Below are 230,686 nucleotides of genomic sequence, written 5' to 3' on the forward strand. Positions count from 1 at the left end.
AATCATTACTATTAAGAATAAAAGAATTCGCCACTCATATAATAAAGAAATCATCCCAAATAGGAACGCAATACTGAAATAAACAATGGCAGCTTGTAAAAACCCTTTTTTTCGTCTTTGCTTTATGTACGTAAGAAATGGATACGTGGCTAAATAGATAAAGAACCACGCTAAAAACAATGGAATATGATAAATAGTAGGTTTCCCAAGTATGACACTTAATAAAAAAGGAATAACAAGCATGGCCCATGCACCATGTTGCTTCGGAATAACTAACTTCATTAACTATACACCTCCCTTTTAAAAAAAGTTCTCACCTACCATTATACAAATAATTTTATATAATAACGGATGTATATTAAATCGATTTTTTGACAAAAAAATGCTCCTTACAATATGTAAGAAGCATGAAAGAGGCAAACGAATATGTAAGTCGCGACCCTACCTTATATGAGTATGCTTTTCTATGTCACGTTATGCTCATCTAATATACCGTATTTCTTTTTAAATCTTGTAAGAATCGTAATCCATGAAGTACTAAATAGTAATAAGAAAATAACATTCGAAATCGCATGGCTCAAATCAAAGTAAAAACTTGCGATATAATACGAAATGACAGTTTCCCACGTTGCTTCTCGTATAAAACCGAGAAGGCCCCAGAAATTCATAATCCAGCCAAATAAAAAACCAACAATTACTCCGTAAAGAAGTCTTCCCCATAGCTTTTTCATAAAAAATGTATTACGAAGTAGACCTGCTATAAAACCAATCATGCCCCACGAAAACATTTGCCACGGTGTCCACGGACCTTGTCCTAAAAAAATATTAGATACGATTGCTGCTGTAGCACCAATCATAAAACCAGTTTCACTTCCAAAGACAATTGCAGAAACGATAATGACAAAAGAAGTTGGTTGTACACTTGGTAAAATAGAAAATGGCACCCGGCTTACTGCTGCAATTGCCGCTAATACAGCAACGAGAACAATTTCACGTGAAACAAACGCCTTTCTTTCAAAACGGATATAGAAAGGTAACATAATAACCGCTAATATAAACAAACTACTTAACATGTAATAACCGTCCATGACAAGTGTCGTAAAGAGTAATGTGCCGATTATTACTGCAAAGATACATATTATGAATGCAACATATCTTTTGGACACGCTTCGTACACATCCTCCCACGTTAATGCATATGGCAATTCTTTTCGAATGAATCGATTAATAGATGTTGTATAAAAGAAGTTGCCGCTAAAAAATTCTTTCGGTGCATCATTCATAATGACTGTTCCATCAAATAACATCATACATTGATCAACGTATTTCGCTGCAAATTCAATGTCATGCGTCGCCATTACAATTGTTGTTCCTTCTTTTTGTAGCTTCCTAAATAGCTCTCCTACTCTTTCTTTCTTCCATGGATCTAACCCCTTTGTCGGTTCATCCAGTAATAATAGCGTTGGCTTTGATAATAACGTTGTACATAGCGCAAGTAATTGTTGCTCTCCTCCGCTACAATCATGCGGATGGCGTTCTTTAAGCGCATGTAACCAAAACTTTTTCAACATCTCTTCTGCAATTTTTCTTCCTTGTTCTCCATATAATTCACGCGCACGTTCATAAACCTCGTCCCATACTGTATCAAATGTAAAATGGTAATACGGATGCTGCGATACATACCCAATACTTTTAAAACGTTCTTTCGAATCAATTTTATGTATTACTTTTCCGTTCCACTTTACTTTCCCTCTTCTCGCTTTTTGTAATCCTGCTAAAATCGTTAACAGTGTAGACTTACCTGTACCATTCTTCCCAACGAGTGCTACCCATTTTCCTTTTTCAATCGAAACTGATAAATCACGTAAAATAAGCGGACTATTTTTTTCATATTGGAACGAAATATGCTCTGCGCTTAAAATTACCTCTTGCTTTTCACTTTGTGCTATTGGCTCATTTACATATGATATCGCTGCAAAATCATTCATTTTCATTTGCGCCTCTCGCACTGTAAACGGAATATCTCTCACATTCCACTCTAAAAATAGCCTTGGAATTTGCGGAATAAATGGACGGAATGTTTCTACTCCCCACATATCCGTAATAACAATTTTAGGACTACCATCATACATAATACGGCCATTATCCATACAAACAACGCGTGTTGCAAGCGGGATAACTTCATCTAAACGATGTTCACTTAAAATAATCGTAATTCCAAGTTCTTCATTAATCCGTTTTAATAATCCTAAAAACTCTTTTGCAGCGATTGGATCTAACTGCGCTGTCGGTTCATCTAATAATAGCAATTTCGGCTGCATAACTAATACCGCAGCTAAATTAACAAGTTGCTTTTGCCCACCAGATAACGTGTGAACAGATTGATGCAATAAATCTTGAAATCCTAAAAAGCTAATAAGCTCTGCTATTCTTTTTTGAATAATATGTGATGGTAATCCGATATTTTCTAAAGAAAATGCTAATTCTTGAATCACTGTATCCATAACGATCTGATTTTCTGGGTTTTGAAATACCATCCCAATTTCTTGGGCAGATAACAAATCAGCTACTTCCTCTATTAAAACACCCTCATAAAACATCTCTCCAGAACGCGTACCAATTGGAAGTAACTCCTTTTTAAAATGTTTTAATAAAGTCGTCTTCCCAGATCCCGATCCTCCAGCAAGTGCAATAAACTCACCTTTTTGAACAGAAAGAGAAATATGCTGTAACGCTTTTTCATTTTCATCAGCATATACAAATGATAAATTGTTTATTTCTGCATGCGCCACCATATCCATTCTCTCCCTTCCATTATGATTGGTAAACTAATAAACATCGTAAATACGACAAACATCATCCCATCGTATTGCTGAAATAGAATCGATTCGACTTTCGGATAAATAATCAATTTCCCCCCGCCATAATTACTACATATAATAGCCGCTATAAATAAAATGATTAAATAACTGAGCGTATACCAATCGCGCCTTTCCATTCTATAGCGAATATACGTCGTACGCTTCGTTACACCAAATCCACGAGCTTGCATAGAATCTGCCGTTTGCAGTGCATCTTCTAATGAACAAATTAATAATACTTGCAGCAATTGCATACCATTTTTGACGCGTTCAATTATCGAACCTGAATCTACCTGCACACCTTTCGTCTTTTGAACGAGTGTGATTTTCTTTAATCGCCTTATAAACAAAGGAACAAATCTCACTGTAATCATCGTTAACAATGCAACTTTCGGTGAAATTCTTGAAAACAAATATAAAAATTTATGACTGGAAATAATATCATTGTATGACGCAAACGTAAACATAACTGCAACTAGTAATAACCCCATTACTATTCCAAACATAATCGCCTCAAGCTTAATACGGTCATCACCTAACCAAAATAACGTAGTTCGACCTCTATGCGTTAATAACGAATTAAATAAAATTACCATAAAAAAGAAAACAATTGTGCTCGGTAGCATCTTTCTTATCTTTTCGCTATTTCCTTGCATCACATTTAACATAATAATTAATACTATTGCTCCAATTAAAAAAAGAGGATGAAGACACATCATACATAGTATCATCACCCCGATATAATAGAAAAAATTCACAAAAGGATGTAAAGAAGAAAAACTTATTTTCATAGCCCTTTACCGAATGCCTTTCTTATTGTAATACGTATACCCACTCAATTGTATCTCCTGGTTTTACCGTAGCTACACCAGCACTATGGTTTGGAAAAGCACCGTTCACACGATATTTCCATCCACTAGTATCCGCAATATCTTTTTCATATAAATCATTAATACCTTTTACATAAATACTATCTCTAGATCCGCTTGCATCAACATCTAATCCTGTACGTTGCAATACTTTATACACTGTATCGCCTTCTTGTACATCCATCTTTTTCGCACCCATTATATATCCGTTATTTCCTTTTACCGAGATTGTTACTTGTTTTGCTTTAGGTACTGGTGGTACTGGTGGTGGCACTGGGTTTGGTGGTGGTACCGGTGTTGGTGGAGCTGGTACACTATTGTTCTCTTCTGGCTTTTTCTTTTGCTCCTGCTTCGGTGTTTCTTTCGGCTGATTCACAACCTTTGCTTCTTCTTTTACTTCTGGTGCTTTCGGTTGTTGTTTCTCTTCTTGTACTTGTTGCTGCTCTGGTTGCTTATTTACAGCAGGTTGCTCTTTCGGTTGTTGTTTCTCTTCTTGTACTTGTTGCTGCTCTGGTTGCTTATTTACAGCAGGTTGCTCTTTCGGTTGTTCCTGTTGTTTCTCTTCTTTCTTTACCTCTGGTTGTGCCTGCGGCTTTTCCTCTTTCGGCTTCTCTTCTACTTTTTGTTCTTGTTTCTCTTTCTGTTCTTCTTGCTGCTTTTGCTCTGATTCAGCTTGCTTTTCTTCTGCTTTTTCTTCTGGCTTCGCTTCATCTTTTTGTTCTTCTTGTTTCGCTACCTCTTCTTGCTTCGGTTCTACCTTCTTTTCAGGCTTTACAGCTGCCTCTTCACATCCGGCAAGTAGCCCGAGCGAAAGCAGTAAAGAAATGAACCATTTCACCTTACTCATCCTATCTCTCACCTTTCATACGAAAATTAGGAGCAAATAATTGCTCCTAATTTTTTGTTAAGCTGCTTTACGTCTCCATAATACATATGCAGAAGCAATACATAATACCCCCATACCTACTTCTGTTGCTGCACTATGAGATGATGCTCCTGTTTTTGGTAGACTGTTACCGTTTCCGATTTTTTTATTCTTAACCGGTTCGTTATCTACAACTACTTTTAGATTTTCATCTTTTGTTTCTTGTTGTACTTGTTTTTGTTCTTTCGGTTCTTCAGTAACTTCTTTTTCTACTACATTATTTTCTGGTTCAACGACCTTTTCTGGCTCTTCAATCGGTTTTGGCTTAATTACATCACCAGCGTCTACATTAGACCAATCATAAATAGATTTTCCCATTTCCTTAAATTGAAGTAATGCTAAAAGAGCCTGTTCTGTAGCCATTCCGTTACCATTTTGATCACTTGGTAACCATTTAAATTCACCATTTGAAAGTTGATATGATAATAGGTTTTGCATTGCCTTATGAAGACGGTTTTGATCTACATCTTTAACAAGCGATAATCCAATAATTGCTTGCGCAGTACTATTTGAATTTTCTTGTCCATCAGCTGAAAAACCGCCATTTTGCAGCTGTTCGTTATATAAATACGCAACAGCTTTTTGTATAGCTGGTTTCACATCTGATCGCTCTTGATAAGGAGCTAATGCTGATAAAACCATACCTGTTACATCAACGCTACTAGCACTATCTTTACTACCTGAACTATTATAAGTCCATCCACCGTCTGTATGCTGATTATTTAACAGTGCTTCCACTAGAGCAACTCTGTTCCATTTTGATTCAACTGGAATCTCATACTTCTTCGTATCAAATGCAAGTAAAGCAAATGCATAACCTGTAACAGAATTCACTTTATCTGACTCATACAATTTTTGAACTAAATTATGTCCACCTACATTTTTAGGGTCTGCACTCATTGCATTCATCATAATAATTGTTCTAGCTAAATCTGTCGCTGAAAAACGGTTAATACGCTTTTCTACTTTTTCAGTTACTGACTTAACATAATTTAATTTTGCCTCAATTGGCACATTCTTTCCAGAACGAGAAAGCGCTACAGCTACCCAATCACTTTCAATTCCATCTTGTAACATCTTGTCTGATGTTTTAGAAATGGCTTCATTTAATTGTGCACTTGGAACTTGAATGTTCTCTTGCTGTGGTTGTTCTGTTTTTTTATCATCTTGACCTTCTGGTTTTGGATCAACTGTCGGTTTACCATTTTCACCTTCCGGTTTTGGATCAACTGTCGGTTTACCATTTTCACCTTCTGGTTTTGGATCGACTGTCGGTTTACCATTTTCATCTTCCGGTTTTGGATCGACTGTCGGTTTACCATTTTTACCTTCTGGTTCTGGTTCTTCTGTTTTGCCACCGTTAGGTTCTTCTGTTTTACACGTCCCGAACTTATCTAACGTTTCTTTCAATGTTTCCTGGCTTATATTGCTCCAGTCTGAAACAAAGCGAAAGACAACAACATCTCCAGATTTTAATTTATAACTATCTGCTCCGACTTCTGCAGACTTATCATTTACATCATACAGCCAAGCACTTGTAGCCCCGGCCATTAAACCGTCGATTCCTTTTACATATGTTCCAAACGACATCGTTTCAGATTCTACCTTGTCCCCCATGACCTTTTGCAGCAAACTTAAAGCTGTTTCCCCATCTTTAATTTGCTCTTCTTTCGGGCATAACATAATGCCTTTTTGTGATTCCCCAATAATTGCAAGTTTTGCTGTATTTTCTTCAGCAAACGTAATATGTACTGTATTCGCAAAAGAAACAAATACAAGTGTCACTGCCATTAACGACGTAAGCAGCCACTTTTTCAACATTGCCATCCCAAAATTTCCTCCCTTACTACCATTTACACAAAAAAAGGCCCTTCAAGGGCGTGCGATTGACACTCTCTTTTTGTAAGTGTCGAACAAAAATGTACAACACCTCCTACCCGCATTATTCGCGGCTATATTTGTATAGGAAAAATAATTTTGTTTATGAACGTATCATTGTGATAACATTCACTTTTCTTGGCACAACTTACTTCCATTTAAGTTATCGTAAAACGATAAACCTATACATTCTGTAAATTTTAAATTTCTGTATTATTTTACTATTGACAAAGAATTTTGTCCATGCTTTATCGGATTTATTTTCTAAGAATAATAACTTATTAACTCTTAACTATGTAAACTCTTTTCACTAATAATGACGCCATCTTCATCCGCATAAACATATTCATTTGGATTCCAATCCACTTGTCCAAAATGCAATGAAATATTTCGTTCTCCTTTTCCTTCTTTCACACTTCTATTTGGCATTGTCCCTAACGCTAAAATACCAATATTAATATTCTTTAGTTCACTAGAATCACGAACATACCCATTCACAATAATTCCTGCTAGCTTTCTTTCTTCCGCAATAGCTGCCAAATTATCACCAAGTAACGCACAATTCCTAGACGCTCCGCCATCAACAACTAATACTGTTCCTTCTGGTAATGTTTGCAATCCTTCCTTCACTAGTACATTATCATCTTTCACTTTTACAGTTGCAATTTTCCCGTGGAATTGTTCTTTCTTCCCAAAAGACCGAAAAGACTGGCGACATATTTGTAATTCCTTTTCAAATTCATCACATAGATCTGTAGTTTTCCACATCTTGTTCCCTCTTTTCCTTTTTCTTTCTACATAACATATTCTTGGCTTATTATCGTTTCCCTGTCTAATATTGCAATAATTTGTATGTACGGGAAAAGGATACAAAAACTATTGCCTTAAGAAGCTACCTTTATTATAATCTATTTCACGGATTAAATTCAGAATATTAAAATTAATAAGGTGAAGAAGGAGGAATTTTATGCAAATACAAACTGAGGCAAAAAAACAACCTAGTAAACAAAAGTTTAAAATGCCTGATGCGTACGTACTACTATTTTTTATTGCCTTACTTTGCGCCATTGCTACTTATTTCGTTCCCGCTGGAGAATTTAAAAGAGTTACAAATGGGACCGTTACAACGACAATACCGGGAAGCTATCATTCTGTTCCACAATCACCTGTAGGATTTGTTTCTTTTTTTACCGCTATTGAAAAAGGAATGACACTTGCTGCTCCTATTATCTTTCTAATTTTATTTACAGGTGGAGCCATTGCAATTCTTGAAAAGACAGGTGCTCTTGACGGTTTAATCTATCATGTTATTAACAAATTTCGTAATCAGCAATTACTTTTCATATGTATTGTCGCCGCACTTTTTTCTATTCTTGGAACGACTGGCATTATCGTTAATTCAGTTATCGGTTTTATCCCCATCGGTATCATCGTTGCACGCACATTAAAATGGGACGCTATCGTCGGTGTAGCAATTATTTATTTAGGCACTTATGCTGGTTTTAACGCTACTATTTTATCCCCCTCACCTTTAGGCATTTCACAAAAGATCGCAGAACTTCCGATGTTTTCGGGAATTGGTTTACGCACAGCTATCTATATATCTTTTTTACTTGCCACTATCCTTTATATTAATTGGTATGTAAAGCGCTTGAAAAAATCGAATAAAGGAAGCATTCTTGGCGACAACTGGTTTCCAAGTAACGCTCTTTCAAGCGAAAAAGAAGCAGAGAAAAAAGAAGTTCCTTGGACGATACGTCATAAATTAATTTTACTCGTTTCAGCTTTATCATTAATTGCATTTTTAATAGGCGCTTTTCGTCTACATTGGACGGACGCAGAAATGACCGCTACTTTTATTTTCATAGCAATTACAGCCGGAATAATAGGTGGCATGAAAGCAAACGATATCGCTTCTACTTTTCTAGCGGGCTGCCAAAATCTCATATATGGTGCTTTAATCGTCGGAATGGCTCGCTGTATTTCAGTCATTTTAGAACAAGGAAAATTACTTGATACAATCGTTAACCAGCTCGCACAGTCTCTTGAAGGACAAAGCCCTGTATTTGGCGTTATCGGTATGTACGTAAGTAGTGCTGCATTACATTTCCTTATTTCATCCGGGACAGGAGAATCGGTTATTTTTATTCCGATATTAGCTCCATTAGCTGATTTCATGCACATTACACGCCAAGTTACAGTACAGGCTGTTATGCTCGGCGAGGGTGTAGTAAACTGCCTTAATCCAACTTCCGGTGTTTTAATGGGCGTTCTCGCAGCAAGCGGGATTTCTTATGGAAAATGGATTCGTTTCATGGCTCCACTTGCACTCATTTGGTTTATCATAGGACTTGTTTTTCTTATTGTTGGGGTGAATATTGAGTGGGGACCTTACTAAATACTTAACTTGATAAATAAGTACTATCGTTCCATATAAATATCTATTCTATTTCCCTCACTAGTCCTATAAAAATCATTTATTCTAGTAAAAATATAAGAAGGGATTGATCATAATGATCAATCCCTTTTATCAAAATATAATACCTTTAAAGATCTTAGTTCCAGATTTTATTTACCCATTCAGGATGATCAATAAAAGGATTGCGGTTATGTTGATATTTTGTAAAAATCACTTCATTACGCTTTCGCTCTAAATCATCGACCGGGTCTTGTTCATTCCATTTTAATAAGACAGATAGTTTCCCCATGTATGGATCTTTATTGTTATTTACTTTTTCATTCAGTTCTAAATCTATTTCGCCGTTGTCTCCCTCGTAACGAACAGCCATATAAAACAGCATTCTAGCAATATCTCCTTTTACACTATCACGAGGTTCCCAAGAATCACTATCATATTTACACTCTGTCGCTTCAGAATGATTCACACCACCATTATCAAAATCTAGATTTCCACGTGAACTATTTACAGATACATCCGTCGCTCTTAAATGATGTAGATCTGTTCCAGGTCCTGCAGTCGTTCCAAAGTCACCGTGAGATTTTGCCCAAACATGCTCTCGGTTCCAGTTATTTACTCCTGATCCATTCGTAAGTTTCCCTTGCGAACGACCAGTATATAAGAGTATCACATTATTTTTATTATTTGGATCTTCATCAGTATCTCTTAGTGCTTCCCAAACCGCACTGTATGATAACTTTGTATGATTATCAATAATATTATGCAGTTCCTTCTTTAATTCTAACCCCGTTTTTCCTATTGCGTTATTATAATATGTATCGTCATAATTTTTCACAATAATCTCTTGTGCTGATGCAGAAGCTACTTCACCGTGTATAGTATCTGTGAATGATAGAGATGCAGAACCTAAAATAAAAAATGAAGACAGTGTAATCATAGCAATCTTTGTATTTCGAAACTTCATATACCCATTTCCCCTTTAAAATATAATTTGAAGCTATTCACTAAAAAATGCTTTCTAACTCCCGAAACCTTTTAGAAACCCATACCCCTTTTCTGTTTATTTAATACAAGACTCTATCCAGTCTGTATCACTTCTAAACTTTTTATTTATTCACATTCCAAACAATTTCACTTTTAACAAGAAATATCCTTCTCCTATAAAGATTATTAAAATATTCTTTACAATTTAAAAGTAGTTTAATATTAACTTATAAATTTAAATTTATTTATGCAATAATGCATATTTGATAAATACTTTAAAAAACAGTTTGAATAAAATGCATTCAAAGAAAACCGTGCCACAAAACAGATACAATCTAAGACAGAAATAATAAAAATCAAGATGATAGCTCGACTTTTCCCTTTTCCATAACTGTCTTTATTTTTGTGTAAAACCTTTCTTTCTCTGAATAATACGCACAAAAATAGATTGGATACCATGTAGGCACCAATCTATTTTAATTAAAGAAACTGTGTCAATTCTGCGTTCACAACACGTTGTGCAGTAATAATAACATTTTCAGCTGTTAGTCCATAAACACTATATAGTCCACCAGGTTGATTAGGAACAATTTGAACTTCATATTCAAATGCTTGTCCAAAAGTAGGATGAACTAAACTTAGAGTTGCAAAAGTAGAAGCATTAGAATTCACATTGAAGTTTACCTGTTCAATTAATACTAATGAACCGTCAAGTCTAAAAACTCTAGCTACTCCAGTAAGTGGGCCCGCAGTACGGTTAAGGATCTTCACCCTAACTTTATTTGCGTTAGCAGGTTGATTTCCTACGTTTTCAATTGGTCCTGTAGTAAGAGCCATATAACATCACCTCCATTATATTGTTATGATATTCATTCATACGTATTAACGTTATAATATAATTACTCAATTTATTTAAAATAAAAAGAAGCTTCAAATTCTATTATATTTAGGTCATAGATATTAAACTTAATAAAAAGGCATCTAGCTAAGATTTTGAAGTGCTACAAAATCAAAAATTTTATATCACCACAGTTTTCTACGAGAATCCAGTGAACAGCTTATTTACATAATTTTCGTTATTGGAAGTAAACACCAATAAATAAGCGTATTACTATTCTTTAAATGAGTAACAGTTCTAAAATTGATTTTTAATAGAGAAAAAGGGTTACAGATTCGATTGTAACCCTTTTTCCAAATATTTTTTGTTTTATACGATTTCTATAATGATTACAGGACTGAAGTATGATTCAAAATAGCATTGATTATATGATTCCAATCGTCACAGTGAATCTCGTGACCCGATCCTTCTAAGGGTAATAACACAGCATGCGGAATTTCATTAACAAGAGCAAGACCATGCTCGTATGAAAGCACTGTATCTTCTGTACCATGGATAACCAAAGTAGGTATATTGATTTCTTTTAATCTCCCCTCATAAGAATCCTCACCTTTAAGAAGGGAATGATTAAACATACTGAGTAGATTATTTGCCCGTTTTGTTTCGTTTTCTACCTGCTTATAAGCCCTCTTCTTATCGAATTTATGCTTTGAACCACAAAGTAATGCTGATCCTGCAACCAAGTAATTTGCAACAGATTCTTCATCCGACCAATTTAGTTTGGCCGCATTAGTATGGTAAGCGAGTATCTTTTCATCGATCGGAGGCAAATTTCGGTCGTTATCTTCAGAACCAAAAATACCTGATGCAATCAAAGTTATACTTATAACTCTCTCAGGGTTCCTTAAGGCTACAATTTGAGCAATCATTCCACCTAATGACATTCCAACAATATGTGCTTCGTCAATATGATATGCATCGAGTACCCCAATCGCATCATCAGCCATATCTACCACAGTATAGTGGGAACTCCCCGGTTCATAAGTAGTTGACCGTCCGACATCTCTATTATCATAACGAATAACATATCGGCCCGTATCAGCTAATTGTTGACAAAATTCTTCATCCCAATAAACCATTGAACACATGGCTCCCATAATTAGTAAGACTGCTGGATCTGCTGAATTACCAAAGCTCTCTGTACATATATCAATTTTATTAATTTTAATAATCTGTTCAGTCATGATTAACTCCTCATTTCATTCGTATTTAGTTAATAAAAAAAGACACAACCAAATAAACCCACACATTTTGAAAAAAATAGTCAGGCATAACGAATTGTGTTTAAAATTAACGTAAACGAATGAACTTGATAATCATGTTAAACACTCTCCTATATAATGAAAATAAGGATAAAACCCTTATTTTCATTATAACATAGCTCTATCAGTAGTAATATAGGTTCATTTCTTCTTATTTTATAGTTAAAAAAGTAATTTTTACTGTATGAATCTGCACTCTTAGTTGAAGAAAAGACGATGTATACAATATCCAAACCAAATTAATATAACGTCTTATTATCAGTAGTTAATACATCTAGAAGTCTAAAAAACATCCTCCAGTTAAGTACTCTGGAGGATATACATATTTCCATAATCATATTCTTACAAGAAGCCACACAAAATGAAACCTCTTTAGTACCCAAAAGGCTTACTCTTATCTATTAATAACTGTACATCGTCTTGCTCCTCTACAGATTAAACGCTCGGCTTCTCTTAATGAAATTGGAACAAGTACAGCTTCATCAACATCGTCTTCTACATCAAAAACCGCAAATGCTTCCCCACCTACGATTAAAACACAAATGAATTCTACTTCTAAATCATCATGAGACCTAGGAATACAATTGGAAATAGTACAACGTTGAATACCCCCTGCTAACAATGTTCTAGCTTCTTGCTCAGATATTCGAATAAAAACAAATTCCTCTATGGCTACATTTCCAACTTCCACTTCAATTTCTACTAAAAGAAAGAATCTGTTTCTAATTCTCACTATACAATTTGCTCCAATTGAAATAATATCTTCATTCATTCTTTTCACCTCCTTTAACACTATAAAATTCACAAAGAGGTGAAATGGTGTGGACAAGCAAACAAAAAAGTTGTTTTTTTGAAATGTGAGACATTAGTTAACAACTATCATCAAAAAAACAGAAAAAATACCCTACACAACAGGAAGTTTTCTCTGTTTTTAGTCTGTATACGATATTCAAAATTAGTTAACATAACGTCTCATTATCAGTAGCAATGAAAAAGGAGAACCCTGCTTTCACAAGTGAAACTTCTTTTTTAGTTCTATGAATCTATACATTCCTATCCTAACGCGGTTTTAGTGCTCTTGTTTGTTACTGGATTAGCCAAAAAACTGTATAAAATCTTGCATACTATTAGCGTGTTTTTTCAAAAATACTGGCATCCCCCAATTTGTGCTTTCTTATGGATATTTCTTGACCCCTTATTAAAACACTCTCCGGTTTTTTGTCTATCTTTAAGAAATAAACTCTGCTTGTTTATTTCAAGTTCTTACATCGAGGATTTACCTTCTCCCAAAGCCAAACAAACAATTCAGATTACATGCCTATATCAAACTAAACATTCAATCTTTATCCAGTTTGTAAATAAAAAAGGACAATCAGCCCCATAATGGACTAACTATCCTATAAATTATTATCTAAATTCAATAAAGTGAAACTTTAATCAGCCCTCACCAATCGGGCTTTTACGGGCAGTTGATCCCCACCTAATTTCTTTGCTTCCGCTGAATTTTGAGGTGAGGGTCTTACTGCCCGGCAAATAGCGGGATAAAACTAGAACTTCTTTTCCTATGTATCATTATTTCGTAATTTCACCAAACTGCGCTCTCGTCACTTTCGCCAAGTCATCTACTTTAAGCTCAATTTGTATACCGATTTTCCCTCCACTTACAATAATCGTATTAAGTGATTGAGCACTTTCATCAATACATGTAGAAAATAGCTTTTTCATTCCGACTGGCGAACACCCACCGCGAATATATCCTGACACTTTCGTAATATCTTTAACGGGAATCATTTCAATTTTCTTTTCACTTACTGCTTTTGCGGCAGCTTTTAAATTTAGTTCCTCATCTACCGGAATAATAAACACATGATAATTTTTACTATTCCCTTGAGCGATTAACGTTTTATATACTTCTCTCACTTCTCGTCCAATTTTCTCGGCTACTGATACGCCATCAATTTTCCCATCGTCTGGATCATATGACATCATCGAATATTCAATTTTTTCTTTATCTAATATTCGCATCGCATTTGTTTTATCTTTTTTCATAACGTTCTCCTTAAAACTTTATTTCATATCATTAAGTTTTCCTTTATTATACACCCTTTTCCATTTCTCCTACATAACTTCACGTATTTTTCAAAACTAAAAATATTGATAATTCAAAAATCATCTGATATAATTTGGAAAAACTTATGTTAAGGAGAGATTTGTAATGCGAAATTTTAATACTTCTTTCCAACTTCATCATCATACGTAACGCCGTGTATCCGAAGAAAAATTTTTCTTCGTGGGTACAGGGCTTTTCCTGTTGACCCACGAAGCGTTCATAAAGCTATGTGGGTATTTTTATACCTGCATAGCTTTTTTTAATTTGAAAAAGGAGTGATTATGATGGAAATGAGAAATGTAAAAGGAACGAAAGACTATTTACCAGAGGAGCAAGTGCTGCGAAATAAAATTAAAAGAGCTTGTGAAGATACGTTTGAACGATACGGATGCAAATCTTTAGAAACGCCGACGTTAAATATGTATGAGGTTATGTCTTACAAGTACGGCGGTGGTGATGAAATATTAAAAGAAATATATACACTTGAGGATCAAGGAAAACGTGAGCTCGCCTTACGATACGATTTAACTATTCCATTCGCAAAAGTCGTGGCAATGAACCAGAACATCCGCCTCCCTTTTAAACGTTATGAAATTGGGAAAGTATTTCGAGATGGGCCAATTAAACAAGGAAGATTTCGTGAATTTATACAATGCGACGTTGATATTGTCGGTGTAGAATCAGTCATGGCTGAAGCGGAACTCATGAGCATGGCGTTTGAGCTGTTCCGAACGTTAAACTTAGAGATAACGATCCAATATAATAACCGAAAATTGTTAAATGGTATTCTTCAGGCCATTAACATCCCTACTGAGTTAACAAGTGACGTAATTTTATCATTAGACAAAATTGAAAAGATTGGGATTGATGGTGTACGAAAAGATGTATTAGAGCGCGGAATTTCTGAAGAAATGGCTGATACGATATGTAATACTGTATTATCTTGTCTAAAGCTTACAATTGCTGACTTTAAAGAAACTTTCAATAACCAACTCGTTGCCGATGGCGTAAACGAATTACAACAATTACAGCAATATTTAATCGCTCTCGGAATAAATGAAAATACGATATTCAATCCGTTTTTAGCAAGAGGACTCACAATGTATACTGGCACCGTATATGAAATCTTTTTAAAAGATGGATCGATTACATCCAGCATCGGTAGCGGCGGTCGTTACGATAACATTATCGGAGCATTCCGTGGTGATAATATGAACTATCCAACAGTCGGTATTTCATTCGGTTTAGACGTTATTTATACAGCACTATCGCAGAAAGAAACAATCTCATCTACAGTGGATCTATTTATCATCCCGCTCGGGACAGAATTACAATGCTTACAAATTGCCCAGCAATTACGTTCCACCACTTCCTTAAAAGTCGAACTTGAACTAGCAGGACGCAAATTAAAACGCGCCCTTAATTATGCCAATAAAGAGAATATCCCTTATGTGCTTATTATTGGTGAAGAAGAACTTAGTACAGAAACCGTTATGCTAAGAAATATGAAGGAAGGTAGTGAGGTGAATGTCACCCTTTCTTCTTTAAGTAGTTATTTATAATACGAACCACCCTCGTTTGGGTGGTTTTTCTATTTTATAGATAATCAATAATTAGTTTACATAAAATAATTACAAGCTACTTAAAACTAAAAATATATAATATCCAATTACCTATTATTTTTGGTGATATATAGATATTAATTATTTTAAGAGGATTTATTTTGAAAGTCTACATACAAGAACTAAAGTGGACCACAGGGGCCTCTCACCTTTTATTACTTCCTTGTTATTATTTATTTCGGGGACTTGTTAACCTATATGAGATACCTTTACTACTATTGATTGCTTTACATATCACTACTTTTTTATTAGCTAAAAAGGGAGCCATGAATACGTACGCTAATTATATAGGTATTATCATTACTCTAGTTGCCTTCTTTCCTTATATAGAAATTCTTCTACATATTATAGCAGCCATTTTCCTTTTATTAGATGCTACTTCTATGAATGCAAAAGAATTTTATGATTCATAGATGGATGAAATGAAACTTTAATCCATAGAGTTTTGAAATAGGTCAGCAAAAAGGATTTACTTTTTAAGTAAACCTTTTTTCATTTTTAATTACTTTCCTTACTCCAGAATAATAAAAGAATATTCTGTTTAATTTTTATAAATTTCTAAATATTTATAAAACATTCAAATTAACATACATTTTAGTTATGTAAAAAATCTAAGTTTTAAGGAGATGAATCCATGCTTAAAAAGTTGATAGCAGGTGCATTATTAACTGTTTCGTCGTTAACTGGAGGAGTGGGATTAGTATCAGCTAGTACCGAAAAGGATTATTCGATTTCCTCTTTCGAATATGTAACTGTAGATGAAAAGACTGTTGATTCGTTTAACAAATTGAGTGCTCCATCAAAGGAAGACATAAAAATAACATTAGTTCTACCGAAACAAAATCAAAATGGAGACTGGTTATCTTATGGATTTTCGAGCAAAGAAAGTTTAGAGTCTTTTATTGAAAAAGATAAACAAAGGTTGAATAATTCAATCACTCCCCTTGGTGTTGGTGGAAGCGGACCTGGTAGTACAGACTTCTATAAACACACAAATCAAGGTAGCGAGTATTTTTCTCTAAGTAGCGGTTATAAAAACTTGTCTGCTAGTTGGCAAAATCAAATTGTTTCTGTACGTACAGCATCCCCCACTGCTAGCTATTCAACAACGCTATGGGAACGTACTTCAACGGACGGATATGGAAAAGGTGTTGTTTTTAAACACGCTGATTGGTATGGTCAAATTGCAAACTTAAATAATTTTCCAACTTCAGCAGTTGAAGTTAAAAAGTAAAAAAATTTAAAAATAAAAGGTGTTTTCACGTATGAAAACACCTTTTATTTCTACAATTATTTCTTCTATAACAATTTCAACTCTTAACTATTATTTTTCGTGTTCCTACTCTCCAAAACTTTCTCCATATTATGAGTTGCCCATTCCATCATTAATAGAATCACTGGACGTAGTGATTCACCAAGCTCAGTTAACGAATATTCAACTTTAGGTGGCACTTCACGGTATACTTCACGATGTATAATGCCATCAGCTTCAAGTTCTCTCAGCTGAAGTGTTAACATTCTTTGTGTGATATTAGGTTTTAATCTTTTTAATTCATTAAACCTCTTTTTCCCATCTAATAAATGATACAAAATAACACCTTTCCATTTTCCACCAATCACCTCTACCATCGCTTCAACTGGACAAGAATATTTATTTAAAAATGGGTAATTTATATTATTTTCGTTTGGACAATCCATAATAAATCCCTTCCCTTAACATTAGTATCTTTTTTGATACTATACCACATAAATGTGCGTACTTGTATCTATGTTACTTTAAAAATATAATTTACTTACAAAATAAATTAACGAAAAGAGGAACTTTTATGACAAATACAAACGAAATTACAAAAGAGAAAATTATGGAGGCTTTTCATTTCAGACATGCATGTAAAGAGTTCGATCCTATGCACAAAATTTCAGAAGAGGATTTTAAATTCATTTTAGAAACAGGCAGATTATCTCCTTCTTCTTTTGGATATGAACCTTGGAAATTTATTGTCGTACAAAATAAAGAATTAAGAGAAAAACTACAACCGTATTCATGGGGCGCTGGTGGGCAACTTGCAACAGCAAGCCATTTCGTCATTGTTCTTTCAAGAAACATTAAAGATATGCATTATGATGCAGAGTATATTAAATATATGATGAACGATATTATTGGATTGCCTGAAGACACTCAAAAAATTAGATATGAATTCTTCAAAAAGTTCCAGGAAACAGATTTTAACTTATTACAATCCGATCGTACTGTATTTGATTGGGCATCTAAACAAACTTATATTGCTTTAGGTAATATGATGACGAGCGCAGCTCAAATCGGCATTGATTCTTGTCCGATAGAAGGATTCGATAAAGAGAAAGTAGACTCCTTACTTCGTCAAGAAGGCATTATACAAGGCGATAATCTTGAAGTATCAGTTATGGTTGCCTTTGGTTACCGTAAAGAAGATCCAAAACGTGATAAAACAAGACAGACTATGGATACAATTGTTGAATGGATTAAGTAATATAGCACACACAAATAATGCTCCTAATAGCTGGATACTTATACTAAAGAACTATTAGTCGTTTTTCTTATGTATGAATTTGGTTTTTCATGGAAAGATATGTTAGTATGTATACAGTTTGAGTGCTCTATTTTTAGAGTCGAACAGGAGGAGAATGAATATGTCTGATATTGAAGTTGGCGAAGTGTTTACTCTTAGTGATGAGAATAACGAAGAGCAAGAAGTAGAAGTACTTGGAGCGATGGATGTCGAAGGTGCAGAATATATTGCAGTTGCCTTTGTTGAAGATATCCAAACAGAAACTGAGGAAGACATTGATATTTTCTTTTTAAAAGTAGAAGAAGAGAATGAGTTTTCATACATTGAAAATGATGAAGAGTTTGATAAAGTATCTGCTGCGTTTGAAAAGATTTTGGATGAGCAAGAGCAAGAATAGTATGAATGAAAAACACGAGGGCGGATGCATATCCGCCCTCGTGTTTTTATTCATCACTCATTCAGTGATTTATGCAGTAACTCCAGTACATCTTTCATCGCAAAAGGTCCATCTTTTTTAACATGCTCCGCAAATTCTGAAACGAGACGTAATGTTCTCACACTTTCGATTGGATGTTCTCCTGATGCACTTTCAGCTGAAAGCATAACTGCATTCGTCCCGTCCAGTACAGCTTGAAACACATCAGTCACCTCTGCCCTTGTTGGAATAGAATGATCTACCATAGATTGAAGCATTTGTGTTGCTGTAATGACATATGTATTCGTTCGATTACATTCCTGAATCATCATTTTCTGTAAAAGCGGAATGCATTGATACGGTAACTCTACTCCTAAATCGCCCCTTGCAATCATAATTCCATCTGCTTCTTTACATATATCTTGAAAATTCTCGATTGCTTCCATCGTTTCTATTTTTGCAATTACATTAGGTGACGTTTCTTTATACTGTTGTATAAATTCTCGTATTTCTTTTATATGACTAGGTTTTCTTACGAAAGAACACGCGATAAAATCAACATTCTCCTCTAAAAGAAACTGAATATCTTTTTTATCTTTCTCTGTAATAGCTGGTAAACGAACAGCCGCATCTGGTAAATTAACTCCTTTATGAGATGAGATATTGCCACCTGTTTTTACCTTCGTTTCTATTTTGTCCGTACTTATCTTTTCAACAATTAATTCAACTTCTCCATCATTAATTAAAATTCTACTGCCTACTTTCACATCATTCGGTATTCCTTCATAATCAACACTCGCTTCTGTATTACTCCCTGTAACTGGTTCTGTATGTAAAATAAAAGAATCTCCTGCCTGAAGTGTAATTTGCCCTCCCTTCACTTCACCTAATCTTATTTTAGGTCCTTGTACATCACCCAAAAATTTAATAGAGTCATCTAATGATTTCACTAAACGAATGATGTCTTTATGACTTTCATGCGTGCCATGCGATAAATTCAGTCGAATAATTTTCATACCATTCTTTATTAACTGTGCTAACGTTTCTTTATTATTACTTGCGGGTCCAATTGTACAAATTCGATCGATTGTCATTTTTGTCACCATCCTTTTTTAATAAGTTTCCCATATGAACTTAAAAATAACAGAGATTCTGACATGAATAGATTTAAATTTACATGAATTTCATAAAATTAAACCTGTATCCCTTGTTGGCTAAGCATTAGAAGATATATTCGCTTTTTTGCAAATGAAGACATGTTGAATCGAAAGTAAAAGAAAAGTTAAGTATGGGATAAATCATTGAGAGTTTCGAAATTTTCATATATTGTATGAATTGAGTTCGAACTCAAAAATTTAAAAAGGTGGGAAAATTAGTGAATATGAAAAAATCTTTATCGGTGACAACTTTAGGGTTAGCGGTTTTAGGTTTTGGTTTTACTAATAACGCAAGTGCTTCAGAGGTCGATGCTGTAGACAAGCAGCCCGTTTTAGTTGACTTTGATACAATTCAATCAACAAAAACATCTAGTGTTCCTAGTTTGACTATTGCAGCTGCACCTAAGAATGACTCTAACATTAGCGTATATACTCCCTTTTTTGGTAACCCATATGCAGTTGCTAAATCGAAATCAACTACGACCGAAGACTATGTTTATGCAAAAGCAAGAACTTTCAATGGTGATGGCTCATTAGTAAATACGAAAAGCAATAGTGCAAAAAAATCATCCTTTGTAAGTGCTACAGCGACCAACACAAGCATTTATTATGGAGATGATTACGCTATCGGTAATCATACCTATAAATTAAGTGGTTATAATGATGTGAATCACGAAACAAAAGCTTTCTGGTAAGAAAGAGAAAAAAGATATGCATCTTGCATATCTTTTTTCTCTAATAATATATATTGAGGTGCTATTTATGAAACAAATATATATTATTAGCGGTGTTTTACTTATTTCATTACTTACAATTTATATTTTGTTCAATACTTCATTCATACAACCTCATCCACCTTCCATAGAAAATAAACGAGAGCAACAAACCAATACTATTTCTTACGGATTGAAGGATAATCAAGGCCAACATATTAACAATGGTAGTACAATTACTAGTGAGGATAATAAAATTAATGTAACATTATCATTCGTACATACTATTAATGAAAACCGAAAATATGGATTAATTGTTCTAGAAGATTACGAACAAAAACCTTTTAAAATAGAAGATACTACTAATGAAATATCACACTATTTTTTTGATATGAAACCAAACAGTTCAATTACTACGAAAATCTCTTTACACACTTCTCCTAATGCAAGTGAATTAACCTTTTTAATAATAAAAAAACCTGAATACAAATTAAAAGATAATAACTTAAATAAAGCAGCTATTTTAGAAGATATTCTAAGTATGCGATATTCAATGCATCCTCTTCAGAAAGAAAACGAAAAAATAAAACTCTCCCTTATAGATCCAGATGCTATTTTAAAAGATGGTCTTTACGAACCATTATTTGTTACGAACCGTGAAGAGAATTTACAAACTGTCTTCTTTGAAAAGGAAGGCAAGCAATTAATTCTATCAAACGGTAATGAAACAAATGATGAAATGACTTACGCAATCGTGGCTTTTAAAGATTGGAAACAAGTTGAAATATTTAACAATAGAAAAGTTGTTTATACTAAGCTTGCACCTGAAACGAGACAAATCTTTAATTTCACATTGCCTTTAGTGGATCAGGAAAGTAATTTTCAACTCGTCGCTTTTCCATTTCCTTTTAAAGTTAGCGAAGAAGATTATATCAGTCAACAAGCATTCAGTTCCTTTCGCATCGTAATTGAAAATGAAAATGAAAATAAATAAGTTATACTGTGCACATTACAACAACCTAAAAAAGGCCTACTCACACGAGTAGGCTTTTGAAACTATGAAAGTTTCGTCAATAACTGATTTAAATCTTTTTTCGTTTTCGTCGTTAATGATTTCATTTTATTAATATCGATTTTTTCTTTCTCCGCTCCTACAATTAACGGATACATACTTTGACCGATTGTTTTAGAATCCGTCGGATGTGATGCTTCTAGCTCTTTTTCAATCACATCCCACTTTTCATTAATTTGTTTGCCAAGCTTATTCACTGTTTCCAATTTTGGATTAGCAGCTAACTGCTTGTCCAAGCTATCAATTAATGCTACAACTTCTTTAACGTTCGTTTTCACAGCAACACTTTTCTTCGGATCTTTCGTTGTCTTTCCGTTATTGTTTGTGCTTGTACTTGTGCTTGGATCTGCTGTTTTCCCGCTAGTCGTTTGATCATTCGTTTTTCCTGTCGTTTCTTTTTCTTTTGTTTTTACATTTTCGTTTTGAGTTGACGTTTTGCCGTTACTTTCTGTTCCTGATGATTCTTTCGTATTTTTTGCATCCTTATCTGTTTTTTCATTTGAAGAAGTATTTGTTTCTTTTTCAGTATCTTTCGTTGTTTTTGACGCTTCATCTGCACTTGTCGTTTTTGCTTCTCCATCATTTTGCGCAGTTACTTGCTCTTTCTTTTCCGTTTCTTTATCTACTGAAGGACTACAAGCTGCCATAGTAAGCATTGTACCAATTGTAATCGATGCGATAGCGACCTTTTTCATTTTCATATAAATCCCCCTATGTTTTACATAATTTATCCTCCCCTTTACGATTCGATTCCCCCTTAAAAAATCCCTTTTCATACGAATTATCATCTTTCCGACAGTAATCTTCATAATAATACGTACAAAAACTGATAAACTCATTTTAATATTCGAGTTTCTTCTACTTCATTTTTCTGCTCGCAAGTAAAAGAAAAAGAGTATATTGTCACATTAAGAATTACTATCTTCATATGACAATATACTCTTCTATCAAATTTTTATCTTTCTTGACATTTTATTTATACAAAAAAATAAAATTTTCTTTCGTTTTTTGTTTCTCAACATTTGTTAACATAATATTTTTATGAATAACCACCATTCGAGTGAATGACTTGCCCAGTAACCCATTTCGCTTCTTCACTTACTAAAAAAGAAATTAAGCGCGCAGCATCCACCGGTTCTCCTACTTTACCTTGCGGGAATTTCCATACTAAATGATGCTTCAGCTCCTCTGTAATCCATCCTGTATTCGTCGGTCCTGGATCTACAGCATTCACTGTAATCCCCTTCTCCATTGCAACTGGTGCTACTGACTTTGTAAATGCTTCAATTGCCCCTTTCGTTGCTGCATATGCTAGTTCATCTGGCATTGGACCTACTGACTGTCCTGAAGTAAGATTAATAATACTCCCGCTCGTTTTAAGTGAATAATGTTTTATAAACAATGAACTTAATAACATAGTAGCCCGAACATTAACTGTATAATGTTTATCCAACTGCTCTACATCTAATTCCTCAATTCTCGTATGAGTAGAATACACTGCATTATTAACTAGAATAGATGGATCACCTAACCGTTCTGATACCATATAAAACAAACGATTTGGCGAATAAGATTGCGATAAATTGATTTCTGCCATTTCACATCGAACATCGTAACTTTCAATTTCCTTTTTCAGCAAGAAGGGTTCTTGATCACTCATTCCCCATGGCATCGCTTTATCATACTTTGGCCAGTACGTGAAAAAAATGTCTATCCCCTTTTGAGCAAGCACCTTGCATACAGCTGCACCAATTCCATTCAGACGAGTTGCCCCTGTTACAATTGCTATTTTCTTCACCTTTTTCTCCTCCATCTATACACAGATCCCCTGCATGAATACAGAGGATCTATCTTCTTATTGAATATTTGACAGTATACGTTCAGCACCTAATTTTAACATTTTAATAAAGATATAATTTACAATCGTAAACATTACAAATAAAACGATAAACATAACCCATAGTCCGACATGAAGGAAGAAGTATAATACACTTACTCCCCCCACAATAATTAAAGCTATTAAAATATTAGCCAAAAAATTCCACAAAGTGGTATATCGACTTTTAAATAATTTCTGCTCTGTATCCCAATGAATATCTGCAGTTTGTGCGTCCCAGCGTGTTCCGATTAAATTAATTAATAACAACCCGTTCGCACTTAGTAAAAACCACAGTATCATAAAGACTGGAGAAATCCCAGCTACAACTGCCATCGTAATACCGAATACTGCTAAAATGATCACATTAATTAACCAAGCAGTGATTGCTTTCGCAAAAAAGATATCCGAAGCCTTTACTGGTAAATAACGATTCACAAACCAAGAGCTTCCATCTCGCGAAAATGACGTTGTTGCAATGACGTTACTACCCATTAAAAATAACGATGCACAAAGGCCAACACCAATTGCAAATCCCGTTGTCTCTGGATTGTTAATATACTCTGTAATAAACTTTAAATTCCCATCTTGCACAAATAAAATAAAGAACAACATAATTGGCATAACGAAAGTTTGTACAATGCAATTTAAGAAAAATTGTGGTGTACGGAATAACGTTTTAAATTCTTTTTTCACATACGCTTTTAAATGAGAACTTTGCACTGTTGATTTCTGTAAACCTTCCGCCGAAATAACTTGTTTCTTTGCTGTACTCGTTGAAAGTCCAATAACTCCTTTTAAATATGTACGCTCTGCAATGTAATAAAACAACACAAAGAAGACAAATGAAATAACTGCAAAGATTATTACATATAAAGGACCTTTCCAATTTGCATTTTCTACTAATGCCACTGCTCCAAAATATGTAGTTGGAAAATAATTTGTCATTTGTACTAAAAGAGAAGATTGATTATTTACAAGGTATTCCGCAGCCCCGTCTCCAGAAAACGCACTTTTATTTCTCCACTGCATAAATACGTTAATTCCTACAATAAATAATATACTTACGATTCCAATAAATATATTTCCTCGATCTTTATTTTTCGCTATATTTGTATACCTCATAATAATTGTCATCAGTAACGAAGCTAATACTAACGGCACGATTGGGAAGAGTAAGTAAATAAAAATCATATATATGTAATATGTAATAAATGCGCCACTTTTTAAACCGTACGTAATGAAGATTGGTAATAAAATGAATGAACTCATTACGTATTGTGTAATTAATACCGTTAAAAATTTTGCCGAAATAATTTGCGCTGGTTTTAATGGTAACGGCAATAACATTTCAATGTCATTACTATAGTAAAATACAGTTAAAATGTTCGTGATACTCATTAAAAATACCCATATACTAGCAATCGCAAGTCCCATTGCAATAATCATTCCCGGCCCTTGCCCTAATTGTTTCAGACCTTCATACATTCCGTGCGTCATCGAACCAAATATTAAAAAGCCAACAAATAAAATAGCTGCAAATGAAAATAAATACGCCCATCGCTTCTTCTTATCTGTTATAAAATCTGCATAATTTAACTTTAATAGTACCTTCGTTAACGTCCAAATTTTACTCATTTCCCGTCATCTCCAAGAACATTTTTTCAAGTGATTCATTGGATTTAAAATGATCTCTCATTTCATCTAAATTTCCTTTAAACTGCAAATTCCCCTTATTAATAATAGCAACCCGGTCACATATTTTTTCCGCTACTTCTAATACGTGTGTAGAGAAAAATACAATCTTTCCTTTATCCGCATGCTCTCTCATCATTTCTTTTAAAATATATGCAGATTTTGGATCAAGCCCAGTTAATGGTTCATCTAAAATCCATACATCTGGCTCATGTACGAGCACACCAATAATAACGATTTTTTGTCTCATACCGTGCGAATAACTTTGAATTTGATCAGATAATGCATTATAAAGATCAAACTTCTTCGCTAAAGACTCTATTCGTTCTTGTCGTACTTCTTTCGGCACTTCATACATATCAGCCATAAAGTTTAAATATTCAATTCCTTTTAAACGTAAAAACATATCTGGACTATCTGGTACATAACCAAACGTCTTCTTCGCTTCCATCGGCTCTTCCATAATATTTTTTCCGTTAATCGTAATAGTCCCTTTGTCTACCCCGTGAATACCAGTAATCATCTTAATTGTCGTTGATTTACCCGCACCATTCGGTCCTAAAAATCCAAAGATTTCGCCGCTAGGCACAGATAAACTTAAGTCTTTTACTGCATAGGTAGACCCATTATAACTTTTTGACACATTCGTAATTTCAATCATTCCATCCAATCCTTTCCTTAATTACCAAATAACTATATTGATATTATAGCATACTTCTATTTTAAGATTTTTACATTTTTCAGTTTATTTAACCTTTAAAATAAATATACACCCCTAATCCAACAACTAAAACGACAGCTAGTATAATATAAATCATTGTTAAGCGTTTAATATTCCCCTTTGTCGCTTTGCTATAATTTGCATCACCATTCCGCCCAATTAAAACCGTCGCAATGACAGTAATCACTACAAGTAATACAACGATCATGATCCAAGTTAGCATTTCTTCCTCCCCCTCCTTACAACCATTTTACAATATTATCCTCTTTATTTCGCAGCATATTTCCTCTTTTTACTATTATTATGAAGCAAACTGGAAAACTATTATTACCATTCCTATCCAATTGTGATATATTTATAACATAACGTGACTTATTTCTAACAACACAAGGAGGACCTATCATGAAAACAACTTGGATAAAATATTTAGGATTTCTCGGTTTCTTCGGTTTCCTCGGATTTTTTTATGAAAAAGGATTGTTTACTATGTTCTGTTTCTTCTCCTTTTTCACATCGTATAGAACGGTTCAACACGATGAACTGTTTGAACAAATCGTTAATAAATCGTGCCGTAATGCTTTTATCTTTACGTTACTAACTACCGCTATCATTATGTTCATTGAAATGTTATTTCCAAACCCGGCGCTACAAGAAATTGATATCGCTCTTATTTTCGGCACACTCATTCTTACGTTCGGTTTTTCTATGTTCTTTTATGATAAACCTGTTGATGAAATGGAAGATGCACCATGGCGTTCGTAACGAGGATAAAAGAATACCGCGCCAAATTGAACATGACACAAGAAGATTTAGCAAAGAGCGTTGGTGTGCGACGTGAAACAATTAGTCATCTCGAAAAAGGTAAATACAATCCTTCCTTACAACTTGCTCACGATATAGCGAAGGCACTACATAGTAAGATTGATGAGATTTTTATTTTTGAGGATTGATTAAAGGCGTCCAGTCACAAGAATCACATAAAAAAATACCGTCATTCTTTCCAAGAAGAATGACGGTATTTCTCATTGATTATCCATATAAAATCGCATGAAATACGCCTAATAGTAAGTATTGATCCTGCATGTAATCTTCATCATATACATTCATCTCAATGTAATACATATCTTCCTCAAGACGAATATTCCAATCTGCAATTACATAGCCTTTTCGTAATAACTTTCCCATTCCAAATGAAGTTTTATGAACAACATATTCTTCTGCCCTATATGTAAAGGTAAATAAGAAATTTGCATCCAATAACTTTCCGTCACATACAAGTATTTCATGCTCTGCATCATGATTATCGATGTACGTTACTAAAATCTTTCTTTGGCGCTGTCTACTTACATCCTTTGCAATGATGCGAATATTGCCCTTACTATCCTTTATTTCATAAATAATATTACTACCAATTTTCGGAATAAAATCCAGCACTCTCATCAACATATTTTTATAATAGCCTCGTACTACGCCTACTTGCTCACTTCCATTATAAACCTCTATCGGCGTCGTATCTGCTTTGCTATCACACGGTCGTTTGTAAGAGAGCTGCATCATTCGCTCTCTTCTTAAGTACTGATCAAACGTCACAGGATATTCTATCATGCGCAGTTCTTTATTTAGCTCATACAAATAGCTTTGAACACTCTCTATTAATGTTGTAGTAGCTATACGCTCTTGAATTTCAAATTCTTGCCAACTGGAAGAAACATTCCATTGATTATGATCCTCTTCATAGAAGAAACCAAGAATTACCTCTTCACGGTCAGCCGTTTCATATTTCATAGGCACGTTCTGCCCATGTTGAACTTGTTCCATCCACTGACCTAAATAAATACCCAGCTCTGCAACCTTCATACATGATTTTTGAAAAAATACGCTGTCACTCGCGCAAATCGTTACATCTCCTTCGATAAAACCCTTTGAATAAGCATCATACCGTGGCTCATCCTTCTGCGGGATACTCTTATCTAACTCAAATAAAAACGTTAACATCCTTTATTCACCTCTAGTTGTTACACTAATCATACATGACATCGCATCACTCTGAGAAACTATTTATATACGCATATTTAATTCACGCATTATAACACGTGAATGATCTTGTATAGTAGCGCTATTTTTTGTTCTATATCTTAGTATACGAATTTACATGAGCGATTTTTCAACTATATCTATCGCAACTTACAATATATCAACGATTTTTTCAATATATCGATTTTTCGACAAATATCAGCACAATTAAAATGAAGCTACCTTTTCTTCCGCCACTTCTACAATTTCTAAAATTTGTAGAATACTCTCCACTTCATAAGTCGGGTTAACATCTGTCCCGTTTTCTTTCAAACTCGGATTATACCAACACGTATCAATGCCGTAATCTTCTCCGCCTTTCATATCAGAAGTTAACGAATCTCCAACCATTAGTACACTTGATTTATCAGTAATCCCAAACTTTTCAAACGCATAATCAAAAATCTCACGCGCTGGTTTTTGATGACCAACTTCTTCAGAAATAATAATGTGATCAAAGAAATTACATAAAGGCGAATTTCCGATTCTTGATTGTTGCACCTTCGTATATCCATTCGTAATAATACCTAACTTGCAATCTTGAAGATTTTCACATAATTGTACTGCGCCTTCTATAAGATGTACTTCCTTCCCTAAATTTTCAAGGTATACATCACTAAATTGCTGCGCATCTACGGCTATATTATGAAGTGCAAATAATTGTCTAAATCGCTCTACTGCTAATTCACTTAGCGTAATCATTTTATTTTCTAAATCTCTCCATAATCCATTACTAATCTCTTTATAACTTGCAAGATGATCATTATACCCTGTAGGCATGCCAAACTGTACAAACGCATTATGTAATGCGTGTCTTTCCGTTTCAGGGAAATCTAATAATGTATCGTCTACGTCGAATAATATAAATTTGTATTTCATGATGTTCTCCTCAATTCCTATTTTAAAAGCTTCGTTCTCATTGCTTATAAGTTTATATATATGTCGCGATGAAGCGCTTTAACCCGCTCTTTATAGAATACACCTTTATCTTTTATTTTCAAATGTGCTATAAATAAATTTGCTAGCATGACTGCTGTATCTAGTCTATAAAATAAACTAACAATATGAGGAGTAACATTAAAGATACTATCATTCTTATATCCATCTTTAAATTCATCCCAACTAACCTCATTTGTTTCAGCTATTCTCATAAGCTCCAGCAATGGATGACCAATTAAAGCATTATCCCAATCAACTATTGCTTTAACTTCTCCATTATACCCGATTAAATTGGCTGGTCGAATGTCCATATGTAATAAACATTTTACATGATCTGCTGTACTAAGAATATATTCAATTGTTTTTGTATCCGGAAGATTAATTTTGCAGTTCGTGATTGTATTAAACCCTTCTATCCGTTTCACAATTCGTTCTGCTATATACTTACTAATGGGCTCTCTAATATTTTGTTTGTAATACAAACCATCAATTGGCATACTATGAAGATTGCTCACTAACTCCCCTATTTTGCATGCGGAAATTGGCATATGATCAGCATACACACAATCCGAAATTAAAAAATCAAGTTCGGTTGAAAGATGCAATCCGTGTATCCTTGGTACTGGAATACCTTTTGAATGACAATACTTAGACAGCTCCGCTTCCTTTTGCAACGAAATCCGACTGTTAAATAAGTCTTCATTTATATTTTCCACTTCTCTTTCCCACGGTACTCGAAATGCCAAAGACCCCTTTTCTGAATCTCCTTGAAAAACAATATTTTGCACTCCCGTTCCAATCACCTTTAAATCTTGAATAGCTAGTTCCTTATACTCTTGACTTAGTATTGTTGCCAGCTTCTCTCTTAACCCCTCTGCTTTTACACGTGTATGAATCATTTTATCCCCCGATTCTTAAGTTCTTTTCATCCATTTTCTCCTCTGTGCACAACATCCTCATTAACAAAATTATAGCAACAATAGTAAAAGGAGGCTAATCCGCTCAGCCTCCTTCTCATTATTAATCTTCTAGCAATAACTCTTTCATTTCCTCTAACGACTCTTTCGTAAAGCCAAGAGCTTTTTCAGCGTATGCTTCAACTGATCCGTATTGCTTTTGAATTTCACCAATCGCAGCTTGCAAGTATTCAGCACGTGCTTCAAACATTGCACCTAATATCGCTCTGCTCTCATCGTTTTGTAATTTCGCACCTAAAAAGGCCATCATTTTTTCATTTAGCTTTTCACGGAATCCGTTACTTAGTAAGTAGTCTTCCATTACTGTTTTTTCTGGTACACCTAGTAAAAGTAGTAATAATGCTGAACCAAATCCAGTACGATCTTTTCCAGCTGTACAGTGGTTTACTAACGGTAAGTTTTCCGGGTTTTGCGCTAAGTTTAAGAAGCTCACGAATGCCTCGTTACCACTTACGAAATCTTGATTCATTTTCACAAGATACTCACCTGGTTTTCCTAACATAGAAAGGTCACCAACTTGGAAAAACTCATTTATATTTAAGTCTTTCGCTAAGTCTTGCATAACTGGTAAGCACACTTGACGAGCACCCGTAATTTCTGGATTCGGCTTATGCTTCACTTCAAAGTCTGTACGGTAATCGCAAATTAACTTTAAACCAGACTTTTGTAAATAGGCAATATCCCATTCAGTTAGCCCTGCTAATTCTTCAGAGCGGTATAATTTGCCCCATTTTACTTTACGACCTTCAGTCGTTTCATATCCTCCCATATCACGGAAGTTAAACGCACCTTGTAATGGCAATCTACGCTCGGCTACTGTTACTGCTTGTCCATTACTTCCTACTAATCTAAAATATGGACGTTCATTTTCACTCGGTTTTTCAATTGTATATGATAATTCTCCATTTACCGTTGCAAGTAATTCTCCATTTTCTTCAATATGATCTGGTGAAGTACTCCAATAAATACGAACTTCTTCTATATTATTTTCCCACTTTATTTGTAACGTATTATCTTTATTTCTTTCTACAGTTGCTTGTAACCAATTTCTTTGCTGCCCCATTCTTTCACCAACGCTTTCTCATATAATCGAATCTTTCTTTATTGTATTATAGAAATATCTATTTTGTCGTTCTCATTTTTCTTTTTATCTTACAAATAGGCAAAAAGTTCTTTTACTTGTTCAAAATTTGTACACGGTTTCCCTCGAAATACGTATGTAATTTGTTCATCACCTAAATCTTCATATACAACTGTCCCGCGATCAGGGTGCGAATAAAACTCTAATCCATTTATAATTTGTTTTGGGCCATAATTCATTGTCCAAGAAGAAACAGGATAGTAAGCTTTGTTTTTATGCCGACAAACCCAAAGTGCATATAGTTTACTATCTTCATCCCAGTATACATACTGTATTTCATCATTTCCGAAACCAACTGATTCAAGTTTCCAACTTAACTTTTCATGAATTGATAATTTAACATAGGATACGTCTTCGGGAGCATTCCACTCACGACATCTTCCTATCTCACCCATTTCACCTCTCTTCGCTTGAAAGCTTAATAAGTGAAATGGTGTATGTAATATCGTTTTCGCAAGCTCCATATTTACCGGTTGTAATTCAAATAGAAATCTTTCCATTTCATCTTGGTTTATATATCCGCGATCAACAGAAACTTCAATTTGTGTTTTCCATCTAGATGTAACGTAACTTTCTTTTCCTTTATAATTTAGACCTTTCCAATACACAAGCCATTTATATTGAAAACAATCTCCTTTTGCTTGAGAAATACAACTATCTGGAAATACTGGCTCCATTATATCTAGAAAAAACTCTTTTACCCGAAACATTCCAGTTGGAGTAACAACCTGAAACCAAAGAGTTTCCCACTTTTCACCTTCATAACGTTCTGAAACCTTTTCAACTTTCCAATTTTCTAACAGTACATTTGGATACAGTAAAACGAATGAATGCATGGATTGTTTTAACATATATATCCCTCCCGCTAAATGAGTTCGAGAGAGTACATCATTCATCCTCCTAAAACTTCCTCACATATCGCTCAGTACAACTCAGCAACTGACATCCATTCTTTTCAAAAACATCCTTCATCCATTCATTTTGTATATTTGTCTCACCAATATAATAAGATGCACCTATTTCCTTTAAGACAAACATCGCACCTGCAAATAATGCAGCTTCATATCCCTTATTACGCATATTTGGAGTAACTGCGAAGTACATAAGTTTCCCTTCTTCTAACGTACCTCTTTCAATATGCGGAATTACAATCCCTATCGGCTCTTCACCTACACTCGCTGTTAAACAATGTTCTTTCCATTGCTCACCAATTTCTTGTAGCATCATATGCACAAATTGATCATGAACGACTGTTTCTCCCGTCGCTTCATTCCACAGTGAATAAAAAGCCTCTTCTCCAACTTCTTCAATAAGCTTAAAATCAATTTCACTTTCTACATCTTCTACTTCATATATATCTTTAAATACAATCATTTTTTCCGTAACATATTCAAATGAATACGTTTCAAAACATTTTTTATACACATCATAATTTGGACTTTTTGAAGAGATTTCAAAATGTAGTTTTTCTAATCCATCTTTTTTAGCTTCAGCAACGCAATATTGCATCATTTCCTCTAATTGCTCTTCTGTAAAAATCTCTGCATTATTTTCTTTTATCATAATAGAAGAAGCATTTCTTCTTATTTTAAAATATTTTTCTAACTGTTCTATCGTCGTCATATTCTTCCCTCATCTATATCATACTCGAATTTCTAATCGTTCTCCTTGCATGAGCAGGATTGTCCTTGAATATATAGAATACTAGAAAAGATCGCATCTTTAAAGTGCGGAGGAGGTTCTCCAGTGGATATTACAGCATTGCAACAACAGTTAGAGCTTATACAACAAAATGACTATACGCAACTACAGCATATAGACGTAAATGAGTTAACTTTGAACATGCTCCAGTATATCGGAACGACTGATAGCTACGTTCGTTACCAACTTATATATAAATGTTTTGCGCATTTCATTCATCATGAATTCCTTATGGACGATCAGCTGAAATTACTTCTGCAAACTTGTTTAAGTGATGAGTATTTATATTGTGACATTTACTCCCCACATACAGATGGGGTTTTCACACGTTCTTACACTGTTTCGTTAATTGCGTTAATACTCCAATTCGCTAATTCGCACTACTTTTGTACAGAGGAAGATATCGAAGAAATAAAAAATAAACTCATTACATACACAAACTTAGAAACGGATTTTCGGGGCTATATCGAAAATAAAGGATGGGCTCATTGTCTTGCTCACGTATCTGATGCCTTTACTGAAATTGTTCATAATACGTATACAACTTTTGAATGGTACGAAGAATTAATTCATTGTTTATTAAATAAAATCTTTATTCCATCTGACCTTTTTCATAATAACGAAGATGAGCGCATTGTTACGCCATTACTAGCAATGCTGTATCATGATTTTCCTCAAAACGAGTTAATTTCTATTATTCATAAAAAAATAAAAAGGCTTCCTCAAATAAGAAAACGCCTTTCGCTTAATGAGTATTGTATTTTATGTGCCAACATTAAAACCTTTTTACGCACATTATTTTTCAGAACGAAAGACGACCATAACTTAGCCTTTACAGCACGTAAAACAGAAAGAATGTTAAAAGAAATTCCTAACTATTATTAAATACAAGGAGCAATGACATGGGTTATATTGAAGATATGAGAAATCTAGTAGGAAATCATCCACTTATTCTAATAGGATCACACGCCATTATATTAAATGAAAAAGATGAAGTATTGCTGCAGCTCCGTACAGATTTTAACCGCTGGGGCATTATTGGTGGTGCCCTAGAATATAACGAAACGTTAGAAGATGCTTTAAAACGAGAAGTGTTTGAAGAAACTGGACTTATTATTAAAAATCCAGAACTATTCCGTACATACTCAGGGCCAGACTTCTTTCAAATCTATCCAAACGGCGATCAAGTACACGGTGTACTCGTTGTTTATATTTGCCGAGAATTTCATGGTGAACTTGTATGCGATCAAAGTGAATCGAAAGAATTACGCTTCTTTCCGCTTGATGAGTTACCTAGTAATCTCCCTTCTGTTATTGAGAGGATTATTACAGATTATCTAAAAAAATAAGGGAACGCTTAACGTTCCCTCTCAAATCCAATCCGTTTTTTAATTTCTGCTAAATTTATCTTCGCAATAGCGCGTGCCTTCTCAGCACCGTTTTCCAACGCTTCATATAATAAATTCGTTTCATTCATATACATAGTGTATTTCTCACGAGGTCCAGCTAACTCACGATCTACAACGCGAAACAACTCTTTTTTCACATCGCCCCATCCGATTCCAGTCTCATATTTTTCACGTAATGACTGTACTTCGTCTTCTGTCGCAAATTCTTTATAAATTGTAAATAAGGTTTCTAGTTCTTTCGGTTCATTTGGAAGTGAAGAATCTGTTTTGATTTTAAATATTAATTTTCGTAGTTTTTCTTGCTTTGCAAATAATGGGATCACATTTCCGTAACTTTTACTCATCTTCCTTCCGTCAAGACCAGGTAAAATAGCTCCTTCTTCTTGAATGACATACTCTGGAAGTGTAAATGTCGTGCCAAATGTATGATTAAAATAAGTCGCAATATCACGCGCAATTTCAATATGCTGAATTTGGTCTTTTCCAACTGGTACATGAGTAGCTTGAAATAATAATATGTCAGCTGCCATTAAAATCGGGTACGTGTATAACCCCATATTCACTCCCGCATCGACCTCTAACCCTGCTTCTTTATTTTGCTCCACCTTCGCTTTATACGCATGAGCACGGTTCATAAGACCTTTCGGAGTTAGGCAAGCTAAAATCCAAGCTAATTCTAGAATCTCTGGCACTTCTGTTTGTCGATAAAAAATAACATCTTCTCCAAGTCCAAGTGATAACCAAGTAGCTGCTACCTCTTTCGTATAACTGCTGAACTTTTCTGAATCATGCACAGCATTTAATGCATGATAATCAGCTATAAAGTACAATGCTTTTCCTTCATTATTCTTTGACATTTGTAATGCAGGTTTAATCGCACCAATATAATTTCCTAAATGCGGATAACCTGTCGGCTTAATTCCTGTTAACATTATTTTTTCACTCACACTAACTCCTCCTTTCTCAAAATAAAAAGAGCCCCTCATCCTAAAAAAAGGACGAGAGACTCCCGCGGTACCACCTTAATTAGCTATCATTAGCTCACTTCATACTTCAATAACGTGAAGTAACCGTCTTTACCTACTCATTTCAGTTAGAAGCTCTAGAGCCCATTCCATATTCATCCCTTACTGATTCTCACCACATATCAGCTCTCTGAAAAGTTTCGAATATGTACTCTTCTCTTTCATTGCTTTTTCGTTATTTTTTACAGTTTATCACATTTCGCTTCCAAACAAACCCGATTTTTCTATTTTATATAGCAGGAATTTCCACTTCTATTGTCTAATGTTATATAGGTTTGCAGAAATATTCGAAACAACTTTGGAGGTTTTTTCATGGTAAAATATATATCCATTTTAGGTTCCACAGGATCTATCGGCACATCTGCATTAGATGTCGTTTCAGCTCATCCTGAACATTTTAAAATTGTCGGTTTAACCGCAAATTATAATATCGATCTTCTTGAGCAACAAATCAAAACATTTCAACCTCGCATTGTAAGCGTTGCGACAAAAGACTTAGCAGACACGCTTCGTACGCGTATTTCAGCGAATACAAAAATCACATACGAAACTGATGGCTTAATTGCGGTAGCTACTCACCCTGATTCAAATCTTGTATTAAGTTCTGTTGTCGGAGTTTCCGGACTACTTCCAACGATTGAAGCATTAAAGGTGAAGAAAGATATTGCCATCGCTAATAAAGAAACGTTAGTTGCAGCTGGACATATCGTAACTGAACTAGCGCAACAAAACGGATGTCGCTTAATTCCAGTAGATAGCGAACATTCAGCTATTTTCCAATGTTTAAACGGAGAAAATAATAAAGAAATTGACAAATTAATTGTTACAGCTTCTGGCGGTGCATTCCGTGATAAAACACGTGAAGAAATGAAAACTTTACAAGCAAAAGATGCTTTAAAGCACCCAAACTGGTTAATGGGCGCAAAACTAACGATTGATTCTGCCACATTAATGAATAAAGGGTTCGAAGTAATGGAAGCGAGATGGCTATTTGATATTCCATATGAAAAAATTGATGTAATGATTCATAAAGAAAGTATCATTCATTCTTTAGTAGAATTTATTGATGGATCAGTTATGGCACAGCTCGGTGCTCCTGATATGAGAATGCCGATTCAATATGCGTTTCACTATCCTACTCGGCTACCTTCTTCCTATGAAAAATTAAATTTATTAGAAATCGGTAGTTTACATTTTGAAAAACCCGATTTAGAGAAGTTCCCTTGTCTACAATACGCATATGAATGTGGCAAAATCGGTGGTACTACTCCCGCTGTATTAAATGCAGCAAACGAAATTGCGAATGCACTATTCTTAAAAAATGAAATTGTCTTTTTCGATATTGAAAAAACAATTTACAAAACAGTTGAAGCTCATCATAACGTAAAAGATCCTTCACTAGATGCTATATTAGAAGCGGATCAATGGGCGCGCCAATATGCAAATGAATTGTTAATAAAAAAGCGCTAAAACAGTTCCCACTGTTTTAGCGCTTTTTTTCACGTATTCAACTTAACAAATCTATAACCGTGCGTCACTAATACTTTTAATATCGCATATCCTGGAATGGCTAAAATAATGCCCATAATCCCGAATAAGTTTCCGGCAGTTAAAATGATAAAAATGATAGTAATCGGGTGAATATCTAACTTTTTCCCCATAACTTGCGGAGAAATAAACTTACCTTCTGCTAATTGTACAACCATCATAACGATAATTACTTTTAACACCATTGCTGGCGAGTCGATAAATGCGATAATTAACGCTGGTGTAATGGCGATAATTGGTCCTACGTACGGAACGATATTTACAATCATCGCTAAAATAGCAAGCAGTACAGCATATTTAATACCGATAATAAGGTAACCGATTAATAACATAATACCGATAAACAAGCTCACGATAATTTGCCCTCTAATATACGAGCTAATCGCATAGTGCATATCATCTAGTATTCTCATTGCTGCTGGTTGTCTTTGCTCTGAAATAAACTTTAAGAAGTGATTCGGCAATTGTTCGCCATCTTTTAAAAGATAGAACAATATAAATGGAACCATTACAAATGTTAAAACAACCTCTGTAATAGTACTCAAAAATCCAGTTACATTCCCAGTTACTGATGATAATGACTTTGTAAAATCAACTGTGTATTCTTTTACCATATTCGCAACATTAATATTTAAATTCTCCTGAATTTTACCGAGTAAATTACTTTCCCCGAATCTACGTGCTGCTTGTTCAATCTCATGGCCAAAATACGGTAAGTTATCAATTAATGCATCAATTTGATCTTTAATAATAGGGATAACCGTTACAACTAAAAATACAAATAATCCTAGTACGATTAAATATATGGAAGCTATCGATACGATTCTTGAAACACCTTTCTTTTCTAAAAGCGAAACGAATGGATGTAAAATATAGAATAGTACGCCTGCTAATAGTACTGGGAAGAAAATTGTTTTTAAAAATACGATAAACGGTGTAAAAACAAATGATATTTTTGTTAGCAATAAAATATTAATGAACAATAACGCAAATCCAAGTAATACCGCCAAATAATTTTGTTCTCTAAAAAACTTTCTTAACTTATCTCTTTTTCTTATATTTATTTTCTCCAATGAAACCACCTCTTCGAATGATGAAAAGCCCTTATTCAGGGCTCTTCATCATAATCTATATATCTATTTCTTTGCAGCTTTCACTACAAATGATACAATAAAAATTAACACGATTGCACCTAATAATGCTGGCACGACATGAATCCCACCAAATGATGGCCCAAAGGATCCAAATAATCTACCACCTAACGAAGCACCTAATAAACCTGCGATAATATTTCCGAACATACCACCTGGGAAATTTTTACCCGTTATAGAACTAGCAATTGCACCTATAATAGCACCAACTATTAATGTGATAATCCATCCCATTTTTAGTCCTCCATTTCTATTATAGTTTGTATGATTTAATACAAACATATGTATTTATCATTGCTAATCATATTTCACTATAGAAATATATTTACTACTATTTTACATATGGAGATACATATATTATATGCAAAAAAGAAAAATATTGTCAAACTCACCCATAAAGCAATTATATTTATATACCATATTTAAAGGAGGCTTCATTATCTATGATTCTTAAGTTAAATTCCACTTCTTTTGAAGTAGCAACATCCATTTTACAGGTTCAAATTCCAGCTTATAAAGTTGAAGCAGACTACTTAAATAGTACTGCCATACCTCGTTTATATGATACTGTAAACGATATTCAAAGTTGTGTTGAAACATTCTATGGATATTTTTCTGAAAATAAACTTGTCGGTTTTATTTCTTTTGTACAAGAAGAAAAACTAATCGATATCCACAGGTTAGTTGTATCCCCCGATTTTTTTCAAAAAGGAATCGCAACGAAACTCCTAATTTATATATTTAACATGTTTCCCTCTTCAATGACATACATTGTACAAACAGGTAAAGCGAATACCCCTGCTATTACTTTATATAAAAAACACGGATTCATTACAGTATCAGATACAATACTTCCTGACGGTATGATTCTTACACAATTAAAAAAGACAGAATACACAAAATAATTTGACTTGTTTGCTCCTTTATGTTATTTTTTACTTTATAAAACCTTTTGCTGAGTCCAAATTTTGGAGCGGGGGAACCATTTTTGTAGCTATGCTACTTGGGGCGAATCTTTTTTAAGTAGGGAAACTCTCACTTCCCGAGTCCGACAGCTAACCTCGTAAGCGTAATGGGAGAGGAAGGTGCTTTTTGCCTATGTTACACATTTTGCCTCCTTAATTATAAATATGGGATCGATATCAAATAGTCACCTATATTTATAGAAAAGGAGAATGTATTATGTTACGTTTATCTGATCACGCAATAAAAATGATGGAGCAAAGACTCCGAATTGAAAAACAACGCACATATCAAGCAAATAAAGTTGTAGATAACTTACATCACAAATACTTCTTTCAGCATATTTTTCAACCGAAAAGATAAAGTAAATGTTTATTTAATATTAAAAAACACAAGGTGTGTCTTACAAAGGCATTCCTTGTGTTTTTTATATTCTTTATAAAATTCTCACTACATTTAAGCTTGCTGTAATGGCACCTGCTATAGTAGTCACATGCCCTACACCTAACGGGCCATTTTGTAATATTAATGTTGAATTGGCACTCGTCACATTCACAAGAAGTGTATTTGAAATGGCTGGTTCGATTACTACAGTTGATGTCGTTACGTTTTGTATAAAACTCCCTGTTAGTTGCGTTCCATTTAATAGCAACCTAACAGATACTGTCTCATTCCCACCAGTCGCGTCCCCTTGGAAATAGTAGCTTACTAAATATATTCCTGGTGTGGATACTGTGACAGTTGTAGCACTAGTTAAAGATACACCAGTTCCATATACAGTGGATCCAGAATTAATTGGGATGTTGGCATTTGCTGCAATTGTACTTGTTGAGGTAGAGAAGAAATAGCCGCCACCTGTTGAAATGGCAGACGATCCAGTTGCACCGGTTAAGCCGGTTGGGCCCGTAGCACCTGTTGGGCCTGTTACTCCCGTTCCCCCTGTTGCTCCTGTTATTCCTTGGATTCCTTGGATTCCTGTCGGTCCTGTTGCACCAGTCGCTCCTGTCGCTCCTGTTGCGCCGGTTGCTCCCGTCACACCTTGTGGGCCTTGAATTCCTTGGATTCCTTGTGGGCCTGTTATTCCAGTCACTCCGGTTGCTCCCGTTGGACCCGTTATCCCTTGCGAACCTTGAATTCCTTGGATTCCTTGTGGACCTGTTACTCCCGTAGAGCCGGTCGCTCCTGTTGGGCCTGTTACTCCTTGTGGACCTTGAATTCCTTGAGGACCTTGAGGGCCCGTTACACCTGATATTCCGGTTACACCTATTTCTCCCTGCATTCCTTGTGCACCCGTTTCCCCTCGCTCACCTATTTCTCCTTGTATTCCTTGGGCGCCCTGTATACCTTGACTACCAGCAGGGCCTGTAATTCCTTGTATTCCTTGCATACCTTGTAATCCAATATCGCCAACAGGACCTTGCTCTCCAATTAATCCTTGAGGACCTTGTAAGCCGACCGGACCTGTAATTCCTTGCTCTCCAGTATCACCAACGGGACCTTGTATCCCTTGAGCTCCTGTTGTCCCTCGTGGACCTTGTATTCCCCTGATACCTTGAGGGCCTTGTGGACCAGTTGCTCCTGTAGGCCCAGTAATTCCCGGGGGTCCAACCGGACCTTCATGCCCTCCAGTTGGACCAGTTGGACCACTATTACCCGTCGGACCCGTTGCTCCTATAAGCGGAAGAGGCAGTGCCACTCCAAATTTTTTGCACTTTCTATGATGACGCACAACAATCCCCCTCCCCAAAAATAATTACACTTTTTATATGAAATGCATTTTTATAAGAAAAGTACATCTCTGACCTTATTTTTTTAAAAATAAAGAAGCCTATCATTTCATCTATTTGAAATGATAGGCTTCTTTTATAAAAAACACTTTACTTTCTAACTTTAATAATAAAAGTAGTCGGCACCATTCTAGCTTTATATAAAGAATAATACTTCGTAGAAGGCATCGCTAGTTCTTCATCAAACGTGCTATACGGTTCAGGTTCTTCTATTCTCTCAATTGTAAAGCCTGCTCTATTTAACTCATTTATATATGTACTTATTTTTCTCTTATATAATTTCGCTTGTACATTTTCTCCTTTAAATGTTTCAAACGTAATGGACGTTTCCTCATGATAAGAAGACTTTATAGCAACTTCTTCTGTACCATACTGTAAATTTGAATATACTGGGTGCTCCCAACTAAAAATAAAACTTCCTCCTGGCTTTACATACGAATAAATCAGTTCCAACGTTTTTCTTAAATCCGAAGTCCAATTTAATGCATAAATAGAATATACAATATCAAAATACCCTTTCGGAATATTCAATTCCTCTTCCATTTCTCCCCATACTAACTTTGGATCCCAACTCTTTAACGTTTCATTCGCTATTTCAATTTGTGCACTTGAAAGATCAAGCCCCAATATCAAGAACTTTTTTATTTCTGATTGAATCTCATCTTCAGACGCTGTATATTGGGCATATTTAGGTAAACAATCAACTTGAAAGATAATAAGGTGCAACTGTATCCCAACACTTTTTATTTATAGCTAGCATTTGTGTACCTTTCATATCATTCCCCCCATCCATTTTTCTTTCTCTAATATTACTTACATCCCATAACCAGATCGCCCTTTTCTCTTCGCCCGGTAGTTTTTCACTTTTGCAATCGTACCGCACGCTCTTCCTCCTTCTTCTCCAGCATACATACCGCACCATCTTTTACTTCCATTTCGCGAATGATCATAAAATACCCAGCGACAATCTGGACATGCTTTTAACCTTCCCCACACATTTTCTTGAATTGACATTAACACAATACTTAACACTTTTGTATACACATTCTCTTCATATACTGGTTCATATGTAATACCTTTCATATCATCCTTTATATGTACATGAAATGGGTATTTCTCTAACCACTTTTGCAATGATTCTCCGCCTTCAATTGCCACCCGAATATCTTCTCGAAAACTTTTTAGTTCCTCTATCGTATAAAATGGAAGCTCTTCATGAAAATATTTATTCATAAATTGCTTTATATCATCTTCGGTCTGCAACAAATCAACTGCTTCTCTCGTATCATTTGGTATTTTCCATTTATTTAAAAATTCTCGAATATATTCTAGTTCATTTGGTGCATTTTGATTCAATTCCATCCACCTTCTTCTTAAAATTTACTTTTTTCTGACTTTATGTATAATTATAATATAAAACTGTTAACCATCAAAATATTTTACTGGTTACAATATTAGGAGGAGTTCTATGAAAAGTTTCTCAATACCGATACGTTTCATGCTTATTTCTTCATTTTTTATGTCTTTTGGGTATTTTGCGGTATACGCATTTTTAGCTATTTATCTATTAAACTTTCTCCATTTTTCAGCTGTTCAAGTAGGAACAGTGTTGACGGTTATGACAATTACATCACGAGTTCTCCCTTTATTCTCAGGATTAATTGCTGATAAAATAGGCTATATCATTATGATGATAGCCGGATTATTTTTAAGAGGAGTCGGATTTATCGCTTTAGGGATATCCTCTGATTTCTATACAATTTCTATTTCTTCTGCACTTATTGGCTTCGGAACTGCATTTTACGAACCTGCCGCTCGCGCTATATTTGGCTCACAGCCAGCTCATATGAGAAAAAATTTATTTACATATTTAAACCTTAGCTTCAATTGCGGTGCAATAATCGGACCAATTGCAGGAGGGTTCTTACTCTTACTCGATCCAATCTATGCTTTCTCTCTAACAGGATCCCTTATGCTGTTATTCGCTTTCATCTTTTACTTACTTAAAAATCACTTCCAAGTCACTACTGAAAATACATCTATTACATTAGGAATACAGGCTATTTTACAAAACAAACCTTTCCTTTTGTTTTCATTTATCATGATCTTCTTCTATATTATGTTTACTCAGCTTACTGTCGCACTTCCACTTCATATGAAAAACATTAGTAATAGCAATCAGCTTGCTACACTCGTTATTACAATAAATGCAATAACAGGCGTCATATTTATGGTGTTATTTCGAAAACTATTTCATAAATACAACACACTTTCAATTATTAAATACGGTGTTTTATTAATGAGTATTTCCTTTTTACTCATTCCTCTATCTCAACACCCGTATTGGCTATTTATTTGTGTAATTTTATTTACAATTGGTGAAACACTCGTATTACCTAACGCTGATATCGCTATTGCAAATTACAGTAATGAATCCTATACAGCTACTTACTTCGGATTTTATCAACTATCACTCGCATTTGGTTTTATCATCGGTAATTATACCGGTACATCTTTTACATCCAACTTAAGCGGCATGTATACACCATGGCTTATTTTTGGCGGAATAGGACTTATTGGTTTTATTTCACTACATATTTTAAATATTAAACAAGGGGACTCTAAAGAGGATATATACCTATATAATGATACGAAACACCTTTAACACATTACAATTGAGCTAGTACCTTTAGACAAAAAGTCTATAATAAAAAATTCGACCGTCATATGTGACAGTCGAATTTTTTATTCTTCATATTCAAGATGATTATGTGTTTTACAACCAAACAAATAACAAGCCCCTATATGATAAGTTTCAAATTCTAACCCTGGAACATATCCAGATTTAATACGTTCTATCATTTTTTTATAACAATGATTCTCTTCTGTATATTCTTCAATTAACTCTTTCTTATCTTTTTCCGTCCAGTTTTCTTCTACTTCTTCATTCTGGACATCTTCTATTTCTGCTGTTTTCGCTTCAATAGATTCCCGTATAACTTCATTCATACGGGAAAAATCATTAGCTTTATATAGAGCATACACAAACCTACTAATCCAGTTAGGACTTTTCCAAACTTCTTTGTATCCCTTTTCGAACCATTCAATTGCTTCTTTATAGCAATTCAACTCAACATATAAATCTGCTACATTAATTTCCCCTAAAAAATTATCAGATTCCCTGTTAAAAGTATCTAACTTCTCTTTTGCTTCTGTCGTTCGTTCTAAATCAATTAAACATTTTACATAGCTATACATGATATAGTCCGAATCCCCTGCAACTCGTAAAAAAAATTCCGAAGCTTTTTCCAGCTCTCCAAGGTTATAATGAGCTACAGCTACATTATGATATGCTTCATCCGATGGTTGAATTGAAATAGATTTTTGTAATACTTCTTTCGCTTCTTCCCACTTTTTTTGTTTCATATAAATTTCCCCTAACATGTTATAGGGAAAGTATGAAGAAGGATTCAACTTAACAACTTCTTTTATTAATTCAAGAGCTTTCTCATCATTCTCTTCCTCATAAAAGTACATCCAAGCAAGATTATTGAGAGATTGTACCCCTCTAGATTCATGTACTGCTCGATGAAACAGTTCCATTGCTTCCTCACATTTATTTTGTTCAAACATTTCAATTGCCTTCTCGTTAATGTTCAAATAACTACCTCCGAAGTGAATAAATTCATCTACGCTTTATCATTATTTTAAGATGTAAAAATTGAAATTTCTATAAAAAATTTCTTTATCCTGTCTATATTTCGAATAAAACAGAAGCTTACATACACAAATTTACAACAATAAGTAAACTTTTCAATCTCCCTTAAATTGGATATACAGCCTTTTTAACTTTACATATTATGGTATAATTAATTATAGTACTAACTAAACATTTACGCTGGACACTAGCAGTCTAACAATACCAAAATCAATTGAAATCGGGGGATGTTATGAAAAAGAAATTAATTCTTCTATTCATCGGAATCATATTATCAGGATGTTCAACTATAGCAGAGAATTCTTTAGAAACCGGGAAAGGCAGTATGGAATTATTAACACCAACGATCACAACAAAAGATAATGAGTTAGAAATTAAGACCGAAGGCATTGATGAAAATAAAGTAACTTTTATTTATGTTGCTAATAAAAAAGTATTGGAACAAAAGCTAAAGAATGGTGAATCCTACAAACTTAACATTAAAGATATCGAACACGCTCATCGGACAGACTACAAACCAAAAGTTCAACTTTTCCAAACGAAAGATGATAATGATGATGGAGAAATGGTAACGTTTAAACAAGTTAGATATACAGTTAAAAACTAATTTTAAAGTTGTTTCATTATAAATGTAACGAACGAAAATATACTTTTAACAGTAGATACATGTAAGGGGTGCTAACATGAAAAAACGATGGATTTCTTGGTGGTTTGGTAACATATTTTGGATTATCGTTTTTGGAATATGGGCCGCTATTATTTGGCTACGAGATGTTGATGGGGCCGGTGTTACTCAAACACCCGAAATTAAATCAATATCACTTATCGTTTTATTAATTGCGTTTATCATACCGGTATTTTTTCAAATTATATGGCTAATCATTAATTTGAGAATGAGTAAAAAAAATAATTATACGATTTAGTTTTTTTGAATTAACAGATGAATATTTTTCATAAAAAAAGAGAGAAATCTACATCAAAATAGATTCCTCTCTTTTACATTTGGACTTATACTGCGCTTTTAATGCAGCACTACTCCTCTTTTTTACGATGCATGTTCATCTTTCTTTTTCATTAACGCTCTTTTCTTCATCGCCTTCGTTAAATATCCACCCTTAAATGAGCGAATTTCATACGAAGACATAAACGCTTTCGGTGCAATTTCATTAATGATTTCTAAAAGCTCTTTCTCTCTAGAACGCTTTGCAACGATATCTAAGCGATAACGTATAGAATTAATACCTTCGCCTTCAAATACTGTAACGCCAAATCCAGAGTGACGTAATTCATCTACTAATTCATTACAACGGTCTAGTAAACTAACTTGATACGTAATATAACCAATTGCTAATTTATTCTCTATATAACCGCCTAATAACAGTCCCGCACTAAAGCCAATGACATAGGCAACGATGTTCATCCAATTTGATAAATCTTGAAACACAATACCTAAACTGACAATGTAAATAGCTCCTTCTAACAATCCAACACCAGCAGCGGATCTTGTTTGATTCTTTACAAGCAAAATCGTACGGATTGTTAATATTGGAACGTAAATAATTTGAAGCACAAAAATAAGTAGCGCTTGTAACATTAGTATCCACCTCTTTCAAAAAGTCTTTTGTCATAATAACATACATAACCTTTAGAAATCGATGGGTTTTTTAAAAAATTTTTATTATTTTTCATAGTATTGAAAAACACAAAAAAGAAGCGTATTATATTTGTCGTTAATTTGGTTACTTGTATCAAATTACTAAAATAAAAAAGGAACCCGATTAGGTCCCTTTCATCATAGCTCTATGTTTTTCGAAGCATGTTCCCTTTGCTTCTCTTCTTCTTTCACTAACTGCATATTTGCATACGCTAAATTTGCAATCATTAAAAAGTGACCACCTAAAATACCTGTACCGAATGCCCACATTTCCATTTCATGCTCAATTTCATACATGATGATAGCTCCTAAAATAGCAGCTGCAAATCGGTTTAAAACTCCTAATCCAGGAGCCTTTTCCTTCATTACGATACTTTTTCCGAGTTTTTCCACTCTGCGAGCTAATAACCAAAGACAATAGGCGCTTACTGCTAATCCAATACCGAACCCTGTCACTTGTTTTCCAAACGGAGTAATCGTCCACATAAGTAGTAAACCACTAAAGATTACATACAATTGTAATCGATATACACGTAAGGCTTCTTGAATCAAAATATCCGCTCCTAAGTTCTCATTTTTTGTACTTTTAGAAGAAAAGCAGCAACTTACACAGTTGCTGCTTTCTCTTCTTCTTGTTCTTGTTCTTGTTCCATCTTACGAATTTCAACACGTTTAATTTGGTAAGCGTCTTTTTCTAACACTTTAAATTCATAACCTTCCGCCTCAACGTGTTGTCCTTCTTCGATTTCATGATTTTGCATCATAATCCATCCACCGATTGTATCCACATCATCTTCTTCGATGTGTAATCCAAATAAATCTTTCACTTCTGAGATAAGCACTTTTCCATCAACAATGATATGTTGCTCGTTTACATGTTGGATTGGTGGTGCTTCATCTTCATCATATTCGTCACGAATTTCGCCGACGATTTCCTCCAAGATATCTTCAAGCGTTACAATTCCGGCTGTTCCTCCGTACTCATCATATAAAACAGCCATCGGAATTCGCTTCTTCTGCATTTGAAGTAATAAATCGTGAATTGGAGTCGTTTCCATCACTTCAATAATCGGACGCATATACGAGCGAATAGATGATAAATCTTTTTGATCCTCGGTCATATATCGAATAAAGAAATCTTTTACGTTGACCATACCGATAATATCATCTTTATCTTCTCCAAAAATCGGATAACGTGTGTATCGCTCATTTTGGATTACTTTCATGTGTTCTTCTACTGAATCTTCCAGGTAGAAACCAACGATTTCTGTTCGCGGTACCATAATCTCTTTTGCAATACGATTATCAAATTCAAAAATGTTATTTACATACTTGTATTCAGCTTGATTAATTTCGCCACTTTCATAGCTATCTGAAAGGATAAGACGTAATTCTTCTTCTGTATGAGCTACTTCATGTTCTGAAGCTGGCTTTAAACCGAATAAACCAGTTATCACACGTGCTGAACCGTTCAATACCCAAATAAATGGATACATTACTTTATAGAACATCATTAATGGACCTGCCAATAATAACGTTACCCTTTCAGCCTTTTGAATTGCCATCGTTTTCGGGGCTAATTCCCCTACTACAACGTGTAAATACGTCATAATCATAAAAGCAAGACCAAATGTTAATACTGATGAAATAGAAGGATTTAAGTTCCATTTCTCAAATAACGGGTGTAATAACTTTTCGATTGTCGGTTCACCTAACCAACCTAATCCCATAGCTGTAACTGTAATACCTAATTGACAAGCAGATAAATATTCATCTAAATTTGTTGTTACCTTTTTCGCTGCTAAAGCACCGCGTTTTCCTTCCGCAACAAGCTGATCGATACGACTTGAACGTATCTTTACAATCGCAAACTCTGCTGCTACGAAAAATCCAGTAAATGCGATTAAAATCGCAACCATGACTAAATTAAATATTTCCAATGAATCCCCTTAGTTAAAAAACTAAGGTGTCCACCTCCTGTATACTATAATGTTTTCTTATTTGTTCGTTAGAAAACATAGCCCGATACAAAAATTAAAGAGGTCGGATTTCACTTATTCTATAATAATAGAGCAAGTGTCTGTATTAAAGCTGTCGTTTGACCAGATAAAGATTTCGATATTTTTTCACGTTGTGAATCAGTCAATCCATCTAAAAGCGGCTTTAACTCAGTAAGCTCCACTTCTAATTGATGAATATGGTCTGTCACTTCATTCACTTGTTTCGAAACGTGTTCATTGATACCGAGCAGCTTCTTCTTCTCCTCGATTTTCTCTTTAATCTCACAAAGCGGCATATGCATTTCTTTGCACTTCTCAATAAATTGTAATGTCTCAAATGCTGTTTCGTCATAATAGCGATAATTAGATTGAGATCGCTCCGCTTTTAAGATACCTAGATTCGTATAATAATCAATCGTTCGTTTCGACACGTGAGCCATGAGAGCCAACTGTCCGATTCGATACACCTTCCCAACGATCTTCCCCCCTTGTTTATATTACTTACATCATACAACACATAAACTGTACAGTCAAACGTGACGGTTTATTATTCACAATTTATACAAAATTCCAATCTCCTCCTATGATGATTCAATACGAGTAATCTACACTTATACAATAAAATTACTAAACTACTACCTAATCACTACATTGTCTGCCACTTTTAACCTTTCTTATTTAAAAGCATATCCTACTAATAATGATTGCTTGTATAGGAGGGAATTAATATGAAAAAGACAATCATTTCTCATTTTTATAATGAAGAATACCTACTTCCATGGTGGCTTATGCATCACACGAAAATATTCGATCACGGCATTTTAATTAATAGAGGGTCTACAGATCGTTCCGTAGAGATTTGTAAACTATTAGCACCCCATTGGGAAGTACGAAATTCAAGATTTCTTGAGTTTGATCCAACTAATACTGATATTGAAGTGATGGAAATTGAAAGAGAAGTTTCAGGTTGGAAAATCGTTTTAAATACTACTGAATTCTTTTGTTGTAATAATACTGAAGAATTTTTTTCATCTCTTCATACACTAGGCCAAAACATGTATGCGATTAGAATGATTTTAATGATAGATAATCATAATTATAATTATTCAAAGCCTAGATATTCTATCCCCTTAGTAGAACAGCGATACCACGGTGTCTTCCCTTATAACCCAAATCTCGGATGTGCTTGGAGATTTATTCACAATCATCTAGACGGTGCATATTTACCTGGTAGACATCATTCGCGGCACGGATATATAATTTATGACTATCCTTCATTTATTTTAAAATTTTATTTTAGCCCTTGGAATGAACAATCAAAGGCAAGAAAATTACAAATTACACCTACCCTTTCAAAAAGGGGTGTTCAAATGGGACTTCAAACACATTACGGTCAATCTCCCGAAGTACTGGACATACGTTTTTTAGAGCTTAGTAACCTAACACAAGACCTCCGTCATAACCCTGAATATCAAGAATTATTTCCAAAATTCAAACCGTAATATTTTCTGCATCGTCATCACCTCAAACATTTTCATTCACTTAATCAAAAACAATTTCATTTGCATAAAACATGAATACTATATAAATAATAAATTTTTATTTTAGGAGGAAAAAATGAAAGCTGTTATTCTTGCTGGTGGGTACGGTACAAGAATTGGGGAAGAAACACATTTAAAACCGAAACCTATGATTGAAATTGGAACAAAACCTATTCTATGGCACATTATGAGTTTGTATAGTCATTACGGGATTACTGAGTTTATTATTTGCTTAGGCTATAAAGGATATGCAATTAAAGAGTTCTTTCTAAATTACAACTTACACATGTCTGATTTCACAATACAGTTAAACGATAATACAATTACTAGCCATTCTCATCGTGTAGAACCATGGAAAGTTACACTAATCGATACTGGTGTAAATACCGAAACGGGTGGCCGAGTGAAAAAGATTCAAAATTATGTCGGAGATGAACCTTTCTGCCTCACTTATGGTGATGGATTAAGTAATGTAAATATAAAAGAACTTATTACATTCCATAAAAAACATGGAAAAATGGCTACTGTTACTGCCGTACAACCTCCTGGTAGATTTGGTTCTCTCATATTAGATAAACAGTCTGTAACATCTTTTCAAGAAAAACCATTAGGTGATGGCGGATGGGTTAACGGTGGATTTTTTGTTTTAAATCCTGAAGTTTTCAATTACATTAGTGGAGATAAGTCTGTTTTTGAAACAGACACTTTAGTTCAGTTAGTAAACAAAAATGAATTGGCCGCATATCAACATTCTGGTTTTTGGCATCCGATGGATACATTGCGCGATAAAAATAAATTAGTCGAGCTATGGGAAAGTAATAACGCTCCGTGGAAGGTTTGGTAATATGGCTTCATCATCTTTTTGGAATAAGAAAAAAGTATTTATTACGGGACACACTGGATTTAAAGGCTCCTGGCTCACCCTTTTCTTAAGTTCTTTAGGTGCAGAAGTAGTAGGCTTTTCTTCTCATCCCCCATCCATTCCTAACATTTTTGAACAAGGTAACGTAGCAAAAGAGTGCACGACAATGAAAGGCGATATTACAGATTACCATTCTTTATTTCATGCCATGAAGCAACATAAACCTGACATAATATTTCATTTAGCAGCTCAGCCAATCGTAACCGCTTCATACAAAAATCCTATCGATACATTCAAAACGAATGTTTTAGGTACTGTCCACGTGCTAGAAGCAGCAAAGTCCGTCGAAAGCGTACGTGCCATTATTAATGTGACAAGCGATAAATGTTATGAGAATGACGGTAGTGGCGACCGAGCGTTCGTGGAAAATGACCGACTAGGAGGTTTCGACCCTTATAGCGCTAGTAAAGCTTGCGCTGAAATAGTGGCAACATCCTATCAAAAATCATTCTTCCGCACTAATACCCAGAAACTCGCCTCAGTCAGAGCTGGTAACGTCATCGGCGGTGGTGATTGGGCAGAAGATCGATTATTCCCTGATATCATTCGGGCATATTTGCACAATCATACTTTGTGTATTCGAAACAAATATGCCGTCCGTCCGTGGCAACATGTTTTAGATCCTCTACATGGCTATATCCTTTTAGCTGAGAAACTTTGGAATGATGCTAAATATGCAGAAGCGTGGAATTTCGGCCCAATGAATGAACCTAACAGAACCGTTCATGATGTCATTGAATCTGTAATAAAATTATGGAATAACCCACTAACAATCATTTCCTCCTCTACAAATACTCCTTATGAATCACCTGTTTTAACACTCGATAGTACAAAAGCAGTAAACAAACTCGGCTGGACTCCTAAGTTATCAACAGATGATGCTATCGCTTGGACTGTTGATTGGTACAAAAAATATGCATCTGGTGAAAAGATAGAATCTTTCACACGACAACAAATCGATGCATTCAAAAATTTATAAGGGGGCTATAAAATGGAACAGAAAAAATGCCGTTTTTGCCACTCATTACTAACCAACACTTTTTTAGATTTGGGCGTTTCCCCTCTTGCTAATTCATTTGTAGCTCCTGAAAGCTCATATAAAATGGAACCTTTTTATCCGCTGCACACATTTGTTTGTAACTCTTGTTTACTCGTACAGCTAGATGAATTTGAATCTCCACAAAATATTTTTCATAACTATTTATACTTCAGCTCTTACTCCTCAAGTTGGCTACTACACGCTAAACAATATGTAGAAATGGCGATTAAGCGTTTCAACTTAACGAAACATTCAAAAGTGATTGAAATCGCAAGTAACGATGGGTACTTATTACAATACTTTAAAAAAGAAAATATCGAGACATTGGGAATTGAACCCGCGAAAAACGTAGCAGAAATTGCTATCAAAAAAGGAATTCCTACTCATGTGAATTTTTTCAGTAATGACTTAGCAAAAAAATTGCCACAAGCTGATTTAATCGTCGCAAATAACGTATTAGCACACGTTCCAAACTTGCATGATTTTGTTGCCGGTTTAAAAACGTTATTAAAACAAGATGGCACGATAACAATTGAATTCCCACACTTATTAAACCTCATATCCTTTAAACAGTTCGATACTATCTACCATGAGCACTTTTCCTACTTCTCACTTATAAGCCTTCAAAAAGTTTTAAGTTATCATCATTTACAAATTGTTGATGTAGAAGAACTATCAACGCATGGTGGTTCCTTACGGATTTTTGTAAACCATCTAAGTGCCCAATCAACTATCCATTCCAATGTTACAAAATTAATTCAAAAAGAAGTCGACCACGGGTTAGATACTTTAGATTGCTATCTCCTTTTTTCTAAACGCATCGAACAATTGAAAATAAATATTTTAAAGTTTTTTATTGAAGCGAAAGCTTTAAACAAACAAATTATCGGTTACGGTGCTCCAGCTAAGGGAAACACCTTTTTGAATTATTGCGGGATAGGTAAAGAATTTCTAGCTTATACAGTAGATAAAAATCCTCACAAACAAAATCTCCTTTTACCAGGAACTCGTATTCCAATAAAATCTCCAGCAGAAATTAAACGTACAAAACCGGATTACATTTTCATACTTCCTTGGAATTTGAAAGACGAAATTATGAAAGAATGCTCTTTCATTCGTGAATGGGGCGGTAAATTTTTAGTGACGGTTCCAGAAGTTGAGGTGATCGAGCCATGAAGAAAGTTGTTGTAACAGGTGGTAGTGGCTGGATAGGTAAATATGTTGTACATTCACTTATACAAAAGGGATATGAAGTGCACGCCACGTATAATAAAAATAAACCCTCTCACCTCCCTTGCCATTGGCATAAAGTAAACTTGCTTCGCGATGACGAAGTAAAACAATTCATTTCGGACGTTCAGCCTAGCCATCTCATTCACCTTGCTTGGGAAGCAGTGCCACCAGCATGCTATGTATCTATTAATAATTACTATTGGCTAAAGTCTAGTATTTCATTGATTCAACACTTCACAACATGCGGCGGAAAGCGTGTTGTCGTTGCAGGTACTGGCGCAGAATACGAATGGTTTAACGGCGTATTATTTGAAGATTCACCGCTCCTTTCCTATAAAACCCCGTATTCTTTATGTAAAAATGCACTGCACTCCTGGCTAGAAACGTATGCACAACAAACAGGCCTCAGCATGTGTTGGGGCCGCATTTTTCATATGTATGGCCCTCACGAACAAGGTAATCGGCTCGTTTCTAACATTATCACTTCCTTATTAAAAAACGAGGAAGCACTATGTACACATGGAAAACAATCGAGAGATTTCCTCCATGTGAGTGACGTCGCTGACGCTCTCGTAACAATATTAGAACACGGCGTTACAGGCACCATCAATATCGCTTCTGGTCAATCTGTACAAATTAAAGAGTTAGCTTCTATCATTGCTAAAAAGATAAGAAAAGAACATTTAATTAAACTAGGTGCAATCCCTTTCTCTAAAGATGAACCTTTATTTGTCGGGGTTAATGTAGAACGTTTAAAAACTGAAGTAAACTGGAAACCAACATACGATCTAAATACAGGAATTGAAGAAACAATTTTATGGTGGAAATCATTTATACAAAAACATAACGATATGCATCATTAAAACGTAAATCCTTCGTTCCTCTCGCTAATTCCTTATACCATTCTTCTAATCTTTCCGGCGTAACAATATGATGCGTACCCATTCCCCCATGCTTACTAGCTTCAGAAAGAGTCGGACCAATTTGTAATTTTCTCTTTCTCATCGCATCGTTCCACGGACTAAACCCATACCATAATATACAGGCAAGAGGTGGATAAATCATCGATTCATGCGCAGATAAATGTCTTCCAACCGTATAACTTCCATGCTCATGATTATGAATAAATCTGCCCCTTCTCCATAGTCTCCACTCCTCTGGTAAATAACCATGAAATCGCTGTTTCATTAAAGGTATTCTAAAGTTAAGGTCCGGATAGTTGTAGTTAGGATCATCAACCATAATAAGCCCGTCCAGCCAATACATCCTCCCTCCCAATTCATCTAGTGATTTCCAAAACTGATTTTTATCTTGCATGCAAAGAAACTCAGTCGTATTTAAAACCATTTTCCATCCTTGTACTTCTTGTTCTATCCTCATCACTTCATGATCTGTCGTATATGCATCAAACTCTGGATTTACAGAATCTCGCACTTCCCAATGCGGTGCGAATTTTTTACAAATCTCAACCGAACGATCTGTTGAACCTTTATTAATTAAAATACCATGATCAAAAAGTTTCGTATGATGCATAAGCCACCATGGCAATAAATACTCTTCATTGTAAAAATGCGAAATAACGGTTGTAGTTATAATAATCTCCTCCTCTTTCTCTATTAATCTACTTTTTATCCTACAACCAATATACTCATAAGCAAAAATATGTTTCCTAATTATTAATCAAATATTATTATTAATATTTTTGTAAGTTTTCCTTTGGTACCCAGCCTTTCTCACCATCTCTTCCTTCGCACCAAACCCATCCATTCAATTCTTCTAATCCGATCACTCTTTCTCCAATACTCACATTTAATTCTTTCGCAGTATATTGTTTTATAATAATTCCTGTTCCATTCATATCTTTTTTTATAATTTGCTCCGGAACCCATCCTGTCCGGTCATATTTCTCTTCGTGACAAAACATCCAGTTTTCCCAGTTTTCCGGACCAACGTAACTCTCTATCATTTTCACTACATCCCCCTCTTCTAAGCGAATTGGATTAGGATAATTGCTAACATGTGATTTTATAACGATATATTTCATAACACCCTCCAATAATCAGAAAATTAAGTTATAATATCATTATAACTTAAAGAGGAGGAATGCACGCATGTACTACAACACTTCATTCGAAAACGATCAACCTGTAGGCCGTCTATAAACTAAGACGGGCAATCATATAACACATACACTACGCCTCGTCTTAGGGAACTCATAATACCCTAAAAATAGACGGAGGTACTTTACATGAAACACACAATTTTAGGAGCTATATGTTTATCACTAGCAGCAAGTATATGGGGTGGTATGTATGTTGTTAGCAAATACGTACTCGATTTTATCCCACCACTAACACTCGTTTGGCTACGCTTTATCATTGCTTTTGTTGTTTTGTATGGCATTTTGAAACTAGCTGAGAAAAAGCAAAAGAAAAAAGTAACCATTCGCAAAAAAGATTGGCTCCTATTCGCTTGGATTGGATTTATCGGCTATTTCATTTCGATCACATGCCAATTTATCGGAACAAAATTATCCGACGCTCATACAGGCTCGTTAGTTACATCAGCTACACCTGCATTTATGGTTATATTTGCAGCGCTCATTTTGAAAGAAAAACTAAGCGCCCGTAGACTTTTATCTACTATACTAGCGACAATCGGCGTTATTATCGTAATCGGGTGGGATATTGAAATTGGCTCCTATTTTATCGGAACAATCATTTTAGTTGGAGCCGCTATTACGTGGGCTTTACTATCTATTTATGTAAAGATCGCTTCAATCCAATTCTCATCCTTAGTTATTACAACGTATGCCATATTCTTTTCACTCTTTTTTATTACACCTTTTATGATATGGGAACTACAAACATCCTCTATCGGAACAGTAAATACGTACGTAATATTTGGCGTATTATACTTAGGTATTGTCTCAACAGCAGGTGCCTTTTTCCTTTGGAATAAAGGATTAGAATTAATAGATGCAAGCATCGGTTCCTTATTTTTCTTCTTACAACCTATTGTTGGATCATTACTTGGCTGGCTCTTATTAAATGAGACATTAAATAGTAACTTTTTTATTGGCGGTATTCTTATTATATGTAGCGTTTTAATTACTACTTTTGAAAAGAAATAAAAAGCAGGCAGAGATTTTTAGTCTCTGCCTGTTCGTATTATTGGATCTTGGTCGTGAAAACCAATACAAATCGGTATATTACTTTGCACTTCACTACGTACACTTATAAAACTACACAGCGTTTTAGCAATTAAATATAAAGTTACACCGACTGCTTTTTCACTTGTGTCAAAGCCATTTCCATTATACATATCTGCTAATTCTACAGACCCCGGCCCCTCAATATTATATGTCCATTCAGATGCCCCATCATCGTCCTCTTCTTCAAGTGGAATATATTCCTCACAAATATAAAACTGACTATCCCATTCGTTATCAAGGTCATACTCAAAATAAATCGCTTTTGATTCTTCATTAGTAGCCATTTCTACAGCTGCATCCAAACCTACTCGAATACTTTCCTTATATGACTCTAAATCAATTGCTTTAATTCGTTCTGCATATTCTGCAGACGCTAACATGCTACAAATTTCAAAATACTTCGCTTCTATTTGCTCTACTGCTAACGAAAAGACATCCTCTTGCATCTCTTCTAAATACTGAAATATATCCACACTAAACACTCCTCACTCTTTACGCACTCCAATGCGATGGACGGGATAACATTTTCGGTAATTTCGTATGCTTATCCCCTTTCGCTGCGTTAATTTGAACTTGCGTCAGAAAAATACTATTTGTAAAATCAGCCCCGCGAATATCTGCATCTCTTAAATCTGCTCCGATAAGATCTGCTCCTCTTAAATTTGCTCCATTTAAGTTAGCCGCAATTAAGTAAGCCCCCCTTAAATTTGCACCTTGTAAATTTTTCTTTTTCAAATTTGCTCCCATAAGATCTGCTCCGCGGTGAATGATTCGTTTCTTACGTGCAGTATTCATTTCCTTCCATACTAATTCGCTCGTTTCTAAAAGAAGAATGTTCACCTCTGCCCTATGCATTGGAACATTTATTTTCATTAACTCATCTGGATTTAAATTCGAAAGTCGCTCTGTCTCCTCAATTGCGGTCTCCAGCTCTTTATGAATTGGCTGTGTTGCCTTTAAAATAATCGCCTCATTCAAATACCAAAGCATTTCATGAAGCTGATGCATAACCGGAAAAGCATCATACATTTTTCTCGCATGCTTAGCATCTTTCCGCCAATCAATTCCTTTAAACGTACCCTGAGAAATTTTCTGCCCAGCACCGAAACATTCAAATACTGTACAACCTTTATAACCTTTTCCTCTAAGATTTTTATGTATACTACATTTAAAATCTGATTGTAAGTTGGAACATGGTTTACCACCATCTTTATTCACCGCAAAATCTACTGATGCTGCGAACGGTAACGCCACGCAACATAGACCGAAGCATTTTTCGCAGTTTGCTTTTAAATGATCATTATGATTAGTCAAAATCTATACCCCCTGTTGTCTTTTGACTATTTCATAATATTCCAACTGTAATAAATAATCAATTTTAAAATAAACCGGCATCTTTCGTTTCAATTCATAACTTTATCATTCGATTTCCTTTCAATTGAAAAGGACTATTTCTATTTAATGAATTATAATTAAATTATAAATTTTCTAACTAAAAGGAGACTTATTATGGCACTAGAAATGAAAACAAACTGTCAAATTTGCGATCAATCGCTCGAACAAGATTCTGAAGCATACATTTGTGTATATGAATGTACATTTTGCGCACCATGTACAGAAGAAAGACAAAACGTTTGTCCAAACTGCGGCGGCGAATTAGTACGTAGGCCGAAAAAGAAACAATAAAAAGCAAAGCGATATCGCTTTGCTTTTTATTGTTTTCTGAGTATATGAAATTATATCGAACACAACTTAAACATTTAAAAACTTCACACAAACAGGCTCTGGCACAGCAACATCAGATTGTAAAAGTGTTAACTTTCCTGTAGATTCATCTCTTGAAAATAGCACAAGATTATGTGACTTTTCATTTGTAGCAACAAGAAACTTTTCAGTAGGATCTAATACAAAGTCCCTCGGCCAATTTCCTTCTGTAGATGTATGTTCCACAAATGCAAGCTCACCTGAGTTTTGATCCACACTGAAAACAGCAATACTATTATGACCACGATTACCTGCATATACAAAGCGGCCGTCAGAAGAAATATGGATAGCACTGCCTTGACTATTTTCATCAAATTGTTCTGGAAGAGTAGAAATATACTGTAATTCTGTAAAGGATCCTTCTTCCGAGTTATATGTTAACGCAATAACCTCTGAACTAAGCTCCGTCATTACATAAGCGTATTTTCCATTTGGATGAACAGCAATGTGTCTTGGTCCACTTCCCGGATTCACAGACAGGCTATTCACTTCTATTAATGTACTATCTTTTATTTCATACGTAATTAATTTATCTATCCCTAAATCAACACCTACCACATATTTTTCATCAGGAGTGTACCCCGCGTAATGTGCATGTGGTTTTTCTTGTCTTTCTTTATTCGGACCTGAACCTTCATGCGCCATAATAGATGAAGCAGGATTTACAGTTCCATCTTCTTCATTTACTTCAAAAGACTCAATCGTTCCTTTATGGTAATTTGCTGTAACTACTGTATGATTTCCACTATCAACACTAATATGACAAGGAGAAGCCCCTTCTACTACTTGTCTATTTTTCGCTTTTAGTTCTCCAGTATGACTATCAATGGAATAAGCAGCTACACCGCCAGATTCGTCTTCCTTAACAACGGAATAGAGATATTCATTATTTCGGTTAATGGTTACATATGTAGGGTTATCCAACTTAGCGGCAAGTGTTACATTACCAATTTTTTTTGCTTCCGTGTCTAAAATAAACTTATATATTCCTTCGCTATTTTCTTTCGTGTAAGTCCCAACATATCCGATAAACTCTTTGTTATCCTTCATTTTCATAACCCTCTCTCCCTATATTTTTCATTCATCATACTTCTTAAAATATTTTATGTTGAAAGAGTATCCAAAAAAATCGGAGTACCTCTTTATACGTTACCATATTTTATTGGTAAATAACTTTTAAACCCACTTTTTTTGATACGCTGCTATACTTTCATATTCTTCTTCCAATTGACGGGACAGACGAATATAGATTGGCGTTAAATCTTTATATTTCTCCACACTTTCCATGTTTGGCTCATGATGAAAATCTGCACCTACCATTTCAGAAACTACGGATAATGTATCTATTTCACCTAAACTATATAAACCGAGGATTGCAGCTCCTAAGCAAGAGCTTTCGAAACTTTCAGGAACATATACGTCTTGATGGAAAATATCCGCCATCATCTGTCTCCAAAGTTCCGACCTTGCAAAACCGCCTGTCGCTTGAATTTTTTTCGGTTCGCCAATTAGTTCTTTTAAAGCGAGAAGAACTGTATATAAATTATAAATTACCCCCTCTAAAACAGCACGGATAAGATGTTCTTTCTTATGATGCAATCCGAGTCCAAAGAAAGATCCTCGTGCATTTGCATTCCATAAAGGAGCTCTTTCCCCTGCTAAATACGGGTGAAATAATAAACCGTCAGATCCAGGATTCACTTTTGTTGCTATTTCAGTAAGCACCTCATATGGATCTTTTCCTAAGCGCTTTGCAAGTTCAATCTCTGAAGTGCCCAATTGGTCACGAGCCCATCTGAAAATCATACCACCGTTATTAACTGGACCACCGATTACCCAATGGTCTTCAGTTAACGCATAACAAAAAATTCTACCTTTTGGATCTGTTACAGGACGATTTGTTACAGCACGTATCGCACCGCTTGTACCAATTGTAACAGCCACAACGCCAGGATCTATTGCATTTACACCTAAATTAGATAGTACTCCATCACTCGCTCCTACTACAAAAGGCGTAGAAACAAGTACATTCATCTCTTTGGCAAACTCTTCATCTAATCCTGTTAAACTGTGCGTTGTTGGAACAAGCTTTGAAAGCTTTTCATCTGTAATTCCTGCTACATGTAAAGCCTCTTCATCCCACTTTAAAGATTTTAAATTGAACATTCCTGTCGCTGATGCTATAGAATAATCAATTACATATTCTTTATATAACTTGTAAAAAACATATTCTTTAATAGAAATGAATTTATAACTTTTTGCGAATAACTCTGCTTGCTCATTCTGTAGCCAAACTAATTTCGAAAGTGGTGACATCGGATGAATTGGTGTCCCAGTACGAAGGTAAATTTCATGACCATTCATATCATTCTTTATTTTCTCCGCCCAGCTTGCACTTCTATTATCTGCCCAAGTGATACATCTCGTTAACGGCTTTCCCTTTTCATCTACAGCAATGATACTATGCATTGCTGAACTAAAAGAGACACAAAGAATATCATTCGGCTGTACACTACTTATTCGTACAGTTTCTTTAATCGTATTTATTACTGCATGAAAGATTTCTTCTGGGTCTTGTTCTGCTGTTTCAGGTGTAGGAGAATATAAAGGATATTCAATTCCATGACTAGCAATAACAGATCCATCAGTAGAAAATAGAACTGATTTTGTACTAGTTGTCCCAATATCTACACCAATCATATATTTTGAGCTCACCATTTCTTCCTCCTAACAAAAAATTGCTACAGTATCCCACCATAAAAATACATTCCTTTTATCTATTGATAACGTTGTAAGCCATAATTATCTAAATAGAAACATCTTTATCTTAAACAAACATATCGAGTAGTAAAACGCCTCCAAAAGCGATAAATGAAAGTAATGTTTCTAATACTGTCCATGTTTTAAATGTTTCTTTCACTGTTAAACCTAGGTATTCTTTTACCATCCAGAACCCAGCATCGTTTACGTGAGAAAACATTAACGCTCCTGCACCTGTTGCAATGACGAGTAATTCTAAATTCACACCTGTCGTATTTTCAACGATTGGCGAAACGATACCGGCTGCTGTTGTTAAAGCGACTGTCGCTGACCCTGTCGCAATTCGAATTAACCCAGCTACTATAAATGCTAATACAATTGGAGATAGAGCTAAATGCTCAGACATTTGAGCAATAGCATTCCCTACCCCACTATCGATGAGAATTTGCTTAAATCCCCCGCCAGCACCAATAATCGCAACAATTGAACCGATTGGTAATAAGCTATCTTCTGTTATCTTCTTAATAGCTTTTTTATCGATACCTTGACGAAATCCAAGAAAATAGAACGCCGCAAAACATGCAATCAATAGTGCAATTATAGGACTACCGATTAATGTGACAATCTTCATCAAAGTATTAGAAAGAGGCACATAAGGAGCTGCTGCAGCTAAAACCATTAACATAACAGGTAACAATATAACTAAAAATGAAACTCCTATTCCTGGTAATTTCGTTGATTTTGTATTTACACGAATCAATTCCGGCTCATTTTCAGGAATTACACGTTTGTGAATCCATTTCGCAAATATAGGACCTGCAATAATCGCTGCAAAAAATGTAATAATGAGTGAATACATTAGTACCTTCCCAAGATTCGCTTTATAAATACCAATTGCAACTATGGCCCCTGGATGCGGAGGAACAAGGCCGTGTACGACAGATAGCCCAGCAATTGCTGGTAATGCTATCAATAAAATATTTTGTTTCGTTGTTTTATGAATTGAAATTACTAACGGCAGTAATATTAAAATGCCTACTTCAAAAAACACCGGGATTCCAATAATAAAACCTGCAATTAACATCGCCCATGGTAAGTTTTTTATCCCAAAGGATTTAATAAAGAACTCTGCCACTTGCATTCCAGCACCTGACTCTGCCATCATTTTCCCTAAAATTGTACCTAATACTAAAATACCTACTAAATGCCCGAGAACACTGCCGACTCCCGTTTCATAAGCACTCACTATTTTATCCATTGGCATCCCAGACATAATTGCTAAAAACAAACTTGCAATCGTTAAACTAATAAATGCATGCCATCTCCACCACGATACCCCTAAAATAACAATTACGATTGATAATAATGTAATCATTAAAAGGTACATATTCATACGCAATCCCCCCTTTATGTAAACCTTTTCAAATTTCTATATAATAAAAAAAACCTATATAGTTCTTACTTGAGTAAAAGATACCTTTACATATTGATATAATACACTTAAAAGCATCTTCACATCATAATGATTGATATAAAAAGAATCTCCCTTATCAGAGATACAATTTAACTCACCTCTCTGATAAGGGGATTTCTCTTCCATAATTATAATGTTATTGTGATAAACGCTTCGCGCGATCAATTTTCCCTTTTTTAAAAGTGAATGACACTTTCTTCTCTTGCTGTTTTCACGTAGTAAGACTACAAACTCAGTATCCACTTTAAACGATGAAGTTACTTAGGATTTGTCTTCTCATGAAAAACAATTTTCGGAAAGCACCTTCACTTTCATAACATTATAATTTAGGCGCTTTCGCCCAATCAGCAGCAAATTTCTCAATACCTTGGTCTGTTAATGGGTGCATAGCAAGTTGTTCAATTACTTTATAAGGGATTGTTGCAATGTGAGCACCTGCCATCGCTACACGAGTTACATGATCTGGATGTCTGACAGAAGCCGCAATAATTTGTGTATCTAATTGATGAACATCGAATAATTCAGCAATTTTAGCAACTAATAGTACACCATCTTCAGAAATATCATCTAAGCGTCCTAAAAATGGAGAAACGTACGTTGCACCTGCTCGAGCAGCTAAAAGTGCTTGGTTCACAGTGAAAATAAGTGTAACGTTCGTTTTCACACCTTTTTCAGTAAGGTAGCGACAAGCTTCTAATCCAGCTAACGTCATCGGAAGTTTAATTGTAACTTTTTCATCGCCACCGTTAATTTTAATCAGTTCTTCTGCTTGAGCAATCATTTCTTCAGCTGTAACAGCATCTGGCGTTACTTCTGCCGAAACAGATTCAACTTTAGGAACCGCCTGACAAATTTCTGCAATACGGTCTTCAAATTTAATGCCCTCTTTTGCTACTAAAGAAGGATTCGTTGTAACACCAGCTAAAACTCCAAGTTTATATGCTTTTTTTATATCCTCAAGATTTGCAGTATCAATAAAAAATTTCATGATTAATTCCCTCCAGTTTTTAAACGTTGATGAGTTACATGTTTAATATGCTTATCCCGTAAAAGCCCGATTTGTGTGGAATGAAGCCCCTACTTATTAAAGTTTCACTTTATTTCTTTTCTACTGCATGTCCACCAAATTCATTGCGCAGAGCTGCTACAACTTTTCCTGTAAATGTATCATTGTCTAATGAGCGGTAGCGCATTAATAGAGACATTGCGATAACAGGAGTTGCTGTTTGAAGGTCTAATGCTGTTTCTACTGTCCATTTTCCTTCACCAGAAGAATGCATAACACCCTTAATCTCATCCAGTTTTGCATCTTTAGAAAATGCATTTTCTGTTAATTCCATTAACCAAGAACGAATGACTGAACCGTTGTTCCATACTCTTGATACTTTTTCATAATCGTAGTCAAATTCACTTTTCTCTAGAATCTCAAATCCTTCACCAATAGCAGCCATCATACCGTATTCAATTCCGTTATGAACCATTTTTAAGAAGTGACCACTACCAGCTTTTCCAGCATATAAGAATCCATTTTCTACAGCAGTATCGCGGAAGATAGGTTCAACGATGTCCCAAGCTTCTTGATCTCCTCCGATCATGTAACAAGCACCATTACGAGCGCCTTCCATTCCGCCAGAAGTTCCTGCATCCATAAAGTGAATGCCATCTTTCTTTAATTGCTCATATCGGCGGATAGACTCTTTATAATGTGAATTACCAGCTTCAATTAAAATATCTCCTTTTGATAAAAGTGGTGTAACCTCATCAATAACAGAATCAACAACAGCGTGTGGTACCATTACCCAAAGAATTCTTGGTGATTGTAATGACTGAACAAGTTCACCTAAACTAGATGTACCTGTTGCCCCGTACTCTTTCATTTCTTCTACTGCGCTCGTATTTAAATCAAATGCTACTACTTCATGTTTATGATCCATTAAATTTTTCCCTAAATTTAATCCCATTTTACCTAACCCAATTAATCCTACTTGCATAATATAATTCCTCCTCAAATCATCTTTTATTAAAAATCCATATCACTACAATCTGGAATACCTTTCAGCACTGAAATTTTAATATGTACAGAAAGGTATTCACAGTCATAGCTTAAGAATTCAACACATTTTTTGTAATTTGAACAACATTTTCTGTCGTAAATCCAAATAGATTCATGACTTCAGCTCCAGTACCTGAAGCTCCAAATGTTTCAATTGATAGTACTTTTCCTTCTTGTCCTACATAACGTTCCCAACCGAGAGATACACCCATCTCAAGAGATACTCGTTTCGTTATAGAAGACGGAAGAACGGATTCTTTATATTCGTTCGATTGGTGATTGAATAGCTCCCAGCTCGGCATTGCAACGATGCGAACAGAAACTTGATCTTCTTCTAATTTTGCTTTCGCACTAGCAGCTAAGGATACTTCAGAACCTGTCGCAATTAAAATCACATCCGGATTTTCATTCGTTTGTGTTAATACGTAAGCTCCTTTAGAGAGATTCTCTATGTTCGCTTTCGTTTCATTAAACACCGGTAAATTTTGACGACTCAGTACTAAAACGACTGGACCATCCGTTTGCTGTAAAGCATACGCCCAAGCACTTGCTGTTTCATTTGCATCTGACGGGCGGATAACTGTTAAACCAGGAATTGCTCGAAGAGCTGCCAATTGTTCAATTGGTTCATGCGTTGGACCATCTTCTCCTACAGCAATCGAATCATGTGTAAATACGTAAGTAACAGGTAACTTTTGCAGTGCAGCCAGTCGAATGGACGGACGAAGATAATCATTAAATACAAAGAATGTACTTACGAAAGGTTTTACTCCTCCATGAAGCACCAATCCATTCGCTGCAGCGCCCATTGCATGTTCACGTACACCGAAATATATATTTCGTCCAGCATATGATTCTACTGCATATACTGCTTCACCTTTTATATCTGTCATCGTAGAATGAGAAAGATCCGCACTTCCACCGAAAATAGAAGGAATCGATTTCACATAATGATTAATAGCTTCCCCACTTGCAACACGAGTGGAAATCGTTTTTTCAGTATCAAAAGATAGAATGTCTTTCGCTTCAATTAAAACCTCACCTGTAATCGCTTTTTCTAATTCATCTGCCAGTGTAGGATTCGCTTCTCTGTATAAGTTGAACTGCTCATTCCAGTCATTGTCTTTTTCAATACCTTTTTGTTTTAGTTCATTAAAATGAGCTTTTACTTCTTCAGGTACAAAGAAATCTTCCTCATAATTCCAACCATACACTTGTTTTGTCGCTGTCGCTTCTTCTACTCCAAGCGGATTACCATGTGCTTTGTTCGTTCCAGCAACTTTTGGACTTCCATAACCTATAATGGTTCTAATTTCTATAAGAGTAGGTTGATCCGTATTTTCTTTCGCTGATTGAATAGCTTTTGTAATCGCATCAACATCGGTTCCATCTTCAACTCTTACATATTGCCAATGTACAGATTCTGCCCTTTTCTGAATATCTTCAGAGAAAGCAATGCCTAATTCACCATCAAGTGAAATTTCATTTGAATCATACAGTACAATTAACTTGCCAAGTTTCATATGTCCTGCCATTGACATCGCTTCATAAGCGACACCCTCCATTAAGTCACCATCTCCGACTAAAGCATACGTATTGTGATCTATAATAGAGTGACCATCCTTATTGAACTTCGCTGCTAAATGAGCTTCTGCCATTGCCATTCCGACAGCATTAGCAATCCCTTGTCCTAACGGGCCTGTAGTCGCTTCAACTCCAGGAGTATGACCAAACTCAGGATGTCCTGGTGTTTTACTATTTAACTTTCTGAAGTTTTTCAAGTCATCAATTGAAACATCATATCCAGCTAAATGAAGTAAGCTATATAACAGACTTGATCCATGTCCCGCCGATAAAACGAAACGATCACGGTTAAACCATTCTGGGTGATTAGGATTGTAATTTAAATGATTCGCCCATAATGCATAAGCCATTGGTGCTGCTCCCATCGGAAGACCTGGATGACCTGAGTTTGCCGCATTAATAGCATCAATCGATAACGTACGAAGTGTATTCACTGCTAATTGATTTATGTTTTGTGTCATAGTAATCGTCCCCCTAAATGCTTTCATTAAAGAAAGTACTTATTTTTCCGTCTCTTGATCTAACCACCATTTAAATCCACTTTCTTGTAACAGTTCATTAGACGCTTCTGGACCATATGAACCAGACTCATATTCATGAAGCGGTAATAAGTTTTCCTCGAACGCTTCAAGAATTGGTTGTACCCATTCCCATGACAATTCAACTTCTCTCCAATGTGCAAAGAATGTAGCGTCTCCACTCACAGCATCATGAATGAGTCTTTCATACGCTTCAGGTACTCCCACATCCGCTTGCTCACAAGTAAAGTTAATACGCATCGGTTCAATTTCTCCATTTTTCAATGGATTTTTACTGTTTAACTGTAATGAAACGTTCTCACCTGGGCTAATTTCAATTATTAATAAGTTAGGTGCTGCATTTGGATTATTATCTTGATATTGCTGTTTTAACGTATTTTTAAACTCGATTACAATACGAGTAGACTTTTCTTTCATTCGTTTGCCTGTTCGTATATAGAAGGGAACGCCAGTCCAAAATGGATTATCGATCCACAGGCGAGCAGCAACAAATGTGTCTATGTTAGAAGAAGGATTTACTCCTGGTTCCTCTTTGTATGCTACAACTTGCCCGCCTTTTATCTCACCTGCAGCGTATTGTCCGCGAATGATATGGCTTTGAACGTCTTCTTTTTTCACTTTACGAAGCGTTTCCATTACCTTTCGCTTTTCCTCTCGAATTTCACATGCATTAACCTTTTCCGGCAGATTCATAGCAGTCATCATTAATATTTGTAACATATGATTTTGAACCATATCTCGAATGGCCCCTGCCTGGTCATAATATCCTGCCCTTTCTTCAACCCCAACTGTTTCACTCGCTGTGATTTGTACATTCGCTATATGTTCTTTATTCCAAATTGATTGGAGAACAGGATTTGCAAATTCTAATGCCTCAAGATTTTGAATCATCGGTTTACCTAAATAATGATCAATACGGTATATCTCGTCTTCTTCAAACGTGCGACTAAGCTTATCGTTAAGCTCACGAGCAGATGTAAGGTCGTGCCCGAATGGTTTCTCAATCATCAGACGTTTCCATCCATCCGTTTTATCAAGTCCGCTTTCCTTAATATTTAAAGCAATGGTCTCGAAAAATTCAGGAGCAACGGAAAGATAAAACATTCTATTTCCTTTTATATGTAATTCTTCTTCCCTTTCACGAACGACTTGTAATAACCTCTCATAGTCTTCTGGCTTACTCACATCTAATGGACAATAGCGAAAATTATCTAAAAAACCTTCCAGTTCTGGAGTACCTTCTTCTCTATGACGGGAAAACGTCTCTATTGATTCTTTTATTCTTTCTTGAAAATCTACATGAGATACTTGACGTCTCCCAAGCCCGATAACGGATATTTGCTTTGGAAGCTTTTGATCTCTATATAAGTTATATAGTGCGGGGTAAATTTTGCGTTTCGCTAAGTCCCCTGTCGCTCCAAATAAAACAAAGGTCATTGATTCCAATTTCAGTCCCCCTCTTGTTGTATAATCCTTGTCAATATTTTAAAAATGAATTGTACAGAAGCTCATGTTTTATAAAAACAAAGAGTTATCAAATTCCAATTCTTTTTATACCTTTCGCTTTTTAATTGTCCCCAATATTAATAGTGGCAATTCAAAGCATTTCTACCACAACTTACTTATTTATAGAATTTAACAAAACATTTTATATCTGATTACTTTTAGTAATTAAATAATCTTATGTCTAATATATTAATCACATAAATTATTATCGTCAATAAAAATGTCTTGAATTACATACGATTTATTTCGTAATAATTTTCTAAGTGTATTCCTAGTTACCATTCATTTTCAAAGATAATGATCGTTATAATAAATATCAGTTTCATCTAAATCTTCAATTAATTTTGCGTTAAACTCACGAGCAGACATTACATTATAATCAAAAGGCTTCTCTATAATAAGACGATTTAATCCTTTTATAGCTCACAATCCACTTTCCTTAATATTTAAAGCAATGACATCGAATACTTCTGGTACAACAGATAGGTAAAACATGCGGTTTTCAGGAATGTTTAATTCTGTTTCACGCCTCTTTACAAGACTAAACAAATCTTGATAGTCCTCTACATTCGCTGTATTTAATTGACAATAACGAAATGTGCTAATGAATCCTTCTACTCCTGATTCGTCATCAGTAGATCTTCTAGAAAATATAGCAATGGATTGTTCTACCTTTGTTTGAAATTCCACATCTGACATTACCTTTCTACCAATACCGATAATTGAAATATACTGCGGTATATTTTCATTACTAAATAGTTTGTATAAAGCAGGGTGAATTTTGCGTTTCGTTAAATCCCCTGTCGCTCCGAATAAAGTGAAACTTTAATCAGTGGAGTTTTTGTTCATCCCCACTGATTATTAGCCTTCACCAATCGGGCTTTTACGGGCAGTTGATCCTCCACCTAACTTCTGCTTCCGCTGAATTTTTAGGCGGGGGTCTTACTGCCCGGCAAATAGCGGGATAAACATAATGAATAAATCATGTTGCAAAAATAACATCTACCCTTTCTTCATAAAGCTTTACAATTGCTTTCGCAAGTACGTTACATTATTTCACGTACTTTCCCCTTCTCTATATAAAATTCTCACTAACAAAATTCAAAATATTATACTTATTTTTCGTACTTTGCTATGCTATAACCACAAACAGGAGGTATAAACTATGAAAGCACAAATTATCCATTCTTTTGGGGATTCATCTGTATTTCAATTAGAAGAAGTTTCAAAACCAAAACTTTTACCAGGTCATGTTCTAATCGATGTAAAAGCAACAAGTGTAAATCCAATCGATACAAAAATGCGTAGTGGTGCCGTTTCAGCCGTCGCTCCTGAGTTTCCAGCTATATTACACGGCGATGTAGCTGGTATTGTTATTGAAGTAGGAGAAGGTGTTTCGAAATTCAAATCAGGGGATAAAGTATACGGATGTGCCGGAGGTTTTAAAGAAACTGGAGGTGCACTTGCAGAATTTATGCTTGCTGATGCACGATTAATTGCTCACAAACCTAACAATTTAACAATGGAAGAAGCTGCTGCTCTACCATTAGTTGCAATTACAGCTTGGGAATCTTTATTTGATCGTGCAAATATTAAACCTGGTCAAAATGTTCTCATTCATGGAGCTACTGGTGGCGTAGGACACGTAGCCATTCAACTAGCTAAATGGGCAGGCGCTAAAGTTTTCACAACAGCTTCTCAGCAAAACAAAATGGAAATAGCCCATCGTTTAGGAGCCGATATAGCTATTAATTATAAAGAAGAATCTGTTCAAGAATATGTACAAAAACATACGAACGGAAACGGATTTGAAGTTATATTTGATACAGTAGGCGGCAAGAATCTTGATCATTCTTTTGAAGCTGCTGCGGTCAATGGAACTGTCGTAACTATTGCAGCTCGTTCAACCCATGACCTCTCTCCTTTACACGCAAAAGGACTCTCTCTGCACGTTACTTTTATGGCATTAAAAATATTACATACAGATAAGCGTAATGATTGCGGAGAAATCTTAACGAAAATAACGCAAATTGTAGAAGAAGGAAAACTTCGTCCATTGCTAGATTCTAAACCTTTTACGTTTGATGAAGTTGCACAAGCACATGAATATTTGGAGTCAAATAAAGCAATAGGTAAAATAGTTTTGAAAAACGTTTGGTAACTTTCACTAAATAATACAAATAACAAATGTTTGTTGTTGGAAAATAACAGCGAGATCGCTTCGCCTTATCTTTTTCTTAAAAGGCGTGCCACAACCTTAAAAGCTTTCCATCCTTTACAACAAGTAAAAAAATAACAGCTAAATTTTGAGGTGGGGGTCTTACTGCCCAGCAAATAGCGGGATAACATTCAAAAAAACCTTGCAGAAAAATTCTACAAGGTTTTTGTCTATAAATACAAATTAATCACTATATTAAAATGAAAGAGTTTGTAATTCATCACAATAATATTAAATATACGCTGCTTTAAAGGCTTGTTGGACAGCTTGTACTTCTAATGAGTCTTTACCATATAAGTTCGTTGCTACACGAATACAAGCTTCTTTTAATTCTTTAAAATCAGAAGTCATATTTAATTCATCCGTATTTGCATAATAGAAAATATCAAACATTTTATCTTCTCCAATGCCATGTATGTTTACTCCATTATGGCTTCCACCACTAGCAATCAAGTAAGCTACTTTATTAATAATGCTAGAGTTCGTGTGTACACCACCATGATCGTGGTCAGCATCAATAGGTAAGTTATTATAATGCCTATAATCCTCTGGATATCTAGAAGAGATAGATGATGGGTTTTTCATATCTCTAAAAATACGACCTGATTGTTCTCCCATTGTCCAATTGAACTTTCCGTTATTGGCATACTTTTCAACTGCTACTCCTAAAATATCAGATAACGCTTCATTAATTGCACCAGCTTCTCCTGCGTACTCAAGTCCAGACTCATTTCTTGTAACCGCGTGTGTAAATTCATGTCCTGCCACATCAAATGCTCTAACAATTGGATCTCCGTATACTAGCATAGCGCCATTACTAAATGCATTAAACCACTGCTTAGGATTTCCTTTATTCGTACCATTTGTGTTCCAACCATGAACGACAGAAATTACTTTTTGTCCGTTATTATCAAAGCTGTTACGGCCATATTTTTCTTGATAAAAATCATATACTTTCGTTGCTAAATAATGGGCACTAACTGCTTTAGGATCTGTAAAATTTGTAGAATTACTTGTTACTAAATCATCGAGATAACCCCATACATTTCTTCTATAATTATTATAATCTTTATAATTAGCAGTATATGTTTCAATTCCCTTACCACGAGAATAATCTGCAAGCATGTACGTTCCATCACTTCTTTGTGTAATTCCAAACGTACGATTAATACCTAAGTCATCTTTTCCTGTACCTGTTAATTTTGAAGGATCTGTTGATTTATTTGATGTCGCAGATTGGACAATACTACTCTCTACTTGTATACCCAATTTTTGAACGAGTTCTTTTAATAGATTACCACCAAAAGCATCAATTAATACTGTACCGGATACATATTCAGGTGTAGATGCACTAAAAGTAATTTGATATGCGTTTGTAGCTTTATTTGTATTTTCATCTACATATACCACTTGTTTAATTTCTGGTTCTTCAATAAATGTGAGATCATTTCCATAGATGTTGAAAAGCTGTTTCTTTGCATCCTCTTCTGATAGAGTAATAGGTTGTTTCAAATCTTCCTGTTGTTGTAAATCTTGAGCACTATCTCCCGAAACGCTCGTAAGTACACCATCATCATTAATATGTGCTGTTAGTTGATATCCGTATACATCACGTCCTTCATACGTTTGTTGAAGACGTACCAATGTAGTACCATCATAAGATTTACGACTTTGCGTAACATTATAATTAACTTTGGATTCCGTATTAACTTGCTTTGATGATAATGCTTGTTCTGTTTTTCCTTTTAGTGCATCCTTTGCTACATTTTCTGCCGAATTTTGAGAAGGTGCTGTTAAATTACCTGTTCGGAACGTATCTTCCTTTGTTTCCACTTTTAAATCTTCTGTTTCCGCATGTACTCCTCCATAAGGCATAATCGCCGATAACACCACTCCTGTAGTTAAACCTACCTTTACGAAATTATTCATATTTTTACTCCTTTATAATCGTATTATTAAATTAAATAAATGTATTTTAGAATTTTAAGCATAGATAAAAAATTTTAACTATGGCCAATCGTTTTTACATACCTCTACATACATAGGTTAATAGATTGGTTTGCTACTTTTTTAGATTCAATTCATTTCTCAAAAATTACTCATTATATAAGCTATCTTTATATTTATTCATATACGTTATTTTTTGTGGTTCTGATAACATATTTATTGCCATCCACACATTCTTTTTCATTTCTAATTTTTGCATTGGTATCTCTTTTAAAAACTGATTACCTATAATCGCTTCCATTTCTTCATCAATTCTTTGTATAAGATTTTCTTCTGGATTATTTTGCAAAGAAGTATTTTTCAATCCCCATTTTGTTATTATAAATTCATTCGTTTTATTCATAGGATTAATAATAGTAGCTTTACTAGTTAATCGTTTTTTTATTTCATCATGATAGATTTTAATTCTATATCCCTCTTTTAGTGGAATGATATCTTTTACAATTGTTACATTTGTTCCTTCCATTTCCTTCGTATAAATTTTTTCACCTTTTTCATTAAAGACCTCTATCGATGCATATTTTTCACCTACATAATAGCTATGAGGCGTTTTAGTAGTAACCGTAAAAATAGCTCGATTTTGCTCTAAGTCTGTATTTAATACGGCAAACTGGTCATCTCCTAATCCTAGGAATTGAATCGTTTCATTTACCAACTTACTCACTTTCATTTCGTTAATATCAATCTTTAGACTATTATCTTTTTCTTTTACATAGGCATAATACGAACTGAAATGGTACATACTATTCGTTTTCCCACCTGAAATTTCAACCGTATACACTCCATTTGGTACGTCTTGTAAATTGATATCTGTTGTTTCAATTGTTTTCTCTTGAATAACTGTATTCCCTTCTTTTAATTTAATTTTTCCTCCTTTTAATGTATCTATTTCATTTGTATTTAAATGGATATGCAAATTCCCTTTTAGCCCAAGTGGAGCAATTTGCTGATTCGTAACTATTTCGAAGTTGGAGTTTATCGGAATATCAGGATCAACTATAGCTCTTGCTTTCGCTAATTGTGATTCAGGCACTATATAAGCTAAAGAAGTAACAGCCGGAAAACCTTTCGCCCTATTCATCTCTATTTGTTTATGATTAAGCTTAAAGCCCCATCTTTCAAAAACAGGTGTAAAATCAACTTGTCCATTCTCACTATAATACTGATTCATTAAATCTGGTAAAGAATGGTCACCTTTTTTGAAAGCAGCATTGCTAGCTAGTTTTCGATAACCTTGATACATTTTTGCAAATGCTTCATCGCCAGCTTTTTGTTTCGCCATCGTTAAAAGAATAAGTTTTTGTCGTAAATCTAAATCATCATAATTTTTATTTTCTTTCATTAAAGCATTATATAAATTCCGTTCTACCTGTTCCTTTTTCCCGAAATTAAACAACCAACCAACTTGATCTGCTTTTTTGCCGTATTTACTATATTGATATTGAACACCAAATAGATTATTAGAAACTTCTCCTGTAAATATTCCTTGATTATCAAAACCAGCTTGGTATCCATGAGCGATTTCATGTAAAGTTCCCCAACTTAGTTTATCTAACCACATCTTTGTACTATCTGTACTATTCGCTGTCCAATTTGTGCCATAATAGGCACCGCCAGCACCAGATATATCTGCTTTTAAGAAATAACGATTTTGACTTTTTTTATTTTCAAACGTTGAGCCATCTAAACCAATAATTGAATCATACATCACAAAAATATCTTCATAATACGCAATTAACTCATCCAATGATTGAAAATCTTTTAAAGATCTTACTAACTCTTTATCTTTTTTAGGTACAAATAATTGAAAACTCTCCCCTTGAAGTAACGCATACTCTCCATCAAATTGATCCCATGTACTAAAAAATTGAGATACACTTCCTTGTTGTTTATAAATGGGAAGGGGTTTAGTAGCACTTTCATTCCCTACTTGGTACTCAAGTACAGCGTGCTCTTCACCATACGGAGTATCTATGAAAGGAACTAAAGACGTATCACCTTGGATAGTAACCCATTCATTTCCTACTTGTATGGATTTTTCATTTTTTGAGTCATTAGACAATAAACGTAATGTTAATTTGTCTTTAAAATTAGGATTTGTTTGTCTTACCTTTAATGCTGTATTTCTCTTCAAAATAAATCCTAAATCTTGTCGATCATGATATTTCCCCTTACTTATGCCCGCCTGAAATATCCAAGTAGGCTCTTCTAAACTAGTAATTTTTTTTGCATTTATTCGTTCATCAGCATGTAAGTGTATATTTCCTATGAGGAAAAACATTGTATACATTAGGCCTATAACAAGTAACCTTTTCATTTGCATATCTCCTTCTCTATTTTTTTATATACAAAATACAATAAAGCCCTCCTTCTTCACTTATAATTGTCGTCAATAAGTTACTTATCAGTGTAATTATTATAGTTACATTAACTCATGATTATCAATCATTAAATGTATGTAATTTTGCATATATGAATATTTTGTGATAAATTCCAAAATATCGTATAATTATCAATATTTTTTCAGACATTATTCAATAAAAAAACACGAAGACTCTTAAGTCTTCATGTTTTTTATACATGTTATTACACTTGTGATTGAATTAATTACTAAAATCTTTTTAATCGTAAAAAATCAATTATTTTTAGGCTGATAGCCGTACCTAATCTTTTACAATTTACTCATTCTTTTTGTTCTGTAATATTAAATTTTGAAACCAATTCCGTTAATTCTTCCACCTTTTCTTTCATTTTGTTGGATTGGATTGATATTTGTTCAATTGATTCGGCCTGTGATTGAATTGAATTTACAGTTTGAAGAGTCTCCTTTTTCACATCCGTTGCAGTTTCAGAAACTAGCGAAAGAGAAGCATTTACTTCTTCTGTACCAGCAGACATCTCTTCTGTCGCTGCGGATACTTCTTGAATTTGACCTGTAATCTTATCAATATCTCTCATAATAGACAAGAAGGTTTGATTCGCTTTGTAAGCAGCTTCTTTTCCTTCTACTGCCTTTTGTTGTCCTTTTTGCATGACATTAACTGTATCTTGGGTATCTTTTTGAATGGATTTTATTAAATGATTAACTTCTTTTGCAGATTCTTTAGATTGCTCAGCCAAGTCTCGAACTTCTGCGGCAACCACTGCAAATCCTTTCCCATTCTCTCCAGCACGTGCCGCTTCAATAGCGGCATTTAAGGCAAGAAGATTCGTTTGTTCGGCAATATTAGTAATTGCAGCGAGAGCTGTATCAATCTGTTGTGTACGTGTAACAAGTTTATTTATTACTTTTGATGTTTCCTCGACAACATCATGCACACTATTCATTTGAAGAATAGAGTGATTTATCACTTCACTACCGATATTTATTCGTTCTGTAGTCGTTACTGCTACCTCAGCGACTACTGCTGAAGATTCAGCTACAGTTTGCACCCCGGTTGTAATTTCTTCCATTGAGGATGAGCTCTCCTGAATACTAGTTACCTGTCCTTCTATTTTTGTTTTTACTTCTAAAACAGTCTGTACAACCTCATTTGAAATACTAGACGCTCGATTTGTATCTTGTAATACGCCCTCCGTAGTAAAAATAACCTCTTGTGTTGTCATCTTAACATTCGCAATTAATTGTTGAAGGTTATCTAACATACTATTAAAAGACTGAACAATATGCCCTAATTCATTATTTGCTTTATAAGGAGTACGTGTTGTTAAATCTCCAGCTGCTACTTTTTCCATATCATTTTGTAGTAATGCAAGTGGTTTTCGGATAGTTAATTTAATAACATATCCAATTAATATAATTATTAAAATTGCTAAAATCGAAATACTAACAAACATTATCATTGTATTTTGAGCACTATTATTATTTTCCTTCTGTAAAAGCTCTGCATTATTACTATTATATAAAATCAATTCACGAATTGATTTTATTGATTTTTGCATATTAGGTTCAATCTCTTTTAGATAATATGCATATGCTTCCTCATTATTAGACTTCCCTAATTCTTGTGCTTTCTTCATTTGAGTCCTTAATTCATTAAATGTTTCATGAAACGTGTTATATAATTCTTTTTCTTTAGTAGAAATAAGCTTAGCCTCAAACTGCTTTAAAAGATGATCATTTTCCTTACGAATCCCATCCATTTCTCTTATTAATTCGTTCATTCTTTTTTCATCTTTTGATAACATTATTTCCATAAAGTTCATATTAACGTGATAAAAATTAGATTCTACAATTCCAATCCACTCAATTGGTAGTAAATTATCCTCATACATATTAGAGGAAGTACTTTTCCCTCTTTCTAATCCCCAAAACCCTATTAGGGATAATACTATACATGCAATACTTGATATAGTTATTAATATGTTTAGTTTTGTACCAACCTTACTGTTTCTTAATAATTCCAATTCACTTTCTCCATTCTAATATATAGTTTAAGTAATGTATTTTATACCAAGAATCCCAAAATTACGATGTTTATTTTGTAATATGTAATTTTGCATATCGTCCACTACTGATTCAAAATAACCTAACATTGTAATTTTCGTTTTCCAAAAATTCATGATTATGAACACATCTCATTAATTCTTGAACTTCTTATCCAAAATATCCGCATATACTGTGGCACCAGGGAAAACCATCACTGATATGATATATAAATTACGCTTCCATACAAGACTAGCTTAAAAATATTTTTCTTATTGCTCATTTTTCTATTTCCCCTCTATTAGAAGTACTCCTAGCACATCACACTAATAAAAACGATAGTATTAAAAAATAAGGAAAGACATAATACGTATGTCTTTCCTCTAAAATTGTAATACTCAATATGCTCTTGGCTCTATTTGATTTTCCATTTAAATCCTCACATATCTTTCTTTATAATATCTCCTAACTCCATCCAATTTGTAATACGCGGGATATTGAGATATTGATTGTAAGAAGTAGTTTTTGCATATACATTTATCGGTTTTCCTATTAACGTTTCTAAAACAGCCGGCTTATCATCAAAGAAATAGTTTAATTTTATTTCTTGTATGAAGTGTATTTTTTCTTCATCCTTCATTCCATAGAAAAAGCGATCTTCATGTACCGGAAATCCTTTTTCTATTAACCATTTTTTTGTTTGCTCTCCATGCTCTTTAGGTCGCGCCGTTATATAGTAAATTTCATGTCCCTGTCTTTCTAATTCTTGCAATGTCTCTACAGCATACGGAAACGGTGAACAAGAAGTATAATAAATCTCATCCAGCAAACTATTCCACATATGACCGCCTTCCTCCGAAGTCATGCCAAATGCTTCATGAATTTCAATTGTTTTTAAAGAATGGAATACATCCAACCCTACTTTTTTGTTTAATTTCTTATTATATAAATGAAAAGCATGCTGCCTTAAATCAATTAATGTATCATCGATATCAAATCCAAACTTCACTCTTCATCGCTCCTTTCTGCAATCCATTTATCGGAACATATAAGTAGTTTTTATTCCCCTTATTTCTCATCTTTCCGATATGCTGGATAGCCAATAAATCTATAATCTTTTCCAATCTGGGTAAATGATATATCCTTAAATTCAATTGCATCTTTCATTTTAGTAATACCATTCCCCTCTACAAAACTAGGCGCCAATCTACCTCCAATAATTTTAGGTGCGAAATATAAAATAATTTTATCCATTAGTTTATTTTCAATAAACGAAGCATTTACTTCTCCACCACCTTCAATAAGCAGGGAGGAAACTCCTTTTTCTCCTAAAACATCAAGCATTTCATGTAAGTTTATATGCTTTTCTCCGCTAGTAACAAATACTTTAACTCCTGCATTTTCTAATGCTTTCTTTTTTTCCTCTGCATGATTACTTGTTGTAAATATCCAGGTAGGAGCTTCTCTATCTGTAACAACGTTAGCTTCCATCGGTATGCGTAACGTCGAGTCCAATATTACTCGAATTGGATTTCGGCCATTTGGAATACGCGTTGTCAATGATGGATTATCCTTTTGAACAGTATTCGCTCCTACTAAAATAGCCGCATTTTCGTTTCGTATTTGGTGTACTTCTTGTCTTGCTTCTGTAGATGTAATCCACTTACTATCCGATAAAGACGTAGCGATTTTCCCATCTAATGTAACTCCTGATTTAATCGTTACAAATGGGCGCTTTGTCAAAATATATTTATTAAAGACTTCATTCATTTTTTTAGATTCTTCTTCACACACTCCTACAAGTACTTCAATACCTGCATCTTGTAGAATTTTAATTCCACGTCCAGAAACAAGCGGGTTTGGATCAAGTGTAGCAACTACTACCTTCTTAATTCCTGCTTGTACAATTGCTTCAGCACAAGGCCCTGTTCTACCATGATGAGAACAAGGTTCAAGAGTTACATAAATTGTACCACCACGTGCCTGTTCTCCAGCCATACGTATCGCATGTATTTCGGCATGTGGTTCTCCGGCCTTCATATGTGCTCCGACCCCTACAATTCGATTATCATTTACAATTACAGATCCAACCAATGGATTTGGAGTCGTTTGTCCCTTCATAGCCTTGGCATTTTCTAGTGCTAGCTTCATATACAATTCATGCTCAAGCATGTAAGTGTCCCCCTTCAAAATGTCCAGAACGCTGAATCTTCGTTTGCAAATATTTCTCATTAAACTCTGAGACATCACCCCATAACGGTTCACGACTCGTAACATTTAATCCAGCTTTTTGTAACGCTTCTAATTTTTTCGGATTATTTGTAATAAGTTTTACAGGTTTTGAGCGTAGCGCTTTTAATACTTCAATTGTATCATCATAGTTTCGAACATCATCTTCAAAACCTAGGTTCAGATTAGCTTCTACTGTATCTAACCCATTTTCTTGCAAGAGGTACGTCATAGCTTTACTAAACAAGCCAATTCCTCTTCCTTCATGATTCGCTAAGTAAAATAAAGCACCTGAACCATGTTCTGTAATCATTTGTAAAGACTGCTTTAATTGGAATCCACAGTCACAACGTTTACTACCAAAGATATCACCGGTGTGACAAATACTATGCATACGAATTAGGGCATCTTCAGAATTCTCAAAATCACCATATACAAGTACACTAGATTGCTGCATATCAGCTAAATTAATAGATGAGAGTTTTTCGATAATTCCTTCTACACTATTTGTAACCTCACTACATTGTAACCAAGAATACCATTGAAAAACTTTAGTCTCCCCATATAAATTAATTGGCAATTTGATAGGGCCTACTAAATAAATATCCTTTCCATCTTGATGTATAAATTGAATTTTATCTTCTAACATATGAATTGTATCTGTTGTAACCATTAGGTACCTCCTAGTATAGAGAATCTCTAAAATTCTCTTCCATTGTTATATTTTTTATTGTTTAACTTACACAACGTAAGTGTTTTTACAGATGCTATTCTTTTTTCTCTCAGCTTATATGCAATATGTATCATTACAACTTTGGCCATTTAAAGAAAAGAGTTTTAGTTACATAAAACAACTTAGTTACTTTATGTAAGTGAGTATACATTCGTAATCAATTTACGTCAAGTAATTAATTATAAAAACATTTGTTACTAATAGTAAGATGTTATATAATTTATTTTAGGAGGTGAAGGAAAATGAATGATTCTACATTATGCCCTCGCTTTGAAAAAGGAATGAAATTTTTTAGTCAACGATGGACAGCACTAATTATTTACCAACTTTTTTCTGGATCTCAGCGCTTTTGTACACTTGAATCTTCTCTTCCTGTTAGCGGAAGATTACTTTCAGAAAGATTGAAAGAATTAGAACTAGAAGGAATTGTCGAACGTAAAGTCTTTCCTGAGACACCAGTTCGTATAGAATATTCTTTAACTCAAAAAGGATTTGCTTTAGAAGCTATTATTCGCGGAATAGAAGAATGGTCACAGGAATGGATAGAACTTGAGGAATAACATAAAAGCTTTTTCGTATATAGTTTTAAGTAATCAAATTACAGATACCTATTATTAAAACGCTAATTTTTCAAGCATTTATGAAAAGCTAGCGTTTTTTAATAAATAAAATGTAAGAAATAAAGCAAGGTGATCAAAACGATCACCTTGTTCCCTTACAGATTAAAATAGTGTTTTAAAATCTTTTATTCATACATACTCGATTAATAAAAAAAACGAATAAGCTTTTTTATTAATAAACAGTTTTATTTTTACAATACAGTTAGCTTCCCCTGCTATTTGCGGACAGTAAGACCACCACTGATTAAATTTCCATTTTATTACATTCGAATATTACTTATGAAATTTCACACGCTCTTCAAGTGGTTGGAATTCTTTTTCACCTGGTGCAGCTGTTGGATTACCAAATGGCATTTGTGCAATTAGTTTCCAATTAGCAGGGACATTCCATTCTTGTTTTACCTCATCGTCAATTAACGGATTATAATGTTGTAATGATGCCCCTAATCCCTCTGCTTCTAAACCTGTCCACACGACTAATTGGTGCATACCTGATGCTTGGTGTGACCAAATTGGGAAGTTTTCAGCATATGCAGCAAATTTTTCTTGAAGCGATTTAACGATAGCCTCATCTTCAAAGAATAATACTGTTCCATAACCAGCTTTAAAAGAATCCATTTTTTGTTGCGTTCCTGAAAAATCTCCATCTCCAACTACTTTTCTTAATGTTTCAGTGGTAATATCCCATAATTTATCATGAGCTTCACCAAATAATACAACTAATCGTGCAGTTTGAGAATTGAAAGCGGATGGAGTATATTTCACAGCAAACTCCACGATTTCTTTAATTTTTTCATCCGATACTTGTACCTCTTTATTAATCCCATAGTAAGTACGTCTTTCTTTCAGTGCAGTATAGAAATCTTTTGTCATAATTCCGTTCCTCCTAAGTTTTAATATTCTTCAAAATGATACATCTCGAAGATAATATGCGTTTAAATGAGTTCATTTTTGAATCATTGAACTTCCTAGCACCCATTGCCAGTCATTCTAAATCTAAACACACTGCTTCCTTCAGTTTTCCTAAAAAAAGCCTTATAACATCATTCATAAAATCTAATCATCATTCGGTACTATTTTACCCATTCTCTATTCATGTATCCTGCTTGTTTCATATTTACACAAAGATGAAATGTAGCTACTTTAATCACCAAATTTCACATTAATTTAGAGCATCTTCAATTACAGCAATTTCGCTCACTCGAACAAAACGATGCAATTTAAAGAACATTGCACAATTAAGTACTACCTGTAAAAGAACCCTCTTAGCCGACTATAAGAAAAAATAATAAAAAGCCAAAAACGAACAATAATATGTTCATTCTTGGCTTTTACTTAACCATCACATTTACTTTTACTATTGCTTCAAATGATTTTTAACTGCCCTTATTACCAATTCGTGATCTTCTTCTGGTGGTAATCCTGAAACTGTTATCATTCCAATAACCCCTACGTTTTTTATTCTGATAGGAAAACATCCACCAAACGCAGCGTATTCTGAAGTATCTAAAAGATATTTTTCATTATAGGAGACCCCAGTTATTTCACTTTGTATCTGCATATAATACGAGCTACGATCATGCAGGGAAACGACTCGTTTTTTACGCTCAATCCATTTCGTATTTTCCTCATTTGTCCCTGTCATCTTGAAATGAAATAATTGCACACCATTTTTCGTTATATCAACAGCAATCAATTTCCTCTCTCGCTTTGCTGTTTCAACGATAAATAAACCTAGTTGCAAGGCATCTTCATTTGTAAAAGAGGAAAATTGAAGTGTTTCCTCCTCTTTTAAAATTTGTTTACTTATTTCATTCAAATTTGAAGTACTCATATCTTTAACCTCCATAATTGTTTTATGCCACACCGACATTTTTTCGAAATTATTAGGCCATATAGTACAACCTTTCAATCAATCTGATTCTAAATAAACTACTGTAACATCTTTGGTAACTAGTAGTACCGTAAAGCCTGTTTTCTTCTTACTGGTGCTATTATGAATGACATTCAAAGTTATAAAAAGTACTATTCTACTTATCCCTATCTTACAGAGACTATTATGAAATATATTTAACATCTTAAAAATGTATGTACTAAAGAATAATATTTTTAATCACTAACTTTTTTGATCAATCGTTATAATCCAATTTCATCAAAATTTTTATCAATTATTACACTATCCAACAATAGGAGGAAACAAAGATGGATGAAAATATATCCAAAAGCTGAAAAGCAGTTGAGTCCCTTGAGAGAATAGTTATAATTCACTACATATAGAAATAGACATACAAAAACGCCATCCTTTCCTATAATTCTAAAGAAAGAATAGCGTATTCTTTTCAAAAATGAGTTCTTTTATTGAAAAACTTTGATTCTATATTATACATAAAAGGGCAACCAATGCTAAAACAGCTGGAAGTCCTTGTTTCACAATAATTGATTTATTAGATGTGAAACCTCCGAAAATAGCTGCTATCACCACACAAATCACGAAAAATAATTGGACCATATAACCAATTGGATTGAGCCCAAGTACAAGTCCCCAAATGAGACCAGCCGCTAAAAATCCATTATATAAACCTTGGTTTGCAAACATAATGGCTACGTTTCGATCTCCTTCTAAATGCTTCGGTAATTTGAAAGCACGTTTCGCTACTTTTGAATCAATAAAAAACATTTCAAGGATCATGATAAACAAATGTTCTAATGCTACGATCCCGACTAAAATAGCTGCGATTATTTCCACACTATTCTGCCCCCTACACTCTCTATTCTTTAATATTCTCTACATTTTTTTGCATCTGTAATAGAACATGAATAAGTATTTTGCGCTCTTCTCCACTGATATTTACGAACATTTCCTTCATAAAATGTTCCTTTTCTTTCTTGTTAAAACATTAATTGATATATCAATTATTGATACATCAATTAATATACATCTCTCTTTTTATTTTTGCAAGTTTTTTTGCTCAATTGGTTTTATTTTGTTCCAGCAACTTTAAACCAATTCAAAACATCAGTTCGCATTTCTAGAAATCATAATTACTTTAAGTTCATTCTGACAATCATATTTAACTACATATATAAAAGAATTGAGTTATACCTCCATCAATTTATAAAAATTAATTTTTTCTAAAAACAGATACTTTACGTTTTTTATAGTAATAAAAATCATTTTTTGTTTCAGAGGCAATCCATTTTGTTAGCTTGATGGGCATAGGATAGCACCCAGATGACGAACCAATTATCTTTCAAGAAGACGACTTGAAATCTGGATTTGGTACAGGAGTTGCCTACTTCTCCGATTCAGCTGGTACTAATTTAGAGCTAATTGCTCCAAAAAGGCCATTCAGACGTGAATAGTTAAAATAAATTAATACCGAAACAAGCCACCTTCTGCCTGGAAGGTGGCTGTTTGTCGGCAAGTTGATAAAATGACTAAAAAAGGACAAACTCTCCAATGTGAGAAGTTTGTCCAAAAAGTTATTCGTATTAACTATTTTTACACTAATACGAATAATAGTGAATTAGAATAATGACTTAATACTTGCTAAGACAGTAAGTACACCTACAATAATAACAAATACGTTACTCATTTTCCCTTTGTATTTAGCTAGTACTGGAACTTTTTGAATCGCATACATCGGTAATAGACATAAGATAGCAGCAACTAATGGACCGCTTAGAGAATCAATAAGTCCAAGAATACTTGGATTTGTATAAGCAACAAACCAGCATGATAATACAACAAAAGTAAGGATTACTGTCTTAATTGTTTTTTCTTCAATATCTTTTCCACGTGATTTACCGAACTTAATAATCATGTCACGCATTACTTCAAATGCTCCTATATAATGGCCAAGGAAAGACTTTGTAATAGCCACAAAAGCAATAATTGGAGCTGCAATAGTGATTACAGGCGAATTAAGCTCATTAGCAAGATATGAAAGAATTGATAAGTTTTGTTCTTTTGCCATTTTTATATCATCTGGAGTCAAGCTCAATGCGCTACTCCAAACGAAGAACATAACAACAGCGAATGTCATAATATAACAAACCTTTTGTATTTGCGCACATTTAGCATCAGTGGCTTCGATTCCATACGTAGCTCTCTGTTTCACAACAAATGATGAAATCATAGGTGAATGATTAAATGAGAATACGATGATTGGTAGAATCATCAATATCGTCCCAAAATAGCCTGTTCCTGTTGAAGCAGTTGAAACAGCTGAAAAACTAAGCATTGACGTATTCCACTGTGGAATTAAAGATATTGCAATAAAAAGTAGAGAAACTATGAAAGGATACACTAACATACTCATTACCTTTACAGTAATATCTTGACCAAAATTTAGTATAGCGATAAGACCAAGAACTAATACAAGTGATAAAATAGCCCTTGGAGGTTCTGGCATGTGCAATTGATGCACGATAAAACTACTTGCAGTATTTGTAAGCGCAACCGAATACATTAGTACGATTGTATAAATTGAACCGAAATATACGATGTTAAAAATGATACTCGCTTTATTTCCGAAATACTCTCTAATTGTACCTGTGATCCCCTCATCAGCAGAATTAGAAGCGTATATCATTTTAGCAAGCGCCCTATGTGAGTAGTACATAACTGGATATGCAAGTAATGTAATTAGTAGTAAAGATAATAAACCACCTGAACCTGCATTAATCGGTAAAAAGAGCACCCCTGCTCCAATTGCAGTTCCAAATAGACTCAGTGCCCATGTAGTATCCTGCTTATGCCACTTTTTCGGATCTGCATATTGCTCATTTTTTCGTGCGGTATTTTCAGCTTGAACTTCTATTTTCTTTGCAGTATTCCCGTTCATATAATAACTCCCCCTTGTATCTATTCCTGCATCTCTCTTTGCATCTAACAAATATTCCCTTTCTGGAAAATGAATTCCTTACAAGTTGCCCCACATTGTATGTCCTTCATCATAATGAATCCAAATTGAAACATTCACTAATTAGCGTCCTAATATAATTGTTAGCGTTCACAAAAAAGTTTACTCGTAATATCCGCTCTTTATATAAAGACCCCTTAAGAGAACAATATAGAATAGACTTCATAAATACGTTGCAACATTTCTAATAACAGTGTATTACTTTAATGGTTTCTCTTTTTTACTTTTAACAGTAATTTTAGCTAAACCGGCCTCTCTTCATTTGCGAGGCATTTCTTTCTCAATTCTATACATTACCTTCATAACTTCGGTAGCACTGATGATATTGCTTACACAAGCCACTGAAGCACATTACATACATTTCGCCTCTAATCACACACCTTTCTTACTAATAATCGCATTTTTTATATTTTCTCCAGAGATAATAAAATTTCTCTCGACGCCCTCATTATAACGTGTATATTTATAAAATTAATATTTTTATATTTTCAGAAATATTAAAGAGGAATAATTTTATATGGATAATATTTTACAGTTAGCATGTAGCCATTGTTTTTATCGCTTAAAGCTGAATTAGTTATTAAAAAAATACAATAATACATTGTTTTTCTAGGTGACTTATTATAAAGATACTTATATCCCCTTTTATCAAAAAATCTTATTTTAAACATAAAAGATATTCTAATAAATAATTAATGTAGGTAAAAAGAAAAAAACCCCAAAATACAAAAACCAAATTTTAGGATATATATTATTAATATTGAATTCATATACAATTTAAAAAGCTACACTGAGCAAAAAGCAAAAAAGCTGCCCCATATGGACAGCTCATTTACATAATTATCGTTATCAGGAATACACAAACAAATCACTTCAATATCATCTTAATTGTAGTTTGTTCGGCTCTTCTTCAGGGATATCTCTATGTTTGTAATGAATCGTTTTTACATCATTTCCTTTTATGCGAAAAGTAATTGTGTCCTCTCCATAAGGCGGATTGTGTGCACCCTCAAAAGTTTAAATTTTAAAATCCCTCATTAACTAGCTCTTTTATCGAGTTTAATTTTGAAGAAAGCTCGATAAACCATTCTTCATCCCCTGTTAATAATGCAAGATCTATAAGATAAAGGATTTGTTCCTTATTTATTACCTTTGATTCAGGGAGTTTGTTAACGTGTTTACTAAAGAGTAAAATCGCTTCGTTTATTGTGTACTGGCCGTCACGTTTCACAATACTAACTGTAACTATATCCTCTACATCATCAAGTGATACAATATAACCAACTATTAATTCACCTTCATTTGATATTCCACGAACCCAATCTCCTACTTTTAAAACATGATTATTATTTGACATCATACCGTTTCACCTTCCTATAAATATTTTTTGTGACGATAAAAAAGATATAAAAACAATTATACTGTAATATTTTTCATTACATTTAAGTGTTAAGAACTCACGGCTATATAATAATTAAGCCGCTTAACGCTCTTGATTGATAAGGTCAACAACTTCTTTCATTGTATAATTCTTTAAGTATTCACCTAGATGCTCTTCAGCACCTAAGAAAATAGCGAAAAGAACTTTTCGCATGTTCGAACCTACAACACACTGATTGTTTGATTCTGGACACTTCGGCTGCAAAGCACCTTCAGAGGTTATCTGATAAATATGCCAAAGATTAATTTCATCTAAATCGCGAGCGAAAATAAAACCGCCACCAGTCCCCTCTTTCGATTGTATAAACTTATGTTTTTTTAACAAACTTAGTACTTTGCGAATGCGTACTGGATGTACACCTGCACTTTCTGAAATAGCATTACTTGTTGACATCCGATCTGGCTGTAAAGCTAAATAAGTTAAACTGTGTATGGCCAAGGTAAAGTCGCTGTTCATGATTTTCCTCCTACGATCAAAAATATTGTTTCTCATATATTAACTGTATCCATAAATATTACAGATAGGTTAGAACATTAAAACATATAGAATACTTCTTGCCATAAAAAATTAATTCTCTTATATTCTATCCGGTCCCACCTATATCTGATAACTTCATTTAGCTTTTTAAGTTGAAAATAAAATTAAACACTCCACTGTTTCTTCACTTGTTCTTCTGCCAACTGTTTAATTTTTGTCCAAATCGTATCTTTACTCACAATAACATTTGTTTGATAATTTCTATCATTATAATTAACTGTAACACATACTTCAATCATCTTCTGCTTCCTCCTTTCAAAAAACTTTTTCTAAAAATACTACTTATTAATTGGCCAATTTTTGCAATTCAATGTTCAAAAACGTTCGAACGCTACGTGGTAAAAATTTACGAATTTCTTCCTCATTAAAACCAATCTGCAATCTTTTCTCGTCCAGCATAATTGGGCGACGTAACATTAGTGGATGCTCAATTATTAATGTATAAAATTCATTGAGCGAGAGCTCCTCAATATTTATATTTAAGTCCTGAAAAGTTTTCGATCTAGTTGAAATAATTTCAGTAGCCCCCTCTTCAGTTAAACGAAGAATCGATTTAAGCTCATCAACTGTCATAGAATTTGATACGATGTTTTTTTCAATATAATCAATTTGATGCTCTTCAAGCCATGCTTTCGCTTTTCGGCATGAGGCACAGCTTGCTGTTGTATATAGAATTACCATATTTCACTCACTCCTTTAATGTTATGAAACGTACATTTTAAACATCGGTTATTGAAATGTATTAAAAAAAATTACAGTTTAGAATCAAATACAAGCAATATTATTTATTCGAGAATATTTAATTTATCTACATTTTACAGACGATAACAACTCACTTCTAAAAACTATACTGTAATTTTAAACTTTACAGTTCTATAAATCAAATGTTAAGTCTTGGATTCATTCTATTAACGTATAATAGGAGCAGTTGAGACAATACTTGCCTCAACCGATTTTTATATCTCTTTATAATTTTTTGCAGTAATGACTGTTTCAAACTCAAAGGTTTCGGGTAGATGATCTGCATAAGAATATTCAAAAGTTCGTCCATCCGTTAAATAAGCTACTTGTTCAACTCGCATTAGGAAATCCTGATTTGTTAAGTTCATAAACTGCTTTTCCCTATCATCTGGGCGAATTCCTTTAACCCTGACAACAGATGTCCCTACTTCAAGACCAAGTTTATTTTGAATATGTGAGTATATCGACTCCTCTAAAACAGAAGCCTCAACACCTGGGATAACCGAAATTGGCATCCATGTATGCTCCATAATCGTCGGAATGCTGTGAATGATGCGGAGGCGAATGATTTTATAGACGAAATCACCGATTGAAACTCCCAATTTCTCAGCAACTACTTCATCAGCCCCAACAATCGCAAACTCGATAATTTTACTTTCTACCTCACTGCCGTATACAGCTTTCGTACCCGTTAAAGTTTGAATCATTCGTGCCTTTTCCTGTTGACGCCAATCTTGCACCACTGTTCCACTTCCGCGCCGGCGGATGATGTAGCCATCTCTAACTAATAGATCCAGCGCTTTCTTAATAGTAAGGGCTGAAACACCAAATTCTTCAGCAAGGACGGGGCTACTCGGAATTTTTTCGTTGATTTTATATTCACCGTCTAAAATTTGCTGTTTAATCTTTTGATAAATGCCGAGGTATTTTACTTGTGTTGATTCGCTTGCCATTTTCATACCTCCTTTATACTGCAAACTCTCTTCTATTCATTCAAATGTAAAGCCTCAAGTTTGTAAACTGAAGGTGATGGGGCAGCAAATCCATTTTCTAAGATTTCTATATTCGTTACCGCTTCTTCGTCTTTCACAAGTTTTGGTGCACCATTTATAATTGTTTCATACGCGGCATCATAGAAACGACCGTAATCACCAAGCGGCGTTTTAATTTGTTTTTCAATCCAGTCACCATTTGCATTACGATATTTAGCAACTCCATAGTACATCGGTGAATCTTCACCAAACCCTGCACTCTCAGGCATAATCCCCGCTTTCAAATCATTTTCCTGCTGATCTTCACCATATTTAATAAATGATCCATTTGTTCCATGAACGATAAAGCGTGGATAATCTTTTGCTACGACATGGTTCGTTTTCAGCTTAATCTTCAACTGATTTCCGTAATGTAAACCAACATCGAAATAATTATCAACCGCACCTTCCATTTCATTATTACGAATATCGTATGTCACCGTATCTGGACGGCCGAATAGTGAAATCATACGGTCCATCGTATGAATACCTAAACTGTAAAATGAACCTTCTTCTTTTGGAGCTTCATGAGTGATTGAACCAGGACGGAAATAATCAATATGTGATTCAATCTCAATAATATCACCAAGGAATCCTTGTTCAATTACTTGCTTCACAGCTAAAAAATCACCATCAAAACGGCGGTTTTGATAAGGCATAACTACTACACCTTTTTCTCGTCCTAAAGCTAATAATTCTTTCGCATGTTCCACTGTATCGCAAAATGGTTTTTCAACGATAACTGATTTTCCAGCTAGTATAACTTTTTTTGCTAATTCATAATGCGTATGTGCTGGCGTACAGATCGTCACCACTTGAATTTCCTTGTCATTCAACAATTCGTCCAAATCAGTAGTGAAGTAAACACCTTTTTCCTTATATGGAGCCGCTAATTTCTCATTTATTTGACGTACAAAAATCGTTTTTATTTTTATATTATTACGTGTGTTTACATAAGGTAAGTGATAGCGGTTAGCTGACTTTCCAAATCCAATAAAGCCCATTGTTAATGTCATATTTTTCAACTTCCTTGCTCATAAATTTTCGTTTCTATATTTATTATATAATTTAATTATTAAAAGTATATAGTTTTAAATTTATAATTATATATTAAATAAAAAATCCACGATAAAATTCATTCTCACTATAAGTTATGGACCTATAAAGTGAAACTTTAATCAGTGGGGCGATTTATTCTCTACTGATTATTTACCCGTAAATACCGGGATGAAAAGGAGCGTAATGAACATGGCATATACTACTATATCTATGGAAATTTTCGGATCACCTGAACAAGTATGGCAATTAATAGGAGGTTTCAACTCCCTTCCAGACTGGTTACCTTATATACCTAGTAGTAAATTAACTGAAGGCGGTCGTGTACGTCATCTAGCTAATCCAGATGGTGATACAATTATAGAACGCTTAGAAGTATTCAATGATAAGGAACGCTACTACACGTATTCAATCATGAATGCACCGTTCCCGGTCACTAATTATTTATCTACAATCCGGGTGAAAAAAGGTACTGAAAGTAACACATCATTAGTAGAGTGGTCTGGTACGTTCACTCCTGTTGAGGTTAGTGATGAAGAGGCAATAAATCTGTTTCATGGTATATACAGCGATGGACTGAAAGCATTGCAGCAAGCATTTCTAGATTAATTCATGTAATTGATTGAGACGAAAAAGTTAATTAACAGTCAAACATTCGACTTTGTGGTTAAGTTCATTATGAAAGATAAACAAATACAAATTTCATGCCTGCTTGTTAATGACAAGAAATAAAAAATACTACCTCCAAATGGAAGGTAGTATTTTTTTATTAATCAGGAAAAACAATTAATCCCTCTTCTTTTTCCTCCTGTTTTAAATCTTCTTCTGGGAAGGTTACAGTTGAATTTTTATCACCTGTTCTTTTTGTTTCTTCACCTGGAAATACGAAAGTTGAATTTTCTTTTCCTTCATTTTTTTCTACGTTATCTGGAAATACCATAGGATCATTGGTAGTCAAATCACTATGAAATCCAAGGTTAGACAAAATCGCTTTTAAATCTGGTAAAACCCCTATTTTATCAGATGATGGATTATTAGACTTTGTGCCTGTATTAGGATTACTTAAAATTGCCCTCAACTCTTTTGGTGTATATGCCTTACCTAAATGTTCTTTAGCAATCCCTTGAATTGATACAGCAGCCCCAGCAATTATAGGCGAAGCGCTAGAAGTACCACGGAAGTTAGAAGTATAACGATTCATTATATTCTGATCTGTAACTTTTTGCCCTTTACTATTTTGATTTTGATATGTATCTAATGTATCAACATACTCTCCCCAACCATATACATCAATTCTACTACCATAGTTAGAGAAACCTAAACGTTTATGAGGAACTCTTGCAGTAGATGCTCCAACTATAATAGCTCCTGAATCTTTAAAGTCTGGACTATTTCGATTTAAAATCTGTTTACCATTACGGTCTTTAAATTCATCTAAATCAATCCCACCATTACCAGCTGCTTCTACAATAATAATGCCTTTATCTGTACCTTTGCGAATTGCGTTAAATATACTCGGGTATACTTCTACTGGTAAAGGGTCATCTCCATATCCATCATATTTAAAGGATTCTTCTATTAATAAAACATCTCCAGCCTGTAAAGAATCTACGGCACTTAAAATAGCATCTCTTACATCGATTCTCCCATTATCTCGGATCACTGAAATTACTTTTGCCTTTGCTTTTGGTGCAATCCCAATGTTCCCAATCCTATTGTCAGCTGCAGAAACAACACCTAGAACTGAAGTACCGTGAGAAAGATCATTACTCATTTTTCCAGACATAAATTCAATATTTTGACCGACTAAATCTTCATGATTTAATAACCAGCCTTCTTCCAAATCTACAAAGGTTGCTCCTTGACCATCTCCTCCTTTAATTCCCCAAGCATAAGGAGCATTAATTCCTAAAGGTGCCTCTTCAAGATATCCCTGTCTCGAAAATCTAGGTTCATCATAAGGATTGATTGATAATACAGGCAATCTCGAGCTAGTTGTTGTGTTTATACTCTTATTAGAACGAAATTGTATTTTACTAGAATCGTTATTGGCAGCATGTACTGTATTTGTTACAAATGTCGTACCTACCCCAGCAAAAGTTGTAATTGCAAGTGATGATACCAACATACCTTTAAAATTTTTCATCTTTCCACCTCTAGTTTTCTATTAGAATTAACATATTTAATAATGTGTATGAACCAAAAATCTTTTTATCTTATTATAAAAATTAATAGATTTTTATAACTTTTTGATTTACATAAAAACTCCTTTCATTCTTGTAATTCAATGTGTATATTTCAAAATAACAAACTAACTGTAACTATTATAGTTACACCTTTATTGATTTTCAACTACGAAATATAAATTTTTAAAAATAAATTTATATTACTTTAAAACAGAGCTAACCTTTTACGCATATAAAAAAACAAAATATCTGTGCAAATTACAGCGGTGAATAAGTTTATAGACTGCAAAAAAACAAGAAAAAGCAAAACACTAAGTGCTTTGCTCCTTATAAAATTCCTTTTAACTTTTCACCAATTAACCTCGCTACATACTCATAGCCTTCTGGTCCAAAGTGTAATCCATCTTTTTCACCATTTTCTACAAATCTTTTATAATCCCGTTCTTGAATCATTTCAGCGAATACGTTTAGAAAATAACTTCCTGTTTCCCTCGCCACTTTCTCCACCACGTCTGCATACTGACCAAGCACTCTATTTGTTCTATTACGCTGTCTTTCTTCATCAACTGGTGCAGGACTAATCAGTAGTACTTTATCTGATGAAATATGGTTCACAATCTTCTCTAAGTTTTCTTTATATGCTTGTAATGACACTTGAGAAAAAGAAACTGCATCATTCGTACCAAGAAAAACTGTTACGAAATCTGGTTTATATGATATTACATCTTCTTCAATCCTATGTAACGCATCGAATGTATTATCCCCTGGAACACCTGCATTCACTACTTTCCACTTCGGAAACATCTCTTGCAAACGTGGTGTTAATCTCGGCATTCCATCAAAAAATGTTTCATCAGCTGTAATACTATCTCCAAAGCACACTAACGTTTTCATTAAGCTACTCTCCTTTTACGTATGAAACAACTTTCCTTCTATTGCTTTTATATATCTTTCAGCAGAACGTTCAACTGCCTCATTTGCATTTTCTTTTACTACTCGATGAAAAGCATTGTATAAACGATTAAACTGTAACGGCTTCACTCGGTTCACCATTTCTTCCACTTTTCTCGCTGGTAATGGAATTAAGTTTGGATAGCTATACATAAAACTTACCCACCGCTCATCCGCTACAACTTGAATAATATCACCTGTTAACAAAATCCCTTTTCCATCATTACCTTCTTCCCAATGCAATACAGAACCACCACTAAAATGTCCTCCAAGACGATGTACAGTAATCCCATCCGCTAATTGTAAAGACTCACCAGACCAATAAATAATACGACTACTTGGGCGCATCACCCATTCTTTATCATCTTCATGTATATAAATTGGTACATCAAATGTCTCTGCCCATTCTACTTGCGTTGAATAATAATGAGGATGAGACAATGCAATTGCATCTAATCCACCAAGCTCTTTTATTTTCGCAATTGTCGTTTCATCTAAATACGTAATGCAGTCCCATAGTAAACGATATGACTCTGTTTTCACTATAAATGCCGTTTGACCGATCGCAAATCCTGGTTTTGTCGTAATACTATAAAGTCCATTTTCCTCTTTGATTATTTCATTTTTATATGTATCATCTGTTTGCAAATTTTCTAAAGTCGTCCAAGACTGCCCTTTCGGATTCACATATTGCCTCTCTTCATCACAAATATGACAACTCACCGGTTCCTCTACACTCGCTGCATACTGCACACCGCACGTTGTACAAACGAAATTTTTCATCATAATTCCCCCTATCCCTATATTTTTATTAAGCTGATTTTTGTTGATAATAATCTACTTTTTTATTTTCAATTAATAAACTTATAAAAGTAAGTAAATAGGCAACTGTAACCGATAATGGAATTACAGTAAATCCTTTTTCGCTTCTGCAACATTCATCTCACTATCTCCCCCAAAATATTTGTACTAAAAAGTCACCTCAACCTCACCCATCCAATAACGCCAAGCTGCTAAATAATCTTCTAAATCTTTCGGGTGGTGCCGTAAACATGTATCTATACGCAAATATAATCCTATGACTATTTCTTCATATAAATCACGGTCTTTTTTATAAAATACACATTGTTTCATCGCATAACCAATCGTTTCTTTTGTTAAATCTTCCGGAGTTGAACAGAACGCATAAATTAAATCATATATAGGATCTCCTAACACTGGTAAAGGATCAATTACACCGTGCAGTTTATTCTCTTGAAATATAAAATTATGAAATCCAAGATCACCATGCAATAAAAATGGCTCATTTATTCCAGTCCCCCTACTTGGACTATTTGCTAACTTAAAAACCGTTCTATACTCTTCCTCACTTATATAACGTCTTACATTTTCATGAGCTTCCATCACATTTGTCGTTAAAAATTCATTCCAAGATTGAACTGGGCTTTCTTTCCATCCCCAGCCATCAACCTCTGTAGCTACTTCATACTTATTGATAACTTCCTTTACAAGTTTACTAAGAACACTCCGTTTATGGCCTAGTTTGCAAGAAGTTGTGCCCTCAAGGAATGAGTAAACAATATAGCGATTTAAAGGTTCCTTATATAAAAGCTTTGGAAATAATTCGTCCTTTTTATAAAACTGAAGAAAATAAGCTTCTTCACGTATGACATCCGATTCATTCAACTTTATAACGTATTGTTCATCTAACAAATATATAGTACTTGTCGTTCCCCCGTTTAATGCTTTTACGCTATTTGGATAATGTGAAATAACTTTTTCCTTAACTAGTTGTGCAGTGATTATTGAAATGTCCATTCTCTCACCCTTCAACTCCGAATATTTCCTTAATTCAAAAGACAACTTTACTATTATTTGACAAACAAAAGTAAAATCCTTTCAATCGCCCTGATATAACAAACAACAACTTTATTTTATTACAATGACTTTCTTCAATATTCCATTTATGATAACGTGATTTTATCACTCTAAATGCTCTTCATATACTCTAATAATTTCTATTGCAGGGTCTCTGTCTTGTAATTTATGAGCCAAACTTTCTATACCAAACACTTCTGTAAACGTATGACTACCTACAATTAAATTAATTCCTTTAAATTTCGCATGTTGCACTGTATATAATGTTTTTTCACCTGTTATGTACGTGTCACATCCTTTTTCTAATGCACGTTCAATCAAATTTGTATTATTTCCTGCACCGGTTAAGATTGCAATCCGTTTTACTGGTTTATCGTGATTTCTCCAGCTCTTCACTTTCTCTTCCATTTTTTCTTCAAGTTTTCCAACTAAGTTTGAAAAAGGAATCGCTTCTTTATATTCTCCTATTCCCGGTAGTTCTTCTTCCTCATAGGTTGAATATTCCAGTATTGTATCTATCCCAATTTCGTTAAATAACGATGTACACGTGCCAAACTTTACAAAATCTAACGGTAAATGAATCCAAAAATGATTCATTTCATATTGCTTCAATTTCTCAATACAAGCCTCTTCCATACCAAATAAAAAACTCCACGGCGCATGATGTGTAACTATCATATCAACTCCATTTCGATACGCTTCTTCAATAGTTTCTAACGTTAAATTTGTTGTGTAACCGATTTTGTGAAATTCATCTTTACTTATATAAGTAAAACCATATTCATCATCGCCATATTTATGAAGATGCTCTCCAAATAGTGATGTTATATGTTCATTAAACTGCTTTATATTCATTTTTATTTCTCCTTTCATTTACTTTTATATTTCATAAATAAGGAAATACTAAATTACAACGTTACATACATATAGGAGGACAATATGAAACCTGAATTTTTAAAAGCTGTACATGATGCAATCGGAAATGTCGAACACATTCATATAGAAGAAAGCGGTGCTGACAGCTTACTTATCCATCATGATGATGCACAGCAGTTACAACAAGTCGCTAAAACGCTAGAAAATAACAATTTTCGCTCTGCTTTAAGAACAACTGGAAATGCTTCGTATATTGAAGTATTGAACAGATAATGAAAGTCCGGATGTATGCCGGGCTTTCTTTTTTATATTGAAACTTCAAATTCTTTCACATACACCGCTGTTCCAGCAATATCAATTTGTAAATTCGCATCCCCTTCAACTTTCGTTACATACACCGTTACACGACCATCTTTATGTATTTCCTGTCCTTGTTCAACAATTAACTCCATTTCATGGTCAAAATCTTTTTCCAAATACATCGCATAATACGCCCCCATTACACCTGAAGCTGTTCCTGTCACTGGATCTTCTATCGTTCCAGCATAAGCCGATGAGAAATGACGTCCATGCATTTGTGCTAGTTCATCATAAGTATCTAGACAAATTGGGTGAATAGAAGCGTTAGGTATTTCTTTTAATACTGATGGAAACATCTCATTGTTAGGCTTCATTCTCTCACACGCATCTAGATTTTTAATCGGTACAATTACTGTCCAATTACCAGTACTTCCATATACAATCGGTAAACTTACATCTAAATCATTTACTTCTAAACCGATACTATGAGCTAATTCTTCTTTTGAACCCGTAAATTCTTTAAACTGAGGTGCTGCCTGCCTCATTTTAATAAAGGTTTCTCCATTTTCTTTTACACCTATTTGTATCGGTAAAATCCCAGCCTTCGTTTCAATCATAAGGTTACTTTTCTCTTCTAATAAACCTTTTTCGCGCAAGGCATATATCGTTCCTACTGTCCCATGACCACATAAATCCATTTCAAAACCAGGGGTAAAATAGCGCATTCTTATATCTCCTACTTCTGAGGAAAGAACAAAAGTTGTTTCGTTATATCCAACTTTTTCAGCAATAATTTGCATTTCCTCTTCCGTTAATCCATCTGCTTCTAATACAATACCTGCTGGATTTCCCTTATTTGGTTTATTCGTAAATGCGTCGTAATGAAATACATTTATAGTCTTCATTTTCTTTTCCCCTTATTTGTCCATTTCTTTATTTTTATAATCAATAAGAAAATCCATCTAACCAACTTTCATAATCAGCTTTTTGAAATGGACGTATAATGAGTCTATCCGTCTCTACTTCTAGCTTCATTTAATTTCATCCCTCAAATTATTAATTGAATATTCTTTATTATCTTACACAAAATACAAAATCTAGTAAATTATTATGTTTTTGATACATAAAAACCCAGTCATGCTTTATACATAACTGGGTTCTCCATTATTTCATAATTTTCTATTTCACAAGAACAGCATCTCGTAATTCCCTCTTCAACACTTTCCCTAAAGCGTTTTTCGGTAACTCATCTATGAATACCACTTCTGGAATTTTGTAACTTGCTAACTTCTCCTTACAATACTGAATAATACTTTCTTCTGTTAATGTTATTTCGCCATCCTTCACAATGTAAGCTCTTGGAACCTCTCCCCAAAAGTCATCTGGAACTCCAACTACTGCAACTTCTAAAACACCATGTATTTCATGAATAACATCTTCTACTTGATCTGGATATACATTGTCACCACCGCGTATAATAACGTCTTTATATCTTCCCATAATATGCAGGAATCCATCATCATCTATCATGCCAGCATCACCCATGTTAAACCAGTTATCTTTTACTACCTTCTTTGTCGCCTTTTCATTATTCCAATATCCTTTAAACATGTATGGACTTTTCACATGAATCTCTCCAACTTCATTTGTTGTTAGTTCATGTCCTGTTTCTGGGTGAACAATTTTCACCTCTACATTTTTCAAGGTCTTTCCTACAGAAGACATCTTTTCTTTTCCCATCATTGGATGCCATGAGGTTACAACCCAACCTTCTGTACTACCATAGCCTTGCACCATATATATGCCTTTTTCCATATATTTTTGAATGAGTGTTTCTGGCACTTTTGTACCACCGCTTTGTGCTACTTTAAAGGTTGAAATGTTACGTTCTTTTTTATTTAGTTCATCAAGCATGTAACTATAAACGGCTGGGAAAGCAAGCATCGTAGTAATTTTCTCTTCTTCAATCTTATCCCAAATAAGAGCAGGGCTCGAATCAGCTAAGAAGATCATCGTAACGCCATGATAAATACAATTTAAAATAGAAAGCACGCCACTCATATGAAACAATGGATGCACAGATAAAAAGCGTTCACCTGCTGGGATTTCTCTTTGTCCCGCAATTTCAGCAAAATAATGATGTAAGTTTTTATGTCCAATTACACATGCTTTTGCCTGTCCAGTCGTTCCTGATGTAAACAAGTAAATGGCATCGTCTTCTTCATGAACTTCTACGTTCGGTTCTGTCGTTGGCTGTTTTTGCAACTCTAATTCAAATGAACCAAAGTCTTCTTTTGTCGTTTGAATTACATAAGGAATTTCTTTAACAGCATCAACCTTTAATAACACTTCATTAAATTCTTCATCAATAACTAACACTTTTAATTTCGCTTCTTTTACAATCGTTTCTAATTCATAAACAGTCAGCTGATGATTTAGCGGAATAAATACCGCTCCAATTTTTAAACTTGCCATCATAACGCTTGGAAATGGGTGATTATTTTTGCATAGTATTCCTATACGATCTCCTCTTTGCACACCATTATATAACAAATAATGTGCAAACTGATTTACTCGTTCATTATATTGCTGAAACGAATATCTTTTCTTCCCCCCTACAAGCGCTTCCAAATTTGGTGATTGCATTGCTCTCTTTTGTAATAATTGTCGCATCGTTCTCAAGTAAAACTCCCCTTTATATATGTTAGGTTTTTTATTTTACCAGATTAACTATTAATTTACTAAAGATTACACTTAGTGAATATAAGAAGAATATAAAATATCCATTTACTTTACAAGTAAATGGATATTTCCCATTATATATTAGAATACTTCTTGTTCATCACATATTGCACATACTCAGGTGCACTTTTATCAATCTCTTCATCACTTAGTTTATATTCTGCACCATATAAATAAAAGGAAGGTATAAATTCCATACCTGTGTATAAGCATGTAGCTTGGAATGGTTTCGTCAACTCATCCATTGTAATTCTACTATTTTCATAGTCTTTTTCTAATCCACCTATAGAAATAGCTACACCAAATTCTTTCCCCTTCACTTTATCTCCTTTAGATCCGTATGCAAATCCATATGTTAATACATCATCGAACCATTTTTTTAATAATGGTGGTGAGCTGTACCAGTAAAGCGGAAATTGAAATATATATCTGTCATGTTCTACTAATAACTTTTGCTCTTCTTCAATATTAAACTCCCAATTCGGTGCCACTTTATACAATTCATGCACCGTAATTTCATCCGAATATTTCTCAAGTTCTTCAATCCATCTTTTATTAATTTTTGATTTTTCAATATCAGGATGTGCTACAATTACAAGTGTTTTCATCTTTTTTCATCCCCTTTATAAATTATTCAACCCTTTACGTATTAGTATGAATGAGTCACATATAATTGAAAAGTACGTACTTTAAAGTGCTATAGGAACCTTAAAGTACCTGTGGAGGTGTTATATGAATCAAAATGATAATTGCCCAATTGCAACAACACTCGATGTAATCGGTGGAAAATGGAAAGTTCATATTTTATGTATTTTGTCGGATGGAAAAATGCGAACAAATGAAATTAAACGAGAAATCCCAAACATTACACAAAAGGTTCTTACACAACAACTTCGGCAACTTGAAGCTGATGGGATTATCTATCGTACCGTATATCAAGAAGTTCCACCAAAGGTTGAGTACACACTAAGTGAATACGGAAAATCTTTAATGCAAATAATGGATAATCTGTTTGAATGGGGAAAAGATCATCAGATTAAAAGATTACATGACTAAAAAAGCACTATATACTTTGTTTCATCCTCTACGTTCATATTTTTTATTTCTATAAAGTTTATTTTCATCATTTTTTAGCTAACTTGTTTTCTTAGATTGATGGACGTGACCCCACATCCATCAATCTAAAAAGATACAATTAGAAAAATGAGATTTCTATAAAGTTTCGCATATAAACACTACTTCAGCCTCATTAAACGCTCGCTCTACTTTTTCTAATCTCAATTGTACGTAAGCTATAAAGAAGCACCCCTAAACCGAGAATTTTTTCATTATTAGACGCATTAGAACCTAAGGTAATAGTAGGTACATTTAAACCCATAAACCTTTCACTCCATTCTATAGGCATATAAAAAGATACTCCTTAAAAATAAAAAACGCTATTCTCTCTGTAAAATCATAGAAAAGAATAGCGCTTTTTATTTTGAAATAGAAATCATCATTTAAACTAAACATGCTAATATTGATTTTGTGCGATTGTCAGTTACCTCATAATAAATTTCTAATCCTTTCCGAGTACCTGTAACCATTTTAGCAGCTTTTAATTTAGATAAATGTTGACTAATTGTACTTTGAGGCATTTGTAAATCCCCATACATTGTTGTTACATTAGTAGGACCTTTTGCAAGCATTATTTTTACTAAAGATAGACGAACTGGATGCGCCAATACCTTTAACACCTCAGCGATTTCTTGAAACATTTCTTTTTTTTCTTTCATCTTATTTCTCCCCTTTTATATACATATTTATGTTATCCATATATATAATTCGAAGGTATATGCGTTTTTGTGTCCGTCATTGAAAAAAAATATAAAAAAACTTTAATCCGAAACTAAAGGATTAGCTTAACATAATGTCTCACCATTAATGATGAATAGGAATCTCATTATAGAAGCAGCAGTTTTTATACTACACCTCTACATTCAACTAACTAAAACCAATGAAAAAAAGAGCAGATAGTCTGCCCTTTTATGATGCCTCCTTATGTTCCGTGGAATGTTTAACACTCCCCAGTCTCTTTAGTTTATTCCACCCTACCGCTACTCCTCGAAGCGATGAGAATATAGATTTAATGACAACATAAGTCATAAATTGACGATAAATAAAACGTTGTAAAATTAACCATGCCAATGGTTTTGGGTTCTCTTCCTCTAATTTAAATGCGAACAGAGAAGCGAGAAGATCCATTAAAAAGAATACAAGATAAAATCCTAAAATTTTTAGCGGATTACTACTAAATATTCCTATAATCATTAATATATCTGCAAAAGGAGCAATGAATTGCAGCACATATTGGAATAACCACATATTAGGCAGTGCAATAAATCCTAATGTTTTATGCTTTGGATTACATAACGCTTTTCGATGTTTCCAAAGACATTGAAGTGTACCATATGACCAACGATACCGCTGTTTAATGAGACTTTTCACATCTTCAGGTGATTCCGTAAAAGCATGAGCTTTTTCTTCATATACAATTCTATGCCCTTGACGTAAAAATGTAATAGTAAGATCCGTATCTTCTGCTAACGTATCTTCGCTTAAATATCCAGATTCAACTACATTCTTTTTGCGCCACGCCCCAATAGCTCCTGGAACTACTGTAATACAATTTAACTCATCAAAAGCTCTACGTTCTAAATTAAACCCTGTAATGTACTCAACATGTTGCCAAGTAGTTAACAAATTCCGTCTATTCCCCACTTTGACATTACCTGAAACTGCAGCTACATTCTGATCTTCAAAGTGTCTAACCATTAGAGAAATGGCGTCTTGCGCAATAATAGTATCCGCATCTAAAGTGACAATTATTTCTCCTCGCGATTGTTGAAACCCTAGGTTCATTGCCGATGATTTCCCGCCGTTTTCTTTCTGAATGAAACGAACTTTAGGGTGTTTATAAAATGTTTCTTTCATTACTTTTGACGTACCATCTGTCGATCCGTCATCCACAACAATAACTTCAAATTCTCTATAATTACTATCCAAAATTGAGTGAATTGTCTTGGCTATCACCTTTTCTTCATTATATGCTGCTATGACAACACTAACAAAAGGTTGATAGGACGAATTAATATAGCGAGATAACGTTTTTCTTTTCTGCTTCCATGCAAAATAAATTAAGAATAAAAATCGAAAAATCCCTAATCCAATAGCAATATAAAAAATAGTTGTTAATATATGCTTAAAGTATCCTGCCCCTGAAAAGACAGCTTTATTGTAAAGTAAATATTGCTTCCCCTCAGAAGAAACAGGAGGCATAATTTCATCTCGTTCTTTATTCATTAAATCTGAAATTGTTACAAAACTATATCCATTTTTTTTAAGTTCTTTAATAATAATGGGAAGCGCTTCTACCGTATGGGCACGATTCCCTCCCGCATCATGGAGAAGAACAATATTTCCCTCTCCCTTATAAATGGGAGTAAGAGCACGCTTTACTAATTCATTCGTTGATGGTGTTGCCCAGTCTTCAGGATCAACTTTTTCCGCCACCATTGTATAGTTCATATTTTGTGCACGCAAAATAGGCAATATTTCATTTGATGAATCTGGGTTAGCATCGGCTTCATATGGCGGTCTAAATAAAACCGTAGAATGTCCAGTTATTTCCTGAATTAAACGTTGCGTCGTATTAAGTTCTAATTTTGTTCGTAGTAAAGACGTATCAGCGACGTTAGGATGCTTGAAAGTATGATTGCCAATTTCATGCCCTTCATCGTATATTCTTTTTACAATACTAGTATTTAGTTGCGCGTTTTCACCAAGTACAAAAAAAGCAGCTTTTATTTGATTCTCTTTTAATATATCTAAAATTTCTGGCGTATATTTCGGGTCTGGTCCATCATCAAATGTTAATACTACTTGTTTCCCATTTGGTTTTCCATATCGTTGCACTTCATATGCAGATGGTAAGGATTGATATACTTCATCTGTAATATAACCATCTTTGCCTACTTTAAAATCTCTCAATCCATTTTTTCTTTCATTCTCAATCTGTAAAATTTCACCTTGTCCAGAATAATTCACTTCATCTAAACTACTGATTTTATGTAATACATTAGGATTTTTTTGTACCTCAATAGGATTTTTTAAAACTTTCCATATTGTAGGATCTTCTGCTCCTAATCTCCATAGCGCAAACCCCTTTGCATTATTGTCCATTGCGATTTTCACTTGATTATAAAGAGTAACACCGTCTAAGAACCAAGCAGTATGTTCTTTCTCTCCTGTTTTATATCTAAAATACGGATTTCCACTCATCTTATCCCATTGAATTTTTATATTTGAATCATGAGCCATTGCCATAACTTCTGAGAAAGTCAAAGACTTCGCAGCTTCTTTACTATTTACTTCCCAATCGTATCCATAGTTACCGAAAGCAACTATAAGTTTATCAGACGGAATATTCAGTTCTTTTAATGTATGTTGGAACCATTTATTTGAAGCAATTGGTCCTGGTTCCCCGGCTCCATAGTGCTCATCGTACATCATTACAATCATACGATCTATTATTTTTCCTAATGCACTATAATCAAAAGCCTTATCATTAGCTGGAACATCTTGTGTGACGAGCAAATCATGTTTATGAAAGGCCGTAGTAAGTTCTTTCATAAAATTTGTTAAGTTTTCTTTATCACTTTCAGGTACGGACTCAAAGTCAATATTAATACCTGAAAACTGACTCTTTTTAACTTCGCTTACTAAATTATTAATAAATTTCGTCTTCACATCATTCGGCGAATTCAGTAACTTATGGATAAGCTCACTATCAGGGCCAGAAGCTTTTTCTGTATAGTTAGTAAGTAACGGCATAATCTTCACATGATTTTTTTTTGCTAGTTTTACAATCTCAGGTTTTATCTCACTTCTAATCGTTAAATCTTCTTTTAAATGATACCATTCTGGTACTAACGTGGTTAATGAATCGATATGTTCTTTTAAAGAAGCGGTACTATTTTCATCCCAGTTTACATAAAAACCATACACTTCTTTAGGATGTTTACTATCCTTCGGCGGATTCACCAAATTTTTATTATCCTTCGTTTCGGTATTTGGGTTAAATGCTTCCTCCTTTAACTGCTGATCACTAAGTTTTTGATTAATTGGTACCAGTTTCGTATCTTGTTGTACAGCGGTATTCATATTTGGAATTTCTGGTGTTGAAAAAATACTTTGAAAGAAAAAATAAAATACAACACTTACACTAACTATTGAGATACATAGAAACCAAATAAAGGCTATGTTTCTCCTTCCTTTCGGATCATAAAAAACGGGTTTTTCTTTATCTTTCTCTTGTTGAATGTTTTTCTCCATTATATTTTTCACATACTCCTTCTTAATAAAACTATAGAATAATAAAGTGCAACTTTAATCAGTGGGGGTTTTGTTCATCCCCCACTAATCATCAGCCCTCACCAATCGGGCTGCCCAGCAAATAGCGGAATAAATCCTTTTAGCTTTGAAATGAATCTCTCACTTCCATATTCTATTGATTCTTCTTTTCATTCCCTTGCTGGTGGCCTCTATTTTCTTGTTGAGACCCCCTACCATTGTTCCCTTGCTCGTTTCCGTCATTTTCTTTCTGGGATCCTCTTCCATTGTTCCCTTGCTGATTCCCATTATTTCCTTGTTGAGGATTTCTTCCATTGTTCCCTTGCCCATTTCCATTATTCCCTTGTTGAGACCCTCTTCCATTGTTCCCTTGCTCATTTCCATTATTCCCTTGTTGAGATCCTCTTCCGTTGTTCACTTGCTCATTTCCATTATTCCCTTGTTGAGATCCTCTTCCGTTGTTCACTTGCCCATTTCCATTATTCCCTTGTTGAGATCCTCTTCCGTTGTTCACTTGCCCATTTCCATTATTCCCTTGTTGAGATCCTCTTCCGTTGTTCACTTGCTGATTCCCATTATTTCCTTGTTGAGCTTCTCTACTGTTATTCTCTTGTTGATTCTCTCTATTTTCTTGCTGAGATCCTCTTCCATTGTTTTCTTTTATTTGCTTGGATGGCTGTTCCTCTGTTTTCTTTTGTTCTTTCTGCTCTTGCTTTTCATATTTTTTTTCTTTTACAGGAGACAAATCCAGTGATGTATCATGAGATGACTCCGGCTGTGATTGCACCTCTTCTTCGTTTTCCACCGGATTAGACGGGGTGGCAGGAGGCGTAAGTGATTTGTTCTTCTCATTCTCTTGCTTTATATAGACACCTGTGCCAATTCCAGCTTTTCTAGCATTCTCTCTTACTTGCATTGTGCTACTTTGATATTCAACTGTAATATGTTTTAGCTCATATTCTTTCTTTAATTCTTTCATTTCCTTTTCCAAAAGTGGTTCTAGTGCCTTGTCCTTTGCAACTGTTGTTAGCATAACTTGCTTATCATTCGTTAAATACTTATCCTCTTGACTTTGCTTTATAATAGTACGTATTACTTCTTGCAATTGTTTATTTTCCCATTGCTTCAATTCTTTTAAAATACGCCTTCCATCATCATTACAAGCCTGCAAATCTATAACACGAAAATCCTTTGTTACGCTCACCTCTAAACTTGGATTTATATCAACTGAGACGTAAGCAAATACTTTTTCTTCTGGTTGGTTGTAGAAAAACAGCACTGCAAATAGAAAACAAGCAACAAGTATTGATGCAGGCTTTAAAAAGGAAGGGATCGAAAAATACGATACTTTTTGTTCTTGCTCATCAAATGAGATTTCCTCCCCGATTATGCAAGAATCCCCTTTTCTTTTACACGTAATAAACTCTCCATTTGGTGTTAAAACAACTACGCTATGCTTTTTTATATCCATCACAATTCCTTTATTCATCATGCTTTCCCCCCTTTATATAATCAAGAATGTATGTATAGTTGTTTGCAAAGATAATACACATTGCAATGATATATTTTCTATGACGCTCCAATGTTTTGCGACTTACCCTAACACGCGGTTCAATATGTTTAAGTGGTAACTTTTTCTTTCGGAACAGCTCTTCCATCATTTCCTCTTCTTTTATAATAATTTTCACAATTTCTATTAAGTGCTCACGCGTATCACGATGCTTAGGAGATTCTTTAGCAAGCTCTGAGAATGTGATTTTAAACTCAGCTAGCACACTTTGAAAATGAAGAATTTCCTCCTTACGGTTACTATTTTCCATCTCTTTCATATACTCCGTAAGCGACACTTGCATTTCTAACATTTCCTCTTGCTCATCTTCTTTTAAAAAGACAAAGTTATGTTTAGACTCCTTACGTATATAGTCAATTACATCTCTTTTTATAAGAAGATCAGCAAACGCTAAAAAAGATTTTCCTTTTGTATAGGAATACTTTTCAATTGCTTCGTTAAACGCAAACAATCCAATGCTATATTCATCATCCTGTTCTGTAATATATCGGCGGCAGACAGATGAGATTGATTTTCTAATAAAAGGCTGATACTGTACGATAAACGCTTCTTTATCTTCTTCATTATTTTGTATGTTACATACGATATCTTCTATTTTCGGTTTTCTTAAGATCTTCATTACTAAACTCAACACTTGTAATCTCCCAGCCTCCTTCAAATAGCAAAATGGTCACTACACAAGTGACCATTTAACCAGATTTTCTTGGTACTTTTCTTCGGTCTTGTTTTCTTGCTGTTAGTTATATTTTTAGAGTCTAACGTTTTCTTAATGATTTTTCCTTTTCTCTCGGCACTAAAGTTAAGTTTGTATTTTTATCTACTTTCTTATTTTCTACCGTTCGTTTTGCTTATTCTTTTTCTATTTTATCTGCAATCCTTGAATAACTCTCCTCTATATAATTGGTAATTTCATCCTTTTACTTTGGATGCCCACTTAATCTAGTAATTTTATTAATACTTCTATATTCTTTCATAGTCATTTTTCTTCTATTTATTTTTTCCACTATACATATTCGGAGGAGTACAAAGTTTTATGGGGGTCAAAAAATATTTTTATAAAAAATACATATTTATTTCAAAAATAAAAACCATCAATTTGAAAAAGGGTAATCAAATTGATGGTTTTCTTATAGTATCTATTAAATTAAGTTGGATTCTCATCATATCTAAAAAAAGTACTAGCTATCCTCTGCCGCTTTTCTCCACTTTTATCTTTCTTGGTTATCATAATATGTCTTATCTGCGTATTTTCTATCATTTCCTTTTAGATAAGCTAAAATTACTTTTGGATTTTTAAATAAAGTCCAGTCTCCATATGTATCAAATCTTCTGCATGAAGTTATCATTCCATTTTTAATAGTACCGAATTTCTTATTATTTTTCTTTCCCCACTCTTTTAAACGTTTTGCGAAATCTGCATCTTCTGCCATAAGCATGTTTTCATTAAATCCATTGATTGCCATAAAGTCTTTTCTATAGCACCAAAAAATCCCTACAGATATAGCTCCGTACTTAAAAAGTAAAGGGATTATGATTAACATTGCGGAGAGAAATATTCCTAAAGATATTCTTTCAAACTTCCCATTCACCCCACCACCAATGTATTTACCTGAAGCTAAATATTTATCTACATTAGACAACATAGACTCTGTCATTATCGTATCAGCGTCTATAGTAACGATTATTTCTCCACTGGCTATTTTAGCCCCTGCATTTCGAATTTTAGATAAGTTTTTATCGTTATTTTTCAATATAATACAATTATAAGATTTTGCTATTTCCTCTGTTTTATCTGTGCAACGATTTAAAACAACTATAACTTCCGTTTGCTCTTTATATGCCTCTGATGCCTTTGCAATTGAATCTAAACATTTTCTAATGTACTTTTCTTCATTGTGTGCAGGAATTATAATAGAAAACTTCACATCTTTTTTCAAATTGACTCCTGAAGATTCCTTTGTCTCAGTCATAATATTCCCCCCTTATTTTATAAGGTAAATATCTGTTATACATAACGTATATTAAAATTCAATAAATTATATGATAGGAACTGCAGGTAAACTATTACTTGAGTATTAAAAAACAAAAACGTTATTCTTTCTAAATAAGCAAAATTACTAGAAAGAATAACGTTTTTTATTAGTTACATTAATATTTTATTCGTTGCTTTATTTCTTCAAAACGAGCATGTATAATTTTTCTGATATCTGGATGATTCTTATATAAAGTAACAGTATACATGATGGAAGATGCAAGAATAGTAGACCATATTAACCAATCTCCAGCATGAGAAAGAACTTTAATTATTTCACTCGTAAATTCTTCCTGTCCGTCATGAAATGTATAGCTGAGTAGTTACCTTATTTTTAAAAAAACATTCTGATTATTTCTTTTTCACTTCTTCTACAAATTCCCATGTCTCTCCGTTATCTTTTGATTGATAAAGTGCACTACTATCGCCATTGTAGTCTCCATCTGCCCCTTGTCCAACTAACATATTAAAAACCCCATCTTTCTCATATGGCATACTAGGTGAATCAAAAGGACTTATTGTGGACTGTGTATGATCTAATTTCACTTCATGCGGCGGATATTCTACCTTTTTGAAAGATACTCCCCCATCATCTGTACGATATAACTCTCCTTCATTACCAGAAGGCCTAATTGCTCCTAAAAACCCAAGTTTATCATTTATAAAAGTGATTCCTGATACACTACCAATCCCCCCATTAAATGGGTCTGGATTGATAACCTCCCATGTTTTCCCTTCATCACTAGTCTTGCTTAATGAATAAAAAGCGCTCCCTAATGCTTTATCTGTCATATTTAGTTTATAACCAATTTCTTTCGATAGGAAAAACTGTTCTTTTTCATTCTTTAAATCTTGTTGTTTCTTCTCTTTAAGCATATCTTCTTTTGGAGGCGTCTTTGATTTACTCCAACTTGCGTCACTTATTAAATTATATCTAGCAGGGACTAGCTCTTTCTCTTTTCCAGGGACAAATATAGATACAGTATATCCAATGATATCAGAAGATGCTTCTTTAAGACTCTGCCCCCTACCATCCTCAGTAATATTAATAATTCCCTCTGTATTGGATCCCCAATTTCTTTTCCCATAATAAATCAACCCATACTTACTTTCATTCCATTTTCTAACCGTTTGCTTAACTGGAATCGCCTTAACCGTTTTAATTAAAGGTTCTACTAATTTATCATCATTATAATCAGGCTTTGCGTATCCGTCTCGTATTATAGTAATATCCTCTGATTTCTTCTTATTATAAGAGATTAAATAAGTTTCTTCTTCCCCATCAACATTTTTCCCATAAACAAATGTATCAAACGCTGTGATTGTTCCATCTGAATGAAATGTAAGATCAAAATCAGTTGCCATATACAATTTCTTTGGCAAAGGATATTTTTTATTTATATCTTCAAAAATACCTTCTACTCCAGACTTATATATATTATTATGTTTAAGTTTAACTGACCTTTCATGTTTTAACTTTTCTATAAACCATGCCAATTTACCATTGTAATTTATTGCACTTTTATAAATCTGCATCCCATAAAATGATGTAATTGCAACAATAATGATAATAGAAATGGATCTCCATGCTATTGAATTTGTTAATTTTTTAGATTCATATTCTCTATTTTTTATCACCCGCATTGTAGTAAATGTAGTTATGGATATAAAAAGTACTATACATAATAACAAAATGTAAATATTATAATTCATTCTTCCGTACTTACAGTATAAGGCCAACTCATAGCAAAAGATCCCGTATACAATTATTAGTATTGGATTTGTTACTAATGACAGAAGTATCCTTTTTGTATTTTCTCTAAATATAGAAACCACTCCTAATTATATGAATTACTGATATTAAGTATACTTTATTGTAAAGTAACAAAAAAGCTATTTAATCTTGCCGCAAAAAATACAATAGACATATGAATATTATATTCATGTTAAGAAGGCCAACAATCCAAGATTGTTAGCCTCTACTTCCCATATTCGTATCTTTTATCACTTTACTTCCTTACAACTGGAATCCACATTTCACCAAACACTAAGCCGTTTTTTTTCCCCATCTCAACCGTCGTATTTGGTCCACCAACATAAGCAAACTCATTTGCATCTGGTAAAGCTTGACCGAAGGCGATGCCAGTCAACTTATTACTTAACTCTTCAGCTGTTTTGTCTTCCCCTTTTACTACTAAGTATTCTCCCCTCGGAAACTGAATCACTCTAGATTCTTCTTCTATTTGTGCTTCTGTCATGACACCCGCATAATACATCATTTTGTTATTCACCGCTTCGCTCACAGAAAAAATGTATTCATTTGTCGCTAAAGCTTTTAAAGTGTCCAGCCTTCCATCCTCTTTAACAGCCGACCAAAAGTCTTCCTTTTCTTTATTTATTCCAGCAAAGTCTGTGTACTCACTCTTAATTTCAGTTCCAATACCTAACACAATAAAGCTATCTTTTTCTTCTATAGTATAATTTTTCATATACAAAACCTGCCTCTTTTTTTATTAATCAAACGATTTATCTTTTCATCTGATACGTTTATAATATCTTTAAACCATGTCAAAAAATGATACTGTTTAGGAGACCAAAATGAAAAAAGTTGAACGGATTAATACAATTATGCGATATATTAACAACCGCTCCCACTTTACAATTTCTGAAATCATACGAGAATTTAACATATCACGATCGACAGCTATTAGAGACATTAGAGAAATTGAAGCTATGGGAATGCCACTTGTCGCTGAAGTTGGGAGAACGGGTGGATATTTTGTTATGCATAATTCTATACTGCCCGTTGTTCGCTTTACTGATAATGAAGTGAAAGCTCTTTTTATTGCCTTTATGGCTACGAGGAATCAACAACTTCCCTACCTAAAGAGTCGTCAATCTTTAGCCGAAAAACTACTAGGACTCATCTCAGAAACCCAGCAGGATGACCTTGTTCTTTTAAATCAACTCTTGCTGTTCCAAGGAACTAATCCTCATAATCCCGATCTACTTGAGCTTTCTGATCTCCCCCATCCTATGTTAGAAAAACTCATTCAAATCCTTCTTTTGGATAACCATTTATTGATTACCATTAAAGAAGATGAAAAAATTAAGTCTTATCCAATTTATCTATTACACCTTTATCAAGAAAAAAGCCATTGGATTATTGAAGGATTTGACTTAAAAGAAGAAAAGAAGTTAATGTTTCCTGTCGATGATCTCATCAATATTGAACCATACACGACGAATAAAAGGCTCAATAAGAAAAAGATTTTAGAAAAACTAAGTAAGAAGGCTGAAGCAATTAACCTTGTACTTGAACTTGGTCCCACAGCAATTGCCCAGTTCAAAAAATACCATCCTTTAAAAATTTCAATATCTTATACTAATCCTTACCAATCCACAGCCATTTTAAAAACTTTTATCAATGTTAACAATCCCGATGAAGTGACGGAAATAATAAATTGGCTGCTTTTTCTAGGGAAGGATATTACAATTAGGGAAATGCCTAAAGAAATATTAAAAGATTTACAAGAGCGATTATGTTTATATTCCCCATAAGCAGTGATCAGTTAAACCTCAAAATATTGAGTTTAAGCAATCACTACTGAACCAGGCTTCTATGAATAATACAACAAAAAAGGTATGAACTAACTTTTAGTTCATACCTTTTATATTAGAGTTTTCTATAAACACATTAAATTGCTTGTTTAAGATTTGAATGTGGATTTGGTCCATACTTATTCTCACCTTCATCACTTTCAATGATACAAAACACAAGTAGAACCGCTCCTCCAAATGGCACCAAATTTAATAGCTGCCACCATCCTGTTTTTCCACTATCATGTAATCGACGAGCTTCCACTGCCAGAGTAGGAACGATAAAAATTGTTATATATAGCAAGGTAATATTGGCTCTTAAGTAAAAGGCAGACGAAGAATAAGAGGCCAAATATATGAATGACCAAAACGTAACCTTATTAAATAAAGTAAAAATCCAGTACTCTTTTCTCGTAGCTCTCCCACTAAATTTCGCATAGTTTTTGAGAGTATATAAATACCATTTCATTTGAACCTCTCCCTTTTTCATCCCCTAAACGATTAATTTATACATTATATACCTTATAAGTATAAATATAACACATCACAACGATAACCTCTATATTTACACGGAATATTCTGTTTATTAACAAGTCATTTTAGTTAAGTGTTAACATACCATATTTCCAGGCATGTGTATTCGATTTATTATTCTCCTATTTACTTTAAAACTACTACAATTAAGCGAAGTATGAATGAATTATTAAAGCACGGAAAATCTTCCCGTGCTTTTTCAAAAAAATATATTATTCCGGATGATTTCATTCACTTACCCTAGCTGACGTTTAAATGCTTTACTAGCGAAAAAGTAAGAAATAATCATTATACCTACGCACCAAGTGAGCGCAATCCAAATATCGTTTCCAACAGTTCCTTCATATAAAAGAGCACGAATTGCATTCACGATTGAAGTTACAGGCTGATTCTCTGCAAAAGCACGAACAATTTTCGGCATCGTTTCGGTAGGAACGAAGGCCGAACTAATAAATGGAAGAAAAACTAGTGGGTACGAGTAAGCAGTCGCCCCTTCCATAGACTTTGCCGTCAGCCCTGGAATGATAGCCAACCATGTTAGCGCCAGCGTAAACATCCCAAGTATCCCAGCTACCGCGAGCCAATCTAGAATATTCGCACTGGAACGGAAACCCATTAAGAGTGCAACAAGAATAACCACCACGATAGTAAGTACATTAGCAATAAGAGAGGTTAAAACGTGAGCCCACAATATCGACGAGCGCTTAATAGGCATCGTAATGAAACGTGCCATCAGCCCACTCTTTACATCCGTAAAGAGTCGCACAGAAGTGTAAGCTACACCGGATGCGATAGCCATTAGCAAAATTCCCGGCAATAAATAATTAACGTAGTTTTCCGTTCCAGTTTTTATTGCGCCTCCAAACACGTAGACAAATAATAGCATCATCATAATCGGTGTAATCGCTACTGTAATAATTGTATCCGGGCTGCGCATAATGTTACGCATTAAACGACCTAGTAATACACCTGTTTTACTTTTCATTTACATCTCCTCCTTTTTGCCAATGATCGCAAGGAATATTTCTTCCAATGTCGGTTGCTTCTCGATATACTCCACTTTTGCCGGTGGGAACATCTCTTTTAGTTCAGCAAGAGTACCTGTCGTAATAATTTTTCCGCCATGCAAAATAGCGATACGGTCTGCCAGTTGTTCTGCTTCCTCCAAGTACTGAGTCGTAAGCAAAATAGTTGTACCACTATCAGCAAGTTCCTTGACTGTATCCCACACTTCAATTCGCGCTTCAGGATCGAGTCCAGTCGTTGGTTCGTCAAGAAAAATAACTGCTGGCGCCCCAATCAAACTCATCGCGATATCAAGCCGGCGCTTCATCCCGCCTGAATACTGATCTGCCCTTTGGTTTGCCGCATCAGTCAGGCTAAATCTTGCAAGTAGATTGTCAGCAACTTGAGCGGGATTGGAAACACCACGTAGCCTAGCTATCATTATCAAGTTTTCCCTCCCAGTCAGCATACCGTCTAAAGCTGCGAACTGCCCTGTCAAACTGATACTTTGACGTACATGATTTGGTTGACGCTGTACATCAAATCCGCAAATACTTACTTCACCGCCATCTTGCTTCATTAGCGTCGAAAGGATGTTGACCGTTGTCGTCTTTCCCGCTCCATTTGAGCCTAGCAGCGCGAAAATTTCTCCACGCTGCACCTCAAAATCTATCCCTTTTAAAACTTCCTTGTCTTTAAAGGATTTTTTCAAGCCTTTTACAGAAATCGCTGCATGACTCATACATTTTTCCTCCCTATAAAAATATTTTGCGAAGATAATTTATTTACCTCTATCTATTTAGTACCACTGATATTCTGTATCACTTAGTACTGAGCTAAAAATATAACTGAATAGCTATGATGGCAATTCATTTGTGTAACCAGCTAATCAGTCGGTATTACTTATTGCATTTATTTTTTTCTCAATTTCTTCATAATACTTTCATTCAAATCTTCACGATACTTGGAGACGTAAGTTTTAGCATTTGCCACTAGTTCGTCAGCAAAGGAAGCCACGTCATCCCCAGTAATGTCAAGCACTTGTCTTCCTTCCGCTGCACCAGCTTCAAACAAATCGATTAATTCATACTGTATGTGTAACATATCCATACCGTTACCTGCTGAGAAATTCCACATGTAGTTTTGAATTTTCTTAAATACAAACTGATAGTCCTCTGGCAGAGCCTCAACTCGTGCCATCATCATTTTGTACTCTTTTTTATCACCAATTAACTTTTTAAACATTTCTAACATCTTATTTTCCTCCTTTTTTATAAAACCGAACAAGAAATTCCCAAAGTATCGGCCAGAACATTTTATCTTATGAACCTATTTTGACTTCAAGACGTTAATTTTTGACGATACAAAATCCCATTTTTCCCAAAACAATTCAAGCTCCTGGCGGCCTTCTTCATTTAATGAATAAAACTTACGAGGCGGTCCCATATCTGATGGTTTCTTTTCAATATTCACAAGCTTTTTCTTCTCTAATCGTACAAGGATGGTATACACCGTACCTTCCACAACTTCGGTAAACCCAAGATCATTCAGGTGGCGGGTAATCTCATAGCCATACGTTTCACGGCGACTAATGATTTCCAGTACACACCCTTCCAGTGAACCTTTCAGCATTTCAGTTAAATTTTCCATGTCCTGATCCTCCTTTACCCCCTATTCTGTCTGACTTATATTCAGTATTACAGAGTACTAAGGCGAATTTTTTACTGAGTAGTTTTTTTGAATTCATACTATTCAGTATCACTTATTACATCTACATTGTATGACTAAGTAGCGATAGATGTCAACTGATTTTCAAATTTTTTCTAAAATCCGCTATTACCTATTGTCTACTGAAAATATTTTGAGAAACAACACTACTCAGTATTGCTTATTACAAGTACATTGTATGACTAAGTAGCAATGAATGTCAACTCGATTTTTATATTTTTCTAAAATCAACTATTACCTATTCGATACAGCCTATTTTCTTTTTTTATTTTGCCCCATACCTATCCCACTAAGAAAAGAAAATACCCCAAAACAAAAATTCTACATTTTTATTTTGGGGCGCTATACTATACCAAAGTTAATGAATATGGCTAGCTCTTCTTATTAATAAGACAGATCATTTTTTGTTACGATAACATCATAGCCATATCTTCTGCTGCATTTGTAATTAGTTTTAAACCAAATGTTTCTTGTAATACATCAAGCACGCCAGGTGAAATAAATTCAGGAACCTTTGGACCGATGCGAATATCTTGAATCCCAAGACTAAATAGCCCGAGTAAAATGGCAACCGCTTTTTGTTCAAACCATGATAGCACAATACTTACTGGCAATTCATTCACTTCACATTGGAAAGCATCAGCTAATGCAGCCGCTATTTTCACTGTAGAAATGGAATTATTACACTGTCCTAAATCAATGTACCGCGGAATTTCCGTATCAGGTACAACACCGTAATCCACATCATTAAAGCGGAATTTCCCGCAAGAAGTTGTTAAAATAACCGTTTCTGGCGGAAGTGACGTTGCTAATTCACGATAATATTCTCCGCCTTTTCCCGGTGCATCACAACCGGCGATAACAAAGAAACGCTTTATTTTCCCCTCTTTTACTGCATCAATAATTTCTGGAGCTAATGATAATACTGTATTATGATGAAACCCTGTTACTAACTGTTCATCCGACTCCATATGTACTTCTGGAAGTTCTAGTGCTTTTTGAATCAATGGTGTAAAATCATCATTTTCAATTTTTTGTACACCTTCTAAACCTGCAATATCATATGAAAAGAATCGATCAGAGTACGATCCTTTAATTGGCATAACACAGTTCGTTGTAGCTAATATGGCACCAGTAAATTTTTCAAAAAGGCGTCTTTGATCATACCATGCCTTACCGATGTTTCCTTTTAAATGTTTATATTTTTTCAGCTGCGGATATCCGTGTGCTGGTAGCATTTCAGAATGTGTATAAATATTAATGTCTTTTCCTTCTGTTTGCTTTAATAGTTCTTCTAGTGCAAATAAATTATGACCCGTAACTACAATTGCTTTACCTTCTACACGATTTTGTGTAATTTGTACAGGCTCTGGCACACCAAAATGATTCGTATGTGCCTCATCTAATAATTCCATCACCCGTAAAGCTGATTTCCCCACTTTCATAGCCATATCAATATGCTCTTGTTCGTTAAAGTTAGAATTTGTTAATGTCATATATAAAGCTTCTTGTGTTGTAGCATCTACAAATGCATCCGTATACCCTAGCTGAGCAGCATGTGTGCGATAAGCTGCAATTCCTTTTAGCCCAAACACAATCGTATCTTGTAAACTCGCAATCGTTTCATTCTTGCCACACACACCCATTACTTTACATCCGCCTGTTGGCGTTTGTTCACATTGATAACAAAACATATCATCCCACCCTCTCCCAATCATTCATTACACCTTAAGCATAATACCCATTGAAAAAAAGTGATGTGATTTCCATCACAATAATATATAAAGATTTGTGACAGCTCATATTGTTGACATAATATTTTTATTGACACTAAAAAACGTACATTAGTGTACACACATCTTTCAATACTTTTAAATAGCTAAATAATTAATTTGGAGAAATATATACAACGAAAAAATTTTCGAATCCCTTATACAAATAGTTGCAATTCATCGCATATGAAAATATGCATATTTTTCATTTTAAGAAACTACCATTTTTTATTAAAGTCTTTATTGTAAACCTTTTTATTTACAATACATTTACACTATCTTAACATTACTTACATTATTTATATGATATATTTATATAGAAGCTACTTAAGAAATTTCATATACATTTTATCTTTATGATCTCTTACTCTAATCAATAAAAAGATCATGTTATATTTTTATAACAGGGGTGAATTACGATGACTGAAACTTTAAAAACACTTATAATGCTTGATGCTACTTACGTTGTTATAGCAATTATGACAGTATTAGTATTTGTATACTTGGAATTAAAATCTCAGTAATATATGCTGGCGTAATCAACAGATTCAGCATTTAAATATAGTTAGAAGAAAGAGAGGAGAAAATTATTTCTCCTCTCTTTTGTATTTCTACAATTTCTTATTTTAATAAATCCAATGTATGTAAAAGTAATCCTTTGTCCCCTACTTCCCCATGACCAGGCACTACTGCATTTATATTTCTATATCGCTTCAGCACATTCTCAATCGATGTAGACCATTCATTTACATAAGCATCCGCAACGTTTCCTAAATCTTTCGCGGACGTAGATTTCACTAAACAGCCTCCAACTAAAATATTGTATTGCGGTAACCATACGACAATATTATCTTCTGTATGCCCTTTCCCTGGATAAAATGTTTCTACTTTCATATTTCCAAACTTCAAATTTGTAACGGTTTGTAAATCTCCAAGCGGTTCTTCATATCCATTTTTCTTTGCTAGTTCTGCAGTTAATGCTGTACTATGCGCTTTAATGCCTCTTTCTTTCAACGTTTTTATTCCGCCAATTCGATCAGCGTGCGCATGTGTAATAATGACATCCGTTACGCGCTTCTGAAATTTCTTTTCTACCATTTCTATTAGTTCCTTCGTTAATTTGTCATCCCAAGAAGAATCCACAAGTACTAACCCTTTAGAAGTATTAAGAACTAGACCGTTCGAAGGAACTGCTTCTCCATTAAAAGAACCTAACTCCGTATGAACCCATACATTCTTGTTTAACTGAGATATTGAAATGGTTCCCGTCTCATTTTTTATTACTGTTTTCTCTACCTTTTGTGATGCTTGTACAGAAGAAATTGTGCTAACAAATTGAATTGTTCCTAGTAAACCTACACATAATCCTACTTTTAACAACGTATTCTTTTTCATGTCATCAACCCTTTCTTTCAAGCCAAATAGTTATTACCTATATTAGACAATTCATCTCAAATGTTTGTTCCATCTTCATTTGCATACTTTTATGTAATTAACAAAAAAAGCGTACAAAATTTTGTACACTTTAAAACTTAATCTTTCATTCCATAATTCTCAAACTCTTCCTCATTCCCATAAAATACATTTAAATCAATATACTTTTCTTTTCCATTATAACCATTTAATCTTCCGCGGTTCGTGTATTGCAAAAACTTCCATTTTCTCCCATCAGATAAACTCGGTTTTGTAAGAACACTACGAATCCATATATCACATTTTGGATACGCATCCTTTATATATAAATCATACGCCTCTTGCGTTGCATACAATATTACTTTCTTACCGTAATGTTTTTCTAGCATTTCAATCATAACCGACAACTCTTTCAAAACATCTTCACGCTTAGGGGGATTATCTTTTTTGTTAGCATAAAACTCAACATCAATTACGGGTGGCAATGCTTGTTTATACTTTGGAACAGTTCGTATATATTGCTCTGCTTGTGTTTCACCCTTACTATCAAAACTAAAAAAATGATACGCTCCGACGCGCATACCTGTCTTATTCGCATTCGTCCAATTTTCCGAAAAGTACTTATCTACAAAAGAGCTTCCTTCAGTAGCCTTTATAAACGCAAACTTCATATTTTGCTTTTCCAACTCTCTCCAATCTATATCTCCTTGGTATGACGCAACATCTACACCTTTTATTTCATACTTATCCGCACTTATTTGATTCGGAATAAATATGCCTTGAAAGACTAAATAAGCGAAAACACTCATTACACTAATTAAGGTAAAGACTCCTCCTATAATAAGCTTCTTTTTCATTCGTATCCCCCATCTTTACACATTAATATTCCACTTACCATTCACGTTTTTTATTAATCCTCATTTTTTCTTCAAATGCCTTCTCTAAATCAATTTCTAACTTATTTGCTAAGTCACATACATTCCAAATGACATCAAACATTTCTAAACCAATCTCTCTTTTCGCATCCTGTATTGCATCACGCTTTAATATCACTTCCGCTAATTCACCTAATTCCGCCATCGCATACATCGTACGCTCTTCAATTGTTGTATCTTGAAATCCTTTTTCTTTACTGAAATTTGATACATATCTCTGGAATTCCACAATATTCATACCTAATCTCCCCTTATCACAAATACTCTATTTTTCTATTAAACTTAAAATCAAAATTGCATTTTGTTAAATTATAACATTCAGACTATAATTTATTTATAGCCCATTAACGGAGGTGTTTGCAATGACTCTCTTCGCTTCCCCATCATTATTCATAGTGGCAATCCTTTCATTTGCACTAGCTTATTTCATTGGAGTAAAACAATACACTTGGCTCTTATCAGGATTCAATGAACGCCGCGTGCCTGATAAAGTGAAGTTATCAAAAATAGTTGGTCTTTATAATTTAACTGCCGGTGCTATTGCCACAATTGGTAGTGTCTTCACTACTCCTAATGTCAAAATCTTATTTCCTATCATTATAATTGGCCACGTTATAATCGCTGCTTATGTAAATACACGCATGGTGCATTGAAAAAAGATCAACCAAATGGATGATCTTTTTTATAATTTATCAACATATTGCTTCGCTTCTAGTAAAGAAAACCCAAAAGCCTCTCTTACTCTCTTAACTGCTGTAACTGTTTTTCCTTCTTCCATAAGCTGGCGTAACTCTTTATTAATTTCAGGTTCTCTATCTATAATTCCCATTTCTTTCGTAATTAATTGTAATCTATCTTCAATTCTCTTTAAACGCGCATCATTTTTCTTTTCAATTGTAGCTAATTTTTCAGCGATATAAATGAAACCAAAGGCTAATATTAGTATAACCATCCAGAATTCCATAAATGTTCCCCCTTACTAAGTTTCATTTATTTTATTTCACTAACTTATCAGCTTTAGTTATTGAAATCATTCATTCCTTACAAGGAAAGGGTAAACTAAAACTTTCTCAAAAATTAGTAATAGACATGATTTCTCCTCAAGGTTGCTCAAAATGGACTGGATTAGGTGTTTTTCTAGATGATTCTAATGAAGAATTACAGGTTTATTCACTCGGATGGGGCGTTGGATTTCAATGTATGATGGTTTGTTATCCATACTGCGGGAATGGTGCTGTTATTATGACCAATTCCGATTTAGGTGTTCATCAAATGGAAGGGATCATTGGTGAAGTTGTAAAAACGTTATCCTTATAATGAAAATAAAGAAGCAGTTCCTTCCAGCTTCTTTATCTATATAACATTTTTCGCAACAATTTTTATATGTTCTGGTGCGATAATCTCCGTTATACTTTCTTGGAAATCTTCCCGCAACATTTCTTCCAAATGTTCTAACTGCACTTCAACATGTGTGCATTCTAAATTATGTATATTTAACAGTGCATAATGATCTTTTTTCTTAATTACTAAATATTGATTTTCCTCTGTCACAAGTACAGAACCTAATCGGACTCCTAATAAGCGTTGATCATCAAACTTCATAATTACTTCTCCTTCCCTCATATAAACGAAACTACAATGAAAATAATTACATTTATGGAAAAACACGCTTATTTAGACTATATCATAATTTACTAAAATAGAAATATCTTTTTCTGTTTCAATAAAAATCCCTATTTTTTCATATATTTCGATACAAAAAACTTTCTCAACATTAAATTTGAATTTTCAGTTTTTAATCCCATGAAAATCTATTATAATAAAGTTAATAAATGTTTGACCTCTCCTAATTCATGTACATATGGATGATCAGTAGTTATCGCTACTGATCTATTTTTTTGATTTCAGAAAGTACATACGCTGCATCCTTTCCTACACCACAAATAAGTGCGGAACCCCTTTGAGATTGCCATGGTAAACCGATATAATACAATCCTTTTACTGGACTGATTCCCTTTATATGATTAGGAAATCCTTTCTCATTCACTGCCTGTTCAATTTCAATCCAATTATAATTTTGAACAAAACCAGTTGACCATATAACGCTTTCTGCACTATAAATATCACCATTCTGAAACATAATGTTATTTCCTGATGCACTTACTACTTTTTCTTGCAGTTTGATTGCTCCATTACGAATAAGTTTCTTACCTTCAAAACCGAAAATAGGGTCCTTTCTCTTCTGAAACCATCTTCCCCTCTTTGTATTTATTTCAGCGTACAATAAACCCATTTTTTCTAGCAGATTAAAAATACTTTTTCCAAAAAGTTGTAACGGTAAAAACGTTAAAGGATGACTAATAGACACCGTAACTTCATGTGTTTTTGCAAGTTCTACTGCTATTTGCATTCCTGAATTCCCGCCACCTACTACAAGTACCTTCCCCTGTGGAATTTGCGGTGATGATTTATATTGTGATGAATGTATTTGAAAAATATGTGATGATAGATTTGCTGAAACTGAGGGAATAAATGGTTGCTGAAAACCACCTGATGCGATAATAACTTTTTTCGTTTGTAAAACTTCTGTAGGAGTATGTAATTCAAATATTTCTTTTTCTTTCTTTATTTTTAGAACTTCCGTTTGTAATTGTACCGGTAATTGAAAATGTCTTGCATATTCTTCTAAATAAGTTGCAATTTCATCTTTATATGGAAATTCATTTTTTTCACCTATTAACGCCATACCCGGCAAGCTACTGTAAGACCTTGGGGTAAAAAGCTGCAAAGAATCATATCGATTTCTCCATGAATCACCAACTTGTTTTCCTGCCTCAAGTAATAAAAAATTATACCCTTCTTGCTTCAAGTAATATCCCATTGTTAATCCAGCTTGACCCGCTCCAATAATAATTAGGTCTATCATTCTAATCCCTCCTTCTTTTACATATGAACATTTGTTCATATATTCATACGTTTCCATAATCATAACATTTTATTTTTATATAATTCAATATCTACTCAAAATAAAAAAGAGCAGTTTACCATAAAGTAAACTCCCCTTCATTCTATCTTCCCAGTCTTTAGCGCCTGTGCCCAGTCATATCTTTCTTGTTGAACAGCCAATCCAGCAGCTTCTTCCCAATTATAAGGAACTGAAATTTGTTCAATTGTCCATTCTCCCAAAACCTTTTCTATCACTACATATTTTGCATGCGGAGTTCCTGATTCCATTTTATGCATAACAGGTAACTCATCTTTGTATGCTGGAAGTCCTACACTTCCTGGATTTATAATGATCTTTCCGTTCGCAAAATAAACAACTCTAGGAATATGTGTATGACCACATACTATTATTTTTTGTTCTATATTTTGGAGTTGATCCATTATATTTTTTTCATTCTTTAATATTGCACCATTCTCATTCATCTCTTCTAACAAATACACTTCATCTGAAGTTGGCGTACCGTGACAACATAACATATCGTCTACAATAAATTGTGAAGGATGTTGTTTTAACCAACCTATATGATAATTTGTTAATTGATTTTGAACAAAAGTTAGTGTAGCAGATTGCTCTTGTATAGGTTCCCAAAGCATTCGATCACAATTGCCTTTAATATGTATCATCTCGCTACTCATTAATATTTCAATTGTCTCTAAAGGATCTAACGGCCCATACACACTATCTCCTAAATTTATTATCATTTCGACCTTGCGACGTGTAATATCTTTTAATACCGATTTTAAAGCGTGACTATTTCCGTGGATATCTGAAATTATAGCTATTTTCATCTTAATCCCTACTTTAATATATTATTTATAAACATCCGCAGCCAATTCCCTCAAAACTTCTACATTCACTACTTCAAAACAACCATTGTTTTTCTTGATTATATTTTTATCACAAAAAAGATTCAAAGTACGTAATAAATGCCGATAACTCGTTCCTAACAACTCCGCTATTTCCGTTAAATTCCCACTAAACACAATTCTATTTTCATGCTGAACTGCTCGTTCTCCGGCTGCTAACATGTAACTCGCAAGTCTATTTTCAAGCGGATACAATAAATTAATTGTACTGTTTTTGGAAAGTCGGTTTAATTTATGTGCCAATGATCCACAAATACATCTTAAAAATTTCGCATCATGAAATAGCTGATTTCTCACTTTTCCTAATGGTAAACCAACACAATATGAATCTGCCATCACTTGTACGTTTGAAGTGATTCTTTGAGAATGAATTAACTCCACATCTCCAAGTAACTGCAAACTATCGTAAAAACATAATAATACCGATTTCCCGTTACTTAATGTGTTAAACGCTTTCGCTTTTCCTTCAACAAAGAAATATAAATAATCTATCTCTTCATTTTCTCTACAAATAAACTCATTCTTTTTAAAAAATATAAGTTCCATATATGGCTTCATATCATGACTAAAAAATGAATCAATATTATTTTGCTTTATATACTCTGCTAATTTAATAGAATTACATACTTTCTTCATAGTTCCCCACCTTTACAACTCATCCCCATTGTAATCAAAATTTTCTTCTTCCACTATGACATATGTCATAACAATACACAATTTCAGCATGATACAGTCATTACAAATATGAAATATAAAGGGGATATTACATTGTATAACTTTCTTTCTGTCTTTATTGGTGTGCTCATTGCCGTTATGCTTCCATTGAATGGGATTTTATCTGAATTAATTGGCAAGTATACAGCAAGCGTTGTCATTCACCTTGTCGGTTTAATTGCAGTTATTTTCGTTTTAATCTTAAACAAACATAAAATTCATTTCAATAAAGGTATTCCGCTTTTTTTATATAGCGCTGGAGCGATTGGAGTATTCACTGTTCTTTTTAATAATATAAGTTTCTCCGTCCTTGGTGCCTCTATTACGATCGCATTAAGTTTACTCGGCCAATCCATTGCTTCCATCATTATCGATCATTTCGGCTTATTAGGAATGAAAGTTGCAAAGTTTGAAAAGAAAAAACTAATTGGATTATGTTTCATCTCTTCTGGAATTATAATCATGACAATTTATTAATGGGGGCAAGAAAATGTTATATATTACGATCGCTATTTTAGCTGGTGTTTCTATCGTTGTTGCTAGAATTATTAACGCGAATTTAGCAGCGAAAATCGGAAATTGGGAAGGCACGTTTTTTAATTATATTACTGGATTATTTTTCTCTATGTTATTTTTAATTTTCAGTTCAGATTCATTGTATATTCCAATGCAGACGTTACAATCTATTCCTATTGCTGTGTACTTAGGCGGATTAGTAGGCGTTATCGTTATTTCATTATCCAACTATATTACTCCTAAAATATCAGCCTTTTATTTAACATTACTCATCTTTATCGGACAATTATTTGCGGGGACTATTATTGATTTCTTCCTGACAAATGAACTCTCAATTGGTAAAGTTATCGGTGGCATTTTCGTATTAATTGGGCTCACTTACAATTTACTCATAGATCGCCCGATAAAAACTGTGAAGCATAACCAAGTTCAACTATAATACTTTACGCTTACCTATCATATATTAATAGAAAAGCTCTTCACACGAAATAATAGAGAGGAGAAAACCCTATTAAAAAAATTATTTTATTGCTAGGTAGCGTATTAATTATTTGTGGAATTGTATGGTTTGTAAACTCGGGAAAATCTATTCAAGATCTCTATACTGCAAACAAACCGAAAAAGAAAGCTACTATTATTTCAAGCTCGCGAGATCCAAATGAGCCCCCTGTTTTTTTAGGAAAGCAGGAAATAAAAGATATACATGTAGAATCAATTAAAACAAAAAAGGATATCTTTCTCACAAAAACAGATGAATTAAAAACATTTATTAACAGTATGAATACCGCAAAAAAAGGCAAATTAACATTGGATGAAGAAGGATCAGATTTAATAGATTGTGATATGTGGATTACTTTCGAGGATGGAACTTATAAAAAATATTTCATATGGATAGTTGATCATCACAGCAGCGAAGTGATGATTGCTCAGCAAGATACTCCTGATGATGTAAACCTTACGTACTATCAGTTAAACGAAGATAGTTCAAAAAAAGTTTATAATTTATTTAAAAAAATTATTTAAATGAAAAAGTCATGAGCACGCGAACTCATGACTTTTTGCACTATATATACTCCGGGAACACTCTACAACCCTTTTCCTGCTCTATATCATGACCAAAGAAAACAATTGGTTTCTCTTTCGCCACAACTTCTTTTAAACGTTTAATTGAAGATAAAGCTAATTCTGGATTAAATCCTGCGAACGGCACTTCATCTTCAAAATTCTCTTTCGTGTACGATGCATCAATCGTTAATAAAACTGAACCGGATTGCTCCGTCTCAATGAATAGCGACTGATGGCCTGGAGAATGACCTGGCGTATACAATACTTGAACACCTGGTTCCACTTCATAATCCCCTTCAATAATTTTGTAGTTCAAATGCGGTAATATACATTCTTTCATATATTCTTCTCTATGAAGTGCTGCCTCATATTCGGTTCGCTGCACAATAATCGGTGTATTTGTAAAAGCACCGTTTCCTCCTGCATGATCAAAATGTAAGTGAGAGCTAATAATATATAAAAGGTCGTCTGGCTCATACCCTACACGCTTTAATATATTCACGATTCTATCTTCTTCAGTCATTTTCGGTAAAATCTGTCCTTCAACAAATGTACCGTTAAAAAGCCCTTCATTATTAACTGCACTTTCTGGCATACCTGTGTCTACTAAAATAGGACCTTCTTCCGTCTCCAGAAGATAACACCACACCGGCAAGTTTAATAGTTTCCCCGGTGTTAACGCACTGTTAACAGACGAATGATCTAACATGCAACGACCTGCTGGGATGAAATAAAGTTTCTTTACTGTCATTATGTATCCACCTTTACATTTAGTTTTGGATAAAGTAATACAGTAAAAAATTCTTCTTTTTAGAAATAAACTCCTTCTAGACTATCAGTACAGCTTACATAAAAAAGAGGGTATTTTTTTACATAGCAGTATTTCACCATCTATAATGTAGAAGTAAAGGATTCTTACTTTAAATGAAACATTAACACCGATTAACGCTGAAAACTTAAAGAAAGCACATACACTACTTGAAAGCGGGCACACCATTGGGAAAATCGTATTAGAGAAATTTTAATCATGATAGCGACAGATAGTATGTGAAATTATATCAACGATTTTTCAAATATATCTATCACAAATCAAATTATATCAACGATTCGACAAGTTATATCGATTTATCAACAAATAACAACAATAAGAAAAGGCTGTTCCAGATGAACAGCCTCTTCTTTATTTACTTGAAATCTCTTTATTATTTTGAACGTCTAACGGAGCTCGCTTTCCTATTCCAAAAGCATAGAAACTAATTGTAACGATAGCTAAGAAAATAATACCTACAACTAATGAAATACGAGTATCATCGTTAAACCACATTCCGATTAATACCATAATTAAAAAGGCAATCGTTAAATAGTTTGTAACAGGAGCAAATGGCATTTTGAACGGATGATCTTTCATCTCTGCTCCCTTTTCTTTTCTAAAATTAATTTGACTAATTAAAATGACAAACCATGGTACCATTCCAGGAAGTACACTCGCACTATATACATATACGAATAAGTTTTTCGGTGCGATGTAACTTAAAACAACACCAACCGCCAGACCGATAATTACGCCAACTGTACCAAATAAAGGCACACCATTTCCAGAAAGTTTCGTGAAATATTTCGGTGCTTGTCCATTTACACCTAACGTATAAAGCATACGACCAGCACTATAAATACCACTATTACAACCAGACATTGCTGCTGTAATAACAACGAAGTTAATTAATCCAGCTGCTGCCGTAATACCAACTTTCGCAAAAGTTGCTACGAACGGACTACCAATTGTACTTAATTGATCCCACGGATACACAGTTACAATAACGAAAATAGCACCGATGTAGAAAATTAAAATACGCCAAATTGTACTTTGAATCGCTCTTGTAAGTGTCTTCTTTGGATCCTTCGCTTCACCAGCAGTAATACCAATTAATTCCACACCTTGGTATGCACCAACTACAAGTGATAAAGCAAAGAAGAATCCTGAGAAACCACCTGTAAAGAAACCGCCATTTGACCAAAGATTAGATATGCCAATCGCTTCTCCGCCGTTACCAATTCCGAAGAAAATAAGGCCAAATCCCGCAATAATCATTAATAGAATCGTAACGATTTTAATCATCGCGAACCAAAATTCAAATTCACCAAATGACTTCACAGAAATTAAGTTAGCTGCACCAAGAATAACCATTGCAATTATACCTGGTATCCAAGCTGGTAAATCCGGGAACCAATATTGCATATACGCTCCAACCGCGATAATTTCTGACATCCCAACGATAACCCACTGGAACCAGTTACTCCACGCTGTCATATAACCAGCTAGTGGATGAATATACTTATGACCGAATGTCGCAAATGAGCCTGTACTTGGCTCCATATACAACATTTCTCCCATGGCACGCATGATGAAGAAGATGAAAATACCTGCAATTGCATAAGCAAGCATTACTGACGGACCTGTCCATTTAATTGTGCTGGCTGATCCCATAAACAAACCAACACCAATCGTTCCGCCTAAAGCAATCATTTGAATATGACGTGCTTCTAAACCTCTTTTCAATTCTTTGTTTGCCACTTCACTTCCCCCTCTTAGATGATTCATAGCCGCATTTTAACACAAGATGCTTTCCCCTAATTCCTTTCGACCCTGAAAATGATGAAGCAAACGTCATTTTACACTAGCTTTAAAGCTATCCTAAAATCGTTTTGTGCTCCTAATAAAATTCTCAGAACCTTTCATCTTCCAATATTCTATAAATCTTAAAATTACTTACCTTATATTAATTCATTAATCTGAAAAATTCAATTATTTTTTCAATAAATTATTATACATAAGTCTGATTAATTTTTAACTAAATTAACAATAAAATACATCTATTCAATATGATTCCGACATGTATATTATTACAATATAAATAAACGAGGAGATGCTATCTTCCTCGGTTTCATATCTCAAATACTTCAACCTTTATAGTTGATAACGTAATTTCCCACACATTCGATTCATATACCAATAAGGAATTTAATATATTAATAAACTACTAACTTCTTTACTCCAGCCAAATTTTGAGGCAGAAACCTTTCTGCCTCAAAACAACGGGATAAAATATAAAAGAGTCTCATTAAAAAATGAGACTCTTTTACAATTTCATATTTAAATCGATTTCGAAGTTTGCTTACCAAAGATAAATACCCTAGTAAACACTGCCATTATAACTACTATAACGAGAAAATAAAGTGGCATCACCAGTAACGAGCCCGTATGCAATTGACTCATTCCCCAAATTGTCATCGCTACAATTACATAGTATCCTAAGCTAAACAACGCTCCAGCTGTACCAATAACATCTTGAAAATCTACTAACGCTAAACTTAAACAATTAGGTAACGCTACTCCAATTCCTAATAGCAATATAAACATCGCTATTAAAAATACAACCATATATATTACATTCGGATTTGATCCCACAAACGTAATAACAGATAAAAGGATAGCTCCTCCTGTCATTACAAGACAACCGATATATATAATTTTCTCTGGTTTATAAGTAGCAAGTAAACGTTTTGAAATTTTCGCTCCAACAATAGAAGCAGACGCTACAACAATTCCTAGAAAGCCATACATACTAGGCGATAACTGAAAGTATTCAATAAAGATAAACGGCGCTTCTGCATAATAGCTAAATAAAACACCATTTGCTCCTCCAATTAACAGCCCATATGTTACCACTTTTGGATTTGTAATTAACCTCTTCAAGACTGAAAATACATTTATTTTATTCGTTACTGAGCCCGTTTTTGTTTCAGGAAGAGAAACAAACGTATACAGAAAAATACCGATACTCATAACTACTAAACTTAAAAATACTATTTTAAATCCAAACATTTGATCAAGAAAGCCACCAATTAACGGTCCTATCGCTGGTGTAAAAGCAATGACTGCTGAAATTTGAGCAAACATAACATGCCTCTTATGCCCTTCTACACTTTCACGAAGAATCGTTTGCGTCACAACTGATCCTGCACTTGCTCCAAACGCTTGAATAAAACGACTTACCAATAAAACTTCAATGGAACTTGCAATAAAGCACAAGAAACTCCCAGCGCCATATACGACAATTCCAAATAACATTGCTGGGCGACGGCCAATTATATCTGATAGCCATCCAATAAAAAATACACCTAAAGCAAATCCAGCAAAATACACACTAAGCGTTAACTGCACCTCATTATTACTTACATGTAACGCCTTTGAAATGTCAGGTAACGACGGTGTGTAAATCGTTTCACTAATTTGCGGAAATGCGACAAGAATAATCATTAACAAAAGTGATGGTACTGAGACTTTTTTCATTTTTCATACCCTCCTATAACTTTGAAAATCTCAGAAATAAAAAGACTTTCCTTAGCTACGGAACAGGAGGGGCCATTATAGAAATCCGGTCATAAAACAACAAAGAAAACACCTCAATTACGTATGTTAATACTTATAGGAGGGTAATATTAACATCGATTTTTAAATATACTTTTTCAATTATATTACATATTGCGTTTCTTTTACTAGTGCTCGGCCTTGGAGGATTGTTAAAAAGATAACTTGATGCATTCACCTTTTTATGGAATAATTAGAAATAGTTTGAATTCATAAACTTAATTATTAAACGATAGACTAGCATATTTTAATGTCACAAGCTTACAAACAGGAGGACTTTCGTAATGATTGAAATTTTAAGGACAGTATTAAATTTCCTAATTTCTCTATTCTCAGGAGAATTACCATTTGTATATTATGTATGGATTATTAGCCTATTCCTAATTCAAATAATCCAATCTACTCTGAACTATAAACTCTTTAACAAGAAAGACAATTTCAGCACTTATATATCGGAAGGATTACTTGCTTTTATTATTTTATTGTTTGGAGGAATATTAGTATCTAAGTTACTTGCTTACATAATAGACGATCCTACTATTAGTATGACAAATGTAACACATTATTTTGTTTCTCTTATCATATTAACTATATTTGTCGTAATAACCTGTGTTAAAGACTTTATAGAGACATCTATAAAGAATAAAAATATATCTCTTTTGAGCTTTTTAGTAATTTCCTTAATAACAAGTATACTTTCATTCAAGTTTTTATCACCTTTAATTGAAGGTTCTTTTTCTCTTTCTAAATCTTTTATAACTACTTTAATCATTCTAGTAACCGTATCAATCCCTCTATTAATTTCCTTAGAGGATAAGTATGCAGACGAAAAGGAAACGGAAAATTTATAGTTTCTCATTTACATAAAGAAAGAGGGAGTTCCCCTCTTTCTTTTATATCGTCCTATTTCACAAGACTAAATCATTCCTTTTAATATTAATCCTAAAACTGACATTATTATCGCGCTAATAATAATTCGCAAAATCCAAGTTGTGTTTGTACTTATTTTTTCTAATTGCTTATTGATTGTTGCTATGTCTTTCTCATTAATAGTGGTACGCGTTTCTAAATTTCGAATGTCTCTCATAATTTCTTTTTGCTCCGCCTTGAGACTGTCAATTTTAGCGTAAACATCTTCCATATATTCACACCCTCTGTTCATCTTAATAGAAAAATCTATATATATTATGAGACAACCCTCTTACCTGTGAATACATTGCGTATATCCGCGTACCAAATTATTTGTACAATCTAATTGAATTACTCACATGTTTCTATTCTTCTATTTATAAATTAGCGTTAAGATACATTAAAATTTTAAAAGGAACCCCTTGTTTATTTAACAACAAACAAGGTGCAATCCAACATTCGGAAGCACCTACGATAATTTCTATTGTTTTCATATTTACAACTCCATATAATCAGTATGATTTTCTGAAGAAGCCAATTTTTGAACTGCTTAAAGTATACTAATATGAATACGAAATAGCTGTATTGATAAACTCTCTAGAACAATAAATATACTGGCTGAAACGGATCTATATCCGATATTTTTTCCAGTAACATGAATGGTTATTTCTGATAAATGTGTTTGTACATCATTGTTTTCAAAAATTTCATCCTCAACCTTTACAATATCTGCTTCACAATCTACTTCTTTAAAAGTTTTCAATAATTTTGTTTCCAATAAACTACAATCAAAGCTCTCATCTTTTATTACGGCAAATTTAACCTTCATATCGATTTCCCCATTTTTAACAAACTAAAATCACTAAATCAATATAAATATATATTATTCTATTAAATAATTCAAAATATACGCTTCTTATATGCATTATTAAAAATCAGTTCTAAAGAATTAAATAGTAGGCGTTCCACTAATCTTTCATATAATTCGTCTCTTAATTATTTTGCTCATTGCGCTTTTTTATTTTCCTCACTATTTCAACTAAACTTTCTGTAATAATACATATTTCAAATACATTATTTCCTTTCACTCATACTTTTATCATTGAGTTTTTATTCACAAATTCGTAACACATACATATGAGTTATCATGCTAAAATTAGTTTATTCACAAGAAGAAGTTCTTCTTAATAAATCAATAATTTTTAATACCCTGTTTAAAGCCTTGCCCCCCTGCAAGGTTTTTTCCTATTTAAATAGAGTAGTAGTTTTCGTTATGCTTCTCTCCCCTTGTTCCTTACCCTACAAATAATACTTCATATTTATTTTAATTTTTCAGCATCCGTACTCGCTCTGTTCGAGAGCTCTTTACCAAATATTCAATCTAATGATAAGATTGACCAAATTAATATTTTCGTCCATAACTGTATCAAAAAGTACACTAAAGAAAAAATAGCACTCTCACAATTAAGTAAACGCGAGCTTTTTCTTCTATCTACTTACTATTTAAGGTTAATAGTGACATAACCAGATTTTAAAATTCGACTTAAATTCATTGATGAATGGAGAGGTTTATATGAAATTGAAAGACAAAGTAGCAATCATAACTGGTGGAGCAAGTGGAATTGGCGAATCTACTGTTCGTCTTTTTATCGAAGAAGGTGCAAAAGTAGTTATTGCTGACTTTTCTGAACGTGGAAAAGAACTATCAGATGAATTGAATGCACATGGATATAATACGTTATTTATTAAAACTGATGTAACAAAAGAGGCAGATATTAAACAGCTAATTCATGAGACAGTAAGTACATACGGTAAATTAGATATTATGTATGCCAATGCCGGCGTTGCTGATGATGCACCAGCAAACGAATTATCCTATGAAAAGTGGAAAAGAACTATTGATATTAATTTGTCTGGAGTATTCCTTTCTAATAAATATTCGATTGAACAATTCCTTAAACAAGGTACAGGTGGTGTCATCGTTAACGCTGGTTCGATTCATAGTTTTGTTTCATTACCTACCCCAACAGCATACTCCTCTGCAAAAGGTGGTGTGAAACTATTAACTCAAAATTTATGTACTGCCTACGCTAAATATGGAATACGTATTAATGCGGTGTGCCCCGGTTATATTGACACCCCTTTACTTGGTAGTGTTAATCCTGAACAGAAAGAATATTTAGCTTCACTTCATCCACAAGGCAGACTTGGAACACCAGAAGAAGTCGCTAAAGCTGTCTTATTTTTAGCAAGTGATGAAGCTAGTTTTGTTAACGGTACAACACTTCTTGTTGATGGAGGCTATACTGCACGTTAATTTAAAAATTTTGAAGCCCCTTAAGAAATATATAGTCTTCAATAAAAAAAGCGCCATCACAAGTGACGGCGCTTTTCTATGTAAGAGTAACTAGAAGGTATCCTTCTAGCCTACTCCCATTTATAAGTCCAAAACTGTTCAAGTTGCAGCCATTTTAATGTTGCTGCATCTTTGTTTTTTATTTTTGCATGCGTGTCTTCAAGCATTGCTTCTGTTTGTGAACGGTGCGCACCTAATGCAGTTAATTTATGATCAAATACTTCACTAATGTTATTTACAACATCCGGTTCTCCTAATACTGCCTCACGATTTTTCGTAATCGCAACAGCATGGATAACTGGGCGCTCTTCTTTTGGCATACGTGATACAGCGCGAACGACAGCGCGGCCAAATGCATTATGATCTGGATGTACACCGTGTTCTGGATAAAATGTAATAATTCGAGATGGATTTACTTCTTGAATGATTGCTTCAATTTTGTCAGCAACGAAATCAACATCTTCAAATTCTAACGTTTTATCATGGAAGCCAAGCATTCTTAAATCTTTAATACCCATCGCTTTACAAGCATCTTTCAATTCTTTCTTACGGATATGTGGAATCGTTTCACGGTTAGCGAATACGTTCTTACCCATGTTACGTCCCATTTGTCCTAGAGTACCACATGCATATGTTACAGGTACTCCTTGATCTGTTAATAAGCGAATTGTTCCTCCCGCAGCATATGCTTCATCATCTGGATGCGGAAATACAACAAGTACATGTCTCTCCATAAGTTTCCCTCCTTCTTACTTAAATGGTGTTAAGCTTAACTCAAGTGCAACTGCTAAGCGACCTAAATTATCATGTCCAGCTAGTAATAAACGCTCTTGATCGTCTACTTCCCAGTGCGTAATACCTTCAGCATATACCCAACCGTGATCCATTTTCAGACCAACTCGGTATGGATTTGTTCCAGTTATCTTCCCGCGTTCAAAACGGATAATCGCATTTCGAATGAAAGCACCAACTGTCATCATCTTTTCATTTATGTGTGATGCATACGCTCCGTTTGTCGTTTCTAAATGAATATATACATCTTTATTTACAAAACGTTCAATTTCATTTTGAATAAGAGAACTATCTTTTACTATTTCCATCGGAATTCACCTCTTTAAACCATTTTACGCAAAAATAATGTAAATTGCTATCTCTATATTAGAGGACAACGCTCACTTTTCCTAATAATTTGCACTGTGTTTTTTATATTTTTTATATGATATGTAAAAAATACATTTTTTCCTTCACTTTGTTAAATAGTTTTCTTTCTTTTTTGAATTTGCTACAATATATTTTATCCCGTATTATTGCAGCGAGATACATTTCGACAATTGAATACATAATTTAAAGAAGGTGACATGATTGGAACAGTCAGCACATGAAGTAGCAAATTGGCAATATTATTTTGCAATTGCCGTATTTTTAATCACGTACGGATTTATTATTTCTGAGAAATTGAATCGTGCTGTAATCGCACTATTCGGTGCTGCTATTATGATTATTTTTGGAGTTGTAGATTTACATACTGCTTTCACATCACATATTCAATGGGAAACGATTACCCTTTTAATTGGGATGATGATTCTCGTACATATTACGAGTCAATCAGGCGTCTTTGAATTTGTGGCCATTAAAGCGGCAAAAGCAGCTGGCGGAAAACCGATTCGCATTTTATTATTACTATCCCTATTAACTGCTGTCGGATCAGCATTTTTGGACAATGTAACGACTGTTTTATTAATCGTTCCTGTTACGCTATCCATTACACGTATTTTAAAAGTAAATCCTGTGCCTTATTTGATTTCAGAAGTGCTGTTTTCAAATATAGGCGGAACAGCAACATTAATCGGTGATCCACCTAATATTATGATTGGATCAGCAAACAAGCATTTAGACTTTAACGCCTTTTTACTTAACTTAGCTCCAATCGTAATTATTATTTCTATCGTGACACTTGGCATTATTTACTTCATGTATCGTAATAAACTAAAAACAACACCTGAACAAATCGAAAAACTAATGGCATTAAACGAAAAAGATTACATTAAAGATCAAAGCCTCCTTTTAAAATCTATTTCGATTTTAGGACTAACTATTTTAGGCTTCGTACTTCATTCGATTATTCATGTAGACGCTGCTGTTATCGCGATGACAGGCGCTACACTTCTTATGTTAATCGGCGTGAAAGAACATGATATTGAAGATGTATTTGCCCACGTTGAATGGGTAACCATTTTCTTCTTCGCCGGATTATTTGTTCTCGTTGGCGGGTTAATTGATATCGGACTTATCTCTTCACTTGCAAGAGAAGTAATCGACGTAACAAACGGTGACATCGGATTCGCAGCTATACTTATTTTATGGGTATCTGGCATCGCATCTGCGACAATCGACAACATCCCATTTGTCGCAACGATGATTCCTCTTATTCAAGACTTAGCTACAGGACTCGGACTATCTGTCGATTCTCCGCAAATCGAAGTACTATGGTGGGCGTTATCTCTTGGAGCTTGCTTAGGAGGAAATGGAACACTAATCGGTGCATCTGCAAACGTAGTCGTTGCTGGTATTGCAAAACGTGAAGGACATGGCTTCTCTTATATGGACTTCTTAAAAATTGGTTTACCATTAACTATTGTTGCACTCTTGTTATCACATGCTTATATATATTTACGTTATTTAATGTAAAAGTTGTATTGCATGAAATTATATCGTCAAATACAAAAGGTTTGCAGCATCCGTGCTGCAAACCTTTTTTCATCACCAAAATATACCGATAATTGCTAAACCACCTAAAATCATACCACCAATTTGTCCGACAATTGTTGGTGATAATTGAACACCTTTTCTCACTTCAACAACTGGTCTTTCGTGCCTTAGTTGCTGCACTTCACTTTGAAGTTGGTGCACACTTCCGTGTAACTCTTTAATAAGTTCTTTTAATTCGGCGACCTCTTCATTTACTGGTTTTGCCTTTTCTAAATTCATTTTGCATGACTCCTTATAAATTCAATCAACACACTGTAAATTTTCGCCAATTACCATTATATCTCCTGCATACTACATATATAATTTCGAATGTACTTTCTAACCTTGCAGCTCTATCCATTCATCCCGCAATATCCCCATAATCATACGGTCAAAACACTTCCCATCTCTTTGAACCGCTTCTCTCATACAGCCTTCCATTTGAAAACCCATCTTTTTATACAATGCAATGGCAGGTTTATTATACGAAATAACATCGAGACCGATGCGGTGTAAATTCAATTCATAGAAAGCATATTTTAAGATAAGATAGATCGCTTCTCTTCCATATCCCTTCCCCCTATCATTCGCATCTCCTATACCAATAGCTAATAAACCCGTTCTGTTATTCCACTCTATGCCATGAATTGCAACAAAACCAATTAAGCGATCATCTTGAACTGTCCTTAACATGAAAGAAACACTATTCGATCTTCGTCCCTTTAATAGCCCATCACTCGCTATTTCCTGTAAAGATTCCGGGAATGCTACATCTGTATCAACATTTCTTAAATACTCACTATCTTCCTGCCACATAGCCATTACTTCAGCATCTGCTTCTCTCATAACTGATAATTTAATCGTTTTATTTTGAAAAAGATTCATTGTCATTTCAAACTCCCCTTTATTAAATAATGGGGATAATTATTCTAGCCTATTTATCCCCTATTTCCATAAACTGCTTTATAAACGGGATACTTACAATAAGTGCTGACATCGGCACATCTCCTCTGCATTAAATTAAATTTATTGTATATTTTTTTATTTATTCTAACAATAAAAAAGACCCTCAAAATTCAGAGGATCTTCCTAACATCGAATCGATATTATTTCGTAAACATTTTCTCCGCTTCATCCATTGCCATTTTGTTACCTAAAGCAGAATAGTCTAGCCATGGTTGGTCATTAATAATGTATATGTGCTTTTCTTTAACAGCTTTTAAGTCTTTCCAAATTGGTGTTTCTTGAAGTTGTTTAAATGCAGCTTTTGCCTTATCGTCTCTATTTACAACAACGAAAATAGCATCTGCATCAAAGTCAGGTAATACTTCTTGTGAAATGACTTCGAAAGGGCGGTTTCCATCAATTTTCTCTACACCATTTGCAGGCTGTAACCCTAAGTCTTGGAATAAAATTGGTCCCATCGGTCTTTTCGTACTAAATACACGCAATTCTTTTGCAGTAACGCGAATTGCCATTACTTTTTCGTTATTACCTAGCTCTTTATCTATTAAACCTTTTACTCGTTTTGATTGCTCTTCGTAATCTTGAATATATTTATCTGCTTCTTTCTCACGGTTTACAAGTTTACCAACTTGTTTTAAATGATCTCTCCACGTATCTTCATCTAAATTGAAAGAATGTGTTTTTGCAATTTTTTCGTATTTCGCTACATCTTTACCAGCATATTTTTCATCAACATAAATGTCAGTTGGCTTTAATTGAAGTAACGCTTCCATATTCGGATCTGTTACAACACCAAGCTTCTTCGTATCTTTCAACTTCTCTTTAGCGTGCGGTAAGAAATCTTTTAAATCTCCACCAATAACAGAACCTACTGGTGTAATTCCTAATGCAAGTAAATCATTCGTTAAATGAATAGACATTGAAGCAATTTTTGGGTCATTACTTTTTTCCGTTTTTTTCGTTGCCTCTTCATTAGCTTTCGTTTGACCACATGCTGCTAATACTAAAATACACATCATGCTAAATAAAATAGTAAGTTTCTTTTTCATATGTTCTCCTCTTTGAAGTATTTATTTTGTTTTTGTAAGTAAATAAAGAAAATACGGTGCTCCTAAAGCTGCCACTACTACACCAGCTGGAATAGAGTTTGGCTCAAATATAGAACGACCTATCGTATCTGCTAGCACTAAAATAATCATTCCGATAATGCCAGCTAAAGGAAGAAAGTGTTGATATGTAGTACCTACTAACTTCCTTGCGATATGCGGAGCAACTAAACCGATAAAACCAATTCCTCCTGCCATCGATACACTTGCGCAAGATAATCCAACCGCTGTAGCTAAAAGTAATAACCGTTCTTTTTGAACAGAAACACCAAGTCCTGCTGCTACACTATCACCTAGTGACAATGCATTTAACGTTTTAGATTTTAGCCATGCATACGGGGTTAGTATGAAAATCCAAGGTAATAATGCAAGGACATGAATCCAATCCCTTCCCCACACGTTACCAACTAACCATCTGGAAGCGAATGTATATGTCTCATCATTTAACTTGAGAGAGAAAAATAACGAAATCGCACTAAATCCAGCTGAAACAGCAATACCAACGAGAATAAGTCTAATGGGAAGTAAACCATTTGACCGATCACTCGCAAGTATAATAATTAAAAATGCAGCTAGTATTCCCCCACCAAATGTAAATAACGGTATTAAAATCGATGCATTCTCATTAATAGAATGAAAGAAAGTAACAAATATAATTAGCCCGAAAGATGCACCTGAATGCAATCCTAAAATACCAGGGTCTGCAAGTGCGTTACGTGATAATCCTTGTAAAATCGCACCGGAAATCCCAAGGCCAATACCAGCTAACATTGTGATTATAATTCTTGGCATACGATAATCGTATAGCACGGTTGCACTTTCAAAATCACCATAACCGAAAAGCGTTTGAATTACTTTGAGCGGTGCAATACTAAGTGTCCCTGTATTTAAGCTAAGTAAAATAACAGCGATACCAATACAACCGAATATTGTAGTTACAGTAATGGCTCTTTTTTTATCTGTGTTAATAAGACCCCTCACTTATAGCTCCCTCCCAACTTTACGTGCTATATAGAGGAAGAACGGAACTCCAACAAGAGCTACCATAATTCCTATCGCAAGTTCTTTAGGAGGGTTTACTGCTCTTGCTCCTAGGTCAGCTAAAACTAATAACATAGCACCTAATAATGCTGACATAGGAATAATGAGTCGATAATTAACACCAACTAATTTTCTAGCAATATGCGGAATAACGAGTCCTACAAATCCGATAGAACCAACAGCTGAAACAGATACACCTGCAAGAATGACTACTATAATCATCCCTAGTATTCTCGTTCGGTTCGTTTTCACTCCTAAATTTGTAGCAACATCATCTCCCATTGATATGAGTGAAATAGATCTCCCTAGCATTGTCGCAAAAATAATCGTTATAAGAATAATAGGGACTAAAAATTTCAAGTGTTCCCACTTAACCCCTGCAACACCACCAGCATACCAAAACGCTAAATCTTGGCTTAAATCATAATAAATCGCAACACCTGAACTTAATGAATGTAAAAGCGCTGCCATAACCGCTCCAGCAATCGTTAACCTCATTGGTGTTAACCCGCCTGATGTTGCTGATCCAATAACAAAAATAAGTACTGTACTTAAAACAGCTCCAATAAAGGAAACAATCATTAAATAGGAATACGGCATATGTGGGAAAAAAGCAAAACTAAGTGCTACTACAAACATCGCACCTGCATTTATTCCGAGTACACCTGCATCAGCTAAAGGATTTCGTGTTACACCTTGCATAACAGCACCAGCAACCGCAAAAGCTGCCCCTACAACTGCTGCACCAATTACTCTCGGGAGCCTTAATTCATAAATAATTTGGTGCTGTGTTAGTTTCGGATTGTAATCCAAAACCGCTGCCCACACCGTTTGTAAATGAATATCTTTTGCACCAAATGAAATGGCTAAAAATATAGATCCAATTAAACATAAAATTGTTAAGCTCATGAAACATATGAACTTAATATGTATCCAGCGGTTATTACCAGCATGTACAGTAGACTTATGTAACATGTTTCATTTCATCCTTTATATTCAGTTGTTTTTTATAATTATTTTTTATTTGTAATTATTATTGATAATAATTATCATTTTCATTTAGATATTATATCGCCACTTTTTTTAAATAGCAAACTATTTTTTAACTTCGCTAAATATTAAAATGTTTATTTCAATTCCCTTCCAAAACTTACAAATACACGCAAAATAGACTACTAGCTTATTTTTAAAAGTGTAGTATACTTAATCATTATTTCGAGTTTTCAAATAAAAATACCGAAGGTGACCCAATGTTATATATAAAACAACTACTACACTTCACTTACGAGCAAGCATTATCTTGCTTATTCCCAGTCGTTATTTTCTTAACACTAGCCCTTTCAAAAATCGTTTCTATCCCAGGGTTATATCACTATGATTTCATACTCATTGCATGTCTTCTTATGCAGTGGATTATGTACAAGACTGGACTTGAGACGAAAGACGAAAGACGAATTAAAAGTAATTACTGTCTTTCACCTCATCGGCCTTTTACTAGAAATATATAAAGTTCATTTTGGTTCATGGAGTTATCCTGAAGAGGCGTATTCAAAGATTTTTGGAGTTCCACTTTACAGCGGCTTTATGTACGCAAGTGTCGCAAGTTACATATGCCAAGCGTGGAGAAGGTTGCATTTAAAAATGCATCATTGGCCGAAAGCTATTTTTGCCGTGCCGTTAGGAGCTATGATTTACTTCAATTTTTTCACACACCACTTTACATACGATTTTAGATGGATATTAACTTTACTACTATTCCTTGTTTTCTCTCGCACATTTGTACAATTTTCATTACAAGGCGTTACATATACAATGCCACTCGTTCTCTCCTTTTTCCTTATCGGATTCTTCATTTGGATTGCAGAGAACATCGCAACATTTTTCAGTGCATGGCAATATCCAAATCAACGGGAAGCATGGAACCTCGTTCACTTAAGCAAAATTAGCTCATGGTTTTTACTCGTTGTTATTAGCATTATGATTGTTACGCAACTCAAACATTTGAAGCAATCAAAAAGATAATGCTAATTATGTAAAAACAGTTAGCCCATCAATCATTAGAGAGTGATGGGCTTTTTTTAGTAATATTTTTTAAAACGTCCTTATCAAAGAATTTATAATTTACAAGAGTATAAGCAGTTGCACATTATGAACTACAACTAGCAGAAGATGTTGCTGCAGATGAAGCGGCAATCGTTGCCATCATGGCTGCCTGTTGTGCTTGTATGAGGACTTCTATCATTGTTTGTAAACCTGTGTTAGTAGCTTTACTTTCCTCACCTTTCTGACTTACGAACAGTTGAATAGCAATAAGAATATTTGTATCTGTATGCCAACGGAACAATTTATCCCCCTGCAATTTTTCAATAAATGCTCTAATAGAATGAATCTCTTTTTCTCCGTCCTCGAGTAACGCTAGTAGCCCGATAGCTGGGTAATGCATCTGTTTTACTTTTACCTTTTCTTGCTTTAACAAATTCCATATATTTGTACATTTTGCAACTAATAGTTCTTCCCTGACATCCTTCTTTAGTGAAAGAATATGACTCAAAAATTGAAGATCATTCCCTTTACGCAAACCAGCTGTCGCTAGTTTCTGATAAAGACGTTCCACTCGGTCCATAAGTGTTTCTACATGCTCTGATTGTCCTGCTAATAAAACTGCGAGCGGATAATCATTTGTACTTGTCAGAAAGAGGTGATCCTTTTTCATGCGTTTATATACTTGCATCGAACGCTGAATGTGCGCGCCATGCTGTTCATTTTCTTCTGTTAAAAGCACAGCTGCTGCGAGATAAGTAAATATACTCCGGCTAAAGCCACCAGTGACCAATTGTTCATATAAATCTAAAAACGTCCGAAAAGCTTCCTTGTAATCTGTAAAGTGAATATCTAATGTTGCGGCCACTACAAAACGATGATAAGACTTTAAGTATGAAAACATCCCTACCTCATTCTTAATATAACTACTAATTTCTAAAAAACGTTCGAGATTAAACAATTTATCACTACCTGCATACATAGCAGCAATCATCATTCCTGTTCGAGAATCACTCGTTTTCCATTTTAGTTCTCCCTTTAACTGTACATATGTATGTTTATATTGCTCTAACTTTTGCTCTAATGTAATCATAGTATTCACCCCTATTTCTAGTTCTTCTCTATCATTATACTTATATTCCATATTTAGGAATACTACAATTAATAATCACAACCTAAAAAATTATAAAATTCTCTAATCCTTCAAGAAGTTATACAAAAAAGGTAGATAATAATTTATCTACCTTTTTTGTATATATTATTTAACATTACAACTGTATTGCTTGTTATATGCAATTAAGACTAAAGAGCTTTAATAATACGTTCCATCGCCTTCATTTGCCCAATATGATCTGCTTCATGATAAAGCATCATACCGTAAAGCTCACCAACAGTTTCCAAGCCTAAAAATGGCTCTGGCAGTTTATTTTCAAATGCTTCTGCTGGAATTTCGTTAATACGCTTTGCTTGTTCTTTTAATTGAGCCGTTAACACTTCTAACGATGGTCCTTCTGTTTTCCATTTAGATGGTCGTGATCCATACCCAAACATACCTGGATATTCAGTTGGTAATTGTTTGAATTCTTTTCCAAACATGAAAACTTCTGCTGCTGTTAACACGTGACCAATATGCCAACGAATTGTATTGTTAAAACCCTCTGGCTGCATATCTGCAATTTTATCATCTAGCGTCTCCATAAATTTAAGTAATGCCCCGCGCGTTATTTCAAATTGTTTTAAGCCAACTAGTCTATTCACTTTATCGTTCTCCTTCTTGATGTACAATTTATTATGAACTAAGAATGTTCAATTCATTAAAGTTTTACCTTGTTTAATCTATCAGAAATAAATAAGAAATACATCTAATATGCTTATTAAAAATAATAAAAAGGTTCCCTCCTCGTAAATATAGAATTACTTACTATGTAAATAAAAGAGGAGTGTACTTACATGTTACATATTTTAAAACAACAATATAATCTTATTAGCTCTACAAGAGAAACTCTATTTTCATTTTTGGAAGAAATCCCACTAGAAAAATTACATAGCACTGTTCCGAATTTCGGGAGCGGTAGCATTATAAAGACACATATTCATGTAGCCGATTGCTATCGATACTGGCTTGGATCATTTGCATTTAAGCAAAAGCGAGCAGATTTTTCATTTGCTAGTGATGATGAAATTGAGCATGCAGATGTGGAGAAAGTCCGTGCTAGATTTAAGTTAGTAGATGAGACTGTACAACGTTTTTTAGATGAATACAATGACCGCTGGCTCGAAAATATATCAAATGAAGTAAAATGGCAAAAAGAACCTTGGAGCACAACACCGCTATGGCTTTTAACTCATACAGAGACACATGAGTTTCATCATAAAGGACAAATTGTATCGATGGCTCGTCACCTTGGATATACTCCTCCTGATACGGACCTTAGTTAATTCAATGGTCCATGATTACTAAAAAAATTAGACTGAATGCAAATCGAGCATGTTTTGAAATCCAATCAAAACATGCTCTTAAAATATTCTATCTTACATTCTCCATTTCCTCATCAATACCAAATAGTCTCCGCATAATTATATGCATCACTATTCGGAATTGCATGTTTCCCCTGCGCTTGTGCTTTTCTTGGATCTAAATCATATACCATTGGTGTATAGCATGATGTTTGCCCTTTATTTACAACACCATTTCCTCCAGCACTTCCGCAAGTGTATGCCTTTCCATCTGTTTTTCTAACAATCCTTGCATCAGCTTCATTATTATAAACTGCCAGGCGAGTTACAGTAACTTTTGCCCATGCTGTCTTACACGTCGTGCTAAATTTTAATTCCACATAAGAGTTTGAATCAATCCACTTCTTTTCTTTCGTTACTGCGGATTGATTACAGCTATTATAATAAGGACTTTTTCCATCATATGAATGGTCTTCCGCGTATGCTTTATCATTATTGGTCGTACTAAACACACTAGTTACGATGAGCAATGCCAGACAAAGACATGCGCTTACCTTTTTAAAAAGCTTCATAGAATTCCACTCCTTTATTAATAACGTGCTGTTTTCCCGTAACCATTATTAATCGTCACCGCTTCGGCATCAGCTGTATAACCAAAATCAGCAGTTAAATCAAACACCATTCCTGTATACGTACTCGTTTGTCCTGTTTTAATTGCTCCATTGCCACTATTAGAGTCTACTGATTTTTGGAATACACCATTTTTATATTTATTAATAACAGCGTAAGCATATACCCCTCCAGAAACAGAAGGAGCTGGTTGATCTAAAACAAGCTTAGACCATGCTGCATGACATTTATTACTGTAACGTAAATACACTGTCCCTACTTTTTTACTACCCTCATAAACTGCTGTAGACTTTGCATTAAATCCATCTGCATCACACGTTGTACTTCCCCCGTATACTTTCGTTGTTGCTGGATTTTTCCCGTCATAATAACTACTTAAATCAGTAGCTGCAAATGTACTTCCTTGAAAACTAAATAATACACCTATACTTGCCGCACTTAACACGCATACTTTCATTAACTTTTTAAACATTTTAAATTCCCCCTCAAAATGATTATGTATACTAAACACAACCTATACTGCTGTGTCAGCCCTCCTTCCATGCTTCCTAGAGGCATCTTACAGAAACGAATTAACGTTGTAAATTCCCTTATGATTATTGGAATATACGAAGAACTTTACTTATCCTTGTAAGAAAAAAAGTTGAGAAATACACATTTTATAGCATCCTTTATTTAAAACATAAAAGAACCGATACTTGTTACATGCAAGCATCGGTTCTTTATACAAAATTGCCATTTTTTCTTTTATATAAAATAAATATTTCTCCACTTAATCCGTTGTAAAAAACTCCCTCGTTACATCAATAAATTGCTGCAGTGGCAATGTCATCCATTTATCTTTATGCCAAGCAATTTGTGTATAAATCGGTGAGATTGCACTTTCTACATGTAACTCTTCTATCGTCCCTTCTCGTATATCTTTTTCTACTACTATCGCTGGTAAAACAGCTATTCCTAAATCTGCAATAACACATTGTTTAATTGCCTCTACACTAACGAACTCAATTTTATTTGCTGGATACACATCTTCTGTACGAAGTAGCTCTTCAAATAAAGTCCGGTACGAGCACCCTAGCTCTGTTAGCAACAACGTCTCACTTTCTAAATCTTTTGTAGAAATGGAAGCTTTCTCGAGTAAATGATGCCCTGAAGCAGCTACTATTTTTAATTCTTCTTTCATAAGCGGCTCCACATGTAAAGTATCTTCTGTTTTACATTCGTCCAAAATAAATGCAAGATCGACTTTTCCCTCCATCAATTGTTCCTTCGCATCTTTATTGGAATGCGCTGGTTTAAATATAAGCTTTATTTGAGGAAATTGTGCTTTAAACCTCTTTAATATAGAAGGAAGTCTATATGTACATTGACTCTCTTGCGCACCGATTATTAACGTACCTGCTATTTCTTCATCATCTTTCACAGCCATTTTTGCTTCGTTGCTGAGCGCAATCATCTTGTCGGCATATAGTTGAAACTTCCTACCTGCTTCAGTTAAGAAAAGGCGTTTTCCTAATCTTTCAAATAACGGCGTACCTAACTCAGCTTCTAACGTTTTAATTTGCGCTGTCACACTCGATTGAGCAAAGTTTAATTTCTTCGCAGTTTGTGTAAAATTCAAAGTATCCGCCGCTACTTTAAATGTAATTAATTGTTTTATCTCCATTTATCGTCCCTCTTTTCAATCGATATTCCCGATTGATTTCATCGAAATAATCCTCTTTGTCTATTGATATTTGTATTGTATGATAAAGAGCATCTACAAACAATAAAAATGGAGGTATTCCATATGAAAGCACTTTGTTTCGAACAGTTCGGAAATCCGGATGTACTACAATATAAAGAACTAAATGATCCAATCATAAATCCAAATGAAATTATTGTCCGCACGAAAGCAATCGGTTTAAATTTCGCCGACATTTATAGACGCCGCGGTGATTATCATCTCGCTGGTACCCCGCCTTTTATATTAGGTTATGAAGGGGCTGGCATTGTTGAAAAAGTAGGAGCTGACGTTACGAATATTAATCCTGGAGATCGTATTGCATTTGCTGATGTCCCATTTGCAAATGCAGAGCTAGTTGCTGTTCCGTCTGAGAAAGCAATTAAGCTTTTAGATTCTATCTCTTTTGAAACAGCCGCTTCTGTCTTATTGCAAGGTCTAACCGCACATTATTTAACGAAAGATAGCTATGAGATAAAACAAGGTGATATAGCTTTAGTACACGCTGCAGCTGGTGGTGTTGGGCAACTTCTTATTCAAATAATTAAACTACTAGGCGGAAAAGTAATCGGCCTAACGTCATCAAAAGAAAAAGCAAAGATAGCTACATTAGCTGGTGCTGATCACGTTTTTTTATATACGGAAGCATGGCATACAAAAGTAGTTGAAATAACAAATGGTGATGGAGTAAATGTTGTATATGAATCAGTAGGTTCTACATTAGAGGAGAGTTTTAATGCTACTAAAACTGGCGGTACTGTCGTATTTTACGGAATGGCCGGCGGTAATCCTGCGCCAGTTGATCCACGTATGCTTATGGATACTTCGAAAACTTTAACTGGCGGAGACCTTTGGAACGTGCTTACATCTTATGAAGAGAGAATAGAACGCTCCTCTCAATTATTCGAATGGATTGCGACCGAAAAATTAAAGATCGCAAGTTCTACTACATTCTCTTTACAAGATGGTGCCCGTGCTCATGAATTATTAGAGAGCCGAAAAAGCACAGGGAAGATTTTATTGATCCCATAATCGTTCCAATAAAAAAGGAAGCTAGAATGTATTTCCTTGCTTCCTTTTTTAACGTTATTTATGTTCAATTGTAAAGTGATAATAAAGTTATTTAATTCTGATCTAAAAATATAAGAGCCTGGCTACAAATCATATTGTAGTAAAGCTCTTTAAAGTTGTTTAATTTCTAACCATTTAAATGTGCTTGTAGACAAAAATTAATAATAAAGTTGTTTAAATCTTGTTCAACTAAAGCACCCGTTAGTTCAATAAGAAAAAATTATCTATTATTATTAAAGTGGCCCCCCTTCAAAACCAATAGGCCATCCATCGTTTTTAAATTTTACTTTATACTGAAACTCAAAGTGACCATCATAAATAAAAGCTAAACTAAACCCAGAAAATATATAATCGTCAAAATTAACCATCTTTCCAAAAAATATTGTGGATAGATAGTAGTTCTTCATTTCTTGATTAGGGAAGAATTTCTGTAAATATTTTAATGCACAGCTTATATGTAGATGGAGTTCATCGAATGTTTTTTCTGCCATTTCGATAATCTCCATATCGGGATTTTCATTATTCCCCTGAATAATAATCTCCACATCTTTCCATTCTCCGATATTAATACTATAAAACCACCGTTTTTGAATGAGATACTTCTCTTTTTCGTATACAGGGGGATTAACTAGTTTTAATTTTTTTACCTCATCTTTAGTTAACGGTTTATCAAGAATAAGCTTTTTATGCAAAATTTCTTTGATATTAGAGACAATATATTTAGATTTGTTTAATTCTAAAGAGTCCATTTTCCACCTCATAAACTATAAAATAAAGTAAATTCCCCCTTAAGTATATCATCATCCTTATTCAACTATCCTGCACCGTTAATTCAATAAGAATTAAACAACTTTATTATTTTCAAAGGACTTTATTGTAAATTAAACAACTTTATTATCTCTTAACATCAATCTCGCTTCTTTTCAATAACCCTGTTATTTATATTTTTTCTCTACGCTTCTCTTTCTAGGCCCCTCATTTTTAAGTTTATATAATAAATGAATCTAAATATTAAAGGAAAGAACAAACCTCCTGATATCAACGATCCAATAAATACAGTATCAATAAAAGAAAGAATCCCAAATAATAGCATTCCAAAAAAATAAAATACAACTGCACTCCAATAAATAAAACGTGGAAACTTAGTTTGGAACGAATCACCTTTTTCACACGGTTTCCCAAATAACAAATGAACGAATTTAATCAACATAATCACTTCTCCATATAATTGTTAATATTCTTTTCTTCTTAGAATTGAACATAAATCACATACCATGTACCACCCATATTCACACATTCCTTACTTTGTTTTATCCCACTTTAATGGGCAGTAAGACCCCCACCTCAAAATGCAGCGAAAGCAAAGAAGTTAGGTGGGGGTCGGGCTGCCCATTAAAGTCCGATTGGTGAGGGCTGATAATCAGTGGGGGATGAAGAAAACCCCACTGATTAAAGTTTCACTTTATTTCTCGTATACTTACTTTAGATTCCGAGATGAAATGTAAGGCTAATGTCCCTCCAATACACTGCAAACTAATTTGTTGTTCCTACTCTCTAATTATACCATTACAATAATTTTCATAGTTCATTTTTAACGGAATATTCCGATTCGAATTAATAAATGATATATAAAAAAATAAAAAGGAAGCTAGAGTTCTCTACCTTCCTTTTCTTATTTTTATATTTCCACACTTTCTTTCCCTTTTGCAACGTAACTCATATCTCCAACAGACTCGACTGTGTATGTTCCATCTTGATATACAATCTTCGTCACGCTAGCATTTTCCACTCCAAGTTTTGTTTTGCTACTGTCTAACATTTCTATTAAGGTAGTAATCAAAAGCCCATGAACGACAACTAAAACGTTACCGCCACCATTTGCAGCAGATTCTTCACTAATTTTATCTATCTCTGTTTTTATACGAGTAGAAAACAATTCCCAATCTTCCGCCTGTTTTGTCGGATCTGCTACTCTAATAAGATTAATCACTTCTTGAATAGAAAGCTTCAAGAGTTCTTCTGGTGATGCAACGCCTGCAGCTTTTCCAACCACATCCCACATATTCTCAAGTTTTTCACCTTCAAAAATACCGAAATTTAATTCTCGCAAATCTTTTCTTTGCTCAAGTTTTACTTTTGATTGCTCACTATATTTTAATACTAAATTAGCAGTTTCAATTGCGCGGCCGCTATCACTACTATATGCGTTCATAAAATGAATATCTTTTAATCCTGTTCCTAAATTTGTGGCAACTTCAACACCTTTTTCTACTAAAGGAGAATCTGCCCAACCTTGCGCGCGATGATTCGTATTTAATATTGTTTTACCGTGTCTTGTAACATATAACGTCACTACATTCTCATTGCTATCTGTTTCTCGCTTATTCATTTCATTCTCTCCCTTTACGTTTCTATATCAATTTTACCACCTCAATTATTCATTGAGCAAAATATACGTCAGTAGATCCGCTTAATAAAAAAAGCTATCTTTCTGTATATCCATACAAAAAGATAGCATCTTTTATGATTACATTTCTTAACCGGTACTCCTACTCAGCAAAAGCACTCGAATATTGTACAATTCCTTCTACACCTCGAAGAGCATTTTCTGTTAATTCCTTTATCATAAATACCTCTTCAGGCACTTCAAACGGTGCTTTTACATTCCACTCACTTGCTTTCTTAAAACCAAATTTCGGGTAGTACTCTGGATGTCCTAATACTACAACTGATCCGTATCCAAGTTCTTTCGCTTTTTCTAAAGCAGCCGTGATCAGTTTTCCACCAATTCCTTTCTTCTGATGACCCCTAGCAACTGAAACTGGTGCAAGTGCTAACGATTCTACAGAAGTTCCACCTTGTTCTATTGTAATTTTCGATAACATAATGTGACCAACTATATCTTCATCTACCGCAACAATTGATAACTCCGGAACAAATGCTTCACATTCTCTAATACGTTTTACAAGTTCATGTTCTGTTTTATCACTAAATTCTTCAAGTGAAAATACTTCTTTTACGACTTCTTCTGTTTTTCTATAATCATTTTTTTGTTCTTGTCTAATCGTTACCATTTTAACTTATCCTCTATTCTTTCTTATTTCTTTTTGAATTTTACGCAGTGCTTTTTTCGATCCACGCTCAATATCATGTTGCATTTTTCTCTCTTTATAATCGACAAATAGTGTATTTAAATCGTATCCCTCTGGGTATAATTCCTTCGCTGCTACCTCTAAATTCATACGTTTTACATTTACTTCAACGAATTCACCGTTATAATATACAACAACGTTATAAAAATTATCTTTTTCCTTATAGATGATACCAAAATCATCATAATCTAATAAATTCACACGATCGCCGATTTTGTACTCATAATGAAATTCTCTTTTTTCTTGTACAAATTTCGGTTTTCTAATTTTACTTTCATTCACTTTTTCTAAGGCGTACTCTTTATTTCCCATGTACTCTTTCGCTCTTTTCAGCACATGTTCTTTTACGCTCATTTTATTCGCAATCCAAAGTGCATTACTTTCTCCTGATTTTCCGATAACTAATTTATAAAGCGGCTCTAGCGTTTCACTATTAAACTGCATCGCTGCATTCATAAAGTCATCGTGCATTTCTGAGAATCGTTTAATTTCTCCGTAATGCGTACTCGCAACGGTAATACATCCCGCAAGGTACAACTCTTCTAAAATAGAAATTGCAAGTGCTGCTCCTTCATTCGGTTCAGTCCCGCTTCCTATTTCATCAAATAATAACAACGTATTATTATTTGACATCCTCATAATCTCAGAAAGATTTTTCATATGAGATGAAAATGTACTTAGTGCATTTTCGATACTTTGATTATCACCAATATCTACAAATACATTTTCAAAAATAGCGATTTCTGTACCTTTATCTCCTGCAATATGAAGACCTGACATTGTAGCTAATGTTAACAATCCAATCGTTTTTAACACAATTGTCTTTCCGCCCGCATTCGGCCCTGTAATAATTAAACTACGATACTCTTGACCAATTTCAAAATTTAAGGGTACAACTTGCCCTGTTAAAAGCGGATGCTTACAATTCACTAAATGAATGTAGCCATGATCATTTAACTTCGGCTCTATTCCATCAATTGATTTACTAAACTTCGCTTTTGCAAATACCATATCATACTGACTAATTAGCTCCATGTTAATCTTTATACTATAAATGTTTTCTAACACCATTCCTGATAAAGTCGCTAAAATTTGATATTCTTCAACCGCTTCTTCTGCTTTCAAACCCGCTAGTTCCGCATTCAATTTCGTAACCGTATGCGGTTCTATAAATACAGTAGAACCTTTTGCCGAGGCTTCAATAATACTTCCAGCAACTTGGTTTTTATAGGAAGATTTAATTGGAATCGTATAACGGTCATCCTTTTTACTAATAAAGAATTCCTGAATGAATTTCTTATTTGCACTACTATTTAAAAACTTTGTTAAACGTTCTTTTATTTTCCCATCTACAGAATCGATATTATTTCGAATTCGTTTTAACTCTTTACTTGCAGCTGCATCAATACTATTTCCTTTAATTGAAAAGTTAATTTCCTCTTCAATACTTTTATATTCAGTCATTGAATTTGCATAAGAAGCTAATACTGGTGCAAAAAATTCTTTATCTAACATAAACTTTTTAATCTTTCTACATCCGCGTAAAAAGTCTGAAACACTGACTAATTCTTCTGGATCTAAAATCATCCCTTTTTCTAATTTTTGAATTGTACTAGCAATATTAGAAATGCCGAAGAAAGGAACATGCCCTTCTGCATCTAATATAGCTCGTGCTTCTGTCGTTTCATTCAACCGATTTCTCACTACTTTTATACTCGTACTCGGCTCTAATTTGTTTAATAATTCCTTACCTAATCCACTTACACAATAAGATTTCACTATATCCTTTAATTCGTTATATTGTAGCTTTTCAAAAGTCATCGTATTCATTTTGTTTCTCCTCACTATGATTGATTTTTATCATAAATGAAGATACCTACTCATTAGATTCCAATGAGTCATATATAAAATCCCATAATTATACAATAAAAACATATACAAAAAAGCTGCGGGGATACCGCAGCTTTTACATTTACAAGGCATTTGTAATAACATATGAGGAAATAAGCCATAAAAAAATAGATGGCAGTCCCTTATTACACGCTTTATAAAGTATTGTAGGTATCTTCATAGGTTTTGAAATAAATGCATGACAAAATTAGGGGTATGATGTACATAAAAATCCCCTGGTCTTATCCGATTTATTTCATTAAATTTTTCCTATTTAGTACCTACCGCACTCACAAAAAGCACCTCTCATTAATTTATATTATAGTCATTGAAATCTAATTTACTGAAATCATCATACTATATGTTTTGTAAGAAGTAAAGGTGTCAAACTATTTCCTTGCAGACTGTAAAATGTTCATATAATCAACCTTTTTCTCAAGGGTCTTTTTCGCATCTTCAGCCGTTACTATATAATCTACAGGAATATTTTGTAGTACATCCTTATTAATATTTGGCAACTGAATCGTTATATCTTCTACATTACTTTTACTATTTTCAATCGTTTTATTAAATTCCTGAATACTTCTTGCAACCCCCGCTAATGTTTCCATATGTACAGAATTGTTTACATCTAAAACAGTATTACTTTTAAAAACTGCCGTATAATACTGTTGCAAATTTTTCTTCGCTATTTGTTCCTCAGTATTCTTATCGGAAACATTATCCCCAGTCTGCATTTGATCAAAAGTAAATATAGTGTTTTTCTCTCCATAATATGTATTAAATCTTCCTTGTAAATTATTTGCTTCCTTTTTCTTTTCATAGTTATCATTATTTACTTCTGGAGAGATTTGCCCCTCGAAGTACAGTTGAAATTGCAAGTGTGGTTCATCGACTTGCTGCACAGTAACTATCCGCCCCTTTGGACCAAGGAAGTCCTTTCCGTTATCCAGAGTTTCAACTCCGTTTAATTTAACAACCATACCATACTCCGATTTTGTATAACTTTGTGCTTTTTGTTCAATTTCTTCATTCGATATATCACATGATGTTAATAGTAATAAACTAAACATTATACTATATTTCATTATTGTTCTTTTCATATTGCCTCTCCTTTTGCTACTACCACCTATACAGAAATGTGCCTATGGATTTTAAATTACGATTTATATAAAGAACTTCTTCTAAAAAGCGCTACATCAAACTATCTTCGCTAACTTGAATAATAAAAACTCATCATCTTGCTTTAGAAAACACTAATAACCACAAGTATAAAAATACCCATTAACTATCATTTTATGATAATAGTGTAATTTTGCATTATAATAATTTTATCGTAAAGCAAATATAATATCTATTAAAATCACATTAAAAACATACTAATATTTAGTTCTATAGCAATCACAGTAAGGAGATGTTCCTCGAGTACGAATAAGATGACATTATTTATTCCAATGCATCTCTTGGTGTTTCAAAAGCCGACTAGTTCATTTATAAACATAAAGATTTAGGAAGGATAACAATATAAAAAGAAGAGGAAAACTTATATTTCCCTCTCCTATTTCATCACCAAATTACTGCTGAACATATATGGAAACTGATCCTCCACTTACTTGGAATTGTCCCCAACCATCCTTATTAATTGTTACAGTATTTGTTTGATTACCCGTAATATCGTACCATACTTCCCCTGCGTTATTCTTTCCAACATCCATCCACTTTGCCCCTCCTGGTCCATCAGAGATTAATGTTGCTAAACCAGAATTAGCATGTACACTATCACCTTCTCTTGTCCAGCCAATCACATCTTGATGATCAAAATAATCACGTTGCGTACCATATGCAAAGTTTTTTCGTGCCATCAAAATCGGATCAATTTTATCCTTTAACGCTGGAATTTCATAGTTACTATTTCCTTTTGTACCATAGTAATCACCATAGAAAACAGAAGGATACCCCTCTGCACGCGTTAAAATAAATGCATATGCCAGCGGCTTGAACCAAGGGCTCACTACAGATTCCAATGACTGACCAGGCTGTGAATCATGATTTTCAACTAGAGTAACCGCAAGTGTAGGATGATTCGCAACTACCGTTCCTTTTAAAATATTTCTCATATCATAATTTCCATTTCCTGTTGAAGCATAATGAAAATTATAATGAAGTGGTGCATCGAACACAGATTGATTATAATTAACCTTCGCTAAATAATTATTTAAAGTCTGGATATCATTTTGCCAATATTCAGCTACTGTAAACATTTCTTTCCCTGTTTGCTGTCTAACGTGATTTACCCAATCGCGCAAATATTCATGATCAATATGTTTAACAGCATCTAAACGAAAACCATCTAAATTTAATTCATTCGCATACCACGTTCCCCATTTTTTCATTTCATTCGCAACATCTGGATGATCAAAATCAAGATCCGCATACATCAAATAATCATAATTCCCATTCTCGCTAGACACTTCCCAGTCCCATGCTTTACCTATGCCCCTAAATTTATAAATTCGGTTTAATTTCCTTCCTTCATCCCAATCCGTTCCATCAAAATGATACCATTTCCATTTGAAATTAGAATAAGAATCTCCACGCCCTGGAAAGTTAAATCCCGTCCACGCACTAATTTCATAATCACCTGATACTTCAATATTCCGATTGCTCGGGTCTACCTCAACTGCTGTGACAGTTTCTGTATAATCAGCCCCACCTTTATGATTCATAACTACATCACCGTATACATTGATGTTTTTCTTATGTAAAGCGTCAATTGCAGACTTCAATTGTGCTTTCGTCCCATATTTCGTCCGCACTGTTCCCTTTTGATTGAATTCCCCCAAATCATATAAATCATATGCTCCATATCCTACGTCATTTTGCGTAGTTCCTTTATATGCAGGTGGTATCCAAACAGATGTAATTCCTTTTTGCGCTAAATTTTCAGCATCAGTACGCAAACGATTCCAATGATCTCCATCATTCGGAGCATACCATTCAAAATACTGCATTAACGTTCCATTGTTAACTGTATCTGCATATGCTTTACTCCCCTCATATATACTAGGTAAAAACATAACAACTGACAATCCGACTATTGTTATTCTTTTAAACATCTGTACACCATCCCCTTCCAAGAAAGCGTTTGCATAGTTTATCAGAATTATTATAATATTCGTCCCACCGTTAGTAAAGTAGCAATCTCTCACTCTCTCATATTATTTTTAATCTAATTTCAAATATTCAACGTAGTTTTAATTTCACATCCTATTCAAGATTGTTTACAATTTACCTATAAAAGCATAACGGAGGGATTTCGATGACAGACTTTCAAAAACAATTTTTCGCACGATTACATATAGAAGAAAAAGACACAGTTTCATTTGAAGATTTATCTAACATTATGTACGCAATGGCACAAACTGTTCCTTTTGAAAACTTAAATATTCTCGAAAAGAATTTTAAAGAAATATCAAAAGAAAATTTGAAAGAGAAAATTTTAGTAAATAACCGTGGCGGTCTTTGTTATGAACTCAATCCTACTATGTATTACTTCCTGAAAGATTCTGGATTCGATGTTCATCTCGTTTCAGGAACAGTTTATAACGCTGCAAACTCCATATGGGCTGTTAATTCTGGCCATATCGCAATCGTTTTAACACATCATAATGAACTTTATTTAATTGAAGTAGGATTCGGATCATACTTACCTCTTGCCCCTGTCCCTTTCTCAGGTGAAGTCATTCACTCTGTTACAGGAGATTATCGTATTCGTAAAGAAATGACCGAAAAGGGAAACTACATTTTAGAGATGCGGAAAAACAATGAGTTCTTGGATCAATCTTCTGCTGATGATTGGACGTTAGGCTATGCATTTTATATAGAAGAAGTGGATGAAGAAAAAGCAAATACAGCACAAAAAATTATCGTTGAACATGAAGGATCACCCTTTAATAAAGTACCTCTTATTGTAAAACTAACTGAAGATGGGCATGCCTCTTTAACGAAAGATAGCCTTACAGTAGCGAAAAATGGTAAAAAAACGAAAGAAACCGTTACAAACATGCAATATACAAACCTTTTACATTCAAAATTCGGAATTACACTATAAGTAAGTAAGCCTTGTTATTTTAGCAGGGCTTTTCAATTTTCAGCAGGGATTTTTTGCAATTTGTTGTATTTCATAGTTATATAGAAATATAACTACATGTTTAGAAAGGAAATGATTATGACAGAACTTAAAGATCGATTACAAGTAGCTGATATAGAAAAATGGGATTTAACAGACATTTACCATACAATTGAAGATTGGGAAAGTGATTTTCATAAAATTGAAGTATTAACGAAGGAATTACACGAGTTTAATGGAAATATTCACGACGGCAATAGTTTATTAGCTTATTTAACGAAGAGTGAAGAAATTTCTAGCATAATATCTTTAATGTTCGCTTATGCACGATTACAATCTGACCTTGATACACGCAATACTGACGCGCAATCTCTTGTCGATAAAGTATCACAATTACACGTGAAAGTAAGTGCAGCGAAATCTTTCTTTTCCCCCTTCTTACTTAGCATAGACGAAAACACATTACATTCTTACATAGAAGAAACAGAAGGCTTACAATATTATAAAGAAGACTTATTTGAATTATACCGTTATAAAAAACACGTATTAAATAAGGACCAAGAAGAAATTTTATCACAAATGGGTGAAGCTCTTTCTTCTCCACAGCACACATTTGGTATGTTAAATAATGCAGATATATTATTTGGTGAAGTGACGACTGACGATGGAGAAAAAGTGAACTTAACACGCGGAATGTATGCAAAGTTAATAGAAGATACGAATCGTGAAAAGCGTAAAGAAGCTTATAAAGCATATTACAAACCATATGTTCAGTTAAAGAATTCCATCGCATCTACTTTATCCGCTGCTATTAAAAATAATGTTACTGTTTCGAAATTAAGAAACTATCCATCAGCGCTAGAGAAATCATTATTTGGCGATATGGTTCCGAAAGAAGTATATGAAAACCTAATTGATACAACGAAAAAAAACATTCAAACATTACATACATACAATGAAATTCGAAAAGAAAAATTAAACGTAGATGAACTAAGACAATACGACTTAGGCGTCGATTTAGTAGAAGGTGCAAAACAAGACATCCCATATAGTGAAGCATTTGACATTATGATTGCATCACTAGCTCCTTTAGGAGAAGAATATATTGAGACATTAAAAAGTTTTAAAGATAAAAGATATATAGACGTAAGAGAAACACCAGGGAAACGTTCTGGTGCTTATAACTTTGGTGTATACGGCGTTCATCCTTTCATTCTTTTAAATCATCACGATGATTTAAACAGCCTGTTCACTCTTACTCATGAATGCGGTCACGGTATGCATACGCACTATTCACATGGATACCAACCAAGAATTTCTGCACATTATTCTATCTTTGTCGCAGAAGTCGCTTCTACAGTAAATGAAGTGTTATTAATTCACTATTTATTAAAAGAAGCAAAAGATACGAACGTGCGTAACCATTTAGTTAACCATTTTATTGAGAAATTTAAAGGTACTTTCTTTACACAAATTATGTTTGCAGAATTTGAAAAAATCACACATGAAATGGCTGAACAAGGTAAACCATTACATGCACAAGTCTTCAGTGAAATTTATGAAAAGCTATTTAAAGAATATAACGGTGATTCACTTGTATTTGATGAAGAAGTAAAATACGGATGGGCTAGAATCCCTCATTTCTATCGCCCGTTTTACGTATACAAATATGCAACTGGATTCGCATCTGCCATTCAAATCGCTGATAAACTATTAAGCCGTGATCCGGATGCTCAGAAAAATTATATTGAATTCCTTAAAGGCGGAAGTTCAGACTACCCATTAAACTTATTGAAAAAAGCTGGCGTCGATTTAACAACGCCAGAACCGATTGAAAGTGCATTAAAACAATTCACTCAACTTGTTGAGGAGTTTTCAACATTATAAAAAGCATGCAGAGTATATACTCTGCATGCTTTTTATTTGAATTACTCTATTCTATATGCTGCTGCGTCACACAATGAATCATACCACCGTATGCATACAATTCGTTAACATATATACCGACAATTCTTCTCCCTGGAAATTGACCTTCAATGATTTGAAGCCCTAATTTATCATGTTCATCACCGTATATAGGTACCAATACAACTTCATTACCAATGTAAAAATTTAAGTACGATCCTTTACAATCTGCTTCTTTTACCACTTTTCTTGTTACTGGTACTGGAATGAGCTGAAATGGCTTTCCATCTATATTTTTCGCTTGCCGCAATTCTTGATAATGCTTTTCGTACGCCTCCAAAAGGTATGGCTCTCCTTCATCGAAAGGATCATATTCATACAGTATCGTATTTTCATTTACAAACCGTGCCGCGCCATCAATATGATAATCCGTATCTTCATCATAATTATCTTCTCCGCGTATACCAGTTATCCATATAAAATTTGTTACTCCTAAATATTTCGTTAACTCCATTTCAATTTCTTTCTGACTTAGTGTGGGATTTCGATTTTCATTTATAATAGACGTTTTCGCCGCCATTAAGGTCCCGTTTCCGTTTATCTCAATTCCCCCACCCTCTAGACAGACACTAGATTCAACTTTTGGAATACGATACATTTCACTTATTTTATTCGGAATATTAGCGTCTTTTTCGTACGGATATTTATTTCCCCAACCATTAAATATCCAGTGCGTTAGGCAGCGATTCCCTTCCTTATCCGTTACAAAGATTGGTCCGTTATCTCGTATCCAAATATCATCAGTTTCTTGAATTAAGAAATCAATTTTATCCATATTTACATTAGCTTCAATTAACTTCGATTGGACATGTATTTTCTCTTCTTCATCACATACAACAATATGGACATTTTCTCCATAGTGAAGCTCCTTTGCCATCGATATCCAAATATCATCTAACTTAGCTCTGTAGCCTTCACCTCTATGTGCTTTATCATGTGGCCATTGGAGCCATGTACCTTCATGTTTCTCCCATTCCGCAGGCATATAAAACAAACTATTCTCTATATTTCTCATACGTGTTCACCCCTTATATGAATGTACGTACAGTCTATACTTTGACATCGTGTTAAGGTCAACAGGAATATCTTCATTTACTTGTAGCAACTTTATAAGGTGATTCTTTACTTCTCCTTTTTATTATGATAAATTGCTTTCATACATAGAATAAGGATTGACATAATGTTAATGTCAATCCTTATTCTCATTCTATTTTCGTAACTAGAAAACAAATTTGTGTCACATACTCTTCTGCTAAACAATCACATTCAGGTCCCTTTATATAAACCTCATATGGCGAATTAATTATTACATACCCATTTCTTTCAATCCATTCTTCTAACGCTATATAAGCGTAACCTATATAGTCGTAACTTCCATAATGCATAGTAGTAACGATATGATGTGGACTTAGTTGTTTCATTTCATACTCTTGTGCTACGTCTTCATCATTCCCCTGCATAACCGGAATTCTTAACTCAATATCACTGTTACTTGGAATATATTCTTCATCATAAAAGACTGCAGATGGAGAACCAACTATTTGAAAGTTATTTTTTTGTACCTCTTCATATAAGTCATAAAAATAATCATCCATATCATCTATATCTATTTTTACTCTTTGAGTAATTAACGTTACTTCGTTCCTCATTCCCATTAATATATCGTAACTTCTATGGCGAGCAATATTTAGACTACTATTCACCATTACCATTTCATTCATTTCTGAAATAACCTGTAAATTTTGTTTCACTTCCTGAGACAACTCGATAATTTGTGATTGTATATGTTGAACAAACGAATCTTGATCCGATGACTGCAAAACAATTTTAATTTTTGGAAGAGGAAATTTATACTCCCTTAGCTTTTTTATTTTCAGCGCTACTTCCAGTTGCTCTTGTTCATAATACCTATACCCATTAACCGGATTCACATATGCCGGTTTTAATATCTCCTCTTTGTCATAATGTCTTAACATCCGCGTACTCATTTTACAAATCCGAGAAAACTCAGCGATGGTATACATATCAATACTCCTTGAATATATTTTCTTTTCATTACTTATTTATTAAAACCAATCAAAAATCTTCTTCATTGAAAAATTTCCATTCTGATTTTTCAATCTTCTCATTTTCGAAGGTAACAAATGACTTGGACAATACCACGTTAAACAATTCATCGCGCCCCCCATTGTTGATATTTCTCCTACATGAATTTGAATAACTTGTTTCTCCGTATACTGTTGAATATATCGTAAAACTTCCTCATCTTTAGCTAGTCCAAACTTAGGAACATAAAGAGCATCACATGATTCTAACATATTTATATACAACCCTTTTGCCGATGCTATCTCTTGATCATATTGTCCTTTCTCTGTATATGATGAAGGAACAACTATAAATTCAGCTTCTGGCATTTGTTCTTTAATAATCTCTTGAACACTATATGTAAATTCATGATCTCCTAAAAAATCACTAATAAACATTGTATGTTCATCAATAAATTTAACCATTCCGTCTGCGTGTGCTAGTACATCCCCTTCTTCAGCAGGAATAATAATAACTCGGCTCACATCTAAATCCCATTCTAACTGCTCAATAATTTCCTCTTCTGTCCAATCATCGTTATCATCAAATATGCGTTCTGTTAATATTACAGTATCTTTTTTATTCCAAATAAGATTACCACCATCTAATATTAATGGGGATTTTACATATTCAAAGTCATTCTTTTTCAACCATTTATTAAATTGTTGATCTAAATATCGCCCTTGATCATCTGGCAAATAATTTGGTCGATATTTAAATTTAACTAGATGATTTGTGACAACCGGTGCAACATCTCTTAGCCAAATATCATCATACTCAAAACAGCTCGTATGAAAGTCTTGTTCTTCAACAGATAAAGATATAAGTTGATCCGCAATTGATTTCTTTTCATTTAAACATTCATTAAAGTAAATCAAGTCTTCATAAAATGGTTGATAATATTCATTTGATTCGTCTGGTATTGCAGTAAAAATAATGCCATTATGTTTTTGTTCCATATTATTCATCTCGCTTTTTAATAGTAGTTACATAACTGATTTTACAAAGCCAACTATTCCTAAATTTATGTCTTTTTTCGTTACAACTCATGCAACATGTACATTTTATGAATGGATTATAGCATGGAGAAATATTATATATTTATATAAAAAATATAAGGCTGACGTTAAGCCTTATATTGACTCTTGACAAGTTTTTTTAATACCATATTTTAAAACAACAATAAATGATTAAATGATAACTCGATTCATTACCATCCAATTTCAGTTCTTGTATAAACTGAATGACTTCTTTCATAAGAAACACACTTAGAATAACCCCTAAGCAAATTAAAGCTACATTTAAAATGTACTGTAAAACGATAGGGAAATACGAAAACACTATTTTAAAATTCTTTAACACAAACATTTTTCTCCTTTACCATATAAAACGAAAAGCGAATATACACTATAATTAATTTATCATTATATTAAAATTTTATTATTATAAATAATAAGGAACGACAAAATAGGTAATAAGATTCCACCTATTTTGTCTATATAGCAGAACAACGAAATTACAATCAATTACTTCAATGCAATGGGTTGTTGTTGTGTCACACAATGAATCATACCGCCGTTTTTATACAACTCTCTCACATCAATACCGACTACTTTATGACCTGGGTATAACTTCTGAATCGTATCGTTTGCGATTTTATCATTCGGATCATTATAATTAGGCACTAATACAACTGTATTTCCGATATAATAATTGATATATGACCCCTTATAATCGAGAGTTTTTCCATTTTCTAAAGCAACCTTTTCTTTACTAAGCGGCAAGTATTCATACTTATATTTCTGTCCTGAAGCATTTTTTGCATCTAACAATGTATCCATATCTTTATTAGATAAACCCCATTCGGCTAGGTCATCTTCTTTCATCGTTACAATGGTAGATTTATTATGGAATTTAGCAAATCCATCAATATGAAAGTCCGTAATATCTAAATTAGGTACTCCGTCTAACCAAATAAAGTTTGATACCCCAAGATCACTTATATATTTTTCAATTTCTTTTTCTGATAAATCAGGATTTCTATTTTTATTCGTCACCGCACTTCGAGTTAATAACGCAGTCCCATTGCTGTCTAATTCAATTGCGCCGCCTTCAAGGACAAATTTTCCCCAATCAATTCTTTCAATTCCTAATTGTTTACTAACATTCTTACGTATTTGAGCATCATTTTTATACGGTGTTTTCTTCCCCCAACCATTAAATGCTGGATCTAATATTTTGAGATTTTTATTGCTGTCATAAACAAAAATTGGTCCACTGTCCCTTACCCATACATCATCAGTAGGCGCGATAAAGAAATCAATCTTCTCCATATTTAACCCTTCATCTGTTAAAAGGTTATTGATTCTTTCTTTTTCTTCCTGGTCATATGCAACAATGTGGACTTTCTCACCCTCAGTTAAAGCACTTGCCATCTTAACCCAAATAGGTTCAACTTCCTTCTTATACTCTTCACCATATGTGTATTCATGTGGCCATTGTAGCCATGTACCTTCATGTTTATCTTTTTCATCTGGCATCGTATATTTCCCAGCATTTTTCTGTACCTCTACTTTTTCCCCTTCTTTCCCTTTAACATTTTCATTGTTACCCTCAAAAGAGCATCCACTAATAATCGTTGTAGATAATGTAGCTATTAAACAAAACTTTATTGCTTTTTTCATTTTTTCAACCTCCTGTTCTTGTCTCCAATAATGTAAAGCTTCACATAGTGTGAAGCTCAAGCTTTTTTATCAATGTAAAAATTACCAATTGTTCTTTGCATTCCTTAACATTTAACTACCTATTTAGATTTATTCAAATGCCAATCACCTTTCTTACCTATTTATCCCGCTATTTATGGGCAGTAAGACCCCCACCTCAAAATTCAGCGGAAGCAAAGAATTTAAGTGGGGCCCTGTTGCCCGTAAAAGCCCGATTGATGAGGGCTTCTACTCAGTGGTGGATGAACAAAGCCTCTCCACTGATTAAAGTTTCACTTTATTCAGTAAGTAAAACTTTACAAAATAAAAAAATCGGTATTGATAATTCCATGTCAATACCGATTTTTTATAATTATTTTCCTTCTATTAAATCATTCGCCATTTTCCTAAATTCTTGATTAAATGCATCATTCATACCATTTTGGACGTTAGAAAATAATATGACAAACGTTCGTTTATCCCAGTTAAAATTATTAAAAGTGTTCCAGCCAGCTAATACACCGTGGTTATGATAATAATCTGGGTAAATATAGAAACTAAATCCATATTTTCTTGCAGGTGATGCAGAAAACATATCTGATACACTTTGTTTAGAAAGTAGTTTACCATCCATAATAGCTTCATCTAACTTTTTCATATCTTCAACAGTCGTATACATTTCACCACAACCATACAGCCAGTTCATTTTTAAGCGAGGTGTGGCTATTAACTTATTATCTTTTTTCGTATACCCTTCTGCTAAGAAAATATCTTCTGGGAGTGTTGCGCCCATTCCAGATTCATGCATTTCAACAGGATTCAAAATATTTTCTTTCACATATTCAGCAAGTGGTTTATTTGATATTTTTTCTACAATATATGCAAGCACCATATAATTATAATCTGTATATTTCCATCCTGTCCCTGCTGGAAATTGTAACGTTTGTGCCCCAATCCACGTTACTAATTTTAACCGTGATGCTGCGTCAACACTACCTTGTCCCTGTTCTGGTAATCCAGACGTATGTGTTAACAAGTTTCGTAACGTAATGTTTTTATCTGCTGGAAACGATGGGATATATTTATTTACATTGTCTTCAATGTTCAACTTCCCTTTTTCTTTTAGTTGCATAATAGATATTGCAACAACTGTTTTCGTAATAGAGCCAATGCGATATTTCGTTCTTGGCGTTGTTAGTACTTGATCTTTCACATTCGCATAACCGTAGCCTTTTCGTAAAATGACATGACCTTTACTTGCTACAAGAACACTCCCATTAAATCCTTTATCTTTTAAGTACTGATCTAGTTTTCCAGCTGCAATTTCATAACGCTTTTTCTCATTCGCATCAATTTCCTGCTTAACATCTTTTTGCTTACTACTTACATTAGAAAATGCCTTTGCATCATATTTTTTTCCTTTATTTGCATGTATTAGTGTAACAACACTTCCACAAAAAACAGCAAAAATAAAGAAAATGATTAACCATTTCTTTAACATACTAGGAGCCCTCTTTTATCTAGTTTCACTTAACGTACATCCATTCTATTTTATATCTTTTAATTATCAAGTATATTATAATATTATTTAATATTCACTCTGTTAAAACTAGATTCCTTTTTCTCACTTTCAATTTTGACTACTCTCTATTGTATTTCTTTCTTGCAAAATTTCCAACATACAATCGGATGCATTACAATATAATTTCAAATTCTTTTGTAACATTTGTTACATACTAAAAAGAATGGAGATGTAATATGAAAAACACCGATAAACGCAATCGTTTAGATGATAAGATGTTTCATTATCGGATAACAAAAAATAACATATTATTAATTGAATATTACGGAAAACAGATTATGGCATTAAAAGGAAATGATGCTGAAAAATTTTTAAATAAAATAAATCATGCAAATAACAATAAAGAAAAACAGCTAATTATGGCTAAAATTACAGGTAATTTCAAAAGAGGTAATGAACGAAATTGAAAACGAATCTCATTTACATTTTGATTATACAACAAATAAAAAAAGAAATGTCGCTCATTCAACATTTCTTTAGACTTTCTTCATAAAAAATTTACATTGCTAACATTCCTTCATTTTCTATACTTCCTATATAAGCTAACCGCTGAAATAGTTAGTAATACAACTATGCATAACCACGCATACGTATATCCCTTCTTATCTACAATATAACCAAATAAAGCAGGCGCAGCAATAATAGCAATTTGATTTAATGTAAGTGCAAAACTCACTGTCATCCCTACCGATTCTTCACTTGCTGATTCCGCAACTTCAGTTATAAAAAGACTAAACCATCCAATTGAAAAGAACCCTAACAATGCACTTACACCATACAATACATTCGTTATTGTATGTATGCTCATTACTAATATTAGAATGAAGAAAATAGAAATACAAACAGTTATAAATAAGAGGGTACGCCGATTTCCCTTATAAAACAAATCACTAGTAGCTGCTAATATAACCCTACCAACCATTCCAGAAAAGAACATAACGGAAAATACTTTTCCAGCTAAAATTGGCGTGATTGATTGTTCCAATACTAAAAATTTTATAAAGTGTGCAACTAACACCATTTGCAATGAAATCATACAAATGCCAGTTATATAAATTGCATACAATTCTTTTTTACACATCACTTCTTTTAACTGCATCCAAAAAGAAAGTTTACTACGTTCTTGTTTAACTTTCTCTTGAATATATGGTTCCTTATAAAATATAAAAAATAAAAACCCTCCAATTATACAAATACATGCAATGCTATTTACCGCATAGGCCATATTATATTTTATTGTAAGAAACGGGATCAATACTCCCGCTAATGTACCACCAATCGGTATACCGGCTTGTCTAATCCCCATCGCTAACCCGCGATTTTCTTTTGAGAACCACTTCATTATCACCTTACTTCCTCCTGGCTGCGAAACACTATAAAACGTTCCTACTAATAAAAGTACAAAGAGTAACCCATTAAATCCATTGACCATATTAGTCAGTAAAAACGAACTTCCTAGTAAAAATGAACTTATCGAAATTAACAACTTTTCATTGTATTGATCAAGTAGCCGCCCGACAAAAAGCATACAAAATAGCGGTCCTATATTTACAACACTTACTAACAATCCAATCTCCGTATTCGTAAGTGCATATTCTTCTTTCCAAAATAAAGCAAACGCTCCAACACCATACGTTATAAGTGTCGCTGTTGTTTGAGCAACCGTCGCAAAAATTAACATAACCCACTTATAAGTACTATTCACCCTTTCTTCCATTAACACAATAATCCCTCCATCCCCTTCCATTGTATGAAAGTTCTGATATCATATAAAATAAAGATTTATCATGTAATCCATCAAAAAAAATGATACCTTTTCTGGAGGGATGATACTTGGATATAAAAGATTTAACTGTATTTTTCGAAGTTGCGAAAGAAAAAAACATATCTCACGCAGCTCAAAATTTAAACTATGTACAGTCTGGCGTAACAATGCGTATGAAACAACTAGAAAACGAATTAGGTGTGCCTTTATTTTACCGAAACGGAAAAGGTGTAACTTTAACTTCTAACGGTGAGATTTTATTAACATACGCCAAACAAATTATCCACTTAATGGATCAATCTGTTAAAGCAGTTCAAAGTAATGGGATCGAACCAAGAGGCACTTTAAAAATTGGATGTACAGAATCTACAACCGCTGTAAGACTTCCATCTATATTAACGGCCTATTATGAGAAATACCCAAAAGTCGAATTGATTTTAGAATCAAATACGACAGAACAATTAATTAGGCTTGTACTAGAACGAAAACTGGACGGAGCGTTTATAGCTGGCTCTACTCAGCATGCTAAACTTCATACAAATATATTTCGTGAAGAAGAATTAGTTCTCATTAGCAAAAAGCCTTTATCTTCCTTTAAAGAAATAGTAGACATGAATTTACTTGTATTTAGTCACGGGTGCTATTATAGAAATTTATTAGAAGATTGGCTTCAAGAAGAAGGAATTTCACCTAAGCGAGTATTTGAGTTTGGAACAATTGAAGCGATACTCGCATGTGTAAAATCAGGTATGGGCATAGCAATTATGATGAAGTCTATTTTAAATGGTCATAAACATGACATATCATTCAATCCTTTACCAAATAGCTTCAAAAAAGTTCCTACTACTTTTATTACTAGAAAAGATATATATCACTCTGCTGCATTACAAAAATTTATGGAGATGACTCACAATGCGTGAAAAGAAAATACGTGGTATGAAACGAAAAACAAACACTATGATAAAGCGAATTGAGGAACATATAAAAACGTTCCCTTCTACTTTCTATAACGATGAATATTGGAATATGCTATTGCCAGTTTCGCAAGCTTTTATTGACTCTCGTAAAACACCTAGAAAAGTAAAACGGTTATGTATTCAAACCTTATTAAATCAAGCAAATCATTTAATAAATATGAAACCGAGCGATACCCATACATATCGAGTTGTTGTTTTAATTTCTATAAATAATTTGTGGGATTCGCAAATCATTATATTTAAAAATGAGGACTACTTTCATAATTTCTTTAATAGAGATAGTGAATTTCAAAAATGGATTCTTCTTTCAAATGAAATTGATTTTTGGGAGACATGGGAAATGTCAGTTTATCATTCCTTCAAAACGCTTCACTTTCAAGAAATTATTTATGATGCAGATGAATGCTATGAAAAAGAGATTACATTTATCGGGGAGTTAAATTAAAAAGGGTATACCTAAAACACTGGTATACCCTTTTTCACTTATTTTTCCTTCAATACACTATGTAATCGATCCGGATAATTTGTAAACATTCCTGTAGCACCCCATTTGATTAACAGCCTCATATCTGGTTTCTCATTAATTGTATAAGGGTGAATTAACAGTCCATTTTTTCTAGCCATTTTCATATATGACTCATCAATAATTAGTTCCCCGTTATCATTACGTAAGTTTGGTCCAATACCAGCTGCATACTTTTTAATTTCTTGAAAATCATCATTTGTTACACTTTTCGGTTCATGTGTAATGCCAGACCATTCAACAATTTCATTGTTTTCATTTGGATAATACCAAAGCAATTGAACTAACGGAATATTTTCATTCATACTATGAATCTTTTTCAAACTATCTTTACTAAATGATTGAATCATAACACGGCTAGAAGACATGTTTTGACCTACTAAATTATATTTTTGTAACAACGCCAACAATTTCTCTTCCATTTCTGGATACACATCTGGTGATTTTGTTTCAATATAATACTTCATACTTCTCCCATACTTTTGGAAGATTTCTTCAAGAGTTGGAACCTTTTGCCCAACATACTCTTGCTTAGCCTTTTCTGGATACGCTTTATTAAACCATGATCCAGCATCTAAACTCTTTATTTCGCTTAACGTTTTATCGCGTACTTCGCCTGTTCCATTTGTAGTGCGATCAACTGCTGTATCATGCATTGCAATTAATTGGCCATCCTTTGTTAATTGAATATCTAACTCTAAATAATCCGCTTTCATTTTTTTCACTAAATCATAAGAAGCAAAAGTATGCTCAGGTGCATGTCCACTTGCTCCGCGATGTGCAATATTTAAAAACTTATTCGTATTCCATTCATGCTTTCCTTCTGCTTTCGCATGAACAGCTCCCCCAGCAAAGATGCTTCCCGTCATAAAGAAAATAACTAAAACGCTAATAATCTTTCTCATCCTTCAAACCCTTCCTACGTTGTAAATTTCAACAAGCTAATGAGATTTACACGAAATAGAAGACACACTTTCATTATTTTTATAAACCTATATTAAAATTCCAATCTTACAAATATACTTTCTCTATATTATTAATATAGAAAACTAGTATTATCCTATTTAATTCCTATAGCCCTCCTTTTCACATGTAACTCCCTATTTTGTACGGTTCATTCAATAAAAAAAGCCATAAATTATTTAGAATACACTCCTGTGTCCCTAAATAAATTTATGGCTTTTCTCAAATATCTCCGGCCTCTATTAACTTGTCGAATTTAATCATATCAAACCTATTGAAATTTGTGAATATTTTTTTCAGTACAGTGAAGCACATAAAACAATATTTCTGTAGTTACTTAAAAATCACATAATAAATTTCTCATTACCTCTTCCAATACTATATCTGGATTTACTACCGTTTTTTCCGAACGCCATCCTATAAAGCCATCTGGTCTAATTAATACAGCACCTCCATTCTCTATACCATATAATTTGCTAAAAATATCTTCTGGAACAACAAAGTCTCCACTTAAGCCAACACGATACCCTTTTATATTTATTCCTAATTTAGCTGAAACAGTATGTGCTGCCTCAGCCCAAGAACTATTTTCTACTCCTGTAAGTAATACAAAACTGTTACCGAATAAGTCTAATGTAGAAACTTTCTTCCCTTCATACGTTCCCCATAAATGTGGCGCTCGCGTTCCAGGTCTTCCGTTCAACTCTATGCTATCCATTCTATGCGGAGTGACTGAATCATCTATAATCGCCTCTGAACAATACTGATATCCAACTGTAACAGCTAAACCATCCATATTATTCAAACTGCCTTCCTCTCTATTCGCAGCACGAAACAGTAAACTACTTGCATAAGCGGTCGTTAATTTTGCAACAGAGTGTCTCTCTTCATGATATGTTTCTAACAATTTTGGTTTTGCCTTCCCTTTTATAACAGCCGCTAATTTCCAACCCAAGTTATGCGCATCTTGTATTCCTGTATTTGAACCGAATCCGCCTGTTGGCGGCATAATATGTGCTGAATCTCCAACTAGAAAAATTCGATTTTCTTGAAATTTCACCGCTGTACTTTCGGCTGCTTCCCACGGTAAAACACTTAATATTTTTGATTCAACATTTGTACTTCCAATTGCTATTTGAATAATTTGTTTACAACGTTCTATAGTGAAGTCCTCTAGCCCCTCTCCTTTTAATGGATCGTAGGCTACATGATAAATCCATTTTTTTACGTTATCAACCGGGATAAGTGCACCAAGAACCTCCGGATGAAGTACCATCGAAAAACCGAATGCATCTCCTTGTATAAACTCACTTAAATCAGCTTCAAAATAAATATTCATATAATAGCCACCAATGGTTCCACGACCCTCAGTTTTAATCCCTAACTGCTCACGTATTTTACTTTTCGCTCCATCCGCTGCAATTACATAGTCACAATGTATGACACTTTCTTTTTCTGTTTCACGATTTCGAATCGTTGCTTTTACCCCGTTTTCATTTTGTTCAAATGCAACTAATTCATGATAAAAAGATAGTTGCTCGCCTAATGTTTTCGCTTCTTGTAACATCATCTCTTCTAAAATAATTTGATAACACGCAGTTTGTTTTGATGGACTAATCTTTTCTATTTTTTGAAGTAACTCTTCATCGTTTCCGTATTGCGTCGCTCTCATTTGTTCCAATTCTTCTTTATTCGCCTCAGCTATTGTATGAACCGCTATTCTTCCTCTGCAGTTCTCTAATGCTTTACCTGCCAATTTAATTCTTTTTTCCAAGCCTAATTCTCGAAATAACTCCATTGTACGTAAAGTAAGACCGCCTGCTTTCGGATGAATGGCAGTAGACGGATGCCTTTCAATAAGTAAGTACTCAATATTATGTTTTGCAAGAAATAACGCAGACGCTAACCCAGATAATCCCCCTCCAACAATTAAAACTGGTACATAATTCGATTTCATATATTTACCCTCCACATCATTGTTCTGAGCTCAGTGACATAAATATAATCAAAAAAAACATTAAAATATAGACTTATATTTCATTTTGAATTATCATATAGATAGATTACGCCTCAAAATTCCTTTTACCTTTTCATACATCTATAATCCACCTGAATTGTGTCTGTATGAAAGTGTAAAACAAAAGAATGTACTTTACGTTGAACCATGTTCTATCGTAAAAATCAAAAATAATACAAACATTATAAGCGGTCGTAACCTTATGGATTATACAAGGTTACGACCGCTTATTTTATTGTTACATCATTTTTTGTTTTTAAAACTTCATCTATTGTGTTATGTAATCCTTCCAATCCCTTTTCTATCTCCCTATAATTTTCAACAATAAAAAATTCATTCGTCTCGATTTTCTTTCTCAATATTGCACCTCATACAACAATCATGTAGCATTACCGTATCGAAGTAATGGTTCATCATCTTAAACCTTTCGACTAATTACCTGGAGGCAAAGTGATTGAAATGAATAAACAAGAACAATTAAATATTATAAAAAAAGATTTTATTGATTCTCAAAAAGTATTATTGGCAATTGGTGATGAAACACGTCAAGCTATTTTATTAGTGCTAATGGAAACGGAATGTCAAACAGGATTACGTGTAGGAGAAATTACGAAGCAAACACACCTTTCCCGTCCAGCAGTATCACATCACCTTAAGATTTTACGAGAAGCTGGCATTATTTTAATGAGAAAAGAAGGTACAAAGAATTTTTATTATATTGATATACGTATAAAATTAGGTTTATTAAAAAATCTTGTATTAGATATTGAGAAGCTATTGCAAAACTTTTATTAAAACTTGGAGGTATAAGAAATGAAAGCAATGATAATTGATAGATATGGAAAAGTCCCAATGCGTATGGCAGAGGTACCTACTCCTGAAATTAATGGGTATGAAGTGCTCGCAGAAATTCATGCAGCTAGTATTAACCCAATTGATTTTAAAATACGTGATGGAAAAGTAAAGATGTTACTGAAATATGAAATGCCTCTAATCCTTGGGAATGACTTTTCCGGCGTCATCACGAAGGTTGGATCAAAAGTGACTCGTTTTAAAGTCGGTGATGAAATATATGCTCGTCCAAGAAAAAATAAGATTGGTACTTTTGCGGAGTATATAGCCATTCATGAAGATGATATAGCTTTAAAACCAAAAAATTTAAGTTTTGAGGAAGCGGCGTCGATTCCACTCGTTGGCTTAACATCCTATCAAGCACTACATGATATTATGCATTTACAAAAAGGACAAAAAATATTAATTCACGCTGGGTCCGGTGGTGTTGGTACTTTCGCAATTCAGTTAGCAAAAATAATGGGTGCTACTGTTACAACGACTGCTAGTGAAGCTGGTACAAATTTAGTAACGTCTCTTGGCGCAGATCAAATTATTAATTACAAAACAGAAAAATTTGAAGAAATACTCAAAAATTATGATGCAGTATTTGATACAATCGGCGGAACAACACTTGAAAAATCATTCAATATTATAAAAAGCGGAGGAAACATTGTTTCAGTTTCAGGTATGCCGAATGCTCGCTTCGGTAAAGAATTTGGTTCAGGCTTCTTTAAAACTCTCTTATTTTCATTAGCCAGCAAAAAACTTACTGCACTTGAAAAAAAGCATAATGCTCAATATTCATTTTTATTTATGAAGCCAAGCGGGGATCAATTACGTACTATTGCAAACTATATTGAAGCCGGAAAAATCAAACCGGTAATCGATCGAGTTTTCCCTTTTGAAGATGCTCAAAAAGCAATGGAATATTCAGAGTCTGGAAGAGCAAAAGGAAAAATAATTGTAAAAATTAAATAATAATAAAAACCTCCATTTTCTTAAAATGGAGGTTTTAAATTTGCTGTTAAATAGACATAGTGCAATGAAGTCCTTACAATAGATTGCAAGGGGAAATATTATATTATACTTTTAGTTAACTTTACAAAGAATACATACGTACAAATACATAACTTAAAATACAAAAAGGAGGAGATACAATGACTAAAAATAATGAAACAGGTTGGAATTTAGATAATAGTTATACGACTTTACCACAATCATTTTATACAGAAATCCCCCCTACTCCCGTAAGTTCACCGGAGTTAGTTAAACTAAACCATTCATTAGCGATATCTCTTGGCTTGACCCCTGAAGAACTGAAAAAGGAAGCTGAAATTGCTATTTTCGCTGGTAATGCACTCCCAGAAGGAGCTCATCCATTAGCTCAAGCATATGCTGGCCATCAATTCGGACATTTTAATATGTTAGGCGACGGTCGTGCTCTTTTAATTGGCGAACAAATTACTCCTTCAGGTAAGCGTTTCGATATTCAACTGAAAGGTTCTGGCCCTACTCCCTATTCACGCCGAGGAGATGGTCGTGCTGCACTCGGTCCGATGCTACGTGAATATATCATTAGTGAGGCAATGTATGCACTTGATATTCCGACTACTCGCAGTTTAGCAGTTGTCACAACTGGTGAAGCAACATATCGTGAAACAAAGTTACCTGGAGCAATTTTAACTAGAGTAGCTAGTAGCCATATACGCGTCGGTACATTTCAATATGCTGCAGCTCGTGGTTCAATAGAGGACCTGAAATCACTAGCTGACTATACGATAAAAAGGCATTACCCAGAAATTGAAGCTCATGAAAACCGATATACTGCATTACTACAAGAAGTCATTAAAAGACAAGCCAGTCTTATCGCAAAATGGCAACTTGTTGGATTTATCCACGGTGTAATGAACACTGACAATATAACGATTAGTGGCGAAACAATTGATTACGGTCCTTGTGCATTTATGGACAATTACAATCAAGGAACCGTATTTAGCTCTATTGACACACAAGGTCGTTATGCATATGGAAATCAACCATATATGGCCGCATGGGACCTCGCTCGATTAGCAGAATCTTTAATACCAATTCTGCACGAAGATGAAGAAGAAGCATTAAAAATCGCCCAAGACGAAATTTCGAAATTTAGCGTACAGTATGAAAACCATTGGTTCCTTGGAATGAAAAAGAAATTAGGACTATTTAGTACCGAAGAACAAGATCAACCACTTATTGAGCAACTTTTAAAAATGATGGAGAAATATAAAGCAGATTACACTAATACATTCCGTTCATTAACTCTTGATACGTTAGAAAATATCCCTCTATTCGATAGTCCTGAATTTAAAGAATGGTACAAACTGTGGCAATCTCGATTAGAAAGACAAGAACATTCGAAAGAAAACGCCTACGAAATGATGAAAAATAATAACCCATCCATCATCCCGAGGAACCACCGTGTAGAAGAAGCACTAGAAGCAGCTGTCACAAATGGCGATTATAGCGTAATGGAGAAACTTCTTGAAGCTTTATCAAATCCTTATGCGTATTCTACAGATCAAGAAGAATACTGCATTCCGCCTGCACCGACGAATCGCCCTTATCGTACTTTTTGTGGGACTTGATTGTTTAATATGTAAAAAGGTGCGTTCATATAAATTGTGTGAACGCACCCTTTTTATATCCCCCACTCAACTAAAACTTTAAAATGCACATCCCCCGATGCCATTTCTTTAATCCAAAACAAATTCTACATTATTCCAATAGACTTACTCGTAAGCTTGTTAAACAAATATTGAGAAATATAAAACATCATTTCTAAATATTTTTATTTTTGATACTATATTTTATAAGAATATTCAAAAAGTGAGGGGATTTCATGAACGTTCAACTACAAGGTAATGAACAAATTACAAAATTATTTAATGACTGGTATAGAGCTATCTTACAGCATCAAACTACCCATGCAACAAAAATAAAAAAAGATATTGAAAATATCATCTCTAATTCAGAAGAAGATACAAACCTACAATTGTATTATTCACTTTTTAATTTCAGATACAAAATTTTAACAGATGGTTTAAATATTAATAAAGATGATTTTAATAAAATTGATTCTTTCCCACTTCCAGAGAATGGGCTATTTTCTTATTATTATCATTTTTTCAAGGCTATTCACAATACAATTATTGGAAACTACAATGCAGCAAAACACCTTTTCGAGAACGCTAAAAAGCTGCTAATACACGTATCTGACGAACTAGAGAATGCTGAATTTAACTACCGCTTAGCTTCCTATTATTATCAAACATATCAACCACTAGTAGCAATCCAATCTGCAAATGAAGCTAAAGCGATTTTTTCAAAACATATAAACTGTGAAATTAATGTTGCTTTGTGTGATAACATCTTTGGTTTATCTTGTATTGATTTAAAACAGTTTGAACAAGCTGAAATTAGACTTGATTCAGCATTAAATATTCTACAGAAGTATTCAGAGGAGACTTTATCATTAAGAGTACGACATAATTTAGCTTGGCTATATGCAAGTCAAAACCTTTCAGAGTTAGCAATGCGTCATATTTCAGAGGTTACAACTAAGCAACCAAATCACTTTAAAGCACTTTTTGTTGAAGCACGTGAATACTACAAGCTTGGAGAATATACTCAGGCTAAAGAACTTATAAAAAAAGGATTAAACATTTCAAATAAACTAGAAAACAAAGAGTTTCAATATCGTTTCATGATTTTAAGAGAACTAAATAATAAAACTTCTATAAATGATTTAGAAATGATAATTTTGGAAGGAATTTCTTACTTTAAAACAGAAAACCTTTGGGAATGTATACAAGAGTACACTGATGTTCTAGCAAATATGTTTTATGAAAAAGAAGACCATATAAAAGCTAGTCAATACTTTTACATGGCCAATCAAGCAAGAAAAAAACATGAAGAAAAGGGAGCTTTGATATAATGAAAAAGATTAAATTGAGCATCATTGGCTTAGCTGTTATTAGCATCACAACTCTTGGATTAAGCTTCACCTCAGAAACACCGAAAACACAGTTAGGATATGTAGCATTAAACATTGGGGACACCCCGGCACCCCAAAGACCTGACCTTGTTCAATCCGTTGACGTAAGTAAAGACTACAACTCAACAACAACTGAAAAAGCACTTTAAAAAACGGAAGACCTTCAATTAAGAAGGTCTTTTTAAATACGCTTATTTAGAATATTTCCCTTTCATGTAGGCTTTATTTTCTCATCAACTCCGCAATCCTCTTACTCTCCTCACTACCAACTTTCTCAAGTTTCTCCACAACTAAATTCTGTCTCTCTACAGAATGATTTTGACTTAACTTCGCTTTTCCTTCTATTTTATTTATCTTTATTTTGAATCCAACTATTCCCTTACTTAATCCTCCCATATAATTCGGATCTACATCATTAAGTGAGTAGGTGCTCTCTGGATCTTCATATTTATTTACTAAATCTTGAAGAGAATCTACTAATGTCTTCTCATCTTCAACAATTTCTAATTCACCATATACATGCACTGCAACGTAATTCCATGTTGGTACTGCATTGTTTGTTTCATACCATGACGGAGAGATGTAACTATGTGGTCCTTGAAATATAGCTAGTACTTGCTGAGTCCCAATATCTTTCCACTGTTCATTCGGCCGTGCGAAGTGACCATGTAAAGTAAGGGTCTCCCTATTTAATAACAACGGCAAGTGCGTTGCATATGGTTCTCCGTTATGTTGAGAAAATAATGTCGCAAAGCTATTTTGTTCCATTATTTCGTACTTCATCTCTTCATCTTGTATTGCGAAATATTTTGGTATGTACATAAGCTCCCTCTTTTCCGCTCTTTTCTATTTTGTTTCCTATTATATTTAGTAACCGCATCAATCAACAGGGCCAGTTTGTATTTGTTTTATAATGGCAGCTTTCTATTTCAAAACAATAGGCAGCATGTATTCCATGCTGCTTTAGTTTATTTTTTCTAATATATTTGTAATAAATACGGTCTTACCCTCAATATAACTAGATCGATTTTTCGACTCTCTTGCTAACTCTTCCTTCAAGTTTCCATACTCATTAGCTACTTCAGTATGTTCACGAAGGTAATCTCGAAACACTATATGCCTTCTCAACTCTTCACTATTTTTATCACACACATATAAATGATGTTCCATCCAAACTGTATTTCTCTCGTTCCATGGAACGAACGTATCCTTTCTTCCAAACGCCTCTCTTCCTTTAAAGCTCCATTCTAACTGATGATAGTACCCTATCTTCTCAAGTTTTTTTACTACCTCATGAAAAATTTCGTACTCTTCTATTACAATATCAATATCTAGTATTGGTTTTGATGCAAGCCCTTTAACAGATGTACTCCCAACATGTTCAATAGATACAATGCTGTCTTCCATTACATTGTTAATAAGAGTGTATATTTTATTAAATTCACTTTCCCATTTGACATTATATTCTTCGATAGCAATTCTCTGCTTCAACGTACCCCTCTTCTCAAAACAAATTATAACCGTTGAATATGAGTATCCTTAAAATCCGTCTCATATTTCAATCCATATCCAAACATTCGATCCATTCCAATATGTGCTGTCCATATTAAGCCAATCATTATAACGATATCCATCTTAAAATAGACACCTATTAGAACAATTAATATGGATATGATATATGTGTGACATACATTATATATTTTCGCACCAACGTGATTATTAATCCCATATGCTAACATTGATAGATCCGGCGCTAAAAGGAATACAAAAAATATAATCCAACTAAACTCATATATCGAATACATATAAATCGTGGCTAAAAATACAACCATTCCTTCAAAATGTACAATACGTTTTTGCATTATTTATCATTCCTATTTTTCTATATTTATTGATACATTTTCATCGCTGAAAGTATTCTTTTTATTTTTTGACCAGATGGTTGCTAATATTGGCCCTGCAATGTTATGCCATACTGCCGCTAATACACTTGGGAGTGCAGCAACCGGTCCAAAATGCAAAATACTTTCCAGCTATATTACTTTCATCCACTCAGCCCCTATCTTTTAATTGAAACACCTTTTTCGGATTCAAAATATTTTGCGGATCAAGAACTTTCTTTATTTTCTCCATTACAAATAATGCCGCCCCATGTTCTTCTTCTTGATACTTTCGTTTCCCGATTCCAACGCCATGTTCTCCTGTACACGTTCCTCCTCGTTTAAGAGCATACTGAACGATACTTTCATTTATTTCGTCTGCCTTCTTCACTTCCTCCTTATCATTTGTGTCAATCATTAAGAGTACATGGAAATTTCCATCCCCAACATGACCGAGAATACCGCCAATAAGCCCTACTTTATGTAATACCTCTTTCGCATGTTGAATCGCTCCAGCTAATTCCGAAATTGGTACACATACGTCTGTACTCATTAGCTTTTTACCAGGATAACTATGCACGTAAGAGTACGCCAAGTTATGTCTTGCATCCCACAGCTTATTTCTCGCTGCTGTTTCCGTCTCAAACGCAATTTCTATACATTTATGATCAAGAACGATTTCTTTCGTAAATTCAATATCTTGCTTTAACCCTGCTTCATTGCCGTGAAACTCTAAAAACAGTGTCGGTTCTTCTCTGTAACTTGTTTCATTGTAATAATTTACTTGTTTCATAGATAATTCATCAACGAGTTCAATTCTCGCGATTGGAATACCTGCTTGTAATATGTTAATTACAGCTTCTACTGCATCATTTATAGTTGGAAACGATGCCCTCGCAGCCATAACATGTTCTGGTATACCGTATACTTTTAAAGTTAACTCCGTGAAACATCCAAGTGTTCCTTCTGAGCCTACGAAAATACCATTTAAATGATAACCTGATGATGACTTCGCTGCTAAATTCCCGGTATGTATTACTCCTCCATCAGCAAGAACGACTTCTAAATCTCGAACTTGATCACGCATTACCCCATACTTTACCGCTGTCGTTCCGCTCGCATTTGTAGCAGCCATTCCTCCTAACGTTGCATCAGCTCCTGGGTCTACACTAAAAAATAATCCATACTTTTTCAATTCTTTATTAAGCTGAGAGCGCGTCACCCCTGGCTGTACTCTCACAAGAAAATCCTTTTCTCTTATTTCAAGTATTTTGTTCATAAGAGAAAAGTCCATTGTAATTCCTTTTTCGTAAGGAATTACATGTCCCTCTAAACTGGACCCTACTCCAAATGGAACGACAGCTGTTCCGTGCTGAATCGCTATTTTCATTATCGCGCTAACTTCTTCGGTCGTTTTTGGAAAAACAACTACATCAGGTAAACTACTACTATGGTAAGATTCATCTTTACTATGTAACTCTCGTACTGTCATATTTATTACTACTCGATCTTCAGGAAGTATGCCTTTTAATTCATTTACTACATGTTCAATTGTTATTTCCATAATCAACTCTCCTTTTTAATTTTAAAACAAGTATACCATCTTTATACAAAATAATTAGAAAAATAAGATTATTAAACCTGAACATACAAAAAAGAACCTGCAGCACACGCTACAAGTTCTTTTTCACTACATTTTAAACGATTTCTTTATTAACAACATAAACCAAATTAAAGTAACTGCCATCAACGAATGAGAAAATCCTACAATATAAGTTAACCCTTTAAAGTCAGCTCCATTTAACTGAAGAAGCCCTCTCGCTGCTAGCGAACCTAACATTAATGTTAATGCAATATTATGTAAAACAAACCACTTATTAAACCCTTGCACTTCATGAAACGCGAATACTTTTGCTAATCCTAAAGCAATTAAAAAGAAGAAAAAGCCAAGTACAAGTGTATGCGTATGCAAAAGATTTAACAAAGTAGACCCTAAAATCCCTTTATACTTACCATACTCCCTAGCGAAAATCCCTGATAATAAACCGATAATCAAATACGTAAACGATGCATTATATAATTTCTTCATTATGTACCTCCTTGAGTAGAATTTATAGTGTGTCATATTTAGTAATAATGATAGTTATATAGTAAAAACTCCTAGTCACCTAGGAGTCATTGTATAAGCATCTCACTCTTTACAATTAATCCTAATTATAAGATATCTCTCTATACAAAACAAACGAACTTTATGTGAACAAACACCCCCATTAAAATATGTTGCACTTTTGTTTTACACAATCCATACTAATTGTTATAACTTTTTAAAGGTGGTGTAATTATTGATAGTTCTTGAAACTGAACGTCTTAATCTTCGCTGGTTTGATATAAAAGACGCTCCTTTTATTCTTGAGTTAGTAAACGATCCTGCATGGATTCAGTTTATCGGTGACAAAGGAGTTAGTAACTTAGAAGATGCAAAAAATTATATTGTAAACGGTCCCATCGATATGTATAACAAACTTGGATTCGGCCTTTACTTAGTAGAACGAAAAAAAGATCTCACTCCACTTGGTATGTGTGGCCTTATTAAAAGAGATTCATTAGAAGACGTTGATATCGGGTTTGCCTTTTTAGAGACATTCCGTTCAAAAGGATATGGCTACGAGTCAGCTTCTGCGATAATCGAATACGGTGTACAAAAGCTCGGCATGAAACGAATTGTAGCAATTACTTCTGTAGATAACATCGCCTCAGGAAAGCTTTTAGAAAAAGTAGGATTACGATTTGAGAAAATCATTTCAGATTCAGGAGAAGATTTAAAATTATTTGGGTATAACGCATAGTAAAGAAGGTCGCCGTGAATGGTGACCTTCTTTACTATTTTACTGATCTCGTCATAATACTTTTAGTTCCATTTATAGTTTTGCAGTAATTCTTGTGATTACTACTATGCCTTTCATATCACATTTTTTGGAAATTCATAGAAATAAAACTTTCACATTTAAATAAATTATATTAATATATCAAATAAAGGAAGTGAGAATAAATGGAACAACCGCTATTTTTATTAGTTCTTCAATTCATTGCATTCATATTAATCATTTGTATCGTATATGGAATGTTGTACAATACCGTATTAAATTTAAATATGCCTAAATGGACTGCACATATAGTAGCTACGGTCTTTTCCCTTGGTATTACCTATCAAGCTTTTATAAATTTTATTTGAAAAACTTTTGTAGCAATTACTTCTATTGTTGATGCAGTAAAGCTTTTAGAAAAAGCAGGATTGCAATTTGAGAGGGTTATTTCAAGATCAGAAAACGTAACCATTTTTTATAAAGTCTTTCCAGCGCAAAATAGTGAAGAAGTTAGTTCCGCTGAAAGTGTGTTTGCATAAAAAGAAATGAATTTAATTGATGCTACAAAAATTTTATTTTAATTCTGGTTCTATTGTTTGGAATCGTTCTAGGGTACCATTTGTGTGGACTTTAAAAATTTTCATTTGCGCACCAAAATGTTGCGTTAAGTAAAATGTATCACCAGTTATTAAATTTCCAATCTTCCAATCAGGTTGATATGTACTTTCCATGGAACTTTCTAAATCCCCAATCATTATTAAATTGATATATAATGAAGATGAACTACTCAACATTTTCGTTAAAGATAGTCTATCAACCTCTAACTACCTAATGAACTCAAGTAAACACATCTTCAGTCATTTTAAGAGGTACAAAAGGCACCCTTTCGGGTGATTTTTGTATAAAAATTCTATTTTTTTATATTCGATACCAACCACGAACCTTTTTAAAATAATAGTATCATTATGTCTCCTTTTTAGAGATTATTTTTAATTACCTTTAATTTTTTGCACCAGAACCGGAAAATCCCTGACTACTCGAAATATCAACTATCAAGTGCTAATATTCAATAACGCGTACTGAAAATGATTAAACATTTTTATAAACCCGTGGAACATTTAAGAAATCAATTTTTCTCTTATCGAAATTTAATTAGCTTACAGTAATACAGTGGTCATATATTTTTAAGAATAACGGAAGAATATATAGAAATTGCTACAGAAATGTGAAGTTTAATTAATTTAGGAGGAACAAACTTGTTTAATCAGCTTGTAAAAGTTATACCGAATTTATTTACGATTGGAAATTTATTGTGCGGTGTTTTCTCAATCACCTTGAATATGAGTGAATATTTAGGAACAGCCTCCATTCTCATTTTCTTTTCAGCTGTTTTAGATTTTCTTGATGGAAGAATTGCGAGAAAATTAAAAGTGAACAGTGAGTTTGGCGTAGAATTGGATTCCTTAGCTGATATTGTTAGTTTCGGCGTCGCTCCTGCGCTTTTATTTCATACGATAGCAACACCTTCTATTTTAACTTCTTTGGCATTTATCCTATTCCCAACAATGGGTGCTTTAAGATTAGCTAAATTTAGTATTAAACCAACTATTGGATATTTTAAGGGATTACCTATTCCAGCTGCAGGATTATCATTGGCTGGTATGGCATTGTTTTCATATAGTAATGCATGGATTACTTTAATCCTCGCCCTCTTAATGGTAAGTCCCATTAGGTTTAAAAAATTTTAATTAAGGTCACGCCCAACGCCATTAAGGAGCATTTCAAATGGATTTAACGCGTCAATACGTATAAAAAAGCGGGACAATAATATTAAATTAGGTGCCCTTCGAAAAATTAAAACCTTGTATTTATGGCTATTGGATTAATCTATCGATATGTTATTCTGAAACGTCAATCCACTTTTAACAGGAGCTCCCTTTATCAAGAGAGCTCCTGTTCTTATTTCTTCTTCTTTTCTGTCGGTTGGCTTTGTTTAGCAAAATTAGATGAATCATCAAAATTCGGTTGCTTTTTACCAGCATTATTACTTCTACCTTTTCCCATATGTAATGCACCTCCCCTCCCCCTTACTATTCCCAATAAAAAAATTCTCTTGCATCCAAGAGAATTTTAAATTGGGTTCTTATTGATAATACCTAAGTACTTCCAACACTGCCATTCCATAAAAGATGGATCCAATGTTAAATTATTTAATGCTAAAACAAATATTACATTTTCATATTTAACTGGATAATCAATTAATAATCCTAATGTATTTCCTGAAGCTGCAACAATTATGATTCCCTTTTCTAACACGTCATCTATAACTTCTTTTAATTATTCTTACCTAGCATATAATATTTTTCTACACATTGAGATTGCTTGTTGTATAAGGAAGCCCTTCTTCTTTCCATGCAAGAAATCCTCCCTTTAAATTCACTACTTCCTTTATACCAGCTCTTTGTAAAATACTAGCTGCTATAGCGGAACGTAATCCGGTTCGACATTGCAAAACTATTGGAAAATCTTTCGGTATATAATCTAGTTGTTCAAATAGATTACCTAAAGTGATATGTATTGCATCATGAAGGTGTCCTTCCTCCCACTCTTTTTTACTACGCACATCGATAACCTTAACGCTTCCACCTTTTATATGCGGATATAATTCAATCGATGTTTTTTCTTTGTAACTTTCAAATCTATCAAGTCTTTGTATTACTTTTAAGGGTGCAAAAGCAATAATATTATCTAACCCAATAGATTCAAATTCTCTAATAACTGCCTCTACTTTAACCTTTTCCTCATCTAGAATTATTAAAGTTTCTTTTTTATAATCTAATAACCATCCACACCAAGTTGTGAAAGAATTGTTATAAGGTATGTTAATTGACTTCTCGATATGACCTGCAGCAAAACTCTCTACATCCCTTATATCAACTATTTGATGAACGCTCTTCAAAATTTCTTGAAGTTCTTCTACTGTATTAATAGCAGTACTTTTTCTCTTCTTACGAATTGGCGGACCATACTTATTTAAATTCTTCATTAATGAAAAATACTTTGGAGGCTCTGGCTGTCCCGTCAATAAAGTCGATATAAAATCACTTTCTTCATTACACCGAAATGCCCAATTGAACATCTTTTCATAACCTAATGTAGAAGTTGGAATTGCTCCTAATGCTTTTCCACATGCGCTTCCCGCACCATGTGATGGCCATATTTGCAAATAATCAGGAAGTATTTTTATTTTTTGTATAGAATCAAATAATTGTTTCGCTCCTATTTTTGCAGTATCTTTAATACCGACTGCAGTTTCTAATAAATCCGGTCTTCCTATATCTCCTACAAATATAAAATCACCTGTGAATATTCCTATCGGTTTATCATTCGTATAATTATTTTGACTTGTATCAGTTACTAAAAAAGAAATACTTTCAGGCGTATGCCCTGGGGTGTGAATTACATTAAATTTTATATGACCTACTTTAAACTCTGTGCCCTCTCTAACCAATTTGTATCGACCTTCGTTAAGATATTGATATTTCCAATCACAATCTCCTTCATCAGATACATATAAATTTGCATGGTAAAGATTAGAAAGTTCTCTAGACCCGGAAAGAAAATCAGCATGAATATGAGTCTCAGCCGCAGCAATTACTTCCATCCCCTCTTTCTTAGCAAATTCTATATATTGTTCTATATAGCGACTAGGATCAATAACGATTGCTACGCCTTCTTTCTGACAACCGACTAAATAGGAAGCATGTGCTAATTTTTCATCATAAAAATATTTTAAAAGCATAGCTATTCCCTCCAATTAGTTATTTCAAATTAATTTTCAATTTTTGTAACCACTTTTTATCTTCTCCTATAGAATCCCTTTCAACATTAAATTCCAATACATATATGGCAACATATATCTTTTAAGTAAAAACATACTATACCGTTCTTTCGCTTGATTAAATGGAAACGTTTCTTGAGGCTCATGTTCATAGTTAAATTCAGCAAGTATAAGACTTTTATATCCTGTAACAATCGGACATGATGTATATCCATCATATTTAGCCTGTAAATCTCTTCCGCTAAATACGTCCATAATATTTTGTTTTAAGACGGGTATTTGTTTTCGAATTGCTGCTCCAGTTTTAGAGGTAGGTAAATTGGTACAATCTCCAAGTCCAAAAATATTTTTATATTGCACATGCTGCAAAGTATAAGGGCTTATATCTACCCATCCCTGATGATTACTTATCTCACTCTCTTTAATAAAATTAGGTGGCCCCATTGGTGGAACAACATGTATCATACTATATGGTACGGTTTCTCTTTTTAGTGTTTGCGTATCTTCAAAAATTGCCTCTCTCTTTTCGGCGATAATTTCCACTAAATTTTTATTATAATTCGTTATAATTTGCTTTCTTTCTAGTACTTGTTCTAAAGTATTTGCATATCGTGGAACCTGAAATATGTTATTGTTTGCAGAATAAAACATTACTTCACTTCTGTTTCTTACACCACTATTACAAAAATACTCCTCTGCTAAGTACATAATTTTTTGTGGAGCACCACCGCATTTAATAGGAGTATTAGGGTGGGTAAAAAGCGCATTTCCTCCTTTAAATTTTTCGATTTCTCTCCAAGTAGAATCAACATATGTATAAGAATAATTACTACATACCCCATTAGTGCCAATAGACTCTTTTAAGCCTTTAATACTGTCCCAATTTATTTGTATACCAGCTGCTACAATAAGAATTTCATACTCAAGTAGCAGTCCGTCATCTAAAAGTATCTTATTTTCAGATGGAAATAACTTAACAACACTTTTAGGGATCCACGTTGCCCCTTTTGGAATAAGCGATTCCTGATTACGCATCGTACTTTCCTTTGAAACAATTCCTCCCCCCACTAAACTCCATAGTGGCTGAAAGTAATGTTTTTTTGATGGATCAATAATTGCTATACTTTCTTTCAATAGGGGTACATTTCGTAATAAATGTGCAGTAGAAGATAGTCCTGCTGTCCCAGCACCAATTACAATAATTTTATAACTATCTCTGGTCTTCATTATCCTCTTCCTATCTAAAATTGATTTTTAAATTAACTAATTAGTAGCCATTTTTTCATCGTAGTAACATTATTATAAGTTAAAAACATCATAGTTTTATCTGATTTAAATGAAAATTTTGTTAATTTTATCATTAACATTACTATATGCGTGAATCCCCTATGTTACTTCCATATTTTAGTTTTAATATTAAAACTAAATATTGTTATATAAAATAATACATTAAAATACTTTTCATGAATCCGGATAAGTAATGTTTAAAAAACAACAATTTTACTACAGTAATCAAGAACAGTTTTCTAAATTAAGTTACTGCAGAAAATATAACTCTGGCGCAATATCCCTACCAGCTTTCATTCCAATAGTAACTCCATGATATAACATCAAAGATGAAATCCCTCAACTTAGGTATTTGACTTTTTAAATTTATACAAATGTCTTAGCTCTATGTACTGTGATATATAGGTCCACATCAATATGTTATTGCATCATATACTGAACAGATAATTTAAATTACTTTTATAAAGGATGATGAGGATGAACCTAGAAGATATACAAAAATCCTATGGCGTAATTGTAAGTTTAGGAGGATTGTGTCAAGTCACCAACCAAATCAAAAGACACAATTTAAGAACATTTTCTGGACCTTTAGATTGGTTTTATTATCCATCACTTTCAGATGTAAACAGATTACTTCAAAATCGATTTAAAAAATTTATGAAGTTGGAAAATATGATTATAGAAGGTTCAGAAAGTTACGGTCTTATTGAATCAGAATTTGATAATCAAATTAAATGGGCAGAACGAATTACCTACTGTATAAAGGACACTTATTATAATTGTTTTTCAATGCATGATTTTCCTATTAATTCAGAAAAGGATTTGAAATCAACCTATCCTTCTTTTAAAGCTAAATTAGACACTAGAATTAATCAATTCCTTGAAAAAATAAATAGTAGTGAATCCATTTTATTCATTAGAATTTGGGGAAATCGAGATGAAGCGGTTGAATTACAAAACGTATTATCTAAAATTACAAATAAGGATTTTAATATCCTTATTGTTAATTTCAAGGAGGGTATATCTAATATTGTTGAACAAAATTGGGGAATATCGCGGGTTTGTTCAATTGAACTCCCACGTTATCAGGATAGATGGGAAGGTGATGATTCCGATTGGGATGTTATTTTAAACAAAATAACATTAACTTAATAATTTTCTTCTTACTTTTAACATGATTTGGCCCGTAAAATCAAATAGGTGTAGAGAAATAAAATTCCTGTCTAATTGATACACACTTAATTAACAAAACGTTCATATAATAATTCGTAAGTCCTTCTTTATTGAATAAATAGTTCTTTACAAAATTAGTTCTATCACTAGAGCACCTTTATGTGAACTGCACCCCAATTGTTAGACACAGTCTAACAATTGGGGGTGCAGTTTTTCTATGGCTAAATTTACAGCTGATGAAAAAATACAAATCGTTCTACGTTATTTGAACGGAAATGAAAGTTATCGAGAAATGGGTAGATCGCTCGGTATAAGTGACACAATCATTTTGAATTGGGTAAACCAATATAAACAGAATGGTCTGGAAGCTTTTCTAAAACGATGTACAAATTACACACAACAATTTAAACTAGATGTACTAAACTTTATGATTGAAAACGGTATGTCCTTATTTGAGACGGCAGCTATCTTTAATATTCCTGCCCCTTCAACGATTTCTGTTTGGAAAAAACAGCTCGAAACACAAGGAATTGATGCCCTTCAATCTAAGAAAAAGGGGCGTCCATCCATGAAAAAAGATTCAAATAAACAATTAAAACAACATTTAGCTGAAGGGTCAGTCGAGGCACTTGAAGCACGCATTAAACAGCTTGAGATGGAAAATGAGTACTTAAAAAAGTTAAATGCCTTAGTTCAAAACAAGGAAAAATCACAAAACAAGACAAAGCGCAAGTAGTCTATGAATTAAGGCATAAATATTCGGTGAAGGCACTCGTGGAGCTAGCTACTATTCCTCGAAGCACGTATTATGATTTAGTAAAGAAAATGAATCGTCCAGATGTAGATGCCGATTTGAAAGCTGAGATTAAAGCGATTTATGAGGAAAATGAAGGTCGTTATGGTTACCGTCGCATTCGTGATGAGTTAACGAATCGTGGCCAGAAAGTGAACCACAAGAAGGTTCAGCGCATTATGAAAGAGCTTGAGTTAAAGTGTGTCGTGCGTATGAAGAAATATAAATCCTATAAAGGAAAAGTCGGTAGAATTGCACCTAATATTTTAGAGCGTAATTTTCATACAGATGCACCGAATCAAAAGTGGGTAACAGACATCACAGAGTTTAAATTGTTTGGAGAAAAACTGTATGTATCACCTGTATTAGATTTGTATAATGGTGAAATTATTACCTATACAATTGGTTCTAGACCGACGTATTCGCTTGTTTCAGACATGTTAGAGAAAGCATTGGAACGTTTACCTGAAACGCACCAGCTACTGATGCATTCGGATCAAGGATGGCATTATCAAATGAGACAGTACGTCCGTACTCTTGAATCAAGAACTATCGTCCAGAGTATGTCTCGAAAAGGCAACTGTTACGACAACGCAGTAATAGAAAATTTCTTTGGGATTATGAAGTCGGAGTTCCTCTACATAAAAGAATTTGAAAATGTAGAGCACTTTAAAATAGAATTAGAAAAATATATAGATTATTATAATACGAAACGGATTAAGGCAAAATTAAAAATGAGCCCGGTACAATACCGGACTCACTTTTATCAAGCTGCCTAATGAAATAACCGTGTCTAACTTTTAGGGGTCACTTCATTCCCATCGTTTGAGAATAGCTCTTTTTTGTGTTGCATAATGGTAAATGAAATTATATCGGCGGTTTTTTAAATATATCAGCGATTTTTTTAATATATCGACTTACCGACACATAACGACAAAGTAAGAGCCCTCTAATCATATAGAGGGCTCTTACTTTATCTAGCTGCAGCGGCTAGAATGATCGGTGGCTTCCGCTTTTATTTTATCCAGTTACGCCTCCTAGACCCTTGCGTCTAAGAACCTTCCCTGCCAAAAGGTAAAAAGCACCTTTTGCAGGAAAGAACCTTAGTCACCGGGTCTAAACAGTCGGCTTCACTTTTATTTCACCCAACCGAGCAGCATTTCCCGCACGAATTTGCTTGCTGCGACTGGTGTTTGATCACTATGGTCGTAGACTGGAGCTACTTCTACTAAGTCTGCTCCAACTACATTTATATTTGAATTTGCAATTGCTACGATGGAATCTAATAATTCTTTAGATGTGATACCGCCAGCTTCTAACGTTCCTGTTCCTGGAGCGTGAGCTGGGTCTAATACATCAATGTCGATTGTGACATAAACTGGGCGGCCAGCAAGTTTCGGTAATACTTCTTTTAACGGTTCTAATACGTCAAATTTGTATAAGTTCATACCTACTTCTTTCGCCCATTCAAATTCTTCCTTCATTCCAGAACGAATTCCGAAAGAATATACGTTTTCCGGACCAATTAAATCACACACTTTACGAATTGGTGTAGAGTGGGATAAAGGCTCCCCTTCATACGATTCACGTAAATCAGTATGAGCATCCATGTGGATGATTGCTAAATCCGGATATTTTTTTGCCATTGCCTTAAAAATTGGCCAAGACACTAGGTGCTCACCGCCGAGACCTAGTGGAAACTTATCGGCATCTAAAAGTTTTGATACATACTCTTCAATCATGTCTAAGCTGCGTTGTGCGTTTCCAAATGGTAATGGGATATCACCCGCATCAAAATATTTTACCTCTTCTAGTTCACGATCTAAATACGGGCTATATTCTTCAAGACCGATTGATACTTCACGAATACGTGCAGGGCCAAAACGAGATCCCGGACGGTAACTTACTGTCCAATCCATAGGCATCCCATAAATAACTACCTTTGACTCTTCAAAACTTGGATGACTTTTAATAAATACTTTACCTGAATAAGCTTCATCAAAACGCATATTCTTTTCCTCCTTATGTGGAACTTAAGGTATCCCAACCTTTCACTATTTCTCAAATTTGGAGCGAATTGCTCCTCTTTCTCGATTTACCGGGTCTTCTTTTTAACAACAAGAAGACGATTTTCTCTACAGAAGTGTAAGTAGCTAGCATGTTCAAGTCTTCTGGACAAACACCTTAAATGAGCTACTTACACTTTATTTGTTTGATACAATTCTCTTACTTAATTAAATCGCCAACAAATTTCGGTAATGCGAATGCTGCATTGTGTAATTCTTTTGTGTAGTATTTCGTTTCGATTTCGTGGAAACGCTCTTCACTTACTTCTAATGGATCATGTTTTTTAGATCCAATTGTGAACGTCCAAAGACCACTTGGGTAAGTTGGAATGTTTGCTGTGTATAAACGAGTAATTGGGAAGATCTCTTTTACGTCTTTAAACACAGTTGTAATTAGTTCTGGTGTAAACCAAGGGTTGTCCGTTTGTGCAACGAAAATACCATCTTCTTTTAACGCTTTTGAAATTCCAGCGTAGAAGCCTTTTGTAAATAGGTTTACTGCTGGTCCTACTGGCTCAGTAGAATCTACCATAATTACATCGTATTCATTTTCGCTTTCTGCGATATGTAGGAAACCGTCTCCTACTTTTACTTCTACACGCTCATTATCTAATGCGCCTGCAATTGATGGTAAGTATTGTTTAGAGTACTCAATTACTTTTCCATCGATTTCAACAAGAGTTGCTTTCTTTACACTTGGGTGTTTTAACACTTCGCGAATAACACCGCCATCGCCGCCGCCAACAACTAATACGTTCTCAGGATTTGGATGTGTAAATAAAGGTACGTGCGCTACCATTTCGTGATAAACGAACTCGTCCTTTTCTGTTGTCATAACCATGCCGTCTAAAATAAGCATGTTTCCGAACTCTTCCGTTTCAACCATATCTAGTTTTTGGAATTCTGTTTGCTCCGTATGTAATGTGCGGTTAATACGCGCCGTAATCCCAAAATGTTTTGTTTGTTTTTCAGTGAACCATAGTTCCATCGTACAATCACGCCTTTCAATGCAAATTTATAATAGGGACATCATTAATGTCCCCTAACAAAAATAAAACAAAACATCCAAAATGTATAGTTAAAAGTACAAAAATACCGAAAATATATTTTAGTCAGAGGGTTCTAACATATGTGCGGAAAGGGTTTGCACCGTAAAAGGAAAGAAAACCCTTTCTTAAGAAAGGGCTTTTGTCTCTATTTCTACTGGTTTACGAATTGGAATTAGGATCATAATACAACCAACTAACACAACAATTCCACCTACTAAAAACGGACTTTGTGGTGAAACAGTATGACCGATAATTCCTGATAAAATTGGAGCAATCGCACCACCTAACCAACGAACAAAGTTATAAACACCTGACGTAACAGATCTTTCATAAGGTGAAATATCCATTACATAACTTGTATATAATGCATTGTTTAAGCCAGATGCCAATCCTGATAAAACGATAAGAGTAATTTGTAACCACATAATTTTCACAAAGAATAGTGCAATTAAGAAAATCGCAAATACGAGTAAACTACCCTTTAATAATGTTTTTGGTTCATATTTCCCTTCTAGCTTATGTGCTAAAATTGCAGAACCGTAAGCTAACGCGAGCCCCCATCCGCAAAATACAAAGCCTAATTGAATAGCTGATAAATGCATAATAAGTGGTGAATATGCTAACACAACGAAAAATCCGTAGTAGTATAACATTCCTGAAATCGCACCTTGCATAAACGGTTTATACTTCACCAGGTTAAGTAATTCTCCTACCCCAGCAGCCTTACGCTTCACTTTTCGCTCCGGTTCTTTTACAAAAAAGAATACTAAAATAAATGCTAAGAAAATTAAAATACTTGTCGCGAAAAACGGATAACGCCAAGAATGACCACCTAATATCCCGCCTAATAATGGTCCGCCAGCCATGCCTAAACCGATAGCTGCTTCGTATAATCCTACTGCTTCATGAACTTCTTTACTTAATGCTATTAATAGCGTCATTGCTGTAGCAAAAAACATCGCATTTCCTAATCCCCATCCAGCGCGGAAAAGAGATAATTGAGCAATCGTTTGCGATATACCGCATATAAACGCAAATACAGTCACAATTGCAAGGCCGATTGTCATCATTCGTTTATCACCAAATCTCGATGCAAATATACCAGCTGGTAACATCATGATTGCCATCGTTAAAATATAAGCGGTAAATAACATTTCAACTTGCCAATGCGTTGCACCGATTTTCTCAGCAATAATTGGCAAAATTGGGTCAACTACCCCTATACCCGAAAAGGCAAGGAAGGTAGCCACCACTGTAATCAATCTCCCTAGTTTTTGTTTGCTCTCCATTTTGATTACTCTCCTTTTGTGTTCTCTAAAAATGTTACTGCACGATGTAAACTATCTTCGAGTTCTGCCTTTACACGTTGCATTTGCTCCATTTTTTCGTCTAGCGTTTGCACTTGTTGTTCAAGCATATCTTTAATTTCTTGAATCACTTCACGATCACGAGGGTTCTCGCTATTCCTTCTTTGTTCCATTCTTTCTTTTAATGATAAAAAATGTTGCATTTCCTGAAGTGTGATTCCTAGCACTTCTTTCGCTTCTACAATTCTTTTAATTCTTGCAATATCCTCATCCGTATACAGACGAATATTCCCCTCACTACGTTCTGGGGGATGAATTAAACCAATTTCCTCATAATAACGAAGTGTACGTTTTGTTAAACCGACTTGCTTTGTTACTTCATCAATTTTATACATGTTTATTCCTCCCTTCACTTAATTATTACATTTTACGTTAACGTTAACTTTTGTGCAACTGTTAGACTTTTGTAAATGTTTGTCATATTCAATTGTATTTTCCCTAAAGCAGTTTCATAATGAAAGAAAAGAGATAATAAGGAGAATTTCACATGAGTAAACCACTTATTTTCGCTCACCGCGGAGTAAAAGGAACACATCCCGAAAATACGATGATTGCCTTCCAAGAAGCAGAACGCATTGGCGCTCACGGAATTGAACTCGATGTCCACTTATCAAAAGATGGTGAACTTGTCGTAATTCACGATGAAACCGTCGATCGTACAACAAATGGCGTTGGACTTGTTTCGGAAAAAACGGTAGAGGAACTACAATCATTGGACGCTGGTAGCTATAAAGACCCTTCTTTCCATGAAGCAAAAATCCCAACGTTGCGTGAGGTTTTCATTTGGCTTTCCACAACGAACTTACAACTAAATATTGAATTAAAGACAGATGTTATTCATTACCCAAATATTGAGGAAAAAGCTGTTGCACTTGTGCGTGAATATCATCTTTCTAATCAAATTGTATTTTCATCATTTAACCATGACTCTGTTTCATTATTAGCAGAAATTGCTCCTGAAATCCCAAGAGCAATTTTATATGATACACCACTTGCTGATCCAATTGCCGAAGCAAAACATAGAGAAGCAAATGGATTACATCCAAACTTCCAGTTATTAACGAAAGAATTTGTGCAGTTAGCACAAGAGCAAGGGTATGTTTTCCGTCCATATACAATTAATGAATACAAAGATTTACAAACTATGATTGATTATGGTGTAGATGTCATCATTACTGATTGGCCAGCACGTGCCTTTGAGCTCCTTTCTTAATGGAAGGGGCTTTTTTATTTTCGAAATTTCATTGTTTAAAATAAATGAAAACCCTCAATACTAATACAATAACGCTTGTATTAATGAGGGGCTGAAAAAAGATGGATCAAACTATGAATCCAAAACTTAAAAAATATAAACGTCTTTTCTTCACCGCAATGTTTTCTTGCGTCCTTTTCTTCGTTTTTTCTTTTTTTGTTATTATTATAGTTGCAAAAATTATGGGACCTCCTCCTGTTGCGGTCCCGCAAACAAGCGTCTTTTACGCAAATGATGACACTGTTATAGGACAAAGTAATGAAATGCAAAAACGTTACAATGTATCTCTTAATGAAATTTCACCTTATGTAAAAGAGGCGACACTATCTATTGAAGATCAACGATTCTACAAACATCATGGCTTTGATATGAAACGTATTGCTGGTGCCATTGTTGCCGATTTAAAAGCGATGGCAAAAGTCCAAGGTGCTAGTACGATTACACAACAGTATGCTCGTAACCTTTACTTAGATCATGATAAAACGTGGAAACGTAAACTATTAGAAGCAATGTACACAATTCGCCTTGAGGTGAATTATAATAAAAATCATATTTTAGAAGGATATTTAAATACAATTTATTACGGACATGGCGCTTATGGCATCGAAGCTGCATCCCGTCTATATTTCGATAAAACGGCAAAAGAGTTAACATTAGCAGAAGCTAGTATGCTCGCAGGTATCCCGAAAGGGCCAAGTGTCTATTCGCCCTTTTTGAAAGAGGATCGTGCGAAAGGACGACAAGCTCTCATATTAGATGAAATGGTAGAACAAGGATATATTACGAAGCAACAAGCAGCCTTAGCGAAGAAAGAGCCACTAACTTTTGCCTCATTAGATACGAAAAAAGTAGCAGAGGTCGCACCATATTTCCAAGATGCTGTACAAGCTTCGCTCCTTCGTGATGTTGGATTAGACGAACAAGCTTTACAACGGGGTGGCTTGCGAATTTATACAACGCTAGACCCTAAACTACAAGCTGTAGCAGAACAAGCTGTAAAAGATCACATACCTGACACAACAAACATACAAACTGCTCTCGTCTCTATGAATCCAAAGACAGGTGAAGTGGCTGCTCTTGTTGGTGGAACTGATTATACTACAAGTCAATTTAACAGGGCTACACAAGCCATTCGTCAGCCTGGTTCTACATTTAAGCCATTTCTATATTATGCGGCATTAGAACGAGGATTCACGCCTGCTACGCGCTTAAAAAGCGAATATACTGTATTCACCTTAGGTGACGGCGTTTCAAAGTATAAACCGAAGAACTATAAAGATTATTATGCAGATGATTTCGTAACGATGGCACAAGCTCTCGCAGTCTCTGATAACATTTATGCTGTGAAAACGAATTTGTTTTTAGGCGATGACGCGCTTGCAAAAACAGCGAAACAATTTGGAATTAAAAGTGCATTAAAAGATGTTCCTTCTCTAGCTCTCGGTACATCACCAGTAAAACCAATTGAAATGGTTAACGCTTATAGCATGTTCGCAAACGGTGGAAAAGAAGTAAAACCTACTTTCATTCGCCGCATTATGGATCATGAAGGAAATATATTATACGATGCTCATTTAGAGAGTAAACAAGTTCTCGACAAGAGCAAAGCGTTTGTAATGGAAGAAATGATGACTGGTATGTTTAATAAGAAACTAAGCAGCTATGCTGCTGTAACTGGTCAATCGATGTTATCCAAACTATCAAGAACATATGCCGGCAAATCTGGTTCTACTGAAACGGATAGTTGGATGATTGGATTTACTCCGCAAATCGTAACTGGTGTGTGGGTCGGATATGATCAACCTAAATCTATTTCAAACGTAGCAGAACAAGGATATGCGAAGAAAATATGGACTGATACGATGGAGAAAGGGTTAGATGGACAACCAAAAAAAGAATTTAAACAACCAAGTGACGTCGTAGCGGTTAATATCAATCCAGAGAACGGTAAAATTGCTACAAAAAATTGTCCTATTTCTGTGAAAATGTATTTCGCTAAAGGTACCGAACCGACTGAATATTGTATGGATCACGTCGATGATAAAGAAGAATTTGAAAAAACGACTGAAGAAAAGAAAAAAACAAGTTGGTGGAAAAAATATCTTCCTTGGTAAAAAAATAGCTGACGGGCATCCGTCAGCTATTTTTTATTCACTTAATAATGCACAGCGCAATTCTTCACTAGATTCGTTCCAAATCGCTTCATTATGTTCTTTCAAGAACGTACCAAGTACTTTTTTAGATGATTCATCCATATGTTCAACCATAATGTGACGCTTCAATGATTTATCCATTTTATTTACGTGCTCTGGAAGTGATTTATATCCGCGGCGAATTTCACGGTCTACTGTCATTTCACAAGCTGTTACACCTGCGTAATACGCACCTGTCGCAGTTCTTTCAATCGTTACCCAAACAAGCCAAAATGGTTTTCCGTTTGGAACTTCATCTTTATTTGTTAAAAACTTAATACCTTTTTCTACTGTACTACGCGCGTGCATCGCACCAATATCAACGAATGCAGTTTTCTCTAGTACATCAACAAATACAGGTGAAATGTTTTCTAAGCTTAATGCCCCAACACCAAATCCACCATGTCCATCTGTTGAATCATTTTTCACGATATTAAAACCGATTTTTTTCTTTTTCTCTGTCATATGTAAAATCCTCCTCACTTAAAAATTATAAAAGGCCAAAAATAGGCGCAATGATGCTATCTAAAAATACAAATACATGCGGAATAACTACCTGGAAAATAGGTTGAATTGTGTAATTACTAAGCGGTGTAATAACGAGAATTAATAACGCAATTGCCCCGTATTTTTCATACTGTGTCATTTTCGCGCGAATATTTGCTGGCGCTAAATCTTCCACTACACGATACCCATCAAGTGGCGGGATCGGTAATAAGTTAAATACAAGTAAAACGATATTCAGCATAATAAAAATCTGGAAAAATTGAGCTAACGTATCTGCTACTGCAGATGGAATTGAGTATAATACACCAAATTTTAATAAGCTATACCAAATAATTAAACCAATTGCGCTTAAAATTAAATTACTAATCGGCCCCGCAATTGAAACTAATACACCTGCAAGACGCGGTCTTTTAAAGTTATATGGGTTAACAGGAACCGGTCTTGCCCAACCGAATCCAAGAATTAATACTGCAATCAAACCTATAGGATCTAAGTGTGCCATCGGTGATAAAGTCAAACGACCTTGTCTCTTTGCTGTATCGTCTCCAAATTTATATGCTACATATGCATGTGCAAATTCATGAACTGATAATGCGATAATAATGGCCATTGCTACCAAAGGAATTTGGTGCAACGGGTATCTAAATAACTGATCCATGCTTCATCTCCTCTTCCATATGTCAAAAAAAGAAATTATTTGTTTTTTCGATTGTTCTTCCCTATAATCCGCTATAATAAGAGTGTAACTTACATAAAAGGAGCGATTGTACATGCCATACGTAACAGTGAAAATGCTAGAAGGACGCACAGAAGAACAAAAGAAAGCTCTTGCTGAGAAAGTAACAGCAGCAGTAAGCGAAACAACTGGTGCTCCTGAAGAAAACATCGTTGTTTTCATCGAAGAAATGTCTAAAAACCATTATGCAGTTGGCGGAAAACGCTTAAGCGACAAATAATTTCAAGTTTTTTCATAAGAAGCAGCCATTAGCTGCTTCTTATTTCTTTCCTTCTAACAACTCAATAATTCTCTCTTTATATTTTCCTTTTCTTCCATCTTCATAGATTAAATCATGCGGATAGAATAGCTTTTGATCCGTTCTTTTCTTACCTGTAATCGCCTCAACAATATCCGACTCACGTGAAAGCTCTCTAAGCTCTCCGTTTGGCATAAGAAGTAGGATTGGTAGACGCTCTTCTTCTTCTCCTGCACGATAAAAGTCATACGGTAAGTCTGATGTTGAATCGACTACTAAATAATACTCCGGATCAAGTCCAATCTTTTTAAATAAACTACTTAATTCCATCCAATTATCTAAACCGTGTTTATCTGTAAACTCTACATATTTAAATAGATTTCGATTCATAAAACGGCGGCATAAATCGCTTAAAATTGGATCTTCTTCTTCCTGCCATACTTGGAAGTAGTAATACATAACGTTCTCGTCTAACTTTAAATAATCCTCTACTGTTACTTCTTCTTCAAATAAAGAATAGAAATGAACAGGATGATTTTTAAATGTATAATACTTCTCGTGCAGTGATTTCGCACGGTGTAAAATCTTCGTTAAAATAACTTCTGCACTTCGCGTTACCGGGTGGAAATATACTTGCCAATACATTTGATAACGACTCATAATGTAATGCTCAACAGCATGCATACCACTATTTTTAATGACTACTTGATTCCCATACGGACGCATTACACGCAGTATACGTTCCATATCGAAGTTTCCGTACTTTACGCCTGTAAAATAAGCATCTCTTAATAAATAATCCATACGATCCGCATCAATTTGACTCGAAATCATACTAATCGCTAATTTATTAGTAGACGTTTTTGCAATTACATCTGCTACCTTTTGTGGAAACTCCTTATCAACACGACTTAATACATCATTAATCTCCGTATCGCCTACGATAATCTTTTGCGTAAATTTCTCATGATCTAATGAAAATACTTTTTCAAACGAGTGAGAAAATGGGCCGTGGCCGACATCATGAAGTAATGCCGCACATAAACATAACAATCTATCTTCAGCATTCCAATTTGGTCTGCCATCAAACACATCATCAATCATACGACGAATAATTTCGTATACACCTAACGAATGAGTAAAGCGACTATGCTCTGCACCGTGAAATGTAAAAAATGTCGTTCCAAGCTGCTTAATACGGCGCAAGCGTTGAAATTCTTTCGTTCCGATTAAATCCCAAATAACACGATCACGCACGTGCACATATTTATGTACTGGGTCTTTAAACACTTTTGTTTCGCTGAGTTTGTCGTTTAAATATACCACTTTCCGACATCCCCCTTTCTTTACTACATTCTTACTTTATATTATAAACGAAATGAGAAACAGAAAGAAATGAAAGACTGTATTAATTCCCTTTATAAAAAGAAAAAATCACCTTTACCGAAGTAAAAGTGATTTCCTTTATACATTATTTACCTAAAACGAATTCAGCAACTTCGTCTAAGATCATATCTTTCCCTAGTGGGAAGTAACCTTTGTTTAAGTCTTCATTTTTAATTGTAAATACGTGGTTATTTTTAACAGCGTTCATGTTTTTCCAAATTGATTCTTCTTGGAATTCTTTTAAGCGCTGAGAACCGTCACCAGTTGTAAATACGAATAAGTAATCTGGGTTGTAATCGATTAAAGCTTCTTTTTGTACTTGTACTAACGGTTTATCAGTTGGTGTACCTTTAACTGCCGGTAGTTTTAAATCATTAAAGATTACGCTACCGTAACCGTAGTCACCGTATACGCGGAAAGCATTTGGATATGCAGCCATTTTCATAAATGTTGCTTCACCAGTTTTAGCGACGATTTTGTCATGTAATTTGCTTGCTTTTTCATCATACTTTTTGAACCATTCTTTTGTTTCTTTTTCTTTACCGAGGATTTGACCTACTTCTTCGAATTTTGGACGCCATTGATCTAACGGAGTGTTTAACATAACTGTTGGTGCAATTTTAGATAATTGGTCATAAATCTTTTCTTGACGATTATTTACAAGAATTAAATCTGGTTTTGCAGCAGCTACTGCTTCGATGTTAATTTTATCGCCCCAAGCAGAACCAACGGGTTTAACGTCTTTTAGTTTCTTTTCAATATGTGCATCAATTTTTTCTTGAGATGTATTAGCAGTAATAACCGGTTTCATACCGAAAATTAGTAATTCTTCTGTTGAACCACTAAGGTCAGCAATTTTCTTTGGGTTTGCAGGAATTTTAATTTCCCCTTTTGCATGTTTTACAGTGCGCTCTTCAGTCTTTGCATCTGCTTTCTTTTCTTCTTCTTTGTTAGAACAAGCTGCAAATAGTACAGAAGTCACAACTAGTACCATTGCTAATAGTGCCATTTTAAAATTCTTCATGTTCCCACTCCTTCTAGCTGTATTTATCTTATAAGTTACAATGAACTATAAGAAACAAAGATAACAATTAATTAATATATATTTATTAACTGTTGTTAATAACCCATTCTAACGGGCGTTCAACTTCCCATTCATATATAAGAAGCTCAACGTCCATTAGAAGCCCCCTCTTTACGAGGGGGTTCTACTTATGCTTTTTTACGCAATTGATTACTAATCATCGCTAAATCATATGTTAAACAAATTGGCTTACAGTTTACTGGACATGGAACGATTTGAGCTTCAATCTCAAATACGTTACGAAGTGTTTCACTTGTCATAACTTCATCTGGTGTTCCTTGTTTCATTAACTTACCTGCTTTTAATGCAATCATATGATCAGAGAAACGAGAAGCGTGGTTTAAGTCATGGATAACCATAACAATCGTTCTACCTTCTTCTTCATTTAACTTTTTCAATAAGTTTAATACTTCTAATTGATGAGCCATATCTAAGTACGTTGTTGGTTCATCCAATACAAGTAATTCTGTTCCTTGTGCAAGAGCCATTGCGATCCAAACACGTTGACGTTGGCCACCTGATAGCGCTTCTGCTGGACGATTCGCAAATTCTTTCATTCCTGTCACTTCAAGTGCCCAGTTAATGTAGCGATAATCCTCTTCTTTCAACGTGCCAAACCCTTTTTGATGAGGGAATCTTCCATATGACACAAGCTCAAATACAGTAAGACCCGTTGGCACTTCTGCAGTTTGTGGTAAAATCGCCATTTTCTTTGCAATTTCTTTCGTTGGCTGTTTCTCAATTGCTTTTCCGTCAAGATAAACAGTACCTTGCTTTGCCTTCAAAATACGAGACGCCGTTTTTAATAATGTGGACTTCCCACAACCATTTGGTCCAATAATTGTTGTAATTTTCCCTTCCGGAATTTCAACTGTTAACCCGTCAATAATTAAACCTTCATTATAGCCAACAGATACCGCATCCACCGCTAAAGTTGCCATACGAAAAGCCTCCCTTTATTTTGTCCTCATAAGTAAATAAATGAAATATGGTGCACCAATTACAGAAATAACAAGACCGACTGGTATTTCTGAAGTTGTTAATACACTTCTTGAAATTACGTCTGCAAATAAAAGTAAAAACGTTCCTATTAGCGCAGCTGTGGGCAACATAATTTGATGTTTACCACCAACAAGGCGCCTTGCTAAATGCGGGGCCATTAAACCGATAAAGCCAATTCCGCCTGCAACAGCAACAGATGCACCTGCTAAACAAACTGCAATAAATAATAATTTACGTCTTTCTTTTTCTACGTTTACACCAAGGCCAACTGCTGTAGAATCGCCTAGGTTCATTACATTTAATATGTGTGCTTTACTTATAGCAAGCGGTAAGAAAATAACCATCCATGGAAGTACACTTAATACGAATTTCCAATCTGTACCCCATAGACTTCCCGCCAGCCAAATCGTAGCAAAACGAAAATCGTTAGATGTCATCTTCATAGAGAAAATTAAACTAACAGCTCCAAATCCAGCTGCAACGGCAATACCGACAAGTATTAATCGAGTCGATGAAACGCCGTCTTTCCATGCTAGTAAATAAATAATTACCGCTGCTAATATCGCTCCAACTAGTGCGAAGAATGGAAGAATGAATACAGATAAAAATGTACCAGTCCCTACTTTCCCGAAGAAGAAGTAGACGAATATAACAACTGTTAATCCCGCTCCAGCATTAATACCTATAATACCTGGATCAGCAAGCGGATTTCGTGATAAACCTTGCAAAATCGCACCTGACATAGCTAAAGCAGATCCGACTAGTATAGCAATTACCATACGCGGCATACGGAATTCAAATAAAATAACAGACTGATCTTCAGCCCCTAGTCCAACCAATGACTTTAATACGTCCATTGGCGGGATTTTAAAAGTTCCTGTATTTAAACTAATAAGAAATATAGAAACGATTAGTCCTACTAAAATCGTTAATATAGAAATGTTCTTTTTTGTTAAGACACTCGTCCTCACATCTTTCCTCTCCCTTCATTACGTGCTAAGTAGAGGAAGAATGGAACCCCAATTAGCGCTGTAATTGCTCCAATTGGCGTTTCAAATGGCGGGTTAATAACGCGAGATAACATATCTGCACATTCAATTAACAGCCCACCTAAGACCGCAGAACATGGAATAACCCATCTATAGTCCGAGCCTACAAGAAAACGAGTCATATGCGGAATTACAAGACCAACAAATCCAACTGATCCTGCCATGGAAACTGCGGAACCCGTTAAAACAAGAACAAGTACTGTTCCGATAAATTTAATCAATGTCGTATTTTGACCAAGTCCAATTGCAATTTCTTCACCGAAGCTCAAAATTGTAATATATCTCGACATCATAATTGCGATAAAAAGACAAACAAGGCCAATTGGCACTAACATATTAATACTTTGCCATTTCACTCCAGCAACTCCGCCTGCATTCCACATGCTTACCTCTTGGGCAAGATTGAAATACAATGCGATTCCAGATGAAATTGCCCCTAATAAAGCACTAATAGCTGCACCTGCTAAAGCTAATTTCACAGGTGTTAATCCACCTGGTGAAGAAGACCCAATTCCATATACAATGCTTGCACCAAACGCAGCTCCAATAAAAGATGCGATAACAAACATTAAATAAGGTGAATTAGGAAAAAATGCATACATAATTGCAATTCCAAATACAGCCCCATCTGTAATCCCCATTAACGATGGTGAAGCAAGTGGATTTCGCGTCATACCTTGCATAATTGCTCCTGATACCGCTAAAAAGGCACCTGCAACTACGCCCCCTATTGCTCTAGGCATGCGAAGCTCTTGAATTACATTATGATGTGTAATAGATCCATCAAACTGAAATACAGCTTGCCATACAGTCTTTAAACTAATATCTGCAGCCCCAAAAGAAATAGAAACTGCCATGCTTAAAGCTAACAAAACTGTACCCGCTACTAAAATAATAGAAGCGATAAGCGGTCTGCTCTTAATCTCTTTAACATTCTCTTCTTGCTGTTCTATACTGCTTGCGCTCGCTTCCATCCCTCAACCATCCTAACTAACAACATATATTTATTGAAATGAAATTTATTCTCAAATAGTAATAAAAAAATTAGGTGAATTGTTATTCTCCTGATAATGATTATCAGAATCAGACACTTCTATTCTACCTATCGCTTTAAAAGACTGTCAACCATTATTTTGAAATATAAATTTATATAAATTGGAATTTCAATACAAAAGTTATATCTATCCTTTAGAAAACGTTCGTCCACACAAGAGTACTTTCGCAGAATAAATCATTCCTCTTATGGGCATAAAAAAGAAGAGTAATCTTTTCACTCTTCTTTTTCTTACTTATTTAACTTTGCTTCAATTTTTGCGATTAACTCATCTTCTGTTGGAGCCGCAACTGGACGGTTATTTACAAATGCGAATGATTTTTTACGACCAGGACCACAGTAAGACTGACATCCAACTTCAATCGTTGCACATGAATCTACTTTTTTTAACTTCGGAACTAACGTTTTAACGTTCGTTGCCTGACAGTCATCGCACACGCGAAACTCGTTTCCCATTATATAACACTTCCTCTATTTTAAACTTTTCTCAAGTACATTTAAAAATAAACACTAAATGGTATTTTACCGCTCTTTGAAGCTCGTTGCAAGTTTCCCTACAAAGCCTATTCTCTACATAATGCTACATATTTATATGCTCTTCTACAGAAGCGCTCACCATTCATGGGAAAATTTTTACCTTTCATCGAAATCTACCATATTTTTAAAAGCTTTGTATAAAAGTTTATTTTTTTGCCCATTATAAAAATAGGAAGTTCATAAAAAGAAAGGGAGTTGAATCTATGAAAGTAAGACAAGATGCTTGGACAGATGAGGATGATTTATTACTTGCTGAAACGGTACTTCGTCATGTTAGAGAAGGAAGTACGCAATTAAATGCATTTGAGGAAGTAGGGGATCAGTTAAATCGTACATCTGCTGCTTGTGGTTTCCGCTGGAATGCTGTTGTTCGCTATAGCTACGAACAAGCTCTTCAACTAGCAAAAAAACATCGTAAAGATAAAATGCGTGCTGCAAGCGGTGAACAAGCAAAAAAACGTTTACTTTATACACCACCAGCTTCAGATTCGATAACTGATTATGAAGAATTAGTACAAGAAGAATCAATCGTACAATATAAAGAAGCTATTCCATATCAAGAATCTACTGCTCCTGCTGCAAGAAGCTCTATGACAATGCAAGATGTTATTTATTTTTTACAAACAGTCGGATCTTCAAATATAAAAGTGACAGCTCTTGAAAACGAGAATACGAGATTGAAACAAGAAATTAAAGCACAAATCCTTCGGAATGAGGAACTAGAAAAGAAACTAGAAAAATTGGAAAAGCAATCTCATACTGTACAAGAAGATTACGAAACACTTATGAACATTATGAACCGAGCTCGTAAATTGGCAGTCATGGATGACGAAGAACGTTCTCAAACATCTTTCCGAATGGACCGAAACGGTAATTTAGAAAAAATTGCAGAATAAAAAGGATGCATGTAATGCATCCTTTTTATTATTTCACCTATAAGCTCCCCCTTTATATGTGAGAAAACTCCATTCTTCATTTTTTGCTATAATAGAGATTGTCATTTTAAAGATAAGGGGTTAGTTATATGAGCAATTCCCGTTCCATTTTATCTCAGCCAGAGTGGCGCATTGTAGATCAATCTAGTTTGGGACCAACATTCCATGCACTTCAGTCATTCGCAATGGATGACACATTATGCACAAGCATTGGAAATGGCAAGTCAGCCGCAACAATGCGTTCTTGGGTTCATCACAATACAATTGTCCTTGGCATTCAAGATTCACGCCTTCCGCATTTAGAAGAAGGTATTTCTTTTTTAAAACAAAACAACTTCAATGTTATTGTCCGTAATTCTGGCGGGCTTGCGGTCGTGCTTGATGAAGGTGTTTTAAACGTATCACTTTTATTCCAAGAAACAGAAAAAGGTATCGATATCGATCTTGGATACGATACAATGTGGCATTTGATTAAGGAGATGTTAAAGGATTACGACGTTACTATCGAGGCAAAAGAAATTGTCGGCTCTTACTGTCCTGGTAGTTATGACTTAAGTATTCGCGATCAAAAATTCGCTGGTATTTCACAACGTCGTATTCGCGGCGGTGTCGCTGTCCAAATCTATCTCTGCGCTACCGGAAGTGGCTCTGAGCGTGCCGCACTCGTTCGTGATTTTTACAGCCTAGCAATTCAAGGGGAAGAAACACGCTTTACGTACCCTGAAATTGTACCAAGTACGATGGCCTCACTCTCAGAATTACTTGGCGAAACCATTACAGTACAAGATTTAATGATGCGTCTTTTAAAAACATTGCAGCAATTCGCTCCAAAGTTAACACCATCTCAATTAACAATAGATGAGATTCCTTTATATGAGACGAATTTACAACGTATTATTGATCGTAATAATAAAGCACTTGGTTTAGAAAAATAAAGACCGTCGCTATAATAGCGACGGTCTTTATTTCAATTCATTATAGAATTAAAGTGCTTGAGCTGCTGTAATTAAAGCTAACTTGTACACTTCTTCTTCGTTACATCCACGAGATAGGTCATTTACAGGCATGTTTAAGCCTTGTAAGATTGGCCCTACTGCTTCGAAGTTACCTAAACGTTGAGCGATTTTGTAGCCGATATTACCAGCTTCTAAGCTTGGGAATACGAATACGTTAGCATCACCTTTAATTGTAGAACCTGGAGCTTTTTTCTCAGCTACAGATGGTACGAATGCAGCATCGAATTGGAATTCTCCATCTAAAGTTAACTCAGGAGCCATTTCTTTTGCAATGCGAGTTGCTTCTACAACTTTTTCTGTTTCTGGAGATTTCGCAGAACCTTTTGTAGAGAAGCTTAACATAGCAACGCGTGGATCAATGCCGAATAACTCAGCAGTTTTCGCACTTTCGATACCGATTTCAGCTAAATCTTGACTGTTTGGTGCAATGTTAATTGCGCAATCAGCGAATACATATTTCTCTTCTTCACGTACCATGATGAATACGCCAGAAGTTTTTGTAACGCCTGGTTTTGTTTTAATAATTTGAAGTGCTGGACGAACTGTATCAGCTGTAGAGTGAGCTGCACCACTTACTAGACCGTGTGCTTTGCCCATGTATACAAGCATTGTACCGAAGTAGTTTTCGTCTTTAAGGATTTTGCGAGCGTCTTCTTCAGTTGCTTTACCTTTACGGCGTTCAACGAAAGATGCTACCATTGCATCCATTTCTTCGTATGTAGCTGGGTCGTAAATATCAACGCCTGCTAATGTTAAATTCATGCTAGCAGCTTTTGCGCTAATTTCTTCTCTATTACCAACTAAGATTGGTTTTACTAACTCTTCTTTTGCTAAACGCTCTGCAGCGCCTAAAATTCTTTCATCAGTTCCTTCAGGAAGTACGATAGAAATGCCTTTTCCTTGAACTTTTTCTTTTACTGTTGTAAATAAGTTGCTCACGAATAAACCCTCCTACATATGTTAAAAAAACTCTATCTTTAAGAATACTGCTTTTCTTCTATATTTTAAACTTATAGCTCCCAAAAAATAGATAAAATAAAAATGATTATATTTTCATAAAATTCAGCCGTTAAATTCACCTTGCTTAAACACTTAAATGTGACAATTTTATGCGCCAAGGTTTTATATAGATGATTTTAAAACTATATATGCTATAGTTAACGTGTAAAACTATCATTAACTGAGGTGAATAGAATGAGTGAAGCAACAACAACGTTAGATGGCTGGTATTGTTTACATGATTTACGTTCTATTGATTGGGCTGCATGGAAAACATTATCTAGCGACGAACGCGGACAAGCAGTGTCTGAATTTTTAAATGTCGTTGAAAAATGGAACGAAGTAGCTACTGCGAAAAAAGGTAGTCACGCAATGTATACAGTTGTTGGCCAAAAAGCTGATATTATGCTTATGATTTTACGTCCAACAATGGAAGAGTTAAATGAAATTGAGACAGAATTGAATAAAACAACTTTAGCTGAATATATGGTTCCTGCATATTCTTACGTATCTGTTGTTGAATTAAGCAACTATCTTCCAGCTGATGAGGATCCATACCAAAACCCGCAAATTTTAGCTCGCTTATATCCTGAATTGCCGAAAGCAAATCATATTTGCTTCTATCCAATGGATAAGCGTCGCCAAGGTGATGACAACTGGTACATGCTTCCTATGGAAGAGCGTAAAAAAATGATGTACAGTCATAGTAAAATTGGACGTCAATACGCAGGTAAAGTACGCCAAGTGATTTCAGGATCTGTTGGATTCGACGATTTCGAATGGGGCGTAACATTATTCGCTGACGATGTTCTTCAATTTAAAAAACTTATATATGAAATGCGCTTCGATGAAGTAAGTGCTCGTTATGGTGAATTTGGAACATTCTTCGTTGGAAACATTTTACCAGACGAAAAAGTAGAGAAATTTTTACACATATAAATGGTGAAAAGGAACGAAATTCGTTCCTTTTTTTATTCTTCTCTATATTTATCCTCAAAAATCCCCTTTTTTCTGCACTTTTGAAGAAAAACCGACATTTTTTCAAATTTATTGTAAAATTGTAACCTTTTTATATGTAAAGATATGCTAAAATGATACGAGCTATATGCTAAATAACGATGCGAAGGTGATAATCTATATGAAAAAAATTTTGTCTATTTTACTATTGCTTGTATTGTCAATTTCTTCCTTAGGAGTAACAACATCCCATGCGGAAGAAAAAATACATATTGAGGCAGCCGCTGCACTTTTATTTGATGCAGATACAGGAAAAATACTTCACGAGCAAAATCCAGATGAATTGCTAGCTATTGCTAGTATGTCGAAATTAATTGTTGTTTACGCTGTTTTAGAAGCAATTAAAGAAGGAAAAATCACATGGGATACGAAAGTAAATATTTCTGATTACGCTTATGAAGTCTCTCGTAATAATGAATTCTCTAATGTACCGTTCGAAAAAGGACGTCAATATACTGTAAAAGAATTATATCATTCTATTGTTATATTCTCTGCAAATGGATCTAGTATCGCTTTAGCAGAACTTCTTGCAGGAAGTGAGAAAAACTTCTTAAATCTTGCAAATGAACATGCTAAAAAGCTAGGATTAAAGAAATATAAATTTGTAAACGCTACGGGCTTAAATAACGCTGACTTAAAAGGAAAACATCCTGAGGGTACTGATCCAAATGCAGAAAACTCTATGTCAGCTCGTGATATGGGTATGCTTTCAAAAACAATGATTACAAAGTATCCAGAAATGCTAGAGGATACAAAACAAAGATTTAGAAACTTCCCAGACAATCACCCAAAACCAATTCGTATGGAAAACTGGAATTGGATGTTACCAGGAGCTGCTTTCGCTTATGAAGGTACTGATGGTTTAAAAACTGGAAGTTCTGATACAGCTGGATACGGATTTACTATTACTGCTAAACGTGGTGATGTACGTCTTATCTCGGTTATTATTAAAACAAAATCAATGGATGAACGTTTCACAGAATCTCGTGAATTAATTGAATATGGATTTAATAACTTTGAAAAACAAAAACTAAAAGTTAATAAGAACAATACAATCTCTGTAGTAAAAGGGAAAGAAGACCAAGTAACTGTTGCACCCGAAAAAGAAATAACAGTAATTGCGAAAAAAGGTAGCAAAGAACCTTATAAAATTGGGACTGAATTAGATAAATCTCTTGCTGAAGATGGACATTTAGTTGCTCCTATTAAGAAAGATGCCAAAGTAGGCTCAATTACTTTAGAATCAACTGATAAATATGGTTTCTTAGACGGTAGTAAAAGTATGAAAGTTACTGCAAAAACGACAGAGGAAGTTGAAAAAGCAAATTGGTTTGTGTTAACAATGCGCTCTATTGGTGATTTCTTCTCAAACTTATGGTCTAAAGTTTTTTAATAAAAAAGCTGGCTCACGCTAGCTTTTTTTATTTTCCGCTCTCAATGTAAAACTTCGTTTGGTTGTCATATCTGAGCCCTTTTCCTCATACGTATGAACTAGTAATTGTTACACACTTCATCTAGAGATAAACCTCTTTCCAAAAGGTATTCCAAAAAGAGAGGTGACACATAATGGGAGTTATTGCTTATAACGAAGAAGATGTAAAGTTGTTAGCTAGACTGATGCGTGCTGAAGCCGAAGGAGAAGGACAACAAGGAATGTTAATGGTCGGAAACGTTGGGGTAAATCGTGTCCGCGGAAATTGTTTAGACTTTAAAAGCATTCGTAATTTACGTCAAATGGTTTATCAAAACCCCGGCGGTTTTGAAGCAACGCAAAAAGGATACTTTTATCAACGGGCACGTGAACAAGATATTGCCCTAGCGAGACGGACCATTCAAGGGCAACGTTTTTGGCCTGCCAACTTTGCCTTATGGTTCTTTAGACCTGAAGGGGCATGTCCACCGACTTGGTATAACCAACAAAACTCTGGTCGCTTTAAAAAGCACTGCTTCTTCCAGCCATCTGCTGGAGACTGCCCTAGCGTATATTAAGGAATAAAAATGAGGAGGGATTTTTGAATGGCACAGCAACAAAATCCGTACTATGGAACAGGTTTTTATCAACCATCTGGAACTTATGTACAACCGCAACAAATGACTCAACAACAGCAGCAAGCGATGCAACAACAAACAGCTCAAGCTGCGCAAGCTCAATATGCAATTTCTCAAGGCATGTTACCTCTAGAGCAATCCTATATTGAAAATATCCTTCGTTTAAACAAAGGTAAGCAAGCTACGGTTGTAATGACTTATGAACGTGGCAGTTCCCTTGGTACACAATCTTATACAGGTATTATTGAAGCAGCTGGCCGTGACCATATTGTTATTAGTGAACCGCAATCAGGAAAACGCTATTTACTACTAATGATCTACTTAGATTACGTAGAGTTTCCAGAAGAAATTACGTATTTACCTAGTCAACAAGCAACTTATACTCCAAGACCATAAAAAAAGCTGGCAAATGCCAGCTTTTGTTTTTTTATAATCCTTTTACAACTGCAGTCCCTACTAGAATCCACGCCACAATAAACGCTACACCACCAAGAGGTGTAATTGGACCAAAGAACTTAATGCCTGTCGTACTTAATGCATACAAACTACCTGAGAACATAATAATTCCAGCTACCATTAGCCAACCAGCAGTAGTTAAAAGTGATGATTGAACCTTATCCATCAATAAAGCAACTACGAATAGTCCACCTGCATGAAACATTTGATATGTAACGCCTGTTTTCCAAACTTCTAACATTTTTGCAGAAATTTTATTTTCTAAACCGTGTGCTCCAAAGGCCCCTAACGCAACAGATAGCCCCGCTGCAATACAACCTAGTAAAAAGAAAATTTTCATCTTAATTCCCCTTTTTTACCTTTATCATAAGCAATTTTTGCATATAAGCCAAACGATTTATCTTCTAAAAATCAAATAAAGAATTACCGTTTGCATCACTTTCTTTTATATATACTGGCTCCCCAGAAACAGGTGCAATTGGTTGCATAGTTGTTACTGGTTGTGATCCAATTACTTGCGATTGAATTTTCGGTTCTCTATATGTAGATGTTTCAACTTGTTCATCTAATAATAAGTCACATAAAGCACGCACAACTAATAAATGTTCTTTTGACTTTTGTCCTTCACTACTTTTTGCCTTCACAATTTCATTCGCCATTTTATTTAAAATCTTGTCGCTAGATATTTGCATTCCTTATCACCTCGTACTTTGTAATTCTTTCTCGAATTGTCCCAATTTTTCTACTGAACCAAATACTATTATCATATCACGTTCTTTCAATTTTTCCTGCCCTGTTGGATTATGTATAATATTCCCATTTCTTGAAATCGCTAATATTGTTACATCAAACTGATTCCTTACATTACTCTCTAGTAACGATTTACCAACTAATATTGAATCTTTTCCAACTAGAATTTCTTCAATGACAAATGACTGTTCTACTCCATACAACACTGTATCAATATAATGAACGGTTAATGGATTTGCAATACCTTTTGCGATATGAATACCCGCCATACTAGATGGGTTAATAACCTTATTTGCACCAGCACGCCTTAATTTCTCTTCAGTTTCTGGCTTTTCAGATCTCGCCACAATTTTAATCGTATCGTTTAACCCTCTTGCTGTTAATGTAATAAATACATTTTCGGCATCATTTGCAACAATAGCAACTAAACCAGCTGCTTTTAAAATTCCGGCATTATGTAATACTTGATCTTCCGTTGCATCTCCATGTACAAATAAAAGCTTTTCCTGCTCCAATATACTTTCATCTTTATCAACAACGACAAATGGAATATTCTTTTCTTGCAATTCATGTACAACTTGAAGCCCCACTCTACCGCAACCACATACTATAATATGATTTTTCAACTGCGCTATTTGTTTATCCATCTTCTTCCTCCGTACTGCATGAAATAAATTCCCTTCAATAATCATAGCTGCCACTACCCCAATTGCATACGTAACAATACCTACGCCAACAGGAATAATAAGAAGCGCAAATACTTTCCCCGCTTGCGTTACAGGAACGGCATCTCCGTATCCAACAGTCAATACAGTAATCATTGTCATCCAAAATGCTTGAAACAAACTAATCTCTTCAATCGTCATAAATCCTATCGTTCCTAGAATTACAACAAAAGTCATACATATAACTGCTATCCATAATTGCTTACGTGCATTCATACCGTGTTTCAACTCTTTTCTCTATCTACAATCTTTGCCAGTGGAAATAAAATACGTATATACTAGATACGGAATCTATGAAAGAGGTTGATATAATGAAGACATTTCTTTCCGCCTTACAATGGGCACTATTTATTTTAGCTGGAAGCCTTATTGTACCAATTAGTGTCGCAACTAGTTATGGTCTTAATGGCGCTGAAGCCATCGCATTCGTACAAAGAACATTATTTGTTCTAGGTTTTGCTGGTCTCTTGCAAGCTATATTTGGGCATAAACTTCCTATTCAAGAAGGTCCTGCTGGCCTTTGGTGGGGAATTTTCTCCCTTTACGCAAGTTTAGGCGTCGTACTATTTGGATCAAATAATGAGACACTTAAAGTTCTTCAATATGCTTTCTTATTAAGCGGTATTATTTGTATTATTCTTAGCGTTTTTGGACTTATTGATAAACTCGTTCGCTATTTTACACCGACAGTCATTGGAACGTATTTATTTCTTCTTGTCGCGCAGCTTAGTGGCTCCTTCTTAAAGGGAATGTTTGGCCTTGATGGAAAACATACAGAAGTACAACCTAACGTATTTATTCTTTCACTCATTGTTATTTTACTATCCTTTTTCATCATGAAGCTACCTATTACTGGACAATATTCCGTTCTTTTCAGTATCGTATGCGGCTGGATATTATTCGCATGCTTCGGATTATCTAATCCAATAACACCAGTGACAGACATAATCCGTTTTCCATCCTTATTTGTTTTCGGAATGCCTCGTGTTGAATGGAACATGGTAATTACGGTCATTTTCGTTACACTCTTACTTCTAACAAATATGTTAGCAAGTATTCGCGTTGTACAAAAGGTTGTCTCTAAATATGAAGAAAACGCTGCATCAGATCGTTTTAAACAAGCTGGCATTATAACAGGAATCAACCAATTGCTAGGCGGCCTATTTTCAGCTATTGGGCCTGTCGCTATTTCTGGATCAGCAGGTTTTATTGCAACGACTAATATTTATAAACGTCTCCCGTTTATATTAGGGTCAAGCTTTATTATTGTCGTTAGTATATTTCCAAAGATTACTTCATTCTTTGCAGCAATCCCTGTTGCAGTTGGTTATGCCGCTATTTATCCTGTATTCGCAAGCATGATTGGCCTCGCCTTTCGAGAATACGAAACTGTCCAGGATAAAGAACGATTATTTAAAGTAGCCGGTCTTTCAATCTTTACGGGAGTCGGAGTTATGTTTGTTCCAGCAGGAGCATATTCCACACTTCCACCATTTCTAGCATCGTTTTTAAGTAATGGTCTCGTTCTTGGATCTGTAATGGCAATCTTGCTAGAAATACTATTTTCTCGTTCCACAGCAAAACAAATATCTTAAATTGGAAAACTTCCATTATTGCACTCTACCTTTAGAGTTGTTACGATAAAATCAAACTTTAATCATTGGGGTTTTATTCATCCCCAATGATTATTAACCAATATTATGAGCAACACACTCATAATAATTTATCTACTTCTTTTCAAAGAGGTTTGATGTCTTACTATTATTCCTCAATCTCTTCATGAACATGTATTTTGATTTCAATTAAAGAAAGGAATTTTCTATATGACTTATAAAATGATTGTTTTAGATTTAGATGATACTTTATTACGTGATGACCATACTATTTCACCTCGTACGAAAGAAGCGTTAATGACTGCACAAGAGCAAGGCGTAAAGGTTGTACTTGCTTCTGGACGTCCAACGTTCGGTATGCGCAATGTAGCGAAAGAACTTCGTTTAGAAGAATACGGCAGTTTCATTTTATCTTTTAATGGTGCAAAAATTATTAACTGTAAAACAAACGAAGAAATCTTTAGTAGTACACTATCTCCTGAAATCGTTCACAACCTATTTGAAATTAGTCAAACTGAAGATGTATGGATTCATACTTATATGGGCGATGATATCGTAACGGAAGAAAATAATCCTTATACTGAAATTGAGGGCGATATTACTGGTATGCCAATTGTTGTAGTAGATGACTTTAAAGCTGCAGTTAAAGAGCCCGTAGTAAAAGTATTAATGAATAAAGAAGCTGAACGCCTTGTTGAAGTTGAAAAGAAACTACAAAAACAGCTAGAAGGCCAATTAAGCGTGATGCGTTCGAAACCATTCTTCTTAGAATTTACTAAAGCTGGTGTTACAAAAGGAACGAGCTTAAACAAACTGATCCAAAAGCTTGGCATTAAGCGTGAAGAAGTTATCGCAATGGGCGATAGCTATAACGACCAAGCGATGATTGAATTTGCTGGTCTTGGCGTTGCAATGGGCAATGCACCTGATGATATTAAAGAAATTGCAAACTACGTAACAGATACAAATATGAACGATGGTGTTGCAAAAGTTGTAGAGAAATTCGTTTTAAAAACGGATGTACTTGTTTAATATTTTCATTCACAAAACCTATTTGAAGTCAAATACTTCAAATAGGTTTTTATTTAAATTCTCATGCTTTTGTGACTATATTTTGAACTTTGCACTATTCTCGTAGTGTAAACTTTCTTTTTGTATATAATGAAACAAAATAGACTATTTTATTTTGAAAAAGAATACAAATTTACTATATACAAGCATACGTTAAAGGAGGCTACTTTATGTTATCTACACCAATCGGACGATTAAGAGCAATTGGACTAGTTGAGGGTATTTCTTTCCTATTACTATTATTTGTAGCAATGCCATTGAAATATTTCGCAGGATTTGCAACAGCTGTTAAAATTACAGGCATGGCTCATGGTGTTCTATTTATTCTATTCATCTTTGCAGTAATTCAAGTAACAATCGTACACCGTAAATCAATTTTATGGGCACTTGGAGCATTTGCTTCATCAGTTATCCCATTTGGCACTTTTGTACTAGATGCAAAATTAAAGAACGAGCAACAATAATAATAAAAAGGTAGTTAACGACTGTTAACTACCTTTTCTATTTATAAATTTGGAATTTCCCAATCAATTTCTCTTTCGCCCATATTAGCTAAAATCGTATTTACTTTAGAATATGGCTTACTACCAAAGAAACCACGTCTTGCCGATAATGGGCTTGGATGTACAGATTCGATAATATGATGATTTGGATTCGTAATTAACTTCTTCTTCGCCTGCGCATGGCGCCCCCACAATATGAAAATAACTGGCTTTTCACGTTCATTCAACAGTTCAATTACACGATCTGTGAAGTGCTCCCATCCTTTTCCCTTATGAGAATTTGCTTCGCCTTGACGAACTGTTAATACGGTATTTAGTAATAATACTCCTTGTTCTGCCCATTTTACTAAATAACCGTTATTCGGGATTTCATAACCATATTCATCTCGAAGTTCTTTATACATATTTAACAATGACGGTGGTGTTTTAACACCAGGTTGCACAGAAAAGCTTAAACCATGCGCTTGATTCGGTCCATGATATGGATCTTGTCCTAAAATAACAACCTTTGTATTTTCATAACTTGTATACTGAAGAGCGTTAAAAATATCTTCTACCTTCGGATAAACAACATACGTGCTGTATTCTTCTGTCAAAAAACTGGATAGAGTAAGATAATACTCTTTCTGGAATTCAGGTGCCAATAGTGGCTCCCAATCATTCTTTAAAATATTTTCCATACTGTCACTTCCTGTCTAATTAATTCACCATATCCTGTCTTGTAAATACTACGAACGAAATAACAAGAGAAACAACTGCCCAAACAGTTAAATTCATCAAAGAAAATCCCATCGATAAACCTTGTAATGCAGGTAATTTTCCTGATAAATAATCCGTTAATGATAGATTCACACTAAAAATATATTTGGCGCCTTCCCAAGATGTTGCGAACGAGCTTAAAATACCGCCTGCAATTAATGCAGCTAGCATAACGCCCATACCAGCTGGTGTATTACGAATTAAAACAGAGACCATAAATGATATAGTTCCGACAACGATAGCAACAAACCAGGCTAGTCCATACGCCATTAAGATGTATTGCCACTGCGGAATAAGATGCACAAAGTTCGTATTTAACGTTTCCTTATCAATAACGAATCCTGTTAAAACAGGTAAATTCCATCCCGAGTACCCAAATACAAGCCCTGATAATATGTAAGCAAACAAACCTACAAGAAACAGTATGAGCGAAATGAAAAATAACATCGTCACGTATTTACTAAGGAGTATTTTCCAGCGCCGAATTGGCCGCGTAAGTAACATCTTCATCGTCCCATCACTTCGTTCTCCTGAAACGATATCAATGGCTACAATCATTACAAGAAGCGGAATAAATAATGTAATTCCTTGTTCAATAAATGCTCTGACAAAAGTCGGTGCACCCGGTGCCATCGGATTAATATCATGATCTAAATAATATTGTTGTTGCTCAACTCTTACCTTTAACCAATCACGCCATTCTTCTGGCAACCTAGAATTGTTCAACCGGTTCTGAGAATCAACAATTTGCTGTTGCAATGAAACCTTCCAATCAGTTGTACCGAGTCTTTTTTGTGTCGTTTCTATTTCACGATACTGCGCATACACAAAAAGCGGGATCAAGATTGCTAAAATAAGCATGACAACAAAAATACGTTTCTTGCGGTAAATCTTTTCTGATTCATTTAAAACTAGATTCGCAAATTCACGCATGCTGCTCACCCCTTGTGAGTTCAATAAATAAATCTTCTAGCGTAAATACAAGCTCCTTAACGCTATGTACATCTATTTCATTTTCGACAAAGTGTTTATTCCAACTACTTATAGATGCAATATCCATGCGGCATAGTAATCGCTCGCCTTCTACACTCACTTCCCTTACTTCTTCGGCCGCTTCTAGCATATCTTTCGCCTTAGAAATCGGTGTAACAATCCATTCTACACGATCACTTGCTGTTTTAATTAATTCTTCAACCTTGGCAACTGTTATCATCTTTCCTTTATGAATAATAGCAACGCGATCGCATATCATTTGCACTTCACTTAGCAAGTGACTTGAAATAAACACGCTCATATTTTCTTCTTTTACAAGCTTATGTATAAATTCCCTAAGTTCTCTAATCCCTGCTGGATCTAAACCATTCGTTGGCTCATCTAATATGAGCAATTTTGGATTCCCAAGGAGCGCCTGCGCAATTCCAAGGCGTTGTTTCATACCAAGTGAGTACGTTTTTACCTTGTCATGAATTCTTTCATCTAAATGAACCATTTCAGCAATTTCAATAATACGTTCATCTGATATATCACCTAACATACGAGCAAATTGCTTTAAATTTTCCCATCCCGTTAAATATGTATACAACTCTGGGTTTTCAACGATACTCCCAATTTGACGCATCGCTTCTCTGAAATTTTCCTTAATCGAATAACCACCAATAGAAATCGTACCTTCTGTCGCCTTAATCAATCCGACTAACATTCGAATGGTAGTCGTCTTTCCAGCACCATTTGGTCCTAAGAACCCGAACACTTCTCCTTGCTTTACATCAAAGGAAATATTCTCTACAAGAGTCTTCTTTCCAATTACCTTCTTCAAATCTCGTACGGAAAGTATCGTCGTCATTTTACCCCTCCTTGTTCTAGTTTTAATTTACTTACAACATTTTGAACTAAACGTTCTGCCATATACGTATAACCTACTTCGTTCGGATGAAAATGATCAGAGTATAATAAATCTTTCCCACGGTTTTGGAATAAATCAAATGTCGGTGTAATATACACATTTTTATCGTTTAGCGCTAACTTCTCTAAAGATGCATTCCAGTCCACAACAATGTTTGAAGACCCTTTTAAATCTTCTACATCTTCAAAAGGATTGTATAAACCAAGCCAAAAAATCGGACTATCTGTATTTAATTTACGAATTTCTTCTATAATTTTCTTTGCTTCATTTTGAAACGTTTCTGTGTCAGGACGATACGTCTCTAAATCTATTTTCCCAAGCGATTCCCAGCCTGGGAACAAATCATTCCCACCAATCGTTAACACGATTATATCTGCTTGCTTAATTGAATATTGAGCGCCATTACTTTCAATTTGTTTTAATAAATCGGGCATTTTTGCACCACTAACTGCTAAATTTGTTAATGCAATTTTTTGCTTATAATCTTTTTGTAAATCCTCTTTCATTCGCCCAACATAGCCAATTCCTTCTTTATCACCAACGCCACGCGTTAATGAATCACCTAAACTAACGATTTGTAACGTTCCCGTTTTCTTTTTCTCTTTTGCCACTACATCGGTCTTTTTAATTAAATTTGAAGCTTTCGGATTTAATACATCGTTTACACCTGAAACAAAGCCATATGCAAATAAACAGAAAGATGCAATTGTAATGAGTAGAATTACTTTTACTACTTTTGATCTCATATCAAAACCCCTTTTAGCCCTCATAGATTGTCCATAATTATACCAAACGAAATTTTGAAAAGCGATTTTCACACCTTCTCAATTACGTCGTTTCTCTATTTACTAACTCTGGTAATAACTCTATATGCTTCACATCTAATTTCTCTTCATTAATCTTTTCATATAATAATTCAAACGCTTTTACTCCAACGTTTTTACTAGAATGCGAAATCGTCGTTATACCCAATATATCCGCCACCTCTTGATCATCACACCCGATAATCGTAATATCCTCTGGAATACGAATTCCTTGTTTTTTTGCTTCTGTAACCATCCCCGCTGCAATATGGTTACAAGATACAAGGAACGCCGTCGGTTTTACTGACATATGAGCCCATTCTCTAATTACATTGCGTCCATCTTCCACTGTAAAACAACCCTCAAATTTCCAGGTCTCTAACGGTGTTACGATACTCTGTTGAAGCGAATCTTCATATGCCTTCTTTCGTCTTTGGCTATTAACACTATTACTTCTTCCAATACAATATCCAATATGTGTATGACCGGCATCTATTAAGCTTTTCATCCCAAGTGAAAATACTTTGTAGTAATCGATATGGACACTTGAAATGCATTTTGAATCTATTTCTTCACACATAACAATCGGGCCGAATTTTGTATATTCTTCAAGCTTCTCCTTACTATTTGCCCGAGAACAAATAATAACCCCATCAAGCTTTTTCATTTTTAACATATTTAAAATTTCTAGTTCTCTTTCTTCGCTATAATTCGTCTGGCAAAGCATCATATTATAATTATTCTTTGCTGTCTCTTTTGATATCCCCTCGATAATAGCGCTATAATATTGATCATTTACGTGTGGCAATAAAACGCCAATTACATTCGTTTTTCCTTTCACTAAATGAATTGCATTCACATTTTGCGTGTAATTTAATTCTTCTATAATCGCTAAAATTTCTTTTCGTTTCTGTTCATTTACGTACGGATGATTATTTAGTACACGTGAAACAGTTGAAACAGATACTCCAGCAAGTTCAGCAATCTTTCTTATATTTGTCATCTCATTTTCCCCTTCTCACAAAAATTCTCCCTTGACCTGGTAAGCTTTCCACAATATATCCTTTCCTAGCAAATACATTTAGAAAGGATATACAACTATGCTTCGATTCAAATTAGAATATATATTTTTCATTGGCGGTTTACTCATTCTTGCCATCGGTATTAATATGATGACGACAATTACTTCCTTTGGACTTAGCCCTTATGATTCCTTCTTTATTGCACTATATCAAAATTTTGGCATAAGTATTGGTTTTTGGATTTTCATGATTAACTTTGCTTTTACACTTATCGTACTCTTTTGGAATAAAAAACAAATTACAATCGGTACAATTGTAACGATGGTTCTTATTTCTCTTTTTGTTGATTGGATTGGTTCCATTACAACTATTATGGACGCTATCCGCTCTCTTCCAAAATATATAACACTTATTTGCGGAAATCTATTCGTTGGAGCTGGAATTGGTCTTTACGTCTCTACAAACCTTTGCGCAGCGCCTCAAGAAGCTTTCGTTTTAACGGTTGCTGAGAAGAAAAAATGGACGTTTAGAAGAACAGAGATTTCATTAGCCTTTTTATTTTTAACGTTAAGCTTTTTATTAGACGGACCTATCTATTTTGGAACAATCATCTTATCCTTTACAACAGGCTGGATTATCCAAGCATTTATTCAAGTTGGTACGCAGATTTTAAATAGAAAAGAGCCTATTAAGCAAGCTGCTTAATAGGCTCTTTCTGTTTTATGGTAAGGATACTACTTAGCATCCCCTTCAATTCGATAGTTCGCTTTCAAACAATCTATTTCTTCATACCCTTGCAACGTATGTAGAATATAATCATAATCAGCAAGAGACGCACGATGCGTTACAATTACAATTTCAGCCTTTCCTTTCTCTTCAAGCGGCATTTGAATAATTTTCTCAAAGCTAACTCCGCGCTCAGAGAACAATGAAGTAATTTTTGCAAATACACCAATTTCGTCTTTTACATGCAGTCTTAAAAACTTTTTCACGACAATTTCGTTTGGCTCTTTTAATACTTTTTGATATTGTGGGACTACAGCACTATTTCCTGTTACCCCTAATCTAATATTTTGCATTACAGCAACTAAATCCGAAACAACAGCTGTAGCTGTCGGTAAACTTCCTGCGCCTGGTCCATAAAACATCGTTTCTCCAACTGCTTCACCGTACACATACACAGCGTTATATTCATTTTGTACTGCCGCAAGAGGATGTGTATTTGGAAGTAAAGTTGGTTCAACTGTAACCTCCAATTTTTCACCATCTCGTTTTGCAAGACCGATTAATTTAATTGTATAACCTAAGCTCTTACTGTATTCAATATCTTCCTCTGTAATAGAGGTAATCCCTTTTACTTTCACGTCTCCAAGCTCTACATTTGTAGAGAAACCGAGAGTAGCTAAAATTGTCATTTTTCTTGCTGCATCTAAACCTTCTACATCTGATGTTGGATCTGCTTCTGCAAATCCAAGTTGTTGGGCTTCTTTTAACACGTCGTTGTATGCTCTCCCTTCGTCTGACATTTTCGTCAAAATAAAATTTGTCGTTCCATTTACAATTCCCATTACTTTCGTAATAAGATCTGAAGAAAGTCCTTCTACGATACTGCGTAAAATTGGAATTCCCCCTGCCACACTCGCCTCATAGAATAAATCAGCCTTATTATCTTTTGCTGTCGCTAATAATTCAGCTCCATGTAATGCCATTAAGTCTTTATTTGCAGTTACAACATGCTTTCCGCTTTTTAAAGCTTGTAAAATATATGATTTTGCATCATCAATGCCACCCATCACTTCAATGACAACATCAATATTTGGATTATCTAAAATTTCATTTGCATCTTGTGTTAATAGAGTAGAAGGTACCTCTACCTCTCTCTCTTTCTCAATGTTTTGCACTAATACTTTCGTTACCTTCACTGGACAACCTACTTGGTGTATGAGTCGTTCTTGATGATCCGTAATAATACGAACCACACCACTGCCAACTGTCCCAAGACCTAATAATCCAACTTGAATTTCTTTCATAGTACTGTCCACCCCTCAAAAATTGTGTTTAGATGAAATTATATGAGTAAAAAATCCGAAAAACAATGTATTTTGAACATTCGGAAAAATAAAGGTTAATCTTTACAAGGAAAACGTTGCCACGTGTTACACAATCTTTCTTTACAATATATAAGGGGTTTCTTGATACACGTAATAATTCAACCAATTAGAAAACAATAAATTACCATGACTTCTCCACCTAACAAGCGGCTTTTCATCTGGATTATTATGTTTAAAATAGTTTTTTGGCACATCAATATTTAATCCCTTGTCACGATCTCGTTCGTATTCTTGTTTTAACGTCTCACAACTATATTCGCTATGTCCAAGGGCAAACACTTGCCTTCCTTCTGGCCCAATAACAAGGTGAACACCTGCTTCTTCAGAGTTTGCTAACAATGTTAATTCTTTCACTTCTCTAATATCCTTCTCCCGTACTTCTGTATGACGAGAATGCGGAGCAAAAAACAATTCATCAAATCCTTGTAATAATTTCACATGTTGCTCGCAAACTTCATGTTCAAATACACCGAACATTTTTTCCTTAAGGGGATACTTTGGAACACCATAATGATAGTACAAGCCAGCCTGTGCTCCCCAGCAAATATGGAGCGTAGATGTTACATTCGTTTTTGAATACTCCATAATATGTTTAAGCTCTTCCCAATAATCTACCTCTTCAAAAGCAAGGGTCTCCACTGGCGCTCCTGTAATAATGAGCCCATCAAACTTTTCATTTTCAATATCACGAAACGTTTTATAAAAGCTTGTTAAATGTTCTTGCGTTACATTACGAGATAGATGTGATTCCATATGAAGCAAATGAACATCTAATTGTAACGGTGTGTTTCCAATTAAACGGAGTAATTGCGCCTCTGTGTCTTGCTTCGTTGGCATTAAATTTAATATAGCAATTTTTAAAGCGCGTATATCTTGTGTTTCCGCTCGCTCCTTCGTCATTACAAAAATATTTTCTTTTTGCAACACTTTGCGAGCCGGTAAATCTTTATCAATTATGATCGGCATGTGTTTTGCCTCCAACTAGAGCTGCTTCCAAATCTGCAATAATATCAGAAATATCTTCTATACCAACCGATAAACGAATTAAATCAGATGTAACACCAGCTAAACGCTGATCTTCAGCACTTAATTGTCTATGCGTCGTACTAGCAGGATGTATAACGCAAGTTCGTGCATCAGCTACATGTGTTACGAGAGTTGCTAGTTTTACATTTGCGATAAATTCTTTTGCTGCTTCTAATCCCCCTTTAATACCAAATGTTAAAACTCCACTAGCACCTTTTTTCAAATACTTTTGTGCTAACGAGTAATTTTCATTACTATCTAATCCCGGATAATTCACCCATTCAATACGTTCATGATTAGCAAGCCACTTAGCAACCGCGAGAGCATTTTCGCTATGACGCTCCATTCGTAAATGCAAAGTCTCTAAGCCAATATTGCTAATATATGCATTGAATGGGCTCATACAATTTCCATAATCTCTTAATAGCTGAACACGTGCTTTCACAATATACGCTGCTGCACCAAAGTTTTGAACGTAACTTACACCGTGATAACTTGGATCTGGTTCAACAAGTTCAGGATACTTCCCATTTGTCCAATCAAAGTTTCCACCGTCAATTACAATACCGCCTAAGGAGCTCGCATGCCCATCGATATATTTAGTCGTAGAATGAACAATAATATTTGCCCCATGTTCAAAGGCCTGGCATAAATAAGGAGTTGCTAATGTATTATCAACGATAAAAGGTACCTCTAATTCTTTAGCGGCAGCTGAAAATTCTTTAAAATTTAAAACATTCATCGCTGGATTTCCTAACGATTCTGCATAGATAAGTTTCGTCTTGTCATTAGCAAGCGACGTAATTTCATCTGCCGTTAAATTCGGATTAAAGAACGTAACATCAATGCCCAGTTTACGCAAACTCACTCCAAATAAATTAAACGTTCCCCCGTAAACCGTTGAAGAACAAAGTAAATGATCCCCACTACTACAAATATTTAAAACTGCGAGCATAATAGCTGCTTGCCCAGAAGCCGTTGCAACAGCTCCTACACCGCCTTCTAAATCTGATAACTTCTGCTCAAATGCGGCTAGAGTAGGGTTTCCAATACGTGTATAAATATACCCTTCTGCCTCTAAGTTAAATAGGGCTGCTAAATCATCTGAAGTATCGTATTTATATGTTGTACTTTGATAAAGTGGTAAAACACGTGGTTCACCATTTTTTGGCGTATAGCCACCTTGCACACAAATCGTTCCTTTTCCCCATGATTCTCCCATCTCTCATTCTCCTTTCTTTTATACAAAATAAAAAACTGCCCCTTTCCTGAAAACAAGAAAGGAGCAGTTTGAAAACACGCTCTAAAGGCTCTTTCTTATCTCTCAGGATTACTACCTGCAGGATTTGGCACAATTCCGTTATACGGCTGTTGCCAAGGTTTCATCGGGCCTGTCCCTCCACCTTTTCTTGATAAGACTATGCAATTACCGTTGATTTTATAGCAATAATTTCCTAATGTCAAACAGTTTTTCTGAATGTTCTAAAATAAATGTTAACAGTTTCATATAAAGCAACAAAAGAAATATATTCTAGTCTATTTCAAAAAAGACCTTTAAAAACCTCAAATCAGTCTATAAAATTAAATAAGTAATTTAACCTATAAATTCAAATTCCCCTAAAGTTAGCCTATATGTTGAATAGGCCATCTTCTCAAAAAGATACTATATATATTCAATCCATTTTTCACTAGTATATTTCACTTTTTTACCTACTAAGATTTACATAACGGAGGTATAACATGACAAATAAAAAAGATATGCAGTACATACTTGCTCTATATGGCATTCTTCTAGGATCTATAGTAGGAGCTACAGTCTGGTTATTTTTAGTCACAATAAATATTGGAATCCGCTTTATTTGGGGATACTTGCCTGAAGTTCTCTCTTTCCCCTCTTATTACACCCTTTGCGTAACAATAATTGGCGGGGTCCTTGTTGGTCTATCACAAAAACATTTCGGTACATACCCACGCCTTATGCCTGAAGTGATGGCTGAATATAAAAAAGCTGGTCGAATCGAATATCGCTTTGTCCATCAGGCTACTTTAACAGCGATTATTGTTTTAATTTTCGGAGCTAGTCTTGGTCCAGAAGCCGCACTAGTTGGAATTATAGGCGGACTGTGCACATGGGTAGGGGATCGCTTTAAATTTGCCTTAAAGGGTATGAATGAGCTAACCGAGATCGGAATTGGAGCTACTTTAAGTGTCATTTTTAACGCACCATTATTCGGTTATTTAGCACCAAATGAAAATGAGGGGGAACAAATTGCTGCTTTTTCTAAAGGAAAAAAGGCGATTGTATACTTAGCTACTACTTTCGCAGGTTTTTCTGTTTATTTACTACTGAGTAAACTCGATAATCGTGGATCCTTTATTGTTGATTTCGGGGAAGGTGCACTTTCTTTCAATGAATGGATCGCATTTCTTCCACTTGCTAGTATCGGTGCTATAGTTGGTTTCTTTTATTTCAAGTTAGAATTCACATTAGAGAAGTTAATTCACCCTTTTAGGGAATACAAACTGACACTCGGAATTATCGGTGGTATTTTATTAGGAATTGCGGGAACTTTTCTTCCGTACACATTATTTTCAGGGGAACATCAATTAAAAGAATTAGTTGTTGAATGGAGCCATTTATCTTTTTGGATACTACTTCTTTCAGGGATTTTAAAGTTGTGCATTACTGCCGTTTGTTTGAACACAGGGTGGCGAGGTGGACATATCTTCCCAATTATATTTTCCGGGTCAAGTATCGGATACGCTGTAGCATCTATTCTTCCTATAGATCCAGTAGCATCTGTTGCCATCGTAACGACAGCAATTTCAAGCTATGCGTTACGAAAGCCAATAGCTATAACATTACTATTACTTATGTTTTTCCCGCTTAATTTACTATTGCCCATGCTTGGTGCAGCTGCTATCGGGAATGCCTTTCCGCTCCCAAAGCATAACGAAAATAAAAATTAATAAAAATAGGCAGTGGGGATGAAAGCTCCACTGCCTATTTTTTTATTACACATGCTGCTTTAATAACGCTTCTAACTCCTCAAAATTATGCACTTCATATGTCGGTATAATCCCACTATCATTTAATTTCCTTTCTAGATTAAACCAACAAGTATCAATTCCCGCTACATATCCACCTTTAATATCAGCGCTTAATGAATCCCCAATAATCAGCCCTGCTTCAGGTGCAAAGTTAGGAATCCGTTCAAAAACATAATCAAAATACTCTTTCATCGGTTTTTGAAAACCTGTATCTTCCGAAACAAAAACATCTTTAAATAATGAATGTAAACCTGCATTACGCAAACGTTTATCTTGCGTCTTAGAAACACCATTTGTCACTATATACAATTCATACTCTCCTTGAATTTGATTTATAAATTCAAACGCACCTTGCATGAGTTGATTTCCTTCTTCTAAGTAGTTACGATAATTATTTTCGAATAATATTCCATCTACTTCTTCTCCATACTCTTTAAACAACAGAGAAAATCGTGTATTTACAACTTCATTGCGTGATAGTTCTCCTTTTTCAAAAGCATCCCAAAGACCTTTATTTATTTTTTTATAACGAGCCTCTATCTCGTCTGTTAAAGGGATTCCCTTCTCTTCAAAAAGCACCCGTAAAGCCACTTTTTCAGCCTTTTGGAAATCTAGTAATGTATCATCTACATCAAATAACAATGTTTTATATTTTTTCATAAATTCATCACACTCTCTTTTCTACAAAAACAAATTTACATAAATCGTATCATTCCTTCTTGTAAAGATAATAGGAGATATCTCATACTATACATGGGGGTGAAAATATGAAAATCAGCAAAAATGAGGAAGAAATTTATCAATACATGCGAATCCATCAATTCCATACCCTATTTTCATTTCATGTCTTGCCATATGTAGAGCTGCATTCTTTTCAAACGAAAGAGATGATATGTAGCGAAGGAAATGCTCTCCCTTATCTCTATTACTTAATTTCTGGGAAAGCAAAAATATATATGAGTCATCAAAACGGGAAGGTTTCATTAATTAACTTTATTCAAGCACCATCTTTTATCGGGGAATTAGGATTAATAGGAGTAGAAAATATTACTAAATCCGTTGAAGTACTAGAAGATTGTGTGTGTTTGGCACTTCCTCTTAAAGATTGTCAGCAACTTTTATTACAAGATGCAACGTTTTTACAGCACTTATGTAAATTTATTGGAGAAAAGACAATTACTCGCACTGAAAATTACGCAAAAAACTATAGTTATCCTTTTGAAAATCGATTAGCTGCTTTTATTTTATTAACAGAGCAAAATAATTGTTATATAGAAAAGCATACCGAGGCCTCGGAATATTTAAATGTCAGCTACCGTCATCTTTTATATGTATTAAATCAGTTTTGCCAACAAAATTATTTAAGAAAAGAAGGCCGAACATATTATATACAAGATCGAAATACATTAGAAAAACTTGCTGATGAACTAAAAATATAAAAAAACAGCATTAACGTTTACATGTTAATGCTGTTTTTTCGAGTGACGATTATACTTTTAATTAAAATTTACTTGCTACTTTAGCTGCTTCTTCAAGACCTGCAGCAATGATTTCTTCTGCTTTATCTGGGAATTGGTTATGCCCTTCAATAACTACTGTTTCCATGTTTGTTGCGCCGAAGAAGCCCATCATACTTGCTACATATTTAACAGCCATTTCTACCTCAGCTGCTGGACCTTCTGAATATACGCCGCCTCTTGCATTTAATAATGCAATCTTCTTATCTCCGATTAGGCCAACTGGACCCTCTGGCGTATATTTGAACGTTTTACCAGCACGGTTTAAATAATCAATATATGTGTGCAATACTGCTGGAATCGTTAAGTTCCATAATGGGAAGCCGAAAACAACTTTATCAGCTTCTAGGAATTGATTTAAATACTTATCAGCAACTGCTACTGCTTTTGCCTCTTCTTCTGTTAAATCAAATCCTTTACCTACCTTGAATGTACCATTAATCATATCTACGCCTACATATGGTAATTCTTCTTTATATAAATCAAGTTCTACTACTGTATCATTTGGGTGTGCTTCTTTATAGTTTGCTAAAAATGCCTCATATAATTTTACACTAACTGCTTGTTCCGCTGGACGGTTATTTGCTTTAACGAATAAAACTGTTGCCATTATTTATTCCTCCTAGTACTCACTCTTATGTTGTTATATGCTTTCAAAAAAGGTATCCCTTGTAATTGTTGTTTTGTTGCTTACAAACATATTTTATCTTTATATAATGACAATTTCGTCCTCACATAGACGTATTTTTCCATAAAAAAAGTCCACCTTCTAAAGGCGAACTTGGTCTTACGACTTTCGTCTTATACAATTCCATTTTTCACTGCATATAATGCCGCTTGCGTACGATCAGATAAATTCAACTTACTCAAAATGCTACTTACATGCGCCTTAACTGTCTTTTCTGTAATAACTAAAACAGATGCAATTTCCTTATTGCTCATCCCTTTTGCTAATAGCTGCAATACTTCATTTTCTCTCGCTGTTAGCACATCCACTTGAATAGAAGGTTCTTCTTCCTTTTCTTCTACAGGTAATGTTTGAGAGAGAAGAGCATTTGCTATATCCGGATGTAATTGAATATTACCTTTATATGCGCTTCGAATAGCCTCAACAAGCTGATCTGGTTCTACATCTTTTAAAATATAACCACTTGCTCCAGCCCTTAATGCAGGTAACACATGCGCCTGATCAGAAAAGCTAGTTAATACAATTACTTTCACATTTGGATACTCTTTTTTAATATATGCCGTCGCCTCAACACCATCCATTTCAGGCATGTATAAATCCATTAATATAACATCGGGAGTTGTTTCTCCTACTTTCACTAACGCTTCTTTCCCATTATTCGCTTCTCCAACTAACTCTAAATCTTCCTGTGTACTTAAGAAAAATGCTAATCCTTTTAAAACGACTGTATGATCATCAACTAACAATACTTTTATTTTCACGAACTTCCCTCATTTTCACATCATAATGGTACGTTTATTTTTACACTTGTTCTTTTCTTATCACTTACAATTTTAATTGTTCCACCAACTAATTCTACTCTTTCACGCATCGTAGTCATGCCAAGTGATTTCTTCTCTTTTATATCCTTTTCTACAAAGCCGTTTCCTTGATCGACTATTTCTAATGATACATTTTTCTCATTCACTGTAAAATAAATCGTCGCTTCTTTTACACCTGCATGCTTACTTACATTGTTCAGTGCTTCTTGGCCTATGCGCCACAAAGCTTCTTCTACTACACGAGGTAAATCACGAACACCCGTAACTTGCTCCCTAATTTTCAGTCCCAAATTTTCACCGTACTGCTTTAGAGCTGGCAATAATCCTTTTTCTAATCCTGCCGGACGAAGCTGCCAAATTAATGTCCTCATTTCTTTCAAAGCTCCTTGCGCCAGTTCACGCATCTCATGCAAAGATTGATCTACCTTTTCATTTTTACCTTTTAAAACTGCCTCAGCGCCTTTTGTCATGAAGGTTAATGAAAATAATTTTTGCGAAACAGAATCATGTAAATCTCTTGCTAACCGATTTCTTTCTTCCATTCGTACAAGTTCACGGCGCTGCTCGTTTAACCTCAAATTCTCTATTATTAACGAAACATGGTTCGATAATGCTTGAATTACATCTATTGTATTAGCATCCAACTCTCCATTATTCAAGCTAACACATAAAACACCAAATATATGGTTTTGAATATGTATTGGTGTAGCAATAACAGATCGATTTAGATGTACATTATGTCCTATTTGATGTTTTATTAGAACTGGTTCATCTTGTTCTAACGCCTTCTTGGCCGCCTCTTTTATATCCTCTTTTAACTCTTCCTGAACGTAAGACGCTCGCAGAGATAATTCTTTTTCCTCCCTAATAAAAAGCGCTACTTGATTCCATTGAAATACTTCACCTACGTGATTTACCACCTTTTCAGGTAGTACATTAAACTTATGAATCGTTTTTAAATCTTGAATGAAACGCTCTAATTTCACATAATAATGTGCTCTTCTCTTTTCATTTTCATATAATTTTGTTCGCTTTAAAGCCGTACCAATTTGGAAGGCAACCGATTGGAGTAATACTAATTCTTCTTCTGAAAAATGTGTTTTACCCGGACTTGCAACATTTAACACCCCAAATTTTTCTCCCCCAGCTTTTAAAGGAACCGTAGCATGATGAAGAATGCCCTCCGTATCCCCCCAATTATATTCAATTGCATTATTAATTCTTTTACATTCAATAATATTAACGGCTCTCTCTAATTTTCCATCTACAAAACCTCGTAAACACCAACATTCACCTTCGCACATCGGGCGTTTATTTTCATATGTAAGTGCCTCTGGTAATTGATAATCAATTAACTTCGTATACTTCCCATTTTCATCCGCAAGAAAAATCCATCCTGTCGTTAAACCTGTTACACTTAGTAATTTCTCTAGGACAGCTTGCAATACATGATATGTATCATTTGATGTATTTAATGTTTCTGCAATTTCCTTTAATATAACTAATTCATTTGTACGATTATCTCGAAACATACTCAGTCTCCTGCATACAAGATTTTAAATAGCTCTTAAAATAAATCATCTACTTTTCACTTTGTACTTATTCGTAACATTGATATAATGGTGAGAACATAGTTTTCATTATATCACTCGAGGGGGCTTTCATAATGACATTAAATAAAGCACTTACTATCGCTGGTTCTGACACAAGTGGCGGTGCTGGTATACAAGCAGATTTAAAAACATTCCAAGAACTGGGCGTATACGGAATGACATCTCTTACAACAATCGTAACGATGGATCCACATAACGGTTGGGCACATAACGTATTTCCAATCCCAGCTTCTACATTAAAACCACAATTAGAAACAACAATTGAAGGTGTTGGCGTAGACGCTTTAAAAACAGGTATGCTTGGATCAGTAGAAATTATTGAAATGGTTGCAGAAACAATCGAAAAGCACAATTTCAAAAATGTAGTAGTTGACCCTGTTATGGTATGTAAAGGTGCTGATGAAGCATTACATCCTGAAACGAATGATTGCTTACGTGACGTTCTTGTTCCAAAGGCATTAGTTGTAACACCAAACTTATTTGAAGCTTACCAATTAAGTGGCGTAAAAATTAATTCTCTTGAAGACATGAAAGAAGCAGCGAAAAAGATCCATGCTTTAGGTGCGAAATACGTCCTAATTAAAGGCGGTAGCAAACTTGGTACGGAAACTGCAATTGACGTCCTATATGATGGAGAAACATTCGACCTTCTAGAATCAGAAAAAATTGATACGACAAATACACACGGCGCAGGTTGCACATATTCTGCTGCAATTACAGCAGAACTTGCAAAAGGAAAACCTGTGAAAGAAGCAGTAAAAACTGCTAAAGAATTCATCACAGCTGCTATTCGTTACTCATTCAAAATTAACGAATACGTAGGTCCAACTCACCATGGTGCATATCGTAAATTTGTTGTATCAAAAGAACTTGTCTAATATATAAATAAAAAACACTCACAAAGTTCATACATTGCCTCTGTGAGTGTTTTTTATAAGCTTTATATCTTCTGGTCATCTTATCTTTAAGATACAGAGCTGACCTTATTTCTACCATTTCGTTTCGAGTAGTATAACGCATCATCCGCCGCTTGAATAAATTGCTCCGGTGATTCTTCATATTCTGAAACCCCCACCGAAACTGTAATTTTTATTTTCGTTTCATCTAACAATTGAAATGAGTGACTTTCAACAGCTGTACGAATTTGCTCGCCCGTAAGAATTCCGTAAGCTAATCCCTTATTCGGTATCAAAAGCGCAAACTCCTCTCCACCCTTTCGAAAAGCCAAATCTGGAAATTGTGAAGTTTCTCGTAAAATACATCCTACTTGTTTTAGCACTTCGTCCCCTGCAGGATGCCCGTACGTATCATTTACATACTTAAAGTGGTCAATATCTATAAGTAGTAAACAAAACGAATCATTTTTCATGTTCTTATTACTAATATGACGATTCATCTCTAAATCAAACTGTCTTACGTTTCCTAAACCTGTCAATGCATCTATCGTTGCGTATTGTTTCATCTTTTGAAATAACTCATTGGATTGTAAAACATAATTTGCACTTATGAATGTTATGTAACCTGTAATAATACTAGAAATTAAATATAATCCCACTATGTGGATCTCTTTAATTAACCATATATATAACGCTGGGATTAGAATAGATAAAATATATGTGTGTAACCATACCCACTTTCCCCCTAAAGAAAGCTTCATGCGCGAAATAAAGATACTCCCTATTCCTATCGCAATGATTGTATAAAAAGCCACTTGAGAAGCTAATGAATAATCCATAAACAACAGCCTAGTTACTAAAATCATACCAATTGTTATGGTACTCGCTATCGGTCCTCCAATAATAACAGCTAGAATAACAGCTAAGTAGCGTAAATCCAATAGAATGGTACCAACACGAACACTGAAATACATTAATACTATACCTAGTATCCCAGTAAAAATGCCTACTACACATTTCTGCCCAAAAGAGAATCCTTCTTTTAACGGCTTATCCCTTAAAAGCTGACCTCCAATAAAAATAAAGGAAAGAATAATTGTTGTATTT

Annotated in this window: 233 protein-coding genes, 13 pseudogenes, 2 riboswitches and 1 other annotated feature (2 of these 249 cut by a window edge); of the genes and pseudogenes, 75 read left to right on the forward strand and 171 right to left on the reverse strand. The window is 34.5% G+C overall.

The genetic code is table 11. The features are described 5' to 3' along the window. The 7 genes from EBQ15_RS11400 to rraA all read right to left on the reverse strand — a co-directional run. Positions 1–282 carry the 5' portion of a YwiC-like family protein gene (locus tag EBQ15_RS11400; protein WP_000779989.1) on the reverse strand. It extends 441 nt beyond the left edge of the window, so only the first 282 of its 723 coding nucleotides appear in the window; the start codon lies at positions 280–282; its stop codon lies beyond the left edge, outside the window. A 182-nt stretch (positions 283–464) separates the two neighbouring features. Continuing rightward, on the reverse strand, positions 465–1,166 hold the full coding sequence (locus EBQ15_RS11405) for an ECF transporter S component (protein ID WP_000044901.1): 702 nt from the start codon (positions 1,164–1,166) through the stop codon (positions 465–467). Next, a complete protein-coding gene (locus EBQ15_RS11410; RefSeq protein WP_033683018.1) occupies positions 1,139–2,800 on the reverse strand; it encodes an ABC transporter ATP-binding protein in 1,662 nt (553 codons plus the stop codon). The genes EBQ15_RS11405 and EBQ15_RS11410 overlap by 28 nt, the downstream gene beginning before the upstream one ends. Then, entirely contained in the window at positions 2,773–3,651 is an 879-nt protein-coding gene (locus EBQ15_RS11415) for an energy-coupling factor transporter transmembrane component T (protein WP_016118307.1), read from the reverse strand. Before EBQ15_RS11415 ends, EBQ15_RS11410 begins: the two co-directional genes overlap by 28 nt. A 22-nt stretch (positions 3,652–3,673) precedes the next feature. Next, the gene (locus EBQ15_RS11420) at positions 3,674–4,576 is read right to left on the reverse strand and encodes a DUF4430 domain-containing protein (RefSeq protein ID WP_000048883.1); all 903 of its coding nucleotides are present in this window, start codon (positions 4,574–4,576) and stop codon (positions 3,674–3,676) included. A 57-nt stretch (positions 4,577–4,633) separates the two neighbouring features. After that, complete coding sequence (locus EBQ15_RS11425) at positions 4,634–6,481, reverse strand: DUF4430 domain-containing protein (RefSeq protein WP_001241058.1); 1,848 nt, start codon at positions 6,479–6,481, stop codon at positions 4,634–4,636. Between the two features lie 339 nt (positions 6,482–6,820). Beyond that, positions 6,821–7,300: a ribonuclease E activity regulator RraA gene (gene rraA, locus EBQ15_RS11430; RefSeq protein ID WP_000266033.1), complete on the reverse strand. Its 480-nt coding sequence runs from the start codon at positions 7,298–7,300 to the stop codon at positions 6,821–6,823. 199 nt (positions 7,301–7,499) lie between these two features. On the opposite strand from rraA, the gene EBQ15_RS11435 reads away from it, so the two are divergent. Beyond that, entirely contained in the window at positions 7,500–8,930 is a 1,431-nt protein-coding gene (locus tag EBQ15_RS11435; protein WP_001166973.1) for a YfcC family protein, read from the forward strand. 157 nt (positions 8,931–9,087) lie between these two features. Here EBQ15_RS11435 and EBQ15_RS11440 read toward each other — a convergent pair whose 3' ends face one another. From EBQ15_RS11440 to ybaK, 5 genes are all read right to left on the reverse strand, one after another. Continuing rightward, entirely contained in the window at positions 9,088–9,915 is an 828-nt protein-coding gene (locus EBQ15_RS11440) for an endonuclease I family protein (protein WP_000672182.1), read from the reverse strand. 500 nt (positions 9,916–10,415) lie between these two features. Beyond that, positions 10,416–10,772 (reverse strand): hypothetical protein, encoded by a 357-nt coding sequence (locus EBQ15_RS11445; protein WP_001229417.1) that lies wholly within the window; start codon positions 10,770–10,772, stop codon positions 10,416–10,418. Between the two features lie 390 nt (positions 10,773–11,162). Further along, the gene (gene mle, locus EBQ15_RS11450; RefSeq protein ID WP_000139224.1) at positions 11,163–12,017 is read right to left on the reverse strand and encodes an alpha/beta fold macrolide esterase; all 855 of its coding nucleotides are present in this window, start codon (positions 12,015–12,017) and stop codon (positions 11,163–11,165) included. A 472-nt stretch (positions 12,018–12,489) separates the two neighbouring features. Next, on the reverse strand, positions 12,490–12,867 hold the full coding sequence (locus EBQ15_RS11455; protein ID WP_001001284.1) for a hypothetical protein: 378 nt from the start codon (positions 12,865–12,867) through the stop codon (positions 12,490–12,492). Positions 12,868–13,667: 800 nt separating this feature from the next. Next, positions 13,668–14,144: a Cys-tRNA(Pro) deacylase gene (ybaK, locus tag EBQ15_RS11460; RefSeq protein WP_000710862.1), complete on the reverse strand. Its 477-nt coding sequence runs from the start codon at positions 14,142–14,144 to the stop codon at positions 13,668–13,670. 345 nt (positions 14,145–14,489) lie between these two features. Here ybaK and EBQ15_RS11465 point away from each other — a divergent pair, with 345 nt between their 5' ends. From EBQ15_RS11465 to EBQ15_RS11475, 3 genes are all read left to right on the forward strand, one after another. Next, positions 14,490–15,767: a histidine--tRNA ligase gene (locus EBQ15_RS11465; protein WP_000425998.1), complete on the forward strand. Its 1,278-nt coding sequence runs from the start codon at positions 14,490–14,492 to the stop codon at positions 15,765–15,767. A 161-nt stretch (positions 15,768–15,928) separates the two neighbouring features. Beyond that, complete coding sequence (locus EBQ15_RS11470) at positions 15,929–16,240, forward strand: hypothetical protein (RefSeq protein WP_000870309.1); 312 nt, start codon at positions 15,929–15,931, stop codon at positions 16,238–16,240. 221 nt (positions 16,241–16,461) lie between these two features. Continuing rightward, the gene (locus EBQ15_RS11475) at positions 16,462–17,061 is read left to right on the forward strand and encodes a hypothetical protein (protein ID WP_000914243.1); all 600 of its coding nucleotides are present in this window, start codon (positions 16,462–16,464) and stop codon (positions 17,059–17,061) included. Positions 17,062–17,144: 83 nt separating this feature from the next. Here EBQ15_RS11475 and EBQ15_RS11480 read toward each other — a convergent pair whose 3' ends face one another. Then, positions 17,145–17,525, reverse strand: coding sequence for a winged helix-turn-helix transcriptional regulator (locus EBQ15_RS11480; protein ID WP_000340574.1), 381 nt, complete (start codon positions 17,523–17,525; stop codon positions 17,145–17,147). 128 nt (positions 17,526–17,653) lie between these two features. On the opposite strand from EBQ15_RS11480, the gene EBQ15_RS11485 reads away from it, so the two are divergent. Both EBQ15_RS11485 and EBQ15_RS11490 read left to right on the forward strand, forming a co-directional pair. After that, on the forward strand, positions 17,654–18,337 hold the full coding sequence (locus tag EBQ15_RS11485; RefSeq protein WP_000185718.1) for an NAD(P)H-dependent oxidoreductase: 684 nt from the start codon (positions 17,654–17,656) through the stop codon (positions 18,335–18,337). A 154-nt stretch (positions 18,338–18,491) separates the two neighbouring features. Beyond that, positions 18,492–18,773, forward strand: coding sequence for a DUF1292 domain-containing protein (locus EBQ15_RS11490; RefSeq protein ID WP_002000297.1), 282 nt, complete (start codon positions 18,492–18,494; stop codon positions 18,771–18,773). A gap of 53 nt (positions 18,774–18,826) precedes the next feature. Here EBQ15_RS11490 and EBQ15_RS11495 read toward each other — a convergent pair whose 3' ends face one another. After that, positions 18,827–19,885 (reverse strand): pyruvate kinase, encoded by a 1,059-nt coding sequence (locus EBQ15_RS11495; RefSeq protein ID WP_000151070.1) that lies wholly within the window; start codon positions 19,883–19,885, stop codon positions 18,827–18,829. A gap of 281 nt (positions 19,886–20,166) precedes the next feature. On the opposite strand from EBQ15_RS11495, the gene EBQ15_RS11500 reads away from it, so the two are divergent. After that, positions 20,167–20,643 (forward strand): hypothetical protein, encoded by a 477-nt coding sequence (locus EBQ15_RS11500; protein WP_001056348.1) that lies wholly within the window; start codon positions 20,167–20,169, stop codon positions 20,641–20,643. Positions 20,644–20,710: 67 nt separating this feature from the next. After that, positions 20,711–21,655: a hypothetical protein gene (locus EBQ15_RS11505; RefSeq protein WP_002000293.1), complete on the forward strand. Its 945-nt coding sequence runs from the start codon at positions 20,711–20,713 to the stop codon at positions 21,653–21,655. Between the two features lie 62 nt (positions 21,656–21,717). Here EBQ15_RS11505 and EBQ15_RS11510 read toward each other — a convergent pair whose 3' ends face one another. From EBQ15_RS11510 to EBQ15_RS11530, 5 genes are all read right to left on the reverse strand, one after another. Next, positions 21,718–22,434: a hypothetical protein gene (locus EBQ15_RS11510; protein ID WP_000782565.1), complete on the reverse strand. Its 717-nt coding sequence runs from the start codon at positions 22,432–22,434 to the stop codon at positions 21,718–21,720. Positions 22,435–22,772: 338 nt separating this feature from the next. Continuing rightward, positions 22,773–23,531 carry an SDR family oxidoreductase gene (locus tag EBQ15_RS11515; protein WP_033683918.1) on the reverse strand — a complete coding sequence of 253 codons (759 nt, stop codon included), beginning with the start codon at positions 23,529–23,531 and terminating at the stop codon, positions 22,773–22,775. A 57-nt stretch (positions 23,532–23,588) separates the two neighbouring features. Continuing rightward, on the reverse strand, positions 23,589–25,247 hold the full coding sequence (locus EBQ15_RS11520) for a putative ABC transporter permease subunit (RefSeq protein ID WP_000036856.1): 1,659 nt from the start codon (positions 25,245–25,247) through the stop codon (positions 23,589–23,591). Next, positions 25,240–25,965 (reverse strand): ABC transporter ATP-binding protein, encoded by a 726-nt coding sequence (locus tag EBQ15_RS11525; protein ID WP_000570204.1) that lies wholly within the window; start codon positions 25,963–25,965, stop codon positions 25,240–25,242. Before EBQ15_RS11525 ends, EBQ15_RS11520 begins: the two co-directional genes overlap by 8 nt. 88 nt (positions 25,966–26,053) lie before the next feature. Further along, complete coding sequence (locus EBQ15_RS11530; protein ID WP_000958863.1) at positions 26,054–26,248, reverse strand: hypothetical protein; 195 nt, start codon at positions 26,246–26,248, stop codon at positions 26,054–26,056. A 179-nt stretch (positions 26,249–26,427) separates the two neighbouring features. Between EBQ15_RS11530 and EBQ15_RS11535 the strand changes: the two genes are divergently transcribed. Further along, a complete protein-coding gene (locus tag EBQ15_RS11535; RefSeq protein WP_000859205.1) occupies positions 26,428–26,787 on the forward strand; it encodes a DUF3796 domain-containing protein in 360 nt (119 codons plus the stop codon). Then, the gene (locus EBQ15_RS11540) at positions 26,775–26,975 is read left to right on the forward strand and encodes a helix-turn-helix transcriptional regulator (RefSeq protein ID WP_000896322.1); all 201 of its coding nucleotides are present in this window, start codon (positions 26,775–26,777) and stop codon (positions 26,973–26,975) included. The genes EBQ15_RS11535 and EBQ15_RS11540 overlap by 13 nt, the downstream gene beginning before the upstream one ends. A gap of 79 nt (positions 26,976–27,054) precedes the next feature. Here EBQ15_RS11540 and EBQ15_RS11545 read toward each other — a convergent pair whose 3' ends face one another. From EBQ15_RS11545 to EBQ15_RS11570, 6 genes are all read right to left on the reverse strand, one after another. Then, positions 27,055–28,020: a tubby C-terminal domain-like protein gene (locus EBQ15_RS11545; RefSeq protein ID WP_000955121.1), complete on the reverse strand. Its 966-nt coding sequence runs from the start codon at positions 28,018–28,020 to the stop codon at positions 27,055–27,057. 246 nt (positions 28,021–28,266) lie between these two features. Then, positions 28,267–28,977 (reverse strand): YjjG family noncanonical pyrimidine nucleotidase, encoded by a 711-nt coding sequence (locus EBQ15_RS11550; protein ID WP_000875415.1) that lies wholly within the window; start codon positions 28,975–28,977, stop codon positions 28,267–28,269. A 44-nt stretch (positions 28,978–29,021) separates the two neighbouring features. Beyond that, positions 29,022–29,936, reverse strand: coding sequence for a phosphotransferase family protein (locus tag EBQ15_RS11555; RefSeq protein ID WP_000582027.1), 915 nt, complete (start codon positions 29,934–29,936; stop codon positions 29,022–29,024). 121 nt (positions 29,937–30,057) lie between these two features. Beyond that, a complete protein-coding gene (locus EBQ15_RS11560) occupies positions 30,058–31,077 on the reverse strand; it encodes a tyrosine-protein phosphatase (protein ID WP_000531493.1) in 1,020 nt (339 codons plus the stop codon). 89 nt (positions 31,078–31,166) lie between these two features. Continuing rightward, positions 31,167–32,006: a hypothetical protein gene (locus EBQ15_RS11565; protein ID WP_000917830.1), complete on the reverse strand. Its 840-nt coding sequence runs from the start codon at positions 32,004–32,006 to the stop codon at positions 31,167–31,169. Between the two features lie 49 nt (positions 32,007–32,055). After that, a complete protein-coding gene (locus tag EBQ15_RS11570) occupies positions 32,056–32,778 on the reverse strand; it encodes a GNAT family N-acetyltransferase (protein WP_000207424.1) in 723 nt (240 codons plus the stop codon). Positions 32,779–32,901: 123 nt separating this feature from the next. Here EBQ15_RS11570 and EBQ15_RS11575 point away from each other — a divergent pair, with 123 nt between their 5' ends. After that, positions 32,902–33,741 (forward strand): DUF2785 domain-containing protein, encoded by an 840-nt coding sequence (locus tag EBQ15_RS11575; protein WP_000355452.1) that lies wholly within the window; start codon positions 32,902–32,904, stop codon positions 33,739–33,741. Positions 33,742–33,758: 17 nt separating this feature from the next. After that, a complete protein-coding gene (locus EBQ15_RS11580; RefSeq protein WP_000540458.1) occupies positions 33,759–34,205 on the forward strand; it encodes an NUDIX hydrolase in 447 nt (148 codons plus the stop codon). 8 nt (positions 34,206–34,213) lie between these two features. On the opposite strand, the gene EBQ15_RS11585 is transcribed toward EBQ15_RS11580, so the two are convergent. Then, positions 34,214–35,212 (reverse strand): tryptophan--tRNA ligase, encoded by a 999-nt coding sequence (locus tag EBQ15_RS11585; RefSeq protein WP_001290890.1) that lies wholly within the window; start codon positions 35,210–35,212, stop codon positions 34,214–34,216. 44 nt (positions 35,213–35,256) lie between these two features. Further along, positions 35,257–35,464, reverse strand: a binding site (T-box leader). Positions 35,465–35,602: 138 nt separating this feature from the next. Here EBQ15_RS11585 and EBQ15_RS11590 point away from each other — a divergent pair. Beyond that, positions 35,603–36,760, forward strand: a complete 1,158-nt coding sequence (locus tag EBQ15_RS11590) for a 1-deoxy-D-xylulose-5-phosphate reductoisomerase (RefSeq protein ID WP_000241793.1) — start codon at positions 35,603–35,605, stop codon at positions 36,758–36,760. Between the two features lie 29 nt (positions 36,761–36,789). Here EBQ15_RS11590 and EBQ15_RS11595 read toward each other — a convergent pair whose 3' ends face one another. Together EBQ15_RS11595 and EBQ15_RS11600 are read right to left on the reverse strand one after the other, a co-directional pair. Further along, positions 36,790–37,911 carry an AI-2E family transporter gene (locus tag EBQ15_RS11595; protein ID WP_000411483.1) on the reverse strand — a complete coding sequence of 374 codons (1,122 nt, stop codon included), beginning with the start codon at positions 37,909–37,911 and terminating at the stop codon, positions 36,790–36,792. A 63-nt stretch (positions 37,912–37,974) separates the two neighbouring features. Then, complete coding sequence (locus EBQ15_RS11600; protein ID WP_000539730.1) at positions 37,975–38,223, reverse strand: GlsB/YeaQ/YmgE family stress response membrane protein; 249 nt, start codon at positions 38,221–38,223, stop codon at positions 37,975–37,977. Positions 38,224–38,432: 209 nt separating this feature from the next. Here EBQ15_RS11600 and EBQ15_RS11605 point away from each other — a divergent pair, with 209 nt between their 5' ends. Beyond that, the gene (locus EBQ15_RS11605; RefSeq protein ID WP_000601232.1) at positions 38,433–38,894 is read left to right on the forward strand and encodes a GNAT family N-acetyltransferase; all 462 of its coding nucleotides are present in this window, start codon (positions 38,433–38,435) and stop codon (positions 38,892–38,894) included. Positions 38,895–38,932: 38 nt separating this feature from the next. Beyond that, positions 38,933–39,075, forward strand: a riboswitch (cyclic di-AMP (ydaO/yuaA leader). A gap of 96 nt (positions 39,076–39,171) precedes the next feature. Next, a complete protein-coding gene (locus EBQ15_RS31130) occupies positions 39,172–39,315 on the forward strand; it encodes a hypothetical protein (protein ID WP_000945243.1) in 144 nt (47 codons plus the stop codon). 73 nt (positions 39,316–39,388) lie between these two features. Here the strand turns inward: EBQ15_RS31130 and EBQ15_RS11610 are convergent. The 4 genes and pseudogenes from EBQ15_RS11610 to EBQ15_RS11620 form a co-directional block, all read right to left on the reverse strand. Next, positions 39,389–40,627, reverse strand: a pseudogene (locus EBQ15_RS11610) (collagen-like domain-containing protein); the annotation flags it as partial. Positions 40,628–40,829: 202 nt separating this feature from the next. Further along, a pseudogene (locus tag EBQ15_RS11615) lies at positions 40,830–41,366 on the reverse strand (class I SAM-dependent methyltransferase); the annotation flags it as partial. 30 nt (positions 41,367–41,396) lie between these two features. After that, positions 41,397–41,514: pseudogene (locus EBQ15_RS32020) on the reverse strand (class I SAM-dependent methyltransferase); the annotation flags it as partial. Between the two features lie 38 nt (positions 41,515–41,552). After that, the gene (locus tag EBQ15_RS11620; RefSeq protein ID WP_001072924.1) at positions 41,553–42,095 is read right to left on the reverse strand and encodes a CGNR zinc finger domain-containing protein; all 543 of its coding nucleotides are present in this window, start codon (positions 42,093–42,095) and stop codon (positions 41,553–41,555) included. A gap of 112 nt (positions 42,096–42,207) precedes the next feature. Between EBQ15_RS11620 and EBQ15_RS11625 the strand changes: the two genes are divergently transcribed. Beyond that, positions 42,208–43,404: an MDR family MFS transporter gene (locus EBQ15_RS11625; RefSeq protein WP_000834825.1), complete on the forward strand. Its 1,197-nt coding sequence runs from the start codon at positions 42,208–42,210 to the stop codon at positions 43,402–43,404. A gap of 80 nt (positions 43,405–43,484) precedes the next feature. On the opposite strand, the gene EBQ15_RS11630 is transcribed toward EBQ15_RS11625, so the two are convergent. Further along, positions 43,485–44,399: a tetratricopeptide repeat protein gene (locus EBQ15_RS11630; protein ID WP_001024442.1), complete on the reverse strand. Its 915-nt coding sequence runs from the start codon at positions 44,397–44,399 to the stop codon at positions 43,485–43,487. Between the two features lie 290 nt (positions 44,400–44,689). On the opposite strand from EBQ15_RS11630, the gene EBQ15_RS11635 reads away from it, so the two are divergent. Both EBQ15_RS11635 and EBQ15_RS11640 read left to right on the forward strand, forming a co-directional pair. Continuing rightward, positions 44,690–45,064, forward strand: coding sequence for a hypothetical protein (locus EBQ15_RS11635; protein WP_000727843.1), 375 nt, complete (start codon positions 44,690–44,692; stop codon positions 45,062–45,064). 76 nt (positions 45,065–45,140) lie between these two features. Further along, positions 45,141–45,380, forward strand: coding sequence for a DUF3923 family protein (locus tag EBQ15_RS11640; RefSeq protein WP_000747669.1), 240 nt, complete (start codon positions 45,141–45,143; stop codon positions 45,378–45,380). 122 nt (positions 45,381–45,502) lie between these two features. Here EBQ15_RS11640 and EBQ15_RS11645 read toward each other — a convergent pair whose 3' ends face one another. The 4 genes from EBQ15_RS11645 to EBQ15_RS11660 form a co-directional block, all read right to left on the reverse strand. After that, complete coding sequence (locus tag EBQ15_RS11645) at positions 45,503–46,051, reverse strand: DUF2179 domain-containing protein (protein WP_000938438.1); 549 nt, start codon at positions 46,049–46,051, stop codon at positions 45,503–45,505. A gap of 198 nt (positions 46,052–46,249) precedes the next feature. Beyond that, positions 46,250–46,663, reverse strand: coding sequence for an ATP synthase subunit I (locus tag EBQ15_RS11650; RefSeq protein WP_000613876.1), 414 nt, complete (start codon positions 46,661–46,663; stop codon positions 46,250–46,252). A 53-nt stretch (positions 46,664–46,716) separates the two neighbouring features. Next, a complete protein-coding gene (locus EBQ15_RS11655; protein ID WP_000402260.1) occupies positions 46,717–48,051 on the reverse strand; it encodes a hemolysin family protein in 1,335 nt (444 codons plus the stop codon). A gap of 119 nt (positions 48,052–48,170) precedes the next feature. Next, positions 48,171–48,578, reverse strand: coding sequence for a MerR family transcriptional regulator (locus tag EBQ15_RS11660; RefSeq protein ID WP_000285635.1), 408 nt, complete (start codon positions 48,576–48,578; stop codon positions 48,171–48,173). 261 nt (positions 48,579–48,839) lie between these two features. On the opposite strand from EBQ15_RS11660, the gene EBQ15_RS11665 reads away from it, so the two are divergent. The 5 genes from EBQ15_RS11665 to EBQ15_RS11685 all read left to right on the forward strand — a co-directional run bounded on the left by EBQ15_RS11665 (position 48,840) and on the right by EBQ15_RS11685 (position 53,709). Beyond that, positions 48,840–49,613 (forward strand): glycosyltransferase family 2 protein, encoded by a 774-nt coding sequence (locus tag EBQ15_RS11665; protein ID WP_000750973.1) that lies wholly within the window; start codon positions 48,840–48,842, stop codon positions 49,611–49,613. Positions 49,614–49,728: 115 nt separating this feature from the next. Further along, on the forward strand, positions 49,729–50,496 hold the full coding sequence (gene rfbF / locus EBQ15_RS11670) for a glucose-1-phosphate cytidylyltransferase (RefSeq protein ID WP_000648807.1): 768 nt from the start codon (positions 49,729–49,731) through the stop codon (positions 50,494–50,496). 1 nt (position 50,497) lies between these two features. Then, positions 50,498–51,553 (forward strand): CDP-glucose 4,6-dehydratase, encoded by a 1,056-nt coding sequence (rfbG, locus tag EBQ15_RS11675; protein ID WP_000168657.1) that lies wholly within the window; start codon positions 50,498–50,500, stop codon positions 51,551–51,553. Between the two features lie 12 nt (positions 51,554–51,565). After that, on the forward strand, positions 51,566–52,789 hold the full coding sequence (locus EBQ15_RS11680; RefSeq protein ID WP_000435775.1) for a class I SAM-dependent methyltransferase: 1,224 nt from the start codon (positions 51,566–51,568) through the stop codon (positions 52,787–52,789). Further along, a complete protein-coding gene (locus tag EBQ15_RS11685) occupies positions 52,786–53,709 on the forward strand; it encodes an NAD-dependent epimerase/dehydratase family protein (RefSeq protein WP_000758367.1) in 924 nt (307 codons plus the stop codon). The genes EBQ15_RS11680 and EBQ15_RS11685 overlap by 4 nt, the downstream gene beginning before the upstream one ends. Here EBQ15_RS11685 and EBQ15_RS11690 read toward each other — a convergent pair. Both EBQ15_RS11690 and EBQ15_RS11695 read right to left on the reverse strand, forming a co-directional pair. Continuing rightward, the gene (locus EBQ15_RS11690; protein WP_082186600.1) at positions 53,678–54,478 is read right to left on the reverse strand and encodes a glycosyltransferase family 2 protein; all 801 of its coding nucleotides are present in this window, start codon (positions 54,476–54,478) and stop codon (positions 53,678–53,680) included. The genes EBQ15_RS11685 and EBQ15_RS11690 overlap by 32 nt on opposite strands. A gap of 61 nt (positions 54,479–54,539) precedes the next feature. Next, positions 54,540–54,890, reverse strand: coding sequence for an SH3 domain-containing protein (locus EBQ15_RS11695; protein ID WP_000875291.1), 351 nt, complete (start codon positions 54,888–54,890; stop codon positions 54,540–54,542). A 204-nt stretch (positions 54,891–55,094) separates the two neighbouring features. On the opposite strand from EBQ15_RS11695, the gene EBQ15_RS11700 reads away from it, so the two are divergent. Next, positions 55,095–55,979: a DMT family transporter gene (locus tag EBQ15_RS11700; protein ID WP_000683261.1), complete on the forward strand. Its 885-nt coding sequence runs from the start codon at positions 55,095–55,097 to the stop codon at positions 55,977–55,979. A 17-nt stretch (positions 55,980–55,996) separates the two neighbouring features. Here the strand turns inward: EBQ15_RS11700 and EBQ15_RS11705 are convergent, their stop codons facing one another. Together EBQ15_RS11705 and EBQ15_RS11710 are read right to left on the reverse strand one after the other, a co-directional pair. Then, positions 55,997–56,533, reverse strand: coding sequence for a hypothetical protein (locus tag EBQ15_RS11705; RefSeq protein WP_000350929.1), 537 nt, complete (start codon positions 56,531–56,533; stop codon positions 55,997–55,999). A 19-nt stretch (positions 56,534–56,552) separates the two neighbouring features. Beyond that, the gene (locus EBQ15_RS11710) at positions 56,553–57,374 is read right to left on the reverse strand and encodes a pentapeptide repeat-containing protein (protein WP_000181427.1); all 822 of its coding nucleotides are present in this window, start codon (positions 57,372–57,374) and stop codon (positions 56,553–56,555) included. Positions 57,375–57,569: 195 nt separating this feature from the next. Here EBQ15_RS11710 and EBQ15_RS11715 point away from each other — a divergent pair, with 195 nt between their 5' ends. Continuing rightward, the gene (locus EBQ15_RS11715; protein WP_001162791.1) at positions 57,570–57,746 is read left to right on the forward strand and encodes a DUF1272 domain-containing protein; all 177 of its coding nucleotides are present in this window, start codon (positions 57,570–57,572) and stop codon (positions 57,744–57,746) included. Between the two features lie 66 nt (positions 57,747–57,812). Here EBQ15_RS11715 and EBQ15_RS11720 read toward each other — a convergent pair whose 3' ends face one another. The 8 genes and pseudogenes from EBQ15_RS11720 to EBQ15_RS11755 form a co-directional block, all read right to left on the reverse strand. Further along, entirely contained in the window at positions 57,813–58,880 is a 1,068-nt protein-coding gene (locus EBQ15_RS11720) for a lactonase family protein (RefSeq protein ID WP_000782212.1), read from the reverse strand. Between the two features lie 120 nt (positions 58,881–59,000). Continuing rightward, the gene (gntK, locus tag EBQ15_RS11725) at positions 59,001–60,542 is read right to left on the reverse strand and encodes a gluconokinase (protein ID WP_000254933.1); all 1,542 of its coding nucleotides are present in this window, start codon (positions 60,540–60,542) and stop codon (positions 59,001–59,003) included. Positions 60,543–60,651: 109 nt separating this feature from the next. Then, positions 60,652–61,977 carry a gluconate permease GntP gene (gntP, locus tag EBQ15_RS11730; protein ID WP_001057623.1) on the reverse strand — a complete coding sequence of 442 codons (1,326 nt, stop codon included), beginning with the start codon at positions 61,975–61,977 and terminating at the stop codon, positions 60,652–60,654. A 400-nt stretch (positions 61,978–62,377) separates the two neighbouring features. Next, positions 62,378–63,046 (reverse strand): fructose-6-phosphate aldolase, encoded by a 669-nt coding sequence (gene fsa / locus EBQ15_RS11735; RefSeq protein ID WP_000667676.1) that lies wholly within the window; start codon positions 63,044–63,046, stop codon positions 62,378–62,380. A gap of 109 nt (positions 63,047–63,155) precedes the next feature. Further along, on the reverse strand, positions 63,156–64,049 hold the full coding sequence (gene gnd / locus EBQ15_RS11740) for a phosphogluconate dehydrogenase (NAD(+)-dependent, decarboxylating) (protein WP_001195922.1): 894 nt from the start codon (positions 64,047–64,049) through the stop codon (positions 63,156–63,158). Between the two features lie 112 nt (positions 64,050–64,161). Further along, positions 64,162–66,156, reverse strand: coding sequence for a transketolase (gene tkt / locus EBQ15_RS11745; RefSeq protein ID WP_000193049.1), 1,995 nt, complete (start codon positions 66,154–66,156; stop codon positions 64,162–64,164). Between the two features lie 39 nt (positions 66,157–66,195). Next, complete coding sequence (gene zwf, locus EBQ15_RS11750; protein WP_000445362.1) at positions 66,196–67,680, reverse strand: glucose-6-phosphate dehydrogenase; 1,485 nt, start codon at positions 67,678–67,680, stop codon at positions 66,196–66,198. 348 nt (positions 67,681–68,028) lie between these two features. Continuing rightward, positions 68,029–68,565, reverse strand: a pseudogene (locus tag EBQ15_RS11755) (glucose-6-phosphate dehydrogenase); the annotation flags it as partial. A gap of 340 nt (positions 68,566–68,905) precedes the next feature. On the opposite strand from EBQ15_RS11755, the gene EBQ15_RS11760 reads away from it, so the two are divergent. After that, a complete protein-coding gene (locus EBQ15_RS11760) occupies positions 68,906–69,901 on the forward strand; it encodes a zinc-dependent alcohol dehydrogenase family protein (RefSeq protein WP_000647253.1) in 996 nt (331 codons plus the stop codon). A gap of 288 nt (positions 69,902–70,189) precedes the next feature. Here the strand turns inward: EBQ15_RS11760 and EBQ15_RS11765 are convergent, their stop codons facing one another. The 6 genes from EBQ15_RS11765 to EBQ15_RS11790 form a co-directional block, all read right to left on the reverse strand. Continuing rightward, positions 70,190–71,887 carry a M4 family metallopeptidase gene (locus EBQ15_RS11765; protein WP_001058947.1) on the reverse strand — a complete coding sequence of 566 codons (1,698 nt, stop codon included), beginning with the start codon at positions 71,885–71,887 and terminating at the stop codon, positions 70,190–70,192. Between the two features lie 166 nt (positions 71,888–72,053). Then, the gene (locus EBQ15_RS11770) at positions 72,054–74,282 is read right to left on the reverse strand and encodes a putative mucin/carbohydrate-binding domain-containing protein (RefSeq protein ID WP_000826243.1); all 2,229 of its coding nucleotides are present in this window, start codon (positions 74,280–74,282) and stop codon (positions 72,054–72,056) included. A gap of 365 nt (positions 74,283–74,647) precedes the next feature. Then, entirely contained in the window at positions 74,648–76,372 is a 1,725-nt protein-coding gene (locus EBQ15_RS11775) for a methyl-accepting chemotaxis protein (RefSeq protein WP_000422010.1), read from the reverse strand. Between the two features lie 458 nt (positions 76,373–76,830). After that, positions 76,831–77,400 (reverse strand): 5' nucleotidase, NT5C type, encoded by a 570-nt coding sequence (locus EBQ15_RS11780; RefSeq protein ID WP_000668223.1) that lies wholly within the window; start codon positions 77,398–77,400, stop codon positions 76,831–76,833. Positions 77,401–77,459: 59 nt separating this feature from the next. Continuing rightward, entirely contained in the window at positions 77,460–78,563 is a 1,104-nt protein-coding gene (gene ribD / locus EBQ15_RS11785; RefSeq protein WP_000889427.1) for a bifunctional diaminohydroxyphosphoribosylaminopyrimidine deaminase/5-amino-6-(5-phosphoribosylamino)uracil reductase RibD, read from the reverse strand. Next, entirely contained in the window at positions 78,556–79,293 is a 738-nt protein-coding gene (locus tag EBQ15_RS11790; RefSeq protein WP_000258865.1) for a GTP cyclohydrolase II, read from the reverse strand. Before EBQ15_RS11790 ends, ribD begins: the two co-directional genes overlap by 8 nt. 302 nt (positions 79,294–79,595) lie before the next feature. Here EBQ15_RS11790 and EBQ15_RS11795 point away from each other — a divergent pair, with 302 nt between their 5' ends. Then, a complete protein-coding gene (locus tag EBQ15_RS11795; protein WP_001000104.1) occupies positions 79,596–79,913 on the forward strand; it encodes a winged helix-turn-helix transcriptional regulator in 318 nt (105 codons plus the stop codon). A gap of 333 nt (positions 79,914–80,246) precedes the next feature. Here the strand turns inward: EBQ15_RS11795 and EBQ15_RS11800 are convergent, their stop codons facing one another. From EBQ15_RS11800 to EBQ15_RS11810, 3 genes are all read right to left on the reverse strand, one after another. Continuing rightward, complete coding sequence (locus EBQ15_RS11800; protein WP_000158938.1) at positions 80,247–80,846, reverse strand: nitroreductase family protein; 600 nt, start codon at positions 80,844–80,846, stop codon at positions 80,247–80,249. Positions 80,847–81,330: 484 nt separating this feature from the next. After that, positions 81,331–81,846 carry a heme-degrading domain-containing protein gene (locus tag EBQ15_RS11805; RefSeq protein WP_114556391.1) on the reverse strand — a complete coding sequence of 172 codons (516 nt, stop codon included), beginning with the start codon at positions 81,844–81,846 and terminating at the stop codon, positions 81,331–81,333. A 501-nt stretch (positions 81,847–82,347) separates the two neighbouring features. Beyond that, positions 82,348–82,719: a DUF1304 domain-containing protein gene (locus EBQ15_RS11810; RefSeq protein ID WP_000402471.1), complete on the reverse strand. Its 372-nt coding sequence runs from the start codon at positions 82,717–82,719 to the stop codon at positions 82,348–82,350. A gap of 482 nt (positions 82,720–83,201) precedes the next feature. Here EBQ15_RS11810 and EBQ15_RS11815 point away from each other — a divergent pair. After that, positions 83,202–83,336, forward strand: a pseudogene (locus tag EBQ15_RS11815) (VOC family protein); the annotation flags it as partial. A gap of 164 nt (positions 83,337–83,500) precedes the next feature. On the opposite strand, the gene EBQ15_RS11820 reads toward EBQ15_RS11815, so the two are convergent. From EBQ15_RS11820 to EBQ15_RS11855, 8 genes and pseudogenes are all read right to left on the reverse strand, one after another. Continuing rightward, positions 83,501–84,820, reverse strand: coding sequence for an aromatic amino acid transport family protein (locus EBQ15_RS11820; RefSeq protein WP_001014190.1), 1,320 nt, complete (start codon positions 84,818–84,820; stop codon positions 83,501–83,503). Positions 84,821–85,777: 957 nt separating this feature from the next. Further along, positions 85,778–85,915 (reverse strand): annotated as a pseudogene (locus EBQ15_RS11825) (DUF3888 domain-containing protein); the annotation flags it as partial. A gap of 7 nt (positions 85,916–85,922) precedes the next feature. After that, the gene (locus EBQ15_RS11830) at positions 85,923–86,258 is read right to left on the reverse strand and encodes an IDEAL domain-containing protein (protein ID WP_000987462.1); all 336 of its coding nucleotides are present in this window, start codon (positions 86,256–86,258) and stop codon (positions 85,923–85,925) included. A 123-nt stretch (positions 86,259–86,381) separates the two neighbouring features. Continuing rightward, positions 86,382–86,795 (reverse strand): Rrf2-family transcriptional regulator SaiR, encoded by a 414-nt coding sequence (saiR, locus tag EBQ15_RS11835; RefSeq protein ID WP_001083465.1) that lies wholly within the window; start codon positions 86,793–86,795, stop codon positions 86,382–86,384. Between the two features lie 185 nt (positions 86,796–86,980). Next, positions 86,981–87,115, reverse strand: a complete 135-nt coding sequence (locus EBQ15_RS11840; RefSeq protein ID WP_000573532.1) for a BA3454 family stress response protein — start codon at positions 87,113–87,115, stop codon at positions 86,981–86,983. Between the two features lie 46 nt (positions 87,116–87,161). Further along, positions 87,162–87,557, reverse strand: coding sequence for a transcriptional regulator SpxA (gene spxA / locus EBQ15_RS11845; RefSeq protein ID WP_000236190.1), 396 nt, complete (start codon positions 87,555–87,557; stop codon positions 87,162–87,164). Between the two features lie 275 nt (positions 87,558–87,832). Continuing rightward, entirely contained in the window at positions 87,833–88,570 is a 738-nt protein-coding gene (locus EBQ15_RS11850; RefSeq protein ID WP_000135693.1) for a GntR family transcriptional regulator, read from the reverse strand. A 32-nt stretch (positions 88,571–88,602) separates the two neighbouring features. Continuing rightward, on the reverse strand, positions 88,603–89,664 hold the full coding sequence (locus EBQ15_RS11855; protein ID WP_000176636.1) for an oxidoreductase: 1,062 nt from the start codon (positions 89,662–89,664) through the stop codon (positions 88,603–88,605). Positions 89,665–89,896: 232 nt separating this feature from the next. On the opposite strand from EBQ15_RS11855, the gene EBQ15_RS11860 reads away from it, so the two are divergent. Beyond that, positions 89,897–90,313: an SRPBCC family protein gene (locus EBQ15_RS11860; RefSeq protein WP_000332041.1), complete on the forward strand. Its 417-nt coding sequence runs from the start codon at positions 89,897–89,899 to the stop codon at positions 90,311–90,313. A 160-nt stretch (positions 90,314–90,473) separates the two neighbouring features. On the opposite strand, the gene EBQ15_RS11865 is transcribed toward EBQ15_RS11860, so the two are convergent. From EBQ15_RS11865 to EBQ15_RS11885, 6 genes and pseudogenes are all read right to left on the reverse strand, one after another. After that, positions 90,474–91,850, reverse strand: coding sequence for a S8 family peptidase (locus tag EBQ15_RS11865; RefSeq protein WP_002000327.1), 1,377 nt, complete (start codon positions 91,848–91,850; stop codon positions 90,474–90,476). Between the two features lie 367 nt (positions 91,851–92,217). After that, positions 92,218–92,784 carry an SGNH/GDSL hydrolase family protein gene (locus tag EBQ15_RS11870; RefSeq protein ID WP_000855198.1) on the reverse strand — a complete coding sequence of 189 codons (567 nt, stop codon included), beginning with the start codon at positions 92,782–92,784 and terminating at the stop codon, positions 92,218–92,220. A gap of 15 nt (positions 92,785–92,799) precedes the next feature. Beyond that, the gene (locus EBQ15_RS11875) at positions 92,800–93,627 is read right to left on the reverse strand and encodes an MBL fold metallo-hydrolase (RefSeq protein ID WP_002000328.1); all 828 of its coding nucleotides are present in this window, start codon (positions 93,625–93,627) and stop codon (positions 92,800–92,802) included. 25 nt (positions 93,628–93,652) lie between these two features. After that, positions 93,653–93,769: pseudogene (locus EBQ15_RS32025) on the reverse strand (DUF7010 family protein); the annotation flags it as partial. Positions 93,770–93,810: 41 nt separating this feature from the next. Next, positions 93,811–94,659 carry an aminoglycoside phosphotransferase family protein gene (locus EBQ15_RS11880; RefSeq protein WP_000355249.1) on the reverse strand — a complete coding sequence of 283 codons (849 nt, stop codon included), beginning with the start codon at positions 94,657–94,659 and terminating at the stop codon, positions 93,811–93,813. A 165-nt stretch (positions 94,660–94,824) separates the two neighbouring features. Continuing rightward, a complete protein-coding gene (locus tag EBQ15_RS11885) occupies positions 94,825–95,574 on the reverse strand; it encodes a Nif3-like dinuclear metal center hexameric protein (protein WP_001022447.1) in 750 nt (249 codons plus the stop codon). 84 nt (positions 95,575–95,658) lie between these two features. Between EBQ15_RS11885 and EBQ15_RS11890 the strand changes: the two genes are divergently transcribed. After that, entirely contained in the window at positions 95,659–95,868 is a 210-nt protein-coding gene (locus EBQ15_RS11890) for a hypothetical protein (protein WP_000801654.1), read from the forward strand. A gap of 32 nt (positions 95,869–95,900) precedes the next feature. Here the strand turns inward: EBQ15_RS11890 and EBQ15_RS11895 are convergent, their stop codons facing one another. From EBQ15_RS11895 to EBQ15_RS11905, 4 genes and pseudogenes are all read right to left on the reverse strand, one after another. Continuing rightward, a complete protein-coding gene (locus EBQ15_RS11895) occupies positions 95,901–96,800 on the reverse strand; it encodes a PhzF family phenazine biosynthesis isomerase (protein ID WP_000849320.1) in 900 nt (299 codons plus the stop codon). A gap of 46 nt (positions 96,801–96,846) precedes the next feature. Beyond that, a pseudogene (locus EBQ15_RS31450) lies at positions 96,847–96,930 on the reverse strand (GNAT family N-acetyltransferase); the annotation flags it as partial. Positions 96,931–97,074: 144 nt separating this feature from the next. Next, positions 97,075–98,568: a class I adenylate-forming enzyme family protein gene (locus EBQ15_RS11900; protein ID WP_002000333.1), complete on the reverse strand. Its 1,494-nt coding sequence runs from the start codon at positions 98,566–98,568 to the stop codon at positions 97,075–97,077. A gap of 143 nt (positions 98,569–98,711) precedes the next feature. Further along, a complete protein-coding gene (locus tag EBQ15_RS11905; RefSeq protein WP_000855232.1) occupies positions 98,712–99,245 on the reverse strand; it encodes an NAD(P)H-dependent oxidoreductase in 534 nt (177 codons plus the stop codon). 124 nt (positions 99,246–99,369) lie between these two features. On the opposite strand from EBQ15_RS11905, the gene EBQ15_RS11910 reads away from it, so the two are divergent. Further along, a complete protein-coding gene (locus EBQ15_RS11910) occupies positions 99,370–99,693 on the forward strand; it encodes a winged helix-turn-helix transcriptional regulator (protein ID WP_001072981.1) in 324 nt (107 codons plus the stop codon). A 193-nt stretch (positions 99,694–99,886) separates the two neighbouring features. On the opposite strand, the gene EBQ15_RS31135 is transcribed toward EBQ15_RS11910, so the two are convergent. From EBQ15_RS31135 to EBQ15_RS11950, 9 genes and pseudogenes are all read right to left on the reverse strand, one after another. Continuing rightward, the gene (locus EBQ15_RS31135; RefSeq protein WP_001121202.1) at positions 99,887–100,042 is read right to left on the reverse strand and encodes a hypothetical protein; all 156 of its coding nucleotides are present in this window, start codon (positions 100,040–100,042) and stop codon (positions 99,887–99,889) included. A 94-nt stretch (positions 100,043–100,136) separates the two neighbouring features. Next, positions 100,137–100,412: an ArsR/SmtB family transcription factor gene (locus tag EBQ15_RS11915; RefSeq protein WP_000660066.1), complete on the reverse strand. Its 276-nt coding sequence runs from the start codon at positions 100,410–100,412 to the stop codon at positions 100,137–100,139. A gap of 250 nt (positions 100,413–100,662) precedes the next feature. Continuing rightward, a complete protein-coding gene (locus EBQ15_RS11920; RefSeq protein WP_000414298.1) occupies positions 100,663–104,010 on the reverse strand; it encodes a trifunctional glycoside hydrolase family 18/polysaccharide deacetylase/glycosyltransferase family 2 protein in 3,348 nt (1,115 codons plus the stop codon). Positions 104,011–104,182: 172 nt separating this feature from the next. Beyond that, positions 104,183–105,520: an anti-sigma factor domain-containing protein gene (locus EBQ15_RS11925; RefSeq protein ID WP_115735433.1), complete on the reverse strand. Its 1,338-nt coding sequence runs from the start codon at positions 105,518–105,520 to the stop codon at positions 104,183–104,185. Next, on the reverse strand, positions 105,510–106,232 hold the full coding sequence (sigI, locus tag EBQ15_RS11930; RefSeq protein ID WP_025708828.1) for an RNA polymerase sigma factor SigI: 723 nt from the start codon (positions 106,230–106,232) through the stop codon (positions 105,510–105,512). Before sigI ends, EBQ15_RS11925 begins: the two co-directional genes overlap by 11 nt. Positions 106,233–106,806: 574 nt before the next feature. Then, positions 106,807–107,568 (reverse strand): glycosyltransferase family 2 protein, encoded by a 762-nt coding sequence (locus tag EBQ15_RS11935; protein ID WP_000140916.1) that lies wholly within the window; start codon positions 107,566–107,568, stop codon positions 106,807–106,809. Between the two features lie 178 nt (positions 107,569–107,746). Next, positions 107,747–107,941, reverse strand: a pseudogene (locus EBQ15_RS11940) (hypothetical protein); the annotation flags it as partial. Positions 107,942–107,981: 40 nt separating this feature from the next. Then, entirely contained in the window at positions 107,982–109,466 is a 1,485-nt protein-coding gene (locus EBQ15_RS11945; protein ID WP_080451636.1) for a WD40/YVTN/BNR-like repeat-containing protein, read from the reverse strand. Between the two features lie 173 nt (positions 109,467–109,639). After that, positions 109,640–110,119 carry a GyrI-like domain-containing protein gene (locus EBQ15_RS11950; protein WP_000801036.1) on the reverse strand — a complete coding sequence of 160 codons (480 nt, stop codon included), beginning with the start codon at positions 110,117–110,119 and terminating at the stop codon, positions 109,640–109,642. A gap of 109 nt (positions 110,120–110,228) precedes the next feature. Here EBQ15_RS11950 and EBQ15_RS11955 point away from each other — a divergent pair, with 109 nt between their 5' ends. Then, complete coding sequence (locus EBQ15_RS11955) at positions 110,229–111,191, forward strand: helix-turn-helix transcriptional regulator (RefSeq protein WP_000755058.1); 963 nt, start codon at positions 110,229–110,231, stop codon at positions 111,189–111,191. A gap of 136 nt (positions 111,192–111,327) precedes the next feature. Here EBQ15_RS11955 and EBQ15_RS11960 read toward each other — a convergent pair whose 3' ends face one another. The 9 genes from EBQ15_RS11960 to EBQ15_RS12000 all read right to left on the reverse strand — a co-directional run bounded on the left by EBQ15_RS11960 (position 111,328) and on the right by EBQ15_RS12000 (position 118,855). Continuing rightward, complete coding sequence (locus tag EBQ15_RS11960; protein ID WP_000872433.1) at positions 111,328–111,699, reverse strand: DUF805 domain-containing protein; 372 nt, start codon at positions 111,697–111,699, stop codon at positions 111,328–111,330. A 300-nt stretch (positions 111,700–111,999) separates the two neighbouring features. Then, complete coding sequence (locus EBQ15_RS11965; RefSeq protein ID WP_000837812.1) at positions 112,000–112,749, reverse strand: ABC transporter permease; 750 nt, start codon at positions 112,747–112,749, stop codon at positions 112,000–112,002. Further along, the gene (locus tag EBQ15_RS11970) at positions 112,750–113,511 is read right to left on the reverse strand and encodes an ABC transporter ATP-binding protein (protein ID WP_000017470.1); all 762 of its coding nucleotides are present in this window, start codon (positions 113,509–113,511) and stop codon (positions 112,750–112,752) included. It lies immediately after the preceding gene. A gap of 170 nt (positions 113,512–113,681) precedes the next feature. Beyond that, a complete protein-coding gene (locus EBQ15_RS11975) occupies positions 113,682–114,023 on the reverse strand; it encodes a DUF1048 domain-containing protein (protein ID WP_000891986.1) in 342 nt (113 codons plus the stop codon). 75 nt (positions 114,024–114,098) lie between these two features. Next, entirely contained in the window at positions 114,099–114,419 is a 321-nt protein-coding gene (locus tag EBQ15_RS11980) for a PadR family transcriptional regulator (protein ID WP_000429487.1), read from the reverse strand. 485 nt (positions 114,420–114,904) lie between these two features. Further along, positions 114,905–116,191: a hydroxylamine reductase gene (gene hcp, locus EBQ15_RS11985; RefSeq protein WP_033683920.1), complete on the reverse strand. Its 1,287-nt coding sequence runs from the start codon at positions 116,189–116,191 to the stop codon at positions 114,905–114,907. A gap of 699 nt (positions 116,192–116,890) precedes the next feature. Beyond that, complete coding sequence (gene bla2 / locus EBQ15_RS11990; RefSeq protein ID WP_000742468.1) at positions 116,891–117,664, reverse strand: BcII family subclass B1 metallo-beta-lactamase; 774 nt, start codon at positions 117,662–117,664, stop codon at positions 116,891–116,893. Between the two features lie 137 nt (positions 117,665–117,801). Beyond that, a complete protein-coding gene (locus EBQ15_RS11995) occupies positions 117,802–118,539 on the reverse strand; it encodes a glycoside hydrolase family 25 protein (protein ID WP_000727827.1) in 738 nt (245 codons plus the stop codon). Positions 118,540–118,573: 34 nt separating this feature from the next. Continuing rightward, positions 118,574–118,855 (reverse strand): MazG nucleotide pyrophosphohydrolase domain-containing protein, encoded by a 282-nt coding sequence (locus tag EBQ15_RS12000; protein WP_001028137.1) that lies wholly within the window; start codon positions 118,853–118,855, stop codon positions 118,574–118,576. A gap of 124 nt (positions 118,856–118,979) precedes the next feature. Here EBQ15_RS12000 and EBQ15_RS12005 point away from each other — a divergent pair, with 124 nt between their 5' ends. After that, positions 118,980–119,270 carry a DUF3784 domain-containing protein gene (locus tag EBQ15_RS12005; RefSeq protein WP_000171768.1) on the forward strand — a complete coding sequence of 97 codons (291 nt, stop codon included), beginning with the start codon at positions 118,980–118,982 and terminating at the stop codon, positions 119,268–119,270. 29 nt (positions 119,271–119,299) lie between these two features. Here the strand turns inward: EBQ15_RS12005 and EBQ15_RS12010 are convergent, their stop codons facing one another. Further along, positions 119,300–119,581 (reverse strand): hypothetical protein, encoded by a 282-nt coding sequence (locus EBQ15_RS12010; protein ID WP_000397716.1) that lies wholly within the window; start codon positions 119,579–119,581, stop codon positions 119,300–119,302. A 38-nt stretch (positions 119,582–119,619) separates the two neighbouring features. Between EBQ15_RS12010 and EBQ15_RS12015 the strand changes: the two are divergent. Then, positions 119,620–119,934: pseudogene (locus tag EBQ15_RS12015) on the forward strand (hypothetical protein); the annotation flags it as partial. 36 nt (positions 119,935–119,970) lie between these two features. Here EBQ15_RS12015 and EBQ15_RS12020 read toward each other — a convergent pair. The 4 genes from EBQ15_RS12020 to yeiL all read right to left on the reverse strand — a co-directional run bounded on the left by EBQ15_RS12020 (position 119,971) and on the right by yeiL (position 123,126). Continuing rightward, a complete protein-coding gene (locus EBQ15_RS12020; protein WP_000666948.1) occupies positions 119,971–120,219 on the reverse strand; it encodes a hypothetical protein in 249 nt (82 codons plus the stop codon). Positions 120,220–120,499: 280 nt separating this feature from the next. After that, complete coding sequence (locus EBQ15_RS12025) at positions 120,500–121,543, reverse strand: flavin-containing monooxygenase (protein WP_000566229.1); 1,044 nt, start codon at positions 121,541–121,543, stop codon at positions 120,500–120,502. 137 nt (positions 121,544–121,680) lie between these two features. Next, positions 121,681–122,412 carry a metallophosphoesterase family protein gene (locus EBQ15_RS12030; RefSeq protein ID WP_000684252.1) on the reverse strand — a complete coding sequence of 244 codons (732 nt, stop codon included), beginning with the start codon at positions 122,410–122,412 and terminating at the stop codon, positions 121,681–121,683. A gap of 21 nt (positions 122,413–122,433) precedes the next feature. Beyond that, a complete protein-coding gene (yeiL, locus tag EBQ15_RS12035) occupies positions 122,434–123,126 on the reverse strand; it encodes a transcriptional regulator YeiL (protein ID WP_000754826.1) in 693 nt (230 codons plus the stop codon). A gap of 108 nt (positions 123,127–123,234) precedes the next feature. Here yeiL and EBQ15_RS12040 point away from each other — a divergent pair, with 108 nt between their 5' ends. From EBQ15_RS12040 to EBQ15_RS12050, 3 genes are all read left to right on the forward strand, one after another. Next, complete coding sequence (locus tag EBQ15_RS12040) at positions 123,235–123,681, forward strand: DMT family transporter (protein ID WP_002000352.1); 447 nt, start codon at positions 123,235–123,237, stop codon at positions 123,679–123,681. A 13-nt stretch (positions 123,682–123,694) separates the two neighbouring features. Beyond that, entirely contained in the window at positions 123,695–124,159 is a 465-nt protein-coding gene (locus EBQ15_RS12045) for a DMT family transporter (RefSeq protein WP_000965802.1), read from the forward strand. Positions 124,160–124,248: 89 nt separating this feature from the next. Further along, positions 124,249–124,743: a YhfM domain-containing protein gene (locus EBQ15_RS12050; protein WP_000901696.1), complete on the forward strand. Its 495-nt coding sequence runs from the start codon at positions 124,249–124,251 to the stop codon at positions 124,741–124,743. A 40-nt stretch (positions 124,744–124,783) separates the two neighbouring features. On the opposite strand, the gene aiiA is transcribed toward EBQ15_RS12050, so the two are convergent. Continuing rightward, a complete protein-coding gene (gene aiiA / locus EBQ15_RS12055) occupies positions 124,784–125,536 on the reverse strand; it encodes a quorum-quenching N-acyl homoserine lactonase AiiA (RefSeq protein WP_000216579.1) in 753 nt (250 codons plus the stop codon). Positions 125,537–125,702: 166 nt separating this feature from the next. Between aiiA and EBQ15_RS12060 the strand changes: the two are divergent. Then, positions 125,703–125,810, forward strand: a pseudogene (locus tag EBQ15_RS12060) (zinc-binding alcohol dehydrogenase family protein); the annotation flags it as partial. A 155-nt stretch (positions 125,811–125,965) separates the two neighbouring features. On the opposite strand, the gene EBQ15_RS12065 reads toward EBQ15_RS12060, so the two are convergent. Further along, the gene (locus EBQ15_RS12065; RefSeq protein ID WP_001284404.1) at positions 125,966–127,357 is read right to left on the reverse strand and encodes an amino acid permease; all 1,392 of its coding nucleotides are present in this window, start codon (positions 127,355–127,357) and stop codon (positions 125,966–125,968) included. Positions 127,358–127,936: 579 nt separating this feature from the next. Further along, positions 127,937–129,136, reverse strand: coding sequence for a multidrug effflux MFS transporter (locus EBQ15_RS12070; RefSeq protein ID WP_000757975.1), 1,200 nt, complete (start codon positions 129,134–129,136; stop codon positions 127,937–127,939). 362 nt (positions 129,137–129,498) lie between these two features. On the opposite strand from EBQ15_RS12070, the gene EBQ15_RS12075 reads away from it, so the two are divergent. Next, positions 129,499–130,065 carry a DUF5823 family protein gene (locus EBQ15_RS12075; RefSeq protein WP_000570029.1) on the forward strand — a complete coding sequence of 189 codons (567 nt, stop codon included), beginning with the start codon at positions 129,499–129,501 and terminating at the stop codon, positions 130,063–130,065. A 65-nt stretch (positions 130,066–130,130) separates the two neighbouring features. Here EBQ15_RS12075 and EBQ15_RS12080 read toward each other — a convergent pair whose 3' ends face one another. Further along, positions 130,131–130,355: a hemolysin XhlA family protein gene (locus tag EBQ15_RS12080; protein WP_000390462.1), complete on the reverse strand. Its 225-nt coding sequence runs from the start codon at positions 130,353–130,355 to the stop codon at positions 130,131–130,133. A 318-nt stretch (positions 130,356–130,673) separates the two neighbouring features. Continuing rightward, the gene (locus tag EBQ15_RS12085) at positions 130,674–130,952 is read right to left on the reverse strand and encodes a hypothetical protein (RefSeq protein ID WP_000865018.1); all 279 of its coding nucleotides are present in this window, start codon (positions 130,950–130,952) and stop codon (positions 130,674–130,676) included. A 744-nt stretch (positions 130,953–131,696) separates the two neighbouring features. Between EBQ15_RS12085 and EBQ15_RS12095 the strand changes: the two genes are divergently transcribed. After that, positions 131,697–132,440 carry an SDR family NAD(P)-dependent oxidoreductase gene (locus tag EBQ15_RS12095; protein WP_000768021.1) on the forward strand — a complete coding sequence of 248 codons (744 nt, stop codon included), beginning with the start codon at positions 131,697–131,699 and terminating at the stop codon, positions 132,438–132,440. A gap of 110 nt (positions 132,441–132,550) precedes the next feature. On the opposite strand, the gene bshB2 is transcribed toward EBQ15_RS12095, so the two are convergent. Together bshB2 and EBQ15_RS12105 are read right to left on the reverse strand one after the other, a co-directional pair. Further along, the gene (bshB2, locus tag EBQ15_RS12100; RefSeq protein ID WP_000439486.1) at positions 132,551–133,213 is read right to left on the reverse strand and encodes a bacillithiol biosynthesis deacetylase BshB2; all 663 of its coding nucleotides are present in this window, start codon (positions 133,211–133,213) and stop codon (positions 132,551–132,553) included. Between the two features lie 15 nt (positions 133,214–133,228). Continuing rightward, a complete protein-coding gene (locus EBQ15_RS12105; protein ID WP_000407045.1) occupies positions 133,229–133,579 on the reverse strand; it encodes a YojF family protein in 351 nt (116 codons plus the stop codon). 262 nt (positions 133,580–133,841) lie between these two features. Here EBQ15_RS12105 and EBQ15_RS12110 point away from each other — a divergent pair, with 262 nt between their 5' ends. Continuing rightward, positions 133,842–135,167, forward strand: a complete 1,326-nt coding sequence (locus tag EBQ15_RS12110; protein ID WP_000437992.1) for an ArsB/NhaD family transporter — start codon at positions 133,842–133,844, stop codon at positions 135,165–135,167. Between the two features lie 72 nt (positions 135,168–135,239). On the opposite strand, the gene EBQ15_RS12115 is transcribed toward EBQ15_RS12110, so the two are convergent. From EBQ15_RS12115 to EBQ15_RS12135, 5 genes are all read right to left on the reverse strand, one after another. Next, positions 135,240–135,467 (reverse strand): coiled-coil domain-containing protein, encoded by a 228-nt coding sequence (locus EBQ15_RS12115; protein WP_001047304.1) that lies wholly within the window; start codon positions 135,465–135,467, stop codon positions 135,240–135,242. A 99-nt stretch (positions 135,468–135,566) separates the two neighbouring features. After that, on the reverse strand, positions 135,567–136,118 hold the full coding sequence (locus EBQ15_RS12120; RefSeq protein WP_000178487.1) for a GNAT family N-acetyltransferase: 552 nt from the start codon (positions 136,116–136,118) through the stop codon (positions 135,567–135,569). A gap of 215 nt (positions 136,119–136,333) precedes the next feature. Then, positions 136,334–137,242: an iron-hydroxamate ABC transporter substrate-binding protein gene (locus EBQ15_RS12125; protein WP_000728214.1), complete on the reverse strand. Its 909-nt coding sequence runs from the start codon at positions 137,240–137,242 to the stop codon at positions 136,334–136,336. 21 nt (positions 137,243–137,263) lie between these two features. Next, on the reverse strand, positions 137,264–138,280 hold the full coding sequence (locus EBQ15_RS12130) for a FecCD family ABC transporter permease (protein WP_001214640.1): 1,017 nt from the start codon (positions 138,278–138,280) through the stop codon (positions 137,264–137,266). Next, positions 138,281–139,315: a FecCD family ABC transporter permease gene (locus tag EBQ15_RS12135; RefSeq protein ID WP_000902720.1), complete on the reverse strand. Its 1,035-nt coding sequence runs from the start codon at positions 139,313–139,315 to the stop codon at positions 138,281–138,283. A gap of 275 nt (positions 139,316–139,590) precedes the next feature. On the opposite strand from EBQ15_RS12135, the pseudogene EBQ15_RS12140 reads away from it, so the two are divergent. Next, positions 139,591–140,362 (forward strand): annotated as a pseudogene (locus tag EBQ15_RS12140) (DUF817 domain-containing protein). 124 nt (positions 140,363–140,486) lie between these two features. Here the strand turns inward: EBQ15_RS12140 and EBQ15_RS12145 are convergent. Both EBQ15_RS12145 and EBQ15_RS12150 read right to left on the reverse strand, forming a co-directional pair. Beyond that, positions 140,487–141,524, reverse strand: coding sequence for a DUF4003 domain-containing protein (locus EBQ15_RS12145; protein ID WP_002000363.1), 1,038 nt, complete (start codon positions 141,522–141,524; stop codon positions 140,487–140,489). Between the two features lie 158 nt (positions 141,525–141,682). Further along, complete coding sequence (locus EBQ15_RS12150; protein ID WP_181900353.1) at positions 141,683–142,159, reverse strand: DinB family protein; 477 nt, start codon at positions 142,157–142,159, stop codon at positions 141,683–141,685. A 171-nt stretch (positions 142,160–142,330) separates the two neighbouring features. On the opposite strand from EBQ15_RS12150, the gene EBQ15_RS12155 reads away from it, so the two are divergent. Next, positions 142,331–142,819 carry a DinB family protein gene (locus tag EBQ15_RS12155; protein ID WP_000902396.1) on the forward strand — a complete coding sequence of 163 codons (489 nt, stop codon included), beginning with the start codon at positions 142,331–142,333 and terminating at the stop codon, positions 142,817–142,819. 113 nt (positions 142,820–142,932) lie between these two features. On the opposite strand, the gene EBQ15_RS12160 is transcribed toward EBQ15_RS12155, so the two are convergent. The 3 genes from EBQ15_RS12160 to EBQ15_RS12170 all read right to left on the reverse strand — a co-directional run bounded on the left by EBQ15_RS12160 (position 142,933) and on the right by EBQ15_RS12170 (position 145,133). Continuing rightward, entirely contained in the window at positions 142,933–143,409 is a 477-nt protein-coding gene (locus EBQ15_RS12160) for a DUF2690 domain-containing protein (RefSeq protein WP_000765223.1), read from the reverse strand. 17 nt (positions 143,410–143,426) lie between these two features. Next, a complete protein-coding gene (locus EBQ15_RS12165; protein WP_000473735.1) occupies positions 143,427–143,939 on the reverse strand; it encodes a DUF2690 domain-containing protein in 513 nt (170 codons plus the stop codon). 300 nt (positions 143,940–144,239) lie between these two features. Then, complete coding sequence (locus EBQ15_RS12170) at positions 144,240–145,133, reverse strand: LysR family transcriptional regulator (protein ID WP_000403880.1); 894 nt, start codon at positions 145,131–145,133, stop codon at positions 144,240–144,242. A gap of 123 nt (positions 145,134–145,256) precedes the next feature. Between EBQ15_RS12170 and EBQ15_RS12175 the strand changes: the two genes are divergently transcribed. Continuing rightward, positions 145,257–146,222 carry a quinone oxidoreductase family protein gene (locus EBQ15_RS12175; protein ID WP_000645241.1) on the forward strand — a complete coding sequence of 322 codons (966 nt, stop codon included), beginning with the start codon at positions 145,257–145,259 and terminating at the stop codon, positions 146,220–146,222. A gap of 272 nt (positions 146,223–146,494) precedes the next feature. On the opposite strand, the gene EBQ15_RS12180 is transcribed toward EBQ15_RS12175, so the two are convergent. The 7 genes from EBQ15_RS12180 to amyS form a co-directional block, all read right to left on the reverse strand. After that, complete coding sequence (locus tag EBQ15_RS12180) at positions 146,495–147,010, reverse strand: hypothetical protein (RefSeq protein ID WP_033683921.1); 516 nt, start codon at positions 147,008–147,010, stop codon at positions 146,495–146,497. Between the two features lie 203 nt (positions 147,011–147,213). Next, positions 147,214–147,471, reverse strand: a complete 258-nt coding sequence (locus EBQ15_RS31605) for a hypothetical protein (RefSeq protein WP_000905655.1) — start codon at positions 147,469–147,471, stop codon at positions 147,214–147,216. Positions 147,472–147,939: 468 nt separating this feature from the next. Next, positions 147,940–148,650, reverse strand: coding sequence for a histidine phosphatase family protein (locus EBQ15_RS12190; RefSeq protein WP_001042052.1), 711 nt, complete (start codon positions 148,648–148,650; stop codon positions 147,940–147,942). A 160-nt stretch (positions 148,651–148,810) separates the two neighbouring features. After that, positions 148,811–149,335 carry a GNAT family N-acetyltransferase gene (locus EBQ15_RS12195; RefSeq protein WP_000256479.1) on the reverse strand — a complete coding sequence of 175 codons (525 nt, stop codon included), beginning with the start codon at positions 149,333–149,335 and terminating at the stop codon, positions 148,811–148,813. A gap of 6 nt (positions 149,336–149,341) precedes the next feature. Further along, positions 149,342–151,243, reverse strand: coding sequence for an endonuclease MutS2 (locus tag EBQ15_RS12200; RefSeq protein ID WP_033693031.1), 1,902 nt, complete (start codon positions 151,241–151,243; stop codon positions 149,342–149,344). Between the two features lie 449 nt (positions 151,244–151,692). After that, complete coding sequence (locus tag EBQ15_RS12205) at positions 151,693–152,406, reverse strand: hypothetical protein (protein WP_000831441.1); 714 nt, start codon at positions 152,404–152,406, stop codon at positions 151,693–151,695. Between the two features lie 471 nt (positions 152,407–152,877). After that, positions 152,878–154,419 carry an alpha-amylase gene (amyS, locus tag EBQ15_RS12210; RefSeq protein ID WP_000476402.1) on the reverse strand — a complete coding sequence of 514 codons (1,542 nt, stop codon included), beginning with the start codon at positions 154,417–154,419 and terminating at the stop codon, positions 152,878–152,880. Positions 154,420–154,622: 203 nt separating this feature from the next. Between amyS and EBQ15_RS12215 the strand changes: the two genes are divergently transcribed. Together EBQ15_RS12215 and pepF are read left to right on the forward strand one after the other, a co-directional pair. After that, positions 154,623–155,414, forward strand: a complete 792-nt coding sequence (locus EBQ15_RS12215) for an arylamine N-acetyltransferase family protein (RefSeq protein ID WP_000129196.1) — start codon at positions 154,623–154,625, stop codon at positions 155,412–155,414. 117 nt (positions 155,415–155,531) lie between these two features. After that, positions 155,532–157,319: an oligoendopeptidase F gene (pepF, locus tag EBQ15_RS12220; protein WP_000137542.1), complete on the forward strand. Its 1,788-nt coding sequence runs from the start codon at positions 155,532–155,534 to the stop codon at positions 157,317–157,319. Positions 157,320–157,365: 46 nt separating this feature from the next. Here pepF and EBQ15_RS12225 read toward each other — a convergent pair whose 3' ends face one another. The 6 genes from EBQ15_RS12225 to EBQ15_RS12250 all read right to left on the reverse strand — a co-directional run bounded on the left by EBQ15_RS12225 (position 157,366) and on the right by EBQ15_RS12250 (position 163,685). After that, a complete protein-coding gene (locus EBQ15_RS12225) occupies positions 157,366–158,412 on the reverse strand; it encodes an agmatine deiminase family protein (protein WP_001244183.1) in 1,047 nt (348 codons plus the stop codon). 187 nt (positions 158,413–158,599) lie between these two features. Beyond that, complete coding sequence (locus tag EBQ15_RS12230) at positions 158,600–159,421, reverse strand: MerR family transcriptional regulator (RefSeq protein WP_000287984.1); 822 nt, start codon at positions 159,419–159,421, stop codon at positions 158,600–158,602. A 42-nt stretch (positions 159,422–159,463) separates the two neighbouring features. After that, positions 159,464–160,441, reverse strand: a complete 978-nt coding sequence (locus EBQ15_RS12235) for an agmatine deiminase family protein (protein ID WP_000435521.1) — start codon at positions 160,439–160,441, stop codon at positions 159,464–159,466. 199 nt (positions 160,442–160,640) lie between these two features. Then, positions 160,641–160,844: a hypothetical protein gene (locus tag EBQ15_RS12240; RefSeq protein ID WP_000916568.1), complete on the reverse strand. Its 204-nt coding sequence runs from the start codon at positions 160,842–160,844 to the stop codon at positions 160,641–160,643. A 164-nt stretch (positions 160,845–161,008) separates the two neighbouring features. Beyond that, positions 161,009–162,166, reverse strand: a complete 1,158-nt coding sequence (locus EBQ15_RS12245; protein WP_000709184.1) for an agmatine deiminase family protein — start codon at positions 162,164–162,166, stop codon at positions 161,009–161,011. Positions 162,167–162,557: 391 nt separating this feature from the next. Next, positions 162,558–163,685 (reverse strand): serine hydrolase domain-containing protein, encoded by a 1,128-nt coding sequence (locus EBQ15_RS12250; RefSeq protein WP_000915172.1) that lies wholly within the window; start codon positions 163,683–163,685, stop codon positions 162,558–162,560. A 257-nt stretch (positions 163,686–163,942) separates the two neighbouring features. On the opposite strand from EBQ15_RS12250, the gene EBQ15_RS12255 reads away from it, so the two are divergent. Next, positions 163,943–164,173 (forward strand): hypothetical protein, encoded by a 231-nt coding sequence (locus EBQ15_RS12255; protein ID WP_000798788.1) that lies wholly within the window; start codon positions 163,943–163,945, stop codon positions 164,171–164,173. 110 nt (positions 164,174–164,283) lie between these two features. Here EBQ15_RS12255 and EBQ15_RS12260 read toward each other — a convergent pair whose 3' ends face one another. Continuing rightward, on the reverse strand, positions 164,284–165,513 hold the full coding sequence (locus tag EBQ15_RS12260) for an MFS transporter (protein ID WP_002000388.1): 1,230 nt from the start codon (positions 165,511–165,513) through the stop codon (positions 164,284–164,286). 86 nt (positions 165,514–165,599) lie between these two features. On the opposite strand from EBQ15_RS12260, the gene EBQ15_RS12265 reads away from it, so the two are divergent. Together EBQ15_RS12265 and EBQ15_RS12270 are read left to right on the forward strand one after the other, a co-directional pair. Continuing rightward, entirely contained in the window at positions 165,600–166,451 is an 852-nt protein-coding gene (locus tag EBQ15_RS12265; protein WP_000351668.1) for a LysR family transcriptional regulator, read from the forward strand. Continuing rightward, positions 166,444–166,953, forward strand: a complete 510-nt coding sequence (locus EBQ15_RS12270; RefSeq protein WP_001208330.1) for a DUF3916 domain-containing protein — start codon at positions 166,444–166,446, stop codon at positions 166,951–166,953. The genes EBQ15_RS12265 and EBQ15_RS12270 overlap by 8 nt, the downstream gene beginning before the upstream one ends. A gap of 38 nt (positions 166,954–166,991) precedes the next feature. On the opposite strand, the gene EBQ15_RS12275 is transcribed toward EBQ15_RS12270, so the two are convergent. The 3 genes from EBQ15_RS12275 to EBQ15_RS31800 form a co-directional block, all read right to left on the reverse strand. Continuing rightward, entirely contained in the window at positions 166,992–167,936 is a 945-nt protein-coding gene (locus EBQ15_RS12275) for a glycerophosphodiester phosphodiesterase (protein ID WP_001226334.1), read from the reverse strand. 395 nt (positions 167,937–168,331) lie between these two features. Then, a complete protein-coding gene (locus EBQ15_RS12280; RefSeq protein ID WP_000841673.1) occupies positions 168,332–169,951 on the reverse strand; it encodes an FAD-dependent oxidoreductase in 1,620 nt (539 codons plus the stop codon). 287 nt (positions 169,952–170,238) lie between these two features. Further along, on the reverse strand, positions 170,239–170,370 hold the full coding sequence (locus EBQ15_RS31800; protein WP_001227549.1) for a hypothetical protein: 132 nt from the start codon (positions 170,368–170,370) through the stop codon (positions 170,239–170,241). A gap of 91 nt (positions 170,371–170,461) precedes the next feature. Here EBQ15_RS31800 and EBQ15_RS12285 point away from each other — a divergent pair, with 91 nt between their 5' ends. From EBQ15_RS12285 to EBQ15_RS12305, 5 genes are all read left to right on the forward strand, one after another. Continuing rightward, positions 170,462–170,806 (forward strand): ArsR/SmtB family transcription factor, encoded by a 345-nt coding sequence (locus tag EBQ15_RS12285; protein WP_000571869.1) that lies wholly within the window; start codon positions 170,462–170,464, stop codon positions 170,804–170,806. 18 nt (positions 170,807–170,824) lie between these two features. Beyond that, positions 170,825–171,823 carry an NADP-dependent oxidoreductase gene (locus EBQ15_RS12290; RefSeq protein ID WP_000646446.1) on the forward strand — a complete coding sequence of 333 codons (999 nt, stop codon included), beginning with the start codon at positions 170,825–170,827 and terminating at the stop codon, positions 171,821–171,823. A 179-nt stretch (positions 171,824–172,002) separates the two neighbouring features. Beyond that, the gene (locus tag EBQ15_RS12295) at positions 172,003–173,469 is read left to right on the forward strand and encodes a protein adenylyltransferase SelO (RefSeq protein ID WP_000164924.1); all 1,467 of its coding nucleotides are present in this window, start codon (positions 172,003–172,005) and stop codon (positions 173,467–173,469) included. A 254-nt stretch (positions 173,470–173,723) separates the two neighbouring features. Next, complete coding sequence (locus tag EBQ15_RS12300) at positions 173,724–174,818, forward strand: response regulator aspartate phosphatase (RefSeq protein ID WP_001102728.1); 1,095 nt, start codon at positions 173,724–173,726, stop codon at positions 174,816–174,818. Further along, positions 174,818–175,027 (forward strand): hypothetical protein, encoded by a 210-nt coding sequence (locus EBQ15_RS12305; RefSeq protein ID WP_000721431.1) that lies wholly within the window; start codon positions 174,818–174,820, stop codon positions 175,025–175,027. Before EBQ15_RS12300 ends, EBQ15_RS12305 begins: the two co-directional genes overlap by 1 nt. Before the next feature lie 73 nt (positions 175,028–175,100). Here the strand turns inward: EBQ15_RS12305 and EBQ15_RS12310 are convergent, their stop codons facing one another. The 6 genes and pseudogenes from EBQ15_RS12310 to EBQ15_RS12335 all read right to left on the reverse strand — a co-directional run bounded on the left by EBQ15_RS12310 (position 175,101) and on the right by EBQ15_RS12335 (position 178,847). Next, positions 175,101–175,700, reverse strand: a complete 600-nt coding sequence (locus EBQ15_RS12310; RefSeq protein WP_000275795.1) for an FMN-binding negative transcriptional regulator — start codon at positions 175,698–175,700, stop codon at positions 175,101–175,103. A 141-nt stretch (positions 175,701–175,841) separates the two neighbouring features. Then, positions 175,842–176,369 (reverse strand): GrpB family protein, encoded by a 528-nt coding sequence (locus EBQ15_RS12315; protein WP_000813523.1) that lies wholly within the window; start codon positions 176,367–176,369, stop codon positions 175,842–175,844. A gap of 23 nt (positions 176,370–176,392) precedes the next feature. Then, positions 176,393–176,740: a DUF4260 domain-containing protein gene (locus EBQ15_RS12320; protein WP_001172065.1), complete on the reverse strand. Its 348-nt coding sequence runs from the start codon at positions 176,738–176,740 to the stop codon at positions 176,393–176,395. 12 nt (positions 176,741–176,752) lie between these two features. After that, positions 176,753–176,896 (reverse strand): annotated as a pseudogene (locus EBQ15_RS12325) (bile acid:sodium symporter family protein); the annotation flags it as partial. A gap of 34 nt (positions 176,897–176,930) precedes the next feature. After that, complete coding sequence (locus EBQ15_RS12330) at positions 176,931–178,322, reverse strand: FAD-binding oxidoreductase (protein WP_000406571.1); 1,392 nt, start codon at positions 178,320–178,322, stop codon at positions 176,931–176,933. A gap of 126 nt (positions 178,323–178,448) precedes the next feature. Next, positions 178,449–178,847, reverse strand: a complete 399-nt coding sequence (locus tag EBQ15_RS12335) for a DUF2871 family protein (RefSeq protein WP_000737896.1) — start codon at positions 178,845–178,847, stop codon at positions 178,449–178,451. A gap of 253 nt (positions 178,848–179,100) precedes the next feature. Between EBQ15_RS12335 and EBQ15_RS12340 the strand changes: the two genes are divergently transcribed. Continuing rightward, positions 179,101–179,604, forward strand: coding sequence for a GNAT family N-acetyltransferase (locus EBQ15_RS12340; protein WP_000636208.1), 504 nt, complete (start codon positions 179,101–179,103; stop codon positions 179,602–179,604). Positions 179,605–179,807: 203 nt separating this feature from the next. Next, positions 179,808–179,990: a hypothetical protein gene (locus EBQ15_RS12345; protein ID WP_000437513.1), complete on the forward strand. Its 183-nt coding sequence runs from the start codon at positions 179,808–179,810 to the stop codon at positions 179,988–179,990. 204 nt (positions 179,991–180,194) lie between these two features. Here EBQ15_RS12345 and EBQ15_RS12350 read toward each other — a convergent pair whose 3' ends face one another. Next, positions 180,195–180,377 (reverse strand): DUF5065 family protein, encoded by a 183-nt coding sequence (locus EBQ15_RS12350; RefSeq protein ID WP_002000399.1) that lies wholly within the window; start codon positions 180,375–180,377, stop codon positions 180,195–180,197. A 501-nt stretch (positions 180,378–180,878) separates the two neighbouring features. Between EBQ15_RS12350 and pssA the strand changes: the two genes are divergently transcribed. After that, positions 180,879–181,370, forward strand: coding sequence for a CDP-diacylglycerol--serine O-phosphatidyltransferase (pssA, locus tag EBQ15_RS12355; protein ID WP_000483083.1), 492 nt, complete (start codon positions 180,879–180,881; stop codon positions 181,368–181,370). Positions 181,371–181,987: 617 nt separating this feature from the next. Here pssA and EBQ15_RS12365 read toward each other — a convergent pair. Then, positions 181,988–183,424 carry an MBL fold metallo-hydrolase gene (locus EBQ15_RS12365; RefSeq protein WP_000925319.1) on the reverse strand — a complete coding sequence of 479 codons (1,437 nt, stop codon included), beginning with the start codon at positions 183,422–183,424 and terminating at the stop codon, positions 181,988–181,990. Between the two features lie 66 nt (positions 183,425–183,490). Beyond that, entirely contained in the window at positions 183,491–184,690 is a 1,200-nt protein-coding gene (locus EBQ15_RS12370; protein ID WP_000857315.1) for an FAD/NAD(P)-binding oxidoreductase, read from the reverse strand. A 537-nt stretch (positions 184,691–185,227) separates the two neighbouring features. Between EBQ15_RS12370 and EBQ15_RS12375 the strand changes: the two genes are divergently transcribed. Together EBQ15_RS12375 and EBQ15_RS12385 are read left to right on the forward strand one after the other, a co-directional pair. Beyond that, positions 185,228–185,902: a papain-like cysteine peptidase gene (locus EBQ15_RS12375; RefSeq protein ID WP_001047148.1), complete on the forward strand. Its 675-nt coding sequence runs from the start codon at positions 185,228–185,230 to the stop codon at positions 185,900–185,902. Between the two features lie 238 nt (positions 185,903–186,140). Beyond that, positions 186,141–187,495 (forward strand): IS3 family transposase gene (locus EBQ15_RS12385; protein ID WP_085966828.1). Its coding sequence is split into 2 segments (ribosomal slippage): positions 186,141–186,594 and positions 186,594–187,495, totalling 1,356 coding nucleotides; the frame shifts between segments, so codons are not numbered across the junction. Positions 187,496–187,852: 357 nt separating this feature from the next. On the opposite strand, the gene speB is transcribed toward EBQ15_RS12385, so the two are convergent. The 4 genes from speB to EBQ15_RS12405 all read right to left on the reverse strand — a co-directional run bounded on the left by speB (position 187,853) and on the right by EBQ15_RS12405 (position 191,533). Next, positions 187,853–188,725, reverse strand: a complete 873-nt coding sequence (speB, locus tag EBQ15_RS12390) for an agmatinase (RefSeq protein WP_001209831.1) — start codon at positions 188,723–188,725, stop codon at positions 187,853–187,855. Between the two features lie 217 nt (positions 188,726–188,942). Further along, positions 188,943–189,770, reverse strand: a complete 828-nt coding sequence (gene speE, locus EBQ15_RS12395; RefSeq protein ID WP_000424696.1) for a polyamine aminopropyltransferase — start codon at positions 189,768–189,770, stop codon at positions 188,943–188,945. 186 nt (positions 189,771–189,956) lie between these two features. Then, entirely contained in the window at positions 189,957–191,120 is a 1,164-nt protein-coding gene (locus EBQ15_RS12400; RefSeq protein WP_000444233.1) for an MFS transporter, read from the reverse strand. Positions 191,121–191,125: 5 nt separating this feature from the next. Further along, the gene (locus EBQ15_RS12405; RefSeq protein WP_000276562.1) at positions 191,126–191,533 is read right to left on the reverse strand and encodes a MerR family transcriptional regulator; all 408 of its coding nucleotides are present in this window, start codon (positions 191,531–191,533) and stop codon (positions 191,126–191,128) included. 152 nt (positions 191,534–191,685) lie between these two features. Between EBQ15_RS12405 and EBQ15_RS12410 the strand changes: the two genes are divergently transcribed. Next, positions 191,686–192,411, forward strand: a complete 726-nt coding sequence (locus EBQ15_RS12410) for a glycerophosphodiester phosphodiesterase (RefSeq protein WP_000042786.1) — start codon at positions 191,686–191,688, stop codon at positions 192,409–192,411. Positions 192,412–192,512: 101 nt separating this feature from the next. Beyond that, positions 192,513–194,564 (forward strand): transglycosylase domain-containing protein, encoded by a 2,052-nt coding sequence (locus tag EBQ15_RS12415; RefSeq protein WP_000372965.1) that lies wholly within the window; start codon positions 192,513–192,515, stop codon positions 194,562–194,564. Between the two features lie 33 nt (positions 194,565–194,597). Here the strand turns inward: EBQ15_RS12415 and EBQ15_RS12420 are convergent, their stop codons facing one another. After that, positions 194,598–195,107, reverse strand: coding sequence for a YwhD family protein (locus tag EBQ15_RS12420; RefSeq protein ID WP_000136680.1), 510 nt, complete (start codon positions 195,105–195,107; stop codon positions 194,598–194,600). A gap of 25 nt (positions 195,108–195,132) precedes the next feature. After that, entirely contained in the window at positions 195,133–195,807 is a 675-nt protein-coding gene (locus tag EBQ15_RS12425; protein ID WP_000372456.1) for a site-2 protease family protein, read from the reverse strand. 112 nt (positions 195,808–195,919) lie between these two features. Between EBQ15_RS12425 and EBQ15_RS12430 the strand changes: the two genes are divergently transcribed. Beyond that, complete coding sequence (locus EBQ15_RS12430) at positions 195,920–196,105, forward strand: 2-hydroxymuconate tautomerase (protein WP_001147171.1); 186 nt, start codon at positions 195,920–195,922, stop codon at positions 196,103–196,105. A 39-nt stretch (positions 196,106–196,144) separates the two neighbouring features. Here EBQ15_RS12430 and EBQ15_RS12435 read toward each other — a convergent pair whose 3' ends face one another. The 6 genes from EBQ15_RS12435 to EBQ15_RS12460 form a co-directional block, all read right to left on the reverse strand. Beyond that, positions 196,145–197,449, reverse strand: coding sequence for an HD domain-containing protein (locus EBQ15_RS12435; RefSeq protein ID WP_000262730.1), 1,305 nt, complete (start codon positions 197,447–197,449; stop codon positions 196,145–196,147). Between the two features lie 145 nt (positions 197,450–197,594). Then, positions 197,595–198,533, reverse strand: a complete 939-nt coding sequence (locus EBQ15_RS12440; RefSeq protein WP_000787725.1) for an ABC transporter substrate-binding protein — start codon at positions 198,531–198,533, stop codon at positions 197,595–197,597. 188 nt (positions 198,534–198,721) lie between these two features. Beyond that, a complete protein-coding gene (locus EBQ15_RS12445; protein WP_000212068.1) occupies positions 198,722–199,534 on the reverse strand; it encodes an ABC transporter ATP-binding protein in 813 nt (270 codons plus the stop codon). A gap of 15 nt (positions 199,535–199,549) precedes the next feature. Then, a complete protein-coding gene (locus EBQ15_RS12450; protein WP_001260757.1) occupies positions 199,550–200,566 on the reverse strand; it encodes a FecCD family ABC transporter permease in 1,017 nt (338 codons plus the stop codon). Beyond that, the gene (locus EBQ15_RS12455; RefSeq protein ID WP_000388296.1) at positions 200,563–201,618 is read right to left on the reverse strand and encodes a FecCD family ABC transporter permease; all 1,056 of its coding nucleotides are present in this window, start codon (positions 201,616–201,618) and stop codon (positions 200,563–200,565) included. Before EBQ15_RS12455 ends, EBQ15_RS12450 begins: the two co-directional genes overlap by 4 nt. Before the next feature lie 311 nt (positions 201,619–201,929). Continuing rightward, positions 201,930–202,154, reverse strand: coding sequence for a YuzB family protein (locus tag EBQ15_RS12460; RefSeq protein WP_000526078.1), 225 nt, complete (start codon positions 202,152–202,154; stop codon positions 201,930–201,932). A gap of 284 nt (positions 202,155–202,438) precedes the next feature. Here EBQ15_RS12460 and EBQ15_RS12465 point away from each other — a divergent pair, with 284 nt between their 5' ends. Continuing rightward, entirely contained in the window at positions 202,439–203,131 is a 693-nt protein-coding gene (locus EBQ15_RS12465) for an RsfA family transcriptional regulator (RefSeq protein ID WP_000868358.1), read from the forward strand. Between the two features lie 128 nt (positions 203,132–203,259). After that, entirely contained in the window at positions 203,260–204,105 is an 846-nt protein-coding gene (gene lipL, locus EBQ15_RS12470) for an octanoyl-[GcvH]:protein N-octanoyltransferase (RefSeq protein ID WP_000071952.1), read from the forward strand. Between the two features lie 48 nt (positions 204,106–204,153). Here the strand turns inward: lipL and pta are convergent, their stop codons facing one another. After that, complete coding sequence (gene pta / locus EBQ15_RS12475) at positions 204,154–205,125, reverse strand: phosphate acetyltransferase (protein WP_000067225.1); 972 nt, start codon at positions 205,123–205,125, stop codon at positions 204,154–204,156. A gap of 255 nt (positions 205,126–205,380) precedes the next feature. On the opposite strand from pta, the gene hemQ reads away from it, so the two are divergent. The 4 genes from hemQ to gerQ all read left to right on the forward strand — a co-directional run bounded on the left by hemQ (position 205,381) and on the right by gerQ (position 208,647). Beyond that, positions 205,381–206,124: a hydrogen peroxide-dependent heme synthase gene (hemQ, locus tag EBQ15_RS12480; protein ID WP_001287595.1), complete on the forward strand. Its 744-nt coding sequence runs from the start codon at positions 205,381–205,383 to the stop codon at positions 206,122–206,124. A gap of 199 nt (positions 206,125–206,323) precedes the next feature. After that, on the forward strand, positions 206,324–207,595 hold the full coding sequence (locus EBQ15_RS12485; protein ID WP_000722875.1) for a serine hydrolase: 1,272 nt from the start codon (positions 206,324–206,326) through the stop codon (positions 207,593–207,595). 173 nt (positions 207,596–207,768) lie between these two features. Further along, complete coding sequence (gene cwlJ / locus EBQ15_RS12490; RefSeq protein ID WP_000538167.1) at positions 207,769–208,191, forward strand: cell wall hydrolase CwlJ; 423 nt, start codon at positions 207,769–207,771, stop codon at positions 208,189–208,191. Positions 208,192–208,218: 27 nt separating this feature from the next. Beyond that, on the forward strand, positions 208,219–208,647 hold the full coding sequence (gene gerQ, locus EBQ15_RS12495; protein WP_000068652.1) for a spore coat protein GerQ: 429 nt from the start codon (positions 208,219–208,221) through the stop codon (positions 208,645–208,647). Between the two features lie 31 nt (positions 208,648–208,678). Here gerQ and EBQ15_RS12500 read toward each other — a convergent pair whose 3' ends face one another. From EBQ15_RS12500 to EBQ15_RS12510, 3 genes are all read right to left on the reverse strand, one after another. After that, the gene (locus EBQ15_RS12500) at positions 208,679–209,047 is read right to left on the reverse strand and encodes a DUF423 domain-containing protein (protein WP_000688315.1); all 369 of its coding nucleotides are present in this window, start codon (positions 209,045–209,047) and stop codon (positions 208,679–208,681) included. 64 nt (positions 209,048–209,111) lie between these two features. Next, positions 209,112–209,399: a YwdI family protein gene (locus tag EBQ15_RS12505; RefSeq protein WP_001167359.1), complete on the reverse strand. Its 288-nt coding sequence runs from the start codon at positions 209,397–209,399 to the stop codon at positions 209,112–209,114. Positions 209,400–209,405: 6 nt separating this feature from the next. Beyond that, on the reverse strand, positions 209,406–210,398 hold the full coding sequence (locus EBQ15_RS12510) for a potassium channel family protein (protein ID WP_000993984.1): 993 nt from the start codon (positions 210,396–210,398) through the stop codon (positions 209,406–209,408). Positions 210,399–210,493: 95 nt separating this feature from the next. Between EBQ15_RS12510 and EBQ15_RS12515 the strand changes: the two genes are divergently transcribed. From EBQ15_RS12515 to EBQ15_RS12525, 3 genes are all read left to right on the forward strand, one after another. Further along, the gene (locus tag EBQ15_RS12515; RefSeq protein ID WP_000847045.1) at positions 210,494–211,777 is read left to right on the forward strand and encodes a purine/pyrimidine permease; all 1,284 of its coding nucleotides are present in this window, start codon (positions 210,494–210,496) and stop codon (positions 211,775–211,777) included. Between the two features lie 228 nt (positions 211,778–212,005). Next, positions 212,006–212,827: a Cof-type HAD-IIB family hydrolase gene (locus EBQ15_RS12520; protein WP_000221398.1), complete on the forward strand. Its 822-nt coding sequence runs from the start codon at positions 212,006–212,008 to the stop codon at positions 212,825–212,827. 209 nt (positions 212,828–213,036) lie between these two features. Then, positions 213,037–213,330 (forward strand): DUF3817 domain-containing protein, encoded by a 294-nt coding sequence (locus tag EBQ15_RS12525; protein WP_000953393.1) that lies wholly within the window; start codon positions 213,037–213,039, stop codon positions 213,328–213,330. Positions 213,331–213,371: 41 nt separating this feature from the next. On the opposite strand, the gene EBQ15_RS12530 is transcribed toward EBQ15_RS12525, so the two are convergent. The 5 genes from EBQ15_RS12530 to EBQ15_RS12550 are packed head-to-tail and all read right to left on the reverse strand — an operon-like array spanning position 213,372 to position 217,837. Further along, positions 213,372–214,049, reverse strand: coding sequence for a uracil-DNA glycosylase (locus EBQ15_RS12530; protein ID WP_000427788.1), 678 nt, complete (start codon positions 214,047–214,049; stop codon positions 213,372–213,374). Positions 214,050–214,068: 19 nt separating this feature from the next. Next, the gene (locus tag EBQ15_RS12535; RefSeq protein WP_001206477.1) at positions 214,069–215,061 is read right to left on the reverse strand and encodes an ABC transporter permease subunit; all 993 of its coding nucleotides are present in this window, start codon (positions 215,059–215,061) and stop codon (positions 214,069–214,071) included. Further along, positions 215,054–215,971: an ABC transporter ATP-binding protein gene (locus EBQ15_RS12540; RefSeq protein ID WP_000207720.1), complete on the reverse strand. Its 918-nt coding sequence runs from the start codon at positions 215,969–215,971 to the stop codon at positions 215,054–215,056. The genes EBQ15_RS12535 and EBQ15_RS12540 overlap by 8 nt, the downstream gene beginning before the upstream one ends. Then, complete coding sequence (locus tag EBQ15_RS12545; RefSeq protein WP_002001579.1) at positions 215,968–216,849, reverse strand: SGNH/GDSL hydrolase family protein; 882 nt, start codon at positions 216,847–216,849, stop codon at positions 215,968–215,970. The genes EBQ15_RS12540 and EBQ15_RS12545 overlap by 4 nt, the downstream gene beginning before the upstream one ends. A 10-nt stretch (positions 216,850–216,859) precedes the next feature. Beyond that, positions 216,860–217,837: a LacI family DNA-binding transcriptional regulator gene (locus tag EBQ15_RS12550; RefSeq protein ID WP_000181959.1), complete on the reverse strand. Its 978-nt coding sequence runs from the start codon at positions 217,835–217,837 to the stop codon at positions 216,860–216,862. Between the two features lie 97 nt (positions 217,838–217,934). Between EBQ15_RS12550 and EBQ15_RS12555 the strand changes: the two genes are divergently transcribed. Beyond that, positions 217,935–218,561, forward strand: a complete 627-nt coding sequence (locus EBQ15_RS12555) for a YczE/YyaS/YitT family protein (protein ID WP_000943411.1) — start codon at positions 217,935–217,937, stop codon at positions 218,559–218,561. A gap of 29 nt (positions 218,562–218,590) precedes the next feature. Here the strand turns inward: EBQ15_RS12555 and EBQ15_RS12560 are convergent, their stop codons facing one another. The 3 genes from EBQ15_RS12560 to EBQ15_RS12570 all read right to left on the reverse strand — a co-directional run bounded on the left by EBQ15_RS12560 (position 218,591) and on the right by EBQ15_RS12570 (position 222,215). After that, on the reverse strand, positions 218,591–219,886 hold the full coding sequence (locus EBQ15_RS12560; RefSeq protein ID WP_000659110.1) for a homoserine dehydrogenase: 1,296 nt from the start codon (positions 219,884–219,886) through the stop codon (positions 218,591–218,593). A gap of 141 nt (positions 219,887–220,027) precedes the next feature. Next, on the reverse strand, positions 220,028–220,933 hold the full coding sequence (gene metA / locus EBQ15_RS12565; RefSeq protein WP_001121534.1) for a homoserine O-acetyltransferase MetA: 906 nt from the start codon (positions 220,931–220,933) through the stop codon (positions 220,028–220,030). Then, positions 220,917–222,215, reverse strand: a complete 1,299-nt coding sequence (locus tag EBQ15_RS12570) for a bifunctional O-acetylhomoserine aminocarboxypropyltransferase/cysteine synthase (protein ID WP_000504789.1) — start codon at positions 222,213–222,215, stop codon at positions 220,917–220,919. The genes metA and EBQ15_RS12570 overlap by 17 nt, the downstream gene beginning before the upstream one ends. A 92-nt stretch (positions 222,216–222,307) precedes the next feature. Further along, a riboswitch (SAM riboswitch) is annotated at positions 222,308–222,412 on the reverse strand. Positions 222,413–222,733: 321 nt separating this feature from the next. Between EBQ15_RS12570 and EBQ15_RS12575 the strand changes: the two genes are divergently transcribed. Then, complete coding sequence (locus EBQ15_RS12575) at positions 222,734–223,963, forward strand: chloride channel protein (RefSeq protein ID WP_000182474.1); 1,230 nt, start codon at positions 222,734–222,736, stop codon at positions 223,961–223,963. Positions 223,964–224,008: 45 nt separating this feature from the next. Here EBQ15_RS12575 and EBQ15_RS12580 read toward each other — a convergent pair whose 3' ends face one another. After that, positions 224,009–224,704, reverse strand: a complete 696-nt coding sequence (locus EBQ15_RS12580; protein ID WP_000760187.1) for a YjjG family noncanonical pyrimidine nucleotidase — start codon at positions 224,702–224,704, stop codon at positions 224,009–224,011. A gap of 107 nt (positions 224,705–224,811) precedes the next feature. Between EBQ15_RS12580 and EBQ15_RS12585 the strand changes: the two genes are divergently transcribed. Next, positions 224,812–225,483: a transcriptional regulator YeiL gene (locus EBQ15_RS12585; RefSeq protein ID WP_000703323.1), complete on the forward strand. Its 672-nt coding sequence runs from the start codon at positions 224,812–224,814 to the stop codon at positions 225,481–225,483. 61 nt (positions 225,484–225,544) lie between these two features. Here the strand turns inward: EBQ15_RS12585 and EBQ15_RS12590 are convergent, their stop codons facing one another. The 3 genes from EBQ15_RS12590 to EBQ15_RS12600 all read right to left on the reverse strand — a co-directional run bounded on the left by EBQ15_RS12590 (position 225,545) and on the right by EBQ15_RS12600 (position 228,602). Beyond that, positions 225,545–226,171 (reverse strand): FMN-dependent NADH-azoreductase, encoded by a 627-nt coding sequence (locus EBQ15_RS12590; protein ID WP_000246735.1) that lies wholly within the window; start codon positions 226,169–226,171, stop codon positions 225,545–225,547. A 191-nt stretch (positions 226,172–226,362) separates the two neighbouring features. After that, the gene (locus tag EBQ15_RS12595) at positions 226,363–227,010 is read right to left on the reverse strand and encodes a response regulator (protein WP_000695812.1); all 648 of its coding nucleotides are present in this window, start codon (positions 227,008–227,010) and stop codon (positions 226,363–226,365) included. Between the two features lie 20 nt (positions 227,011–227,030). Continuing rightward, positions 227,031–228,602, reverse strand: coding sequence for a GAF domain-containing sensor histidine kinase (locus tag EBQ15_RS12600; protein WP_000488142.1), 1,572 nt, complete (start codon positions 228,600–228,602; stop codon positions 227,031–227,033). Between the two features lie 134 nt (positions 228,603–228,736). On the opposite strand from EBQ15_RS12600, the gene pdxK reads away from it, so the two are divergent. Next, positions 228,737–229,561: a pyridoxine/pyridoxal/pyridoxamine kinase gene (gene pdxK, locus EBQ15_RS12605; protein WP_000174252.1), complete on the forward strand. Its 825-nt coding sequence runs from the start codon at positions 228,737–228,739 to the stop codon at positions 229,559–229,561. A gap of 86 nt (positions 229,562–229,647) precedes the next feature. Here the strand turns inward: pdxK and EBQ15_RS12610 are convergent, their stop codons facing one another. Beyond that, positions 229,648–230,686: the 3' portion of a GGDEF domain-containing protein gene (locus EBQ15_RS12610; RefSeq protein WP_000942900.1), read on the reverse strand. It continues 20 nt past the right edge of the window; the window shows 1,039 of its 1,059 coding nt (coding positions 21–1,059); the start codon falls outside the window, past its right edge — the gene reads right to left on this strand; its stop codon occupies positions 229,648–229,650.

The sequence above is a fragment of the Bacillus sp. 2D03 genome (genome assembly GCF_003946765.1).
GTDB lineage: Bacteria > Bacillota > Bacilli > Bacillales > Bacillaceae_G > Bacillus_A > Bacillus_A cereus.

What these genes read in the sequence shown, in the direction of transcription:
- EBQ15_RS12145 (WP_002000363.1), bottom strand. Translation starts at nt 141,524, where the DNA reads ATGGAATATAAGTATAATGATAGAGAAGAACTAGAAATAGGGGTGAAT.
- EBQ15_RS11790 (WP_000258865.1), bottom strand. Translation starts at nt 79,293, where the DNA reads ATGGTTACAACAGATACAATTCATATGTTAGAAGATAAAATTCAATTT.
- EBQ15_RS12005 (WP_000171768.1), top strand. Translation starts at nt 118,980, where the DNA reads ATGACTCTCTTCGCTTCCCCATCATTATTCATAGTGGCAATCCTTTCA.
- EBQ15_RS12225 (WP_001244183.1), bottom strand. Translation starts at nt 158,412, where the DNA reads ATGAGAAATATAGAGAATAGTTTGTTTTATATGCCTGCGGAATGGGAG.
- EBQ15_RS11920 (WP_000414298.1), bottom strand. Translation starts at nt 104,010, where the DNA reads ATGGAGAAAAACATTCAACAAGAGAAAGATAAAGAAAAACCCGTTTTT.
- EBQ15_RS11955 (WP_000755058.1), top strand. Translation starts at nt 110,229, where the DNA reads ATGAAAAAAGTTGAACGGATTAATACAATTATGCGATATATTAACAAC.
- EBQ15_RS12575 (WP_000182474.1), top strand. Translation starts at nt 222,734, where the DNA reads ATGACAAATAAAAAAGATATGCAGTACATACTTGCTCTATATGGCATT.
- EBQ15_RS11700 (WP_000683261.1), top strand. Translation starts at nt 55,095, where the DNA reads ATGAAACACACAATTTTAGGAGCTATATGTTTATCACTAGCAGCAAGT.
- EBQ15_RS11415 (WP_016118307.1), bottom strand. Translation starts at nt 3,651, where the DNA reads ATGAAAATAAGTTTTTCTTCTTTACATCCTTTTGTGAATTTTTTCTAT.
- yeiL (WP_000754826.1), bottom strand. Translation starts at nt 123,126, where the DNA reads ATGAAGAAAGTATGTAATTCTATTAAATTAGCAGAGTATATAAAGCAA.
- EBQ15_RS12335 (WP_000737896.1), bottom strand. Translation starts at nt 178,847, where the DNA reads ATGAAGAAATTATATAATGCATCGTTTACGTATTTGATTATCGGTTTA.
- EBQ15_RS11605 (WP_000601232.1), top strand. Translation starts at nt 38,433, where the DNA reads ATGATTCTTAAGTTAAATTCCACTTCTTTTGAAGTAGCAACATCCATT.
- EBQ15_RS11485 (WP_000185718.1), top strand. Translation starts at nt 17,654, where the DNA reads ATGACAAATACAAACGAAATTACAAAAGAGAAAATTATGGAGGCTTTT.
- EBQ15_RS11555 (WP_000582027.1), bottom strand. Translation starts at nt 29,936, where the DNA reads ATGATTCATACACGTGTAAAAGCAGAGGGGTTAAGAGAGAAGCTGGCA.
- EBQ15_RS12190 (WP_001042052.1), bottom strand. Translation starts at nt 148,650, where the DNA reads ATGAATAAGCGAGAAACAGATAGCAATGAGAATGTAGTGACGTTATAT.
- EBQ15_RS11410 (WP_033683018.1), bottom strand. Translation starts at nt 2,800, where the DNA reads ATGGATATGGTGGCGCATGCAGAAATAAACAATTTATCATTTGTATAT.
- EBQ15_RS12410 (WP_000042786.1), top strand. Translation starts at nt 191,686, where the DNA reads ATGAGTAAACCACTTATTTTCGCTCACCGCGGAGTAAAAGGAACACAT.
- EBQ15_RS11495 (WP_000151070.1), bottom strand. Translation starts at nt 19,885, where the DNA reads ATGACAATCGATCGAATTTGTACAATTGGACCCGCAAGTAATAATAAA.
- EBQ15_RS12330 (WP_000406571.1), bottom strand. Translation starts at nt 178,322, where the DNA reads ATGGAAATAACAATTGAACATGTAGTAAATGAATTAAAAGGCATACTT.
- EBQ15_RS12045 (WP_000965802.1), top strand. Translation starts at nt 123,695, where the DNA reads ATGTTATATATTACGATCGCTATTTTAGCTGGTGTTTCTATCGTTGTT.
- EBQ15_RS12040 (WP_002000352.1), top strand. Translation starts at nt 123,235, where the DNA reads ATGAAATATAAAGGGGATATTACATTGTATAACTTTCTTTCTGTCTTT.
- EBQ15_RS12275 (WP_001226334.1), bottom strand. Translation starts at nt 167,936, where the DNA reads ATGAGAAAGATTATTAGCGTTTTAGTTATTTTCTTTATGACGGGAAGC.
- EBQ15_RS12550 (WP_000181959.1), bottom strand. Translation starts at nt 217,837, where the DNA reads ATGACAAATATAAGAAAGATTGCTGAACTTGCTGGAGTATCTGTTTCA.
- EBQ15_RS31605 (WP_000905655.1), bottom strand. Translation starts at nt 147,471, where the DNA reads ATGTTGATTAAATTCGTTCATTTGTTATTTGGGAAACCGTGTGAAAAA.
- lipL (WP_000071952.1), top strand. Translation starts at nt 203,260, where the DNA reads ATGAGCAATTCCCGTTCCATTTTATCTCAGCCAGAGTGGCGCATTGTA.
- EBQ15_RS12095 (WP_000768021.1), top strand. Translation starts at nt 131,697, where the DNA reads ATGAAATTGAAAGACAAAGTAGCAATCATAACTGGTGGAGCAAGTGGA.
- EBQ15_RS12215 (WP_000129196.1), top strand. Translation starts at nt 154,623, where the DNA reads ATGACAGACTTTCAAAAACAATTTTTCGCACGATTACATATAGAAGAA.
- EBQ15_RS12540 (WP_000207720.1), bottom strand. Translation starts at nt 215,971, where the DNA reads ATGACGACGATACTTTCCGTACGAGATTTGAAGAAGGTAATTGGAAAG.
- EBQ15_RS12030 (WP_000684252.1), bottom strand. Translation starts at nt 122,412, where the DNA reads ATGAAAATAGCTATAATTTCAGATATCCACGGAAATAGTCACGCTTTA.
- EBQ15_RS11425 (WP_001241058.1), bottom strand. Translation starts at nt 6,481, where the DNA reads ATGGCAATGTTGAAAAAGTGGCTGCTTACGTCGTTAATGGCAGTGACA.
- EBQ15_RS12170 (WP_000403880.1), bottom strand. Translation starts at nt 145,133, where the DNA reads ATGGAGATAAAACAATTAATTACATTTAAAGTAGCGGCGGATACTTTG.
- hemQ (WP_001287595.1), top strand. Translation starts at nt 205,381, where the DNA reads ATGAGTGAAGCAACAACAACGTTAGATGGCTGGTATTGTTTACATGAT.
- EBQ15_RS11590 (WP_000241793.1), top strand. Translation starts at nt 35,603, where the DNA reads ATGGTAAAATATATATCCATTTTAGGTTCCACAGGATCTATCGGCACA.
- EBQ15_RS12520 (WP_000221398.1), top strand. Translation starts at nt 212,006, where the DNA reads ATGACTTATAAAATGATTGTTTTAGATTTAGATGATACTTTATTACGT.
- EBQ15_RS11875 (WP_002000328.1), bottom strand. Translation starts at nt 93,627, where the DNA reads ATGATGAAAAATTTCGTTTGTACAACGTGCGGTGTGCAGTATGCAGCG.
- EBQ15_RS11695 (WP_000875291.1), bottom strand. Translation starts at nt 54,890, where the DNA reads ATGAAATATATCGTTATAAAATCACATGTTAGCAATTATCCTAATCCA.
- EBQ15_RS12270 (WP_001208330.1), top strand. Translation starts at nt 166,444, where the DNA reads ATGCGTGAAAAGAAAATACGTGGTATGAAACGAAAAACAAACACTATG.
- EBQ15_RS12230 (WP_000287984.1), bottom strand. Translation starts at nt 159,421, where the DNA reads ATGTATACCATCGCTGAGTTTTCTCGGATTTGTAAAATGAGTACGCGG.
- EBQ15_RS11900 (WP_002000333.1), bottom strand. Translation starts at nt 98,568, where the DNA reads ATGCGACAATTATTACAAAAGAGAGCAATGCAATCACCAAATTTGGAA.
- EBQ15_RS11530 (WP_000958863.1), bottom strand. Translation starts at nt 26,248, where the DNA reads ATGCTAACTTGGATCATGATCGTTGTATTACTTGTAGTGATTACTGTC.
- EBQ15_RS12235 (WP_000435521.1), bottom strand. Translation starts at nt 160,441, where the DNA reads ATGGAACAAAAACATAATGGCATTATTTTTACTGCAATACCAGACGAA.
- EBQ15_RS12305 (WP_000721431.1), top strand. Translation starts at nt 174,818, where the DNA reads ATGAAAAAGATTAAATTGAGCATCATTGGCTTAGCTGTTATTAGCATC.
- EBQ15_RS12530 (WP_000427788.1), bottom strand. Translation starts at nt 214,049, where the DNA reads ATGGAAAATATTTTAAAGAATGATTGGGAGCCACTATTGGCACCTGAA.
- EBQ15_RS12250 (WP_000915172.1), bottom strand. Translation starts at nt 163,685, where the DNA reads ATGTTAAAGAAATGGTTAATCATTTTCTTTATTTTTGCTGTTTTTTGT.
- EBQ15_RS12075 (WP_000570029.1), top strand. Translation starts at nt 129,499, where the DNA reads ATGATTGAAATTTTAAGGACAGTATTAAATTTCCTAATTTCTCTATTC.
- EBQ15_RS12465 (WP_000868358.1), top strand. Translation starts at nt 202,439, where the DNA reads ATGAAAGTAAGACAAGATGCTTGGACAGATGAGGATGATTTATTACTT.
- EBQ15_RS11860 (WP_000332041.1), top strand. Translation starts at nt 89,897, where the DNA reads ATGGCATATACTACTATATCTATGGAAATTTTCGGATCACCTGAACAA.
- EBQ15_RS12365 (WP_000925319.1), bottom strand. Translation starts at nt 183,424, where the DNA reads ATGCTTTTAAAATATTTTTATGATGAAAAATTAGCACATGCTTCCTAT.
- EBQ15_RS12425 (WP_000372456.1), bottom strand. Translation starts at nt 195,807, where the DNA reads ATGGATCAGTTATTTAGATACCCGTTGCACCAAATTCCTTTGGTAGCA.
- EBQ15_RS11715 (WP_001162791.1), top strand. Translation starts at nt 57,570, where the DNA reads ATGGCACTAGAAATGAAAACAAACTGTCAAATTTGCGATCAATCGCTC.
- EBQ15_RS12010 (WP_000397716.1), bottom strand. Translation starts at nt 119,581, where the DNA reads ATGGAATTCTGGATGGTTATACTAATATTAGCCTTTGGTTTCATTTAT.
- EBQ15_RS11475 (WP_000914243.1), top strand. Translation starts at nt 16,462, where the DNA reads ATGCTTAAAAAGTTGATAGCAGGTGCATTATTAACTGTTTCGTCGTTA.
- EBQ15_RS11950 (WP_000801036.1), bottom strand. Translation starts at nt 110,119, where the DNA reads ATGAAAAATTATACTATAGAAGAAAAAGATAGCTTTATTGTGTTAGGT.
- EBQ15_RS11935 (WP_000140916.1), bottom strand. Translation starts at nt 107,568, where the DNA reads ATGACTGAGACAAAGGAATCTTCAGGAGTCAATTTGAAAAAAGATGTG.
- EBQ15_RS12290 (WP_000646446.1), top strand. Translation starts at nt 170,825, where the DNA reads ATGAAAGCAATGATAATTGATAGATATGGAAAAGTCCCAATGCGTATG.
- EBQ15_RS11830 (WP_000987462.1), bottom strand. Translation starts at nt 86,258, where the DNA reads ATGATGTCAAATAATAATCATGTTTTAAAAGTAGGAGATTGGGTTCGT.
- EBQ15_RS11520 (WP_000036856.1), bottom strand. Translation starts at nt 25,247, where the DNA reads ATGAGTAAAATTTGGACGTTAACGAAGGTACTATTAAAGTTAAATTAT.
- bla2 (WP_000742468.1), bottom strand. Translation starts at nt 117,664, where the DNA reads ATGAAAAAGAATACGTTGTTAAAAGTAGGATTATGTGTAGGTTTACTA.
- EBQ15_RS12445 (WP_000212068.1), bottom strand. Translation starts at nt 199,534, where the DNA reads ATGGCAACTTTAGCGGTGGATGCGGTATCTGTTGGCTATAATGAAGGT.
- EBQ15_RS12120 (WP_000178487.1), bottom strand. Translation starts at nt 136,118, where the DNA reads ATGACAATGAATCTTTTTCAAAATAAAACGATTAAATTATCAGTTATG.
- EBQ15_RS11665 (WP_000750973.1), top strand. Translation starts at nt 48,840, where the DNA reads ATGAAAAAGACAATCATTTCTCATTTTTATAATGAAGAATACCTACTT.
- rfbG (WP_000168657.1), top strand. Translation starts at nt 50,498, where the DNA reads ATGGCTTCATCATCTTTTTGGAATAAGAAAAAAGTATTTATTACGGGA.
- EBQ15_RS12400 (WP_000444233.1), bottom strand. Translation starts at nt 191,120, where the DNA reads ATGGAGAGCAAACAAAAACTAGGGAGATTGATTACAGTGGTGGCTACC.
- hcp (WP_033683920.1), bottom strand. Translation starts at nt 116,191, where the DNA reads ATGTTTTGTTATCAATGTGAACAAACGCCAACAGGCGGATGTAAAGTA.
- EBQ15_RS12600 (WP_000488142.1), bottom strand. Translation starts at nt 228,602, where the DNA reads ATGTTTCGAGATAATCGTACAAATGAATTAGTTATATTAAAGGAAATT.
- EBQ15_RS12020 (WP_000666948.1), bottom strand. Translation starts at nt 120,219, where the DNA reads ATGAAGTTTGATGATCAACGCTTATTAGGAGTCCGATTAGGTTCTGTA.
- mle (WP_000139224.1), bottom strand. Translation starts at nt 12,017, where the DNA reads ATGACTGAACAGATTATTAAAATTAATAAAATTGATATATGTACAGAG.
- EBQ15_RS11435 (WP_001166973.1), top strand. Translation starts at nt 7,500, where the DNA reads ATGCAAATACAAACTGAGGCAAAAAAACAACCTAGTAAACAAAAGTTT.
- EBQ15_RS11840 (WP_000573532.1), bottom strand. Translation starts at nt 87,115, where the DNA reads ATGATTGAAGTATGTGTTACAGTTAATTATAATGATAGAAATTATCAA.
- metA (WP_001121534.1), bottom strand. Translation starts at nt 220,933, where the DNA reads ATGCCGATCATAATTGATAAAGATTTACCGGCTCGCAAAGTGTTGCAA.
- EBQ15_RS11820 (WP_001014190.1), bottom strand. Translation starts at nt 84,820, where the DNA reads ATGAACGGGAATACTGCAAAGAAAATAGAAGTTCAAGCTGAAAATACC.
- EBQ15_RS11925 (WP_115735433.1), bottom strand. Translation starts at nt 105,520, where the DNA reads ATGATGAATAAAGGAATTGTGATGGATATAAAAAAGCATAGCGTAGTT.
- EBQ15_RS12135 (WP_000902720.1), bottom strand. Translation starts at nt 139,315, where the DNA reads ATGTTACATAAGTCTACTGTACATGCTGGTAATAACCGCTGGATACAT.
- EBQ15_RS12420 (WP_000136680.1), bottom strand. Translation starts at nt 195,107, where the DNA reads ATGACAGAGAAAAAGAAAAAAATCGGTTTTAATATCGTGAAAAATGAT.
- aiiA (WP_000216579.1), bottom strand. Translation starts at nt 125,536, where the DNA reads ATGACAGTAAAGAAACTTTATTTCATCCCAGCAGGTCGTTGCATGTTA.
- EBQ15_RS12310 (WP_000275795.1), bottom strand. Translation starts at nt 175,700, where the DNA reads ATGTACATACCAAAATATTTCGCAATACAAGATGAAGAGATGAAGTAC.
- EBQ15_RS12255 (WP_000798788.1), top strand. Translation starts at nt 163,943, where the DNA reads ATGAAAAACACCGATAAACGCAATCGTTTAGATGATAAGATGTTTCAT.
- EBQ15_RS11890 (WP_000801654.1), top strand. Translation starts at nt 95,659, where the DNA reads ATGAAACCTGAATTTTTAAAAGCTGTACATGATGCAATCGGAAATGTC.
- rraA (WP_000266033.1), bottom strand. Translation starts at nt 7,300, where the DNA reads ATGTGGAAAACTACAGATCTATGTGATGAATTTGAAAAGGAATTACAA.
- EBQ15_RS11980 (WP_000429487.1), bottom strand. Translation starts at nt 114,419, where the DNA reads ATGGAAAATTTAACTGAAATGCTGAAAGGTTCACTGGAAGGGTGTGTA.
- EBQ15_RS12405 (WP_000276562.1), bottom strand. Translation starts at nt 191,533, where the DNA reads ATGTATAAAATTGATGAAGTAACAAAGCAAGTCGGTTTAACAAAACGT.
- EBQ15_RS12245 (WP_000709184.1), bottom strand. Translation starts at nt 162,166, where the DNA reads ATGAAAAAAGCAATAAAGTTTTGTTTAATAGCTACATTATCTACAACG.
- EBQ15_RS11975 (WP_000891986.1), bottom strand. Translation starts at nt 114,023, where the DNA reads ATGTTAGAAATGTTTAAAAAGTTAATTGGTGATAAAAAAGAGTACAAA.
- EBQ15_RS11600 (WP_000539730.1), bottom strand. Translation starts at nt 38,223, where the DNA reads ATGGGATGGATTATCACATTAATAGTTGGTGCTATTATAGGTGCAATT.
- saiR (WP_001083465.1), bottom strand. Translation starts at nt 86,795, where the DNA reads ATGAACAGCGACTTTACCTTGGCCATACACAGTTTAACTTATTTAGCT.
- EBQ15_RS12180 (WP_033683921.1), bottom strand. Translation starts at nt 147,010, where the DNA reads ATGGACTCTTTAGAATTAAACAAATCTAAATATATTGTCTCTAATATC.
- EBQ15_RS11895 (WP_000849320.1), bottom strand. Translation starts at nt 96,800, where the DNA reads ATGAAGACTATAAATGTATTTCATTACGACGCATTTACGAATAAACCA.
- EBQ15_RS11800 (WP_000158938.1), bottom strand. Translation starts at nt 80,846, where the DNA reads ATGACAAAAGATTTCTATACTGCACTGAAAGAAAGACGTACTTACTAT.
- EBQ15_RS12580 (WP_000760187.1), bottom strand. Translation starts at nt 224,704, where the DNA reads ATGAAAAAATATAAAACATTGTTATTTGATGTAGATGATACATTACTA.
- EBQ15_RS11970 (WP_000017470.1), bottom strand. Translation starts at nt 113,511, where the DNA reads ATGAGTCATGCAGCGATTTCTGTAAAAGGCTTGAAAAAATCCTTTAAA.
- EBQ15_RS11455 (WP_001001284.1), bottom strand. Translation starts at nt 12,867, where the DNA reads ATGAATGAAGATATTATTTCAATTGGAGCAAATTGTATAGTGAGAATT.
- pepF (WP_000137542.1), top strand. Translation starts at nt 155,532, where the DNA reads ATGACAGAACTTAAAGATCGATTACAAGTAGCTGATATAGAAAAATGG.
- EBQ15_RS11865 (WP_002000327.1), bottom strand. Translation starts at nt 91,850, where the DNA reads ATGAAAAATTTTAAAGGTATGTTGGTATCATCACTTGCAATTACAACT.
- EBQ15_RS11465 (WP_000425998.1), top strand. Translation starts at nt 14,490, where the DNA reads ATGGAAATGAGAAATGTAAAAGGAACGAAAGACTATTTACCAGAGGAG.
- pdxK (WP_000174252.1), top strand. Translation starts at nt 228,737, where the DNA reads ATGACATTAAATAAAGCACTTACTATCGCTGGTTCTGACACAAGTGGC.
- EBQ15_RS12115 (WP_001047304.1), bottom strand. Translation starts at nt 135,467, where the DNA reads ATGAATTTAGAAAAGGCAAAACCAGTAAATGAAGAGGTCGCCGAATTA.
- gntP (WP_001057623.1), bottom strand. Translation starts at nt 61,977, where the DNA reads ATGAATATGTACCTTTTAATGATTACATTATTATCAATCGTAATTGTT.
- EBQ15_RS12430 (WP_001147171.1), top strand. Translation starts at nt 195,920, where the DNA reads ATGCCATACGTAACAGTGAAAATGCTAGAAGGACGCACAGAAGAACAA.
- ybaK (WP_000710862.1), bottom strand. Translation starts at nt 14,144, where the DNA reads ATGAAAAAAGATAAAACAAATGCGATGCGAATATTAGATAAAGAAAAA.
- bshB2 (WP_000439486.1), bottom strand. Translation starts at nt 133,213, where the DNA reads ATGGAGAGACATGTACTTGTTGTATTTCCGCATCCAGATGATGAAGCA.
- amyS (WP_000476402.1), bottom strand. Translation starts at nt 154,419, where the DNA reads ATGTTTAAAAGAATAACAATAGTCGGATTGTCAGTTGTTATGTTTTTA.
- EBQ15_RS12125 (WP_000728214.1), bottom strand. Translation starts at nt 137,242, where the DNA reads ATGAAAAAGAAACTTACTATTTTATTTAGCATGATGTGTATTTTAGTA.
- EBQ15_RS11965 (WP_000837812.1), bottom strand. Translation starts at nt 112,749, where the DNA reads ATGAAAAGTAAAACAGGTGTATTACTAGGTCGTTTAATGCGTAACATT.
- EBQ15_RS11565 (WP_000917830.1), bottom strand. Translation starts at nt 32,006, where the DNA reads ATGTTAAAACAATCCATGCATTCATTCGTTTTACTGTATCCAAATGTA.
- EBQ15_RS12585 (WP_000703323.1), top strand. Translation starts at nt 224,812, where the DNA reads ATGAAAATCAGCAAAAATGAGGAAGAAATTTATCAATACATGCGAATC.
- EBQ15_RS12295 (WP_000164924.1), top strand. Translation starts at nt 172,003, where the DNA reads ATGACTAAAAATAATGAAACAGGTTGGAATTTAGATAATAGTTATACG.
- EBQ15_RS11770 (WP_000826243.1), bottom strand. Translation starts at nt 74,282, where the DNA reads ATGAAAAGGTTACTTGTTATAGGCCTAATGTATACAATGTTTTTCCTC.
- EBQ15_RS11625 (WP_000834825.1), top strand. Translation starts at nt 42,208, where the DNA reads ATGAAAAGTTTCTCAATACCGATACGTTTCATGCTTATTTCTTCATTT.
- EBQ15_RS11580 (WP_000540458.1), top strand. Translation starts at nt 33,759, where the DNA reads ATGGGTTATATTGAAGATATGAGAAATCTAGTAGGAAATCATCCACTT.
- EBQ15_RS11720 (WP_000782212.1), bottom strand. Translation starts at nt 58,880, where the DNA reads ATGAAAATGAAGGATAACAAAGAGTTTATCGGATATGTTGGGACTTAC.
- EBQ15_RS11645 (WP_000938438.1), bottom strand. Translation starts at nt 46,051, where the DNA reads ATGTTACAAGCGCTACTTATTTTTGTGCTTCAAATTATTTACGTTCCA.
- EBQ15_RS12535 (WP_001206477.1), bottom strand. Translation starts at nt 215,061, where the DNA reads ATGCGTGAATTTGCGAATCTAGTTTTAAATGAATCAGAAAAGATTTAC.
- EBQ15_RS11765 (WP_001058947.1), bottom strand. Translation starts at nt 71,887, where the DNA reads ATGAATAATTTCGTAAAGGTAGGTTTAACTACAGGAGTGGTGTTATCG.
- EBQ15_RS31130 (WP_000945243.1), top strand. Translation starts at nt 39,172, where the DNA reads ATGTTACGTTTATCTGATCACGCAATAAAAATGATGGAGCAAAGACTC.
- EBQ15_RS12195 (WP_000256479.1), bottom strand. Translation starts at nt 149,335, where the DNA reads ATGGTAACGATTAGACAAGAACAAAAAAATGATTATAGAAAAACAGAA.
- EBQ15_RS12560 (WP_000659110.1), bottom strand. Translation starts at nt 219,886, where the DNA reads ATGAAAGAAATTCAAGTTGGATTATTAGGTCTTGGGACAGTTGGCAGT.
- EBQ15_RS11640 (WP_000747669.1), top strand. Translation starts at nt 45,141, where the DNA reads ATGAAAAAACGATGGATTTCTTGGTGGTTTGGTAACATATTTTGGATT.
- EBQ15_RS12415 (WP_000372965.1), top strand. Translation starts at nt 192,513, where the DNA reads ATGGATCAAACTATGAATCCAAAACTTAAAAAATATAAACGTCTTTTC.
- ribD (WP_000889427.1), bottom strand. Translation starts at nt 78,563, where the DNA reads ATGCTTGAGCATGAATTGTATATGAAGCTAGCACTAGAAAATGCCAAG.
- EBQ15_RS11760 (WP_000647253.1), top strand. Translation starts at nt 68,906, where the DNA reads ATGAAAGCACAAATTATCCATTCTTTTGGGGATTCATCTGTATTTCAA.
- EBQ15_RS12175 (WP_000645241.1), top strand. Translation starts at nt 145,257, where the DNA reads ATGAAAGCACTTTGTTTCGAACAGTTCGGAAATCCGGATGTACTACAA.
- EBQ15_RS11535 (WP_000859205.1), top strand. Translation starts at nt 26,428, where the DNA reads ATGAAAACAACTTGGATAAAATATTTAGGATTTCTCGGTTTCTTCGGT.
- EBQ15_RS12280 (WP_000841673.1), bottom strand. Translation starts at nt 169,951, where the DNA reads ATGAAATCGAATTATGTACCAGTTTTAATTGTTGGAGGGGGATTATCT.
- EBQ15_RS12505 (WP_001167359.1), bottom strand. Translation starts at nt 209,399, where the DNA reads ATGCAAATATCTAGCGACAAGATTTTAAATAAAATGGCGAATGAAATT.
- EBQ15_RS11550 (WP_000875415.1), bottom strand. Translation starts at nt 28,977, where the DNA reads ATGAAATACAAATTTATATTATTCGACGTAGACGATACATTATTAGAT.
- cwlJ (WP_000538167.1), top strand. Translation starts at nt 207,769, where the DNA reads ATGGGAGTTATTGCTTATAACGAAGAAGATGTAAAGTTGTTAGCTAGA.
- EBQ15_RS12370 (WP_000857315.1), bottom strand. Translation starts at nt 184,690, where the DNA reads ATGAAGACCAGAGATAGTTATAAAATTATTGTAATTGGTGCTGGGACA.
- speB (WP_001209831.1), bottom strand. Translation starts at nt 188,725, where the DNA reads ATGCGTTTTGATGAAGCTTATTCAGGTAAAGTATTTATTAAAAGTCAT.
- EBQ15_RS11480 (WP_000340574.1), bottom strand. Translation starts at nt 17,525, where the DNA reads ATGGATTGTCCAAACGAAAATAATATAAATTACCCATTTTTAAATAAA.
- speE (WP_000424696.1), bottom strand. Translation starts at nt 189,770, where the DNA reads ATGGAACTATGGTTCACTGAAAAACAAACAAAACATTTTGGGATTACG.
- EBQ15_RS12455 (WP_000388296.1), bottom strand. Translation starts at nt 201,618, where the DNA reads ATGGAAGCGAGCGCAAGCAGTATAGAACAGCAAGAAGAGAATGTTAAA.
- EBQ15_RS11915 (WP_000660066.1), bottom strand. Translation starts at nt 100,412, where the DNA reads ATGAAAGAAAAAAAAGAAATGTTTCAAGAAATCGCTGAGGTGTTAAAG.
- EBQ15_RS11960 (WP_000872433.1), bottom strand. Translation starts at nt 111,699, where the DNA reads ATGAAATGGTATTTATATACTCTCAAAAACTATGCGAAATTTAGTGGG.
- EBQ15_RS11635 (WP_000727843.1), top strand. Translation starts at nt 44,690, where the DNA reads ATGAAAAAGAAATTAATTCTTCTATTCATCGGAATCATATTATCAGGA.
- EBQ15_RS11510 (WP_000782565.1), bottom strand. Translation starts at nt 22,434, where the DNA reads ATGAAAATGAAAAAGGTCGCTATCGCATCGATTACAATTGGTACAATG.
- EBQ15_RS12105 (WP_000407045.1), bottom strand. Translation starts at nt 133,579, where the DNA reads ATGGAAATAGTAAAAGATAGTTCTCTTATTCAAAATGAAATTGAACGT.
- EBQ15_RS12555 (WP_000943411.1), top strand. Translation starts at nt 217,935, where the DNA reads ATGCTTCGATTCAAATTAGAATATATATTTTTCATTGGCGGTTTACTC.
- EBQ15_RS11995 (WP_000727827.1), bottom strand. Translation starts at nt 118,539, where the DNA reads ATGAAAAAGAAGCTTATTATAGGAGGAGTCTTTACCTTAATTAGTGTA.
- EBQ15_RS11905 (WP_000855232.1), bottom strand. Translation starts at nt 99,245, where the DNA reads ATGAAAACACTTGTAATTGTAGCACATCCTGATATTGAAAAATCAAAA.
- EBQ15_RS11680 (WP_000435775.1), top strand. Translation starts at nt 51,566, where the DNA reads ATGGAACAGAAAAAATGCCGTTTTTGCCACTCATTACTAACCAACACT.
- EBQ15_RS12000 (WP_001028137.1), bottom strand. Translation starts at nt 118,855, where the DNA reads ATGAATATTGTGGAATTCCAGAGATATGTATCAAATTTCAGTAAAGAA.
- EBQ15_RS11525 (WP_000570204.1), bottom strand. Translation starts at nt 25,965, where the DNA reads ATGATTGAAATTACGAATGTGTCAAAAAGTTATAATGGGTCTACCTAT.
- EBQ15_RS12525 (WP_000953393.1), top strand. Translation starts at nt 213,037, where the DNA reads ATGTTATCTACACCAATCGGACGATTAAGAGCAATTGGACTAGTTGAG.
- EBQ15_RS12570 (WP_000504789.1), bottom strand. Translation starts at nt 222,215, where the DNA reads ATGGGAGAATCATGGGGAAAAGGAACGATTTGTGTGCAAGGTGGCTAT.
- fsa (WP_000667676.1), bottom strand. Translation starts at nt 63,046, where the DNA reads ATGAAATTTTTTATTGATACTGCAAATCTTGAGGATATAAAAAAAGCA.
- gerQ (WP_000068652.1), top strand. Translation starts at nt 208,219, where the DNA reads ATGGCACAGCAACAAAATCCGTACTATGGAACAGGTTTTTATCAACCA.
- EBQ15_RS12500 (WP_000688315.1), bottom strand. Translation starts at nt 209,047, where the DNA reads ATGAAAATTTTCTTTTTACTAGGTTGTATTGCAGCGGGGCTATCTGTT.
- EBQ15_RS12025 (WP_000566229.1), bottom strand. Translation starts at nt 121,543, where the DNA reads ATGATAGACCTAATTATTATTGGAGCGGGTCAAGCTGGATTAACAATG.
- EBQ15_RS12460 (WP_000526078.1), bottom strand. Translation starts at nt 202,154, where the DNA reads ATGGGAAACGAGTTTCGCGTGTGCGATGACTGTCAGGCAACGAACGTT.
- rfbF (WP_000648807.1), top strand. Translation starts at nt 49,729, where the DNA reads ATGAAAGCTGTTATTCTTGCTGGTGGGTACGGTACAAGAATTGGGGAA.
- EBQ15_RS12070 (WP_000757975.1), bottom strand. Translation starts at nt 129,136, where the DNA reads ATGAAAAAAGTCTCAGTACCATCACTTTTGTTAATGATTATTCTTGTC.
- EBQ15_RS11545 (WP_000955121.1), bottom strand. Translation starts at nt 28,020, where the DNA reads ATGTTAACGTTTTTATTTGAGTTAGATAAGAGTATCCCGCAGAAGGAT.
- EBQ15_RS12300 (WP_001102728.1), top strand. Translation starts at nt 173,724, where the DNA reads ATGAACGTTCAACTACAAGGTAATGAACAAATTACAAAATTATTTAAT.
- EBQ15_RS12085 (WP_000865018.1), bottom strand. Translation starts at nt 130,952, where the DNA reads ATGAAGGTTAAATTTGCCGTAATAAAAGATGAGAGCTTTGATTGTAGT.
- EBQ15_RS12155 (WP_000902396.1), top strand. Translation starts at nt 142,331, where the DNA reads ATGTTACATATTTTAAAACAACAATATAATCTTATTAGCTCTACAAGA.
- EBQ15_RS11795 (WP_001000104.1), top strand. Translation starts at nt 79,596, where the DNA reads ATGAATGATTCTACATTATGCCCTCGCTTTGAAAAAGGAATGAAATTT.
- EBQ15_RS12165 (WP_000473735.1), bottom strand. Translation starts at nt 143,939, where the DNA reads ATGTTTAAAAAGTTAATGAAAGTATGCGTGTTAAGTGCGGCAAGTATA.
- EBQ15_RS11855 (WP_000176636.1), bottom strand. Translation starts at nt 89,664, where the DNA reads ATGACATTAACAATGGGCTTTATTGGATTTGGAAAGTCAGCTAACCGC.
- EBQ15_RS12485 (WP_000722875.1), top strand. Translation starts at nt 206,324, where the DNA reads ATGAAAAAAATTTTGTCTATTTTACTATTGCTTGTATTGTCAATTTCT.
- EBQ15_RS12440 (WP_000787725.1), bottom strand. Translation starts at nt 198,533, where the DNA reads ATGAAGAATTTTAAAATGGCACTATTAGCAATGGTACTAGTTGTGACT.
- EBQ15_RS11505 (WP_002000293.1), top strand. Translation starts at nt 20,711, where the DNA reads ATGAAACAAATATATATTATTAGCGGTGTTTTACTTATTTCATTACTT.
- EBQ15_RS11850 (WP_000135693.1), bottom strand. Translation starts at nt 88,570, where the DNA reads ATGGCAAGCGAATCAACACAAGTAAAATACCTCGGCATTTATCAAAAG.
- EBQ15_RS31135 (WP_001121202.1), bottom strand. Translation starts at nt 100,042, where the DNA reads ATGCCTATAGAATGGAGTGAAAGGTTTATGGGTTTAAATGTACCTACT.
- gnd (WP_001195922.1), bottom strand. Translation starts at nt 64,049, where the DNA reads ATGCAAGTAGGATTAATTGGGTTAGGTAAAATGGGATTAAATTTAGGG.
- EBQ15_RS12260 (WP_002000388.1), bottom strand. Translation starts at nt 165,513, where the DNA reads ATGGAAGGGGATGGAGGGATTATTGTGTTAATGGAAGAAAGGGTGAAT.
- EBQ15_RS11420 (WP_000048883.1), bottom strand. Translation starts at nt 4,576, where the DNA reads ATGAGTAAGGTGAAATGGTTCATTTCTTTACTGCTTTCGCTCGGGCTA.
- EBQ15_RS12515 (WP_000847045.1), top strand. Translation starts at nt 210,494, where the DNA reads ATGAAGACATTTCTTTCCGCCTTACAATGGGCACTATTTATTTTAGCT.
- EBQ15_RS11440 (WP_000672182.1), bottom strand. Translation starts at nt 9,915, where the DNA reads ATGAAGTTTCGAAATACAAAGATTGCTATGATTACACTGTCTTCATTT.
- EBQ15_RS12080 (WP_000390462.1), bottom strand. Translation starts at nt 130,355, where the DNA reads ATGGAAGATGTTTACGCTAAAATTGACAGTCTCAAGGCGGAGCAAAAA.
- EBQ15_RS11885 (WP_001022447.1), bottom strand. Translation starts at nt 95,574, where the DNA reads ATGAATATAAAGCAGTTTAATGAACATATAACATCACTATTTGGAGAG.
- EBQ15_RS12200 (WP_033693031.1), bottom strand. Translation starts at nt 151,243, where the DNA reads ATGAATACGATGACTTTTGAAAAGCTACAATATAACGAATTAAAGGAT.
- EBQ15_RS12350 (WP_002000399.1), bottom strand. Translation starts at nt 180,377, where the DNA reads ATGATTGGGGATTTAGAAAGTTCCATGGAAAGTACATATCAACCTGAT.
- EBQ15_RS12160 (WP_000765223.1), bottom strand. Translation starts at nt 143,409, where the DNA reads ATGAAGCTTTTTAAAAAGGTAAGCGCATGTCTTTGTCTGGCATTGCTC.
- EBQ15_RS11870 (WP_000855198.1), bottom strand. Translation starts at nt 92,784, where the DNA reads ATGAAAACGTTAGTGTGCTTTGGAGATAGTATTACAGCTGATGAAACA.
- EBQ15_RS11805 (WP_114556391.1), bottom strand. Translation starts at nt 81,846, where the DNA reads ATGTCGGTGTGGCATAAAACAATTATGGAGGTTAAAGATATGAGTACT.
- EBQ15_RS11910 (WP_001072981.1), top strand. Translation starts at nt 99,370, where the DNA reads ATGAATCAAAATGATAATTGCCCAATTGCAACAACACTCGATGTAATC.
- spxA (WP_000236190.1), bottom strand. Translation starts at nt 87,557, where the DNA reads ATGGTAATTCTATATACAACAGCAAGCTGTGCCTCATGCCGAAAAGCG.
- EBQ15_RS12345 (WP_000437513.1), top strand. Translation starts at nt 179,808, where the DNA reads ATGGAACAACCGCTATTTTTATTAGTTCTTCAATTCATTGCATTCATA.
- EBQ15_RS11445 (WP_001229417.1), bottom strand. Translation starts at nt 10,772, where the DNA reads ATGGCTCTTACTACAGGACCAATTGAAAACGTAGGAAATCAACCTGCT.
- EBQ15_RS12205 (WP_000831441.1), bottom strand. Translation starts at nt 152,406, where the DNA reads ATGAAAAGAACAATAATGAAATATAGTATAATGTTTAGTTTATTACTA.
- EBQ15_RS11540 (WP_000896322.1), top strand. Translation starts at nt 26,775, where the DNA reads ATGGCGTTCGTAACGAGGATAAAAGAATACCGCGCCAAATTGAACATG.
- EBQ15_RS11560 (WP_000531493.1), bottom strand. Translation starts at nt 31,077, where the DNA reads ATGGGGCAGCAAAGAAATTGGTTACAAGCAACTGTAGAAAGAAATAAA.
- EBQ15_RS11685 (WP_000758367.1), top strand. Translation starts at nt 52,786, where the DNA reads ATGAAGAAAGTTGTTGTAACAGGTGGTAGTGGCTGGATAGGTAAATAT.
- EBQ15_RS12375 (WP_001047148.1), top strand. Translation starts at nt 185,228, where the DNA reads ATGAACCTAGAAGATATACAAAAATCCTATGGCGTAATTGTAAGTTTA.
- EBQ15_RS12320 (WP_001172065.1), bottom strand. Translation starts at nt 176,740, where the DNA reads ATGCAAAAACGTATTGTACATTTTGAAGGAATGGTTGTATTTTTAGCC.
- EBQ15_RS11570 (WP_000207424.1), bottom strand. Translation starts at nt 32,778, where the DNA reads ATGACGACGATAGAACAGTTAGAAAAATATTTTAAAATAAGAAGAAAT.
- EBQ15_RS12590 (WP_000246735.1), bottom strand. Translation starts at nt 226,171, where the DNA reads ATGGCAACAGTTTTATTCGTTAAAGCAAATAACCGTCCAGCGGAACAA.
- EBQ15_RS12510 (WP_000993984.1), bottom strand. Translation starts at nt 210,398, where the DNA reads ATGAATGCACGTAAGCAATTATGGATAGCAGTTATATGTATGACTTTT.
- gntK (WP_000254933.1), bottom strand. Translation starts at nt 60,542, where the DNA reads ATGGTGAGCTCAAAATATATGATTGGTGTAGATATTGGGACAACTAGT.
- EBQ15_RS11880 (WP_000355249.1), bottom strand. Translation starts at nt 94,659, where the DNA reads ATGGACATTTCAATAATCACTGCACAACTAGTTAAGGAAAAAGTTATT.
- EBQ15_RS11490 (WP_002000297.1), top strand. Translation starts at nt 18,492, where the DNA reads ATGAATATGTCTGATATTGAAGTTGGCGAAGTGTTTACTCTTAGTGAT.
- tkt (WP_000193049.1), bottom strand. Translation starts at nt 66,156, where the DNA reads ATGACACAAAACATAAATCAATTAGCAGTGAATACACTTCGTACGTTA.